Origin of the sequence: Exiguobacterium sp. s192 (assembly GCF_018618795.1) — a bacterium.
GTDB classification, from domain to species: Bacteria; Bacillota; Bacilli; order Exiguobacteriales; family Exiguobacteriaceae; genus Exiguobacterium_A; species Exiguobacterium_A undae.
Map to the genome: position 1 here is coordinate 115,343 of NZ_JACSMS010000001.1, position 230,686 is coordinate 346,028.

Sequence of the window (230,686 nt, forward strand, 5' to 3'; positions counted from 1 at the left end):
TCACGTGTCTCGGGAAAGTCATCGGTGGCGGTATGCCGGTCGGTGCTTACGGTGGCCGTCGCGACATCATGGAACAAATCGCACCGCAAGGACCGATTTACCAGGCCGGTACATTATCCGGTAACCCCCTTGCGATGACAGCCGGTCTTGCGACACTGACGCAACTGAAGCCGGAGCATTACGAAGAGTTTGACCGGAAAGCCGCACGACTTGCAGAAGGATATCTCGCAGCAGCGGCGAAATACAACATTCCGTTAACGACAAACCGGGCGGGTGCGATGTTCGGCGTCTTCTTTACCGATCAGCCGGTCACGAACTTCGAACAAGCGAAAACATCGAATCTTGAGATGTTCCGTTCGTATTATCAAAAGATGGCGGCACGTGGGATCTTCTTACCACCGTCACAATTTGAAGGTCTCTTCTTATCCACGGTCCATACGGACGAAGATATCGAGCAGACGATTGCAGCGGTCGAGCTGACGTTCAAAGAATTGAAGCTTGAATTTAATCGTTAAGCAGTTCTTGACGAGTCACGGACGTCTCGGATAAAATAAGGAAAGAATAATTTGGAAACAGCGATGACGGGAAGAGTAGTCAAGGAACGCACTGTATGAGAGAACACATCCACGGGCTGAGAGATGTGACAGGACGTCCTGATGAAGGTCACCCCACGAGCTGGTTTCGTAAGCGACAAGCAAGCGAGATCCGGATTGCCGCACGTTAAGCGGGCTAGAGGGCACTCTGTAAAGAGTGAACTAAGGTGGTACCGCGGAAGAGCAACGGCTTCTTTCGTCCTTAGATGAGGACGAGAGAAGCCGTTTTTATTATGGATTAAAGGAGCGATTTAGATGCAGGAATTATCAATGCCAACGAAATATGATCCGCAAGCGACAGAAGAAAAATGGTACGACTTTTGGATGAAAGGGGAATACTTCAAAGCCGATCAAGATCCGGAAAAAGCACCGTATACGATTGTCATCCCTCCGCCAAACGTTACCGGGAAATTACACCTCGGTCACGCCTGGGATACGACTCTCCAAGATATGTTGACGCGAATGAAACGGATGCAAGGCTTTGACGTGCTGTATCTGCCGGGAATGGACCACGCGGGTATCGCGACACAAGCGAAGGTCGAACAGAAACTCCGGGCAGAAGGGAAGTCACGCCTTGAGATGGGCCGTGAAAAGTTCCTCGAACAATCGTGGGCATGGAAAGAAGAATATGCGTCAACGATCCGCGAACAATGGTCGAAACTCGGACTTGGACTCGATTATTCACGGGAACGGTTTACACTCGATGAAGGTTTGTCGGAAGCGGTTCAGGAAGTGTTCGTTAAACTGTACGAAAAAGGCTTGATCTACCGTGGCGAATACATCGTCAACTGGGATCCGGCGACAAAAACAGCGATCTCGGACATCGAAGTCATCTATAAAGACATCGAAGGTGCCTTCTATCACTTCAGTTATCCGTTGACGGACGGAACGGGTCACGTCGAACTGGCGACGACACGTCCGGAAACGATGCTTGGCGATACGGCGATTGCCGTCAATCCAAAGGATGAGCGTTATGCACACCTGGTTGGAAAAACGATCACGTTACCAATCGTCGGACGGGAAATCCCAATCGTCGCCGATGAATACGTGGATATGGAATTCGGCACAGGGGTTGTGAAAATCACACCAGCCCATGATCCAAATGACTTCGAAGTCGGAAACCGCCACGATCTACCACGTGTCCTCGTCATGAATGAAGACGGAACGATGAATGAAAATGCCGGCAAATATGAAGGCATGGACCGATTCGAATGCCGAAAGCAGATCGTCGAAGATCTCAAAGCGTCAGGTGTGTTAATCAAGGTCGAACCGCATCTGCATTCCGTCGGTCACTCGGAGCGGTCGGACGCCATCGTCGAACCGTACTTGTCGCTTCAGTGGTTCGTCAAAATGGAGCCGCTAGCTGAAAAAGCACTGCATGAGCAACAAGGGGAAGACAAAATCAACTTCATTCCACAACGTTTTGAAAACACGTATGTCCGCTGGATGGAAAACATCCGTGACTGGTGTGTCAGCCGTCAGCTTTGGTGGGGTCACCGGATTCCGGCTTGGTACCATAAAGAAACGGGCGAAGTCTACGTCGGTAAAGAAGCACCGTCGGACATCGAAAACTGGGAGCAGGACAATGATGTGCTTGACACATGGTTCTCTTCAGCGCTCTGGCCGTTCTCGACGATGGGCTGGCCAAACGAAGGTGCAGCTGATTATCAGAAGTACTTCCCGACGTCAACACTCGTAACAGGTTACGATATCATCGCCTTCTGGGTCTCACGGATGATCTTCCAGTCGTATGAGTTCACAGGCGAACGTCCATTCAACGATGTACTGATTCACGGTTTGATCCGCGACTCGGAAGGACGGAAAATGTCGAAGTCACTCGGTAACGGAATTGATCCGATGGATGTCATCGAGAAATACGGTGCGGATTCGCTCCGTTGGTTCTTAACGACCGGTTCAACACCAGGAAACGATTTACGTTTCTACTGGGAGAAAATCGAAGCGACATGGAACTTCTCGAACAAACTGTGGAATGCGAGCCGTTTTGCATTGATGAACATGGATGGGCTGACACACGAGCAAATTGACCTGTCAGGTGAGAAATCACTTGCCGATCAATGGATTTTGACACGTCTGAACACGACGATTGATGATGTGACGCGTCTGTCGGACAAATATGAATTTGGTGAAGCCGGTCGTGTCCTCTATCACTTCATCTGGGAAGATTTCTGTAACTGGTACATCGAGATGGCGAAGTTGCCGTTAAACGGTGAGGACGAAGCAGCGAAATTGACGACACGTTCGATTCTTGCGTATACGCTGGATCAAATCATGCGTCTGATGCATCCGTTCATGCCGTTCATCACGGAAGAAATCTGGCAGCATCTACCGCATGAAGGGGAAACCGTCACACGTGCCGCTTGGCCGACACGGAACGATTCACTGGACTTCCCAAAAGCTGTTCCGGCATTTGAAGCCGTTCAGAACGTCATCCGTTCAGTTCGGAACATCCGGGCAGAGGTCAACGCACCGATGTCGAAGCAAATTCAGTTGATGATTGCAACGAGTGACGATCAAGTCCAGCATGATTTGGAAACCAATCTGTCGTACTTGAAAAAGTTCACGAATGCGTCGGAGCTGCTCGTCGAACGCAATATGACAGCACCGGAAAAAGCGATGAGTGCGATTGTAACGGGAGCAGAATTGTTCATTCCACTTGCTGACTTGATCAACATCGAAGAAGAAATCGCCCGTCTGAACAAAGAACTCGTCAAGTATACAAAAGAAGTCGAACGGGTCGAGAAAAAACTCAACAACCCGGGATTCGTCGGGAAAGCACCGGCACATGTCATTGAAGAAGAGCAGGCAAAAGCACAAGACTATAAAGAGAAGCGGGCGGCAGTTGAAGTCCGAATCAGCGAACTCGCAAAATAATCTTAACAGTGGCTCAAGTTTTCTTGAGTCACTTTTTTTAAAGGAGCGAATGAAGGGTGAGAACACGAGAAGATGTGTTGCAGTGGTTATCCGCGTTACTGGCATTTGGCATCAAACCGGGCTTGAGCCGAATGGAGGCCTTGCTAACAGAACTACAGATTGATCCGGATACGATTCCGGCGATTCATGTCGCGGGGACGAACGGCAAAGGATCGACGGTCGCTTTTTTGCGTGAGATGGGAGTGGCGCAAGGATTGAGGATTGGTACCTTTACGTCACCGTATATCATCCAGTTTGAAGAGCGGATCATGTTGAACGGTGTCCCGATCAGTGAAGCGGATCTGGTCGCGGCAGCCGTTGCTGTCCAGGAAGCGATCAGGAACATCGAGTCAACGGTCGGGTCTGTGACGGAATTCGAAGCATTGACGGCACTGGCGTTCTATCATTTTCAGCAAATTCGTCCTGACTTGGTCATCTATGAAGTCGGCCTTGGGGGATTGTATGACTCGACGAACGTACTGAAACACCCGCTCGCAGCCATCATCACGTCGATTGGTCACGACCATCAAGCGATTCTCGGAGATACGCTCCAAGAAATCGCCTTACAGAAGTTTGGCATCATTAAACAAAAGACGACGGTCATTGCCGGTAAATTGCAGGAAGAATTAACGGTTCCGTTGATGGCCTATTGTGGCGATCGACAAGCGACCTTAACCTGGAGCCAGGAAGTGATTCGCGATTACCGGCTCAGTGCAACAGGCACGTGGGCAACCTACGAAGGAATTCCCGAGACGCGACTCGGTCTTGAAGGGGTGCATCAAGTACATAACGCGGCGAACGCCGTCGTCTGTGCCAAACAACTCGGTTGGTCGAAGACTGCGATCCGGCGTGGACTGCGGAATGCGACGCATCCGGGTCGGTTCGAGATCATCTCCCGCAAGCCGCGGATCATTCTGGACGGTGCCCATAATCCGGAAGGAGTTGCGGCACTCGTCGAACGGCTGAAGGAAGAGTCAAAACCGGTCATCGTCCTCTGTTCGATCTTACGGGACAAGGACCGCGAGGCGATGCTTGATCAGTTGCGGGAAGTGACACCAGAGATCTACGAGACGACGTTTGATTTTCCGCGGGCACGAACATTGGCAGAGCTAAAGCTGGACGGGGCAAATGTGATGGAACTCGACCAGTTTTTTGATCAGATGGATACAACCAACCAGACGCTCATCGTCACAGGATCCCTCTACTTCATCAGTACGGTCCGCACATTACTGAAGGGGCAGTCTTTTACAAAAAAGGGGAAAAAGTAAAAGTCCTTGTATACTAAAGGTGGGGTAATATAGTCCTAGATTTTACGATCTTATGACGAGGAGACGATTGAGATGAAGCGTTGGGTACGTCTGTTTGTAGTCAGTCTATTGATCTTTACTAGTTTTACGTATATACAGCAACCACATACAAAAGCGGCGACCGGGGAGAAGTTCAAGATTTTAGAGATTCGTGATGAATGGTCGGCGACGAATCGGATTGATCCAAGCATTTCCGTCAAGTCCCTATCAATGTTAAAAGACTTGAATACTAGTCAATACGATGTCAAGATGATGACGGTCAAAGAGCTGAATGCGTCTCGTTTCCCACTTGATGGAGCATTTGATGCAATCGTTTTTGATCCATCTATAAATAATATAGACAAAGATAAATATTCAACAGAATTGTCTGTATTCGACAAAAAATCTCACAACACAAGTAAAATCGAAAATGATATTACGCAACTAAAAAGTAATGAGATTCTCAATTCATACGTCCGAAAAGGACTACCAGTGTATTTGCATAAAGATGTCTTCAAGCATGATAAAAGTAACTTCTCGAAGGTTTTGAAAAACTATGTCTCAACGCAATCAACCATTTCTTACGAAAATATCAATGATGTCATTAACTCATTGAAGCAAAAAAACAATATGCGTCCTCGGATTTCGAGTGTGACGGTAAAACAAGATGGAAATACATTGTCGACAGTCAGTTCGATTGCTGTACCGAATCGACCGATTGAGTTTAGTTATGTTCTTGATCAACCTGTAACTGATGCGACTATAGCACTTTATATCGATTTTGATAGTAATGATCAGTTTGATGAATCAGAAAAAGAAGATGAGCTACCGGCTGTTTCTAGCGGAAAGCTTACCTATACATTTGATGTTCCAAGTTATACCGGACCACGTCAATGGATGCTCCGAATTACCAAGGACGGTAAGACGGATTATAAAACGGGTAGTTTTTTGATGAAAGATCAGTTAGCTGAAGCAAAAGTACTTCAAGTTTTAAAAACGACAGGAAAAGGTTCCCTTCTAAATGACTTAACAGGAGAAAACTTAAATAAAAGTGATCTTTATAAGTTTAATTTAGAGGTTATGGATTCAACTAAATTTTCGAGTGAAGTGATTTCAAAAGATTTAAACTCTTCATATGATATGTTGATCTTCGGTTTCCAAGATTCTTATGGTACTGCTAATCTTACAGACCTAGCATTTAACAAAGTTAAGTCATTTACGAATACGGGACAGGGATTGATGTTGACACACGACACCATTTTTAGATCGAATGTAAAAAATGCACCAACTCGCTGGGAAGCAGACTACGCCACAGCATCAGGTCAAACTTATTATACGAACATGGGATTTGGGGCACCTAAAAGATCCACAAAAGCAATTCGTCAAAATGAAGGGCAGATGACATCGTATCCTTTTGCTTTAGAGAATGAGATTTCGATTGCGCAAACACATAATCAGTATTTTGCTCTAGACTTAGAACAACCGGATTTAATACCGTGGTATAACATTAAGGAAACAGAAACAAGCACGGATTCTGGTAGAACAGTAGGGGACGCTCGAAACCACTACTATATGTACACTAAAGGGAATATCACTTATTCAGGTGCAGGACACACTTCTTCTTTCCCCGATCCAGGAGAGCGGAACTTGTTTACGAATACGATGTATCGTGCCTTCATCGGAGCTAACCATAAACCGTTATTAAAAAATATATTACCTCTTGATCAAACTTCTTACTTGGAAAATGAACAGTTGACAGTTTCTTATCAAATTAATGATTATGATTTACGTGATCGTGAACTGAAGACGCGTATTTTCATTGATGGAGAACAAGTGTACGAAAATAACAAAATACAAAATAACTCTCTAGTCAGTCAAACCTTCAATCAAAAATTACTTGGAAAATCTAATGTCAGTATTCGGATTGAAGCAGAGGATCAACGTGGAGCGAAGACAGTGGAAACACGAACAGTTAAAGTCGTCAGTCCATCAGCATCGGAACCATTTTCGCTGACACGTTCCATCAATCCATCAATGATTCCAAGAGGAGAAACAGCAGAAATCAAATACACGATTAATCCAATTCTGTTACAACAACATGAAGCGATTGGGAATAATGGTAAAAAAACAGACAAATACACTGTATTCATGGAAGATATACTTTTCCGTGAAAAATTCCCGGTTAATTTAGAAATCGTATCGACTAGTGGATTGAATAACAAAAATATCTCTGGTCAAAATGTGAGTGGTAGTCTAGATCCGATTGAGTACGTAGAAGAAATACAAGATTTGCACAAAGGCATGTGGAAGCCTGTAAAAGATAAGATTACTTTTTCGATTACAGTGAGAGCAAAAGAAGCTAGCGGTGCTTATATATTAGAACAAAAAGACAATTCACTAACCTCAGCTAAGAATATCTACAAAGAAATTGCTAATGGAAAAAAAGAAAAAGTCACTACGATCGCAAATAATTCACAGTCATTCAATCCGCTTGGATATGCGTTAACACCTGGATTCGCAACACGTGTTTCGATTCCTCCGGTCCAAATGAAAATTACTACACCTTCTTATAGAATACTACCGGAAATAAACCCGGTTGGAAGTAAATATGGAGTTATGAATTGGTCAATTGAAGATGAGAGTATTGCTACAATAGACAACGAAGGAGTAGTTCGACCAAAGAAAGTTGGAAAGACAAGAATTGAATTAGTACTTCCAGTTGCAAACGGTAAAACATTAACTACAACATCTGAATTGATTATTGAAGACGAGTTTAAAGAGTTATCTGTGACTAAAACGTTTACTGAGTTGTTTGTCGGAGAAACTCAGTCATTTGAAGGTATAGCTTTAATGTATTCAGGTCAAGAGTTACCCGTTCGTTGGATTATTGACCCTGCTGCAAATACGCTAGCAAACGAAATATCTAATGGTAAATTAGAGTTGACAGGAAAGACACCAGGAACAGTCAAAGTCAAAGCGGTCGTACCTGCGACAGCCGGAAGCTCTACTTATCTTGCTCAGTCGCCAGAGTACACGATCCAAGTCAAGTTGCCGGAACTATCCGTTTCGCCAAACAATCTTGAACTGTGGGTCGGATCGAATAAAGATGTGACAGCAATATTCAATCCAAACTATCCGTTGCCATTTACAGTTTCTACTGTGAGTAATGCGATTCAATTGAATCAGACATCGACTGGATATACGATTACTGGTAAAAGCGGTACTCCGAGTGGACCGGTCGAAGCTATTCTCAAGTTAACCGATTTTCCTAGTACGATTGCAAAAACTCTCATTCGAGTACGTGAAAATCCAACTAGCCTGACAGCTGCTGACTTGATGATGACAATGAAGGATGATAATAAACTACCATCGCTTCGTTGGTTACCAGTGACGGCGACGGAACAATTCTATCGCTTGGAAGTGCTCCAAGGTAAGGAATATGTCAAGGTTGACCCAACAGGACAGGCGCTGCAACCATTACGTCCGGGAGCCGCGCGTATCAAAGTAACCGCATTAAAGGAGAATAAAACTGTTCTCGAAGTCATGAAAGACAATCAAAGTACACCACTAACAACTACATTTAAGGTGAATATCAGTTCAGAATCGAATCCATCTGAATATGATGGAGATGTTTATTAAGATGTGGAGACGCGAACTATGAAACGAAAACAAATCGTTGCTGTCCTCTTGATTTTAATCATCATTGGAATCGGGGGGGCGGTGTATGTCACAAAATCGAATCAACAAGCAGCACTCGAGAAAGGATTACGTTCAGAAAAACCAGAACGACTCGCTGATGCGCTAAAAGATACCTCTTTATCGACAAAGGAGAAAAATCGTTACATCCGTCGCTTCCAAGAAACACTCGCTTTTGACAAAGCAAAACTCCTTCTTGATGAACAGACTGTTCAAAATAAGCCAAACTGGTTTTATGCAGCGCAATTTGCACCACTGAGCATGGTCTCTGAATGGTTAACGAAAGGCGCGAAAATCAGTCAATTAAATTCACAAGGTCAGTCGGTCCTTCATGTCGCGACGAGTGTGAACCGATCGATTGATGCTTATGCTCTATTAATAAAAAAAGCATCTAAAAAGGAACTCAATCGAATCGATGACCTCGGTCATACACCTCTCTTTTATGCGACACTAGATCAAAATGAAGCGGCAATCGAACTGTTATTACAAGCAGGAGCGGATCCGAATCGTGGAGAAGAGCAGCCTATCTATGAGACGGTCAAACAAAATCGACAAGATTTGTATGTGATGTTGCAGCAGAACGCTGCAACGGTAGACAGTAAAAAGGTGAAAAAGCTCGCTAAGCAATACCGAGCAACAAAATTCTAGTCAAAAAAGAGTCATTCGTCGCAGGCGAATGACTCTTTTTTGATGTTTCTCATGGTTGAACACGCTTTGGTGTTTCGACATACAATTGGACTGCTCGGTTAAGTGGAAGTAGCGCTGTTGGATTTTTCAATAACGTCGCATCATATTCCATACGCAAACGAGAATCTTCAAAATCAGATGATTTATTAATGAGCATCAGTTTTTCGAGTTCGGTTACGTTTGCAGGAAAATCCTTTTCTTCTAAATCTAATTTCCCGCGATAAGCATTGACTTCGAGTTCCCCCTTCGTGAAGATACCACCTCGAACATTCATTGTTGATCCTACAGAATAAATTGTATTTTTTCCTTCGGAATCACTATATAGAAACGCATTTAAATCAGGTTCATTTGTTTGTGGACTTGAGAATTTGTTGACTCGATTAATTAGGATATCTCCTTTACTGAGCAGAATTAATGTATTTTGCTTTGATGAATTATTACCATCATTTTGAATATTAGCGTTATCCAAAAGGCTATTTTTGGTCGTGAAAATAGTTGTAGCAAATTGAACGTTTCCTGTAATAGTCAATTTTCCTAAAACAACTATTGGACGCTTGATTTTGATTGGAGTCGAAGGGTCTAGTGAGAAGATTTTCAAGTTCCCATTAATAATTAAGGGATTACGCGTCTCTTGAATGATGTCTTCTGTTAAGGCGATTTCTCCTGCTGGTGCAGAAAGGATCTGTGTATCATTTGATAATTCATCTAAAAATGGAGTAATAACTGGCTTAGGAGAAAGTCCTTTTTTAGATAATTCTTCTAAAATACGACTAGTATCAGTTACCGATGTATTAGTATCTATCCCTAAGAAACTGTTGAATGCATAGTCGAAATCAAATGGAACAAGTGCTTCTTTTGTTGCTACGAGTTCTGTATCACCCTGCGGATCAAAAATAGTCTTATCACATATCGGATAATCATCACATTTCAATAACGGTTGATTTTTTTCTTGAAAGACACGTACTTGACCCGTGATGTAAGGAAGCGCTCTTGTATTCGTGTAGGTTCCACCATCACCATTGTATGTAAAGCTAGGTGTCGCGGTCGCTTGGAGCGCATCACGAGAGAAGATATTGCCTTTAATCAAAGGAGCGCCATTTAAGATAACTCCATCATCTGAACCCAACGTGTAGTATAAAAAACTAGGAATTGCGGACAGATAAACACGTTGGCGATAACTTTTTTTGATGGATGGTTGATCACCTTTTTGTTTCGTGACGACTGCTGTTAAGTCGAGTGCTGTCACACGGGCATTGGAGGCCGTTTCGTTGGGTGTGACCGTTACATTCGGCACAATCGCTTTTAGCGGTAAGATGACGGTACTGTTAAGATTCTCGAAAATTTCCTGAGATGAAGTCGTTGGAGAGGCTCCTGTTGTCTTGGAGACTATTTTTTGCAAAGCAGCGACTGCTAAATCGAGATCATTTTGTGTCGTCGTCTCGACATCGATATCGGTTTCACGAATTTCCGTCAGACGAGTCGACTGTAAACTGATACCAATTGTCGCAACAGCGAGAACGGACAGGACAGTTAAGGTGACAAGAACAAAAAGTAATGTATAGCCTTGCTCAGATTTACGCATACCTTATTCCTTTCTAGGTTAAAATCCAATCGTACTTTTGAAGGTCTGGACTTCTTCTTGATCCGTTGATTGAATCTTAGTCGTGATCGTTAAAATACCGTGGATGATGTAGCGACTGCTGTTATTACCTGATTTGATTGTTTGATACTCTGGACTTGATAGCGTGAATGTCTGAAATAATTCACTTTGGTCGTCGATGGATTGCGGAGCGGATTCATATATCAGTTCTGTTCCATCTTCGCGCTGTTCTGCAAATGTATAACGAATCGGCGTGACATTCGTATTTGAAGAAGTAGCCTCTTCTGTAGCATTAAACGGCTGAAAACCTGATTCACGTTCAAGTAATCCCGTATCAGGATTCAAAGTAGGAAGTGTTTTTTTGTAGAATGATAACTGCTTTGCTTCATCGATCCGGATCGCATCAAATCCACTGATTTCATTTAAGATGATACCAACTCGACTATCAGCTTCACTACGCAGTTCACTGATGATTCCCGTTGCCCGAAAGCTTTTCGTACCAGAGATAAACACAGTCAGGATGACAGCACTGAAAATCGAGGCAATGACGATGGCGACGAGTAGTTCGACGAGCGAGAAGCCGTCATTTTGTTGTCGGAAAACTTTGATTGAGCGTCGCATTCGTAATCGATCCTTTCAATGATGTAATCGGTTCAGTTGTTCCTTCTATGTAGACGAATACATGTAGGTCGAGGAGATTCGGATTAACGACTCCTTCGAGTTTCCGAGGTGTCACACTGTATTTGACTTCAAAGGCAATATTATTGATTTCAGGATTAGTAAAGATTGATGAGCAAATAGCCGATAGGTCACAAGAAGGAGACGTGGGCTCTGGAATGACATATTTTCCATTCAGATAAGTAGCTTTGTCTGCCTGTGTAGATAGAGAACTGAAGGCGAAGGATTCATCACTTGTCGCTTCTAAAGCTTCTCGCTTGATATAAGAGGTTGCGTTTTTTGCCAGATAATTCGCAAACGTCAACTCCGTACTGTCGCGTGAGGCTGCCAATGACTGAGAAAAAATGCTGATAAGAGAGACCGATATGATAGATAAGATCGTAATACTGACTAACACTTCAATTAACGAAAAACCATGTTGCTCGTCTTGCATGGACTCACCTCGTGTCTGAATCAATAGGATGTCTGAACTAAAAAATGAAAAACGGTATGTATTCTCACATGAAGAAAGTATTTGTCAGGTAGGACTTATGTTTCATCATAATATTCATTATAATGGAAATACTAGACACCTGAAATGGTTATTTCATACGGAAAGGAAACAGATGATGATAAATTTAAAACGTTTTGCTGTACATACGTTACTGCTAGTCGCCTTAATCGCCTTAATCTATGTTCCTTCGTTTGCCTTGATTTCCTTTACCGGCAAAGCAACAGTCTCGGAAAACTTCTCTGACACGGCGCGTATTGGTTCTGTTCCTGTCAGTGGTTTGACACGTAAAGAAGCCAAACCGAAAGTCCAAGAAGCCGTTACCGCTTGGTCTAAAAAAACACCGTTGACGGTCGGGACGGGAGAAGAGACGCTTCCGATTCCGACAGAACTCGTGACGTTTCAGATCGATGAGTCGATTAAAGCCGCATCGTTGAAAAAAGGTGGTGCGTTACAAGTCACCATTGATGAAGCGGCGACGGAAGAATATTTAGCGACACAGCCGGTTACATACACGGAAAAACAAATCCAGACCTTTAAAACGTGGTTAGTCAAGACCAGTGAAAAATTAGAAGAAAGTAATTTTGATCCGGCAGAAACAGTCGCAGCTGTGGACCCGACAGGCGAAGTCGTTTCGAGTGTCACGTTCATGACCCGTTCGGCAGCTGAAGAACAGATGATCGATGCGATGGCACAAGTCGACATCAAGGCTGGTCAATTGATGAATGTGAAGACATACGGGATGGATCCGGTTGCGGCATCCTTCATCGGCAGCAAACTGTATGAATTATTTGCGAAGACTCCTTTTGAAATTGTCGAACGGATGCCACATCCCCAGTTACCGGACGATGTGACGCTCGGGTATGACGTCAAGATTGATGAGAAAACAGATTTTGCCGTCCGGAATACACAGGCGGTCAATTATCAGGTCATCGCGACGAAAAACGGAAGTGATGTCACGCTGGAATTACGCGGAACTCCGTTCAAAGAAACGGTCACAGCCGTACTGGAAGCTGAAAAAACGATTCCATACCGGACGATTACCCGCTACTCTCCGACATTATCTGCCGGAACGAGCAGTGATACCCAATCGGGTGTGGAAGGGAAATCAATCGAATTGTATCGCGTCACGAAGTCGAACGAAGGAGAAATCAAACGATTGCTTGCGCTTGATTTTTATACTGCGACACCAGCCATCGTGACGAAAAGCAGCCAGGAAGAAGCGCCGCCAGTCGTGATCCCGCCGGCAGAAGAATCAACGGACGACACGACAGATGACTCAACGAACGACGGTACGACTGAAAATCCGACGGACGATACAGATAATGCGACGGACGGATCAACCGATGGATCAACCGACGGTACGACAACGCCGGAACAACCCGTTACACCGGATCAACCGACAGCACCGGATACACCGGATGCGCCGACGACAGGGGATCCGGCATCACCCGTCGATGGTGAGCCGACGGACGGCGCAGTCGGCTGATACTGCTATAAGAAAAGAGGATGAACATGAACTGGACGGACTTAGCGATTGAACTCGGTATCATCATTGGTCTTGCAACCATCATTTGCGGATTGATGTTTTCCATTCAAATTCCTTTTGTGACGACAATGGCGGCCAAAGTGATGCTCTCAATAACCGCATTGGTATTAGTCACTTCACTCTACATGATCGTCAAAATGGATTGGATCACAAACCCGTTTGTCATTGCGGGATACGTGATCACGATTTTAGTCATCGCGGCCATTACGAGTGTGATGGATGAAAAAAAGCAACAGGTGACACCACTTGACGAAGAAGAAACATGGCACGCGGAAGGATGACGATGTAAATGGCAATGAAACGGAAACGATTGGGTGAAATGTTGTTAGAAGAAAGTGTCGTGACGGAAGCACAGATCGAGGAAGCGTTATCCGTCAAACGGACGACGGAAAAACTAGGGGATACCCTGCTGCGACTCGGTCATTTGACAGAACAACAATTGATTGAAGCCTTGCATCATCAATTAAAGATTCCGGTCATCCAACTGTACAACTATCCGGTTGACGTGGCGGTCACGAAATTGATTTCAAAAGATCTGGCCCAACGGCATACGCTTGTTCCGGTCTACCGTGAAGGAAACCGTCTATTCATCGCGATGGCCGATCCGATGGATTTGATTGCGATTGACGATCTCCGGCTCCAAACCGGTTTGATGATTGAAGTTGGTCTTGCGACACGTGACGAGATTCGACGGACGATCCTCAAGTATTACGACATCGATTCATCGTTACGGGAATTGCTTGAGTCGGATGAGATGACGATTTCCGATACGTCGCGTGATACGGTGACCCGCGAAGATGCACCGATCATCCGCCTCGTCAATCAGATTCTCGAGAACGGTATCTCCCAACGAGCATCGGATATTCATATGGATCCGCAAGAAACGTCGTTATCGATTCGAATTCGGATCGACGGAGAACTTCGAACGGAAAACAATTATCCGAAACAGATTCAAAACATCCTGACGACCCGGATCAAAGTGATGAGTGAACTCGATATCACCGAGACCCGCTTGCCGCAGGACGGACGGATCAAGTTTCTTTATAATGGCGTCGCCTATGACTTCCGGGTCTCGACGCTGCCGACCGTCTACGGTGAGAAAGTGGTTATCCGGATTCTCGACAGTTCGAATTCGAATATCTCGATTTCAAAAATCGGATTCAGTGAGCGGAATGAAAAACAGTTCCGTGAAATGCTCAAACGTCCAAATGGCATCATCTTGATCACGGGACCGACCGGCTCCGGAAAATCGTCGACGCTTTATGCGGCGTTAAATGGATTAAACGATGAAACGCGGAACATCATCACGGTCGAAGATCCGGTCGAGTATCAGGTCGACGGTATCAACCAAGTCCAGGTCAACTCGAAAATCGGGTTAACGTTCGCCAGTGGTTTGCGCTCGATTTTGCGGCAGGATCCAAACGTCGTCATGGTCGGGGAGATTCGTGACATCGAGACAGCCGAGATTTCGATCCGAGCATCCTTGACCGGTCACTTGGTCCTCTCGACGTTGCACACGAACTCTGCGGTCAGCTCGATCACCCGGTTGATTGATATGGGAGTGGAACCGTTCCTGGTCGCCGCCTCGGTGACGGGACTGATTGCCCAACGTCTTGTCCGCCGGGTCTGCCGCGATTGTGGCGAAGTCCAACCGTTATCGAAACGCGAGGAAGAATTGTTCGCACAAGAAGGGATTGAAGCAACAACCGTCATGCGTGGCCGTGGTTGTTCGTCTTGTAACATGACCGGATACCGCGGACGGTTAGCGATTCAAGAAGTCGTCATGGTCGATGAGGTTTTACGACGGATGATCATGAATCAATCAACGGAGAGTGAAATCACGATGTATGTAAGATCGCAAGGACAACGGTTATTGTTGGCGGATGGTTTGTCGAAAGTTGCCCAAGGCATCACGACGACAGAAGAAATTCTACGGACGGTGATTTCCGAATGAGTACGATGGAACGCGCACAAATCGAAGACATCCTACGGTCATCAAAAGAAAAGGGCGCATCTGACGTCCATTTGACGGCGGGATCACCGCCCGTCTTTCGTGTCAACGGCACATTGATGCCGTTTGGAACGGAAAAAATGAAGCCAATCATCATCGACGGATTCGTCCGTTCGTTGATTACCGAGGAAATGTATCTCCAACTCAAACAAGACCGCGACATCGATTTTTCGTTTGGTGTGCCGGGAGTCGCCCGCTACCGCGTCAACTGTTTTTATCAGCGCGGAGCGCTGTCGATGGCGTTTCGGACCATTCCGACGGAGGTGCCGACACTCGAACAACTGTCGTTACCACCGGTCTTAAAACGTTTCCTGACAAAGCCCCACGGATTGATTCTCGTGACCGGTCCGACCGGTTCCGGGAAATCAACGACCTTGGCTGCAATGATCAACGAGATCAACCAGACGATGTACAAACGAATCATCACGCTTGAAGATCCAATCGAGTATTTGCACAGCCACCAAAAAAGTTTGATCGACCAACGGGAAATCGGAATTGATGCCCCGCGGTTTGCGACCGGTTTACGCTCGGCGCTCCGGCAGGATCCGGACGTCATCTTACTCGGTGAGATGCGGGATCTGGAGACGATTTCGACTGCCGTCACGGCGGCTGAGACCGGTCATTTAGTGTTTGCGACCGTCCATACCTCGACGGCGGCGTCGACCGTCAGTCGGATCATTGACGTCTTCCCGTCGGAACAACAGGATCAAATCCGGGCGCAACTGGCGAACGTTTTGGCCGGCGTTGTCTCGCAACGGCTGATGCCGCGGACGGACGGGACAGGACGTGTTGCCGCCCTCGAAATCATGGTCGAGACACCGGCTGTCTCAAACCTGATCCGGACCGGCAAAGAATATCAGATACAATCGGTCCTGCAGACCGGTAAACAATACGGGATGCAGACGATGCAAATGGCACTACAAGACTTAGTAAGTCGGGGCCTGATCCCAGCATCAGCCGCGACACCTTACATATCGGGGTGAACCAATGGCAGTCTTCATATATGAAGGTCGAACGATGGCCGGTAAACGAAAAAAAGGAAAGATTACCGCTTTAACCAAACGGGAGGCGGCCGAACGATTACGGACCGATCAAATTGCCGTGACGTCACTCGAGAAACAAGAATCAAAAGGGTTAAATACCGAAATTACGTTTTTGACCGCTAAACCGAAAATTGAGCATCTCGTCATGTATGCCCGACAATTCGCGACACTTGTCCGATCGGGCGTTTCGATCGTCAAGGCAACCGAAATCTTGCGGAAACAGACGGAATCGAAACCACTGGAACGGGCGCTCGTCGAAGTCGAGGATGATTTACGGAGCGGGATTCAGTTTTCACAGGCGATCGAGAAACATCCCCGCGTTTTTGATACGTTTTTTGTCAGTATGGCGATGGCCGGGGAAGCGAGCGGAAACTTGGAGGAAGCACTGGATAACATCGTCACCCAGCTGCAGAAGCAGTATGAAATCAAACGGAAGGTCATCTCCGCCTTGATCTACCCGGCGGTCGTCTCAGTTGTTGCAATCGGCGTCGTCGTTTTCTTGATGCTGAACGTCGTCCCGACGTTTGCCTCGATTTTTGATCAACTCGGCAGCGAGTTGCCGTTGATCACCAAAATCGTCGTTGCGGTATCCGACTTTTTTGTCGCCTACTGGTGGGTCTTGCTACTGATTGCCTTTGGGTTGCTCGGTCTGTTGTACTTCAACTTAAAGAATGAACGGCAACGGGTGATCTTTGACCGCCTGATATTAATGATTCCGGTGTTTGGTCCGTTGATTCAAAAATCACAAATTGCCTTGATGACACGGGGACTGGCCGTTTTACTGAATGCCTCCGTCCCGATTCTTGCGTCACTCGACATCACGGAACGAATTGTCACGAACCGAGTCATCCGCAAAGGGATCGCCGGTGCGAACGAAGCGATGTCACGAGGGATTCCGATGCACGAACCGTTATCAAAAAACAAATATTTTCCACCTCTCGTGACGCAGATGATTGCAATCGGGGAGGAGTCGGGACGGCTCGACTCGATGCTGACGGAAGTTGCCGACTTTTACGAAACGGAAGTCGAAACGACGACGGATCGTTTGAAGTCCATCATTGAGCCGTTATTGATCGTCGTTTTGGCCGTCATCGTCGGTGTCATCGTCATCGCGGTTGTTGTACCGATGTTTAAAATCTACTCCGACATCCAAGCCAGTTGACAACTGTCAAAACATTTACCTTTTGTACAAAAAAGTCATTTTCTACAAAAAATATGGTGCTACTATAATAGTATTCATCTGGACAGTATGACCTATACGCCAGTCGCAGTTAAAAAGTACTAGGGAGGAATAGTAAACATGTTAGAACGTATGAAAGAAATCTGGTTAGATGCAAAACAAATGCGCGATGAGCGTGGTTTGACATTGATCGAGTTACTCGTAGTTGTCGTTATCTTAGGTATCATTGCAGCAATCGCTGTCGTCGCCATCGGCGGATTGATCGAGAACTCACGTAAGGATGCGGTTGTATCCGATGCGAAACAATTGGTAGCTGCAGCAAAACTCTATACGTCTGCAAACCCAATGCAACCGGGTCAACAGATTAAGCTTGGTATTACAGATGGTGGTAGTGCAATTCCATCTAAAGACTCTGAAGATGCAAAAGCTAATGAAGATACACTTGATAAGTATATTGATGAAATGAAAGATTCGTTGAATTCAGATGCACCATATGCTTCTTCATATGTAGTTGTAACTGAAAAACAAGGTAAGTTTACTTATGAAGTTACTCTTTTAAGTGCTAAAAAAGGAAATACGTACTTTACTGGGGCTGATCCAGGAAAGTTAAAACGAGCTGGAGTTACAGTAGAATAATCCCCACCCCCATCTCGGGGGTTTTTTTCTGAACTTTTTTAAGGAGGAAATGCACGATGGCTGTCATCTTTACGGTTTATTTTTTCCTGATCGGGATGCTCGTGACCTCATTTACGAATGTCGTCGGTTTACGGGTGCCGGTCGGGGAATCGGTTGTCCGTCCACGGTCACATTGTCCGAACTGCGGGCATGTTCTGGGTCCGCTCGAGTTGACGCCGGTGATCGGCTATCTCGTTTTGCGCGGCAAATGCCGGACGTGTCAGCTGCCGATATCGATCAAGTATCCGGCGCTCGAATTACTCGGTGGAATCCTGTATGCCTACGCCTTTTATCAGTTCGGCTGGTCGATGCAGTTTGTTCTGTCGATTCTGTTGACGAGTCTGCTTAGCATCCTCGTCATGTCCGATCTTGCCTATATGTTGATTCCGAATAAAATCTTATTATTCTTTTTACCGATTAGTCTGATTGTTCGCTACCTTTCTCCCCTTGAGAACTGGTATAATCCAATTATTGGCGGATTTGTCGGCTTCTTTCTATTGTTCGTGATCTTTCTTGCGTCACGCCAAGGGATGGGGGCTGGTGACGTAAAACTATTTGGATTGCTCGGTATTTTTTTAGGACCGTTAGATGTCGTGATTGCGTTGTTCGTCTCTGCTTTTGTCGGCTCGATCATCGGACTGACGTTGCTTGGATTAAAACGGGTCCAGCGGAAACAACCGATACCGTTTGTGCCGTCGATCGCCATCGGGACACTACTGACATATTACTTTGCGGACGATTGGATAAAGCTTTATCTCGATCTGTTCCTCTAGGAAAGGAAGAATCTACATATGCCGCAAGCTAGGCGCAGAGGTACATATATATACTTTAATTTTACGGATGTCGGGATTTTCGGAGCGGTCGTCAAAAAAGGTGTCATCAAACGCCGTGCCGTCGTCTCGCTTCCACCGGGGACTCTCCAGGGCGGATGGTTACAGCCGGAAGCTTCGCTTGATTTGATTTTTGACAGCTTGCTCGCCAAGTTGAAGGTACCCCGCGGTTCCCAAGCGGTCTTGGCACTCGACGGTTCGCTTGTCCTCGCCCGGAAACTCGAAATTCCCGAGACGATCGAGACGAATCAGATTCGCGGGTACTTGTTCATGGAACTTGGACACAGTATCGTCCTGCCGTTTGAAGAACCATATTTCGATTACACGTTACTGGAAGAAGACGGTAAACGGGAAATCATGTTGTATGCCGCTCCAAACGAAGCGTTAAAACAATATATGGAGTTGTTCAAACAAAAACATCTCCGGCTGGTCGCGGCTGAGCCGCAACCGCTCGCGACATTTTTTGGTCTCGACTCGCTTTATGAGGTCGAAGCGGACAGCAATCTGCTGATCTGGAACGTTAATGCGACGAATCATCAATTGATCATCATCGAGGACAAAGTTCCGCGTTTGATTCGTTCCGTCGATACGTTTGTCTCGAATGCCTGGGACGTGGATGTCATCGACGACCGCTTGCATTATCGGTATCGATCGGACGATGCGAACGTCGAAATGATTTTAGAAGAAATGTTGCTCGAATTTTCACGTGTACTTGATTTTTATCGTTTTTCGTTAGCACGGGACGGGCGGGAAATCAGCCGGGTCATGTTGACGGGAGACTTCCCGTTTCAAGAGGAACTGGTCCGCCGGTTTGAAGCAAACTTTGATCTAAGGCTCGAGCAAGTCCCGGATACGCTTGAGCTGACTGGTCAACCGGTTCCAAAAGCTTATCTGCCGCTTGTCGGTCTCGCGACGGTCCATAAAGACCGGATCAATCTGTTGCCGGACAGTGACGTCGCGCCGAAGTTTCCGCTGGTCGCTTCATTGGTCTTGCTGCTGTTTGGCGGAATGATCGGTGGGTATCTCTACTGGCAGACCGATCAATTTGCGGACCGGATGGAAACAGCGAACAATCAAATTCAAATCGTCCGGACGCTCCAGTCCGAATCGGCGCAGTCCGCGAAGCAAGAAGTCGCGCAATTGAAACAGACGGTCGATGACCTTGAAGCGACTCCACGTCCGGCTGTCCCGGCACTCGAACGGATTACCCGGTACTTGCCGGAGCGGGGATACATCCTGCAGTTCGCCTACGCGGCAGATCATACGGTGACGATGAATGCCCAGTTCGAGACACTGGACGAACTAAACGGATTTTACCGTCAATTGTTGACGGATACGGCCTTTACGGGTATCACGTTGACGAGTGTGACGACTAAAACGATGAACGAAGAGGCGGAGGTCGTCACGTCGACGACAGTCGATCCGACGACCGGCGAAGAAATTCCGACGACGACGATCACACCATCGGATGACACGGAGACGGAAGAACCCCGTTACATCGGTCAATTTACGTTGACGGTCGTCCCGGCGGAGGTCATCAAGGGCGAAACGAATCAAGCCGATCCGGATGCTCCAAAAGAAGACGGTACGACGGATCCGGCAGTCGAGCCGGAGTCGAACTCAGATGAGGTCGTTCCGGAAACGACGGACCCGGAACCGGGCGAAGTCGTCTCGACTGAAGTAGAGGAGGTGGAAGAAAATTGAAACGGTATAGTGGTTTCATACTTCTGGCCGTGACGATTTTACTTGTCGTCGGTGGTCTATCCTACTTTGGTTATACGACATATACGACGTATCAAGAACTGAATCGAACGGAAGCGACGCTCGAACGGGAACAGATGGCACTCGAAGCCGCGAAGGCGAACGAGCAGAAAGTCGATGTCGCGGAGTCGAGTTTCCTCCAGAAACAAGTCCCGGTCTTGCCGGCGAATGATGATGTCCTCGATGCCATCAATGCAGCGAGCCAGATTGCCGGTGTGAAAGTACAAGCCATTACATTTGGTGCGGCAGGGGCTGAAACACCAGCATCACCCGTCCAGTCGACGCCAGTCGTTGACGGGGCGATGGCGACGGAATCGGAAACGGAAGCTGCCGAGACGGCAGAGACGCCGGTCGCGGCGACGACTGCAACCGCTTTGCCGGCTTCTTTGACCGTGGAGGCGCCGTCGTATCTTGAATTGATGGCGTTCCTGAAGCAAATCGAACGAACGGACCGGATCACGATTTTACGGCAGATTCAGCTGACAGGTCCGGATGAACCAGGTGCAGGTAGTCAGACGATCGTCTTAGAGGACGAGATGATGTCGTTTACGGTCGAAATCGAAAGTTACTACCGTCCGGATTTGACGCAATTGATTCCGGATAAGAAGACGCCGTTACAGGAGACGACACCAAAATCCGATCCCTTTGTCGATGTCACAGGTAACTAAAGACGAGGCAAGTGTTTCTCCTTCTCGGAGAAGCACTTGTTTTTCGTTATACTGGAAGTTGATTGCAACAAGGCAGGTCGAAAAAATACGAAAAGAGCGTGATACTGATGTTAACGCAACACCACTTGATTCTGGCTTCCGCGTCTCCGAGACGGACTGAACTATTACGACAGATCGGTGTACCGCATACGGTGCGGCCGGCCGATGTACTGGAAGAAGCCCCTTATCCGATGTCTTCCGAGGATTACGTGATGTATTTGTCACAAAAAAAGGCACGCGCTGTGGCACAACCCGGTGAAGTGATCTTGGCTGCGGATACGGTTGTATCACTGGATCACCGGATCCTTGAAAAACCGGCGGACCGGACAGCTGCCCTTGAGATGCTACGGTTGTTGTCCGGGCGGACACATGAAGTCGTGACCGGGGTGACGATTTTAACGGACGAGCGGGAAGAGACGTTCACCGTGACGACAAAAGTCCGTTTTTGTACGATTCCGGAAAGTTGGATGCTGTCGTACGTCGCGACCGATGAACCGTATGACAAGGCCGGTGGATACGGCATCCAAGGCATCGGCGGACTGTTCGTTGAGGCGATTGACGGCGATTATTATAATGTCGTCGGCTTACCGATTAATCCAATCAGCCGTCGTCTCGATACGCTGGGAATCAAACCGATGTTTGCGTAATTCCTCGTCAGAAAGGTCGGATGTAGTGATTGAATGGCCAAAGGATATGGTTCAACTCAAAGGGTTGGCACAGGCGACGACGGTCGAATTGTTGGCGTGTCTCGTTCGAAGCGGCACCCGGAACCGGGGACCGCTCGAAATCGCGGAAGAACTGCTCGACATCTACCCGTCCTTGATCGAACTCGAGGCGGCGGGTGTCGGCGGGCTTGAGAAAGCACCCGGTGTCGGAAAAGCCAAAGCGTTGCAAATCATGGCCGGGCTTGAGCTCGGACGCCGGCTCGTCACCGAACCGAAGTGGGTTCGCCCGGTCGTTCGTTCACCGGATGATGCGGCAGAATTATTGATGGAGGAGATGCGCCTGTATCAACAGGAACATTTCATCTGTCTGTATTTGAACACGAAAAACGAAGTCATTTCCAAAAAAACGCTGTTTATCGGCGGTCTCAATACGTCGATCGTCCATCCCCGCGATATTTTCCGCGAAGCCATCCGCTGTTCGGCGGCAAGCTTCATTGCCGTCCATAATCATCCATCGGGTGACCCGACACCAAGCCGGGAAGATATCGAGGTGTCGGAGCGGATGGTCGAGGCCGGAAGATTGATCGGAATCAGCTGCATCGATCACCTCGTCATCGGGCATGGACAATTTATTAGTATGAAACAGCGGGGATTTATGTAAGAATAACGTCTGAGGGGGAAGTCTGTTTCCCGACCTCAGGCGTTTTTTCTTATGAATCAATAAATGAACTGTAAACAAGCTGTAACGTTTTAACGCTTTCCAAGGAAGGCTTTTCCGTTATAATTAGTGAAGTGTATTCTCAGAGAGGGGTTTTTTGAATAATGTTTGGATCATTTAGCCGTGAAATCGGCATTGACTTAGGTACGGCAAACACGCTCGTTTATGTGAAGGGGCAAGGAATCGTCGTGCGCGAACCTTCCGTTGTCGCATTCCGTACGGATACAGGAAAGATTGAAGCAGTTGGTAATGCTGCGAAGAACATGATTGGACGGACACCGGGGAACGTGACGGCACGACGCCCGATGAAAGATGGGGTTATCGCCGATTATGAAACAACGGCTACGATGATCAAATACTTCATGGACCAAGCAACAAAGAAAAAAGGATTGTTCTCATCAAAAACGAACGTCATGATCTGTGTACCAAGCGGTATCACATCGGTCGAAAAACGGGCGGTTGAAGATGCAGCGAAACTTGCTGGAGCGCGTGAAGCGTATACGATCGAAGAACCGTTCGCAGCAGCAATCGGAGCCGGTCTCCCGGTTTCAGAACCAACCGGATCCATGGTCGTCGACATCGGTGGCGGTACAACAGAAGTCGCTGTCATTTCACTTGGTGGGATCGTGACGAGCCAATCGATTCGTGTCGGTGGAGATGAAATGGACGAGTCGATCATTCGTTACATCAAATCAAAATACAACCTGATGATCGGAGAGCGGACGGCAGAGACGTTGAAAATGACGATCGGTTATGCCCGTATCGATGAAGAGTCAGAAAACGAAACGATGGAAATTCGTGGACGTGACCTTGTCACAGGACTTCCGAAGCAGATTGAAGTGACAAGTGCAGAAATTTGCGACGCGTTATCCGATACGGTGGATGCGATTTTAGCAGGCGTCAAACATACGCTGGAACAGACACCGCCGGAATTGTCAGCGGATGTCATGGATCGCGGAATCGTCTTGACAGGTGGCGGTGCCCTCCTGAAAAACTTGGATTCAGTCATTGAAGACGAGACACGCATCTTGACACTCGTTGCGGAAAACGCGCTCGATTGTGTCGCAATCGGTACAGGTAAATCACTGGAGATGATGAATGTATTGCGTTCGAAATCAGGCATCTCACAAAAAAGATAAGGACGGGATGAGCGATGAAGCGATTTTTAAATAATCGAAAACTGCTCATCACACTCCTTAGTTTTCTCCTTTTGGTGATTTTAATCGGGATTTCGCTTCAGGGACGTAACCAAACCCACTGGTATCAAAGTTTTGTCCGCGATACGGTGGGGGTCGGGCAACGTCTGTTTGCGACACCGATTGGCTGGATTGATGATACGGTCACTTCGGTTAAAGAAGTGCGCGATGTGTATAAGGAAAATGAGTATTTAAAATCACGACTGGGGGACTATGCGGGAAATTCCGTCAAGGTCCGTGACTTGGAACGTGAAAATGAAGAATTAAAAGACATGTTGAACTTAAAAGGTTCGATTCGTGACTATACATTACTTCCGGCAGAAATGATCGGTCGGACGTCATCCGAATGGCAACGATTCGTCACGGTCAACATCGGAAAAGAACAAGGTGTCAAAGCCGATATGGCAGTCGTGACAGCAGACGGACTGATCGGTCGCGTCATTCAGACGAGTGCCTACACGTCGCTCGTGCAACTACTGTCTGATACAAGCCGGACGAACAACGTCTCCGCTGTTGCGGATGATACAAAAGGCAAAGGGGTATTCGGAACGATCGAAGGATTTGATGAAGAAACGAATCTGTTGAAGTTCACGAAGATTCCAAACGATGCCAAATTAAAAAAAGGTCAGACGGTGACGACTTCTGGACTTGGCGGTAAATATCCAAGCGGAATCGTCGTTGGGAAGATCGAACAGGTGAAATCGGATCAATACGGTGCTTCGAAAATTGCATACGTCAAACCGGCAGCAGACTTCGAACAGTTTGGTCACGTTTTCGTGATTCAACGCGAAGCGAAGGAACCTTTCGCTGAGACCGACAAGGGAGGGGACACTAGTGAATAACATCAAGTTGTTTTTCGCCGTGTTCCTTCTTTTTATCTTGGAAGGGACGCTGTTTGCGGGTCCGCTCGGAGACGGTTCTCCGTATGCCGTGCACGTGACGCTGATTGCGCTGATGTTCTTGGGACGATACGGCAGAATCGAACAGGCACTTGGTTTTGGTCTGTTATTTGGTCTGTTGTATGATTTCGTCTACTCGGATATCATCGGAATTTATTTATTTGCACTATCAGCCATTCCGCTTTTTAGTAGCTTCGTGCTAAAATATGTAAAGGAGAACGTATTAACGATTATCGTCACCTTTACGTTCAGCGCTATTTTGTTTGAACTGGATATCTATTTCTTTACGGCTTCGGTCGTCGGTGTCGAGGTTCCCTTCAAGGAGCTGGCGACACAAATCATTCCAAGGAGTCTCATTGCCCAGTTGATTGGAATCATCGTGTTGTATTATCCGATGACGCGTCTGGTGCAATCCACATTTGATGAGAAAAGAGGATGAGTCATGATTGAGCGTAAGCGTTATGTAACGATGAAAGGTCATCGTGGTGGCCTCGCCGTCTATGTAAATGAAAGGTGCAGTGTGGATGAATTTCTTGACGATTTAGAATTGACGCTTGCCGACAAATCCGTCGAGAACGGACGCGCCGTGCCGATTACCTTCTTCTTCGGTCGACGGTATGTCGACGAAGGCGTTGTGACGGCCGTCGAATCCATTGTTGCGCGTCATGATTCATTTTCGTTTAACGGTTATGACAGTGATTGTCTGACCAAAGATGAAGCGAAGGCGCTCTACGGCGAACGAACGTTTCATTACTTTGGCGGAACCGCCCGCAGCGGTCATGTCGTCGATGTCGAAGGATCAATCGTCGTCATCGGTGACATCAATCCGGGTGCCGTCGTACATGCGACCGGCAGTATTTATTGTCTCGGCGCGTTACGGGGAACCGTTCACGCAGGGAAAGGCGGAAATCAGCAAGCGGTGATTGCCGCAAGTATCTTACAACCCAAATGGATTTCCATTTCCGACTTCGTTTATGAAGATCCGGATGATGCGCCGGTAAAAGCGCTAGAAATGGGTTGTGCTTTTGTAGGAGACACCGGGGTTGAATTTTCCCGTCTTCAGACCGTTCCGCTCGCGCGGATGGATCAGTTTGCGATTGATAGTGAAAGAGGGTGACAGATATGGAACAAGTGAAAGAACAGGTACATAGAGATGCGGCGACGCATGTGGGTCGTGCCATCGTCGTCACATCTGGTAAAGGTGGCGTCGGTAAAACGACGACGACGGCGAACATCGGTACAGCGCTTGCGCTGATGGGACATTCGGTTTGCCTTGTCGATACAGATATCGGTCTTCGGAATCTGGATATCGTACTCGGACTGGATAACCGCAGTATCTATAACATCGTTGACGTCGTGACAGGACAATGTAAATTGCATCAAGCCCTCGTTCGTGATAAACGTTTTGAAGAGATGTACCTGTTACCTGCTGCCCAGTCCAAGGATAAGTCATCCGTCACACCGGAACAGGTAAAGGCGATCATTGATACACTGAAGTTGGAGTATGATTTTGTCCTGATTGATTGCCCGGCCGGCATCGAGCAAGGATTCATGAATGCGATCGCGGGAGCGGATGAAGCCGTCATCGTCACGACGCCGGAAAAAGCAGCGGTTCAGGATGCAGACCGGATCATCGGGATGCTCGAACGATCAGAGCGGAAAATCGTTCCGAAACTGGTGGTCAACCGGGTTCGCTCACACATGATGGCGTCCGGCGACATGCTCGACATTGATGAAATCATGCGTATTTTATCGATTGACCTCCTCGGATTGATCGTTGATGACGAAGAAGTCATCGCCGCATCGCACCGCGGTGTACCGGTGACGATGAACCCGGATAATCGGGCAGGTCTCGGTTACCGGAACATCACCCGCCGGATTCTTGGAGAATCGGTACCGCTGCTTGATATCATGGAGCAGCCTCAAAAAGGATTTTTCGTTAAACTGAAAAAAATGCTTGGCATGAAATAAGAAGGGGAAAATAGACTAGAAGGGCTTTTATGCTTCTAGTCTATTTTTCATGGAGGAATCGAGATGAAATGGATTAGTGAACAAACCCCGTCCTTGGAACGGGTCGCCTTAGTGGAAGGCGGGCGTGTCGTCGAATACCATGAACGGATGCGCGATGAGATCCGCGTCGGGACGTTGCTTCACGCAAAAGTCGATCGGTTACATCCGACGCTCGGTGCGGCGTTCTTAGTGGCGACTGACGGCACCCCGCTTTATTTACCGATCAATGAGACGCTGGAAGCCTTGCGGCGTTATCCGGACGTGCCGACGATCGGACAGGCGGTTCAGGTCGGACAGACACTACTCGTCCAAGTCGTCAAAGAAGGAGCGGCACCAAAACAGCATAAGGTGACACAAAACATCACCTATGGCGGACGTTTTCTTGTCTACTTCCCATACGGGCGGCGTGTCCGTTTCAGCCGGAAGCTGGATGTAGTCGTCCAGCAGCAGTTGGCGAAACGAGTGACACTGGATGAGACGGAAGGCCTTCTCTACCGGACGGAATCGGCACAAGCGGAAGGGACGGTCCTTGAAGCCGAACTGAAACAGTTGCGTGCGCGTCACGGGAAGATGGTCGAGCAGATGACGCTTGAGCAGGATGAGTCGTTGATCGTGCAGGAAGCAAAACGGCTGGCACATGTCGAAGAAGCGCTCGTGACGAGCCGGATCGATAAGGAACGGCTCGAACAGATGGGCTTGCGTGTCGAACGGCCGGTCATGAAAGGACGTCTCCCGGCGATGGAGCAAGTCGACCGGGCGATTGACAAGGCGTTGGATAAAGTCGTGTGGTTAGAGGGCGGCGCTTACCTGCTGATTGAAGAAGTGGAGACGATGACGGTCATCGACATCAACAGCGGCAAGACGATTTCTGTTAAAGAACAAAAACGGACGTTTGATCAGATCAACGAAGCAGCAGCGGTGGAAATCATGCGTCAACTGCGTCTGCGGAACATCAGCGGCATGATTGCCGTCGATTTCCTGCGGGGGTCGAGTAAAGGACAGACCCGTGTGACGCAACTGTTAAAAGAACGGGCGGCGCATGAGTCGAAACAGATTGAAATCCATGGATTTACGAAGATGGGATTATGTGAACTGACACGGCAACGCCATGGGAAGTCCTTACTCGAACGATCGCTCGAGCAAGGAAAACCGTCCCGGATTGCGATTCACCGGCAACTCGAACCGAAGCTGCTCGAAATTGCGACCTATGCAGAAGCCGCCGTCGTACGGGCACCACTCGATTCGCTCAGTCCACTTTTCCTTCAAGAAAGTCCGGTCGAACTTGTGCTTGTGGAAGGGGAAACAGGTATTTTGTTTACAGGCACAAAAGCCGACTGTGACGATTTCGTCAAAAGACAATCAGAATCCTGACAGAACGTTATTGACAACAGTCAACATCGTTTGGTATTCTGAATAACGTTAGTTCGTTTGGAAGCACCCAAATGACTACAACCGCACAGACCGGGTCATAAAGCATACGCTGCCCGTGATGGCGAGTCTGAGTTCCTAAGAGGAGGTGCACGTAATGTACGCAATTATTAAAACTGGTGGTAAACAAGTTAAAGTCGAAGCTGGCCAAGAAATCTACGTTGAGAAATTAAACGCAGACGTCGACAGCACAGTAGAATTCGGTGAAGTCTTGATCCTTGGTGGTGACGATGTTAAAGTCGGCGCTCCACTCGTAGAAGGTGCGAAGGTCGTAGCAACGGTCATCAAACACGCTCGCGCGAAAAAGATCACTGTCTTCAAAATGAAAGCTAAAAAGAACTACCGTCGTAAGCAAGGTCACCGTCAACCTTACACGAAGGTCCGCATCGAGAAAATCGAAGCGTAAGCCATGATACGTGTCAAGATTCGACGAGATGAAGCGGAGTTAATCCGCTCCATCGAAGTGACAGGACATGCCGAATTTGCTGAGCCTGGTTTGGATTTAGTCTGTGCCGGCACATCAAGTGTGATCTTCGGGGCATACAATGCCATCGAATCACTCCTCGGGCAGGTCCTGCTCCTTGAAATGGCAGAACAACAAGAAGGTGGCTACTTTTATGTAGAACCGTATGCTGATTTAGCACCGGAAGTCAGCGAACGCACCCAATTGTTACTGGAAGCGACATTGGTCCAACTCGGAACCATCGCTGAAAGTTACGGTGAGTATATCCAACTTGAACAAATATAGGAGGTGGATTCCACATGTTGAAACTTAATCTTCAGTTCTTCGCATCGAAAAAAGGGGTAGGTTCGACAAAGAACGGTCGTGACTCGCAATCGAAACGCCTTGGGGCGAAACGTGCAGACGGTCAAACTGTTTCTGCTGGTTCAATCCTCTACCGCCAACGCGGTACGAAGATTCACCCAGGTATGAACGTCGGACGTGGTGGCGATGATACACTTTTCGCAACTGCAACTGGTGTCGTTCGTTTCGAACGTCTCGGACGCGACAAAAAACAAGTCAGCGTTTACCCAGCATAAGTGATCGATGAAGCAGACTCTAGCCACTTTCAGGGGTTAGGGTCTGTTTTTTTTAGGAGGGAACGACTGATGAAGGATGAGCAGGTACTGGATCTTTTGAAGTCACTTCGTCACGAATGGTTGAATCGATTGCAACTCGTTCGTTCATACAGCGCGATGGGTGACGAGGCGGCTGTTGAATCGATCTGTTCAGTCTACCGGGAGCAAGCGTCACGAGAAGGACGACTCTCCTTGATTGAATTGCCGAAAACAGCGCTCACACTGCAACGAGCGGATTGGACAGGTTTAACTGTCGAATATGATGTGATTGAGAAACCAAAGCAGATCGATGATTCGCGTCTTGCGACCGTCATTGAAGCTGCGCTTGACATGATAGAAGTGGGAAATGGAGAAGTATCCGTAACCTTTCATGAGGGCGTGACCATCGAGATCTATCGGGATCTACTAGATATGTCGCGCCTTAAAGATCTAGTGACGCCGATGGAGATCGAGTCACAGACGGAACATGAGTGTGTGATCGAAATCGAAAGTCTTCCTGTAGAGGAAGAACAGTAATAGGAGGGATCTGACATGTTTGTCGATCAGGTAAATATTTATGTAAAAGCAGGAGATGGAGGACGCGGACAAGTTGCGTTCCGTCGTGAAAAATATGTTCCAGACGGTGGTCCTGCCGGAGGAGATGGCGGGCACGGTGCTCACGTCGTTCTCGAAGTGGATGAAGGACTCCGGACCTTGATGGATTTCCGTTACAAACGTCACTTCAAAGCCGTCCAAGGTGAAAACGGGATGTCGAAAGGAATGCACGGTCGTAAAGCCGAGCATCTCGTCGTCAAGGTTCCACCAGGTACGGTCGTGTATGATGACGATACGGATGCAGTCATCGCCGATCTCGTCCACCACGGACAACAAGCGATCGTCGCAAAAGGCGGACGCGGAGGACGTGGGAACTCACGTTTCGCGACACCAGCCAACCCGGCTCCGGAACATGCGGAAAACGGGGAACCAGGTGAAGAGAAGTATTTGAAACTCGAATTGAAAATGCTGGCGGATGTCGGACTCGTCGGATTCCCGAGTGTCGGGAAATCAACGATGCTTTCGATCGTCTCAGCGGCGCGCCCGAAAATCGGAGCGTATCACTTCACGACAATCACACCAAACATCGGAGTGGTCGAAACAGAAGACAGCCGGAGCTTCGTCATGGCCGATCTACCGGGTCTGATTGAAGGCGCAAGCGAAGGGGTTGGTCTTGGTCACCAATTCTTACGTCACGTCGAACGGACAAAAGTCATCGTCCACGTCATCGATATGAGCGGGATGGAAGGCCGCGATCCGATTGACGATTACAACATCATCAATAAAGAGCTTGCCGACTATAACCTGCGTTTGACAGAACGACCACAAGTCGTCGTCGCAAACAAAATGGATATGCCGGATGCAGAAGCCAATCTGGAAGCCTTCAAGGAAGCATTCCCTGACTTGGAAGTATTCGCGATTTCAGCTGCGACGCGTCAAGGGTTACGGGACCTCTTATTCCGGATTGCAGATCTTGTGGATGCGACGCCTGAATTCGGTCTGGAAGAGCTCGAAGAGAAAACAGCGACACCACGTGTCGTCTACGGATATGAAGCACCGGAAGCTGGATTTACGATCTCGAAAGATGAAGATGATTGCTTCGTCATCAAAGGACCACGGATTGAGAAACTGTTTACGATGACAAACTTCATGCGTGAAGAGTCGATCAAACGTTTTGCGCGGACGTTGCGTCAAATGGGTGTCGACGAAGAGCTTCGTAAAATGGGTGCGATTGACGGCGACGTCGTTCGAATCCGTGACTTCGAATTCGAATTCATCGAGTCGTCGTTCTAATCGAAACGGTCAAACAAGATTATTTGAGAAATGGAGTGTGAGAGCATCGTGGACCCACTTCCCGCGATTCAGTTCATCTGGTTCTTCGTCTTACTAGTTATTTCAGCATTCTTTTCGTCTTCTGAAACAGCCTTATCTAGTGCGAATCGGTTACGGATCTTACATCAGTCGGAAGAGGGCAACGCACGTGCGACACAAGCACTCCGTCTGTTACAACGTTATGAGGAGACGCTCACCGCCATCCTGATTGGAAATACACTGTCGAATCTAGGTGTAGCGATGATCGGCGGGTGGTTGGCGATGTCCTTGTCGACGGATTTATTGATGCAAATCAGCATCATTTTCCTGACGTTTTTGTTCATATTGTTGTTTGGGGAGTTAATTCCCAAATCGTATGCGCGAGAACATGCGGAAACGTATGTATTTTGGATCAGCAGTCCGCTTCATCTCTGTTTGGTCGTCTTCAAACCCTTCATTTTTGTATTCCTGAAGTTGCGACAAGCAGCATTAGTGCTGATTGGTGCCGATCCGAAAGGACCACTCGTCACGGAACAAGAACTCCGTGCGCTCGTTGATATCAGTGAAGAAGAAGGGATCATGAATCAAGCCAGTGCCGAAATCGTTCATCGTGCTGTCGATTTCAAGAATGTCACGGTCGAGGAAGCGTTGACACCCCGAACGGACATTCAGGCGATCGATATTGATGCGAGTTTTGATGACATCTTACAAGAAGTCCAAAAGGGTGGCTTTTCACGCTTGCCGGTCTATAAAGATTCCATCGATCACATCATCGGTGTCTTATCCGAACGTGATTTTTTACGTGAATTCGTAAAACACGGACGGGTGGAGATTCGAGAGCTGATTCGGCCTGTCTCATTTGTCGTTCCACAAACGCATATCATGGATCTTTTGCCCGAGTTAAAGGTAAAGCAGTCCCATATGGCGGTTGTACTGGACGAGTTTGGCGGGACGGCCGGACTCATCACGCTCGAGGACATCCTCGAAGAGCTGGTTGGTGAAATTTGGGATGAACACGATGAATCCCTGGAGTACACGAAACAAGTCGGAACGAATCGTTACGAGTGTCTCGCTGAATATGATATTGAAGACTTTTGTCATCAATTTGGTCTGACGATGCCGGAAACAGAAGCGCAATCACTTGGCGGATGGATTATGGAAGATGTCGGTCATATTCCGGAAGAGGGAACGCAGATGGTTTATCGACAAGTCACCTTGACTGTCTTACACGTCGAGAATCGTCGTGTTCGAACGGTCTTGGCAACATTTTTGGATGAACCACCTGTTGAGCCGATCGATGAGTCCGTCTAATTGAAACCATAAAAAAGGTCCATTCCGTAAAAAACGGGATGGACCTTTTTTGATATGCGCATTTGCACGGAATACATGAACTAAGATCAGACATCCAGTTCTGAAACGAGGATACCTAACCGGTCAAGGGCTTCAATCGCTGCGTCCAAAGCTTCTTCATTGTCGGCTTCGAGTGTATGGATATGGACACCATCTGTCAGGCTGGACAAGGGGGTAGCCTGTGTTTCTTCGAGCCGCTCAATCAAGGCGCGGACATCCCGCCGGCTTCTCAACATCAATTCACCTGTCAAAAACCCGTACACCGGATGTTCGACGATGACATCTCGCAAAATGACCCCTTCATCAACGATGGCATCACATTCGGCTTTTAATTGATCGTAACCGTGACGGCAGACGACTTTTCGAATCCGACGGGTTCCGTCGAGCGCCGGATCATTTAATAAGTATCCTCTGGCGGTCGCGACGACCGGATATCCTTTTGCTTTTAACAACGATAAGTCTTGGACGATGACCTGACGACTCACCCCTGCTTGCTTCGCAAGTTGTGTACCGGTAACCGGACGATCATTTTCTTGGATCATCCGCAGTAATCCTTGCCGGCGTTCTTCTCCGGACTGTCTTCTTTCCATGACGACTCCTGCCTTTCTCTTAATCTGATTCCTCCAGTGAACAAAGTACAGCGATACACTGATTGACTTCTTCGGTAGTGGTAGTGCGGCCAAAGCTCAGACGAATGAGTCCATGCGCGGCCGAATCTTCGTACCCGATCGCACGTAACGTCGCATTTGGACCATTTTCACCTGCCCGACAAGCGCTTCCTGCCGAGACGGCAATGCCGGCACGGTTCAGGGCAAGAAGGACGAATTGACCATCCCGTTGTTTTGTCCGGATGGCGCAAATCGAGTCGAGTTGCTGAGGCGATTCAATGATTTGATACCGAGTAGATGGAAGTCTTTTTTTTAGCATACCACGAAATCTTTTACTCGATGCCTGGATCTTCTGATTTTCATCGCGGTAACGCTGACACGCCATCAAGAATGCGGCGATCCCGGGGACGTCGACCGTGCCGGGACGAATCCCGAACTCATGATGGGATTCGTAATACGGACTGAATAACGGGCGCCGCAAGTAGACGGCGCCAAGACCTTTTGGACCGTAGACTTTATGACTGCTGATCGTATAGGCGTCGACATCTTTTAAACAGACGGGTTGCTTTAAAAATCCCTGAACTCCGTCACAATGAACCAAAATATTGTTTTGCCGACAAAATGCAGCGATCTCGGCGACCGGAAACACAAAACCGGTGTCGGAATTGACGTGTTGGACGGAGACGACACCGATGTCGTCCGTACAGGCCTCACGAAAGGCGTTCCAGTCAAATTCTCCTGTCGGTAACAAATTGATCGTCACCGTTTGACGGGCCAATCGTTTCAAGGGGAGCAGGACGGAATCGTGTTCCGAAGCAAGTGTCAAGACAGTTGTCTTCTTACTTTGACGAAGCAAATGGCTGAGCGCGATATAGTTTGCTTCTGAACCACTGCCGGTAAATAAGATATTTCCTTCGGTCAATTGGAGCCAATCGAGCAGTTGAGCACGGGCTTGATTTAATAATCGGAGAGCATCGTCCCCCGCGTCATGAAGTGAAGAACTGTTGCCATAGGCGGATTCTGCCGTTCTTTTGTATTGCTCTAACGCATCCGGATGGATGGGGGTCGTTGCAGCATGATCCAAATAAATCATCAGTTATCGTATCCTTTCATCTTGTCACTCAGCTAAAAATATGCCAAACTTATTGTCAAGTCAATAGTAAACAAATAATACAGAGGTGTAAAACAAATGTCTTTACATAAAGAAGTTGAAGTGGACTTATTAATTATCGGCACAGGACTGGCGGCAGTTTCGGTTGCCTTACATGTCCCGGCGTCCATGAACGTCCTGCTCGTCTCAAAAGGAAAGAAGACCGAGACGAACTCGATGCGGGCACAAGGCGGCATTGCGTCCGCCTATCTGGAACAGACTCCTCTCTCCCACCAAGCGGATACGATCCAAGCGGCAAAAGGACACACCGACGAGGAGATGATCACGTTCATTACAGAAGCCGGCCGGCATGTCATCACCGAACTGGAATCGTTTGGCGTGACCTTTGATCGGGACGCATCCGGACACTATGCACTCGGACGGGAAGGCGCCCACAGCCTGCCGCGGATTTTCCACAGCGGCGGCGATCAAACGGGTGAACGGATGATGACACATTTGTTGCAACAACTGCAGCACCCGATTTTGGAGGAGACAGTGGTGACGGAGCTGTTGATGAACGGTCAACAGGTTGTCGGAGCTGTTGGATACCAAGGCGAAAATCCGATGCGGATTTCCGCGCGAGCTGTAGTTCTGGCGACGGGAGGGATCGGCGGCTTGTTTCTGACGTCGACGAACGATCCGAGTCTGACCGGAGACGGTTTAGCACTTGCCAGCCAAGCGGGAGCCGAACTGGCCGACTTAGGATACATTCAGCACCATCCAACGGTCCTCGTCCATAACGGTAAAAGCCAAGGGTTGATCACAGAAGCCTTACGGGGAGCCGGGGCTTATTTGATGACAGCAGACGGTCGACGATTGATGGCTGACCATCCGCAAGGTGACTTAGCGGCACGGGACGAGGTGGCTGCCGTCATTACTGCAACGAGAAAAAACGAGCCGGTGTATTTGAATACGACCATGGTTCAGGCGATCGATCAACGATTCCCGACGTTTGTTGAAAAATGTGAATCATTGAACATATCGCCTGATCTCGTCGAAGTGACGACAGGTGTTCATTTCTTGATGGGTGGAATCAAGACGGATCAAACGGGACGGACGACGGTGCCCGGCTTGTATGCGGTCGGGGAGACGGCTTCAACCGGTTTGCACGGGAAAAACCGTCTCGCTTCGAACTCGCTTCTCGAGTGTTTTGTGGTTGGAAAACAACTGGCTCAGCAGCTTCAGCTATCGGAGCGACAACCATTGCCGAACAGACGTGTACAGGACGACGAAACCCGTGCTGTCGAATCCTTGCTGACTGAGGTTCTGCAGGTGAATCTGCATGAAAAATTGCTCGAGGATGCCCTGCGAACAATCGAGCTGTCGTCAGACGGTCAGTGGACAGGACGGCAAGCAGAAATCAATCAGTTAAAAACGAGGACGGCCCGGTTGTTGTTAGAAGGGGCGATCCGACGCGTAAAAGGAGAACAAGTACATGAACAAATGGTTACTGCGACAACAACTTGAAGGATTTTTAACGGAAGACATCGGTCATCAAGATGTGACCAGTGAAGTGTGTCTAACCGGAAACGAGCAGGGGGTCGGACGATTCATCGCTAAAGAAGCCGGCGTCTTTTGCGGCGAGCTCGTTTTAACCGAACTTGCAGCGTTGCTCGGAGTGAGGCAGGAGCTTTTAGTCAAGGATGGACAAGCGATTGAACAGGGACAAGTCCTTGCCCGGTGGTCCGGACATTTGCGATCAATCTTGACGGGCGAACGGGTCGCCTTGAATCTGATTCAACGCACATCAGGAATTGCGACGCTGACACATCAGGCGGTCCGACAAGCGGCGGGACACGTTCGAATCTCAGACACCCGGAAGACGACACCCGGATTGCGGATGCTTGAGAAACATGCCGTCCGGATCGGTGGAGGATTTAACCACCGAGGGCGCCTCGATGACGCAGTCATGATTAAGGACAATCACATCACGGTCGCCGGATCGATTACGGCAGCCGTGGAACGGGCGAAACGACAGATTGGTCATACGACACCAATCGAGGTCGAGGTCGAGACAGCGGATGAAGTCGAAGAAGCAGTGGCGGCAAACGTGGATATCATCATGCTCGACAACCGTTCGCCGGAAGAGGTCAAGGTGTTACGGCAACGCATACCGGCTCACATCACCGTCGAATTGTCGGGTGGGATTACCCTCGACACGTTACCCGCTTATTGTCAGACCGGTGCCGATTACATCTCGCTTGGTGCGTTGACGCATTCAGCGCCCGCACTGGATATCAGTATGAAAATCGTAGGAGGAAAAAAAGATGAAGCTTGATTTGTTTACCGATAACGGCATTCCGAAAACGTATTTGGCGAAATCAGATGCAGAGCTGATTGCTGTGATTGAAGGTGTGAAATCCCGCATGGGCAGTCGATTATTTTTACCGGCCCATCATTATCAAAAAGATGAAGTCGTCCAGTTTGCCGATGCGACAGGAGATTCGCTTCAGCTCGCGCAGATCGCGAAAAAGATGACAGCGGCGGAGTATACCGTGTTTTGCGGCGTTCATTTCATGGCGGAGACGGCAGATATGCTGACCGCGAGTGACCACACGGTCGTCTTGCCGGATATGCGGGCCGGATGTTCGATGGCCGACATGGCAAATGGTTTTCAGACGGAACGTGCCTATGAGATTTTATCGGAGCGTCTCAAACGTTCCATTCTCCCGTTGACGTATGTCAATTCAACGGCGGAAATCAAAGCGTTTGTAGGTCGCCACGGTGGCGCGACCGTCACTTCGTCCAATGCCGTCCGGATGGTCGAATGGGCGCTTGCGGAACGAGAGATTTTGTTTTTCCTGCCGGATCAACATCTGGGCCGGAACACGGCGCATGAACTGGGCGTTCCGCTTGAACAGATGGCGGTCTGGGATCCGATTGCGGATGAGCTGTTGTTTGACGGCGCAGATGACGAGATTCGGGTCATCCTTTGGAAGGGTCATTGTTCGGTCCATGAAAAGTTCACCGTCGGTCAAATCGAGCAATTCCGGAAGTCAGAACCCGATCGGACGATTCTCGTCCATCCGGAATGTTCGTTTGAAGTCGTCGCGGCTTCTGATTTGAACGGTTCGACAGCGTACATCATTCAGCAGATTGAACAGGCAGAACCGGGAACGAAATGGGCGATCGGAACAGAAATGAATCTGGTACAACGCTTGGCAAAAGATCACCCGGAGCTCGATATCGTCTCGTTGAATCCCTTCATGTGTCCGTGCCTGACGATGAACCGGATTGATTTACCGCACCTTGCGTGGTCACTTGTTCAGATCGAAGCAGGAGAGCCGGTCAACATCATCACAGTGGATTCGGAGACAACCCGGTATGCGGTCCTAGCGCTTGAGCGGATGCTCGAACGTTCTTAAAATCAAGTCATATAAAAGTCGTTTTAGACAGGCGAGGATGGTAGATTTAAAATCTACCATCCTCGCTTTTTCATATGACTATTTAGATTGCGCGATTGCTACGTTTACGGAATTACGTTTTGAAGAGCTTCCTCGTTATATGCTACAATAACACGAGAGTTTGTTAATGGATGGGAGCGTTCTAAAGTGATAGAATTCGTACGCGGCGAAGTCGCTTATGTCTGTGCGGAATTCGTGACGATCGAGGTCGGGGGGATTGGCTACAAAATCGTAGCACCGAACCCGTTTTTTTATCGGACCGGAGACGAACAGGTTATCGTATATACGTATCATTATGTCAGAGAAGATCAGGAAGTATTGTTCGGATTCCGTTCCCGACGCGAGCGGGCACTGTTCACGAAATTACTCGGTGTGACCGGCATTGGTCCAAAAGGGTCACTTGCCATCGTGGCATCCGGAGACGTGGACGCACTCGTTGAAGCGATTGAACAGGAAAAGGAAAGTTATTTGATTAAGTTCCCGGGTGTCGGTAAAAAGACAGCAAAACAGATGACCCTTGATTTAAAAGGCAAATTGGCTGAACTGGCACCGGATTATATCCCGAGCGAAGGTTTGTTTGCGCAAGGAAACGCCGAGTTGAACGAAGCATGCGAAGCCTTGACGGCACTTGGTTACAGCGATCGGGAAGTCGAAAAAGTCAAAAAAGCGCTCCAAGGCGAAGTACTGTCGACCGACCAATATGTGAAACGGGCGTTACAGCTGTTATTGAATGTGAGGTGAGGATATGGAAGAGCGTATTTTGTCAGAATCTGCCCACGCAGAAGATCAAGAAGAGTGGAGTTTACGTCCACAGACGCTGGATCAGTACATCGGTCAAGAAAAGGCGAAGGGCAATTTGAGTGTCTTCATCCAAGCGGCAAAAATCCGTCAGGAAACGCTGGATCACGTGTTGTTATATGGTCCGCCGGGACTTGGGAAGACGACGCTTGCGACCATCATCGCCAATGAGATGGGGGTCGGGATCAAGACGACAGCCGGACCGGCGATTGAGCGGCCGGGAGATTTGGCAGCCATTCTCTCCTCGCTTGAACCGGGAGATGTCTTGTTCATCGATGAGATTCACCGTCTGAGCCGCTCGATTGAAGAAATTTTATATCCGGCGATGGAAGACTACTGTCTCGACATCGTCATCGGTCAAGGTGAACTGGCACGAAGCGTCCGGATTGATTTACCACCGTTTACGCTCGTCGGCGCAACGACGCGGGCCGGTATGTTATCGGCACCGCTCCGTGACCGATTTGGTGTGACGCTGAAACTCGAGTATTATACGATGCCGGAATTGTCAGCCATCGTCACGCGGACGTCCCGCTTGTTTGGCTTTGAAGCGGACCGGATGGCAGCAGAAGCGATTGCGCTCCGCTCACGTGGGACACCCCGTGTCGCGAACCGTCTCTTACGGCGGGTCCGTGACTTTGCTCAGGTCGCCCATCAAACCGCAATTGACGCGACACTGGCAACGAGTGCGCTGGATCGTCTGCATGTCGACGCGCTCGGACTCGATGACGTTGATCACCGGTTGTTACGTTCGCTTGCCGAACGGTTTGCGGGTGGTCCGGTCGGTCTTGAGACGATTGCTGCGACAATCGGTGAGGATGCGCAGACGATCGAAGACGTCTACGAACCGTATTTGCTTCAACAGGGATTTTTACAACGGACACCACGCGGACGTGTCTTGACGCCGTTTGCACGGCAACATTTAGGATTGAAAGAAGGAAATTAAAGATGGATGTAAATTTATTTGATTTTCATTTACCAGAAGAACAGATTGCTCAAGTCCCGCTGCTCGACCGGACCAGTTCGAAATTGATGGTCATCAACCGGGAGACGGGTGCTCTTCGTCACGAGAAGTTCCATGACATCGTGTCACACTTCAACGCAGGGGATACGCTTGTCATCAACGATACAAAAGTCTTACCGGCCCGTTTGTTCGGCGTCAAGGAAGAGACGGGTGGTAAAATTGAACTGTTGTTGCTCAAACAGACGAGTGATGATGTTTGGGAGACCCTCGCGAAACCTGCGAAACGGGTTAAACCGGGAACCGTGCTGTCATTTGGCGACGGTTTACTGCGGGCAGAATGTATGGAAGCCCTCGAGGACGGCGGACGGATCTTGAAGTTTTCCTATACAGGGATCTTTTACGAAGTACTCGATCAGTTGGGAACGATGCCGTTGCCACCGTACATCCATGAACAATTGGAAGACCAGGACCGTTATCAGACGGTCTATGCCCGGGAACGGGGGAGTGCGGCAGCCCCGACAGCAGGACTTCACTTTACGCCGGAATTGTTGCAAGCGTTGATGGACAAAGGGGTCAAGCTCGCGCCATTAACCCTGCACGTCGGACTCGGCACGTTCCGACCGGTTTCGGTCGATGATGTCGACAGCCACAAGATGCACAGTGAATACTATGAGTTGCCGGAATCGTCGGCACAAATTTTACGGGACACCCGTAAGAACGGCGGCCGGATCATCGCTGTCGGAACGACATCGACGCGGACACTCGAGACCGTCATTCGGGATCATGGTGATTTCGTCGAAGCCTCCGGTTGGACGGATATTTTCATCTATCCCGGTCAAGAGATCAAAGGAATTGACGGATTGATCACGAACTTCCACTTACCCAAGTCGACATTGATCATGCTCGTATCCGCGTTGTCGACACGCGAACACATCTTACATGCCTATGAAGAAGCCGTTGCGCAAGGATACCGATTCTTTAGTTTCGGAGACGCAATGTTCTTAACGAGAGAGGAATTAAACCGATGACAAAACATGCAGTAACTTACGAACACATCAAAACCTGTAAACAATCCGGTGCGCGGTTAGGAATCGTCCATACGCCGCACGGTAGTTTCGAAACACCCGTCTTCATGCCGGTCGGAACACAAGCAACGGTCAAGACGATGGCGCCGGAACAAATCAAGGATATGAATGCCAACATCATCCTTTCGAACACGTACCATCTCTGGGTCCGTCCTGGCCACGATGTCATTAAAGAAGCCGGCGGATTGCACAAATTCATGAACTGGGACGGGGCGATTTTAACCGATTCCGGTGGTTTCCAAGTCTTTTCGCTCGCCGATTTACGTAACATCACGGAAGAAGGCGTCCATTTCCGCAATCACTTGAACGGCGATAAGTTGTTCCTGTCACCGGAAAAAGCAATGGAGATTCAGAACGCCCTCGGTTCGGACATCATGATGGCGTTTGACGAATGTCCGCCGTTCCCGGCTTCTCATGAATACATGAAAGCATCTGTCGAACGGACAAGCCGTTGGGCGGAACGTTGCCTTGCTGCACACGAACGTCCGCAAGATCAAGCGTTGTTCGGCATCATCCAAGGTGGCGAGTATGAAGACTTACGCCGTCAGAGTGCACGTGACCTCGCGTCGCTTGATTTCCCGGGCTATGCCGTTGGTGGATTGTCGGTTGGAGAACCGAAAGACGTCATGTACCGCGCACTTGATTTTACGACACCACTCATGCCGGAAGACAAACCGCGTTACTTGATGGGAGTCGGTTCACCGGACGCCTTGATTGAAGGTGCGATTCGCGGGATTGATATGTTCGACTGTGTCTTACCGACACGGATTGCACGAAACGGAACCTTGATGACATCAAGCGGACGCCTCGTCGTCCGAAATGCCAAGTATGCCCGTGATTTCCGTCCGCTCGACGAAAAATGTGATTGCTATGCGTGTAAGAATTACTCACGTGCTTACATTCACCACTTGATCCGGGCGCAAGAAACATTTGGTCTGCACCTCTGTTCGACACACAATCTTCACTTCCTCGTCAAGTTGATGGAAGGCGTTCGTCAAGCGATTCGTGAAGATCGTCTGCTTGATTTTAAAGACGAATTCTTTGAAGAATACGGTTATAATTTGCCGAACGCGAAGAATTTCTGATAAATGGTCTGACAATTCTATTCTTTTTACGGTATAATGAACGTGATTTGAATGAAAAGGAGCTGACTCAGATGCAACAATTATTGACATTCCTCCCGATGATCTTGATCTTCGTGGTGTTTTATTTCTTGTTGATTCGTCCACAGAACAAACGCCAGAAGCAAGTGCGTGAGATGCAAACCCAGTTATCACGCGGTGACTCGATCGTGACGATCGGTGGCCTTCATGGGGTCGTACAAAAAGTTGATGAGACAACGGTCACATTGAAATCGGGTAACGCGCAATTGACGTTTAACCGTAGTGCGGTCGCAGAAGTTACGAAAAAATCAACGACTGTCATGGACGACGAAATCGTCGAATAAGGCTAGAAACAGACGCTTTCCGAATTCGGGAGCGTCTTTTCTGTTTTTATACGAGAAAAACGATTGCTATAATTACCAGTTCTTATGTAAGCTAGGATAGGATAAGAAAGTTGTCTGAAAATATACTGGGATTGAGAGAAAGGACAATGTAGCATGATTAAGAAGGGAAAACTGGCCACGTTCTTTATCATCGTTGCCGCACTGCTCATACTGATCGGTACGACATCGACTTGGCTCCTGAAAGATACGAAGCTAGGTTTGGATTTAAAGGGCGGCTTTGAGGTCTTGTATGAAGTACAACCGCTGAAAGAAGGCGACGTCATCGATGCCAATGCGATGAGCGCGACGCTGACGGCAATCGAAAACCGGGTCAACGTGTTGGGTGTTTCGGAACCGGATATCCGGATCGAAGGAGACAACCGGATTCGTGTTCAATTAGCCGGCGTTAAAAACCAGAGTGAAGCACGTCAGATTTTATCTTCGACGGCTGAATTGTCGTTCCGCGACATCAACGACAAAGTGTTACTTGATGGATCGGATTTGAAGGCCAAAGGGGCGAAAGTCGGATATGATCCGCAAACAAACGCGCCGCTCGTCGAACTGACGATGAAATCAAAAGAAAAGTTCTATGAAGTGACACAACAAGTGTCGCAAATGCAACCACCAGCAAATCGTCTTGTCATCTGGCTGGATTATGAAAAAGGCGATACGTACGAAAAAGAGATTCAAAAAGAAAATTCGAAAATCGTCTCCGATGCATCGGTCCAACAGCCGATCAACTCGGATAAAGCGATCATCTCAGGTGGCGATATCACGGCAGAATACGGCAAACAACTGTCGTCGATCCTAAATGCCGGGGCACTTCCGGTTAAGCTTGATGAAATCTACTCGACGTCCGTCTCGGCCGCTTTTGGTCAAGACGCACTCGATCAGACGTTGTTCGCCTCGATGATCGGTGTCGCAGCCGTCTTCGTCTTCATGCTGTTGTTTTACCGGGTATCGGGTTTCGTGTCGATCATCACGTTACTGTTCTATATTTATCTCGTCATGATCTTCTTTAACGGAATCAATGCGGTTCTGACCTTACCGGGAATCGCGGCTCTCGTACTGGGTGTCGGGATGGCGGTAGATGCCAATATCATCACGGCAGAACGGATTAAAGATGAACTTCGCAGTGGGAAATCGGTCTTGTCGGCGTTTAAAGCCGGAAATCGTCGTTCATTCGGAACGATTCTTGACGCGAACTTAACGACGTTAATTTCGGCAGGCGTGTTGTATTACTTCGGGACGAGTACCGTCAAAGGCTTTGCGATCATGTTGATGGTCTCAATCGCCGTTACGTTCGTCACGAATGTTTTCATCTCCCGTTACTTGATGCAACTTCTCGTCAGCAGCCGATGGTTTGATAAGAAGAAAACCTGGTTTGGCGTAAAGGAGAGTGAAATTCGTGAACTTTAATCCAACGAAATTTGATTATATAAAACACCGGAAAATCTACTTTACGATTACGATCGCCTTAGTGTTGATTTCGGTTCTGTTGCTTGCCTTCCGCGGGTTAAACCTCGGGATCGACTTTACGGAAGGTACACGGGTCGAGATTGCTTCTGAGAACACGATCAAAGAAGCGGACGTCCGGTCCGTCATTGAAGACGCCGGCATCGATGCGGAGGAAATCAATGGGGTGCAGTTTGCGCAAGGTGGAAAACTCGCGAACGTGACATTTGTTGGTGAATTCAGCCAAGATCAGATTTCCGAAATGAAACAGGTCATTGAAGCCGAATACGGCAAAGAGCCAAGTATCTCGACGGTATCGGCACAAGTCGGTCAGGAAATTGCCCGCAACGCGATTTATGCCGTCTTGTTGGCTTCGCTCGGGATCGTCATCTACGTCTCATTCCGTTTCCAACCGCTTTATGGAATTGCGACGGTACTGGCCTTGCTCCATGATGCCTTGATGATCATTGCGTTCTTCTCGCTGTTCCAAATTGAAGTCAACTTGTACTTCATCGCCGCAGTCCTGACGATCATCGGGTATTCGGTTAACGATACGATTGTTACTTTTGACCGGGTCCGGGAAAATCTTGGACTGGCGGAAAAAGGCGGGCGTCAAGTCACGTTCAGTGAACTGTCGCATATCGTCAATGAGTCGATTCAACAAACGATTATTCGCTCGATCAATACCGTCGTGACCGTCATCATGACGGCCGCTGCCCTGTATATTTTCGGCAGTGAAGCGATCCGAGGATTCAGTCTTGCCTTGCTCGTCGGTTTGATCATGGGAATGTATTCGTCAATCTTCATCGCCGCTCAATTGTGGCTCGTGATGAAAGGGCGTACCCTTAAATCATCGAAACAAGCCTCGTAATCAGATCCGCGTTAGCTATCGCTAACGCGGGTTTTGTTTTATAATGATGAAGTTGATTGGAGGGGTTAGATGTATCATTCAAAGAAAACATGGATCGATAAAGAAGTCGATCCGCTCAAAATAGACGAGATAGCAGAACACGTAGCGGTCTCGAAGCATGTGGCGCATTTGCTTGTCCAACGCGGGTTCGATACAGCAGAGCAAGCGAGTGCCTTTTTAGCGACGGACCAGCTGGATTTTCATGATCCGTTCCTGTTTCAGGATATGAAAAAGGTCGTGGACCGGATTCAACAAGCAGCGGATGCAGGAGAAATGATTTTAATTTACGGCGATTACGACGTCGATGGTGTCAGTTCCGCTGCCATTCTCTGGCATGCGTTGGTCGAAATCGGAGCGATGGCGGAATGTTATATCCCGAATCGGTTTACGGAAGGCTACGGACCAAACGAAGCGGCTTTCCGCTGGGCCGCAGAGGAGGGATTCAGTTTGATCATTACGGTCGACTGCGGCATCTCCGGTATCGATGAAGCAACTGTCTTAAAAGAACTCGGAGTCGATTTGATCATCACCGATCACCATGAAGCAAAAGACGTCTTACCGGATGCCTTTGCGATGATTCATCCCGGTGTCGATGCGAACTATCCGTATTCGAAACTGGCCGGTGCCGGTGTCGCCTTCAAGGTTGCCCATGCCTTGCTCGCGCGGGTGCCGGAGGAACTGCTGGATCTGGCTGTCCTCGGAACGATTGCCGATCTGGTTCCGTTGGTCGGGGAAAACCGGTTGCTTGCCGCAAAAGGTATCGAAGCCTTAAACGCCAGTGAACGTCCCGGTATCTTAGCATTACGGAAAGTCTGCAGCCTCGTCGAAGACGAGTTGACGGAGGAGTCGGTTGGTTTTGCATTTGGTCCAAGGATCAATGCAGCGGGTCGCCTCGATTCGGCGATGCCGGCGCTCGAGATGTTGCTCGCGGACACACTCGAAGAAGCCAGTCTGTTGGCGGAACAACTGGATCAACAAAATAAACAACGGCAGGATATCGTGAAGAAAATTGCAGAAGAAGCAATCGAATTAGTGGAACAGCATTACTTGGCCGATCGGGTGTTGGTCGTCGATGCAGCCCACTGGAATCCGGGTGTCGTCGGTATCGTCGCTTCACGACTCGTCGAGAAGTACCATCGGCCGGTCATCCTGTTATGTCATGATGCGGAAAAAGGTACGGCGAAAGGGTCCGGTCGATCGATTGCCGCCTTTGATCTATTTGCGGAATTGACCGTCTGTTCGGATATTCTCCCGCATTTCGGAGGACACCCGGCTGCAGCCGGAATGACACTTTTATCGGACGATGTCGCTTTGTTACGGGAACGATTGAATGCCCAAGCAGCCGACTTACCGGACGAAGCGTTCATCGGAACGGTTGAAATCGATTTACGCCTGAATGTCTCCGATATTTCGATTGGCTTGATCGAGGAGATGGGACGACTTGCGCCATTTGGAATGGGGAATCCGTCACCACGCGTCGTCGTCGAAGGCGCCAGCATTCGTGACTTGAAACGCATCGGACGGGACCTGACGCACTTAAAAGTTCTTGTGACGGACGGGAAAACGGAACTGGACGGAATCGGATTCGGTTTTGGTGATGCGGTGGATGAGATTTCGTCGCTGGCAGACGTTTCCTTGATGGGAAGTTTAAACATCAATGAGTGGAACGGTTTCCGAAAACCACAGCTGATGATTCAGGATTTAGCGGTTGCTGACGTTCAATTGTTTGATTATCGCGGCGGAAAAAAACCATTGACGGACGTGTTTGCCTTACCGTCAGAAGAGACGACATTCGTGGCCTTTACGCAAGAAACACAAGCCAAGTATGCGGAACGTCATTTGAACGGACCGATCAGAGCAAATATCGTCTTCTTGGACTTACCGGAAGAAGAATCGGCCTTCCTGCCCTACCTGAAAGAAGCGGAGCGGATCTACTGTGCTTTTAAAGATGAAGGCTATTATTTCGAGACGATTCCTTCGCGGGAAGACTTCAAACATTACTTCAATTATTTTGCGAAATGTCCGCGGGAAGAACTGCGGATCGGGCTGGTTCGTTTGTCGAAAACCCGAAAATGGTCAAAACGTTCGATTAACTTTATGCATTCAGTGTTTTCGGAACTTGATTTTCTTGTTACAATGGAGGACGGGCTGCCGGGTGTGAACCCGAATGCTGAAAAACGGGATTTGACGGAAGCTGCGACGTACAAACGTCATGAGGAACGTCAACGTCTCGAGCAACAATACATTTATTCGTCACTCGCTCAGTTGAAAGAGCGTTTTGATACTTTGGTAGAAGCGGCGAAGCAGGAGGAAATGACATGGAGTTCAAACAGCATATAAAAGAGGTTGAAAACTGGCCGAAAGAAGGAATCAGTTTTAAAGATATTACATCCCTGATGCAAAACGGTCCTGCGTACAAGCAGTCCGTCGATGCGTTGATCGACTACGCCCGTAAGCAGGGCGCAGACGTCATCGCAGGTCCGGAAGCACGTGGATTCGTCGTCGGTTGTCCGGCGGCTTACGCGATGGAAATCGGGTTCGTTCCTGTCCGCAAAGAAGGCAAATTACCACGTGAGACAGTCCGTGTCGAGTATGGTCTTGAGTACGGAAAAGATGTCTTGACGATGCACCACGATGCAATCCAACCTGGACAACGCGTCGTCATTCTCGATGATTTACTCGCAACGGGTGGAACGATCGAAGCGACAATCAAGATGATTGAACAACTCGGTGGAACGGTTGCCGGAATCGGGTTCTTGATTGAGCTGGACGGTTTAGGCGGTCGTGAAAAGTTAGAAGGATACGATATCTTGTCCTTGATTCGTTACGCAGATTAATCCATAGTAGATATCCTCTCGGTTGTAGTCGGGGGGGTATTTCTTTTTATTTTGACATATTATCAAAATTTCACGATAATAGAAGGTATATATAATTAGGGATTCAGCGTAATCAATCCCGGGGACTGGGTGAGGATAAGGGATGACAAATAAACAAATCGTAAATGTAGAAGACCTTCTCGCTCGATGTGCGGAGTACATGACGGAGGCAGAAGTAAAAGATATCGAACGTGCCTATCAATTCGCAAAAGACGAGCATGAAGGACAATTTCGTCGATCGGGTGAACCTTATATCATTCACCCGGTTCAAGTGGCTGGGATACTGGTAGATATCGGACTCGACGCGACGACGATTGTTGCCGCTCTTCTTCATGATGTCGTCGAAGACACCGACATTACGCTGGAAGAACTCACGGAACGATTCGGAGCAGATGTCGCGATGCTGGTCGATGGCGTGACGAAACTCGGAAAAATCAAATACAAGTCCAAACGAGAAGAGTTGGCAGAAAATCACCGGAAGATGTTTATTGCGATGGCGGAAGACATCCGCGTGATTTTGATCAAGTTAGCCGACCGCCTACACAATATGCGGACGCTTCAACATATGGTCAAAGAAAAACAAGTCCAAAAAGCAGAAGAAACGCTGGAAATCTTTGCACCGCTCGCGCATCGACTCGGGATTTCGACGATCAAATGGGAACTCGAAGACATCAGTCTGCGTTACATCAATCCGCAACAGTACTACCGGATTGTCTCGATGATGAAACAAAAGCGGACGGAACGCGAAGCGCTCGTCACGTCTGTCATCGATGAAGTCAACGAAGTGCTTGAAGAAGTCGAGATTGCGGCCGAGGTGGATGGTCGTCCTAAACATATCTACTCGATCTACAACAAGATGCAGAATTCGAAAAAAGAATTCAGCGAAATCTATGATTTGATGGCCGTGCGCATCATCGTCGACTCCATCAAGGATTGTTACGCGGTTCTCGGAATCATTCATACGCAATACAAACCGATGCCGGGACGCTTCAAGGACTATATCGCGATGCCTAAACCGAACATGTACCAGTCGTTGCATACAACGGTCATCGGGCCGAAAGGTGAACCGCTTGAAGTGCAAATTCGGACACGCGATATGCATTTCATCGCCGAGTACGGAATTGCCGCACACTGGGCTTACAAAGAAGGAAAAGAGCAGGAAGCGAAGTCCGGTTTCGAAGATAAAATCGCCCACTTCCGTGAAATTCTGGAGTTACAAAAAGATACTGCCGATGCGGAAGAATTCATGGAGTCGGTCAAAGTCGACTTCTTCAGCGATATGCTGTACGTCTTTACACCAAAGGGTGACGTCATCGAATTGCCGAAAGGATCGGTGCCGATTGATTATGCCTACCGGATCCATACAGAAATCGGACACCGGACGATCGGAGCGAAAGTGAACGGACGCATGGTGCCGATCGATTACAAACTGAAGACCGGTGACATCATTGAAATCGTCACGTCAAAACACAGTTATGGACCAAGTAAGGATTGGCTCAAGATTTGTGTATCGAGTCAGGCGAAAAATAAAATCCGCCAGTGGTTCAAACGACAACAACGGGAAGAAAACGTCTCGAAAGGTCGGGAACTGATTGAGGCGGAAGTAAAAAAACTCGGCTTTGAACCAAAGGATGTCATCAACGAAAAGACACTCGAAGACGTGACACGGAAGTTCAACTTCGGTCAAGAAGAAGATATGTATGCTGCCGTCGGATATCACGGCCTGACCGCTGCCCAAGTCGCGCATAAATTGACGGAAAAATTGCGCAAAGACAAAGAGTCAAAAAACCTTGAACTAAACGAAGCCATCAGTGAAATGAAGACGTTTGACCGACCGAAAAAACAAAATCCGGAAGGTGTCCGTGTCAAAGGGATCGACAACATGTTGGTCCGGATGAGCCGGTGTTGCAATCCGGTACCGGGAGACGACATCGTCGGCTACATCACCCGCGGACGCGGTGTCTCGATTCACCGGTCAGATTGTTTAAACGTCATTCATGAACAAAACCCAGAACGATTGCTTGAAGTCGAGTGGGAGCACGAAGGCAAGACGGTTAAAAGCTATAACGTCGAAATCGAGATTTCCGGTTTTGACCGGGCCGGTTTGTTAAACGATGTCCTGCAATCCGTGTCCGCGATGAATACGAATATCGTGGCTGTCAGCGGTAAAGGGGACGACAGCAAACAGGCGAAAATTTCGATGACGATTGCGATCGATAACGTCAATCACCTGCAGAAAGTGGTTGACCGGATTAAACAGATATCAGACGTGTATGCCGTGCATCGCGTCATGATGACATAAGGAGCGGATAAGAATGCGAGTCGTATTACAACGGGTCAAAGAAGCAAGCGTGACGGTCGAAGGAGCGATTACCGGTCAAATCGATCAAGGATTTCTTTTACTCGTCGGGGTCACGCATGAAGATACGCTGGAGCAAGTCAATTGGTTAGCGGATAAGATTGCCGGACTACGGGTGTTCGAAGATGAGGAAGAGCGGATGAACCGGTCGCTCCAAGATGTGGACGGTCAGATTTTGTCCGTTTCTCAGTTCACCCTGTACGGAGATGTTAAAAAAGGACGCCGTCCCGCCTTTACGGAAGCGGCGAAACCGGATCTTGCGAATGAATTGTATGAAGCCTTTAACACGCGTCTGCGCACACAAGGGATCACGGTCGAAACCGGACAGTTCGGCGCAATGATGGATGTTGCGCTCGTCAATGATGGACCGGTGACCTTGATTTTAGAAAAGTAACCAAAGTCTTGACAGGATCTTTCGAACGAGGCAATATAAGGGATAACAGAACGATTATAGAACCGATGACGAAGAAGAGTAATTTAGATCTCGGCTGCTTAGAGAGTCGCCCCTTGGCTGGAAGGGTGATCAGGCGAACTAGATGAAAGACCCTTCTGAGGTATTTTCCTGAAATGTATAGAGTAGGGAAAATCGTAAGCAGGCGTTAACTGCACCGAGTGGCTGAGATTTTTCAGCAACCAGGGTGGTACCACGGGATCTTCAAGTTCTCGTCCCTTTGCGGACGAGGACTTTTTTTGTATTCAAAAGGAGGAATTAGGATGAAATTACCACGCGGAACGTTTGATGTGCTTCCGGGTACAGTCGAACGTTGGCAGTATATTGAAAACCAATTGCGGGAGATCAGTAAACGATACAACTACAAGGAAATCCGGACACCAATCTTTGAAGAGACAGAACTATTCAAACGAGGTGTCGGTGAGACGACAGACATCGTTCAAAAAGAGATGTTCATGCTCGAAAAACGCGGCAAGGAACAGTTTACGCTCCGTCCGGAAGGAACAGCTGCCGTCGTTCGGTCATTCGTGACAAACAAACTATACGGTTCACCGAATCAGCCGGTCAAACTGTTTTATATCGGACCGATGTTCCGTTATGAACGTCCGCAAGCCGGTCGTTTCCGTCAGTTGCACCAATACGGCGTCGAAGCGCTTGGCAGTGAAGAGCCGGCAATCGATGCAGAAGTCATCAGTTTAGCGATGAGCATCTACCAATCATTCGGCTTAAAAAAATTGAAGCTTGTCATCAACTCACTCGGAGACAGTGAAAGCCGCGCCGCGCACCGCGAAGCGTTGGTCAATCACTTCAAGCCGGTTGCTCACGAGTTGTGCCAAGACTGTCAAAACCGTCTCGAAGCCAACCCGCTCCGTGTTCTCGATTGTAAGGTTGACCGCAATCATCCGAGCATGGCGACGGCACCGTCGATTCTCGATTTCCTGAATCCGGCTTCGAAAGCGTATTTCGATCAGGTCCTGCTCCATTTAGATGCACTTGGCATCGAGTATGTGATTGACCCGACACTCGTCCGCGGTCTCGATTACTATAACCACACATCATTTGAGATCATGTCGGAGGCAGAAGGGTTTGGTGCCATCACGACGCTCTGCGGCGGAGGACGTTATAACGGACTCGTCGAACAGATTGGTGGTCCCGCAACACCGGGAATCGGTTTTGGCATCGGCATTGAACGTCTGTTGATGGCGCTTGAAAACGAAGCGGTTTTACCGGAAGTCGATGATTCAATCGATGTCTTCATCGTCGCGCAAGGCAATGAAGAAGTCGAAAAAACAGCAACCCGCTTGCTTCAATTGATGCGTTTGGAAGGACTTGCTGCGGATCGGGATTATCTCGGACGGAAGTTCAAAGGACAATTCAAAGCAGCCGACCGGATGCAGGCCCGCTTTACCGTCATCCTCGGAGACGAAGAAGTCGAACGTGGTGCGGCCGCGTTAAAAAACATGTCGACAGGCGAACAGATTGATGTCCCGCTGTCAGCTGTCGCCGACACGATTGTCGCGAAATTAAAGGAGGAAGTACAATGATCGGACGTACACACATGAACGGAACCGTAACAGAAGAAACGATCGGCCAAGCCGTTCAACTAAAAGGGTGGGTTCAAAAACGCCGTGACCTCGGTGGATTGATTTTCCTCGACTTACGTGACCGGACTGGAATTGTCCAAGTCGTCTTCCAACCGGAAAACGAGCAGGCACACCGTCTGGCAGAAACGATTCGCTCGGAATACGTGCTCGACATCAAAGGAACGGTCATCAAACGTGAAAATCCGAACCCGAACATTCCGACAGGACAAGTCGAAGTCGTCGCGGATGAAGTCATCATTTTGAACGCTTCAAAAATGACGCCGTTTCCGATCAGCGAAGAAGCGGAACAGACGTCAGAAGATCTCCGTCTGAAATACCGTTATCTGGATCTCCGTCGTCCATCGCTACAGGAAACATTCCGTCTGCGTTCAAAAGCATCAAACATCATGCGGAACTTCCTCGACGAACAAGATTTCCTCGAAGTCGAGACACCGATCTTAACGAAATCGACACCGGAAGGCGCACGGGACTACTTGGTGCCAAGTCGTGTCCACCCGGGTGAGTTTTATGCCTTGCCGCAATCGCCGCAGTTGTTTAAACAGTTACTGATGGTTTCTGGTTTTGAGCGGTATTTCCAAATCGCCCGTTGTTTCCGTGACGAAGATTTGCGTGCAGACCGTCAACCGGAATTCACACAAGTCGACATCGAAACAAGTTTCATGGATGTCGAAGACTTGTACGCGATGATGGAATCGATGATGACACGTGTCATGAAAGAAACACTCGGAAAAGACATCACGACACCGTTCCCGCGGATGCCGTATGCGGAAGCGATGAGCCGGTTCGGTTCGGATAAGCCGGATACACGGTTTGGTCTTGAGTTGATTGATGTGGCGGAAGCGGTCACAGGTGCCGGCTTTAAAGTCTTCGACATGGCACTTGAATCCGGCGGCGAAGTCAAAGCGTTGAACGTCAAAGGCGCAGCCGACCAATTCTCACGTAAAGACATCGACAAATTACAAGAGTTCACAGCGATCTATGGCGCGAAAGGTCTCGCTTGGGTCAAAGTAACGGCAGACGGACTGAACGGTCCAATCGCGAAGTTCTTTGATGAAGCAGCGACGGCACGACTCGTTGAAGCGACGGCAGCGGAAGCCGGTGACTTACTTGTTTTCGTAGCAGCAAAAGCATCTATCGTTGCTGACAGCCTCGGTGCTCTGCGCCAAAAACTCGGTAAAGAACTCGGCTTGATTGACGAAACGGTCTTCAACTTCCTTTGGGTAACGGACTTCCCACTCGTGACGTTCGAAGAAGCAGACGGTCGTTTTTATGCGAACCACCATCCGTTCACGATGCCACGCCGGGAAGATCTCGACAAACTCGAGACAGACCCGGGCAGTGTACTTGCCGTTGCGTATGACCTTGTCTTGAACGGGTATGAGCTTGGCGGGGGATCACAGCGGATTTACGAACGGGATATCCAAGAGCGGATGTTTAAATTACTTGGATTCACGGAAGAGGAAGCAAATGAACAATTCGGCTTCTTGATGGAAGCGTTCGAATATGGAACGCCGCCGCATGCGGGCATCGCGTTAGGTCTTGACCGTCTGATCATGTTACTCGCTGGACGCACGAACTTGCGGGATACGATTGCTTTCCCGAAAACGGCGTCGGCAAGTGATTTATTAACAGCGGCACCAAGTCCGGTTTCAGATGCACAATTAAATGAGCTATCGATTCGGACGGCAGTCAAACAGTCGTAACAGCAACAGATTTCCTTCCATAAGAGAAGGAAATCTGTTTTTTTTTAGAGGAGGAATGAAGATGGAACGGTCTTTTTTTGAACGGTCCCCGGTCGACGTCGCACCGGATTTGCTCGGGAGTGTCTTGACGGTCAACGCGGTTTCGATGCGGATTGTCGAAGTCGAAGCGTATCTTGGACCGCACGATCAAGCGGCTCATTCCTACAGTGGGCGACCGACGAAACGGACCGCACCGATGTTTGGACCGGCGGGACACCTCTATGTATATTTCACGTATGGGATGCACCATTGCCTGAACATCGTCTGTGGAGAGATTGATCAAGGCTATGCCGTATTACTGCGCGGGGCGGAGATTATCAGCGGACATGATCTCGTCGCCGAACGTCGATTTGCAAAATCATACGCAACGTTAACCAAAGCCGAACAAAAAAACTTAGTCAACGGTCCGGCTAAGCTGTGCCAAGCGTTTGGTTTGACGACAGAAGATTCGGGTGTGGATTTATACAGGGATGAACGCTTTCGGATTGAAGCGGGGAAAGCCGAGACTATCGTTCAGACGACTCGAATCGGGATTCCGAATGCCGGGGAAGCGACGGCATATCCGTGGCGTTTTTACGAATCCGGCAGCACCGGCGTAAGTAAAAAATGAACCATCATATTGGAACGAAATGAGGGGGCGGATTTAATATCCGCCCCCTCATCTGTTAGTTCATCGTTTTGGTGTATTGATTGATTTTTTAGCTTGTTGTTTTTTATAAAATTTGTAGACGATCGGTCCGACCGTCGTAGCGAGCGTAATGAGTGTCTTGAGTTTCCCTTTTTTAGCAGCCATGAAATGATTCACTCCTTAGTAAGTTGTACTAATTATATTCCACGAAAACAAAAAATCAAAACCTTTTCAGCACATCAATCGTTTGCGGAGAGGAAGAAGATTGAGATAGTACGGGTAAGGATAACAAAGGAGTGAGTGACATGGCAGGAGTCGTTTGGTATCGAAATGATTTACGGGTCGACGATCATGAAGCGTTAACACAGGCCTGTGCCGAGCAAGACAAGGTTCGGGCAGTTTTTATTCAACAAGAGACGGAACAGCGTGGCCGCCAACAAGTGATCTTTGAACAAGAGACATTACACGCCTTACGAAATCATTTAGGACAACTCGGAATTGAACTGACGATTTTGCAAGGCGAGACGATGGAACAACTTTCGCACTTCACGGCACCGGAGGATGTCCTCTACTTTCACCGGATGACCGGTTTTTATGAAGCGCGTCTCGAACAGCAGGTTTTGCAACAGTATACAGCCCATATGTATGAAACGCAGACGCTGCACCGGCGGGAAGACATCGGGAGTGACGAACTGAAACGCGTCTTTACGGCCTTCCGAAAAAGAGTGGAACAGTCCGGCCGATTTGAAGAACCGATCAATGCACCGGGAGAGATTCGTTATGCTGAACCGCCGGATAAGGAAAAGCTGGATTCCCGTACGGCATTCCCGTTTGCGGGAGGGGAAACGGCAGGACGTAATCGCCTGACTGCTTATTTGGAAGGACCCGTCTTTACCTATAAAGAGACACGAAACGGATTCGACCGCGATGATTCTTCAAAGTTATCCGCTTGGCTTGCGAACGGTTCCCTTTCACCAAGGCGTGTCATGGCAGAACTGCAACGTGCCGAACGGAAGCACGGTGCCAACGAATCGACCTACTGGTTATACTTCGAACTGCTTTGGCGTGATTTTTTCCATTTGACGATGCGAGAGACCGGTCACCGGCTTTTTCGATCAAACGGTCTGCGAGACGGTCATCTAACATGGAAAACGGATCAAGCAGCCGTGGATTCTTGGATTGCCGGACAGACGGGTGAACCATTTGTGGATGCGTTCATGCGGGAAATCAAGGAGACCGGTTGGATGTCGAATCGAGGGCGGCAGATTACCGCCAGTTATTTGATTCATGACTTAAAACAAGACTGGCGCATAGGTGCCCGGTATTTTGAAAGTCAGTTGATTGATTTTGACGTCGCCTCCAATTACGGGAATTGGGCGTACATCGCCGGAGTCGGAAATGCGACACGAACGCCGCAGTTCAATCCGGAATTTCAGCAACAAAAGTATGATCCGACAGGGGCCTTCATCCGCCGTTGGATGTCAAGCGAAACGACTGAAAAATGACCAAATTTTCAAAGGCAGAACCAGTTGCATTTCGATAGGGGGAATGCTATATTAAATGCAACAGATGGGGTTCCTGAGATGTACGAGAGCCGCCTTTTATCTTTGAGCCACTCTTTTTTGATAGGGAGTTTGACGTTCCAACTAGTAGTACATGCCTCGTAACACAGCAGGAGGACGTACGAATAGGAATCGGATAAGACACCCACCTGCACAGCAGGTTCAAAAATAAGGTATCGACACGGCACTTCGGGTCCCATCGTTTATTTTTTTAAAGGTTTGAACTATACGTCGCATGACGTTTTTTTTTATGATATAATTCCGAGTAAAACAGTATGAGTATTGTGAGGTTATGAGATGTTAAATCAATTTTCACGTAATGAATTAGCAATCGGAAAGACCGGACTTGATGCATTGGCTTCCAAGTCTGTCGCAATTTTAGGGATTGGCGGAGTCGGTTCTTTTTCTGCCGAAGCACTTGCCCGCAGTGGTGTCGGCCGGTTGATCCTCGTTGATAAAGACGATATCGACATCACGAATGTCAACCGTCAAATCCATGCATTGCTTCCGACAGTCGGACAACCGAAGGTCGATGCAATGGCGGATCGGTTGATGCAAATCAATCCCGACCTCGAGATTGTTCGTTTGAAGATGTTTTACAACGAAGAGACATATGAAGCCTTTTTTGCGGAAAATCCGGACTATGTCATCGATGCTTCGGATACGGTCTCGTTTAAGATTCATTTGATCAAAGAATGTAAACGACGTCAGATTCCGATCATCTCGAGCATGGGGATGGCGAACAAGATGGATCCGACGCGAATCAAGATCGTTGATATTAAAGATACGAGTTACGATCCGCTGGCGAAAGTTATCCGGACGCGATTGCGTAAGGAAGGGATTCATAAAGGAGTCCCGGTCGTCTTCTCGGACGAACCACCGGTCAAGATCATTGAGGAAGTCCGGCAAGTGGTTGGGAATGACGAAGCCGTCATTCGAAAAGCGAAGATGCCGCCAAGTTCGAATGCCTTTGTTCCGTCGGTTGGCGGTTTGATTGCAGCCAGTCATGTCATCAACGAAATCGTTCGGGAAGCAGGCGTCATCATCGAACGTGTCCGTTAAGAAAAAAAGCGACCTGCTGAGGTCGCTTTTTCTAATCGTTTACGGTTGTTTTTTCCAGAAATCGAGACGGGCTTGCAGTTGTTTTTCGAAACCACGTGGACTGGGTGTATAAAAGACCGGTTTCGTACGCGCCAGATTTTCCGGCCAGTAATTCTGTTTAACGTAAGCATGGGGAAATTGGTGCGGATACTGGTATTCGACACCGTTGCCAAGTGCCGCCGCTCCGGCATGGTGCGCATCCCGTAAATGGGGGGGAACCGGACCGCCGTCTGAACGGCGGACGAGTTCAAGTGCTTTGTCAATCGCTGTGATGACCGCGTTTGATTTGGGAGCGGTCGCCAGATATAACACCGTTTCAGCGAGTGGAATCCGTGCCTCCGGAAATCCGATGTATTCACAAGCCCGGGCACAGGCATCAACGAGCAACAAGGCTTGAGGATCGGACAATCCGATGTCTTCTGCCGCATGAACGTATAACCGCCGGACGATGAAGCGCGGACTTTCACCGGCTTCAATCATGACGGCGAGCCAGTAGAGTGCAGCGTCCGGATCCGAACCGCGAATCGACTTGATGAAGGCCGAGATGACGTCGTAATGCCGGTCGCCGTCCTTATCGTATTTCAAGGCTTTTTGTTGGATTGATTCTTCTGCTACGGCGAGGTCAATCGTGATTTCCCCGTCAATTTCCGGTGTCGTTAAAACCGCGAGTTCCAGTGCGTTCAGCAGAGCCCGGTAATCACCATCGGATAACTTGACGTAATGGTCCACAGCGTCATCCGTGATCGTAATCGGATACTTTCCGAGACCACGTTCTGTATCCTCCAAGGTTCGGCGCAGGACGACCCGTAAATCGTCCGTCGTTGGTGTCTCGAACCTAAAGACAGTCGCTCGAGACAACAGGGCAGCATTGACTTCAAAACTTGGATTTTCTGTCGTTGCGCCGATCAGCGTAATCGTTCCGGCCTCGAGCGCAGGAAGTAACGCGTCTTGCTGCATTTTATTAAAACGATGAATCTCATCTAAAAATAAGATTGTTTTTTGTTGGTCAAACTGGAGCCGGGATTCAGCGGCTTTCAGGACTTCCCGTAATTGATCGAGTTTTGCCGTGACGGCATTCAGTTGTTCAAATGCCGATTTCGTATAACTGGAAATGACACGGGCGAGCGTCGTCTTCCCGGTCCCCGGTGGTCCGTAGAAAATGACGGTTCCGAGCCGGTCGGCGAGAATGGCCCGACGTAATAAGGTGGACTCACCGATCAAGTGGCGTTGTCCGACGATTTCGTCCAGTGATTGAGGACGCATCCGGTTGGCAAGCGGACCGGCTGGAGAATGGGATTCAAATAAGTTAGCCATAGGTAGCGTTCCTTCTTTCGACTTTTAGCTACTACTATACTAGAAAGGATGTTTTTTCGCATGATGAAAATCTCGACAAAAGGCCGTTATGGTCTGACAATCATGATTGCACTCGCCAAGGGAGGCGAGTTGAAGCCGATGTCTTTAAAAAAAATTGCCCAGCTGTACGATTTGTCCGAACATTACCTGGAGCAGTTGATTGCACCGCTTCGTAACGGGGGTCTGGTCAAAAGTGTCCGCGGAGCATACGGCGGATATAAACTGGGTCGTCCTGCCGAGGAAATCACGGCAGGGGACATCATTCGTTTGCTCGAAGGACCACTCGTCGTCGTCGAAGGGGACAACTGTGACGAAGTGACGAAACGGAAGTTATGGGATAAAATTCAACGTGCAGTCGACGATGTGCTCGATTCGACGACATTAAAAGATTTGGCAGAAGAAGATGATACAGGTTATATGTTTTATATATGAGAGGTGAAACCAACTATGATGTATTTTGATCATGCAGCAACAACACCGATGCGTCCGGAAGTCCTCGAGAAGATGACACCATACATGCTCGAACAGTTCGGTAATCCGTCAAGCGTACATGCTTTCGGCCGGTCCGGGCGGGCAGCGATTGACACGTCACGGCGGATGATGGCAACGGAATTAAACGCCAAACCGACGGAAATCATCTTTACGAGCGGCGGGACAGAGGCTGATAATTACGCCATCATCGGTGCGGCGATGCAATACCAATCACGTGGCCGTCATGTCATCACGACCCGTTTTGAACACCATGCGGTCCTGCATGCGTTCGAAGAACTCGAAAAACGGGGGTTTGACGTGACGTATCTTGATGTACCGGCGTCCGGTGTCGTAACGGAAGAGGCTTTGCGCGCTGCCGTTCGACCGGATACGATTTTAGTATCGATCATGTTCGGCAACAACGAAGTCGGAACGATTCAGCCGATTGCGGCATGCGGTCGTTTTTTACAGGAACAACAGATTTTGTTTCACACGGATGCTGTCCAGGTTTTTGCCAAGATGGCGATTGATGTGGAAGAAATGGGCATTGATCTGTTATCCGCTTCAGGTCACAAAATCAATGGACCAAAGGGTGTCGGTCTGCTCTATGTCCGCTCCGGTCTAAAGTTATCGCCGCAATCCTTCGGAGGCGAACAGGAACGAAAACGCCGTGCCGGAACAGAAAACGTTGCCGGCATCGTCGGTTTTGCGGAAGCCGTCCGTTTGACGGCAGCGGAACGTCTGCAACAAACAACCCATTACCATCAGCTGCGGACGCTGTTACTCGAGCGGCTCGAAGCGTCAACGATTGACTTTGAAGTAAATGGGGCGGAAGGTTTGGCCCAAGTCATCAACCTGTATTTTCCCCGTGTCGAAATCGAACCGTTTTTGATCATGCTGGATATGCGGGGAATTGCCGTCTCGAGCGGCAGTGCCTGTACGGCAGGATCAATCGAACCGTCACATGTCTTGTCGGCGATGTACGGTGAAAATCCGCGGACAAAACAATCGGTCCGGATCAGCTTCGGTCGCGGGAACGATGCGGCACAAGTCGAACTGCTCGCACAAGGACTGATAGATATCGTAAAATCGTTTCAGAACAACTAAGAGGTGAAAAATATGAATACACGTGCAAAAGCGCCGAGCGAAACAACGGTCGTCGTCGGGATGTCCGGCGGTGTCGATTCTTCCGTCACGGCTTATTTATTAAAACAACAAGGATATAACGTCATCGGGATCTTCATGAAAAACTGGGACGATACAGACGAAAATGGTTTTTGTACGGCGACGGAAGATTATGAAGATGTCATCGCCGTTGCCAACCAAATCGGCATTCCGTATTATGCGGTCAATTTCGAAAAAGAGTACTGGGATAAAGTCTTTACGTATTTCTTAGATGAATATAAACTCGGCCGGACACCAAACCCGGACGTCATGTGTAACAAAGAAATCAAGTTCAAGGCATTCCTTGATCACGCAATGCGTCTGGGTGCCGATTTTGTCGCGACCGGTCATTATGCCCGTGCTGTATATGAAGACGGCGAACATAAATTGTTGCGTGGTGTCGATGCGAACAAGGATCAAACGTACTTCTTGAATCAATTGTCACAAGATCAAATCGCAAAAGCGATGTTCCCGATTGGACATATGGAGAAATCAGAAGTCCGGAAAATTGCCGAAGAAGCGAACCTTGCAACGGCGAAGAAAAAAGACTCAACCGGGATTTGCTTCATCGGTGAACGGAACTTCAAGCAATTCCTCAGTCAGTATCTCCCGGCACAACCGGGCGAAATGCGGACACTCGACGGAAAAACGATGGGACGTCACGATGGTCTGATGTATTACACAATGGGACAACGTCATGGTCTTGGCATCGGTGGAGACGGTGAGCCGTGGTTCGTCGTCGGTAAAAACCTGGCCGATAACATCCTGTTCGTCGAACAAGGCTTCCATAATGAATTGCTTTATTCAGAAGGGTTATATGCATCTGATATCAGCTGGACGGCAACGATGCCGGCTGGAACAGAATTCCGTTGTACAGCGAAATTCCGTTATCGTCAGACTGATACACCGGTCACGGTCCGTGTACTCGAAAACGGACGTCTGGACGTCGCGTTCGACGAACGGCAACGGGCCATCACACCGGGACAAGCCGTCGTCTTTTATGACGAGGACGTGTGCCTAGGTGGGGCAACGATCGATGAAGCGTATAAAGCCGGAGAACGCTTGGCGTATCTCGCATAAAGGAGCAAATCATATGAACTATAATGAAGTAGGATTCAGACATCTCGAGGCCGGCAATTATGAATTGGCCGCCCAAGCGTTTAACGATGCCATCGAACAACAACCAAATGATCCGACAGCCTATGTCAATCTCGGTACATTACTTCAGTCGATGGATGATGCCGATCGGGCACTCCGCTTTTATGAAAAAGCATTGACGATTGACCCGGCGTTCGCGAGTGCCCATTACGCGAAAGGGGCTTTGTACTTTGCTGCGGATCAACTCGTTGAAGCGGAAGAGTCGTTACGACTGGCCTTGTTGCACGGTTTGGACGATGCGGACCTGCATTTCATGCTCGGGCTGACGTATCAAAAGTTGGGTGACCCCGTCCGTGGAATTCCTCGTTTGAAACAGGCGACGGAACTGAACGGCGTCGATGTTGAAATTGCCTTCCAATATGGATTGGCACTTGCCCAAAACGAACAAATCGAAGAAGCGGCTGAAATCTTCGAACAAGTCTTGTTGCTGGAAGAAACGCATACCGATGCACGTTATAACTACGCCATCGCGCTTGCCTTTTTAGGTCAGCAAGAAGCCTGTTACACAGAACTGGAAACAGTTCTTGCCTATCAGCCAAACCATACGCTTGCGCGTGATGCCAAAGCGAAGATGGATGCATTATTGAAGTAACACAAAAAAAGCTTTGCTGCCGACTGCCTTGCGCAATCGGATCCAGCAGAGCTTTTTTTAATGTCCGACTTCACGGACAATCCGTAACGGGGGACCGGAAAAGTCTTCATAGGCTTCGTCCATGTTTTTCGTGTACAATTCGATGACGTTTTGTTCCGTGTCCTTAAAGTAGGCAGAATACTCTTTATCGTTAGAAGTCTCTTGTTCGTCCCATTCCCGAATCTTGACGGCAATCGATGCGGTACGAAGCAGTTCCAGTGCCTCGTCGAACTGTTCTTTTTCGATATAAAAGGCGCAGTGGACATGCATGCCGCCTTCGTCATACAGGCTGTCCCACTCCGTGACGGGAAGGCGTTTGACGGTCCGTTCCTCCATCGTGAAGTCACGTTTTAGCCAAAGACCGAGGCGTGTGTTTCCCCCGATGTACAGCCAGGTCGCCCAGACACCGTCTTGCTTTTTTTGTTCTTGACTCGGTTCGGCATCTTCTGGCGCCCATTGCTCGACGATCGGGATGCCGAGCGTCCCGTTCCAAAACGCAACAGCGCGGTCCATATCCTCGACTTCTAATACTAATTCACATAATCCGGCAATCGGTAGACGTCCCATGATTCGTTCCTCCATTCGCATATTAACTCAAGGAATGTTTCCCTCATTTAAAATCCGTTAAACGAATGCTATGATAATAGCAGAGTAACGGAGTCCAGAAAGAAAGCAGGTGGAGTGATGGAGCACCCTCATCAAGTAGTTGGTCGCGTCAAACGTGTGCTTTTTTCCTCCGAAGAAGAAGCCCATTCGATTGTTTTGATTGCCATCAAAGAAAAAAACTTTGAATTAAAAGAGACGGAACTCGTCATTACGGGAACCGGCGTCGGAATTGAGCTTGGCGGAACCTATCAAGCGTTCGGACGATTGATTGACCATCCGCGGTTCGGCAAACAATTAAAGGCCGAATTGATCCGGCGGTCGGTGCCGATGACGAAACACGCAGCAGTCCGTTTTTTGACAAACGGTTCGTTTACCGGCATTGGGCCGAAAACAGCGAAAAACATCGTCGATGCGTTAGGCGAAGATGCCATCGACGTTATTTTAAAAGACAGCAAGGCGCTTGACCGTGTTCCGGGTTTGAAGCAAAAACAAGCGGATGTCATCTTCAGTCGTCTGGCGACGTTATACGGCGTCGATCAACTGATGCTCTTTTTAGCGCCGTTTGATGTCACACCAAAACTGGCGGCGAAGATTTATGCTGCTTACGAAGGGGATGCGATGGCACGCATCCGTGAGAATCCTTATTCCTTGATGTATGAAGTCAGTGGGATCGGGTTTAAGACGGCAGATCAGATTGCCTCACATCTGGGGCTTGTCGGACTGCATCCGGAGCGGGTAGCAGCGTCAATCATGCATATTTTGGAACAAGAGGCGGGCGAAGGACATGCCTTTGCGACGGTCGAATCGCTGTTGCAACGGGCGCCACGCCTGCTCGGAGAAGACCCGGGCGAGCGGCTCGAACAAGCGATTGAGCTGTTGTTGACGGAAGACAAGGTTAAACTCGAAGAAGGCTGTTTGTACTTACCGACGATTTTTTACGCCGAAGTCCGGGCAGCAAAAGAGTTGGCCCGCGTGATGGCGAATGGTGCGGAGCAGGAAGTCGACGTTGCGACGATCTTATCGGCAATCGGTCAGCTCGAAGAACGGTTCGGGATGGAATATGCGGTCCAACAACGGGAAGCAATTGAGCTCGCAGTCAAGGCTCCGTTGATGGTATTGACAGGTGGTCCCGGGACCGGGAAGACGACGGTCATCAAAGGAATTTTGCATGCCCTTCAGGAAATTCACGACTGGCCGCTCGAAAAAAGTCAGGTCAAGTCGGGTGATGTCTATCCGTATGTGCTCGTCGCCCCGACCGGACGAGCGGCCAAACGCCTGTCTGAAGCGACGGATGTCCCAGCCATGACGATTCACCGGCTCCTGAAATATGACGGAACGAACTTCCAATTAAACGAAGATCAACCGATTGCAGGAAAGGTGTTGATCATCGATGAATCGTCGATGATCGATATTTATCTGTTGTCGAGTTTATTACGGGCCGTACCGAATGGGATGAAGATTCTGTTTGTCGGGGACCGTGACCAGTTGCCGTCGGTTGGTCCGGGACAAGTGCTCGCTGACTTGATGGATACGGACGGGATTCCCGTCGTCCGACTCAACGTCGTCCACCGTCAAGCGGAAGATTCCTCGATTCTCCGGTTGGCACATGACTTGAAAAACCGTGTCACTTCGGCTGATTTACTTGCTCCGTTGTCCGATCGCCGGTTCTATTCACTGGCACCGCAGGAATCTCTGCGTGGCATTGCCGCTTTCGCGGAGAAGGCACTGGCAAAAGGGTATTCGAAATTCGATGTCCAGATTTTAGCCCCGACCTACCGCGGACAAGTCGGCATCGACGAACTGAACATCGTGTTGCAACAGGTCTACAATCCGGAAGCGCCTAAAAAACGAGAAGTCAAACAGGGGACGCGGATTTACCGGAGCGGGGACAAGATTCTTCAGTTGGTCAATAATGCCGAAGAAAATGTCTACAACGGAGACATTGGCGAAATCGTCAACATCTTCTTTGCAAAGGAAAACGTCGATAAGGTGGATAAAATCATCGCCCGTTTCGATCAGACGGAAGTCGAGTACAATCGGAGTGACTGGGATCAGTTCACACACGCCTATGCGATTACGATTCATAAAGCCCAAGGGTCAGAGTTCCCGATTGTCTTAATGCCGGTCTTTTTCACCGGCGCCTTCAAGCATTCCCGTAATCTCATCTATACGGCGGTGACGCGGGCGAAAGCGAGCTTACTGTTATTCGGCGATCCACGTGCTTTTTATAAAGCCTCTCAAGAAGAAGAACCACGCCGGCGGACCCGACTCATCGAACGACTCGGCGGTATGACAAAGACTTGACGCGATGCGTGAGATAGGTAATAATCACGATAGATGAATGGACGCAAAACGTTGATGGAAGTTAAGTAAGTCGAATGCTTCATGTACCAGAGAGAGATGGATGTGCTGGAACCATCTCCATGAAGAGTCGATTGAAGCTCCTTCCGGAGTCGGGTGCAAACACTTGCGGGTAATCTCCGTTAACGGATTTTTCGAGGTAAAGATGCAGTCTGGTCTTTGCGAACGAGGGTGGTACCACGAAAGCGATGCTTTCGTCCCTTTTCAGGGATGAATGTATCGTTTTTTTTGCGTTCCGGACAAATTAATCCATGGGGGTATTTTCGATGAAACCATTAAAACCGTTGACGGGGGCAGAAATCCGTCAGATGTATCTCGACTTTTTCCAATCCAAAGGGCATGCAATCGAACCGAGTGCGTCGCTTGTGCCGATTGAAGATCCAACATTACTGTGGATCAATTCAGGTGTTGCAACCTTAAAAAAATACTTTGATGGACGTGTCATTCCAGAAAACCCACGAATCGTCAATGCGCAAAAATCAATCCGGACGAACGATATCGAAAACGTCGGAAAAACAGCACGGCACCATACATTTTTTGAAATGCTCGGAAACTTCTCTGTTGGGGATTACTTCCGCGAAGACGCAATCAAATGGGGCTGGGAACTGTTAACGAGTGACGCGTGGTACGGACTCGACCCGGAACGTCTGTCGGTAACGATTCACCCGGAAGATGATGCGGCACGTCAGATTTGGCTCGAACTGGGTGTTCCGGCTGAACGCATCATTCCACTAGAAGACAACTTCTGGGAAATCGGTGAAGGTCCATCTGGTCCGAATACGGAAATCTTCTTTGACCGTGGACCGGCATTCGGTGACGATCCAAACGATTCCGAACTGTACCCGGGCGGTGAAAACGAGCGGTATCTCGAAATTTGGAATATCGTTTTCAGTCAATACAACCATGACGGAAACGGGAATTATACTGAATTGCCACGGAAAAACATCGATACAGGAATGGGTCTCGAGCGGATGGCAAGTGTCATGCAAGATGTGCCGACGAACTTCGACACGGATTTGTTCATGCCGATCATCCATAAAACGGAGGAACTCAGCGGCAAAACGTATCGTGAAGATTCAAAACTTGATGTCGCCTTCAAAGTCATTGCCGACCACATTCGGACGGTTGCCTTTGCAATCGGTGATGGTGCCTTGCCGTCAAACGAAGGACGCGGTTATGTCTTACGTCGTTTGCTTCGCCGCGCTGTTCGCTATGCGAAGATGCTCGGTATCGAACGTCCGTTCATGTACGAACTCGTTGATACAGTCGGAAACGTCATGGTGGACTTCTATCCACAAGTCCCGGAAAAGGCTGATTTCATCAAACGCGTCATTAAAAATGAAGAGGAACGGTTCCACGAAACGTTACATGACGGCTTGGCGATCTTGAATACCGTCGCGCAAACAGCGAAAAACAACGGGGAACAGATCATCAGTGGAGAAGATGCGTTCCGTCTGTATGACACATACGGTTTCCCACTCGAATTGACAGTCGAATATGCAGAAGATCATCAGATGTCTGTTGACGAAGAAGGATTCAAACGGGCGATGGACGAGCAACGTAAACGTGCCCGTGCTGCCCGTGAAGACGGCGGTTCGATGCAACAACAGTCGGAAGTATTGGCAACGTTGACAGTCCCAAGCCGATTCATCGGGTATACGGACCTTAAGACGGATGCAAAAATCGTTGCTTTGTTGCATGATGGAGAACGAGTAACGGAAGTCGCGGCGGGAGAAGAGGCACAAGTCATCCTCGACGTCACACCGTTTTATGCGGAAAGCGGCGGAGAAGTAGCCGATACGGGAACTATCGTCGGCACGGACTTCGTACTTGACGTCAAAGATGTTCAAAAGGCACCAAACGGTCAGAACCTGCATACGGTGATCGTCCGGACCGGAATCGTCTTGACAGACGCAACCGTTCAGGCAGCAGTCGAAGAAACATCACGAAAAGCCATTACGAAAAACCATACGGCGACACACTTATTGCATAAGGCACTTAAGGACACGCTTGGCACACACGTCAACCAGGCCGGTTCACTTGTCTCGGCAGACCGTCTCCGTTTTGACTTCTCGCATTTCGGAGCAGTGACGGCAGAAGAATTGGTTCAAATTGAGCAAGATGTCAACCAAGCCATCTGGGCTTCGCTTGCTGTTGAAATCGAAGAGATGAACATTGCCGATGCGAAAGCAAAAGGTGCGATGGCGTTGTTCGGTGAAAAATACGGTGAAACGGTTCGTGTCGTCTCAGCAGGCACCTATTCAATCGAATTGTGCGGCGGAATCCATGTTCAAAACACGGCAGAAATCGGACTCTTCAAGATTATCTCAGAGTCAGGCATCGGGGCTGGTACACGCCGGATCGAGGCAGTGACAGGTGCAGGTGCGTACCACGTCATGAACGGTCATCTGCAGACGCTCGAGCAGGCGGCACGCATCCTGAAAACAAAAACGACTGAAGTACCGGGACGCATCGAAGCGCTTCAAGTCCAACTCCGCGAGACGGAACGGGCAAACGAGTCGTTGCAAGCGAAGTTGTCAAACATCGAAGCGGCCTCACTCAAAGACGACGTGGAACAAATCAACGGTGTGCAATTCCTCTCAAAACGCGTGGACGTTTCAGATATGGATGCACTGCGCGGCATGATGGACGAATTGAAGGGAAGCCTCGGTTCAGCAATCATCGTTCTCGGTAGTGCACAAGGCGACAAAGTCAACCTCGTCGCAAGTGTCTCGAAGGATCTGATTGAGCAAGGGTACCATGCCGGTAAACTGATCAAGGAAGTGGCAACACGCTGCGGCGGCGGTGGCGGCGGTCGTCCGGATATGGCACAGGCCGGCGGAAAAGATGCTACGAAATTGAACGAAGCACTTGCGTTTACTTCACATTACGTGCAATCACTGGCATAATAGAGAAGTAGTGTAAATGAAAGAGGTGACTAACGTGAGTCAGATGGATCAAACGATGAAATTTAATTTTCCAGAAGACGATAGTCAGGCGGCGACACGCGAAGTGTTGCTGACGGTCTACCATGCTTTAGAAGAAAAAGGCTATCATCCGATCAACCAGATCGTCGGATATCTTCTTTCCGGGGATCCTGCTTACATTCCTCGTCATAACGATGCACGTAATATGATCCGAAAGATTGAGCGTGACGAACTACTTGAAGAACTCGTGAAATCTTATTTATCGGAGAGTGGAGACAAAAAATGAAGCGTGCGATCGGACTCGATGTCGGCTCAAGGACGATAGGTGTTGCGGTGAGTGATTTGATGGGCTGGACAGCACAAGGAATCGAGACCATCAAATGGACGGAGCCGGAATATCCTGTCGCCTTTAAGCGGCTCGATACAATCATCAAGGAATACGGTGTCGAAATCATCGTCATCGGACATCCGAAAAACATGAACGGTTCGATAGGACCGCGGGCGGAAGCCAGTGAAGCGTTTGCGCGTGAAATCGAGACGCACACCGGTCTTTCGACCGTCCTTGTCGACGAACGGCTGACGACGATGCAGGCAGAACGAATGTTGATTGATGCAGACGTCAGTCGGAAAAAACGTAAACTCGTCATCGATAAGATGGCGGCAGTCATGATCCTGCAATCTTATTTGGATCGGGCAAATCGATAAGGAGGAAATGAGATGTCGGAAGAAAAACGGCAGTATCTCTTTCCTGATGAAGACGGTGGCGAACATCTTTTTGAAGAGTGGTACCGTTATGTCAGTGAACGGACTGGTAAAACCTATCTATTTCTTGAAATGATAGGACACCCCGAAGAGGGAGCAGATGATCTGATCATCTGTGAAATCGATGAATTTGGGGAAGGCGAAGACGATTTCGAGTTGAGCCTGATTGATGAAAACGATGAGCAGACTTGGGATGAACTCGAGGCTGCATTAAAGGAGCGGATGAATGATGCAACAGAATGAACCAACACATTACGTAATTCCCGACGGAGAAGGTAACGAATTTAAATTTGCGGAGCGTTTACGTTACGAAAGCCCACGTTCAAGCAAAACATACATTTTCCTTGAGCCAATCGGCACGGAATACGAAGAAGCAGAAGAAGTCGATATCTTCGTCTACGAATTAGAAGAATATGGCGACGGAGACGACGATTTCAATCTTGTTCCGATTGCAGAAGACGATACGGAAACATGGGATGAAATCGAAGAAGTCTTTAATACATTAGAAGACGAGCTTGACTAAACCGACTCGTGTATAAGGTGATGTCGTGAGAGCAATGCTCTTTCGATGTCACCTTGTTTTAAGAGAAGAAGGAGGAACCGATGGAGAATGAATGGAAGAAAAATGCTGAAATTGAAAAAAAGCGCCGCCGGACATCACGCCGGATTACGCTGATCATCCTTTCAGTATTGTTCACGATTTTCTTAGTAGCAGGAGCAGCCATTTACATCTTTTTAAAGAGTTCACTTGAGCCGGTCGATGAAGAGGCGACGAAGTCCGTCAAAGTCGAAATTCCGCTCGGGGCTGGAACAAGTACGATCTCAAGTATTCTCAAAGACAAAGATTTAATCGCCAATGAAACGATTTTCCGGTATTACGTTCGCTATAAGAATGAATCGTCATTCCAAGCCGGCACGTACACCTTGACGCAAGCGATGACGCCAGATGAGATCATCAACGAGTTAAAAACCGGAACGATCATGAAAGCAGCAGACGTCAAAGTGACGATTCCGGAAGGGATTACGATGGATCGTCAAATTGCAATCATCGCCAAAGCGACAGGATTCAAGGCCGAATCGATCCGGAAATCGTTGACCGATGAAGCGTACATCGACAGTTTGATTGAGAAATATCCGATGTTGACGGATGAAGTGACGAAACAAGGTGTCCTTTATTCACTCGAAGGATACTTCTTCCCGGCGACGTATGAATTCGACAAAGGGAAAAGCATCAATCAAATTGCAGAAACGATGTTAGATGAGATGGAAAAGATTTATGATACGAATGCCGATGCTATCAAAAAATCGGGCATGACCTTCCATGAAGTCCTGAGTCTCGGTTCGATGGTCGAGCGGGAAGCCGCAACACCGGACGATCGTCGAGAAATCGCCGGCGTCTTTACGAATCGTCTCAACGATGGGATGAAACTCCAATCGGATCCAACGGTTTGGTATGGAACAGGAGAAAATACAGCACTGACGACATTAAAAGATTTAGAGAACAACTCGAAATACAATACGTATAAGTACGAAGGTATTCCGATTGGTCCGATTTCGACAGTCAGCGAAGATTCGATTCTCTCTGTCCTCAACCCGAACAAGACGAAATATGTCTACTTCTTTGCACGACCACCAAGCGATAAAAACCCACGCGGTCAAATTCTATACGAAGAAACGTACGAAGAACATCAGCGTAACGTCGTCAAGTATAAACCGGAATGGGTCGAATACGAAGCAAGTAAAGAGTAATGAACACCGGGTTGGTCGGAAACGGGATCTTCGTTTCTGGTCAACCTGTTTATGCGGAGAGGAAGTAGTTCCGAATGAATGATTTTACAACGTATGTTGAAGGAATGATTAAACAACGGGATTCGTTGTTGCAAGAGATGGAAGCATACGCCAAAGAACACCATATCCCGATCATCGAATTGACCGGTTCAGAAGTCTTGTTGTCGTTATTGACACTTCAACAGCCGAAACGGATTCTCGAGCTTGGGACCGCCATCGGATACAGTGCGATTCGGATGGCGCGTGCCTTACCGGACGCCCGGATCACGACCGTTGAACGAAATGCCAAACGGTACGCAGAAGCCAAAATGTTCATTGAACGGTCGGATGTCGCGGATCGGATTGACATCGTTTTTGCCGATGCAGTAGAATTAGCCGAAACACTTGACCAGGAGTTTGATGCCGTATTCATTGACGCGGCCAAAGGACAGTATAAAAAATTCTTTAACGGTTATGGGCGATTGGTGCCAATAGGCGGCGTTTTATACACGGATAACCTGTTTTTGCATGGTGACGTCCTCGAGACGGATCCGAAGACCTTTGACCGGAGAAGACGGCGGCTTGTCCGTCTCGTCAAAGAGTTCACAGCGTGGATGATGGAGCAAGATCAATATGATACGACGATTTTCCCACTCGGTGACGGTGTATCCGTCAGTCGGAAAATCAAGTCGGAATGAATGATGGAGGTACGAATTCAATGCAAAAACCGGTTGTAATTGGCGTTGCTGGAGGAACAGGATCAGGTAAAACGACGGTCGCACGTTCACTTGTCGAGGCATTTCCTAGTGAATCCATCGTCATGATTGAACAGGACGCTTACTATAAGGACCAGCGCGAGCTGTCGATGGAAGAACGTTACCAAACGAACTATGATCACCCGTTTGCCTTTGATAATGATCTGCTGATCGAACATATCAAAACGTTACGCGAAAATCAGGCGGTCGAAAAACCGGTCTATGATTATGTCGCACATACACGAGCGGAAGAAACGATTAAACTCGATCCACGTGACGTCATCATCGTCGAAGGAATTTTAGCGCTTGAAGATGAACGTTTACGGGAATTGATGGATATTAAAGTCTTCGTCGATACGGATGCCGATGTCCGGATCCTTCGCCGCATGCAACGTGATATCAACGAACGTGGACGTTCGATTGATTCCGTCGTCGAGCAGTATACGAAAGTGGTCCGCCCGATGCATTTGCAGTTTTGTGAACCAACGAAACGGTATGCCGACATCATCGTGCCGGAAGGTGGAGAAAATCACGTTGCCATCGATTTACTCGTCACGAAGATTCGTGCGATTCTTGATTACCGGTCGGCACTTGATGAAAGAGGATATTGATTCCAAAAAAGATGTGAATATACTATACTAGTGGAATAAAAAGGAGCGTGACAAAAATGGCAGAAAAACAGTATTATATGACGCTTGAAGGTAAAGCGAATGTTGAAAACGAATTAAACGAACTGAAGTCAGTCCGCCGAAAAGAAGTTGTTGAAAACATTAAGATTGCCCGTTCATTTGGTGACTTGTCGGAAAACGCGGAATATGATTCAGCGAAAGAAGAGCAAGCGATGGTCGAAGGCCGGATTGCTCAATTGGAAGAAATGTTACGGAACGTCGCCATCATCTCAGAAGATGAAAAAGACATTTCTGTCGTTGGAATCGGAACGACTGTCACTTTCTTGATTCTTGAAGATGATGAAGAAGAGACGTATACGATTGTCGGTAGTGCGGAAGCCGATCCGTTTACAGGCAAGATTTCGAATGAATCACCAATCGCGAAGAGCCTGTTTGGTCACAGCGTTGGAGAACAAGTTTCAGTGCAAGCGCCGGGTGGCGATTTTGCCGTGAAAATTACATCGATTAAATAATGAATGACAGCAGCCGGAGCAATCCGGTTTTCTGTTTGAACGGGGGAATTTGTGTGCCAATCGCGATTATTGGAGCCATGGAAGAAGAAGTCAACTTACTTCGCAATGAATTATCGGAACGAAAAGATACGGTGATTGCCAACTATCATTTTTATGAAGGATTACTCAACAGCGTGCCTGTTGTCATCCTGAAATCCGGCATCGGAAAAGTCAATGCAGCGATCGGGACAACACTGTTACTCGATCATTTTAAGCCGAGTGCGGTCATCAACACGGGATCGGCCGGCGGCTTTAAAGCCGGTCTGAAAGTCGGGGATGTCGTCGTCTCAACGGAAGTCCGTCATCATGACGTCGATGTGACGGCTTTTGGTTATGAGTACGGGCAAGTGCCGGGAATGCCTGCTGCCTACACGGCGGATTCGAAACTGGTTGCGACAGCGGAAGCAGTCATCGAACGGATGGACGCGATTCGTGTCGTTCATGGTCTGATTGTGACAGGAGATTCCTTCATCCATGATACGGAACGTTCGAACATCATCAAAACGAACTTCCCGGATGTTGCAGCAGTCGAGATGGAAGCGGCACCGATTGCTCAAGTCTGTCACCAATTTAACGTTCCTTTCGTCGTGACACGTTCGATTTCGGACAGCGCTGACGAAGAAGCTTCTTTATCATTTGATGAATTTTTGGAGATTGCTTCCATCAATTCTGCGAAGATGGTCATGGAAGTTGTCCGGACATTGGCGGATTCAGAAGAATCAGAATGACCCACAAGAAGGTCTCCTGGAAACAGGGCCTTCTTTTTTCTTTGACAAAAACCACTTAACGCTTTATATTAGTACCAGATACTAATTTTAAAGGAGCGTCCATATGAATATCGGAATTATAGGACTGGGGACATCGTTACCCGAACGTCGAATCACAAATGATGATTTAGCAACGACACTCGATACGAATGATGAATGGATTCGAACACGGACAGGCATCGCAGCAAGACGGATTGCGGATGATACAATCGATGTAACGGACTTAGCAACGGAAGCCGCTCAAAAAGCATTGGCAGATGCCAATCTGACGGCGGACGACATCGGTTTGATTGTCGTCGGAACAGCGACAGGACGTGCTTTTCCATCCACTGCCTGTACCGTTCAGGAACGGCTTGGAGCGTTGGGGGCAACAGCATTTGATATCAGTGCCGCCTGCAGCGGTTTCATCTTTGCTCTTCAAACTGCCGCCAGCATGATGCCGGCGACTGCATCAAAGTATGCCCTCGTTATCGGAGCAGAAAAGATGTCAAGTATCGTCGACTGGTCAGACCGGTCGACAGCGATCCTGTTTGGTGACGGGGCCGGAGCCGTCGTACTTGGACCAACCGAACAACAAGGGCTGAATGCTTTTGAACTCGGAACAGATGGTCGGGGGGCACATTTATTATTTAAAGAACTGGATGGTCCGATTGAAATGAACGGACGGGAAGTCTTTAAATTTGCGGTCCGAAAGCTGCCGGATATCGTTGAAAAAGTGATTTTAAAAGCAGACGGGACACTAGCAGAACTTGATTTGCTGATTCCGCACCAAGCGAACTTACGCATCATCGAGGCAGCACGTGAACGGTTAGGGATTGCAGAAGAAAAAGTGATCGTGACGATTGACGAACATGCCAATACATCAGCAGCGTCAATTCCACTCGCACTCGAAGAAGCCCGGAGTCAAGGACGTCTTCAACCGGGGACGACTCTCGTACTGGCTGGATTTGGTGCTGGATTGACATGGGGAGCGGCTTATATTACTTGGACTAAAGGGGAGAACACATAAGATGATGAGAAAACGTGTAGTAGTGACAGGTATGGGCGCATTGACACCAATCGGAAATGACGTCGAGACGTTTTGGAATGCGTTAAAAGCAGGCGAAAACGGAATTCGTCCAATGGAACGGCTTGATATTGATGAATATCCGACCAAAGTGACGGGCGAATTACAGAACTTCGATGTGACGGAATTCATCGAAGCGAAAGAAGCACGGAAGATGGATCGTTTCGTCCATTATTCACTCGTTGCCAGCATGGAAGCAGTCAAGGATGCAGGACTTGATGTCAAAGCCAATGCCAACCGCATAGGCGTCTGGATCGGATCAGGAATCGGTGGAGTCGAGACAATCGAAAAACAGGCAAAAATCTATTTTGAGCGTGGTCACCGCCGCGTCAGCCCGTTCTTCATTCCGATGATGATTCCGAATATGGCGAGCGGTCAAGTCTCAATCTACACAGGAGCAAAAGGTCCTAACAACTGTTCCGTCACGGCATGTGCTTCCGGGACAAACGCGATTGGTGAAGCATTACGTGTCATCGAACGTGGTGACGCGGACGTGATGATTGCCGGTGGTGCAGAGGCCCCAATCACAAACTTGGCGTTTGCTGGTTTTTGTGCGAACAAAGCGATGTCAACGAACCATGATCCAAATACGGCAAGCCGTCCCTTCGACGAAGGACGTGACGGATTCGTCATGGGAGAAGGTGCGGGAATCTTGGTTCTGGAAGAATATGAACATGCGATTGCTCGTGGTGCAACGATTTATGCTGAAGTCAGCGGATATGGTCTGACGGCAGATGCCTACCATATCACGGCACCGGATCCAGATGGTGACGGAGGAGCGCGCGCAATGGCGATGGCGATTCAAGATGCCGGAATCGATCCGGTTGCGGTCCAATACATCAATGCCCATGGAACGAGTACACCGATGAATGATGTTCTTGAAACAAAAGCCATTCATACCGTGTTCGGGGAACATGCTCAAAAATTAGCGATTAACTCGACAAAATCGATGATTGGTCACTTGTTGGGAGCTGCCGGTGGCGTCGAAGCAATCGCAGCCATCAAGTCGCTTCAAGAGCAAACGGTTCATCCGACGATTCATCTGGAGCAGCCGAGCGAAGGGTGCGATCTCGATTACGTTCGTGAAGGCAGCCGGGCATGGGAACTCGAATATGCTCTCAGCAATTCACTCGGATTTGGTGGTCATAACGCCTCACTGGTCTTTAAACGTTATCAGGCGTAATACCTATAAAAAGCGATTCAGCGGTTCATTTGACCGTTTGAATCGCTTTTTTATTTCAAAAAAAATATTGAAATCTTAAAATAAAATAGAAAAAAACAAGAAATAAATTAAAATCAGTTGTCTTTTTGAAAAAATATTTAGAAAAATCGGATAAAAGGTTTGCAAAATTATCAGAACATTGTAAACTATTTGTAACGAAGGGTTTTGGACGAATAGAAATAACGTTTTTTTTTTCGCTCAAAAACCTTAGATTACTAGCTTTGGAAATTTTAGGGGGGTCATCGTATCATGAAAAAGAAAAGTTTTGCACTCGCTACGTCTGTAGCGCTCGTATCAAGCGCATTCCTCGCAGCTTGTTCGACGACTGATTCAAATGACACATCATCGGGCGATAACAGTTCGGACAAAAAATCAAGTGAGCAAACGCTAAACCTGATTGAGAGCGCTGATATTCCAACGCTTAATCCGACTACTTCAACAGACGCGGTTTCATTCAACGTCTTGAACAACACGATGGAAGGTCTTTACCGTTTAGATGACAAGCAACAACCGACTCCGGGTATTGCTGAAAGTCACACAGTTTCGGACGACAAGTTGACGTACACGTTCAAATTACGTGATGCGAAATGGTCAGACGGTACAGCAATCACGGCAAAAGACTTCGAATATGCTTGGAAAGAAGTTCTGAACCCGGACAACGCTTCTCAGTATGCATATGTCTTCTATAACATCGAAGGCGCTGAAGAATATAACACGAAAAAAGGCGAGCGTGATGCGGTCGGCGTCAAAGCTGTCGACGACAAGACATTCGAAGTTAAATTAAAAGCACCTGCTGACTACTTCCTCGGATTAACTGGATTCGGACCATTCATGCCGAAGTCGGAAGAACTATCGAAGAAAATCGGTAAGGACTTCGGATCAGCTGCTGATAAAGCACTTTACAACGGACCATTCAAGTTATCAGAGTGGACACGTGAACAAGGCTGGAAAATGGTCAAGAACGATAACTACTGGGATAAAGACAGCGTGAAGCTGAACACAATCAACGTAAAAGTCGTTAAAGAAACGGCTACAGGCGTTAACCTTTACGAAAAAGGAGATATCGATCGTACCGGTCTCTCTTCCGAGTTCGTTGCCCAGTTCCAAGATAACGAAGAGTTCAAAACTAAAGGGGAGTCAACAATCTTCTACCTTTACTTGAACACGAAAGTCAAAGCATTGAACAATGAAAAAATCCGTCGTGCGATCGACATGGGTTACAACAAAAAAGGAATCACAGACGTCATCTTGGCGAACGGTTCGATTCCAGCGAACTTCCTAGTACCAAAAGATTTCGCGAAGGATGAAGACGGAAAAGACTTCCGTGAAAAGTACCCGACATTCAACGAGTACAATGCAGACGAAGCGAAAAAACTTTGGGAAGAGGGCTTAAAAGAAATCGGGCAAGACTCGGTTGAACTTGAGCTTCTGAACTATGACAGTGATGATGCGAAGAAAATCGGTGAGTTCTTGAAAGGTGAGCTTGAGAAGAACCTTCCAGGCATGAAAGTCACAATCAAGCAACAACCGTTCAAAAACAAACTGGATCTCGAAAACAAAGGCGACTTTGAGTTCTCATTCGCCGGCTGGGGTCCTGACTACCAAGATCCAATGACGTTCCTCGATCTCTTCTTGACTGACGGACCATACAACCGTGGTAAGTGGTCGGATAAAGAGTACGATAAACTCATCAACGATGCGAAGACACAAACGGATGCTACAAAACGTTGGTCAGAGCTTCAAGAAGCAGAGAAAATCCTTCTTGATTCTGCAGCGATTTCACCTGTGTATCAGCGTGGACGTGCATTCATCGTCAAACCATACGTTAAAGGAGTTGTCGAACATAACTTCGGCGCAGACTTCTCGTACAAATGGACTTCAATCGAAGGTAAATAAGTATCAAAAGCGTTCCCATAACCGGGAACGCTTTTTTATTGTATAATTCAAAACCCCTCTCTTCTTGAAAAGCAAGAAGAAAGGGGCGAATCGTCGAAAAACAGATAAATTTATTTTTTTACTTTGGCGCGTTTACGTTGAAGACCCATCGCTTTTTCCACTTTCGCCAGTTTTCGTGAAGCGACCAAATCCGCTTTATCACGACCTTGATCTAAAATCAGATCAAGTTCTTCAGAATCAATCAAGTCATGGTAGCGTTTTTGGATCGGCTCCAGCTCAGCGATGATGACTTCAGCGACATCTGCTTTGAAGACACCATAATTTTGACCGGCATACTTCGCTTCTAATTCTTTAATCGAAAGATCCGCCAGTAAAGAGTAGATTTCGAGTAAGTTAGACACACCCGGTTTGTTTTCGCGATCAAATCGTACGACACCTTCCGAGTCGGTTACGGCTGATTTGATTTTTTTGCGGATGACATCCGGTGCATCGAGCATCGAGATATATCCTTTTGGATTCGTATCAGTTTTTGACATCTTTTTCTCAGGAGTCGTTAAGCTCATGATCCGCGCACCGGTCTCTGCGATAACGGGTTCCGGCATTTTGAACGTCTCGTAATAACGGCTGTTAAAACGTTGCGCCAAATCCCGCGTCAATTCGATATGTTGTTTTTGGTCGTCACCGACCGGAACAAGTTCTGCGTCATATAAAAGAATATCCGCGGCCATCAATGTCGGATAAACGAATAATCCAGCGCCAATCCGGTCTTTTCCTTGTGACTTGTCCTTGTATTGTGTCATCCGTTCCAGTTCGCCCATACCTGAGAGACAAGTTAGCATCCACCCCAGTTGCGCATGTGCTTTCACTTCGGATTGGACAAAAATCGTTGCTTTCTCCGGATCGAGTCCACTTGCGATGTATAGAGCGGCAAGGGCCCGTGTGTTGTTCATTAATTCGACCCGGTCGATTTCAACCGTGATGGAGTGCAGATCGACGATGCAGTAATACGCATCATGTTCGTCTTGTAAGTTAACAAAATGTTTCATGGCTCCAATGTAATTTCCGAGTGTCACCGTCCCGGTCGGCTTAATGCCTGAGAAAATTGTTTTCATGTGAACCCCTCCAAAAAATAAAATAAAAAAAGATGACTCGTCCCTTGAATTATTCAAGGGACGAGTCATCGCGTTGCCACCCAAGTTGCTAGAAAACTAGCCGCTCAATTGCTGTAACGGGCAGACCCGTCTGATTCTATCTAAGTTCGAATCAGCCACTCCGAAGTCCATTCGATCTGCACCAACTGTCCATTTCCACCAGCCATGGACTCTCTGTAAGTGGTTAGCAGACGTACTACTCTTCTTCACTGTGTTCTCGTATATCGTTATTCCTACTTTACCATAGGTGGATTCAAGACGTCATCTAAATTCGGTCAGATGAAAGAGATCAGTAACGAGACAACGATACAAAGGAAGCCGCTCGAGAGATAGGGAAGCGTCCGGTTTGAGGCACGTTTTTGCTTCGCTTCCAGAATTTCGTTTTCCTCGTCCTCATCTTCATAGTAATCTCCATCCACTTCCCGTAATTTTGCTTCCCGTTGTTTTTTGAAACCGACTGTGATGCCTTTGAAAAAACCATTGGCTGACATGTTAGAGAAAAAACCAATTGCAAGCAGCAGAAAACCGGCAATGAATAAGCCTCCTGACAAGTGATAGAGAAACGAATGCGTAGCATCCGTGACGACTGCCCAAGTCGTATATACCACTGTTAAGATTAAGGCGATCAGTAAAGGACGTACTACTTTATTTGACATGATAAAACCTCCTGAACCAAGATGATACTTTTATTATACGCAAAGGCACTATTTGTTACGACTCTGAAAGATTCACAGTCTATAAAATAGCAAATAGTGTGACTATTCACTTGACGTTATTGTTATTCTCACATAAAATCAATTTATCACTTCGTTTAAGTTTTTGAAACTAGGTCAATGCGTTTTGGGGAACGTAATTTTAGTTTCGACGAGATGTCTAAAAATCGCTCACATATGGCGGTTTTGAAAATGGAAAAGGAGATGACTCACCGATGAATAAAAAAACAGTCGGTCTCGCGTTATCAGTTATGCTTGCAGGAAGTGTTGTACTTGCAGGTTGTTCAACAACAGGTGACGGAGATAAAGATGCAGGTTCTTCTGAAGGCAAAAAAGTATTACGTTTGACGGATACGTCGGATATTACGACAGTTGATCCGGCACAAGCAACGGATGCAGTCGCATTCAACATGATCGGCAACACGATGGAAGGACTCTACCGATTAGACAAAGACGGTAAAGCGATTCCAGCACTTGCAGAAAAAACAGATATCTCAAGTGACAATCTCACATACACGTTTACACTCCGTGACTCAAAATGGTCAGACGGTACACCGGTTAAGGCACAAGATTTTGAATTTGCTTGGAAACGTGCCGTTGATCCAAAAACAGCGTCAGGGTATGCATATATCTTTGACACACTCAAAAACGGGTCAGACGTTTCGCAAGGTAAAAAACCTGTTGATGACTTAGGTGTCAAAGCGATTGACGATAAGACACTCGAAGTAAAACTCGAGCGTCCAGCGCCGTACTTCCTTTCACTCACATCGTTTGGAACATACACACCGATCAGTGAAGATTTCTACAACAAAAACAAAAAGGATTTCTCACTTCAACCGGATAAGCTGCTTTACAATGGTCCTTTCGTTTGGACATCTTGGAAAACGGATTCAAAACGTGTTCTGACGAAAAACGAAAACTACTGGGATAAAGATGCCGTAAAACTGGATGAAGTCTCAATCCGTGTCGTTAAAGATACATCAACGGTTGCCAATCTCTATGATACAGACGAAATTGATTATGCAGGACTCACTTCAGAGCAAGTTGCGACTTACGAGTCAAAACCTGAGTTCAAAACTGCTCTTCGTTCTTCAATCGCCTACTTGAAATTTAACAATGAAGATGCGGCTATGAAGAATGCGGATGCACGTAAAGCAATTGCGCGTGCCATCGATCCAAAAGGAATCACGGATACGTTACTTGCGAACGGATCGATTCCGACAACAAGCTTCATTCCAAAAGATTTTATCAAAGATGATGCTGGTAAAGACTACACAAGCGACATCAACTGGTTTGACCGTGATGCAAAAGAAGCGGCTGATCTTTGGAAAAAAGCAAACGGCGATAAGAAAACAACGATTGAACTCTTATCATTTGATAGCGAAGATGCGAAAAAAATCAGTGAATACATGAAAGGACAAATTGAGAAAAACCTTCCAAACGTCACTGTATCGATCAAACAACAACCGTTCAAAAACAAGCTTGATTTAGAAGCGAAAGGCGATTATCAAATGTCTTACGCGCTTTGGGGTCCGGATTATCAAGATCCAATGTCAAACTTGTCGATCTTTGAATCAACAAACAGTCAAAACGACGTCAAATACAAATCGTCTGCGTATGATAAATTGTTGAATGCTGCAAACGAAGAATCAGACGTAGCAAAACGTCTTGATCTCTTTAAACAAGCTGAATCACAATTGATTGAAAAAGATCAAGCCATCGCACCGATCTATCAAGCAGGTGCTGCTTACTTGAGCCGTCCATCAGTCAAAGACTTTAACCGCCAAGTATTCGGTGCTGACTTCCAGTACAAATACGTTGATGTGAAGTAATTGAAAAACGGAGCGTCCTTGAAACTTATTCAAGGAACGCTCCTGTTTTATACGTCTTTTTCTGAACGGTAACTCATTTTCAGTAAAATGTGAACTTTTTGTAAAAAAGATGTTCTAATTACTTTGTTAGCAAAGTATAATGGAATCAAACGAAAAATTCTGAAATATTGGTTAACTGTGAAAAAACAGCGGCCAGGGGGGCGTCAATCAGTCCAAAATAAAAAGAATTTAAATTTTTATGACAAAATTCTTGAATGTTCCGACAATTTTGGGTCATACTGATTTTATTGATGTTTCGAAAAAAACAGAAAATCTTTATAGGGGGTGCCATCTATGGGCCGTTATTTAGCTCAACGCCTTGTTTACGGCGTACTGACGTTTTTACTCATCGCTTCGTTCACTTTCTTCCTAATGGACCTGTTACCAGGTTCACCGTTCCAAAACCAGGAGAAACTTTCTCCTGCACAGTTGGATATCCTTCGGGATAAGTACAACTTGAATGATCCGCTTCCACAACGTTATGCGGCTTATATGGTCAACTTGTTCCAAGGTGATCTCGGAGTATCATTTAAATATGATAGTCGTCCAGTCACAGACTTAATCATGGAGCGAATCGGACCTTCGGCTCAATTAGGTGTTCAGGCTCTGATTCTGGGAGTATTTTTAGGACTCGTGTTAGGTGTTGTTGCGGCACTTCGTCACAACACAGCAATCGATTACAGCGCAATGTTCATTTCAGTACTCGGAATTTCCGTGCCATCATTCGTATTTGCGTCACTTCTTCAATACTATGTTGGGGTGAAATGGGGCGTGTTGCCAGTTGCTTTCTGGGAAAGTCCAGCGCATACGATTTTACCGACGATTTCCTTATCGCTTGGTGTAACGGCATCGATAGCCCGATTCGTTCGAACTGAGATGCTTGAGGTTACAGGTCAGGATTATGTGACACTTGCTAAGGCAAAAGGCCTAGACGGTCAAGCAATCACGTGGAAACACATGGTGCGTAACGCTTTGATCCCGGCAATCACGATTCTTGGACCGATGACAGCAGCGTTGATCACAGGAACGCTTGTTATCGAAAGAATTTTCTCTGTACCAGGTCTTGGCGAATTGTTCGTTTCGTCGATCACACAAAATGACTATACAGTTATCATGGGAACAACACTCTTCTTCTCAGCAGTGTTCATCTTGATGATTTTGATCGTCGACTTACTTTACGGAGTCGTTGATCCACGGATTCGTTTGGGGGGTAACAAATAATGGCAGAGCAAAATTCAAACGCAAAAGCAAAAACAGAGCAGTTCGACTCGTCGTTGTTCCAACCTGTTGAATTTAATGAACAAGCGGGAGAGCGGATTGCCGGAAAAAGTTTAAACTTCTGGCAAGATGCTTGGACACGCCTTCGGAAAAACAAAGCGGCAATCTTGTCGCTAGCGGTCATTTTAATCATCGCACTTTTGTCGCTTATCGGACCAAGTTTATCTGGTAATGATGCTTATACCCAAACGATTACACAAGCTAAACTTCCACCAAAAGTATCAGGCCTCGAATGGGCTGGTTTTGATGGAATGGCAACGCTTGGTGAAAAGCCGATCGATTTTTATGAAACAAAGCAAGTAGAAGAAAACTTCTGGTTTGGTACCGATCACCTGGGTCGTGACTTATGGTCACGTGTCTGGGAAGGAACACGCGTTTCACTCTTCATCGGGTTGATGGCAGCAATCATTGACGTTATCGTCGGTGTCACATACGGTGGGGTTTCAGCTTATTACGGTGGACGTGTCGACAACATCATGCAACGGATTGCAGAAATTCTGACAGGTATTCCAAACTTGATCTTGATCATTCTCTTTATCTTGATTCTGGAACCGGGGATTATAACCATTATCCTCGCGATGACCATCACCGGCTGGATCGGGATGAGTCGACTTGTTCGGGGACAAATCCTGAAACTTAAGAACCAAGAGTTCGTTCTCGCAGCGCGTACACTTGGGGCTTCTAGCGCACGTTTAATCTTCAAACACTTGATTCCAAATACACTTGGGACAATCATCATCTCGCTTATGTTTACGATTCCTAGTGCGATTTTCTTCGAAGCCTTCCTAAGCTTCATTGGACTTGGTCTCGCACCACCACAACCGTCACTTGGTACACTGATCAATGAAGGGTATAAAGAATTAAAAACATTCCCTTACTTGCTCGTCGTGCCGTCTACGGTCATCGTACTCCTAATGATCAGCTTTAACATGCTGGCAGACGGACTACGCGATGCGTTTGATCCACGTCTACGTCGCTAACGGAAATAAGAGAGGAGTTCATCCACAATGGAAACTATTTTATCAGTACGCGACTTGACTGTCGCTTTCCATACGTATGCCGGGACGGTACAAGCCGTCCGTGGCGTATCGTTTGATTTGAAAAAAGGCGAAACACTCGCCATCGTAGGTGAATCCGGTTCTGGTAAATCGGTTACCTCAAAAGCCATCATGCGTTTGATTCCAAATCCTCCAGGTGAGATCACAAAAGGTGAGATCATGTTTGAAGGGCGCGATCTAGTCAAACTGTCGGACAAAGAGATGCAAAAAGTCCGTGGACGTGACATCGCGATGATCTTCCAAGATCCGATGACATCCCTCAACCCGACGATGACAATCTTTAAACAGATTGCTGAAGGATTGAAACGTCACCAAGGATTAACAGGGGACGCAGCTAAAAAACGTACACTTGAGTTATTGACACTTGTCGGGATTCCAAACCCGGAAGCGCGTCTGAAACAATACCCGCACCAATTGTCAGGTGGTATGCGTCAACGGATCGTTATCGCAATCGCACTGGCTTGTAATCCAAAAGTCTTGATTGCCGATGAGCCGACAACAGCACTTGACGTAACGATTCAAGCGCAGATTCTGGAACTGTTAAAAGATATTCAGCAAAAAACGGGTACAGCCATTATCTTCATCACGCACGATCTTGGTGTCGTAGCGAACATGGCTGACCGTGTAGCGGTTATGTATGCCGGGAAGTTGATTGAAAAAGGAACGGTTGATGAAATTTTCTATGAGCCGCGTCACCCATACACTTGGGGATTACTCGGTTCGATGCCGCGTCCGTCTGATGATCGTTCGCAAGATTTACCGGCGATTCCGGGAACGCCACCAAACTTGCTTCATCCACCGGTCGGTGATGCCTTCGCACCACGTAACCAGTACGCGATGAAGATTGATTTCGAGAAAGAACCTCCGTTCTTCCCGATTACGGATACACACGAAGCGGCAACGTGGTTGTTGCATCCACAAGCACCTTATGTAGAACCACCAGTAGCCATCCGCGATCTTGCGCTGAAGTATCGCCCTGATAGCACATTCGCGAAAGCGCTTCTGAAAGGCGGTCTTAAGTAATGGAGAATCGTAATAAACTACTTGAAGTAAAAAACTTAAAACAACACTTTAACATCGGTCGTGGTCGCGTCGTGAAAGCTGTCGACGGACTGTCGTTTGATATCTATGAAGGAGAAGTACTTGGTCTTGTTGGTGAGTCTGGTTGTGGTAAATCGACGACTGGACGTTCAATCATCGGCTTATACGATGCGACAGACGGAGAAGTACTTTTCAAAGGTGAAAATGTTCACGCTAAAAAATCACGTAAAGAAAAATTAAAATTCAACCGTTCGATGCAAATGATTTTCCAAGATCCATATGCATCGCTGAACCCACGGATGACGGTCGGGGACATCATTGCGGAAGGAATCGATATCCACGGTCTTGCTAACTCGAAAGACGAGCGGAACAACCGGGTATATGATCTTCTGGAAACTGTTGGTCTGACAAAAGAACACGCCAGCCGTTACCCGCACGAATTCTCAGGCGGACAACGTCAACGGATCGGGATTGCCCGTGCACTAGCGGTTGAGCCGGACTTCATCATTGCCGATGAGCCGATCTCTGCTCTTGATGTATCGATCCAAGCACAGGTTGTCAACTTGATGAAACAATTGCAACGTGACCGCAGTCTGACGTATCTTTTCATCGCCCACGACTTGTCGATGGTTAAATACATCTCAGACCGGATCGGTGTCATGTATCAAGGTCACCTCGTTGAATTGTGTGATGCGGATCGTCTGTATGAGAATCCTGTTCACGCCTACACGAAATCGTTGTTATCTGCGATTCCACTTCCGGACCCGGAGCATGAACGGACGCGTAAGCGGATCATTTATGACCGTCCGACAGGTGGAGCGGTCGGGAAGTCGAGTGAAGACTCAAGCATCCCGCCGTTGCGCGAAATCGAGCCTGGTCATTACGTCTCGATGACGGATGCAGAACTCGAAGCATATCAAGCACAACTCGTATAAGCCAAACAAAAAAGGCATTCCTGAATATTCGGGAATGCCTTTTTTTAGTTTTCAGAAGCGATGCGCGGCAAGTTGTTGAAGCGGTGAACAACAGAATCGATTGCGTGCAGTCGTTGGACGGCTTCTTCAAAAGGAATTTTTTCATAATGATGAAGACCACCCGGTTGTTCCTCCAACGTATCGGCTTCATGGACAAGCTGTTGCAGCGGTGTCCGATTGATCGAGCCCGGCGGAAGGTAAGAATCCGTATGCAACAAGACGGCAAGGGCAATCTCCTTCGCTCGTTCCGGTTCTTCGCCAAGGCGGATTAACAATTTGTGCGCTCGCTCGGCGCCTTTGATGGCATGAATGTCATTTTGACGGTAGAGATCGTAGTTCCATGTTCCGTCGGTGTACCATTCATAATGTCCGATATCATGAAGAAGGGCCGCCTTTGTTGCTGTATCCGCATCCAGACCACGTTGTGTGGCGAGCGTCAAAGCGCGTTCGGCGACGGAAATCGCATGATTTAAACCCGATCGTTCCAAATATTTTTGAGCGATTGGATGTTCGATGATGGTAACAAGAGTGACTGACATAATGAAATGACTCCTTTCACGAGTAGGTATTTCTATACACTTTACGTGATGTTGAAGACAATTGCAACTATTTACTGAAGGGGAATCGACAATCTCACATAATTAATTGCCTGAAGTAGGAATAGAAATTAGGTAAACGTGGTATACTAAGTAATGTAGAAGATGATAATTTAGCTTTCGTTGGTTAACTGTTCTTTTTTCGGACCGAGTGAGGTGTCGGATATGAAAGAACGTGATAAAAAGAAAAAGTTGAAAAAACGCCTTTTGCGGGATATTTTCGAAAAAAAATTAAAAGAGATTAAACTCCCGAAAGCAAAAGAGACGATTTCTCAACCCTTTGATCACACACCAGCTTGCTGAAGCCACCTGGTGGCTCTGGCAAGTTTTTTTACGAAAAGTTCTTTCATCTCAAAACATATTGGGTTTTATTTTATTAAAAATCAATGTAAACTATCAAGTAATAGAATCATCAGCTGCTGCGCAACGGATGTTCGCAGGAGAAATGATGTGAAATCAGGGGGAGGATGTTTTTCAATGGTAACACTCTATACTTCACCAAGCTGTACTTCTTGTCGTAAAGCGCGCGCATGGCTTGAAGAACATGAAATCCCATTCGTGGAACGTAATATTTTCTCGGAACCATTATCGCTTGATGAGATCAAACAGATACTCCGGATGACAGAAGACGGAACGGATGAAATTATCTCGACCCGTTCAAAAGTCTTTTCAAAATTAGATGTATCGGTAGAAAATTTATCGTTACAACACTTGTATGATTTAATTCAAGAATATCCAGGATTGTTACGTCGTCCGATTTTAATCGACGAAAAACGTCTTCAAGTTGGATACAATGAAGATGAAATCCGCCGATTTTTACCACGTAAAGTCCGTACCTTCCAACTATTGGAAGCTCAGCGCCTTGTCAACGAATAATATACACCGAGCACGCTGCTTTCTGAGCAGTGTGCTTTTTGTTACCGCCTAAAAAGGTTAAAATAAAGATAACAAAGGAATATACCCTATATGTTTGATGATTCTTTTGAATCTATGTGAAGTGCTCGTTCGTATACTAGATAAGAGCGAGAGGAAAGGAGTGGACATATTGAAAATCGAACGCGTCAATGACAACACCGTCAAGTTCTTCATTACGTACACGGATATCGAACGCCGCGGCTTTGCCCGTGATGAGATTTGGTACAACCGTGAGCGTGGAGAACAGTTATTCTGGCAGATGATGGATGAAGCGAATGAAAAAGAGTCCATCTCCTTCGAAGGTCCACTATGGATACAAGTACAGGCATTTGAAAAAGGTCTAGAAGTCACTGTCACGATCGCTAAAACATCAGTCGATGGTGAACAAGTAGATGAAGAGGAACTGGATTCCCTACTCCGTTCCGCAATGTCTGATGCGGAAGAGAAAGAAACAGAACTCAGTCAAGACGTCTTATTTGAAACAACGGATTTCGAGCATATCATTGCCCTTAGCCAATATGCAGAAGCACCTGTCTTCGAAGAACTCAATACCTCTCTGTATCAGAAAGATGGATTATACCTGCTTCATCTTCATTTCAAGGATGCAACGGAAGTGGAAGAACAGGAAAATGTCATGAGTCTGATTGCGGAATACTTGAACTTCAGTGAACAAACGATTCATCCGGTAGCTGAGTACGGGAAAACAATTATTGCGGAAGATGTCTTTACCTTTGTCCGCAGTCATTTTCCAAAGTAAATCAGCAAACGCATAACATGCCATCAAAAAGGACTGCTCCTATACGTCAGGAAGCAGTCCTTTCTGATGTAGAGATTCATCAGGTCAGCGTATAACCACCGTCGACGATTAACGTCTGTCCATTGATGTAACTCGCTTTGTCGGATAATAAGAAACAGACGACCTCCGCGATTTCGGATGGTTGGGCGGCTTGACCGCGCAAATGGTGTTTCATCGCCAAGTCGAATTTATCCTTCCCGCCATATAAAGAGTGGCTCAGCTTCGTATCGACCGGACCGGGACAGATGGCGTTAAAGCGGTATTTCCCGTGAAACCGAGCGGCGTATGTTTTCGTAAGGGTGAGAAGGGCACTTTTGGAAGACGCATACGGCAACAGCATGGCCGGGAACTTCACGTGACCGACGATCGCGCTGTTATTGACGATGGAGGCACCTTTTGTGAAACGCTTAACGGCGAGTTGAATGATTTGTTCCGGTGCATGATAATTGACTTGGAACACTTTTTTTTGCTGATCGGTTACGCGTTCCGGGGCCACTGGTTTTCCGAATGTACCAGCATTGTTAAAAATGCCGTCAAGCGTCGGAAACTGTTCTTTTGTGTCTTCAAAGAATCGTTCGATCTCTTCAGGCACGGACAGATCGACCGGGAAAAAGCTGATGCGTCCATTTCCGTTCGTCTCCAGTTCCTTCCCGCTCGTTTCATTTCGTCCAAGTGCGAGGACCGTATGTCCCTCGCGTGCCAATTGTAAGGCTGTTGCTTCTCCGATTCCGCTTGTTGCACCAGTTACTAGATAAGTTTTCATACTTACTCTTCCCTTCTACATAAAGTGTGTTCCATATCAAATCAAAGGAGGGGATCTCATGTTGCGGCGTGTCCAATTACTTATGACGTTACTGCTGACGGTCAGCCTGATCGGTTTCCTTTCGTATTACTGGAGTGTGTACATGGTAGGATGGTTATCCCTGGTCATCATTCTGGTCGTACTGAGTGTTTTTGTCATCATCTTACTGGAGAACCGTAATCCGGAACGAACGCTTGTCTGGGCTCTTGTCATGATGGCACTCCCAGTCGTCGGTGTGTTTGTGTATTTTACCTTTGGTCAAAATTATAGACGAAAAAGAATGTTTCGTCTGAAAGCGATGCTCGATGAAGAGTCTTACATTAAATATCGTACCCAGTTTGATCATGGTGTACACAATCAAGTGTTCAAACATGGACATTACGCAAAGGTTGTTAAACTTATTGATTCGATCAGTCGCCTGCCGATTTCGTATAATAGCCATACGAAGGTGTTGACGAATGGACAAGAAAAATTTCCTTTGTTATTAACAGAAATCCGTCAGGCGGAGCATCATATTCACCTGCAGTATTATATCGTGCGGGATGATGAACTGGCGTTAGAGTTGCAGGCTGCTTTGATTGAACGGGCGCAAGCCGGTGTAGAAGTCCGTTTTTTGTATGATGCAGTCGGTTGCTTCTCGACTGATAAAGCGTATTTTAAAAAGATGGAGGCGGCAGGCATCGAAGTGCACGCGTTTTTCCCTGTCGTCCTGCCGTTCATCTCCAGTAAATCCAACTATCGCAATCACCGGAAAATCGTTGTCATCGATGGCACGGTCGCCTTTACGGGAGGCATCAACGTCGGCGATGAATACTTGGGAAAAGATAAGACGTTTGGATTTTGGCGGGATACTCATCTGATTGTCCGCGGCGAAGCCGTTTCCGAACTCCAATTGATTTTTCTTCAGGATTGGTATTACATGACCGGAGAGCGGTTGTTTACCCCGTACTATATGAAACCGCTTGAAGTCATGGAGAACGCAACAGGGGGCGTACAGATCATCGCCAGTGGTCCGGATGAGCCGTATGAAACGATGAAGTCCCTGTACTTTGGTTTAATTACGGAAGCAAGGCACTCTGTCTATATCGCCTCTCCTTATCTGATTCCAGATGAAGACTTGATGACGGCATTAAAAACGGCTGCGATGTCCGGAATCGATGTCCGAATCCTCTTGCCAAGTTTTCCGGATCATAAAATCGTTTTTTATGCGAGTCGTTCCTATTTTGATGACCTGTTGTTAGCAGGTGTAAAAATTTATGAATACAACAAAGGATTCATGCATTCCAAAGTCATTGTAGTGGATGACGCGATTGCGACGATTGGAACAGCCAACATGGATTTAAGAAGTTTTCACTTAAATTTTGAAGTCAACGCCTTTTTATACGGTACAAATTCCGTTCATGAATTGACCCGTGATTTTTATGAAGATTTTTCGAATTCTTCACAAGTCGAACGAAGTGTTTTTATTCGGAGAAGTTTCAGGCAACGGCTGGTCGAATCGATTTCCCGTTTATTCTCACCGTTGCTTTAACCTGTCATGCCACTGCGTAAAAGGAGGGGTAAGATGTTTGAAGCGATTGATGAACACGGAAATCGGATCAACAGTCAGCTAGAGACCGCACACTCATTGGCTCAAAAAATATTGTATTGCCCGTATTGTCGGACACGACTCCGGGTCAGGCAGGGGAAACGACGGTTGCATTTCGTTCACCTGACCTCGTGCACGGGCGAATCAACCGATCATGTATTTTGGAAAACGTATCTGGCTGCTTATTTCCGAAAACTTCATTTCGAGGTCGAACTGGAAGCGGTTCGAGGAAAAAGAAGATTTGATCTTTTGCTTCAGCCGGGAGCGATTGGAATTGAGATTCAACGCTCAAAAATGAGCGCGGACGAATGGAAACGAAGGGCCTTACTGGATCAGCAATCCGGTTATGAGGTGCGTTGGATTGGATTTCGTGACACGGAAGGACCGATTTTTCAAATGGATGCCTGGATGAAACAAGCCTTTTCCGAAGACGGTTACGTCGATGTCGTTGAAAAGGGGAAGATCGTCCGTTATACGTATCCGCTTCCGTTTGCTCGGCGCGTTGCGTTTTGTCAACGTGTTCCGCTGACAGTGGACGGCTTTTTATCACCTTGCCCGATTCCCCGAAAGTTTCCCGAGCGCCAATGGGCGACGCTGGTTAAAAATTATCGGCTTCGCCCATTTTTTTCTTCTTTGCCTTCGCATTACTTGCGACACCCCCTTTATCAGTCCCGTCTTCACGTCTCTACAGTCCCCAGTTGGTGTTATCTTCCGTTGTCGACCTTGATTTCCATTCCGATCCACCCCTTTGAACTGCAACTCGCTGCTTTTCTCCGGTTGAAGGACGACTATTCAGAACAGCGTTTAACGACATTTCTTACTTCCTGCCTGACTGAATGTCATATTGCTTACGAGTGGTCTTGTTTACATGAACTGATTCGTGAATGGCAGGTGATGATTGATTTTATTAAAAGAACACTCCCGGAACTTTTTAAGCAGGACTCTCTCGATTTAGCAGGACGCTTACAGGAAGATCAAAAATTAGCAGGAGCGCTTCGTTTGTTTGTCGAAAGGGAAACAGGTATAAATGAAGTAAAGGAGTGATTCAAATGGCAGAAGTATTAACCCGGAATGATGTGAATGTTGAAGAAACATGGAATTTAGAGTCCATTTACGAAACGAACGAGGCATGGGAAGAGGAATTTGAATCGGTCAAAGCGATGCTTCCGTTACTTGTCGAGTACAAAGGGCGTCTGGCGCAGACGGATGCGATTCTATTTGAAGGATTACAGTTACGTGATGAGGTTTCAAGACGTCTGCATAAACTCTATACATACGCCCATATGCGTTACGATGAGAATACGGCAGACAGTTTCTATCAGGCGATGAATGACCGTGCCCGGACACTGGCGTCCCAAATTGGTGCCACGTTAGCATTCATGACGCCGGAGTTGTTGGAAGTACCGGAAGAAACAATTGCTTCTTATTTAGAGAAAAATCCGGATCTTGCATTATATCGTCATGCCTTCGATGAGTTGAACCGTGAGCGTGAACACGTCTTATCAGAAGCAGAAGAGGCGATTTTAGCGAAATCCGGTGAAGTTCTGGGTCAATCCGGAACGACGTTTGGCATGCTGAATAATGCGGACATGAAATTCCCGAAGATTAAAGGGGAAAATGGGGAAGAGACGGAGTTGACACACGGACGCTTTATCACGTTCATGGAGTCAAAGGACCGCTCTGTTCGTGAAGCTGCCTTTAAAGCCATGTACGGGACATACAGCCAGTATACAAACACATTAGCTTCTACCTTAGCAGGATCGATCAAAAAAGATAACTTTTATGCAGAAGTCCGTAAATTCAAAACGGCGCGCGAATCGGCCTTACATGGAAATACGATTCCGGAACAAGTCTATGACGGCTTGATTGAAGCAGTCCATGAACATTTACCATTGTTACATCGTTATGTGGCGTTACGGAAACGGATCTTAGGTGTCGAAGAGCTACATGTCTACGATATGTATACACCACTTGTGAGTGAAGTGGAAATGAAAGTCACGTACGAGGAAGCCAAACAATTGATGATCGATGGCCTTGCTCCACTCGGTGCGGAATACAAACATATCTTAGAAGACGGTTTAGCAAAACGTTGGGTAGATGTCCGGGAAACACGTGGCAAGCGGAGTGGTGCCTATTCTTCAGGAGCATACGATACGCAACCGTTCATCTTGATGAACTGGCAAGACAACGTCAATAACCTGTTCACGTTGGCACACGAGTTTGGGCACTCCGTTCACAGTTACTATACACGTCAAAATCAGCCATATGCGTACGGTGACTACTCGATTTTTGTTGCGGAAGTCGCATCAACGACAAACGAGGCACTATTAAATGATTATCTGTTAAAACGAGTGACGGATAAAAATGAAAAACTGTATCTGTTGAACAATCAGTTGGAGACATTCCGTGGAACGTTGTTCCGACAAACGATGTTTGCTGAATTTGAACATCAAATTCATGAAGCAGCACGACTCGGTCAAGCGTTGACACCTGAGTTTTTAACAAAAACGTATTATGCACTCAATGAGACGTATTTCGGGGACGGGATTGTTCTCGATGAAGAAATCGGATTAGAGTGGGCACGGATTCCACACTTCTATTACAACTATTATGTGTATCAGTATGCGACAGGTATTTCTGCGGCGGCAGCACTGACTTCACAAATTTTAGAAGAAGGACAGCCCGCTGTCGACCGTTACATCAACAATTTCCTGAAGGCCGGATCGAGTGACTATCCGATTGAAGTATTAAAAGCAGCTGGAGTCGATATGACGACAAAAGCTCCTGTTGAAGCGGCTCTGCGCCAATTCGAACGTGTATTGGATGAATTCGAGGCATTGCTTGGAGAATGACGAAATTGTGAATTTTTGAACATAGGGATGGAATTTTGAGAAAAGTTGATTTATACTAATCATGTGAAGAGGATCACATTCCCCTGTTTTTCTCTTTTCCCCCATCCAATGGTCATGAAGATGACAAAAAAGCCGTTCCACGAAAGTGGAAACGGCTTTTTTTATTAAGCATGTGCTGAATCTTTCAAGTGACGCCAGACTTTACCGTCACAGTAAGAAAGGGAAACACATTTTTGTTGAAGCATTAGTTTTTTTAATTCATGTTCGACCTGCGCTTCTGTCGCATCATAGATAAAGGCGATTTCAGAAGTTGTTGCCGTGTCATACCGTCTCAAGAACTGTTCGAGAGGAGGCTTTGCCTGTTTCTCGAAAGGCTGTTCCAATAATTCGTTTAGAATGGATACATAGATCAAATATTCATAATGACCTTCGGCTTTGATTGCTTCCTCATCTCCAACAAAAGCAAGCGTTGGTAGAATTCTGACATCCCAGTCTGTAACGAGTTCCGTCTCTTTTTCAAGCATCAATTGAATCGTGTCCGACTCAATATCTCGATGGAACTCTGCTAAATCCAGACCAAATTCTGTTAAGGCTTCCGCTAAATGCATTAAAGAGGTGCGTGAATAGGCACGCTCGCCTTCAACATTATGCAACATCCGTAAACGGCGCATGAAGCGCATGCCAAGCGGTTTTCCTTGTAGTTCAATCGCTTTTAAGATCAGCAGAGGCGACATATCACATGCCGACCGGGATGGGGCACAAGGAATCGTTGCAATCGTCCGTATGCGGAATAAATGACCGTATTCTAATTCTAATTTCTTGAGAACGGGAATCAACCGTAAACCATCCGTTTGTGTGACGTCTAGAAAATGATAAATTTCCAGAGGTTTCGTCGGTTGTTGAATTGATGGTTCGTCCAATGAACAATACGATCCGTTACATTGTTCGTGTTCCATCCGTTCACCCCTTTTCTGTTAATATCGTTACCCTATTTTAGCAACGAAAAAAAAGAAAGAGCAAAGGTTTTGCTTGTACATTTCTACACGATTAGCGTGAAAGCGCTTTAAGGTCCATGAAACGGACGATTTTATTTTTCGTTTGACGTTGTGGAATACCGTTTGATTGGAGCAAATCTTCAAATGCTTGCTTACCGGTTGCATAATCGGTTACCTCAAACTCTAACTCATAATCGGTCACACCGAGATAACGACTTTTATCCAAAACAAGCAATCCTGCCTCCAGCTGCTGTTCAAACCGTTCTGTTTCGAGACGTCCTAAGTGTTCAAGTGAAGAAGATAAGTTAAATTTTTCCAATTGTGATTTCATTTCGTTCGAATGGATCAGTCCGTACTGGAACAAATCTTCCGCCTCGGCTTCAGATAAAGAAACGTGTGTTTCAAGTAAGCCATCGTCTTTAGGTTCTTTTAAGGTCAAGACGAGACCTGATTTTTTTTCACGGATTCTTAGAGCGGCACCGTGATTTCGAAGTTCAAAGGTAGGCGTGTCAAAATAGTCGTTCGCTTGCCAAACAGATGAGCTTTTTTTGTTGTAGTGTTCCATCAGTTGGTTGTACTCCGACTCTTCTAACAGGTTTTTAAATTCAATTTCCATTTCTTGTCTCATTACTAACGACACCTTTCTAGTTGAATGCTTGAAAATATGATACCATGAATGGTGTAAAGGAACGAATCGAACCAATAATTTAGACTAAAAGTGGTGACAACAACGATGACAAAAGAAAATTGGGATTTATTTCTCGCACCGTACCAAATCGCAGTGGATGAATTGAAGGTAAAGCTAAAAGCCATTCGAAAACAATTTCAACAACGTGGGGAACATTCACCGATTGAATTTGTCACAGGGCGTGTCAAACCTGTAAAAAGTATTTTACAGAAGGCAGAACGGAAATCGATTGAGATCGACTTGCTTGATCAAGATATGCAAGATATTGCAGGTCTTCGAATCATGTGTCAATTCGTGGACGACATCATCCATGTCTTAGAGTTGTTGCGGTCACGGGGAGATTTCAAGATTGTTGAAGAACGCAACTACATCACGCAAAAGAAAGAGAGTGGATACCGTTCGTATCACATCATCATCGCCTATCCGGTTCAAACGATTGAAGGAGAGGTTCCGACGCTTGTCGAGATTCAAATTCGGACACTGGCGATGAATTTTTGGGCGACGATTGAACATTCTCTAAACTATAAATACCAGGGCAATATTCCGGAAGAGACACGAGAACGATTACGGCGTGCGGCTGAAGCCGCTTTTCTGCTCGATGCGGAAATGAGTCAGCTGAAAGTAGAGATACAAGATGCGCAAGTCGTGTTACACGAACGACAAGCGACTGAAACTAAAAATCGATCGAAAGAGTAGGGGGATGACGATGCGTTTTGCGGTTACAGCGCGCGGGGATGAACGGTCTCACATGCTTAAGGAACAATTGGAACAAGCGTTGATGGAACGGGGAAGTCATCGAGACACCGTTACTCCGGAAATCGTGATTTCAATCGGTGGGGACGGGACGATGTTACAGGCTTTCCATTCCTATTTGGATCAAGTGGAGAACATTACGCTTGTCGGGATTCATACGGGGCATCTCGGTTTTTATGCCGATTGGAGACCGGAAGAGATGGGTGAGTTGATCCAGCACATTGCGGACAACAATGTCGCGACGGTCGAGTATCCGTTGCTTGAATTATCGATTGACTATGCGGATGGTTCGACGAATCAGTTGTTAGCACTTAACGAATGTACAATCAAAAGCTTCAACCAGACGTTAGTGTGTGACCTTTCGATTCGTGGGGAGTACTTTGAGACGTTTCGGGGGGATGGGTTATGCATCTCCACGCCATCCGGTTCGACAGCCTACAATAAGGCACTGGGTGGAGCGATCGTGCATCCGGCGTTAGAAGCGATTCAAATCACAGAGATGGCATCAATCAATAACCGGGTGTACCGGACAATTGGCTCCCCGATGTTGCTTCCAAAACATCATGACGTCGAAATCCGACCCGTTAATCCGATTGATTTTCAATTGACGTACGATCATTACGCTTCGATCGTGCATCAAAACGTCAAATCGATTCGTTGTCGTGTATCGGACAAAAAGGTGAAATTCGCCCGATTCCGTTCCTTCCCGTTTTGGCAGAGAGTAAGAGAATCATTTTTAGCAGAAGAAAGAAGTTAAACGAGGTAAATAGCATGGCATTTCAATTAAAAAAAGAAGTAACTAGGGAACAAGAGGGATGGAGTGTCAGTTATTTTTGCACCACATGCCTACATATCTCCCGCAAGATGCTTGTGTCGATCAAGCATCATGGTGAGATCTTACGGAATGGTCAACATGTCAATGTCACGGAAACCGTCCATCCCGGAGATCAGATTCATGTCCACTTCCCGGAAGAACATCCTGCCGAAGATATGCACGCGACAAGTGGCGAGCTGGATGTCCTGTTCGAAGACGACTGGTTATTGATCGTCAACAAACCACCCGGGATGGCATCGATTCCCTCGCGCCTTCATCCGGAACGTTCCTTGTCGAATTTTGTGCTCGGCTATTATCAACAACACAATATTCCTTATGCGATTCATATCGTCAATCGGTTGGATCGCGACACAAGTGGTCTGGTCGTCTTTGCTAAGCATGCGCTTGCGCACCACCAACTGAGTAAGATGCAACAAAATGGTCTGCTCGATCGGCGCTATGTCGCGTTGATTGAGGGACATCTTTCTCCCCAAACGATCAATCTTCCGATTGGTCAAACTGATCATTCCTTTATGGAACGAATGGTGCGGGAGGACGGACAACAGGCCATTACGCATATCTTGACGAGTGAACCCATCACTGCGTTTTCTAAGGCACTTTCACGATTGACGATTAAATTAGAGACCGGTCGAACGCACCAAATTCGTGTCCATCTGGCAGCCTTGGGTCATCCCTTGGTCGGCGACACGATGTACCGGGGAACGCCTCTTATTCCACGACAAGCGTTACATAGTGCGTCCGCTACATTTCCACACCCCGCTACAGGTGAGCTGATGACATTCATTGCACCATTGCCGGACGATTTATCTGTTTAAACCAAAAAGAGTGGATTCCAATTTCGGAATCCACTCTTTTGCTTTAATCTTCATCAAACATCGAAATTCGTGACTGTGAAGCAATCGCCATGATCAAACCAAGACCAACCAGGTTAACAATCATCGTCGAACCACCATAACTGATGAAAGGTAGAGGAAGACCGGTGATCGGTAAGACCCCCATCGTCATACCGATGTTTTGGAAAATCTGGAACGTAAACATCGCGACATAACCGGTTACGATGTAAGTTCCGAACGGATCGGCTGTTTCCAAAGCGATTTGAATCAACCGATAGATGAATAAGAACAAAACTATCAAGACGACGGCAGCCCCAATGAATCCGTAATGGGCAGAAATTGCCGTAAAGATGAAGTCGGTGTGGAGCTCCGGTACGGAGACTTGGAGTTTCCCGTAACCGACACCAAACATCTGACCAGAGCCGATTGCATTAATGGACTGGACCAGCTGATAAGAAAGATCATCTGCATATTCGAACGGTTGCAGCCACGCCATGATCCGGTTCATCGCATGTCCCGGGAAGAAGGTCGCCAGCAAATCGTTTTGGAAATAAAACAAGTAAAAGAAGCCGACAATTGCAACGGCAAATAAACCGAACATACTGAGCAACCATTTCCAGTTTAATCCGGACAGCAACATCGCACAGGCTAAGATGACACAGAGGATTAAGCCGATTCCCAAGTCAGGCTGAATGATGATCAACCCTAAAGGAAGTAACGTAATCGCAACCATTTTGGCTAACAATAACAAATCCCGTTCATGTTGGACATAACGGGCATTATGCTCCGAGATGACGGCCGCTAATGTGACAATCAAGAAAAATTTCATGAACTCGGCAGGCTGGACGGTTCCGATAACCGGGAACTGATACCATCCGTACGCTCCTTTGATATTTGCGACTAGCGGTGTATTCCGTAAAACGACAAGACCAATCAAAGAAAGGATTCCGGCGCCGTACAAGTACCAGTGAAAACGTTTCAGTTGTTCATAATCGATCAGGATGACAACGGATAGTGCAACGAAGCCGATCACATACCATTGAATTTGTTTCGCGGTGAAATTGATTTCACTAATTGCCCCTTGCAAAAACGGTTGTGCAGTATAAATCGCCAAAATACTGACGACCATCAGACAGCCGAGCAAAAAAAGCAATGTGTTATCATAACGTTGTGTAAATGATTTAAAACGGTTCATTCCATCCCTACTTTCTGTCTCTTTCTATATTACCGTAATTTATCAAAATCGCAATATCAAGAGCGATGGTTGACAGAAGCGTTACGTTTTTGTAACCTAGATATAGGTGTTATTACCAGGTACTAATTCAAGGGGGAACTCATAATGAATATTTATCCTTCGCTCGAAGGGAAGACGTACGTCGTGATGGGTGTCATCAATCAACGTTCAATCGCGTGGGGAATTGCACGTGCTTTAGACGCAGCGGGTGCTAGCTTGGCGTTTACGTACGTAGGAGAACGCTTTAAAGCACCACTCGAGAAATTGGGTCAGGAACTTTCACGTCCTGCAACGTATTACACGTGTGATGTGACGAGTGACGAAGAAATCAACCAAGTGTTCCAAACAATCCATGCCGATCATGGAAAAATCTCCGGGATTGCACACTCGATTGCCTTTGCGGACAAAGAAGCTTTACGCGGTGAATTTTCAGACGTCACGCGCGAACAATTTGCGCAAGCACTCGATATTTCAGCGTTTAGCTTAACGGCTGTCGTCAAAGCGGCAAAAGACTTCTTTACAGAAGATGCTTCTGTCATCACGTTGACGTATCTCGGTGGAGAAAAAATGGTACCGAACTACAATGTCATGGGCGTCGCAAAAGCGGCTCTTGATGCCAGTGTCCGTTACTTAGCAGCAGAATACGGGAAGCAGGGCGTACGTGTCAATGCCATTTCAGCGGGACCGATTCGGACGGTTTCAGCGAAAGGTGTCGGTGACTTTAATTCGATTCTTGAAAGTATCGAAGAGCGTGCACCACTTCACCGGAATGTCACGACGGAACAGATTGGACACAGCGGATTGTTCCTGTTGTCGCAAATGTCGAGCGGTGTCACGGGAGAAATTCTACACGTCGACAGCGGATTCCATATCCTATAATAAGATTTGCCGTCTCGAAAAACTCAAGACATGCAGTGAAAGCCAAGGGAAACCTTGGTTTTTTGTTTTTCTCGAAGCCATTTTGGGAATAAGACAATAACAAGCTGAAGATGAGGGAGAGGGATGGCATATGTATCAAGTGGATTTTACGGTTGTACAATATGTAAATCGTCAAGTCAGAGTCGATTTGGAGCGGAAAACAGAACCGGTCGCTCGCATCAATCCAATTAAATATGTGGAACCGCATCATGAGGAGTTAGAAGAACAAGCAAATGCCTATGGTGTATTGCCTGAATTAAAACTTCCCGGTCGCACGTTCGACCGGGAAGTTTGATGTTATTGACCTGTAAATCGGAACGTCTCGTACACACTCCAAGAACCATTTTCGAGTTCATAAAGAAGTGCCATTTTCGTGACGTCTTCTTGGAAGCGGATATCTTCCATTTTTAAGCGTTCGAGCACGTCAAACAGCTCGACATCGGATAAATCCTGTCCGATTGTGATGTGCGGCAAAAAATCATACTTCGGTGTATGCGTGAGGTCACCGGCATGTAAATCCCGGTGAAGTTGTTCGAGTTCATCCGTCGGCATAACCTTTAAGAACAAGACGTTATTCGTTGGGTGAAACGACCGTGCACCTTGAATATGAAGTGAAACAGGTTTTGTTTGCGCCGCCACCTTGTTTAGTGCAGCCACGATCGTATCGAGCTCTGAATCGTCTACACTGATGCGTTCGCGCATCGTAATGTGTGGTGTGATCAACGCGTACTTGGAATCATACCGTTTGCGGTATGAATTCGCAAAATCCTGAATCCGTTTCGATGGAAACAAAACTACCCCGATGTTCATCGAAAATCCCCTACTTTCCCCTGAAATGATAACGCTTTACAGCATAATCATGACGGATTATCGGCGTGATGTCAAAGAAGTTTGAGGGGAGAGGGGGAATCCGTGTATACTTGTGAAGAACTTTGTCAGAGAGGTGGATTTTGTCATGAAAGAAAAAGCACATTCAAAAGAGGTTAAGCAAGCAGCAATTGATAAGTTACACGAACGGGGCGTCACGATTCATGCGATAGCGGAAATCGTGTATCAGATGCAAGCGCCGTATACAATCGAATTAACACTTGAAACGTGTACGAGTTCTGTCGAACGTGTGCTCGAAAAACGTGAATTACAACATGCGATCCTTGTGGGGGCGGAACTGGATATCTTAGCAGAAAAAGGGTTGTTATCAGAACCGCTTCTGTCAATCATCCGCAGCGATGAAGGATTATTTGGCGTGGACGAGACGATTGCGATTGGTGCCGTTAATACGTACGGTTCGATTGCCGTCACGACGTTCGGATATTTAGATAAAGCCAAAATCGGCATCATCAAAGAACTGGACACGAAAGTGGACGATGGACGCGTCAATACATTTATGGATGATATCGTTGCGGCCATTGCAGCCAATGCGTCCGGGCGGTTGGCCCACCGCTTGCGTGATAAAGAAGATTATTCAGCAGAGGAACTCGAACAGCGGAAGGGAACGTATTAAATGAAATTAAACCAGCGTGCGTTACTTCTTTCTGGGATCGCGTTCATTCTCTTCATTAGTATCGCCATTTCGATTCGCTTGACGGGTTATTTTTTATTTGACGCCCAACTATCAAATCAAATGGCAAAACAAGTTCCAGCAGATTATGTCAGTTGGTTCACTCAGCTAGGATCCGGGGTTGGAGCCGTAACCGTCACGTTAATCTTGACGTTGATCAGTTACTATCTCTGGCGTGACCGGATCGGAAGCCTGTGGTACCTATTGTCATTTGCGGCAGTAGCTGTATTGAACCAAGTCGCAAAAGCCATCTTCGTCCGAGACCGGCCTTCACTGAATGAACTGGTCGGGGGAGTGGGCTATAGTTTTCCAAGCGGTCATTCATCGATGGCCTTTGCTGTGTACGGCGGATTTTTAATTTTGAGCTGGCGGTTTTTGAATCGTACCGGGAAAATCGTATTAGGAACAGTCCTTAGTCTGTTGATTCTTGCAATGGGGTCATCCCGCATCATCCTGAACGTCCATTATTTCTCGGATGTCGTCGGTGGATTCTGTTTTGCTGCTTTCATACTAGGATTGTCTTATGCTTTTATCTCGTCTCGACGTAAAAAGGAGCGGACGCATGTTACTACTTGATATCGATCACAGCTTGGTTTTTGATGAGCAGGTGATGAATACCTTATCTGTCCCGACATTATTAGTCGAACGTATGGATGGTCATAAACGTTTTATGACCATGCGGACACACTTACGCTTAAAACGACTCGTCGAACACAATCAAGTGATTCCCTTTACGAAGCGGACGCTTGAAACGTTTCGACAACTGGAGTTGTTCCAGATTGATGCTAAACCGAAATGGGCAATTCTTGAAAGCGGCAGTGTCTTACTAAAAGACGGAAAACCCGACAAACGATATGAGAACTGGTTGCGTCAATATCATAAGACGGCAGACCTCGAAGCAACACTCAGCTATCTGGAAGAGATCGAACAGCTGGAATGGACGGTTTATCCGGCTGAAATCTGGTCCGGTCGAACGAAACGACCTTATCAGATGATTGAGCGGGTCGCCGACGAAGCGGAACTTCTGGATCAACTGTTAAAACAAAATGTCTCAAACTGAAAAAAGCCCCTTGCCAAACATCGGCAAGGGGCTTTCTGATTAAGTTGGGACGTGGATCTCATCGAACCAAAAGACACCAACCGTTTCTGAACCGGCATGCGTCAAAATCGAGGGTCCAAACTGTGTGATCTCAATTGAAATCTGTGGCAATTTAGCTTGAAGGGCATCCCGTAATTGTTCAGCGGCAGGTCGAGCAAGCGTATGACCAATATAAAGCGTTTGTCGATAAAGGCCGGACTTGGCGATCTGTGAAGCAATCTCTGAAGTCATTTCATTAAAGGCTTTTTTGATCGAACGCACTTTTTTGAACGGAACCAGTTTTCCGACTTCATCAAACTTAACGATGGGTTTAATGTTCAACATGTTGGCAAGTAAAAATTGACTGCTCGACACGCGACCACTTCGACGCATCGTTTCCATATTACCGATGATGAGGTAAAAGTGTGATTGATGTTTAAACTGCTCCAAGACGGTCACGACTTCCTCCGGTCGTTTTCCTGCCTGTGCGAGTTGCATCGACACCCGTAACATTTCCTGTTGGTTGGCACCACCTGTATAGGAATCAATGGCATAGAGTTTGAAACCAACGGCATCCGCAGCGGCTACAGAGCTCGCGTACGTTCCGCTTAAGCCACTCGTGATGTGGACGGCGTAGCCGTAGTCATATCCTTCAGTCTTGAGACGTTCGTACAGTTCCACTAACTCACCGAAAGAAGGCTGCGAGGTGGTCGGGATAACGGAAGAATCGTGACGCATCTTCGCATCGAGTTCCTCGACCGATAGATCAACGTATTCACGATAGGATTCTCCATTGATGATGATGACAGTTGGTACTACATGGACACCGATTTTTTCTGCTTCCCCAGGTGGGAAAAATGCCATACTATCGGTAATCCAAGCGATCTTATCCATTAAAGCGACGCCTCCAGTAGAAATTCATTTTTTTAATCATACCATAGGCATGAAAGCGGCATCACTAGCCAATACGCTTTTCAGGAATAGAATCTTTTGAAACGTGTCCAATCGATGAACTGACGATAAATGTGATCAAAACGGGCAACAACCATGCTAAATTTTGTTCGACCAGCGGGAAAATCTTGTAGACCGCAGTCAGTGCACCCGGTAAGACTTTTAAGGAATGCAGGGCACTCCACAAAGAAAAGAACGCCGTCACGAACAGTGTCGTCCGGTAGACGAGTGTTGGTTTTTTTAAGAAGGAACGAATGAAGGTCAATCCAATTAACACGATGACGATCGGGTATAAAAACATCAGTACGGGAACCGCGATGGAGAGCAACGTTTTTAAACCGACAATCGAAATGGCGAAACCGAGAACTGTCGTGAAGATGCCCGTAACCGGTAAGGAAAGCCGTTTAGAAAACGTCATCAAGTATTCGGAGAAAGCGGTGACGAGACCAACGGATGTCGTCAGACAGGCGAGTAAAATGGCGACGCCTAAAATCATCAAACCAAACGTTCCGAACGTGTCATCCGCGTATTGTTGCAATAACGACGGACCATCGACAGCTCCGACGGCACCAAAACTGTTTCGTCCGATGAAACCAAGCCCTGTATAGACAAGTGTCAGTGAAACGGCAGCGATCAAACCAGCCCGTGTCACAGTCTGAAGTTGAGCCGTTCGGTGTTTTAGACCACGTGCGTGCAGTGTGTGCAAAATAATAACACCAAATACAAGGGCGCCCAGTGCATCGAGTGTCAGATACCCTTGAAGAAAACCTTGGATAAATGCATCGGTAAACGTGTCGTACCCGGGTGCCGGACGTTGAACCGGCGAAAGGGGATTGATGATACTGCTGATACTGAGTGTCGCGAGTGCTACGAGCAGCAGTGGAGTAATGAACCGACCGATGATATCAAGTAATTTACCAGGGCGAAGCACCAAGTATAAAGTTACTAAAAAGAAAATGGTTGAAGAGATCACCAGGCTAGTTTGGGATGGTCCACTCAGGAAAGGAACCACACCGAGCTCATACGTGACGACGGACGTTCGGGGAATCCCGAAAAACGGACCAATCGCGACATAGAGCGCAAAAGTCAAAAGGGCGCTGACGAATTTCGGAAGCGGGTTGGCAAGCGTGCTAATCCCGCCACCTACCCAGGCGACGGCAATCAATCCGGCTAACGGCAATCCAACGCCGGTCACGATAAAGCCGAGCATAGCAGGCAAAAATTGTGTTCCGGCTAAGGCACCGAGTTCAGGAGGGAAAATTAGGTTACCTGCACCAAAAAATAAAGCAAAAATCATGAATCCTAAAGCAAAGATGTCTTTCCGGTTCAACATATAAGTTACCTCCTGTTTTTCAATAATCTTGTCCACTATACCATTAGACCACAAGTGATGAAAGAATTTTTAGAATATTCGTTCGTCTCGTTGTCCATCCTTCTTGTAAAAAAGCAAATCCTTAAGCAAACATTCATTTTTTAAGGTTAACATGGACAAAATAAATCCTCAACCTGTCTTTTTTCAGCTGTTCCTTGATACCAAAAAAACCTGTGAGGTCAACGTTTTGACCTTACAGGTAGAGGGATGAAATGATTGAATTACCCATGGTAAACTAAAAAGAGTAGGAGTTTAGCTAGATGCCATGAAACGACCTTTCTTTTGTCGTCTCAGTTTATGGAGTAGCCAAGCGTGAACGACTTCGCACGATTGACGAGGGAGGGTCAGTTCCACGAGTGGTTCTTGTTGCTGACCGTGGATAATGAATAATCCTGTTTCTTCATCAATTGGTGAAATAGTCATTGAGCTCGCTTCATTCAGGGAGACTTTCAGCTCGCCCGTCGTCGCATCCTTTAATTTCAGAATGTTTCCGTTCGTTGCAAACTTCGTGAATGAACCGATTCCGTTCACTTTTAACTGATCCATGCTAATTTCCTCCTTCAGTTGATGCATTCTCGAAAATCGTAAGAAAAACAGGTACAACTTCTAACTTCCAAAAGGTTAATCTCATTATAACGAAGTCTGCTGAAGATGCCAGTACTAATTTATGTGAAAATTCAAACGATTTGGTAACAGTATTGTCATATAAGACATTACTTGAAAAGAGCCAGGAAACGAAGAGGAACGGACATATGAAAAAAGCATCTTGTCCGTGGCGGACGAAGATGCTGAAGATCATTGTAACTCCAAACTCCAATTTTTCTTACGATGAACCAACTCACCACGTTTGACGATGGATTCCTTTTTAGAATCAAGGTCTTCCTTCAAGACGGTCATATCTTCGTACCGTCCGGCGGCGTAGACCGGAATGCTGATGTTTCTTGTAAAAACGGATTGTTTGGCATTCGCAAAATCCATCAAAATTCCTTCACTGAGCAGATGACGTAAGTTGATAATGATTTCAGCCGTTAACGGAGAAGAAGGAAGACGCAACTCGCGACGCATTTTCCGTTGAATCAAAAAGGTCAACAGCTGTTCGATTCGTGACCAGTCTTTTAAATAGACAGTGGCTTGTACACCGGGGTTTTCACTAAAGTAAACCATCTCATTTTCGACAGACGACGTAAACGGACTCGGCATACCGCGTTTCATATGCATGATGAACAAAAGTTCTGCGATTTCAGCGTCTGTCAATGTATCAAGTGAATGGGAGGACCGGATGTCGATTGCGCTTAACGGAAAACGTTCGACTTCACCAGACTGAACGAACTGTTCGACTTCGTGTCCTTCCACGTAATGAAAAGATGTTCGCAAGGACTGTTTGGCAGACTTGAAGGCGGCACCTGAAATGAGTAAAGGGCGTTTTGAATCAGTCGCAACAATGAAATCGGCAAAGGTCACACCGGACATCGTCAATCGGTGATTCTCCGCATCTTCGTATAGATAAAGTAATGAATTAGACATAAACAAGCCTTCCTTCCTGAACAATCAATCCTATTATTTCAATAGTAGCAAAACTTCTATGACGCGAAAAGGATATTTCCCGCTGAAAACGGGCATAATAAAGAAAAGAGGTGATAGGTGATGTGGGGGTTACGCAAACCATTCCCAGAACTAAAGACGGAACGCTTTATCTTACGTGAACTAGAAAATAGGGATGCACGTGATCTGTTCAAGATTTTATCAGATGATGAGGTCATGTACTATTACGGATCAGATCCGTTGGTCACAGTTTATGAAGCCAAAAATGTCATCAGTTATTTCAAGGAACAGTTCACTCAAGGAAAAGCCATTCGATGGGCGATCGCCGATCAGCAAACCAATCAACTCGTTGGAACGATTGGTTTTCATAATTGGTTAACCCAATATCATCGAGCTGAAATCGGCTTTGAAGTCAGTCAAGAATATTGGCAGCAAGGTGTAGCATCGGAAGCGGCACGAGCTGTCTTGACACACGGTTTTGAAGATTTTGCCCTTCATCGCATCAGTGCTCTGGTGGCACCCGAAAATATCGCCTCGAACGCGCTTGTCCAAAAGCTTGGTTTTCAAGCAGAGGGATTGCTCGAGGATTATGCGTATAGTCACGGACGTTTCATGGATTTAACAATTTACCGGATGCTTGCATCGGAATGGAAAGGATGACCATTGAATGTCGAAACAGTCACTAGTCTTATTGCATGGATTTGCCGGAGGGACAGATTATTTTAACCGGGTGGAAGCCCGTCTTCGTTTATCGTTTGATGTTCTGGTGTTAGCACTGCCCGGACATGAAGGAGAAGCAGTGGGTCCGGATACAATGGAAGGATTCGCGACATGGGTGATGGAAGATCTCGAACGAAGAGGGATCGACCAACCGATTGTCATCGGTCACTCTTTTGGTGGCTATATCGTTTCTGCCATCGTTGAGATGTATCCCGAAAAAATTTCTGGATTCGGACTGGTCTATTCAACAGCTAAGGCGGATACAGATGAAGGAAAACAAAAGCGCAATCAAAACATCAGCCGTGTGAAAGAGATCGGTGTCCGGGAATTCGTTGACGGACTTGTACCCGGACTTTTTGCCGACGGAGCGGACCCGATGCTGATCTCAGAGGCAAAAGAATTGGGATACATGATGACGGTTGAAGGGGCGATTCGAGCATTATCTGCGATGCGTGATCGAAGAGATCTGACGAAAACATTAAGCAACACGTCTGTCCGTGGTCTGATTCTCCACGGGACGCTTGATCCCTTGATTACAGAAGAGAGTGCGTTTGCGCCACAAAATGAACGGATTCTATTCCGGTCGACGGACAGCAGCCATATGGGAATGCTCGAGACACCTGATGCGTTCGCTGATTTTGTGGAAGAAGCGTTTGCGAAATAACGGTTTTATTTAGTCAAATTCGTTTAAAAAGGGATGACTCGTTTCACGTGACTCCGACAGGAAAACGCGTGAAAGGAAGAGTGATCCCTTTTTGGTTCAGTCCTCATTTTTTGAGCTTTTGCATTGCAATTCCAAGTAAATTTCTGAATGATGAAGAGGGAGGGATACAGATGAAAATTATAGCTATTGAACCAACACCAAGTCCGAATAATATGAAAGTCATCGTCGATGAGACGTTTTCTGAAAAAGGCCAGACCTTTGAGCATGCGTTTGGTGCACCTGATCATGTCGCCAAACTACTCGATATTCCAGGAATCAAATCCGTGTATCAAGTCAGTGATTTTTTAGCAGTCGAACGTTTTCCAAAGTATGATTGGCGCACGCTTGTCATTGAAATCCGCCGGGCTTTCGGAGAAATCCTGAGTGATGTCGAACAACATGAAACAGATGCGGCCTTTGAACCTGTCCATTTATTTGTTCAATTCATTTTAGGGGTTCCGATGCAACTGAAAGGAGTTAAAGGTCTCGAAGAGAAGCGATACGGGTTATCGGACCGTTTTCGAGAAGCAGCCTTGTTCGTGCAACCGTTCGTCAAGAATGTCATCAGTGATCGCCGCTGGGTCGAACAGGCGCCGCGTTATGGCGACTTGGATGAAAGTCTTGCTGAAGTCGCACAAGAAATCGAGGTCGCTTATCCCGTTGAGCGAATCAATCGCTTAAAAACGATTGCTTCAGGAGAAGAAGTGACATTTGACGGACAGGCACTCACATCAAACGATTGGAAACAACGATTTGCAGCACTTGATGAGTTGCCAATTGAACTCGAGTGGATTCCGGCGTATGCCAGAATGCTACAAGACGAAAAAATGCAGATTCGCAGACAAGCTGTCGTCAAACTCGGTATGTTCGAAGAAAATCGTTTGGAGTTATTGGAGTACATTACGAATGCCTTGCACGATCCTTCGAGTAGTGTACGTCGAACAGCCGGAGATACGATTTCAGACTGGGCGTTGGTAGAAGCAGAGCCGATGATGATTGAAGCATTGACGGATAAAAATAAGCTTGTTCGTTGGCGGGCTGCCCGGTTCTTATTTGATGTCGGGACAGAGCAATCGGTCCCCCGCTTAAAAGAAGCGGTTCAAGATCGGGAATATGAAGTGGCCTTGCAGGCGGAACTTGCCTTAGCTCGAATCGAGAGCGGGGAAGAAGCACTAGGGACGGTTTGGCAACAAATGAATCGAATGACCGGAGAAAGTTCATAAGAACTTAAAAATAAGAGGGTGTACAGAACCATTCGACAAAATAACGCACCAGTTGTCTAGGTATATTTTACCTATGGAACAATATATATTGGAAAAAAATGAATATTTTTCTGTAATGGATTTGAAATGGATTTGAAATATGGCGATATATCGAAGTTTTTAAGCTGTATGAGCCAACTAAATCTTTGTGTAAAAATATGGTTGTATTTTTTGATACAAAGTTTTGATACAAATTGTCGAATGACAATTTCCCGACCTTTCTTCCCGTTTGATAAAGTGAAAACACAATAACTGATTCGATTTCAAACAGCTATTTTGGTTTGACTGACATCTGACTTTAAAGGAGATTCGGGGATATGATACTTTTTGCTGAAACAGACTTAGCGGTGGGGTATAAAGAGCGGACGGCTTCGGGCGTCTTCGTGACAATCGAGACAATGGACAGCCGGACAATCACGCTTGTGGCTCCTGCAACGGCGACGGACGCGATTTGTGACGAGTTGTTCGTAACGGGGATCGAGCAACTGTTTTCAATGACAAAAAACAAAGCAGCAATTCCGGTTGCCTAATATGTGAACCAACGAGGAGGGATGAGGTTACGACCTTATTCCTCCTCTTTTTTGTGCTAAAATCTGTAGTAGAGAAGAGAGGGGGCGGTGTTTTGAAGTGGATAAGCCGGTTATCTTGTCTCGTTTTGTTCACAATCGTTTTCGCAGGTTGTGCGCAACAAGAAAAAAACAGCCAGAATAAACAAACAGCACAGGATGAAGTAACCAGTCAGCCGATAACAATTGCGGTGTCGGCGGAACAACCGGAATCGGGAATCGTAGAAGCAATCGTTTTGCTGAAGAATCCAAATAAGCAGGATGTGACAGTGACGTTTCCGACGTCCCAACGATTTGAGTTGATTGTCAAAGACGAGACGGGGAAAATGCTGTATACGTTCTCGCAAGAACAAGTGTTTACACAAGCGATTGAAAAGGAAACGTTTAAAGCTTTGGAGAGCAAGCGGTACGAAGTCAGAATCGAGTTGCCGCAGTCCAGTCGAGCAGACCAAATCGAGGCGTCGACGATTCGACAGGTGGAAGGGACGCCGGAATCCGTCATGACGGATCGCCAAAAAATCGACAATGAAAAAGGAGAGTGAATGTTTCATGCAACAAGACATCATTCAGGTGACGGGTGTCAAGCCGGTCATTCAAGCAGAAGAAGAAATCAAGCAACGTGTTCAGTTCTTAAAAGAGTATCTGCTGCACACCGGAGCAAAAGGATTGGTACTCGGGATTTCGGGAGGACAAGACTCTTCGCTTGCGGGGCGTTTGTGCCAGTTGGCGGTCGAGGAGCTGAGAAGTGAGACGGATCGCGACTATCAATTTTATGCTGTCCGTTTGCCACACGGTCAACAACAAGATGAGTCTGATGCGCAACTCGCATTATCCTTCATTCGTCCGGACCATGCGTTACGTGTCGACATCAAACCGGCTGTCGACGCATCGATGGCGTCATTTGAACAAGCAACGGGACAAGAGCTGTCTGACTTCAGTAAAGGAAATACAAAGGCACGGGAACGGATGAAGGCGCAGTATGATCTCGCGGCACACTTCGGTTGTTTAGTTGTCGGAACGGATCATGCCGCAGAATTCGTGACCGGATTTTATACAAAACACGGGGACGGCGCTTGTGATGTTACGCCGCTGACTGGGCTCAACAAACGTCAAGGAAAACAGTTACTCCGTCATCTTCAGGCGCCAAACGCTCTGATCGAAAAAGTACCGACGGCCGATTTGGAGGATAACCAACCGGGTTTACCGGATGAACAAGCACTTGGTATGACCTACGATGAAATTGATGACTATCTGGAAGGGAAGTCGATTTCGAGCGAAAGTGCCGCAAAACTGGAAGCACAATACAAACGGGTTGGTCATAAACACCACATGCCGGTCTCGCCACTTGATGTTTGGTGGAAATAAGTCATCGCGTAAAAACGACAGCCGACTGAGCTGTCGTTTTTTTCGTCCATAATCGGGAAAAGAAAAAAGATAGCATCTTTTTGAAAAGCTGGAGGTGATGGTGTGGAGACGGTTGGAATCATTGGTGGCGGATTAGCAGGTTTGTCAGCGGCTGCTCTTCTCGCACAGCAAGGAAAACGAGTTCAGTTGTATGATACCGGTCTGTTGGGTGGAAGAGCGACTTCACAAGTGATCAAAGGCTTTACATTCAATTACGGAGCTCACGCTGTTTATGCACGGGATCAATCGATATTGCGGACAATCATTAGACAGCTGAAATTAGACATCACCTGGCTGGATTTTTCTTCCGCGAAAGCCAAATACGAATTTGCAGGTCATTTGACCGCTGCTCCGGCCAATGCAATCGGTCTGTTGAAAACGGAAGTCATCGGTGGAACCGATAAGCTCCGGTTTACATGGGAAGTCGTCAAAACCGTCCTACATCTCGAACAGGGAGACCCAGCGTTGTCAATTGGTCAGTGGTTGATACAAGAGAAGGTAGAAGCAGACGTCTCGCGCTTGATGCTTGATCTGGCTTCCAGTAACTTTTTTACGGCGGAACCTGAAAACATTCCCTCAGACGTCTATTTCAACTATTATAAAAAACTGTTTCGCACCCGAAAGCCGGTTTCCTACATTGCCGGTGGTTGGCAGGTTCTCATCAATGAACTAGAACGAGTGGTCATGCTACATGACGGGACGATTCACCGTAAAACAAAAATCACAGCGATTGAAGAAAGTGATACCGGTTACCGGTTACGTGACCGGAAAAAGACCGAATGGACCGTCGATCGTATCGTGTTGGCCATTCCGCCCCGAGAGATGCGGAAACTTGCCTTACCGACACCGATTCAGCTGTTCATCGAACCTTATGCTCAATATGAACCCGTTGAAGTTCTCGTCTATGATGTCGGGGTGCATCCTTATATCAAGACACCTTTTTCATATGTGTATGATCGAACGCATCAATTGTTCGTGACGGATTTATCGCATTACGACCCAAGTATTGCGCCAAAAAATGGTCAAGTTCTGCAAGTCGTCGCGTATTTAGTGCATGACCGTGTCGGTCATCCAGATTATTTGAGTGAAAAAGTGAAGCACATCCATCGTTTGCTCGATCAGCATTACGCCGGATGGCGTGAACAGTTGGTGACGGAGCGAACGATGAAGCGGGCGATTGTACAAGAAATCAAGTGGAAGATGGGACAAGCTGCCTTACCTTGCTTCATGCCTGAAGAGCGTGAGGAAAAGGTCGCTTTCGTCGGGGATTGGTGTGAAGGAGAAGGGCAGTTATCCGAGTTATCGTTTTCCAGTGCGTATACCGTTGCAGAAGCATGGCAACAAAAAAACGCTCATTGAGCGTTTTTTTGTTGCGGATAGAAGGCAAGGACAACCAAAATCGTAAAAGCAATCAAGCTCATCATCGGAATCGTCAAGAACCCAAAATAATTGACCCACTGGATTAGACATCCATTCGTACAAAGTGCTTCTCCATCCGGTAAACGTTCCAAGATGACATGATAAGCGGCGACAGCAAAACCAAGCACCGTATAGACGCGGATGAAAAAGGCATCAACCGGTCGGTTGCGGAATAAAGAAATCAATAAGTAAATGGCCGTCGTATACATGAATAAGCGTTGCCACCAGCACAACGGACAGGGAATAAATCCGCGAATTTCACTGAAGTAAAGACTTCCGAGAGTCGCGACTGTTGAGACGATCAACATAAAATGATAGCGTGACATATGTACCTTCCTCTCTAACGTGTTAAACTAATGCCATCTTATATCATGAGGAGTCGGATCATACATTGCAAGTGTCGGAAATGGAAATGTTGATTACGTTATCGGAAGAATTAAATATGCGAAGAGCAGCCGAACGACTTTTCGTATCCCAACCGGCTCTCAGTCAACGTCTTGTGGCCATTGAGCGACGCTGGGCGACTAAATTGTTCATTCGTTCCTCGCGTGGTTTGAGCATTACCCCTCAAGGCGAAAAAGTCATCGGTCTGGCCAAAGAGATGAACCGGAAGGAATTGGAGCTGAAAAGTGAGCTGACAGCGGAAGAGGGGGCGGTTTACGGGACACTTCGGATTGCCGTAGCGTCCATCATGGGTCAGTACTGGCTCCCTCGTGTTTTAAAACGATTCGTCGAACGTTATCCCCACGTCCGGGTTCAACTTGTGACAGGCTGGTCGAGTGAGATGATGCGGCATATGCTCGAGGAACATTTTCACATCGGAATCATTCGGGGAAATCCGGACTGGAAAGGGGTCAAGGAACGGCTGTTTTCTGATCCGCTCTATCTCGTCGACAGTGAATTGACGTCGCTGGAACAACTTCGGAAAACCGAACGTCCCTTCATCCAATTCAAAAGCGATTCGACATACTACCAAGAAATTTTGGAATGGTGGCAGGATCGTTTTTCAAGTCCGCCGGCGCGAACATTGGTCGTTGACCAAATCGAGACGTGCAAACAAATGGCGCTGCACGGCATCGGTTTTGCGATTTTACCGGAATCAACGATTCATGAAGCCAGTCAAGTCATGCAAATTCCTCTCAAGACCTCATCCGGGAAAATTTTAAAGCGGGATACATGGATCTTATCAACGGAATCCATGCTTGAGTTGAAACAAGTCCAAGCATTTTGGGACATCGTCAAAGAAGAAGGAGGAAGTCAGTCAGATGGAATACGCGATTGAGATGCGCCGGGAACTTCACAAAATACCGGAACCTGGTTTCAAGGAGTTCAAGACGCAGGCCTTTATTTTGGATCAAATCCGGTCTTATCCGGAAAATCGAGTCAGTTATGATACGTTCGAAACCGGAGTGTTCGTCCGGGTCAAGGGGTTGACCGGAAATCGGACGATCGGGTATCGGGCGGATATCGACGGATTACCGATCGAAGAAGCGACAGGATTACCATTTTGCTCGGAACACCCTGGATTCATGCATGCCTGTGGACACGATGTCCACACTTCGATTGCGCTAGGGTTGTTACGCCGGATTGTCGAACTTCCGGTCATGGATGACGTCGTCTTCCTCTTCCAACCTGCAGAAGAAGGACCGGGTGGAGCGGAACCGATGATTAAAAGCCCGTTGTTTGAGAAATACCGTCCGAGTGAGATGTACGGTCTACATGTCGCACCTGAATATCCGGTCGGGACCATTGCGAGTCGTCCCGGTGTATTGTTCGCGAGTGCACGAGAAGTCCATATTACGATTTATGGTCAGAGCGGTCATGCGGCATTTCCTCACCTCACGATTGATACTGTCGTCGCACAAGCGGCTTTGATCATGCAATTGCAAACGATCGTCAGCCGATCAATCAATCCGATGAACTGTAGTGTCATCACGATCGGGAAGGTCGAGGCGGGAATTCGGGAAAATGTCATCGCGGGTCGGGCGTTACTTGACGGAACGATGCGGGCACTTAACGGAAACGATATGGAAAAATTGGAACAGCGGGTTCGGGAAATCGTTCGCGGAATCGAAGCTTCGTTCGGAGTAAAAATCGATCTCCAGTTTGGAAACCGGTATTATGAAGTCGTCAATGACCCGAATGTCGTCAACAAATTTTCATCATTCGTCAAAATGAATGCCAATTATGTTGAGTGCGATGCAGCGATGACGGGAGAAGATTTTGGCTTCATGTTGAAAGAGATACCGGGCATGATGTTCTGGTTAGGCGTCAACAATGCTACCTCTGGTCTACATCAGCCGACATTGAATCCAGACGAAGAGGCGATTCCGTTCATCATCAACTTACTCGATCATTATTTTAGAGAATATGTCTAAACAAAATACGTGACAAGAAGCCCTTTATTCCTGATGAAAATGAATAAAGGGCTTTCATTTCATAGAACGGAACAGTTTTCGAACATTTTGTGAAATAAATCACGAGTATATGTGAACAATTTGTTACATCAAACATTAAGAACAGACACAAATGATTATGTTCTCTATGATACGGATATAAACAATATATAGAAGTACGTTTAGAAAGAGGGGGCTATACACATGTTCAATGATCCAGTAATGCTCAGTCGATTGTTGACAGGGCTCACATTAGCATTCCACATCATCTTTGCGACGATTGGGGTAGGGGTTCCATTGATGGTACTCGCAGCAGAGTACATCGGAATTAAACGAAAAGATTCAGACTATATTCTTCTGGCTCGGCGCTGGACGCGCGGTTATATCGTAACAGTAGCAGTCGGTGTCGTGACCGGTACAGCAATCGGGTTGCAATTATCACTCTTATGGCCGTCCTTAATGCAGGTAGCCGGTCAAACGATTGCGTTGCCGTTGTTCATGGAAACATTCGCATTTTTCTTTGAGGCGATTTTCCTCGGAATTTACCTGTACACATGGGATCGATTTAAAAACCCGTGGTTACACTGGTTGATCGGGATTCCTGTCGTCATCGGTGCGACGTTGTCTGCCTTCTTCATTACGACAGTCAACTCGTTCATGAACTCACCGGAAGGCTTTAAAATCGTCAACGGAACGTTAACACAAATCGAACCGTTAAAAGCGATGTTCAATACAGCGACGCCGACAAAAGCAACACACGTCATCGTGTCGGCATATTTGACAGTTGCCTTTATCTTGGCTGCAATTGCTGCCTTCCACCTATTACGGAAAAAAACATTGTCGGCAGCGGAAACGGCTTACCATAAAAAAGCCCTTCGCTTAACAGTCATGGCCGGTTTGATTTTTGCCTTCTCGACAGCACTTGTCGGAGACTTCTCAGGTAAATATTTAGCCAAGTACCAGCCGGAAAAATTAGCGGCTGCAGAGTGGCATTTTGAAACGACAAGTGAAGCAGAATTAATCTTTGGTGGTATTTTAGATGAACAAGAAGACGGCAGCTACGAAATCAAAGGCGCCATCAAGATTCCGTATGCACTGTCGATTCTTGCAGGTGGAGCACCTGATACGGAAGTCATCGGATTAAACGAGTTCGCCAAAGAGGATCAGGCACCGCTGTTTGTCCACTACTTCTTCGACATCATGGTATCGATCGGAATGTATCTGGCGGCTATCTCGGCGCTGTTCGTCCTTGCGTTCCGTCTCAAGAAATTAAATCCGTACAATAAGTGGTTACTGCGCGGTATTTTCATCGGTGGACCACTTGCCATCGTCTCGATTGAAGCCGGTTGGATGTATGCGGAAATCGGACGCCAACCATGGACACTTTATGGTATTATGAGAACGGCTGATGCGGCGACGACGTCGACGGCTGTTGGACCGATGTTGATTTTATTCAGCTTACTGTATCTGTTACTTGGAACGATCTGTACGGTCGTCTTGTTACGGATGTTTAAAAATAACCCTGTTGGCAAAGAACTTGCGGATGATCATCATTCACGTGGTGAAGCGATGTTTGCTGACGACAATAAATAAGGAGGGAACGAGTTGGACATTCAAACACTTGGAATAACCGTACTTTGGACGTTCCTTTATGGATATCTCATCGTTGCCTCAATTGACTTCGGTGCCGGTTTTTATGCGTTCTATTCAAAATATACAAAACGTGATCATCTGACGAACCGTCTGATTTTACGTTATCTCTCTCCGGTCTGGGAAGTGACGAATGTCTTTTTCGTCTTCTTCTTTGTCGGACTCGTCGGATTCTTTCCGGATACGGCCTATTATTACGGAACAGCGTTGCTCGTTCCGGCTTCAATCGTCTTAGTACTGATTGCGATTCGTGGTAGCTTTTATGCGTTTGCCAACTATGGATCAAACGACAGCATGTTCTATACGTTTTTATACGGTGCGACAGGATTATTGATTCCGGCAGCAATGTCAACGACCTTGACGATCAGCCAAGGTGGTTTCATTCGCAAGACAAATGAGACGGTGGAGTTCCTTGGGACAAAGTTGTTCACGAACTTTTATTCTTGGACAGTCGTTGCGCTCGCCATCGTTTCTGTCTTGTACATCAGTGCGATGTTCTTATTATTCTACGCGGATAAAGCGAAAGATGAGAACGCGACTCCGCTCATTCGTAAATGGGCATTGTTTTGGAGCATTCCGACAATCGTTGTCTGTGCGTTAGTCTTCTTTGGTTTAAAAAATCAGGCAGCTTGGCATTATGAGAACATTTTGAACGGAAACTGGTGGTGGTTCGCAGCAAGTTTCATCTTCTTCTGTGTTGCAGTCACACTTGTCTATTTGAAAAAGAACTACGGCATTGCCTTCATTGCCGTCATGGCACAATATGGCGTCGCTTGGTTCGGCTATGGCTATACGCATCTGCCGTATATCTTGTATCCGTATATCGATATCAATAAAGCCGTCGTAAATGAGACAATGGCGACCGCACTTGTCGTCGTCTTTATCTTCGGACTGATGTTATTGATTCCGGCCCTCTATTTGATCTTACGTTTATTCTTATTCGACAATGATTATGTCAGTGGGAAAAAATCAAAATAAGCAGGAAATGAATGAACAAGAGATATACAATCCGTTTCTGGATTGTATATCTTTTTTTGCCGTCTGGATCGGCTATAAAAAAGTCGGAACGACGTTGTGAAAGCGTTCATAGTATTTTATAAATGAATCGGGTAAACTACTACTGAAGCAGAAACGTGAAGGAGAGTTGAAAAAATGAATGGAGAATTTGCAGTAATCGGATTAGGGCGGTTCGGGGGTTCGATTGTCCGGGAGCTATCGAAAAATGGATACGATGTTTTGGCGATCGATTCAGATGAAGAACGCGTCAACGAATATATGGGGATTGCGACACATTCCGTTATCGCAGATACGACAGATGAAAACGTCCTAAAAAGCCTCGGTATCCGAAACTTTGATCATGTCATCGTAGCAATCGGAGAGAACATCCAGGCTTCGATTTTAACGACCTTGATTTTAAAAGAACTTGGTGTGCAGTCCATCACCGTCAAAGCAACGAATGACTACCATGAAAAGGTGTTACGAAAAATCGGGGCAGACTTCATCGTCCATCCAGAGCGGGATATGGGTGTGCGGATTGCCAACGGGTTAATGAGTTCAAATATTCTCGACTATCTCGACTTGTCGCAGGAATTCTCCATCGTCGAGATCAAGGTCAGCGATCGGATGGCAAATCAAACGTTGATTGATCTTGATTTACGCAGCAAGTACGGAGCGAATGTCGTAGCCATCAAGCGGGGAGAAAACGTCATGATTTCCCTGCAAGCCGATGAGCTGATTGAAAAAGGAGATTACCTTGTCGTGATCGGTGAAAACGATGACTTGGATCGTCTCGAACGTGCCATTCATAAAGTGAAGAACTAAAAACAGAGGGAAGATCACGGTTTACGTGATTTTCCCTCTGTTTGTCATACATTGATTAAATCAGTTGGAATTCTTTTAATCCGTGAGCAATACCATCTTCTAAAATATGTTTAGTGACGAAGTCGGCAGCTGCTTTCGTTTCATCAAGACCGTTCCCCATCGCGATGCCCGTTCCGACATAACGTAACATCTCCAAGTCATTTAAGGCATCACCAAACGCAAACGTATCTTCACGTCGTATGTTCGTTAGTTTTAAGAATTGTTTGATGCCGTCTGCTTTAGAGGAACCGACGTTGATGACATCCATCGCATTTGGATGCCAGCGGATGAAATCAAACGCTTGATAATTTTTGACATATTCCGCTTCTTCTTCCGCTGTACAATAGACAAGGGTCTGGAAGACGTCGTGTGTCAAAAAAGGCTGTTCTTTAAATGAAGGGAGTGGGATATCAAGCCCTCCAAGAGATGCTTTCACTAACTCATCGGCAGGTTGCGTCGAGAAGCCTTGCTTTTCGCCTAAGTAGACGAGTGTATGTCCATTCTTCTGCGCTCGAGCCGTTAAGTGTTCAAGGTCAGCAATCGGCTGAGGGCGTTTGTAGATGATTTCATTTTGATGGACGACGATTTGTCCGTTGTAACCAATGATGGTGTCGATATTCAGCAGTTCACGTACACCGGACAACATAGCCGGTCCACGTCCTGTTGCGATGGCGACATAAACACCATTCGCTTGTAGTTGTTTGATCGCTTGTTTCGTTGACTCTGGAACGAAATGTCCATCGTGAAGTAAGGTTCCATCGATATCGAAAAAGACGACTTTCTGATTTGCCATGGTTTCACCTTCTCTTTTTAATTGGCTTTTCAGCCGGATACATGTGGAATTATAGCACAGCGTTCCCATTTACGCAGAGCTTGGATGAGGAATAGGATGAAAAAATAGTAGGATATCGTGTATACTAATCTAAGGACAAAAAACAATGGACTGATAAGGAGTTGCTAAACATGATTTTTAAAGTATTTTATCAACCGCTTCGTTCAGAAGCCCCGGTACGGGAACGAACAGAAGTGATGTACGTCGAAGGAGAGAACATTCGTGAAGTGCGAACAGCGATTGATCATCTCATCAAAGACATTAACGTCGAATTCATCCGCGAAGTCAGCGGAGAGTTTTTGGAATATGAAAAATTAAGCCCAGACTATAAGGTTGAAACGTTCGCATGAAGTTCGTTAAAAACCATCAAGCAGCCGTATTCGCACTCGGCGGTTTAGGAGAAATCGGGAAAAACACGTATGTCGTCCAATTTCAGGATGAGATCATCGTCATCGATGCTGGTGTCATGTTCCCGGAAGATGAATTACTTGGGATTGATTATGTCATTCCAGATTATACGTACTTGATCAAAAACAAAGAAAAAGTAAAAGGTGTCTTCATCACCCACGGTCACGAAGACCATATCGGTGGTCTGCCGTTCTTGTTGAAGCAGGTGAACTTACCGATCTACGCGGGGAAAATTGCGCTTGGTCTCATTAAAGTGAAGCTGGAAGAGCACGGTTTGTTGCGGAATGCAGAACTTCACGAAATTGATGAAGATTCAATCATCAAATTCCGGAAGACCAGCATCTCGTTTTTCCGTACAACCCACTCGATTCCAAATTCATTTGGAGTCGTCGTCAAAACGCCACAAGGCAACATCGTTCATACCGGTGACTTTAAATTCGACTTTACGCCGGTTGGAGAACCAGCTGATCTGACGAAGATGGCTGAACTTGGAAAAGAGGGTGTACTTTGCCTCTTGTCCGATTCAACGAATGCGGAGATCGAAGGCTTTACGATGAGTGAACGAGTCGTCGGGGATACGATTTCAAACATCTTCCGTAAAGCAGAGGGACGGATCATCTTTGCGACCTTTGCCTCGAATATCTACCGTCTGCAACAAGTCGTCAATGCGTCGGTCGAAGCCGGTCGGAAAATCGTCGTCTTCGGACGCAGCATGGATAAAGTCATGATGATTGGTCAAGAGCTTGATTTTATCAAAGCGCCAAAAGGGACAATCATCGAACCAAATGAAATGAAACGATACAAAGCGAATGAATTGACGATTCTGTGTACAGGATCGCAAGGTGAGCCGATGGCGGCGCTCAGTCGAATCGCCAACGGAACGCACCGTCAAATCTCAATCATTCCGGACGATTTGGTCATCTTCTCTTCATCACCAATCCCAGGAAACGTCGTTTCGGTCGGGAAAACCATCAACCAGCTGTATAAAGCGGGTGCTGATGTCATGTACGGCAAGTTAAACGATATCCATACGTCAGGACACGGAAGCCAGCAGGAACAGTTGTTGATGCTCCGCCTGTTAAAACCGAAGTATTTTATGCCGATCCACGGGGAATACCGGATGCTCAAAAAACATATGTCGCTTGCGATGGATGCAGGTGTTCCGGAAGAAAACTGTTTTGTCATGGATAATGGCGAAGTGTTGGCGCTTGATGCCAATGCAGCAGCGATTACCGGGAAAATCCAAGCAAATGCTGTTTATGTAGATGGAAAAGGAATTGGAGATATTGGAAACATCGTCCTGCGTGATCGTCGTATTCTTTCGGAAGAAGGGCTCGTCGTCGTCGTCGTGACACTCGATTCCAAAACGAATCGTCTCGTCTCCGGACCGGACATCATTTCACGCGGATTCGTCTATATGCGTGAGTCCGGCAACTTGATCAAAGATGCCGAACGTCTCTTGAAACGGTCGCTTGAGCAATCTCTTGCGAACCGCAATACGAAATGGACGGACATCAAACAAGTGATCAACGATACGCTGACACCTTATTTGACGGAAAAAACACAACGTCATCCAATGGTCATGCCGATCATCATGGAAGTGTGACGCCAAAAAAAGACATTCCCACAATGTGGGAATGTCTTTTTTTATGCGTTTCTCAGAGCGGTGAACCGTAATCCTTGAACGGCTCCTTGCCATCGATTCGGTCATAAAACATGATACCGTCCAAGTGATCGTATTCATGCTGACAGACGACGGCTTTTAATCCTTTTAATCTTAATTTTATAGGATTTCCGTTATGATCGATCCCAGACAGGGTAATACGCATATAGCGCGGTACGTGCCCTTCGACTTCACGATCAACGGATAAACAGCCTTCGCCTCCGGCCAGATACGTTTGTTCTACGGAGTGACTGATGATTTTAGGATTGTAGATTCCAAACTCAAGTAAATCATCCCCGTCCTGTAAACGAACGGCGAACATCCGTTTATTGACGCCAATCTGAGGAGCGGCTAATCCAATCCCGCTGCGCAAATCATATTTTTCAGCTAGTTCATCGTCTTGACTGTTGGACAAATATTCCATCATAAGACGCATCGTTTCTTTATCTTCCTCACTCAGTGGGAAGGTAACGTCGACAGATCGTTCGTGAAGCGAAGGTACGTCTTCCCGGACAATCTCATTCATGGTAATCATGAACAGCACCCCTTTCATCTAAAAAAATTATAGCATAACAAGGGAGGAATATTAATAACTAACACAGGTGCCGATAGTTGAATAGTACAGAAGTAGCAACGTTCTTAAAATGTGATGCATTTCACAAGAGAGTTCGCTAAAAAAAATAAAACATTTCCTTTGATTTTATAGGTGTTACAGTTTTATACTTGTAACGTAATGAACAAGACATGCATTCGTGTCTCGTCATGTTAATACAGTTTACTCAACTGGATAGGTACACAGATATATGTTCAAGAAAAGGTCATACGGGACTTCATTTTTTGAACACTATTCGTATGTGAGCAAATCAGTCAGAGGAATATTTCGCTGAGCACAGTGAAAGGATGAGGTGAAAAGATGAACTTAAACATGTTTAAAAACGTGGAAGAAAACTTTGAAACATTCCGCATTCTGGATGAGAAAGGTGAAGTCGTCAACAAAGACGCTATGCCGGATCTCTCAGATGAAGAGCTTACGGAATTAATGCGTCGTCTCGTCTACACACGTATTTGGGACCAACGCGCAATCTCACTCAACCGTCAAGGACGTCTTGGTTTCTATGCGCCAGTCGCAGGACAAGAAGCGTCAATGATCGGTTCACAATTCGCTTTAGATAAAGATGACTGGATTCTTCCAGGTTACCGTGATATCCCGCAAATGGTCTTCCACGGTTTCCCGCTTTATAAAGCATTCTTGTTCTCACGTGGACACATCACAGGCGGTAAGATTCCTGAAGGTGTAAACGTCTTAATGCCACAGATCATCATCGGTGCACAAATCGTGCAAGCTGCTGGTGTCGCACTCGGTCTTAAGAAAAGTGGAAAAGAACAAGTCGCAATCACTTACACAGGTGATGGCGGATCATCACAAGGTGACTTCTACGAAGGTATGAACTTTGCCGGAGCATTCAAAGCACCTGCGATCTTCGTTGTCCAAAACAACCGTTTTGCGATTTCAACACCGGTTGAAAAACAATCGATGGCGAAAACAATCGCGCAAAAAGCTGTTGCAGCGGGTATCAACGGAATTCAAGTTGACGGAATGGATGTTCTTGCCGTCTACGCAGCAACAAAACAAGCTCGTGTTGAAGCACTGAACGGTGTACCGACATTGATCGAAACACTCACATATCGTTACGGACCACATACACTTGCTGGAGATGACCCAACACGTTACCGTACAAAAGATATGGACGATGAGTACCAAGCACAAGATCCACTCGTTCGTTTCCGTGCATTCATGGAAACAAAAGGTCTTTGGAACGAAGACAAAGAAAACGAAGTGATTGAACAAGCAAAAGCGGATGTTAAAGAAGCACTCGCTCAAGCAGATAAAGAACCAAAACAAAAAGTAACAGACTTCATCAACGTGATGGCTGAAAAGTTACCACAAAACCTGCAAGAGCAGCTTGATGAGTATACAGCAAAGGAGTCGAAATAACCCATGGCACAAATGACGATGATCCAAGCGATCACTGACGCAATGCGCGTCGAGATGAAACGCGACGAGCAAGTTCTCTTGTTCGGTGAAGACGTCGGTAAAAACGGTGGGGTATTCCGTGCGACAGAAGGTCTTCAAGACGAATTAGGCGAAGACCGTGTCTTCGATACACCACTTGCCGAATCTGGTATTGGTGGCCTTGCAGTCGGATTCAGCTTGACTGGTTTCCGTCCAATCATGGAAATCCAATTCTTCGGATTCGTATTCGAAGTATTTGATTCTGTAGCGGCACAACTCGCACGTTTACGTTACCGTTCAGGCGGCACGTACAGTGCACCTGTCACAATCCGTTCACCATTCGGTGGCGGTGTTAAAACACCTGAGCTTCATGCAGATAACTTGGAAGGATTAATGGCTCAGTCACCAGGACTTAAAGTCGTCATCCCTTCAACTCCGTATGATGCAAAAGGTCTTTTGATTGCATCAATCCGCGATAACGATCCAGTTGTGTTCCTTGAGCACATGAAACTGTACCGTTCATTCCGCGGTGAAGTGCCAGAGGGCGATTACACGATCGAACTCGGAAAAGCAGACATCAAACGTGAAGGTACTGACGTGACGATCGTAACGTACGGTGCAATGGTTCACGCATCATTAAAAGCAGCTGAAGAGCTCGAAAAAGAAAACATCAGCGTTGAAATCATCGACTTGATGACAATCAGCCCGATTGACATCGACACAATCGTTGCATCAGTTAAGAAAACGAACCGTGTCGTCGTCGTTCAAGAAGCTCAGAAACAAGCAGGTGTGGCTGCAATGGTCGCAACTGAAATTCAAGAGCGCGCGATTCTCGATCTTGAAGCACCGATTCTTCGTGTAGCGGCTCCTGATACAATCTTCCCATTCGCACAAGGTGAAGATGCTTGGCTCCCTGACCACAAAGATATCGTTGAAAAAGTGAAAACAGTTTACAATTTCTAAGCGTGAACCGGAAAAAAGGAGAGAGGCAATTCTCTCCTTGCTTCCGTTTTAAAGATAACAATCGACTTTGAAGAGTGAAATAAAAGGAGGCTAATTCAAATGGGTTTATTTGAATTCAAATTACCGGATATCGGTGAGGGTATTCACGAAGGTGAAATCGTAAAGTGGTTCGTTAAAGCAGGCGACACGGTCAAAGAAGATGACATTCTTCTTGAAGTCCAAAACGATAAAGCAGTCGTTGAAATCCCGTCACCAGTTGATGGCACAGTTAAAGAAGTAACAGTTGACGAAGGTGTCGTAGCCGTCGTTGGCGACGTATTGATCACATTCGATGTTGAAGGTGAAGGTTCAGCTCCTTCTGAAGAAGAAGCGCCAGAACAACCTAAAGCAGCAGATAACGCAAAAGATGTCCAAGACACAGACAGCAAAGTCGAAGACAAGCCAACAGAAGTTCAAATCCATAAATCAGAACGCGTCATCGCGATGCCTTCAGTACGTAAGTATGCGCGTGAAAAAGGCGTAGACATCCGCGAAGTTCAAGGTTCTGGTGACAACGGTCGTGTTGTCAAAGAAGACATCGATGCATTCGCAAACGGTGGACAATCTTCTGCTTCAGCTACACCAGCAACAGAAGAAAAAGCACCAGCTGCACAAGCTTCAGCACCTAAATCTGAAGTGAAACCTTACGTTGCGGCTCAGCCTGAGCTTGAAACACGCGAGAAGATCAAAGGAATCCGTAAAGCGATTTCGAAAGCAATGGTCAACTCGAAACACACGGCTCCACACGTAACGTTGATGGACGAAGTCGATGTAACGAATCTTGTTGCTCTTCGCAAAAACTTCAAAGAAGTTGCAGCGGCACAAGGTACGAAATTGACATACCTTCCATTCGTTGTGAAAGCATTGACAGCAGCGGCTAAGAAATACCCTGCCATCAACGCATCAATCGACGATGTCAACGAAGAAGTCGTTTACAAAAACTACTTCAACATCGGTATCGCAGCAGACACAGACAACGGTCTTGTTGTTCCTGTCGTCAAAGATGCAGACCGTAAATCAATCTTCGCATTAGCAGACAACATCAACGATCTTGCTGGTAAAGCACGCGAAGGTAAACTTTCTGGTGAGGAAATGAAAGGCGGATCGATCACGATTACAAACATCGGTTCTGCTGGCGGACAATGGTTCACACCGGTCATCAACCACCCAGAAGTTGCGATCCTCGGAATCGGTCGCATTGCTGAAAAAGCAGTCGTTAAAAACGGTGAAATCGTAGCAGCACCAGTACTCGCTCTTTCATTCAGCTTTGACCACCGTCTCATCGATGGTGCAACTGCACAAAACGCGCTTAACTTGGTTAAACGCTTGTTGAACGACCCACAACTTCTCATTATGGAGGGATAAACAATGGTAGTAGGTGAATTCGCACAAGAAACAGATTTACTCGTAATCGGGGCTGGCCCTGGTGGTTACGTCGCTGCAATCCGCGGTGCGCAACTCGGACTTAAAGTAACAATCGTCGAACGTGAAAACGTCGGTGGTGTTTGTTTGAACGTCGGATGTATCCCGTCAAAAGCCTTGATCACAGCTGGACATAACTTCCAACATGCAAAAGGTTCTGACTCAATGGGAATCACGTCTGAAAACGTTGCAGTCGATTTCTCAAAAGTTCAGTCTTGGAAACAGTCTGTCGTCAACAAATTGACTGGCGGTGTTGGTGGCCTTCTTAAAGGTAACAACGTCGAGACAGTTGTTGGGGAAGCGTACTTCCAATCTGAAGATACAGTTCGTATCATCAACGAAGATTCTTCTACACCTTACAAATTCAAAAAATGTATCATCGCAACAGGTTCGACTCCAATTGAACTTCCAGCATTCAAATGGTCAAAACGTGTCCTTTCTTCAACAGGCGCTTTGAACCTTCCTGAACTTCCGAAAAAACTCATCGTCATCGGTGGAGGATACATCGGAATGGAGCTTGGAACAGCGTATGCAAACTTTGATACTGAAGTTGTCATCTTAGAAGGAACAAAAGATATCCTTTCTGGGTTCGAGCCGGCAATGACGCAAGTCGTCAAGAAAAAGCTCAAACAAAAAGGAAACATCACGATTCACAACGAAGCACTTGCACAAAGTGTTGAAGAGACAGAAGAAGGCGTGAAAGTCACGTTTGAAGTCAAAGGTGAAACACAAACTGTTGAAGCGGACTATGTCCTCGTCACAGTTGGTCGCCGCCCGAACACATCTGATCTCGGTCTTGAAATGGCAGAAGTCAAAGTCAGCGAACGCGGACTTGTTGAAATCGACGATCAGTGCCGTACGTCGAACGAAAACATCTACGCAATCGGTGACATCGTTCCTGGACCACCACTTGCACACAAAGCTTCATTCGAAGCGAAAATCGCTGCTGAAGCGGCTGCTGGACACCCGGCATACCTCGACTACAGTGCGATTCCTGCGGTTGTCTTCACAGACCCAGAACTCGCAACAGTCGGTTATACAGAAGCGCAAGCAAAAGAAGAAGGTCTTGATTACCTCGCTTCTAAATTCCCTTACGCTGCAAACGGACGTGCTCTTGCACTCAACGAGCCAGACGGCTTCTTGAAAATGATCACACGTAAATCAGACGGTCTCTTGATCGGTGCTCAAATCGCTGGTACAGGCGCATCTGACATGATCGCAGAGATGGGACTCGCAATCGAGTCTGGAATGACTGCTGAAGATATCGCACTCACAATCCATGCACACCCTTCACTTGGTGAAATCGCAATGGAAACAGCTGAAGTAGCAATCGGAAGCCCAATCCACATCATTAAATAAGTCACTAAGACCTTGAAACGGGGAGCCGACCGTTTCAAGGTCTTTTTTTGTTCGTTTAACTCTGCTTAAAAATAGGAAAAGAATAAAAAAAGAGAGGGTGAGCTGCAGTGGAACCTCAATTGTCTCCGGTCGAAGAATTGTATCATGTCTCAGAAATGGATAAGGTCCGATTCATTGGTGTCACAACTGATTATGCCCGATATGATTTTGGCGTGATCTTTACAGGTCAGTTTTTCGGGAAGATGTTGGTCGTCAGCCTCAGCAGCGGACGTGCGGCTTTGTTGGATCATGAAGATGTCCTCGATGCAGATGTCTTGCACCGGATACTTGACGTGGATCCGATTGATACAGGGGCGGTCGGAGACTTTTTGGGAACCCTGTTACCTGATGTCCCCCGTTATGAACAGGCGGACTAAAAAATCCTGCAGGTGCTTTACGCACCTGCAGGATTTTTGGAATAAAGCCAGTTACCGGATGGCATTGGATTGTTGAATGACTTTGATGGTTTCGAGTGTATGATCTTCGAGACCTTGAACCGGAAGACCAGCTTCGATGTTTTCTTTAATGTACGCCAAGTTGTCGGTCGTAATCATTTCCCCTGGAATGAAAATCGGGATACCAGGCGGATAGACCATCATAAATTCTGCCGAAATACGGCCGACGGCATCTGCGAGCGGGATAGTCTCCGTCTCTTCATAGAAGGCGTCCCGCGGGCTGAGCGCAAGCGCAGGGATATCGGGTAAGACGATCGAGTGGGAAGCGGTTTTTGAACCCGTATCCCGGTGTCGTTCGACCAGTTCAGCCATTCCTGTGAGCAAGGCGTCAATCGTCTCTTCTGAATCACCGGACGTGATGATCAACAAAATGTTATTTAAGTCAGAAAGCTCGACTTCAATCCGGTGTTCCTCCCGTAAAAATTCCTCGACGAGATGACCGGAAATTCCGAGTCCTTTGACAGAAATCAAGACTTTTGTCGGATCGAAGGCAAAGGTTGCACTCGAGTGCAGATCGGCTTCTCCGAAGACGGCGAGATAAGGAAGCTTAGCGAGCCCCATCCGCATCCGCGTCGCAAGTTCGAGTGCGCGACGGTTCATCGCCTCACCATTGATCGCAAGGTGACGACGGGCACAGTCGAGTGATGCAAGCAATAAATAAGAGGTTGAAGTCGTCGTCAGCATTGAGAGGACGGCTTGTACCTTATCGGGTGACACAAGACCACGACGGACGTTTAAGACAGAACTCCCTGTCAAAGATCCACCAAGTTTATGCACGCTCGTCGCAGCAAGGTCAGCGCCTGCCTGCATTGCGGATAATGGCATATCATCGTGAAACGCGATATGGACGCCGTGTGCTTCATCGACAAGGACAGGAATCCCTTTACTATGTGCCAGCGTAACGATGCTCTCCAGGTCGCCAGCAACGCCGAAATACGTCGGATTGATCACGAGGACGGCTTTTGTATCCGGGTGCAGGCTGAGTGCACGTTCGACGGCACTTGGCGTAATCCCGTGTGCGATCCCGAACATTTCATCAAATTCCGGATGAATGAAAATCGGATGCGCTCCAGAAAGAACGATAGCCGACATCACCGATTTATGGACATTTCGCGGAACAAGAATTTTATCGTCCGGACCGACGACACTCATGATCATTGCCATGATGGCGGTTGAAGTTCCCTGAACCGAGAAAAATGTTTCGTCAGCATGGAAGGCTTGCGCTGCAAGTCGGTGGGCATCTTTGATAATGCCTTTTGGATGATGAAGGTCATCAAGCGGAGCGATATTGATTAAATCAATATCGAGCGCATTTTGACCGATAAATGATCGAAAAGCAGGATCCATCCCTTGGCCATTTTTATGACCGGGAATATGAAATTGAATTGGTTGACGTTTCGCATGCGCCAGCAGCGCATCGAATAAAGGTGTATCGAGCTGTGTTAAGCTTTTTGTTTGCACCAGATTTCCCCCCTTAAAACCGAATAAAAAAACAATCAAACAAGCTAACTATAACAAGTTTTCATGAGGTTGCAACTGTTTTATACGCGATTTCGTTGTAAAATAGAAAGCGTCAAGAAAGGAAGTGTCACAATGGCAGTCAATTATCCGATTAATCCGGACTGGTCTACGGACGAAATCGTTACCGTCATCCATTTTTTTAACGTCGTTGAAGAAGCCTATGAAAAAGGAGTCGATCGTAGTGCCTTCTTAAGTGCTTACCAAGCGTTTAAGGCAATCGTCAACTCAAAATCAGAAGAAAAACAATTGGATCAATTTTATTTCGAAGAGACCGGATGCTCTAGTTACCACGCCGTCCAACAAGCAAGAAAACAAGAACAATCACTTTTACGACTGAAGAAATAACACAGGTCTATCCACAAAATCGTCTAACATGCTGAGCATGTCCTAGCGTAAGCGGCTTTCACTCTTTCATATAGAAGGGGGAAAGCCGCTTGTTTGTTTAGAAAAAACAAAAACTGGTTATATACTACATACAAGACGATATCGTGTAACTGTAATTTTTAAAAATAGATACTTTACATCTAAGTTGATTCGTACTATTATGGATTCAATCCACTAATTAGTCGCAATTGTCTGATAACTAAGTAAATTTGTTTATCCCGCGAAGGAGTGTGGTTACTGTGAAACAAGTGATAGAAGCATACAAAAGAAAAGATGCAGAAAAACGCATTCCTGTATTGCGCCTCGAAATCGATTATGAGCTTGCGACATTGCATGATGCAATCGTAGCAAGTGATACGGAAGCGGTAGGTGCGAGTAAGGAACGCCTTGAAAAATACCGTCAAGAGATGGTGCGCCTCGAAGCGTAAGGCACGCGTTCCCACTTAACAATAAAATAACTCAAAATAAAATAATGCCAGAATCAACCAGCGAATCTTTTCGTTGGTTGATTTTTTTTGTTACTATTATAGAGTAGTATGATGTTCGACAGACTGAAGGGGTGAGACAGATGCAGGGGCTGGAGTTGCATGCGATTGATCTGATGAAACGGGCAGGAAAGTATATCCGTCAAAAAATGGATCAGGCGTATCATATAGAAGAAAAAACGAACAAAAGTGATCTCGTCACCGAAATTGATCAACATGTAGAAGACTTGTTGATCAAAGGCATCTTGGAGAAATATCCGGATCATCTGATTTACGGAGAAGAGGGACGAATTGAGCGACCGGATACATTGGACGGCACCATCTGGTTTGTCGACCCGATTGATGGGACGATGAATTTCATTCGTCAGAAACGATTGTTCGCGGTGTCTATTGCTATCATGATTGATGGCGAATTACGTTATGGTTTTGTATATGACGTGATGGCAGATGAGATGTTCCATGCCATCAAAGGACAAGGGGTTTATGAGAATGGGATTCGTCTGGATCCAATCGAAGATCGTCCGGTCAAAGAAGCCATCATTTGCATGAATGCGACGTGGGTGACGGCGAATCGCCGGATTGATCCGAACCTACTCGCTCCACTCGTCCGTGATGCGGTCGGAACACGTGCGGTCGGAGCCGCATCCCTTGAACTTGCTTGGGTCGCCGCTGGTCGCGTAGACGGTTACATCACGATGCGCAACATGCCTTGGGATTATGCGGCGGGGCAGCTGTTGATTGAAGAGTTGGGCGGGCGTGTCGGCACGATTGAAGGAGCGGACATGAGCTTTTTGGAACAGACGAGTGTTCTTGCCGGGAGTCAAAGGTTTGTTTCAGACGTACTGACGTATGTGCAAAAATAAAACGCCCTGTATGGGCGTTTAGGCTTGCTTGCGCAGCCGGGCTTTAAGCACAAAGCCGACAGCCATCGAGACAATCATCAGTAAGATGGAGACAAACATCATCACGACGTTTTGCTCTGCGATAAAAATACCGATCGAAGCCATCGACCCAACTGCTAAGATGGCTAATAATAGAAAAATAATTCGCATCTATAGTTTCCCCCTCACGAGACATGAACTCGTCTCTAGTTTAGCGTGAATCGGGGACAATGAAAAGGCTTTCGCCATCATCTTCAATCGAAGTGATTGCCAACTACCAGTCAACCTGTGCTATACTCTTAAAGTTGACCGAAAGTATTTATGGATTATTTAAATGAACAGAAAGAGGTACACACCTATGACAACAGTAGTAAGAAATGATTTACGCAACGTCGCGATCATCGCCCACGTTGACCATGGTAAAACGACACTCGTCGATGAGCTTTTAAAACAATCTGGAACATTCCGTGCGAATGAACTAGTTGAAGAACGTGCAATGGACTCAAATGATATCGAGCGTGAGCGCGGAATCACGATCCTTGCGAAAAACACAGCAATCGATTACAAAAATACACGCATCAACATCGTTGATACACCAGGTCACGCCGATTTCGGTGGTGAGGTTGAACGTATCATGCGTATGGTTGACGGCGTTATCCTCGTTGTTGACGCACGTGAAGGCTGTATGCCACAAACACGTTTCGTATTGAAAAAAGCACTTGAGCAAGGTCTCCAGCCAATCGTCGTCGTCAATAAAATTGACAAGCCGATGGTTCGTCCGCTTGAAGTTGTTGACGAAGTCGTCGACCTCTTGATTGACCTTGGAGCAGATGAAGATCAGCTCGAATTCCCAGTCGTTTATGCATCGGCAGTCAACGGCTCAAGTTCATTTGACCCTGAACTTGAAAATCAAGAAGATACAATTACAAACGTTCTTGACTTGATTCTTGAACACACACCGGCTCCTGTTGATAACAGCATGGATCCATTACAATTCCAAGTTACGATGCTTGACTACGATAACTACCTTGGTCGTATCGGAGTCGGACGCGTCTTCCGTGGAGAAATCAAAGTTGGAGACAGCGTGTCGCTTTCTAAACTTGATGGATCAATCAAAAACTTCCGTGTAACGAAATTGTTCGGTTACTTCGGTCTGAAACGCGTCGAAATCGAAGCAGCGAAAGCTGGAGATTTGATTGCAATCGCAGGAATGGAAGACATCAACGTTGGTGAAACGGTTTGCCCGACTTCACACGTCGATCCACTCCCATTACTTCGTATCGATGAGCCGACTCTTCAAATGACGTTCATCGTCAACAACTCGCCATTCGCTGGTCGTGAAGGTGACCTCGTCACTTCGCGTAAAATCGAAGAGCGTCTTGAAAAAGAGCTTGAAACAGACGTTTCACTCCGCATCGAAAACACAGATTCGCCGGACCGCTGGATCGTGTCTGGCCGTGGTGAGCTTCACCTCGGTATCTTGATCGAAAACATGCGTCGTGAAGGATACGAAATTCAAGTATCTAAACCGCAGGTAATCATCAAGGTTGAAGACGGCGTAAAAGTTGAGCCGTTTGAGCGCGTTGTCATTGATACACCGGAAGAATACACTGGTGGCGTCATGGAATCGATCGGTCTCCGTAAAGGTGAACTGACGAACATGCAAACAATGGATAACGGACAAACAAAAATGGAATTCATCGTTCCTTCACGTGGATTGATCGGATACCGGAATGAATTCTTATCTGCAACACGCGGATACGGGATCATGAACCACACATTCGAAGAATACCGTCCGTTCATCAATGCAGACATCGGTGGACGTCGCAGTGGTGTTATGGTTTCAATCGAAGCTGGTAAAGCAACTGCTTACGCTATCTCAGCACTCGAAGACCGCGGAACGATCTTCATCGAGCCAGGTCTTGAAGTCTACGAAGGAATGATCATTGGGGAATGTAACCGTGACGTCGATCTCGCTGTTAACGTCGTTAAAGCGAAACAATTGACGAACATGCGTGCATCTGCGAAAGATACGACAAACGTTCTTAAACGTCCACGTGTCTTCTCACTCGAAGAATCGTTGACATTCTTGAATGAAGATGAGTACTGTGAGATCACACCAGAATCAGTTCGTCTTCGTAAACAAGTATTGAACAAAAACGAGCGTGAAAAACAAGACAAACGTCGTCGTCTTGGTAAAGACTGAGCTCTTAACACGTAAGGGGGACTGGCAATGACTGCACAACCTGCCGTTGCTTCTGATTTCTCGAAATATGATATTCCTGCGGTCGCCAAGTTAGTCGGCGTAGGAAGTGATCCGAATAATATAAGTGCTGGTTTTAACGCGCTGATGATTACCGTCGTCATCTTGACGCTGATCGTGTTTAAACTAGGTTTTGCAAAAGAGTTGGCCTGGTGGAAATCACTGATTGTCTATCTGATGTTGGCTGTATTCTCAGCTGCGTTAACACTCGTCTTCTGGACGTGGCCGATTCCTGAAGTCTTGCTCGTGATGGTCGTCATTCTCGGAATCTACCGGTTCCGGATGTGGATGGTCAAACGTGAGCGGGAACGGACTGCTACGTAAGTCGATATACGCTTGGACCCGTCTTCTAATCAGAAGGCGGGTTTTTTTGTGTAAAACGATGGGAAAATGGCGGTATGTTCGAATTGAGGAGTAATCAGGACGGTTTGGGGAAAAAAACGGTAAGGGGTGATAAAGCATGTGGAAGCATACATGGAGTATTCCAGTCAGCCTTGCAATTGTCTTAGCAGGCTGTTCACAATCTGAAGAACGTGATTCATCGACAGACCAATCGACGTCCGTACCGAAAACAGCGAAAACCGTCGAAAGTAATATTGTACTGAAAGAGTTACGGACACCGTGGAATATTGAAAAAAACGAGGAAACGTTTTATATCACGGAGCGGGAAGGAACGATTCTAAAAGGATCGAGCAAGGAACAGGTCCGGATGGAGCTTGATTTGTCGGAGAACGTCGTGGCTGAAGGTGAGGGTGGTCTGCTGGGGATGGCACTTGATCCCGACTTCTCAGATAATCAGACAGCTTACGTCTATCACACGTACGAAAAAAATGGAACGTTATACAACCGTGTCATTGAAATCGTTGAACAAGAAGATACGTGGAAAGAAACACGTGTCTTGCTCGACGAGATTCCGGGTGCGTCCATTCATAACGGCGGACGCATCGAAATCGGACCGGACGACTTTTTATATGTGACAGCAGGTGACGCAGCGGTACCGGAAAATGCCCAAAAGTTGTCTTCCTTAGCAGGCAAGATTTTACGGATGAAGTTAGACGGGAGTCCGGCTGACGGGAACTTAAGGGAATACGTCTACAGTTATGGTCACCGTAATCCACAAGGATTGGTGTTTGTCGGTCAAACGCTTTATGCAACGGAGCATGGACAGAGTGGTCATGATGAAATCAATCGAATCGAATCGAAGAATTACGGGTGGCCGTTGATCGAAGGAACGGAAAAACAGCAAGGACTGGTGACACCTTGGTATGAAGTCGGAGAGCAATCCGTCGCGCCAAGCGGTGTCGCAGCACTCGACGGGAAATTGTATTTTGGAACACTTGTCGGTCAAAGTCTGCGATCAATCGAGACCTCAACGTCAAAAGTGGAACAGGTCGTATCGGATCGAGGTCGGATTCGTGACGTGATGGTCGACGGCGAGGATCTTTATTATATTACAAACAATACAGACGGTAGAGGGAATCCCGGTGACGAGGATGATGTACTCGTCCGTTTAACACCATAAAAAAACTACTTTGATAATCAAAGTAGTCACCATCTTTTTTTAGTTGTCGCCCACGTCGGATACAGATGGAACTGTCCCGTTTCCTGACGCGCCAAGGTTCGCTGGGTAACCCGTTCATGGCATTCGTCACATATGTAGACACGGACTGGTTTATTCCGCAGCCGTTTTGCTGTGAAGGACCAATCATCGATGGTTTCTCTTTTATCACAAATGGTGCATTTTACACGCATGGGAGGTCCTCCTCTTTTTTTCTTAGTATATCATATTTAAGAATTGTTCAAATCGAAAAAGGAATGCGCAGATCCGATATCGAATGTATCCAATAAGCAGAAGAGGGGGTGGTACCATGGCAAATAAAGTGGAACATCGTCTGAGTGACAAACAGATGGAAGCATTAACGGATTTACCACTTGTTTTTTTAATTACGCATGATCAATCAACAAGTTGGCCGATCACCCATGCCATCAGTTGGGTGCATGCGAAAGATGAGACGACGATTCGCTTTGCGATTGAAGCCGACTCACTGATTGTGAAAACATTAACCGATCATCCAATCTTCACACTGATTTTCTTTGCGGATCAGTCGACGTACAGTTTGACTTGTACAGATGTAAAGCCGTTTGAAACAACGGAATCCTTACCTTTAAAGGTAGCGTTGTATGAAGGGGAACTAAAAGAAGTACGCGATATTTTGTTTTATGGGGCTGCCGTATCCGAACGACCGCGTGTGCACAAAACATACGATGAGGCGGCGGCGGTACGGTTAGATCATCAGATTCATACGATTTTAAAATCTTAACATTCATCAAAACTCGACTCTAAAGGGGCGAACGATGGAATGAAAAAAATATATGTGCTCGATACCAATGTCATGCTACACGATCCGTTATCCTTGTTTCAATTTCAAGAACACGATGTTGTCATTCCAGCCATTGTCCTAGAAGAACTGGACGGAAAAAAACGTAACATGGATGAGGTCGGGCGAAACGCACGGGAGACGGCACGAATTCTGGACCAACTGCGGGAAACAGGACACTTGCATGCAGGGGTTCCCTTAGGAAACGGCGGGATTCTGCGTGTTGATATCGGCGATACGATCAGCGACGCGTCACCGTTCACCCATGAATCGAACGATAATAAGATTTTGGAGCTGGCCTGGTCGATTCACCGGGAGCAAAAAGAACAACAAAGCGGTCGTGATGTCATTTTGGTTTCAAAAGATATCTTAGTCCGTGTAAAGGCAGATGCATATGGTTTAGTGGCAGAAGATTACCTGACGGATCATATTGCGGATTTAACGGGACTCTATACAGGTTTTGTGGAATTAACCGTGGATCAAGAGTATATTGATGCGTTTTATCAAGAGAAACGATTGTCGGTAGACCTGTTGCCGGAAAAAGTCCATCCCAATCAGTTCGTTATTTTAAAAAGCAACATGTCGAAAGCTTCGGCAATTGCTGTCGTCGATCAAGAAATGCCGATCATTCGAGCGTTGTCACTCGATGTCGATCAAGTCTGGGGGGTCATTCCTCGGAACGTTCAACAACGGATGGCGTTCGAATTACTGCTTCGTGACGATGTACCACTCGTGACTCTTGTCGGGAAGGCGGGGACAGGGAAGACGTTGCTCGCGCTCGCAGCAGGTTTATTACAAGTGGAAGATGAGCATCGTTATAAAAAGCTTGTCGTCGCTCGACCGGTTGTTCCGATGGGGAATGATATCGGGTATTTGCCGGGAGAAATGGAAGAAAAACTACGTCCGTGGATGCAACCGATTTATGACAACTTGGAACACCTGTTTAATACGAGTTCCGGCGACGAGTTAGGGAACATTCTGGCCGGTATGAAGTCGATCCAACTGGAAGCGTTGACGTATATCCGGGGGCGAAGCATGCCGGGACAATTCATCATCATCGATGAAGCGCAGAATTTAACGAAACACGAAGTGAAGACGATTTTAACACGGGTCGGCGAAAATTCTAAAATTGTTCTTGTAGGCGATCCGCAACAGATTGACCACCCGTATCTCGATGAATATTCCAACGGACTGTCTTACGCCGTCGAGCGTTTAAAAGGTGAAAAAATGACCGGGCACGTTAAGTTGGTCAAAGGAGAACGGTCGAACTTGGCACGTCTTGCAGCCGATCTTCTCTAAATATAAAAAATCTAACTGTAAAAAAACCGCTCTGGTTCTCCCTATTTTTAGGGAGAACCAGAGCGGTTTGTTGTTTTATCAAAATTAGGCGAGAATACGCCCACTTCTAAACGAAGTGAAAGTGGGAGATGAATCGCCAGCCTGCCTTTCGGGTATATTTTCCTTAAAGGAGGTGAAAAATGGTGTTGAAGCACAAGGCCTACAAATTCAGAATCTACCCCACAAAAGAGCAGGAAATCCTGATCGCGAAGACGATTGGGTGTTCACGCTTCATCTTCAACCACTTCTTGGCGAAGTGGGATGAAACGTATAAGACCACTGGAAAAGGACTGTCCTACGGTTCTTGTTCCAAAGAAATTCCTTTGTTAAAGCAGGAGTTCGACTGGTTGAAGGAAGTCGATAGTACCTCTGTTCAGATCAGCGTCAAGCATCTTGCTGATGCGTTTGACCGCTTCTTCAAGAAGCAGAACGAACGCCCTCGATTCAAGTCCAAGCGCAATCCCGTCCAGTCGTACAAGACCAACATCCAAGGTAAAAACCAGCTTCCTGAAGTCTCGATTGAATGCAACCAGCTCAAACTTCCGAAGCTGAAATGGGTGCGTTTCGCCCATTCGAAACAGGTCACAGGCCGTATCTTGAACGCCACGATCCGACGCAACGCTTCAGGCAAATACTTCGTCTCCTTACTCGTCGAGCAGGAAATCAACGAGCCGCCGAAGACTGGTTCATCTGTCGGCGTCGACGTTGGACTCAAGCACTTTGCCATCCTGTCGGACGGCACGATGTATAAGAACGACCGTTACTTCCGTACACTCGAGAAAAAACTGGCGCGCGAACAGCGTAAGCTCTCCCGTCGTCAACGCATCGCTTTGAACAAGAAAGTGAAGCTGTCCGAGTCTAAGAATTATCAGAAGCAAAAGCGGAAGGTCGCCCGTATCCACGAGAAGATCGCCAACAAGCGCACTGACTTCCTGCACAAGGTATCGACCGAGATTGTCCAAAACCACGACGTCATCGGGATTGAGACCTTGCAGGTGAAGAACATGCAGAGGAATCGCAAGTTGAGCAAAGCCATCTCGGACGTCAGTTGGTCGGAGTTCTTCCGCATGCTGGAGTACAAGGCGGACTGGTACGGGAAGACCGTCGTGAAGGTTGGCAAGACCTTTGCTTCGAGTCAACTGTGCTCCAGTTGCGGCCATCAACACAAAGACGTGAAACATCTTGGCTTACGGGAATGGACATGCCCGAGTTGCGGCATCCATCACGACCGGGATGTGAACGCAGGACTGAATCTCAAACAAGAAGCCGAACGTATCTTAGCTTCTTCAACCGTCGGGACGACGGGGTTAGCCTGATAAATTTTCGACCGTTAGGTCGGATAACTCAGGAATCCTTCACCTCTAAGTGAAGCGTAGGTGGAGGTAGTTCAAAAAACCGTGATGCGTTCGACGGAACGCACGATTTGATCCTGATATAAGAGGTGAACGGGACCGTCCGTCAAAACTTTCCCGTCTTTTGAGAACTGAAGATACAGTTCCGGCAAACAATGTAACGCCAGTTCAACCGTATCGGTTCCTTCAAACCGAAGCATCGTTGCCTCGTCCAAGACTTCAGCATTTTGGATGAATGGAGCTAACGGCATTGCAAACGTTCCCCGCAAGGCTGCATCTTTTTCTTCACGGGTCATCGGCTTATTGTGATCGGTCCGACTGCCTTCGGTGATCCCTTTATCCCAAGCAGCCCCCATCTTGGCATAATACGCTTCTTGCGCGTTATCGTCGGTCGCTTTCCCAATTTGATCGACTTCAATCTTCCGCTCATCAAAGATCCAAACGGTTGGATCGATGGTAAGTGAATAACGTACCTTGCCTGTGATCGGAAAAATCATCATTATTCCCCCTAAATGTATGAGTCGTGCAAATCCATTATACCGAAACGTTGAATTGTTGGCGAAAGTAAGGTAAAGTTTATCTATAACAGGAACGCGTCATTTGATGAGGAGGGATTGGATTGTCAACTGAAATCGGGACAGTTCATCGCCAGCGCGCTCTTGAGCTACTAGAAGCGGATGCCCATAAAATCCGCCGGTTGATCGAGGTCCAGCTTGCGAATTTAACGATGCCACAATGTCCTCTTTATGAGGAAGTATTGGATACACAAATGTTCGGATTGTCGCGTCAAATTGATTTTGCCGTTCGTCTCGAACTGATTGATGCGAGTGAAGGGAAACAACTACTCGACTCATTGGAACAGCAATTATCTGATTTACATGATGCGGAGACGTGCTGATTTTCTACTCAAACGTGAAATGCGGCGTTTGGGTATTTTTTTTTAGAACTAGAAAAAGGACGTGTACATAATGCAATCGAAGTTTAAAGAAAAGCGTGCGTTTTTTGATTATCGCCTGTTCTTTACGATGTTGGTTCTGATGGCCATCAGTACGGTGATGGTCTATAGTGCCAGCGTGTGGAACGGTGGCGACTATGCCAACACTTCATTTTTTGAAAAACAATTGATGTTTGATGCGATGGCCATCGTCCTGTTTTTATTTGCGGCCCACGTCAATCATGAAGTGTTTCGGGGACCGATTTTCCGTCTGATGCTGTATGTGGTTACATGGGGGATGTTGATGGCGACGTTGTTTTCTGAACCGTTGAACGGGGCGCGTGCTTGGTTGAATTTCGGGATTTTTTTAATCCAACCGATCGAGCTGTGTAAGTTTGTCCTGGTCATTGGGCTCGCCAATTATTTTGATCAAAAATATAAAGGCCAGATGAACGGTGTCATCGGGATTGTTCACCATTTCATCCACAGCCAAATCGCACCGTCTTCATGGTTTAGAAAGTTTTTACTCAGTATCGCGGACTGGCTGTTGATTCCGATGCTTGTCTTATTGGCGCCGTATGCGATCGTCATTCGAATGCAACCGGATGACGGAGGATTGTTCATCTTGTTGCTGATCACCGTGATGATCTGGTTTGCCGTCGGTTTACCGAAAGGCTATATCGCGTTGGCATTTGTATTCGGACCTATGATTGGTCTGTATGCGTGGAGTAATTTTTCAACGAATCAGATGGAACGGATTCAAGCAATCTTTAATCCGTTCCTTGACGCGGAAGGGAAAGGATACCAACTCATTAACTCCGTCATTTCGATTGCCCATGGCGGTATATTTGGTGTCGGGTTAGGGAACAGTTTTCAGAAGTACGGATATCTTCCGGAGCCGGAAACCGACTATATCATGTCGATCATTTCGGAAGAACTTGGTTTTGTAGGCGTGTTCGTTGTTCTTGGATTATTGTTCTTCTTAATGTTTCAAGGGGCACGAATCGCCTATCAGTCGGCATCGATTTATTCCAGTATGGTCGCGATTGGGATTTCATCGATTATTTTCATTCAGACGTGTATCAACATCAGCGCCATGTCCGGTCTGTTTCCAGGTACCGGAGTGACCCTGCCGTTCATCAGTTATGGCGGCTCGTCACTGTTGGTCATGAGTACGATGCTTGGTGTCGTGGCAAATATTTCGATGCAAAACAAGCACCGGATAGCGTATCATAAGGAAGTACAGGAAGCACGCAACATGAGTGCTACGAGTTCATTACCTAAAGGGGGAGCATCAGTTGACTAAAATCAAAAAAATTCTTGTCGCGAACCGCGGAGAAATCGCGATTCGAGTATTTCGTGCGGCAACCGAACTTGGGATTCGGACAGTCGCAATTTATTCACGAGAAGATATGGGATCGCTTCACCGATATAAAGCAGACGAGGCGTATCGGATCGGCGAAGGAAAAAAGCCGATCGAAGCCTACCTCGACATCGAAGGGATCATCGCCACGGCGAAAGAAGCAGGATGTGACGCGATCCATCCCGGATATGGTTTTTTATCAGAAAATATTGAACTCGCAACACGTTGTCGGGAAGAAGGAATCATCTTCATCGGACCACGAGAAGAACATCTATACAGTTTCGGGGATAAGGTCCGTGCCCGGACGACAGCCATCGAAGCGGGTCTCCCCGTCATACCGGGGACGGATGGTCCAATCACATCGATTGATGAAGCCTATGCCTTTGCTGAAAAAGCCGGTTATCCGTTAATGGTCAAAGCCTCTCTTGGTGGTGGCGGCCGAGGAATGCGTGTTGTCCGGACAGAAGAAGAACTGCCGGAAATGATTGAACGGGCCAAGTCAGAGGCCTTAAAAGCGTTTGGTTCCGATGAAATTTATGTAGAGAAATTGATTGAACGTCCTAAACACATCGAAGTTCAAATCATCGGGGATGCGCACGGAAACATCGTCCATCTGTTTGAGCGGGATTGTTCCGTCCAACGTCGTCATCAAAAAGTTGTCGAGGTGGCACCTTGTGTCACGTTGTCTGATGCAGGACGACAGAAGATTTGTGATGCTGCCGTGACATTGATGAAACATGTCGGCTATGAGAATGCGGGAACGGTCGAATTTTTGGTGACACAAGACGAATCGTTCTATTTTATTGAAGTCAACCCACGTGTTCAAGTAGAGCACACGATTACAGAGATGATTACAGGAATTGATATCGTCCAGACACAGATTCGGGTAGCTGAAGGTGAGTCGCTACATAGTGAGTTGGTAGGTATTCCTGCTCAAGAAGACATTCAAATGCTTGGTTTTGCCATCCAAAGTCGGATTACATCGGAAGATCCAGAAAACGGCTTCTTGCCGGATACAGGAAAAATCAAGGCGTACCGTTCACCGGGTGGTTTTGGCGTCCGTCTAGACGGTGGAAACGCATATGTTGGAGCAGAAATTTCACCGTATTATGATTCATTGCTCGTTAAGATTTCGACACACGGTTTGACATACGATCAAGCCGTTGCGAAGATGAGCCGGAACTTAAGTGAATTCCGAATCCGCGGTATTAAAACGAACATTCCGTTCTTGAGCAATGTCTTGAAGCACCATGCGTTTATCAGTGGGGACTACAACACGTCCTTTATTGACGATACGAAGGAATTATTTATCTTCCCGAAACGTCAAGACCGTGGAACGAAGTTATTGACGTACATCGGAGAAGTTTCTGTTAACGGATTCCCAGGCATCGGGAAGATTGACAAACCGATTGCCCGGGATGTACGGATTCCGAAGGAGTTGCCGGCAGACTATCAAGACGGAGCAAAAGCCATCCTGGAAGCAGAAGGTCCGCTTGGTGTCATCAACTGGCTAAAAGCACAAGATCGCGTTCAATTGACGGATACAACATTCCGTGATGCCCACCAGTCCTTACTGGCGACCCGGATGCGGACGAAGGACTTAGTTGCGATTGCGGAAGCGGAAGCCAAACTGCTGCCGGAACTGTTCTCGGTCGAAGCTTGGGGCGGGGCAACGTTTGATGTCGCCTACCGGTTCTTGTCTGAAGATCCGTGGGTCCGTTTGATGAAGTTACGTGAGAAGATGCCTAACGTCTTGATTCAAATGTTGTTGCGGGGAGCAAATGGCGTCGGCTATAAAAATTATCCGGACAATGTCATTCATGCATTCGTCAAAGAATCAGCACAAGCAGGCGTCGATGTTTTCCGAATCTTTGACAGTTTAAACAATCCGGAATCGATTCAACTTGCCATCGATGCGGTCTTACCAACGGGTAAAATCGCGGAAGCCGCCGTATGTTATACAGGCGACTTGTTTGATGCGAACCGTCCGAAATATCACTTGCCGTACTACGTGAAACTGGCCAAACAGTTGGAGGCAAGCGGAGCACATATCATTGCCATCAAGGATATGGCAGGATTGCTTAAACCGGAAGCGGCTTACGCCCTCGTGTCTGCCTTAAAAGACGCAGTCGATCTGCCGATCCATCTGCATACGCATGATGCGAGCGGAAACGGGATTTATACGTATGCCCGTGCGGTTGATGCCGGTGTCGATATCGTCGATGTGGCGGCTTCAAGCATGGCAGGATTGACGAGTCAGCCGGCCGGTGGAAGTCTGATTCATGCTTTAAGTGGTCACAAACGCCAACCACTCGTATCGGCCCAGAAATTTGAGCAGGTCTCCGATTACTGGCAGGATGTCAGACACCTCTATCAAGCATTTGAGCTCGATATGCTAGCGCCAAACCCGACGGTCTATGATCATGAAATGCCGGGAGGACAATATTCGAACTTGCAACAACAGGCAAAAGCCGTCGGACTCGCGGATCGCTGGTCGGAAGTCAAGACGATGTATGCTCGAGTCAACATGTTGTTTGGTGATATCGTGAAAGTTACCCCGTCTTCTAAAGTCGTCGGAGACATGGCGCTGTTCATGGTTCAACATCACTTGACGGAAGACGATGTACTCGAACGCGCAAGTAACCTGGACTTCCCGGATTCGGTCGTCGAATTGATGAAGGGAGAACTTGGCACACCACCAGACGGGTTCCCGAAACAAGTTCAGGCGGCTATCTTAAAAGGCGTCGAACCGTTGACGGAACGTCCGGGTAAGATGATGGAACCGCTCAACTTTGATGCCATCAAACATGAACTGTTCGAAAAGCTGGAACGTCCGGTGACGGAGTTCGATGCGTTGGCTTACGCCCTGTACCCAAAAGTCTTCCTCGATTACAGTTCATATGTCGAGCGATACGGTGATATCTCAGTTCTCGATACGAGTACATTCTTCCACGGCATGCGTTTAGGTGAGACGATCGAAGTCGAGATCGAGCGCGGGAAAACCTTATACCTGAAGCTGATTCAAGTCGGTCAACCAAACGATCATGGTGTCCGTGTCATCTATTATGAGATGAACGGTGTACCACGTGAAGTCGAAGTGAAGGATATCAGCATCAAGGAAAGTTCATCCAGCCGTCCGAAAGCGGATCGTTCGAATCCGAAACAGATTGGTGCTTCGATGCCGGGCAGCGTCTTGAAAGTCCTCGTTGAGCCGGGAACACGCGTCCGTAAAGGCGAACAGTTACTCGTAACGGAAGCGATGAAGATGGAAACGACGATTCAAGCGCCGGAAGACGGTGAAATCAGAGCCGTCCATGTAAAAGAAGGCGAAGCGATTGCAGGTCAAGATTTATTGATTGAATTCATCTGACACGCAGTGCAAAAAAGTAAGAAATCATAATGACGTTAAACAGGCGAAACGCATGGCGGATTGCCTGTTTTTCGTTCATTTTCAACTTTCAGGGAGGAACGACTATGAACATCATTTGTTGGATTCGGAGTGATTTTCGAATCGAGGACAATCATATGTTGGCGCAAGCCACGCACTATCTCGAAGAGAACGAGCAGGCAAACGTCGAGTTCGTGTTTTGGATCAATCCGGAGTACATCGGGGAGTACGATGCCCGGCAACAATATTTTTTCCAAGCGCTTGAACAGTTTGCGAAGACATGTAAGACAAGCGGTATGCCGATTCGGTTTATTGAAGGGACGGAAACAGACTTTTTAGAGGCGACGGAGATGGCTGACGTTCTGCTGTTTAATGCAGAATACGTGGAACCGTTCAAGACACGGGATGACGCAATCATCAAAAAACGCGGTGAGAAGAAGACAGAACGACTGCTCGATCGGCATTTGCTTCACCCTCATGCCGTTAAGAAAAACGATGGCTCGTATTATAAAGTCTTCACGCCATACAAAAATGCCTTTCTCAAAAAAGAGTTGCCAAAACCGTATCCGGTCGACCTCAAGCGTCTGCAGGAACGTTATCAAAAGCGTCGGCAAAATAATGCGTTCATGCTGGAATACTTTAAACAGGCGGAATCGGACATCGATTTTAAACCCGGTGAAGAACAGGCGAAGAAGCGGTTGAAGCAGTTCCTGAAGACTAGCCTGGCATCGTATGAAGAGCAACGGGATCTTCCGGCTGTTGATGGCACGAGTTTAATGTCACGTTATCTGCGGACCGGAGAGATTGGGATTCGGACGATTTTTGAGGCGGTCAGCCAGGAGAAGGATTCGAAAGGGAAACAAACCTATATCACGGAGCTGATTTGGCGCGAATTTTACTATACGATTCTGTTACATTATCCAGAAGCTAAGCGTCTTCCGGTCAATGAGCAGTATACGCAAATCAAGTGGGAAGAGGATGAAAAAGGATTTAAAGCCTGGTCGGAAGGCAAAACCGGTTATCCGATCGTCGATGCCGCGATGCGGCAACTGAATACGACTGGATGGATGCATAATCGTCTCCGGATGATCGTCGCCTCCTTTTTGACCAAGGACCTGCTGATCGACTGGCAAAAAGGAGAACGGTACTTTCAACAAAAACTGGTCGACTATGAGGCCGCCTCGAATATCGGAGGCTGGCAGTGGGCGGCGTCGGTCGGAACGGATGCCGTTCCATACTTCCGAGTTTTTAATCCGACGACCCAGTCGAAGAAGTTTGATAAGGATGGAACGTTCATCCGTAACTATTTGCCGGAAATTAAGGATTTACCGAAAACGTCGATTCATGAACCGACGGAACAACAACGAAAAGATTACGATTATCCCATGCCAATCGTCGATCATGACATGGCACGGAAGCGTGCGATTGCCCGTTTTAAAGAATGAAAGAAATCAATAGACGGCAACAGGGGACGGATTATAAAATCCGCCCCCTGTTGCGTATACCGGCCGACGATTCAGCCGGCGATTTTTTAGAACTCTGAAAAAAGATCAATGCAATCGGGAATCTGTTTTTCGTGTCCGGAAAGCATGATATGCGAGATACGAAATGACACCGAAGTAACACGTGATCAAGAATGCGTGCAACAACGGAACGTAAGTGGCGTGACCACCTAAGACGATCCAGGCACCGGTCGCGACCTGACAAGAGATGAAGAAGGTCGCAAACCACATAGCAGTCCGTGTCGTCCGATGTTTCAGGCGGATTGCCATGAAGTGAACGAACAACGTATAGAAAAACAAGAGTCCGGCGAGTATCCGGTGAATCATTTGCACCCAGGCTTCAAACGTCATGGTCGGTTGTTCGCAAACCGGCCAGCCGACACAGGCATATGTAGCACCGACGTGGCGGACAAACGCGCCGGTATACACGACGATTAGTGTATAAACCAATAAGCCGTACAGAAGTTTACGCAAGAATGCTGGGACAGATTCCCTGAATTCTCGACCGGGACGTTCCATGATCAATATCGTTAAGATGAGAAGGGAAGCGAAGGAAATCAGTGAGATTCCGAAATGCAACGCCATGACCAGATCGGACTGTTGCCAGACGACTGCTCCTGCACCAACGATGGATTGAATCAACATGAAAATAAAGGCTAGGAAAGCGAAGATTTTTATATCTAGACGCTCCTTGAATGCGACGAGTGTCCATAGGCAAAGCGCGATGATCAATAATCCGACGACACCTGTCACGGCACGGTGACTATATTCAATCATCGTTTCGACACTAGGGTTGGTTGGAATCAATTCACCGTGACAGAGCGGCCAGTCCGTTCCGCACCCGTTACCTGAATCGGTTTTTGTGACAGTCCCCCCCATGAGGAGAACAATCATCATCGTGAATGTCACGAATGCTGAAAAGATCGAAAGTTTTCGATTCAAGACGCAGACACCACCTTTCTGGAAAAATACAAGATACTTGAAATACCTAGCAATAGTATCGCATAAAAAATATCGAAACGCTTGCAATCTTTTAGAAGAACGCTATTCTAATATTAGGTAAATATGGTGAACTGTGAGGTAAATCACATAGATTTCACATTTTGTTCATTATGTCGAAAGTATTTTCATACGTCACGACCTTGAATATGTGGTATCTTTTATAGAGAAAAGGACGTTTCGTGGCGTGTCTGTGTTATTTCTGTGAAGAAAATGCGTGTACCATGCGTACAGAGAGAACACAGGCGGTTAGAAGGAGGAAACAACATGGCGAAAGTAAATGGGGAGACCCTGGACATCATGATCGAGCAATCGGATCAACCGACGTTCAAGGACTATGTCACCCTAGCAAAGATGGGAATCGTCCGTGCGAATCTCATCACCGTCTTCGCAGGTTATGTCGTGGCAGCATCGTACTTAACGGATGATGTTCTACTCTATTTGTGGCAGACGAAGTTGACGTTATTGTGGACACTTCTTGGAAGTGGACTGGTCATTGCCGGTAGTTGTTACCTCAATAACTACATCGACCGTGACATTGATTATAAGATGGAACGGACGATGGGGAGACCGAGTGTGACCGGTAAGATGGACGGGCAACGGATATTGGCATTAGGGCTTGGTATACTGGCTACCGGTACCATCCTTTTGTTAATCGTTAACCATGTCGCAGCAGTTTTCGGATTGATTGGATCGTTTGTCTACGTCGTCATCTACACGATGTGGCTGAAGCGGACGCATACGATCAATACGGTCGTAGGTGGTATATCTGGAGCAGTGCCACCGATCATTGGATTTGCGGCAGTCACTCCGACACTTCATATCGATGCATGGATTTTATTTCTCATCATGTTCGTATGGCAACCGCCTCACTTCCTTGCGCTCGCCATGAGACGGACGGAAGAGTACCGGGCTGCCGGTATTCCAATGTTACCTGTCGTCAATGGTTTTGCAATCACGAAACGACAAATTGTATGGTGGATCGCAGTTTTAGTTCCATCATCACTCCTTCTCGCGCACTACGGCATCATTTATATGCTTGTCATGGCAGTGCTTGGCGGATACTGGCTCTACATGGGATTGAAAGGTCTCAAAATCAAGGAAGAACAAGCTGAGATTAAGTGGGCTTCGAAGATGTTTTTCTTCTCGCTCTTCTACTTCACGGCTTGGATCGTGACGGTCGTACTCGTTTCTCTCTAAAACGATTTGACATATTCACGAACATCAGCAAGAAAGAAAAAAATTGGGGAAAAGAAAGTGGGGATGGTTGTGAAAAAATCAGGAAAAATGCTCTTCCGGCTTCTTCCGATCGGTTTGATGGCATTGTTGTTATCAGGTTGTGGAATCCCGGAATTGTCCGCACTACAGCCTCGCGGGGAAGGCGCACAAATGCAACTTGAGATCATTAAGCTCAGCTTATGGGTCATGTTGTTTGTCCTTGCGATTGTAGCAGTCATCTATATTTACGTACTTATGAAATTCCGTCGTAAAGCTGGAGACAACACAGTTCCAAAACAAGTTGAAGGGAATCATACGCTCGAGATCATCTGGACGGTCATTCCAATCCTCTTGTTAGTCGTCCTTGCTGTACCGACGATCAAAACGACAGTCGAATTAGCAGATGCAAAAGAAGCGAAGAAAAATGAAGTCATCAACGTTACGGCAAACCTTTACTGGTGGGAATTTGAATACCCGGATAAAGGCGTTTCGACAGGACAAGAACTTGTCATCCCAGTCGGCAAACGAGTTGCTGTCAACCTGACATCAAAAGACGTCATTCACTCATTCTGGGTACCTGCACTTTCAGGTAAAACAGATACAAACCCAGGTCTTGAGAATGAAATGTGGTTACAAGCACAAGAAGCCGGTACATACTACGGTAAATGTGCGGAGTTATGTGGACCATCACACGCATTGATGGACTTTAAAGTCATCGCACTTGAGCAGGACGAGTACGACGCATGGCTTAAAGACATGAAAACAGCAAAAGAAGCAGAAACAAAACAGCTTGATGCGAAAAACGAAAAGAACTGGACAACAGGCGAGCAAGTCTATGCACAAAACTGTCTCAGTTGTCACGGCGGCGGGAAAGTCGCGCCGAGCTTAACAAACTTTGGTGATCGTGAGCGTATCGCAGGATACCTTGATCATGACAAAGAAAATCTCGAAAAATGGATTCGCGATCCACAAAAAGAAAAACAAGGAACGAAAATGCCTGGTTTCTCTGAGGATCAGATCAGCGATGACGAGTTAAGCGAGTTGGCAGACTATCTATTGGACAAGAAGCTCCAATAATATTTAAGGGGGAATCATAGTGGGGACACATACTATGGGTATGCCGAAGAAAAAAAGCGGCATCATGGACTGGCTAACGACAGTCGACCATAAAAAAATCGGGGTTCTCTACATCATGTCCGGATTGTTTTTCCTTCTGGTCGGTGGCGTAGAAGCCTTAATGATTCGTTTTCAGCTGATTAAACCGATGAACGATTTCGTCAGCGGTGAGTTATTTAACCAGTTGATCACGATGCACGGTACGACGATGATCTTCCTGGCAGCGATGCCGATGTTGATCGGGTACATGAACGCAGCTGTACCATTACAAATCGGGGCGCGCGACGTTGCCTTCCCGTTTTTGAACGCACTTGGTTTTTGGTTGTTCTTCTTCGGGGGAGTGCTCTTGAACCTATCATGGTTCTTCGGCGCAGCACCAAACGCAGGATGGACTGCGTATGCACCACTTTCAACGGTTCCAGAATCACTTGGTGTTGACTTCTACGCACTTGGATTACAGATTTCTGGTTTCGGTACATTAATGGGGGGGATCAACTTCCTCGTTACGATTTTAAACATGCGTGCTCCAGGTATGAAACTGATGCGGATGCCGTTGTTCACTTGGACAGCATTCGTTGCTTCTGCCTTGATCGTTTTCGCTTTCCCACCACTTACGGTCGGATTATTCCTCTTGACGTTTGAACGGTTGTTCGGAGCTCATTTCTTTGATCCGGCAGCGGGTGGTAACATCGTCATCTGGGAACACCTTTTCTGGATTTTCGGTCACCCGGAAGTTTATATCTTGATTTTACCGGCCTTCGGTATCTTCTCAGAAATCATTCCTACTTTTGCCCGTAAACGTCTCTTCGGTTATACGACGATGGTCTTTGCGACAATGTTGATCGGTTTCTTAGGATTCATGGTTTGGGTTCACCACATGTTCACAGTCGGTCTCGGTCCTGTTGCGAACGCAATCTTCGCGGTTGCGACAATGGCGATTGCCGTTCCGACCGGGGTCAAGATATTCAACTGGCTCTTTACACTGTGGGGCGGTAAACTGACGTTCCCAGTTGCGATGTTGTATTCGGTTGCCTTCATTCCATCGTTCCTCGTTGGTGGTATGACCGGTGTCATGCTTTCTGTTGCACCAGCCGATTATCAGTACCATGACAGTTATTTCGTAGTTGCCCACTTCCACTACGTTATCGTCGGTGGGGTTGTCTTTGGTCTCTTCGCTGGTCTTTACTACTGGTTCCCGCTCATGTTCGGGAAACAGCTGAACGAATTCTGGGGTAAAATTCAATTCTGGTTGTTCTTCATCGGCTTCCACTTGACGTTCTTCCCGCAACACATTCTCGGTCTGACAGGAATGCCACGTCGTGTCTTCACGTACTTGCCAAACCAAGGCTGGGAAACAATGAACTTGCTGTCGTCAATCGGGGCAGGCTTCATGGGTGTCTCGACAATCGTATTGGTTGTTTCGATTGCAGCGGCATTGATGTCAAAAGAGTACGTCAAACGTGACGTTTGGGGAGATGGACGGACACTTGAGTGGACGCTTCCTGTCCCAACACCAGAATATAACTTTGCACAAACACCACTTGTCAAAGGACTTGACACATACTGGCTCGAAAAAATGGCAGGAAACAAAACCGTTTCCGTTTCGGAAGAAGTTGGCGATATCCACATGCCAAATAACACGATTCTGCCGTTCGTCATGTCAGTCGGTCTATTCCTCGCAGGTCTCGGATTTATTCTTCGCCTGGACTACGGAACAGTCGGTCTCGTCGTTGCGTTGATCGGTCTCGCTACGACACTCGTTGCGATGTTCCTCCGTTCATGGATTGACGATGAAGGATACTACATTCCAAAATCCGTCATCGAAGAAGATCTACGCCTTGAAGCTGAAAAGGAGGCGAAGTAAGATGGGACATCATTCAGTTCCAAATAACCCGATCACGGGTATTCCGGATCATGTTGAAAAAGCAACACTTGAGGGTAAGAATAAATATGTAGCCTTCTGGTTCTTCCTTGGTGGAGAGACAACATTGTTTGCCTCTCTGTTCGGGACGTACATCGGGTTGCATAACTCGGGTGCGAAAGAAGGATTACGCAGTTACGATATTTTTGAAATGGGTCTTGTCTTCATCATGACAATGCTCCTTCTCACAAGTTCACTGACAAGTGTCCTTGCGATGATGGCGATGAAACGTAATGATGTGAAGAAGATGAAAATGTGGTTGATCATCACACTTGTTCTTGGATTAGCGTTCTTAGCGGGTGAGATTTATGAGTTTAATCATTACTACCACATCGGTCATACGTTTACGTCAAGTGCCTTTGGATCAGCATTCTACACACTTGTCGGATTCCACGGGGCACACGTCTTGTTTGGTCTTCTCTGGATCACGACATTACTCGTCCGTAACTGGAACCGCGGTATCACAGTCGTGAACGCACCAAAGTATTATGTTTCAAGTCTTTACTGGCACTTCATTGACGTCGTCTGGGTCTTTATCTTCTCAGTCGTCTACCTCATGGGGATGGTGAAATAAGATGGAAAAACACGAACCGCAACTGACACGTAATCAAATGGAGCTCGAGATGAAAGCAGACCGCAGCCGCGAGATGCAACTTCAACTCACAAGCTTTGCCTTGATGATCTTCCTGACGTTGATCGCCTTTGGTGCGGTCATGGCAGAACTCATGCCTCACTGGGCAGCCGGTGGGTTCTTGATCATCATGGCGATCGTGCAAGTCTATCTTCAACTTTATATGTTCATGCATATGAACAATAAAGGGAACACATGGATTAAAGTCATGATGGCACTTGGGATCTTCGTCGCCTTGACGATTGTCGCGACACTCCGTCTTTTAATCTGGTAATAAATTGTGACCATTCTGCTAACGTTTAGCAGGATGGTCTTTTATTTTAGAATCGTTTTATGAGAAACCTTTACAATGAAATAGGGGAACGGTAATCTTAATCTGTAGGAAAAAGGAACGGGGTGAGAAATGTGTTAGGCAACTTAAGGGGATCTTTATCACAATTTGACTGGACGGTTTTGTGGAGTCCGTATTATGCTTTACTGTTGATTGGAATCTATATTTTTTATGCAGTCGTGACGGAAAAAATTCGTCGACCGGATGAGGCGGAGACAACGCTTGGTCAGAAATTTTCCATGTTGGCTGCTTTGGTAGTATATTACATTGGTTTTGGTAGTCCGCTCGATGTAATGGCGCATATTACGTTCTCAGCGCATATGTTGCAGATGGTATTCGTCTATATGGTGGCACCGCCACTGTTGATGCTGGCGATTCCTGGATGGGTATTCAAACGCTTGTTTGAAGTCCCTTATCTTGGACGAGTATTACGGTTCTTTATCTTGCCATTGATTGCATTGGTCGTATTTAATTCACTGTTTACGTTTTACCATATGCCTTTCATTTTTGATTATGTCCTGACGAATTACACGGTGCACCGGATTTTCCACGGGGCATTGATTTTCCTCAGCATGACGATGTGGTATCCGATCATCGCACCGGTGAACGAGGAAGACAGTTTATCGGATTTGAAGAAGATGGTCTATATCGTCGCCAATGGCGTCTTGTTGACACCAGCCTGTGCCTTCATGATCTTTAGTCAAAGTTTTCAATATGAAGCCTATCAAGATCCGGCGACGTTCGCAAAAGTTCTTGCGTATTGTATGCCAAACAATGATGTAAGTGGACTTGATATGGAGCGTTTGTTCGGAACAACAAAAGACCTGCTGGAAGACCAACGTTTTGGTGGCGTATTGATGAAGCTTGGTCAAGAGCTGGTATACGGATTGTTCTTTGGACTTACGTTCTTCACATGGGTGAGACGTTCTAAAAGTACTGCTGTCGATGAAGGTATGTCCTTCTCGCCAAAAGCGGATTAAATTGGGGGAAGTTGGAACATGAGTTATTTGCCGTTGATTTGTGTCACGTTGATCGTCATCAGCGCGATTTTCGTAGCGATTGGATGGTTCTTGATTGCTCAGACGCGTCGGAACATGAAAGCACACCAATTCGTCATGACGATTGCTGCTGCTTTAGCACTGTTATTTTTCATCATGTATGCGTTACGGACAATCTTGTTAGGGAACACCGCCTTTGGCGGACCGGACACGATTAAACCGTATTACACAGGATTTTTAATCTTCCACATCATTTTAGCGACATCGGGTGGCGTGCTTGGATTGATGGCTCTCTTTTATGCGTACAAGAAAAACTTCACGCGTCATCGTAAAATCGGTCCCAAAGCTTCTGTCATCTGGTTCTTGACCGCGATTACAGGAGTCATCGTCTACTGCCTCCTCTATGTGGTGTATGAGCCGGGAGAGACGACAAACGTGTTTCGGGCAATCTGGAACCACTAAGGAGGTCATGACTTGAAGAAAAACAGTTATTTGACGGTTGCAGCAGCTGTCTTGATTCTCATTGCGGCAGCCGGTGGCTACTATTACTTTTTCATGAAAGAAAAATTACCTGTCATCGCAGAACCGACTCCATTTGAATTGACGAATGCGGTGGATGGGAAACAGTTTAATTCCGAAGACGGAAAGGTGAAGGTCTTAACCTTCTTCTACTCCAACTGTCCGGACATCTGTCCCCTGACACTAAATGACTACCGGAAGTTAGAGAAACAGTTACGGGCGGAAGAGTTGTACGGCTCGGACGTCGAACTTGTCGCCGTGACCGTTGACCCGAAAGTCGACACACCAAAAGTCTTAAAAAAATATGCGTCCAACTTTGAAGCCAATGCGGAAGGGTGGAAGGTGTTGACAGGAGATGGCGTCGTCATTGACCGTCTGACCCGTCAGTTGAATTTTTATTACTCTAAAGCGGAAAGCGGCTTAGTGACGCACGGAACACAAATGTTCATTCTTGATCGAGACAACAAAGTCCGGGCGATTTCATCGATGGCGAAGACGCCGGATGAACCGGTCGACTTAGAGGAAGTTATGACATCGGTCAAACAACTTGCGAAGGAGTGAAGACGATGGTTGAACACTATGACGTACAAGGTGAGGTAACGGTAGCGGTTCAAGCGATTGAAGAGTTGTTATTATGTACGGTCGTTGATTTTGGAGGATCCGTCATCCGGATCAAACGATTGTCGCAAGATACCATCTCATTCAGCATGAAGGTCAGCGTCGCACCGGCACAGCTTCCTGCGTTATACCATCACTTACGGGAACAGGTGAACTTACAGCTCGGCGAAGATGTCTTGGATTATCTCCAGTTGATTGCGAAATGAAAAGGGACGAGGGGGACGGATGCTAAAACCGTCCCCCCTCGTCTCTTTTTTACATTCATGTCTATAAAAAAAACCAAAGTCCACTGGGAGGCGGACTTTGGCAAGATAACTTATTTTTCGAGTGTTTCGAGTAGTGCCGTCAAACGACGTTCGCAGTCTTTGACGATTTCCGGAGGGAACTCCTCATCGTACTCGACACCGTGCGGGTAATAATGTTTTCCGAGAAGAGGCGTCAGCATCCGAACGACAGCGTGACGGTCTTCGAGTTCACCTTGAATCGCGTAAACCGGAACGCGAAGATAAAAGACTTCTCCCGTAGATTGTTTTTCGTATTTCATGTCATACATGGCACGTTCATAATCCCATTGTCCTTCCCGAACAAAACGATGATGATCCATGATCGTTTCGAGTAACCCGAACTTAATTTCCTTGCCTTCGATTCCGAACTTTTCAAACTTCATGTGTGAATCCCCCTATACCCCAGTTTGCTAGTGTACACTAGTCTTTCCAAGCTATCATACCATAATGAATGAACGGATAAAGAAAAAGTTGTGAAGTCAATTTGAAGAATTCATGAACTTCCGTATTTCCGTTCGACATATTCGAGAATCGTATCGGGCGCATGAATTCCGAGATGATTTAAACCTTCTCCGCCAAAAAACACATTAAATTCGAGGACATAAATGTGATCGTCCCGGAAGATCAGGTCAAATCCAGCGTGGTCGATGTCGAGTCGTTTCGCCAATGCCAAAACGAAATCAAGTGCCTCCTGTGGAATGTTCTCGAAATCAAGGACACCGCCTTGGGCGACATTGTTCAAAAATTGGGCGCCTCCGACACGCCAGTAAGCAGCAAGAACCTTGTCGCCGATGACGACAACGCGGAGATCCTTCTCATTCGGGATGTATTCTTGAATATAAAACGTCTCATGCGACGCGACATACTTGTCCCAATCGGCTTGATCCTTAATCAGGTGGACACCTTGTCCCATCGAACTGCGGACCGTCTTCGCGACGAAGGGGAACGAAAACTCCTCCAGCACCCGTGTGACCGTAAACTCGTTTTTTCCATAGATGCCGGTTCGCGGAATATTCTCGGGAATGACGGTCTGGAAGATACGGGTCATTTCAATCTTATCGTGCCCAAGATGGAATGTGGCCGCCGAAGGGAAGATTGGTTTCTTCATCCCGTAGATGATGGAATGGATCTGCCAATATTCCGGGAACAAAATCACGTCAGCTTGAGCGATTTTGCCGAGTGAATCAAAATGATAATCGGACTTCGCATGTTCGGTTTTAATCCCGATCGTGCGGAACATGTTAAATGATAAAAATTGCATACAATTCATTCCTTCCTTCTGAACAAATTATACACAATTCAGCGTGCTAGGAGCGAGATAAATGTTATGATATGATGGTTAAGTCAAGGAGGAGATTCGTTGTGATATATTCAGATAAAACGATAGACCTCATCAACGCAGCGGAAGACCTTGCACACTCTCTCTCGCAAAGCGAAACAGGTCAAGCATATAGATTAGCGAAACAAGCGCGTGCGAACTCAAGGCAGGCGCAGGACGTGATTCGTGACTTTAACCGGATCAAAGAAGAATATGAATTGGTCCAACGGTTTGGCCGGTATCATCCGGACTACCAAACGATCACGAAAAAGGTGCACGAAATCAAACGCGCGCTTGATCTGCAAGAGGAGGTCGCCGTGTTCAAAAAAGCAGAGAAGCAACTCGAAACCTTACTTGGACAAGTGAGCCTCGTCCTTGCTGGGCAAGTCTCGCCCCAAATCAAAGTCCCGACAGGCAATCCATTTTTCGATCAAGGATGTGCGGGCGGATGTTCGACAGGTGGAAGTTGCAGCTGTAGCGGCTAATCGCTGAAAAAGGGAGGAACGGTGTTGTGATCAAGGATCGGATTGGACTCATCGTCTATGTCAATGCGTTGAAGGCGTCGCGTCAGTTACGCCGTTTCGGGAATGTCTATTTCACTTCAAAACGTGAACGGTACGTTTTCTTATATGTTGATCTTGATCAACACGAACAAGTAATTGAACGGATTACGGCCTTGCCGTTCGTCGAGAACGTGTTGCGTTCGGAGCGACCGTTCATCATCGAGACATACGCCAATAAAAAAGGTAAGATGCAGGAAGAAGTTTAACTGGTGGAGCGATGAGGACATCCTCGTCGCTCCTTTTTGAAAGGAAGGAACAGGATGCGAGTCATATCAGGGGAACGAAAAGGCATGCGAATCAAAGCTGTGCCAGGAGATCAAACAAGACCAACGACGGATAAGGTCAAGGAATCCTTATTTAATGTCATCGGTCCTTATTTCAACGGGGGAAAAGCACTCGATTTATTTGCCGGAAGCGGCGGACTCGGAATTGAAGCGTTATCACGGGGATGTGAGGAAGCGGTTTTCGTCGATCAACAGTTCAAGGCGATTCAGACCATTAAGGAGAATCTTGCGACGACACGCCTGACGGACCGCAGCCGCGTTTTGAAAAAAGATGTTACGGTCGCTTTGGCGGAATTGGCGTCAGAAGAGCCGTTCAAGTTGATTTTCCTTGATCCGCCGTATGCCAAAGAACAATTGGCGGACCAAGTCGCCTACATAGAGCAACATGACATGCTGACGGATAACGGGGTCATCATCTGCGAACATGGTTCGGAGACGGAACTGCCGGACCAAATTGGTCGTTTGAGTGTCATCAAACGGCTCCGCTACTCGACAGTCATCTCCATCACATTATATGAGTTTACAGAACTGGAGGAAAACGCATGAAACGAATTGCCATCTGTCCCGGTAGTTTTGATCCGATTACGAACGGGCATCTCGATATCATTGAACGCGCCGCACCGATTTTTGACGAAATCATCGTCGCCGTCCTCAACAACTCCTCAAAGCAACCGCTGTTTTCGGTCAAGGAACGGATGGAGCTGATCTCTGAAGTGACAGAACACCTGCCGCACATCAAGGTTGATTCCTTTGACGGGCTGCTCGTGGATTATGCTGCTGAAGTCGGAGCCAATGCCATCGTACGTGGATTACGGGCCGTGTCGGATTTTGAATACGAAATGCAGGTTGCTTCAATCAATAAAAAGATGAACGATCAGATTGAGACGTTGTTCATGATGACGAACAACCAGTATTCTTTTTTGAGTTCATCGATTGTCAAGGAAGCCGCGAAATACGGGGCATCGGTGGCAGGACTTGTTCCGCCCGTCGTCGAGGAGGCGTTACGTCATAAATACAGCAAAGGGGAATTGAAATGAAGGCATGGAAACCGGCTTTAGCGGCGATCCTCGCTGCCATGATCGCTTTTTTTGTCCCGCTACCTTATTTTATTTCGTATCCGGGAGATGCGACGTCGACCGAACAATTAATCGATGTCGAGGGCGCAACAAAAGAACCGGGTGATTTGATGATGTTGACGATTGCCCAGCGTCGGGCGACCCCTTATTTTCTCGTCGAAAGCCTGTTCCTGCCGTTTGCTGAACGTTCAAGTGTCAGCGACTACCTCTACGATGGCGAGTCGGATAACCAGTACGAGAAGCGTCAGAAACTCTACATGGAAGAAGCCCAGCATAATGCGACAATCGAAGGGTATGAATTAGCCGGAGAAAAAGTAGCCGTCGATTTTAAAGGGATTTACGTATCAGGTGTCATTCCGGGAGGACCGGCGGAAGGGAAATTAAAAGCCGGGGATCAACTGGTTTCGGTGGACGGGAAGTCCATCACGTCGTTAAATGACTTCATGAAGACCATCAGTGCCAAAAAGGCCGGGACACAAGTCGATTTGACGTTGCTGCGAAACAAGAAGGAGCAAAAGACGACAGTTGCGGTCAACCGGTTGACAAAAGAGTCGGAACGGGTCGGACTCGGGATTTATGAACCACTCCCGATGTCGGCTGTCCAAACGAATCCGGACATCGATTTTAATGTCGAAGATGTCGGGGGTCCATCCGCCGGCATGATGTTCACGCTTGAAATTTACGATCAATTGACAGACGGGGATTTGGCGAAAGGATATAAAATTGCCGGAACCGGAACGATTGAAGAAGGTGGAAAAGTCGGACCAATCGGCGGTGCGTGGCAGAAAGTCGTGGCTGCGGATGAAGCCGACGCGGAAATCATGTTCGTTCCAGCCGGCGCCAACTATAAAGAGGCTAAACCATCCATTAAAAAAATCGAGACGAAGATGAAACTCGTCCCGATTAAAACGGTGGAAGAAGCGATTGATTATTTGGAAGCCTTACCGGAAAAATAAGCAAAGCGGCGGTGTTCTTCCAAGTCACTGTAACGAGCCAAGGGCACAGCGTACGCTGCTGTGACTTGGCTCTCTTTGATGAGCCAAGGATGTTTCGAAAACGTCGAGACGACCGGAATACGTGTTTTGATGTCGCGTAAAGCGGCACGACCCCGATCGTTAAATGCAAGGGGACGAACATACTCCACTTGATCAAACGCCAGATCTTCCATTTCACGAGTTGTGGTCGACGTCAGCAAGTAGATCAGGGCACGTTGCAGGCTCGTCCGGGTATATCGCCGTGTTTTGACGTAAGCAAGAAAATCTTCGAAAGTAGCGGCCTGCCGGGCGCCTTCGATCAGACGCGGGGCGAGTGAAGCATCAATACCGTTGAATTGCATTAAATCAACGAGACTGGTTGTCAGAAGACGATGGCGGAGGAAAGGATAGTAGACATCAAAAGAGGCAAAGACGGCTTCCTGGAGCACGTCAGCAGTTGCGCCCGGTAAACCGACCAACGATTGGTGTTTCATGTAATAAGCACGAATCGCTGTTGCACTCATGATGTCCCCGACTGACAGATCATGATAGCCGCTGCCGATTCGTTTTGTCGTATGAAGCGTGATGCTTGACGCTGCCCGGGCGTAATAATAACCAAGCGTATTGTTTGGCGTCGTCAAATCAAGCGTCGTCGTCATGGCCGCAAAAGCCTGACTTGCCGCCGTTGCGGAAGACAATCCATTGGCCAATCCTTGTTGGACCAAGGCTTGGTACTGTGGAGTTGCTTCATGATGTTCAGTAGCCGCTTGGATGAAGGGAGCGATGTCACCGCACTCGCTACCGAAGGACAACGTCTGTGCCCCAATCGTCTCGGCGATCGTCACTCCGCCGCTTGCAAAGCGGTCAGCACGTTGGACGGCAAAGTAGAAAGGAAGTTCCAGAACAAGGTCGATTTCGCCGCTTGCGACTGCTGCTTGAGCCCGGGACCACTTGTCCGTGAAGGCGGGTTCCCCGCGTTGCATAAACGTTCCGCTCATGATGGCGACGATCAAATCAGCACCGGTTTCCTGCCGGGCGATTTTCGCTTGGTAAAGGTGTCCGTTGTGAAACGGATTGTACTCAGAAATAATTGCTGTCATTCTCATGAAACTTTCTCCTTTGCAAACCGAATTAAGTGCGGTAATATGGATGAAGACGTCCAAAAGTGTTCGTTCTCTAGCGATTTCAGTGTAAAGAAAAAACATTGACAAAACAAGATGTCCTCTCTATAATTCATATTGTTGCAATTGAGGTGATTCGGATGAAATGGTCCCTGATGCAATTGAATAAATTGCGCAATCTGGGTCAACTTCAGGTTAACGAGACGATTGAGCTTCCTGAGCTCATCGCCCTCCATCCGGATATCCGGGCGGTGCAACCTGTGCACGTTCGTGCAAATGCATCGTTTACATCGAATCAATTAATATTCAATCTCCGGATTACAGGCGAAATGACGCTTCCGGATGCCCGGACGCTGAATGACGTCGCGTACCCGTTCGAGATTGAATCGATCGAGTCATTCCTGCTCGAAGTTGATGCTGTTCCGGTTGATTCGGACGACATCAATTTACCGAACGGGAATACGGTTGATCTTCAACCACTCGTGCAAGAATTGATTTTACTTCATGTGCCAGTGCAAGTGCATGGGGATGATGAAGAAAATCAGTTGGTTCAAGGGGAAGGCTGGACGGTTCTTTCAGAAGAAGCGCCAGAAGAAGCTGAACCAAAAATTGATCCGCGACTTGCGGGTCTCGCTCAGTTCTTTAAAAAGGATCAGGATTCCTAATCTTTTCATAAAGGCGAGTGTATTTTTTCAAGGAGGTGGACAACGATGGCAGTACCATTCCGCAGAACGTCGAAAACACGCAAACGTCTTCGCCGTACTCATTTCAAACTCCGTGTACCAGGTATGGTCGAGTGCCCAAACTGTGGTGAAATGAAACTTTCACACCGCGTTTGTAAAGCATGTGGCTCGTACAAAGGTAAAGAAATCGTCAGCAAGTAAGCTGAATGATCGGTATAAAAGCGACCTAAGAATCGAGCAATCGGTTTGACAGGTCGCTTTTTTTGATGAAAAAAGGAGCGTGGGCGTATGAGTACAATCGGAATCATCGGAGCGGGATCCATCGGGTTATTAATCGCTTCCTACTTATCAGAGCAGCATGAGGTAACCGTTTATACGCGGCAGACGGAAGATCGGAATGTCCGCATCATCAGGGACGGAACAGCCAGCCAACCGGTGGAGGTTCGACCACTCGATCAATTCGAGTCGCAAGACTTGGTATTCGTGACGACAAAGTCGTATGATATAAAAAGTGTGATTCCATATTTAATGACCGAGACGACACCGGTCCTATTTTTGCAAAACGGGATGGGGCATGTGACGCAAGTCGAACAGGTGTCGCATGCTTTGTTCGGCATCGTGGAGCACGGTGCCATGAGAACCGGGAAATATGAAGTCCGGCATACCGGAGTTGGACGCATTCGCTATGGACAGGCATTTTTGCCGATGCTCGAGGATGGTCCGTTACATTTTGAACATGTACCGGATATCGAATCGGTCATGTTGACGAAATTGTTCATGAACGCTGTCATCAATCCACTCACGGCCTACCACCGGATCACAAACGGACAATTACTCGAGGAACCGTACGCGTCTAAAGCGCATGCTTTATTTGAAGAGTTGCGCCATGTTTTTCCGCAACATGACATATCGTATGCGGAAATTGAACAGGTCATGCAGCGTACCGGACTGAACCGTTCATCGATGCTGCAGGATATCGAACAGGGGAGAAGGACGGAGATTGATCCGATTGTCGGATATGTTCTGGAACGAGCCGTGACACCGACGCCCTTATTGACGTTTTATTTTGAACAGATTACATCTCAGGAAAAAAGAGGGGATTCCATGTGACATTGTTTATAATCTTCCCAATCTTTAGTTTGGTTGTTTTCTATATGATTTTTTTCATGGTGTTTCGAACACACCAAAAAGCACTTCGACTTGCACTGGATGTCGGCACATTTGTCGTCCTCTACGGGATTCATGTCGCATTGATTGCCTTGACCGGTCAAAACTACTTAGGATGGTTGTTGATTGCCATTCTCCTCATCTTTGCAGTCAATGCCTTATGGCAACGAATCCAACAAGTGGATGTTGATTACTTACAGATGATTCGACATAGTTGGCGCATCACGATTTTGATTGCCCTGCCTGTCCAGCTGATGCTGTTTGGGATCGGAATCCGTCAACTGTTCATTCATTGATCTTGTCAGAAAGAAGGGATTTTGTTTGAAGGTACAACCATTTCATGCTCTGTATGCAGAAGATTCATTGATGCATCGAGCATCACAACCGGAATTTTCGAAATACGTGGATCATCTTGGAGAAGAAGGGATGTTCGCGCGTAGCGAACACCTCAAGCACCGGGAATACCCGCATCTCAGTTTGCTGGTGGACGAGCTGAATCGACAAAACCCTCAGTTGAGTGAGAGGCTGAGAGGACAACTCGAACGTCTGCGCACCGGAGAGGCGCAGGTCGTGATTACCGGTCAACAGACCGGCATTCTCGGCGGTCCACTGTATGCTGTTTATAAGCTGTTAACCTGTCTAAAGGTTGCACGCGAAACGGAGGAACTGCTCGACATTCCGGTCCTGCCCGTTTTCTGGCTTGCAACCGAAGACCATGATTTTGATGAAATCAATCATCTCATCGTTCCGACACATGACTTTCGAACACGGAAGCTGACCGTTTCGCCGCCGGATTCCATCCAGCGTTCAGTCAGTCGAATTCCGTTTGACCAACATGCGGTCAAGGAAGTTGTCCGTCAGGCGTTATGTACAGAAGGTGAGACACCCTATACAAAAGAGCTGTTGGCTTTAACGGATCGATTGATTGAAACGAACACGACGTACGGTGGTTTCTTTGCCGCCTTCTTAGGTGAATTGGTGAATCATGACATCATCTTTTTTGATGCCGATGCGAAAGCCGTCCGGCAAATCGAAATCCCGTTTTTTGAACGGTTGATTCAAGATAACCCGGAAATCCGGCAAGCCTTGTCGAAAGGGATCGCGCAAACGTCGGATTTACCGGATACCTTCTTGAACGAAGAAGCAGCGCATCTGTTTGTTGAAGACATCGGACGTGAGTTGTTGTATCCGGGTCAGGATTTTGTGACGAAACAAGGAAAGACCTATACCGAACTTGAACTGTTGGCGTTGCTTTATGCGAGTCCGGAGCGTTTTTCAAACAGTGTCGTCACACGTCCGTTGATGCAGGACTATTTATTCCCGACGCTTGCGTACATCGGCGGTCCTGGTGAGATTGCGTACTGGACGCGACTCCGTCCGCTGTTTCATCATTTCGATTGGACGATGCCGTTGTTGATTCCGCGAATGGGCGCTATCTTGTTACAAGCTCGAGACGAGAAGCGGTTGCGCAGACATCAGCTCACAATCGATCAAGCCTTGCGTGACGGCATACCACTTACTCCGTTTGACGCCGGTGAAGTCAAACAACACCTGCATGCCTCTTCCTTGCTCAGTGAGGTCTTGGTGGAGGAAATCAAGCAGGTTGAACAGAAGCGGTTAAAAACATCGGTCATCACGACGAAGTTAACAAAACAGCTGCAACAGGCCTTCGAAACCATCGTTGAGCAAGAGCGGCGTCTGCACGAACAGGCGAATCGTTCCGATCGTGCCCTTCAGTATCAACTAGCACCGGATCACGCACCACAAGAGCGGATTCATTCGGTCTTGCCGTGGCTGAACCGTTACGGTTTGGATTTGCTTCAAGCGCTCCGTATCCAGTATGAGCAAACGGAAGCGGAACAATTAAAAATATTGGTCTAAACCTGCTGATGAGGCAGGTTTTTTTGTTTTTTTAACGAAAGATACACAAAAGTTCAAAAAATCAAGGAAACTGTCTCATTTTCGTAACGTTTTTAAGAAAGAATATGATACATTGAAAAAGAGTAACGTCCAGTTGGACAGTGAAAGGTGAGGCAGCACATGTTTGAGCATGAAACAGTATTAAAATGGGAGTCCATTAAAGGACTAAACATCAAGCCTGACGGCGTGTATGTAGATTGCACGTTGGGTGGAGCAGGACACAGTGAAGAAATCGTCAAACAATTGACGACAGGACATCTGTATGCGTTTGATCAAGATGATGTCGCACTGGCACATGCAGCAGAACGTCTCGCGGCGTATGAAGGTCGCTTTACATTAATAAAAAGTAATTTCGTACATCTGCAAGAAGAATTAGAAGCACGTGGTGTGAAAAAAGTGGATGGGATTTTGTTTGATTTAGGCGTGTCTTCCCCTCAGTTGGATGAAGGAGAACGTGGATTCAGCTACAACTTTGATGCGCGTTTGGATATGCGGATGGATCAATCCTCTTCATTATCCGCCTACGAAGTCGTCAATGAGTGGCCGTACAACGATCTTGTCCGAATCTTGTTTACATACGGGGAAGAAAAGTTCTCCAAACAGATTGCCCGCAAGATTGAAAAAGCACGTGAACTCGGACCGATCGAAACGACGTTTGAACTTGTCGAACTGATCAAGGACGCCATTCCAGCTCCGGCAAGACGAAAGGGCGGACATCCTGCAAAACGGACGTTCCAAGCGATTCGGATTGCCGTGAATGATGAATTGAATGTATTTGACCGCGCTGTCTATCAAGCGATTGATCTATTAGCCATCGGTGGTCGGTTATGTGTCATTACATTCCATTCGCTTGAAGATCGCATGTGCAAACAAGCGTTCAAGGAAAAATCATCACTCCCAGAACTTCCACCAGGATTACCGATGATTCCGAAAGAGTTTGAACCGGAATTGCGTTTAGTTACACGAAAACCGATTACAGCAGGAGACGACGAACTCGATGACAATCGCCGGTCACGCTCCGCGAAGTTACGGATTGTTGAAAAAATGAAAGAAAGTTGAGAGGAGCATTCACATGGCAGAACCACTTCGTAAACCGATTCAAACAATGGAACCCGTTCGACAGCAACCGATGCAAGAACCGCGTAAAACGGAAGATATCGCCCGTCGCGTCGCGGTTCGCCCGAAATATCGTTTGTATCCATTCGAAAAATTCCTCTACAGTGCAATGATTGGTGGAATCGTTCTTTTTGGCAGCATGACGATTGGGGCACATAATGATGCCTACAATATCAGTCGGGATCTGGCAAAGGAAAATCAAGTGACGCAAACGATGAAAAAAGAAAATGAACGGCTTCAACTTGAAGTGACAAACTTAAGCTCTCCAGAACGAATTTACAAGATTGCGAAAGAACAAGGTCTTGATATGCGAAAAGGGAACATTAAGGTGATTCCTAAATGAATCCACTATCTAAATCCCGACGGAGAGTACGCATTATCTTAGTGATATTTGCTGCTCTCTTTTTGGTGTTCATCAGCCGCTTTTTGTATTTATCAACGACCAAACAATTTCATGGTGAAGATATGATCGTCTATGCCGAAAAAAAACGGTGGGAAGCCCAGTCGACGTTATCGGCGGAACGGGGAGAAATTTTTGATCGGTTAGGTTCGCCGATTGCGATCAACATCCCGTCCTATCATCTCGTTGCGGTCTATCGTTTAGGCGGTGAAAAGGATCCGGACGAGACGGTTGTTGATTTCAAGAAAACAGCGACAGGTCTGGCACCGATTCTCGGCATGTCCGTCAAGGAACTGGAAACTTACTTGATTGAAAACAAGGAACGGTCGCAAATCGAGTTCGGGAAAAAAGGAAATGATTTGACCGTCGATCAAAAAGAGCAGATTGACCGCTTGAAACTACCGGGTATTCGTTTGATCGAGGAACCGAAACGCTATTATCCAAACGGAATTTTCTTGTCGGATACGCTCGGATTCGTCCAAAAGATTACGGAAAATAACGGACGTGTCGTCTTAAAAGGGCAGATGGGCATCGAGAAGCAGTACGATGAGGCATTACGGGAAACGTTTGGCTCCCGTGTGTTCGAGAAAGACCGGAGCGGCGGTGAGCTCGTTCAAGGGACATCCAAAATCTCGAATGAACCGAAAGACGGATCAAATCTCTACTTGACGATTGATCACCGGATTCAACAGTCGCTCGAAAAACAGATGCAAAAAATGTACAACGAATACAAACCGAAAAATGCAACCGGGATCGTCATGGATGCAAAAACAGGTGAAATTCTGGCGATGGCCGATCGACCGTCGTTTAACCCTAACTTACGGGACATGACGGACTTTACGAACTTTGCCGTGTCGTCCCGTTTCGAACCGGGATCAACGATGAAGATCTTTACATTGGCAGCGGCGATCGATGCCGGTGTCTTCCGTCCGAAGGAACCTTACAAATCCGGAAGCTACAACTACAAAGGCACCGTCATTAAAGATTACAATGACGTCGGGTGGGGAACGATTCCGATGATTGAAGGGGTCTACCATTCGTCGAACGTCATGTTCTCGATCTTAACGGCGGAAAAGTTGGGCATCGAACGGTACAAAGACTATTTCAAGAAGTTTCATTTTGATCAAAAAACGGGTATAGATATTTCGGGCGAAGTCAACAGCCAGTCGGATTTATCCAAACCGTTAAATACGCTGATCACGTCTTGGGGACAATCAACGGCGGTCACGCCGATGCAAATCCTGCAAGGGGCGACGGCGATCGCGGGTGACGGCGAGATGGTGAAACCACACATCATCCAAAAAGCCGACCATACCGATAAGGCTCCCTACAAAGCCAAAACGGAAGTGGTGGGCAAACCGATTTCAGCTGAAGCGGCAAAAGCGACACGAGAAGCGCTCGACGGCGTCGTCAACAGTAAAATCGGAACAGGACAGATGTATAAATTAAAAGATTACCGTGTCATCGGAAAAACCGGAACCGCACAGATTTCGGAGAACGGCAAATACATTCAAGGACAGTTCATCCACTCCTTCATCGGAATGGCTCCAAAGGATGATCCTGAATTGATTATGTATATCGCCGTCGACCGACCTTCTAAAAACGAATCGTCGGTTTCCGGTCCAAGCATCATGAGTCCGGTCTTCAAAAGCGTCATGAATACGGCGTTGCAATATCGGAGCATCAAACCGGCCACACAAAAAGAGTCCGTGGACGTCAAAGCAAAAATCATTCCGAGTTACATCGGAAAAAGCATGAACCAGGCAGAGTCATTAGCAAAAGAACAAGGGGCGGTTCCCGTCATTCTTGGGGACGGTGCCGAGGTCGTGTCGCAAATCCCGACACGGGGACAAGAGTTCGTCAGCGGAGAACGTGTCCTGTTGAAAACAGCGAACACGTTCAAAATTCCAGATTTGACCGGGTGGTCGCAGCGTGACGTCAAAAAATTAGTCAGTCTGTACAACTTGAAGTTAGATGTGATTGGTAAAGGTTTTGTAACCAAACAATCGGCACGAACTGGTACACTAGTAAAGGAAAATGGAAAGCTGACGGTGGAACTCGCTGAACCAAAAGAGTAAGGAACGGCGGTTTCCTGATTTCTGCAGTGAAACGAGGACGGACCGGAGTCATTCGTTGACTTCTGTTCGTCCTCGTTTGCTGTAAATGAGTGGAGGAAAAGATATGGTGACCATTGCACAATTAGCAGATTGGTTGGGAATCGACCAATCGGATGCACGACCGTTGCGAAACTTTGCGACAGACTCAAGAAGTACACTGACGGATGGGCTCTATATTCCCATTCAGGGAGCACGCGTCGACGGACATTCGTTCATCGAGGGAGCCGTGCAACACGGGGCAATCGCGACGTTATGGAAAAAAGGAGTCCCTCTTCCGAAAACGGACATCGTCGTCCTTGAGGTCGAGGAACCGTTAGCAGCGCTTCAACTCGTTGCCCGGAAATACTTACAACTCGTTTCTCCGAAAGTTGTTGCCATTACAGGGTCAAACGGTAAGACATCGACGAAGGATATGATTGAAAGTGTCTTGAAGCGGACGTACCGGACACATAAAACAGCCGGAAACTTTAATTCGGATATCGGGATGCCGTTGACAATCATGATGATGCCGCTCGACACGGAAGTCGCTGTGCTCGAAATGGGCATGAACGGATTCGGTGATATCGAACTGTTGTCGAATCTGGCAGAACCGGATATCGCGCTCGTGACCAATATCGGCGAATCACATGCCGAACAGGTCGGCGGACGGACGGGAATCGCACGGGCGAAGCTGGAAATTCAATCAGGTCTGAAGCCGGATGGTCACCTGTTCATCGACGGAGATGAACCGTTACTGGCGGAAGCGACTGCTGAACGAATCGGATATCGCCACTCGAACACCTTTGTCATCGAACAAGCGGAAGCGACGTTCATCGGAACAACGTTTAAATTCGACGGAGTAGAATTTACGATTCCGGTCCTTGGCAAACACCAAGTCCGGAATGCCGCTTATGCCATTGCGACAGCAAAAGCGCTTGGGTTGTCGAATGATGTCATCCAAGACGGATTAAATGCGGTGCAATTGACACCGATGCGAATGGAACGTCTGATGTATGGACAAACGGCGATCATCAATGATGCGTACAATGCCAGTCCGACTTCGATGAATGCCGCAATCGAGACGATTGTGGAGTTGGACGGCTTTACGAACAAGGTCGTCGTCCTCGGAGACATGTATGAACTGGGGCAACAGGAAAAGTCGTTACATGCCTCTGTCGGGAAGAAGATTGCACTTCCTGTGTCACATGCTATCCTTGTAGGGGAGAAGGGGCGCCATATTGCAGACGGAATCGTCGATCCAACCGTCCAAGTCCAATTTGCGGAGACGGTCGAAGAGGCCGCTCGTCTGCTGGAACCTTTGTTAGGAGAACAAACGGTTGTCTTGTTGAAAGCGTCACGTGGGCTTGCCCTCGAACAAATCTTCACATATCTAAACAAAATTTAATCCTTAAAAGTAGGTGTTTGCAATGATCACGTTATTCATCAGTTTAATTGTTGCGTTTTTGGTTGTCGTACTCGTGATGCCAAAAGCCATTCCGTTTTTGCACAGTCTGAAATTTGGTCAAGAAATCCGCGAAGAAGGTCCGGACTGGCACCAAGTGAAATCTGGAACGCCGACGATGGGCGGTATCGTGATTTTACTGGCGATGATCGGAAGTCTCATCGTCACGTTGTTTACGAATGGCTTTGAAGCAAGTCATTTGTCGTTACTCTTTTTGACGCTTGCCTATGGAGCAATCGGGTTCATCGATGATTACATCAAGGTCGTCAAAAAACGGAACCTCGGTTTGAATTCCAAACAAAAACTAATCGGTCAAATTGTGGTTGGACTGCTCTTCGTCTGGTTGAGTGGTGGATTTACAAGCGAAGCCACTTATCTCTCGATTCCGTTTACGTCGTTGTCGCTTGATTTTGGTCTTCTGTATCCGTTCGTCGCCTTGTTTTGGCTGGTCGGTTTTTCGAATGCCGTTAACTTGACGGACGGACTGGATGGGCTGGTCTCCTTTACAGCGATCCCAACTTTCTTATTCTTTGGATTATACGGTTGGTTGATTGCAGATGAGCCGGGTGTCGCCTTGTTTGCTTTTTCAGCAGTCGGTGCCTTGATCGGTTTCTTAGTCTTTAACGTCTATCCGGCTAAAATCTTCATGGGGGATACCGGATCACTTGCATTAGGGGCGGCGCTAGCCGGCTTGTCGATTTTACTGAAACTAGAACTGTTGCTCGTCTTGATTGGTATCGTGTTTGTCGTCGAGACGCTGTCCGTCATTTTACAGGTCATCTCCTTTAAAACGACAGGAAAACGGATCTTTAAGATGAGTCCGATCCATCACCATTTTGAAATGGTCGGATGGAGTGAGTGGCGGATTGTCGGAACGTTTGCTTCGATCAGCTTTATCATGGCGTTCATCGCCTACCTGTTTGTATAACTGAAATTTGTGGTCAAGAAAGTGAGCGATTTAAAGATGAAGATCTCTGAACTGGATAAAAAAAAGGTACTGGTTCTTGGAACGGCCAAGAGTGGTATTGCAGCAACTCACTACTTAGTCCAAGCAGGGGCCGACGTCACCGTCAATGATGGTGGAACACCCAGCGTAGAAGATGTCGAGACATTACAAACATTAAAGGTCGAGACGATTTTTGGCAGTCATCCTCTATCCTTACTTGAAGGAGTCGAGCTGATCGTTAAAAATCCAGGGATCCCGTATCAGATTCCGTTGTTGCAAGCAGCCTTGGCACAAGGAATCCCGATTTGGACGGAAGTGGAATTAGCTTATCGGGCAACCGGCGCGAGCTGGGTGGCGATTACCGGATCCAATGGAAAAACGACGACGACGACACTGGTGCACGAGCTGTTGCGCCGTGGTCAAGCACGTGTCCATCTGGCTGGTAACATCGGATTTCCGGCAGTTGAAATTGCGCAACAGGCACAAGCAGGAGATGTAATCGTGATTGAGCTGTCGAGCTTCCAACTGATGGGGATTGATGCTTTTCAACCAGTCAGTGCAGCCTTTTTGAATCTCTCGCCGGCACATCTCGATTATCACGGGGATGTTGCTTCGTATGCTGAAGCGAAAGCACGGATTTTTGAGAATATGGAGGCCTCCGGACGTCTCGTCGTCAATGCAGATGATCGCCATGTCATGCAGTTGAGCGAACAGACGGCAGCGCAACGCTTGACGTTCTCACGTAAACAATCCGCGTATGCCCGGGTGGAAGACGGGATGATCATCATCGGTGAGACGCCGGTACTGCCGGTCAATGAGTTGGCATTAGGCGGGGGTCACAATCTAGAAAACGTCTTGGCAGCCCTGACGTTGATCGAACCCTTCGCCATCGCCATGACAGACATTCAGGATGTGTTACGGACATTTGGTGGCGTCGCCCACCGGACGGAATACATCGGAGAGTTCAAGGGGCGCAAAGTCTACAATGACTCAAAAGCAACGAATAACGTCGCGACAGAAGCCGCTTTATCCGGCTTCACGGCGCCGATCGTTTGGTTGTGCGGGGGTCTTGAACGTGGGGCAGACTTAAGTCCGCTCCGTCATGCGATGACCCATGTCAAGCATGTCATCGGTTTAGGCGAGACCGGTCAACGTTTCGCTGAGTTGGCAGAGCAACAACATGTGGCAGCAACAGTTACACAAGCGATGGAAGAAGCGGTGAAAGCCGCATTTGACGTTTCTGAACCGGGCGACATCATTTTACTGTCACCGGCTTCTGCCAGCTGGGATCAATATAAAACGTACGAAGAGCGCGGAGAACACTTCATTCGCTCCGTCCAAGAACAGGGAGGCGCGGCGAAATGAGAATTGTAGTTTCTGGAGGAGGCACGGGTGGTCATATCTATCCGGCTTTGGCAATGATTCGGGAAATCGAACGCCGCATGCCATGTGACGTTCTCTATATCGGGACGGAAAATGGATTGGAAGCAGACATCGTCCGACGCGCGGGAATTCCGTTTGAATCCATCGAAATTTCAGGAATCCGCCGGTCGCTTTCATTTGAAAATGTCAAGACCGGCATCCGATTTTTGAAAAGTGTCGTCCGTGTCCGGAAGTTGTTACGCGATTTCGAACCGGACATCGTAGTCGGGACAGGCGGTTTCGTCTGTGGTCCCGTTCTGTATACGGCAGCGAAGATGGGGTACAAGACATTAGTTCATGAGCAAAACAGTTTACCCGGAATTACAAATAAATTTTTAGCCCGCTATGTGGATCGTGTCGCTTTGTCCTTTAAAGGCTCCGGTCATCACTTCGGGAAAAACGAAGCAAAAACGATTTTAATCGGTAATCCGCGTGCTTCCGAAGTTGCTTTGTTGGAAATCAATCCGGTGGAAGAACGGCGGAAATACGGGTTTGAAGAAGGACGTCCCTTGATCGTCGTCTATGGTGGAAGCCGGGGTGCGCCGGCGATCAATCAGGCGGTCGTCGAGATGATTCCACGACTGGAAAACACCGACTGGTCATTGTTGTTCGTTACGGGACAGGTCCATTACGAAACAATCAAGGCACAACTTGGAACGTTACCGGAACGCATTCAACTGCGACCGTTCATCTATGATTTACCTTTGATTTTAAAAGCCAGTCAACTGGTCATCTCAAGATCAGGGGCAAGTACGTTGGCGGAATTGACGACGCTTGGTTTACCGAGCATTTTGATTCCGAGCCCTTACGTGACGGAAAATCATCAAGAAGTGAATGCCTCGTCACTTGTCGAAACGGGAGCCAGTCTGCTCGTGCGCGAAAAGGAATTGACGGGCGACCGTCTGTTCGAAGCCTGTACGACGGCGATTGCCGAGCAGGAAGCGATGTCAAAAGCCTCTTTGGCACTCGGTATGCCGGACGCAGCAAGTGACTTAGTCGACGAGCTGTTGCGGTTGATCCAACAAAAAAATTAAATCAAAGCAGGAATAGACCGATAAGGAACTGAAATGAATGAGTATGGAGGGAGAGGCTTACGTGAGGGAACAACGACCGAAAAGACAGCCGCAGACGGATACGACTGTCCGTAGCTTAGAAGATAAAATTCCATATGTCCGTGAGCAGCGTCGGAAGAAAGCAAACCGCCGTCTAATCTATGTCCTCATCCTGATCGGTCTATTGATTGGTGTCGTCTTTTACCTTCAATCCAGTTATTCACGTGTCGCGACATTTGATGTCGACGGCACGATTAACGTCAAGAAGGAAGACATCATTCAAGCATCGCGTATTAAGGTCAAGGAGACACATGCTTTCAATGTGTCGGAAGAGGCCGTACTGGAACGAATCGAAGATGTACCGGGTATTCGGGAAGCGACGATGAAAAAACGATTTCTTCACCACTATGAAGTAGAAGTCGTCGAAGAAAAAGAGATTGCGTACGCGAAAGATAAACCCGGTGCCCGGATTGTATTGGCAGATGGTACGATCCTTCCTGGTAAGTCAAAGGAAGAGCTGTTCGATGCACCGATTCTAACCGGATTCACCGATCCATCCCTGCAACGTCTGACGAAAGAACTCGTGAAGATTGAACCGAAAGTCCGGAGTCGGATTTCGGAAATCGTCGCCAACGATCAGACCGATAAAGGGGGATTGAAGTTATTCATGACAGACGGGAATACCGTCTTATTGAGTACGTCGGCTTTTTCTAATTCGTTGAATGAATATGTCAAAGTGATTTCCGCCTTGCCAAAAGGAAAAACAGGGACGATTACAATTGATGGTGGAATCTATTTCAAACCATATACAGGAAAAAAATAGAAAAACACAGGGCGAGATAGAACGGTTTAACAAACGTTTGTTTTCATTAGGAAGAAACCGGGCGTATCGTCATCAAATCGTAATCTATTAGATGGGTATGTTAGGCAATAACTTCTTTTCGTGAGGTTTTTTATAGTGTAGACTTAAACGAGAAGAAGCTTCTCTTGATTCCTGTGAATATAAACAGGAACGAATTGGATTAGTATTATGAAAGTGGAGGTGTCACTCCCATGGAAACGAAAGGTACGATTGCCGCACTAGACATTGGGACATCGGAAGTGAAACTCATCGTTGGTGAACTTCTTGGTGGAACGCTGAATGTGTTAGCGGAAGGATCTGCTCCGTCTGCTGGCGTCAAGCGAGGTGTCATCGTCGATATCGATCAAACAGTGAATGCCATTAAACAAGCGGTCACAGAAGTGGAACGAACACTTGGTGAACCGATTGGTGAAGTATACGTAGCGATTTCTGGTGAGCATATTCAAGTGAAGGATTGCCAAGGCATGACATCCATCAAGGGTGAGGACAATGAAATCACGGACGATGACGTAAAGGATGTCCTTCATTCGGCCATGGTCATGCGCATTCCGAATGAGCTGAGTGTCGTAGATGTTCTTCCGAAAACCTTTACGGTCGACCAGCAAACGGAGATTACGGATCCTCGCGGAATGATTGGTTATCGCTTAGAAGTGACCGGGAAACTGATCATTGGTGCGAAGACGATTCTACATAGCATCAAACGTTCCATCGAACGAGCGGGCTTGGAACTTGCGGGATATGTGCTAGAAAGCTTAGCCGTCTCAAGAATTGCTGCTTCCATCGATGAATTGGAACTTGGTGTCGGGATTGTCGATATCGGACACGAAACAACGACGCTTTCGATTTACGAAAAAAATGACTTAGTGTATTCCACGACATTAGCGTATGGTGGCGATCACCTGACACGCGATTTGACGTATAAAATGAATTGTAAATACCAAGATGCAAAGCTTGCAAAAGAAGAGTACGGGGTTGCGCTTGAAGCACTAGGCGATCCGGAAGAAAAAGTTTCGTACGTCACAATCAACGGGGAACACCGTTTCGAACCGCAAACGGAAATTGGTTTCGTACTCGAAGCACGCCTTGAAGAAATTTTTGAAATGATTCAGAAGCGGATGACGCAAGCCGGTTATTCGCAAATGAACAGCGGTATCATTCTCTGCGGTGGAAGTTCGTCGCTTCCTGGAATCGATCAGCTCGGGAAGCGGATCTTCAAACAGAACGTCAACGTCTATCAGCCGGCGAGCCTCGGTATCCGTCATCCAAAGTATGCAGTGGCTGCTGGGATGTTACGTTACGTCCTGTCACGAAGTACAGTTTCTAAGTCCGGGTTTGACCGTGCGGATGAAAAGGGTAGTATCGCACAAGGGCGTGAACAAGAAGAGCTGTTGGCGAGTCAGCCTCAAGCACCTGCACGCGAAGATCGAAAGCCGCAAGAACAGCCTCCAAAAGAACGCAAGTCATTCAGTAGTTTCTTTGAGAAATTTTTCGGTTAATAAAAAATAATCAGTATAAAAAAATAGGGGGCCCCTTTTATGTTGCATTTTGATGAAATGATGGACCAAGTAGCTAAAATCAAAGTCATCGGAGTAGGTGGCGGTGGATCAAACGCTGTCAACCGAATGATTGAACATGGTGTCCAAGGCGTAGAATTCATCGCTGTCAACACGGATGCGCAAGCGTTAAATATGTCTCAAGCGGACGTCAAACTTCAATTGGGCGCAAAATTGACACGCGGTCTTGGAGCGGGAGCAAATCCGGAAATCGGAAAAAAAGCCGCTGAAGAGAGTCGCGAGCAGTTAACGGAAATTCTTTCGGGTGCGGACATGGTTTTCGTCACGGCTGGAATGGGCGGAGGTACAGGAACAGGAGCTGCTCCTGTCATCGCGGAGATTTCAAAAGAAATCGGTGCATTGACAGTTGGTGTCGTCACGAAACCATTTATGTTTGAAGGACGTAAGCGGATGCAACATGCTGTATCTGGTGTCCAAAACTTCAAAGAAAAAGTAGATACACTCATCGTCATTCCAAACGATAAGTTGCTTGAAATCGTTGACCGTAATACGCCGATGCTTGAAGCGTTCAAAGAGGCAGACAACGTTCTTCGTCAAGGTGTTCAAGGGATCACGGATCTGATTGCTGTTCCTGGTCTGATCAACTTAGACTTTGCCGATGTAAAAACGATCATGACAGAAAAAGGTTCAGCGTTAATGGGTGTCGGTGTCGCAACAGGTGAACACCGTGCGACGGAAGCTGCGAAAAAAGCAATTTCTAGTCCGTTGCTCGAAACATCGATCGAAGGTGCAAAAGGTGTCTTGATGAACATTACCGGAAGTGCGAACTTGAGCCTGTATGAAGTGACGGAAGCCGCTCAAATCGTTCAAAGTGCCGCGGATGAAGAAGTGAACTTGATCTTCGGTTCGGTCATTAACGATAACCTCGAAGATGAAATCATCGTCACGGTCATCGCAACAGAATTTGAAAACGAACCACTCGATTTCGAAATTCCGTCAGCACAAGAAATGATGAAAAACTTGTTGAAGAAAAAGCAAGCGACACCATCACCAGTTGCTGAAGAGCCGAAACCACAAGTCGAAGAGACACCTAGTAGCTCGAACCAAGAACCAGCAAAAGGGTCAGATGTCGAAGAGACGATGGATATTCCTTCTTTCCTTCGCCGGAATAATCGCTAAACCGGTATTCCAAAGACACGATTGCTAGATCAAGAGGTGTCGCGTAAGCGACACCTCTTTTTTTAAAAAAGGATGGGATGAGATGTTTGGTCAATGGATAAAATGGGATACCCCGACGGGAACCGTTCGGGCAGCATTCACCACAAAGTTTGCAGCGCCACATGGAAATGGAAATCTTGGATTACATGTCAAGGATGATGCAAACGGTGTCGTCGAAAACCGTCAAGTCATCGTCCGACAATTGGAATTAGCACTTGAAAATTCCGTTTGGGCGGAACAAATTCATGGCAATCATGTCGAACAGGTGACGACACTCGATTCAGGGCGTGGCGCATCCGATTATGATACGGCCATTAAGGGTACAGACGGATTGGTGACGACCGACTCCAATGTCTTGTTGATGATGTTATTTGCTGATTGTGTGCCGTTGATCTTCTGTGATCCGCGAACAGGCATCATCGCAAATGTCCACGCCGGATGGCGGGGAACCGTAGCGAACATCGTCGAAGAGACATTGACGAAGATGGAACAAGCAGGAGCAGAGCGCTCTTCCGTCCAGATGGTAATCGGACCGTCGATTCGGGAATGTTGTTATGAAGTGGATGGTCCTGTGCTTGAAGCCATCGATCAACTCGGACTAGAAGAATCGCCGTACGTCCGGAAGGAAAACGGCAAAGCGATGTTGTCCCTCCAAAAAACGAATGCGATGTTAGCAGAACGAAGTGGAGTCGGTGATGTGCTCGATACAGGCATCTGTACGAATTGCCAGGCGGAAGATTATTTCTCCTACCGACATGGCGATCACGGTGGACGATTTGCTAGTTTGATTGTAAAGGAGCCTCTTGATGTCAATCTCTGAAAATGTACAACACGTACACCAAAAAATGAAACAGGCATATGAAAAGACTGAGCAAAACAAGCAGGTACAATTGATTGGCGTGACGAAATCAGTGTCAAGCGAAGTAGCGGCGGAGTTGCTGAAGGCAGGAGTGACCGCACTGGGTGAAAACCGTCCGGAAGGATTGGCGGACAAACAGGCAGCACTGGGTCGCACGGCATGCGAATGGCATTTCATCGGGACACTGCAAACACGAAAGGTGCGTCAGGTCATCGATCGGATTGATGTGTTGCATTCTCTTGACCGGTTGCACCTCGCCGAGGAAATCAACAAGCGGGCGAAACAGCCTGTCGATTGTTTTGTACAGGTCAACGTATCCGGCGAAGAGTCCAAACAAGGAATCCATCCAACCGATATCCACTCCTTTTTACACGAGGTCGGTCAATATCCGATGATTCGGGTCATCGGCTTGATGACGATGGCACCCTTGACAGAAGACGAGCAGACGATTCGCTCCGTGTTCCGATCGCTTCGTCACTTGCGGGATGAAGTTGCAGCACGTCACCTTCCCCATGCACCGTGTACGGAGTTATCAATGGGCATGTCTTCCGACTATGAGATTGCCATTGAAGAGGGTGCGACATACGTTCGAGTGGGTACTGTTTTAGTCCAACGATAAATTGTCTAGATAAGCGAAAGGAGAATCGATATGGGATTCAAATCGAAAATGCAAAATCTATTTCTCGGAAACACAGACGATTTAGATGAACTCGAATACGAAAATGATGCTACAATAAATAAAGGTAGAGGTGCTTCACAGCAAGAATACGACGAGTATTACGAGGAATCTACCCCGAGTGTTACTCAAAAGGAGGACCCTGTGAGACAATCGAACATCGTACCGATTCATACTAAAAAGGCAAAATCACAAGTGATTTTGAGTGAACCACGTGTGTTCAACGAAGCGCAAGAGATTGGCGAACACCTTCGTCAAAATCGTGCCGTCATCGTGAACATGCAACGGATGTCTAAAGATCAGTCACGCCAGATGATCAATTTCCTATCCGGTGTCGTGTTTGCTCTGGACGGGACGATTACGACGATTAGTCAAAATACACTCCTCTGTGTTCCGAACAACGTCGAGCTAGCAGGAAGTATTTCCAATCTGCTCGGCGAAGATGATATCAACCATAAGGGGTGGTAAACATGGATTCACAAGTCATGTATGCAATCGGGCGTACACTTGGCACATTACTTCAATATTACAGCTACGTCATGATCGTCTACATTTTACTTTCTTGGTTCCCGAATGCACGGGAATCCAGATTCGGTCAGGTCTTAGCGATGTTAGTCGAACCGTTTCTTGCACCGTTCCGACGGATTATCCCGCCCATCGGAGGTATGCTTGACATTTCACCAATCGTTGCCTTTCTTGTGCTTAATTTGGCACAGGCAGGAATCCGGGCTATCTTCCTGTAATGAGTGTTTATGATCATTATCGCGGACATGAGCGGGAGTTTGTCGATCTTGTCTTAAACTGGATCGACCATGTTGAAGCGACCTATACGTTTAAGCTAACTGATTTTTTGGATCCACGCGAACAGCAAATCACACGGGAACTCGTCGGTACGAAATGCGCCCTCTTTTTTGAGGGCGGTTTCGAAGGCGCAGAACGACAGCGTGCATTGATTGCACCTGATTATTATGACCTCGATGCAGACGACTTTGATATTGCCATTTATCGTATTCATTATCCTACAAAATTCGTTGAACTGTCGCATCGACAGGTGACCGGCACGTTGTTGAATGTTGGGCTGAAACGCGGAAAGTTCGGCGATGTGGTGATTCAGGACCAGACGGTGCAATTTGCTGTCGCGAAAGAAGTTGCCTCGTATATCGAAGCGAATGTCGATCGGGCGGGCAAGACCAAAATCCGTTTGTCCGTCGTGGATTCGGAAGAACAATTGAAAATCAAAGAGCAGGAATGGCAAGAAGAGTTAGGTTTTGTCAGTTCCCTGCGGTTCGATACCGTAGTCAGCGAGATTCTTGGTTTTTCGAGACAAAAAGCGCAAAGCTTGATTAAGCAAGGTGAAAGTAAAGTCAATTATAAAATCGTGGAAGATCCAAGTTTTCTGTTAGATGAAGGGGATTTACTGTCCCTTCGCGGAACAGGTCGTGTCAAGTTGATTGCCGTACTCGGTTCAACGAAACGGGATCGGATCAAACTGCAATACGGTCTGTTAAAAGGTTAACAAACAAACTGAGGAGGATTCATTATGCCATTGACGCCACTTGATATTCACAATAAGGAATTCACACGGAAGTTTCGCGGGTATGACGAAGATGAGGTCAATGAATTTCTTGATCAAGTCATCAAGGATTTTGAATTGTTGCTTCGGGAAAACCGTCAACAACAAGAAGTCATTCAAAACATGCAGTCTCGTGTCGATTACTTCAGTTCGATGGAAGAAACATTAAACAAATCGATCATCGTCGCGCAAGAAGCGGCAGAAGAAGTGAAGGCCAACGCGACGAAAGAAGCGAGCCTGATCGTCAAACAAGCGGAACGGGAAGCGGAGCAGTTACAAGATGCAGCGCAACGCCGCGCCCAACGGACGGACTTTGAAGTCGAACAGATGCGTAAAAAAATCGAGCTGTACCGAAACCGGTTCAAAGTGTTGATTGATGCTCAGATGGAATTATTGACGAGTCACGATTGGGATGCGTTTGATAGTTCGACGCGAGGTGCGCTTGACGAGATTCCGGCAGTTGCGTATAATGACGACGATGTCATATAAAGTAAAGCAGTGAGAAGGACACGTTTTTTATCAGGATACTGTCAGCGAATCGGGAAACGGTGTGAGCCCGACCAGTGAATGGAAAAAAATATCCCCTTTGAGTACGGGACTGAACAAATGCAGTAAGTTCCGTCGTTTCGCCCTCGTTATCGGGCTCTTAAGTGGTAATCCGTTCGTAAGGATTGCTAGTAGGGTGGTACCGCGAGTTCAAGTCAAACTCGTCCCTATCAGGGGATGAGCTTGGCTTTTTTTTGTACTTAAAAATACAGACAAGTGAGGGAATGCCAGATGGAATACAAAGATACATTATTGATGATGAAAACGGAATTTCTGATGCGAGGAAACTTACCAAAACGTGAGCCGGACATGCAGGCACGCTGGAACGAGATGAATCTCTATGAAGCAGTCCAAGAAAAAAATGCGGGGAAACCGACGTTTATCCTACATGACGGTCCTCCCTATGCAAACGGTGACATCCACATGGGGCACGGCTTAAATAAAGTCCTAAAAGATATCGTCGTCCGTTACAAGTCGATGAACGGATTCCGTTCACCGTACGTACCGGGTTGGGACACGCATGGTCTGCCGATCGAAACGGCTTTACAAAAAGCAGGTGTCGACCGCAAGTCGATGTCGGTTGCTGAATTCCGGAAGCTCTGTGCGAAATATGCGCTTGAGCAAGTCGATCATCAGCGAGAGCAGTTTAAACGACTTGGTGTGTTAGGTGATTATGACAATCCGTATATCACGTTGCAACCGGAGTTCGAGGCGGCACAAATCCGTCTGTTTGGTGACATGGCGAACAAAGGATACATCTACAAAGGGAAAAAACCGGTTTACTGGTCACCTTCTTCAGAGTCGGCTCTCGCGGAAGCGGAAATTGAATATCAAGACAAACGATCGGCTGCCATTTACGTCGCGTTCCAAGTCATGGACGGGAAAAACATCTTGGAGCCGACGGATCATTTCGTCATCTGGACGACGACACCATGGACGATTCCAGCGAACCTCGGGATTTCTGTCAGCGGTGAGTTGACATATGCACGCATCGAATACCAAGGAAAAGGCTATATCGTTGCCGAGACACTCGTACCGGAAGTCATCGAAGCATTAGGTTGGGAAGAAGCGACGGTAGGTCGTGTCTTCAACGGCGCGGACTTTGAATACATCAAAGCGAAACATCCACTGTATGACCGCGAATCACTCGTCATGCTTGGGGATCACGTCACAGCGGAAGCAACAGGTGTCGTCCATACGGCTCCAGGACACGGGGAAGACGACTTTAGAATCGGTCAAGCCTACGGACTCGATATCCTTTGTCCTGTCGATGATAAAGGTGTCATGACGGCAGAAGCACCCGGTTTTGAAGGCATGTTCTATGAAGATGCAAACAAGGAAATCGGAATTGCTTTAGAAGAAGCCGGCGCCTTGTTGAAATTGTCGTTCATCAAACACTCGTATCCACACGATTGGCGTACAAAAAAACCGGTCATCTTCCGGGCAACACCACAGTGGTTTGCTTCGATCAAAGATTTCCGTACCGAAATCCTGGATGAGATCAAAGGTGTCCAGTGGGTACCGGAGTGGGGCGAAACCCGCCTGCACAACATGTTTAAAGACCGTGGAGACTGGGTCATTTCCCGTCAACGGGCGTGGGGTGTACCACTGCCGATTTTCTATGCGGAAGACGGCACGGAAATCGTCACACCGGAAACGATTGATCATATCGCGAATCTGTTCGCAGAACACGGATCAAATGTCTGGTACGAGCGCGAAGCGGTTGATTTGCTTCCGGAAGGCTTCACGCATCCGGCAAGCCCGAATGGTGTCTTCAAAAAAGAAACGGACATCATGGATGTCTGGTTTGACTCCGGTTCCTCGCATGCGGGTGTCTTAGAAGCACGTCCGGAGCTCGAGCGTCCAGCGGATCTTTATCTGGAAGGATCGGATCAATACCGCGGTTGGTTCAACTCATCCCTTTCGACAGCCGTCGCAACGACGGGGAAAGCACCGTATAAAGCGGTCGTCAGTCACGGATTTGTTCTGGACGGACAAGGACGGAAGATGTCGAAATCAATCGGAAATACGATTGCACCAATCCAGATCATGCAACAGTTCGGAGCTGAAATTCTCCGTCTGTGGGTCGCTTCCGTTGATTATCAGTCCGATGTTCGCGCTTCGATGGACAACTTCAAGCAAGTATCGGAATCGTACCGGAAAATCCGGAATACGGTCCGCTTCTTACTCGGAAACCTCGATCAGTTTGATCATACGACACACCGTGTTGCTTTTGAGGACTTACCAGAGTCCGACCGCTTTATGCGGACGAAGCTTGACCAACTCGTCGGCAAAGTGAAGGCGGCTTATGATGCCTACGACTTCATGGCAGTATATCAACTGTTGCATAACTTCTGTGTCTTGGACTTGTCTTCGTTCTATCTGGATTACACGAAGGACATCCTCTACATCGAAAAAGAAGATGCACCGGCGCGTCGTGCCGTTCAGACAGTCATGTATGACACGGTCGTGACGTTGTTACAATTAATGGCACCGGTCTTGCCGCATACGGCAGACGAAGCATGGGAATTCGTTCCGGGTGTCGAAACGAAAAGCATCTTCTTGACGGATCTTCCGGAAACACCGGAAGTGACGGAAGAAGGTCTGGCGTTGATTGCGAAATGGAACAGCTTCCTCGTTTTCCGCGATGACGTCCTAAAAGCACTCGAAGAAGCACGTGCGGAGAAACTTGTCGGGAAAACACTTGAAGCCAAGCTCGAGCTTGCGCCAAATGACGAGACAAAAGCGTTGCTTGGGACGATTGATCACCTCGAACAGTTGTTGCAAGTCTCACAGATTGTTTTCGTTGATTCGGCTGAGAAGACATACGAAACGACAGGAGTCACGGTTTTCAAAGCAGACGGTGAAAAATGTGAACGATGCTGGACCTATTCGACCGAACTTGGTCAAGATCCGGCTCATCCGACACTTTGCCCACGTTGTACTGAGGTCGTCAATTCTTTATAATGGTCAGGGAGGGGCAGCTGCGGCGACTTCGTAGCGGTCCCTCATTATTTTTGGATGTGGAGGAAAAAAGAATGTGGCTTTACTTAGCGATTGCTGCTGTACTCGTCGGCGTGGATCAATTGACGAAATGGATCGTCGTCCAACAAATGACGATCGGTCAGGCGATTGAGATCATTCCGAATTTCTTTTATTTGAATTCCTACCGAAATCGTGGTGCGGCATGGGGCATGTTAGAAGGGAAATTTGGCTTTTTCTTCGTGATTACCGTTGTCGTCGTCATCGGATTGATTTATTTTCTGTATAAAGAAGGCACAAAAAACAAAGTATTTGCTTGGAGCATTGCCTTATTACTGGGCGGGGCGATCGGGAATTTCATCGACCGGATGGCACGCGGAGAAGTCGTTGACTTTTTCCATTTTTATCCGTTTGGTTACAACTTCCCGATATTCAATATCGCAGACGTCTGTTTGACGTTTGGGGTGATTTTGATGCTGATCAGCGTCATGTTTGAAGAGCGTTTGACTAAGAAGGGAACGATTGATTAATGAATGAACAGAATGAATGGGCTGTAAAAGCCAATGGTGCAACCGGTCGAATCGATAAATGGTTGGCGGAACAACAAGACTGGTCGCGTTCACAAGTCCAGGATTGGCTAAAAGCCGGTCATGTCGAAGTCGACGGACGCATCGTGAAACCGAACTATAAGATGTCCGGAACAGAAAACATTCTCGTCCGGATTCCGGAAGCGGTCGAACTTGAAGTATTACCCGAGAATATTCCACTGGATGTCGTGTATGAAGACAGTGATGTCATCGTCATCAACAAACCAAAAGGAATGGTCGTCCACCCGGCCGCCGGTCATGTATCGGGTACATTGGTCAACGCCTTGTTGTACCACTGCCAGGATCTTTCCGGCATCAATGGTGTGAAACGTCCTGGGATCGTCCACCGGATCGACAAAGATACATCAGGTCTTCTGATGGTCGCTAAAAATGATTTGGCTCATGAATCCTTGGCGCAACAATTAAAGGACAAAACGACTGAACGGTTGTATATTGCCCTGGTCCACGGTGAAATTCCGCATGAACTCGGAACAATCGAAGCGCCGGTCGGACGCGACAAAAATGACCGCCAACGAATGACCGTGACCGACAAGAATTCAAAAGCAGCGGTGACACATTTCCGTGTGCTTGAGCGCTACGAAGGATTTACCGTCGTCGAGTGTAAGCTCGAGACAGGACGGACGCACCAAATCCGTGTCCACATGCGTTACATCGGCTTCCCGCTTGCCGGAGATCCGAAATACGGACCGCGGAAAACGATGAAAATGAACGGTCAAGCACTCCATGCCGCAGTTCTCGGATTCACGCACCCACGCACTGGCGAGACGTTGCGTTTTGAAGCCGATTTACCGGAAGAGATGACATTTGAAATCAGTCAGTTGAAAAAACTCGAATTAGAGTCTTGACGTTTTTCTGATAAAACGGTAGAGTAACACCTAGAGAGCGATGCGAGACATCTGCCTCACAATCGGTCGTCCGCGTTGACGATCCTACCTATAGCACACCTTTAAACGAGTCCGGAGAGGCTTCGAAAGGGAGACACTTAATTTGTGTATACACGTGTAGCTGTCTGCTACCGACACGTTTTGTCTTCAACAACCTCCTGCGACTTTACGCAGGAGGTTTTTTTGTAGAAAGGAGCCAGTCATGAAACCATCCGTCATTTTAGATGAAGCAGCAATCGGTCGCGCGTTGACACGTATTGCGCATGAAATCATCGAACGTAACAAAGGAATCGATCAACTGATGATCGTCGGGATCAAGACACGGGGAGAAACGTTAGCCCGTCGTTTAGCCCGCCGGATTGAACAGATTGAAGGGAAGCCGGTTTTACTCGGTATCGTTGATATCTCGATGTACCGGGACGATTTATCGAAGAAAAGCCTGGAACCGGAAATCAAGGGCACGGACATGCCGGAGACCGTAACAGGAAAAATCATCGTCCTCGTCGATGATGTCCTCTACACCGGGCGGACTGTCCGTGCCGCGATGGACGCACTCGTCGACCATGGACGTCCGAGTATGATCCAGCTCGCCGTCCTGGTGGACCGGGGACACCGCGAACTGCCGATCCGACCGGACTTCATCGGCAAGAACGTGCCGACGTCACGGGAAGAACAAGTCGTCGTCGCGTTGTCAGAAGTCGATGACGCCGATCAAGTATTCATTAAACGTTAAACAAAATACCTTTAACGTGGTCCAGAGAGACCAGAAAGGGAGTTATCCTCATGAAAAAACACACAGCAGTTCTTGATGTACAAGAACGTCCGAACCATCCTCTCCAATGGCTGATGCTCAGCCTGCAACATGTCTTCGCGATGTTTGGCGCGACTGTCCTCGTTCCGTTATTAACGGGACTGAACACGTCAGTCGCCCTCGTCGCAAGTGGAGTCGGCACCTTGATTTTCCTCGCCGTCACACGCTTCAAAGTCCCAACATACTTAGGCTCGAGTTTTGCCTATATCGTGCCGATCATCGCCGTCAGTGAACGCTGGGGTGTCGAAGACGCCTTAGTCGGCGGCATGGTCGCCGGTCTGGTCTACGGACTGGTGTCGCTCATCATCACCTACACGGGCGTCGGCTGGCTGATGAAACTCTTGCCGCCCGTCGTCATCGGACCGGTCATCATGGTCATCGGTTTATCGCTTGCTCCGACCGCTGTCAACATGGCAATGAACGATGCGGATGGCAAATACAGCGGCACATTGTTCTTCGTTGCCTTGACGACACTTGCTGTAACCTTGCTTGCGATGACGTACTTCAAAGGCATGTGGAGCACGGTTCCGATCTTGTTTGGGATCGGCACGGGGTACCTTGTCGCAGTAGCTGTCGGAATCGTGGATTTCACCTCGCTTCGTCAAGCAAGTTTCTTCCAAATTCCAGACTTCACGGTACCGTTTCTCGACTACTCACCCACGTTGAACTGGGCGGCACTCGCCCTCATCGTTCCGGTCACGCTCGTCACGTTGACGGAACATATCGGGGAACAAAAAGTGACATCCCGGATCATCGGGCGCGAGACGCTTCTTGATCCAGGGATGCACCGGACGGTCCTCGGAGACGGGTTGGCCAAGACGGTCGCTTCGATGCTCGGTGGACCACCGGTTACGACATATGGTGAAAACAACGGTGTCATGGCGATTACGCGGGTTTACAGTGTGTTTGTCCTGGGTGGTGCCGCCGTTCTTGCCATCAGCTTTGGTTTCCTCGGTTATGTCGAAGGGTTTATCAAAACGATTCCAACACCGGTCATGGGCGGGATCAGCATCTTACTATTCGGTGTCATCGCGTCCAACGGTCTCCGGACATTGGTTGAAAGTAAAGTGGACCTGGCAGACAAACGAAACTTAACGATCACGGCCGTCATTCTTGTCATCGGTATCGGTGGGGCCGCCCTGAAAGTTGGCGACTTCTCTTTAGAGGGCATGGCATTGGCAACGGTTCTCGGCATCCTCCTGAATCTGATCTTGCCGAAAACGCCGGTAGAAGCAGAACAAAGCGAACAAGATACCTTACAATCGAAACGAGCAGCTAACGACTTTTAAGACGTTCCAGAGAGAACGATAAAGTGGAGGCCCTTCAGAAGTGCAGGTGAACAGCCCTGTCTTCTTCAGCGCACCTTCACATCAGAAGGTGCGCTTTTTTGTGGGCAAAAGGAGAGAATAAGATGCAGACACAGCAACGCATTTCACATTTCGTCAGTTTGGATGACTTATCAACGGTTGAAATCGAACGGTTGATTGCACGCGGATTAGAGCTAAAGCAAGGGGCTCCGCCGCACAGGACGGTAACCAAAACAGTCGCCAACCTATTTTTCGAACACTCGACACGAACAAAATGTTCATTTGAAATGGCGGAACATCACCTCGGACTGCACGTCTTGCCCTTTGAAACAGCGACGTCCTCCGTCCAAAAAGGCGAAACGTTGCTCGACACCTGCAAGACGCTGGAAGCGATCGGGGTCGACGCACTTATCGTTCGTCACGGAGAGACCGGCTACTACGAACGTTTACAAGAACAGCTCCGGATTCCGATCATCAACGCCGGCGACGGGAGTGGACAACACCCGTCACAGTCGTTGCTCGACTTGATGACGATGTATGAAGCGTTTGGGAATGTCACCGGGAAAACGATTGTCATCTGCGGAGATCTTAGACACAGCCGTGTCGCGCGATCCAATGCACATGTCTTGCAACGATTAGGTGCGACCGTCATCGGATCAGGTCCCCGTGAATGGTTCGACGACACGTTAGGCATTGCGTATCAAGAAATCGACGAAGCGTTGACGAGCAGTGACATCATCATGCTGTTGCGTGTGCAACATGAACGTCACTTGGACGACCAGTCGTTTGAGGCGACGGTCTACCATCAACGGTATGGTTTGACGCATGAACGGATGGCACGGATTCGTCCGGAAGCCATCGTCCTTCACCCGGCACCGGTCAATCGAGGTGTCGAGATTGCCGAAGAACTCGTGGAACATCCTCAATCGCGGATTTTTGACCAGATGACAAACGGTGTTTTTGCACGGATGGCAATTTTAGAACGGGCTTTTGATGAGCCGACAACAAAGGAGACGATATAAGATGGCTATTCGAATTGATCATGCAACGTGGTATAAAAACGGTGAACGGCAACAATCGAGCATCCGAATCGAGAACGGGCTATTTACGGAACTGGATGCGACACCGAAGGAAACGGACCATGTGATTGATGCGAACGACTATCTCGTAGCGCCGGGGTTCGTCGACATTCACGTCCACTTACGTGAACCGGGCGGCGAGCACAAGGAAACGATTGCGACGGGAACAGCGGCCGCGGCTGCAGGCGGCTTTACGACAATCTGTCCGATGCCAAACACGCGTCCGGTGCCGGATGACCGGGAAACGCTTGACGCACTGTTTAAAAAAATTGAGGAGACGGCCTCTGTCCGTGTTTTCCCTTATGCGGCGATTTCAAAAAATCAGCTAGGGCAGGAACTCGTCGCGTTTGAACAGTTGACCGATGCCTTTGCTTTTACGGATGACGGAGTCGGTGTTCAAAGTGCTTCCGTCATGCGCGAGGCGATGACCCGGGCTGCTGCCCTGAATAAAAGCATCGTCGCCCATTGCGAAGATGATTCGCTCAAGGCGGGGTGTGTCCACGAAGGCACGTACAGCAAACGGGAAGGGTTACAAGGCATCCCGTCACTTGCGGAAAGCATTCACATCGCACGGGATGTCTTGATTGCCGAAGCGACCGGCTGCCATTATCATGTCTGCCACGTCTCGACAAAAGAATCGGTCCGGGTGATCCGGGATGCGAAACGAGCAGGCATCCGGGTGACGGCGGAAGTCACGCCGCACCATTTAGTATTGACGGAAGACGACATTATCGGGCGGGATCCAAACTTCAAGATGAACCCGCCACTTCGCAGCGAAGCGGATCGGCAGGCTTTGATCGAAGGCTTGCTGGACGGGACGATTGATTGCATCGCAACGGATCACGCCCCCCATGCAGCAGACGAAAAAGCACTCGGCATCGAACGTGCCCCGTTTGGCATCACCGGTTTTGAAACGGCATTCGCGTTGCTTTACACCAAGCTGGTCAAACCGGGAATCCTGCCGCTTGCACGGGTCATCGACTGGTTGTCGGCAGCACCTGCTGAATTGTTTGAACTGCCGTATGGACGGATCGAAGTCGGGGCGCCGGCCGATCTTGTTTTGCTGGATCTGCAGACAAGCCGCGCGGTCGAACCGGAACAGTTCTTCTCAAAAGGGAAAAACACACCGTTTCGCGGGGAACATTTGACCGGCTATCCGGTCCTGACGATCGTTGGCGGAGAAATCGTATTCAAGGGGGAAATGACACATGTCTAAACGGACGTTGATTTTAGAGGATGGTTTGGTGTTTGAGGGAGAAGCTTTTGGAGCAGACGAGGTGACGATGGGAGAGGTCGTTTTCCAGACCGGAATGACGGGTTATCAAGAAATGTTGTCGGATCCTTCCTATTGTGATCAAATGATTGTGTTAACGAATCCGTTGATCGGAAATTACGGGATGAACCGGGACGACTATGAAACGACACGACCGCTTGCTAAAGCGCTGATTGTCCGTGAAATCTGCCACACGCCGTCGAACTTCCGGTCACAGACCTCGCTTGCCGACGCGATGACGGAATTCAACATTCCCGGATTGACCGGCATCGATACGCGGCAGTTGACCCGCCATCTTCGTTCAAAAGGCGTCATGCGGGGGGTGCTGGTCGATGGGGCATACGACTTGGAGGAACAGCTCGATCAGATTCGGCAACTGCAACTGGCGACTGATCAAGTGAAGCGGGCCTCGACGGAACGGGCTTACGTCATTCCCGGTGCCGGACCCCGGATCGTCCTCGTGGATTTTGGCGCAAAACTTGGAATCGTCCGGGAGCTCGTCCGCCGTGGATGTGAAGTCGTCGTCGTACCGTACGACGTGACGGCGAAGGAAGTCCTCCATTATGTACCGGACGGCGTCATGTTGTCGAACGGTCCCGGGAACCCGAAAGACGTCCCGACGGCAATTCCATTGATTCAAGAATTGACGGGGCAAGTCGTCATCTTCGGGATTTGTCTCGGTCATCAGTTGATTGCCCTGGCGCATGGCGCAGATACGTTTAAGTTACCGTTTGGTCACCGTGGTGCGAATCACCCGGTCGAGGAAATCCGAACCGGTCAAGTCAGTATCACGTCACAAAATCATGGATATGCCGTGGAAGAACAATCGCTTGCCGGATTGAACCTCGCGTTGACGCACCGGGCGATCAACGACGGGACAGTAGAAGGAATCCGTCATACCAAACATCCGGTCTTTTCCGTTCAATATCACCCGGAAGCTTCGCCGGGACCGACCGATGCCAACGATTTATTTGATCAGTTTTTAACAGAAATCACGAACCAACAGGAGGTCACTCATGCCTAAACGTCAAGATATTCAGAAGATACTCGTCATCGGTTCCGGTCCAATCGTGATCGGACAGGCAGCAGAATTTGATTACGCGGGAACACAAGCCTGTCAAGCTTTGAAGGAAGAAGGGTATGAAGTCGTACTCGTCAACTCGAATCCAGCGACGATCATGACGGATCCGACAGTTGCGGACCGGGTGTACATCGAACCCCTCCAAGCAGAATTCGTTGCCCGGATCATCCGAAAAGAACGTCCGGATGCCTTACTTGCTACGCTCGGCGGACAAACGGGTCTGAATCTTGCTGTCGAACTCGACCGTCTTGGTGTCTTGAAAGAATATGGCGTCGAACTGCTCGGGACAAAATTATCCGCCATTGAGGAAGCGGAAGATCGTGATTTGTTCAGAAAACTGATGTTTAGACTCGGACATGGTGTGCCGGAAAGTGAAATCGTCCATACGGTGGAAGAAGCAGAACAGTTCTGTGCGAAAATCGGTCTCCCGATTATCATCCGTCCCGCCTATACACTTGGTGGAACAGGCGGAGGCATCGCCGAGACGATGGACGAGTTCATCCGCATCGTCGAAGGGGGACTGAAGGCCAGTCCGGCGACACAAGTCTTGCTGGAAAAATCGATTGCCGGCATGAAAGAAGTCGAATTCGAAGTCATGCGGGACGCGACGAACCAAGCCATCATCGTTTGTGCGATGGAAAACTTTGATCCGGTCGGTGTTCACACCGGCGATTCGATCGTCTTTGCACCAACACAAACTTTGTCCGACCGGGACTACCAGATGATGCGCAACGTCTCACTCGATATCATTCGGGCACTCGGCATCGAAGGGGGATGTAACATCCAGTTTGCGCTGGATCCGTTGAGCTTCACGTATTACGTCATTGAGGTCAACCCGCGGGTCTCCCGTTCGTCGGCGCTGGCTTCTAAGGCAACCGGTTATCCGATTGCAAAATTAGCGGCTAAAATCGCGGTGGGTTACGCCTTATCCGAATTAAAAAACCCGATCACAGAAACGAGCTTCGCCTCTTTTGAGCCGGCACTCGACTATGTCGTCGCGAAGATTCCCCGCTGGCCGTTTGATAAATTTGAATCGGCGGACCGGACGCTCGGCACACAGATGAAGGCGACCGGTGAAGTCATGGCGATGGGACGGACGATGGAAGAAGCGTTGCTCAAGGCGGTCCGTTCTCTGGAAATCGGTCAGTCGGATCTCCATATGGCGCGTTTTGGCGGCATGGAGGAAGCGGAATTACACCAGCAAATCGTCAAAGCGACAGACGAGCGGTTGTTTGCTTTATATGCGGGAATCGAGCGCGGTTACTCCGTTGAACAGTTACACGCGTGGACGAACATCGATCGTCTGTTTCTTGAAAAACTGCACCATATCTACCAGATTGAACAGGACATCATCGAAAACGGATTGACCGAGGAACGCCTCCGTCATGCCAAACGCTACGGCTTCAGTGATGTGATGCTCGCACGGCTGACCGGACAGACGGAAACAGAAATCCGCCATGTCCGACAAGATGCCGGACTGCATCCGGTCTATAAGATGGTCGACACATGTGCTGCTGAATTTGCTTCGGACACACCGTATTATTATGGGACGTACGAAGTCGAAAATGAAGCGATGCCGACTACCCGTCCATCGATCCTCGTGTTAGGTTCCGGACCGATTCGGATCGGACAAGGCGTTGAGTTTGATTATGCGACCGTCCATTCGATTCAAGCGATTCGTGAGGCGGGTTATGAAGCCATCATCGTCAATAATAATCCGGAGACCGTCTCGACGGACTTCTCGATTTCCGACCGCCTGTATTTTGAACCCTTGACGACGGAAGATGTCTTGGAAGTCATCCGGAATGAACAGCCGATTGGTGTCATCGTTCAGTTCGGCGGACAGACGGCAATCAATCTGGCGGAATCGCTGGAAGCAGAAGGCGTTAATATCCTTGGAACGTCACTGGAAGACTTAGACCGGGCAGAAGACCGGAAACAGTTTGAAGCTGCTTTGACGCAACTCAACATTCCACAGCCACCCGGAAAAACAGCGGTTACGGTAGCAGAAGCGACAGAAGCCGCAAACGGCTTGGGATATCCAGTGCTCGTCCGACCGTCCTATGTCCTTGGTGGACGTGCGATGGAAATCGTATACGGACAGCAGGAACTGGAACACTATATGAAACACGCCGTCATCGCCTCGCCGGAACGTCCGGTCCTTGTCGATCGGTATTTGACCGGGATGGAGTTGGAAGTAGATGCGATTTGCGACGGGGACGATGTCGTCATACCGGGGATCATGGAACACATCGAACGCGCCGGGGTTCACTCGGGGGACTCGATTGGTGTCTATCCTCCGCAACGGGTGCCGCAAGCAATCAAGGATTTGATCGTCGATTATACGACACGGATCGCCAAAGCCTTCCGGATCAAAGGACTGCTCAACATCCAATTCGTGTTCGCGGACGGTGAATTGTATGTCTTAGAAGTGAATCCGCGGGCGAGTCGCACTGTCCCGTTCATTTCAAAGGTTACCGGATTACCGGTTGCCCGACTTGCGACGAACGTCATTTTAGGAGAGACGCTTGCTTCTTATGGATTAAAGAGTGGTGTCTTACCGGAAGAAGCCCTTGTCTCCGTCAAAGTACCGGTCTTCTCGTTTGCGAAGTTAAAAGAAGTTGATCCGTCGCTCGGACCGGAAATGAAATCCACCGGCGAAGTCATCGGAACCGACCGGACACTCGAGAAAGCACTTTACAAAGGACTACTCGCCTCTGGAATGGCGATTCCGGAACACGGTCGCGTCTTGATGACCGTCGCGGATCAGGACAAACACGAAATGCTGGATCTCGCAAAACGATTCACAGCACTTGGGTTTACACTTCTTGCGACGGCCGGCACCGCCGGTTTCCTGGCAGAACACGGGTTGCGTGTTCAAGTCGTCGGAAAAATCGGTTCGGAAAAAGGATCGATGCTCGATGTCATTGAAAAAGCAGAAGTGGAGTATGTCATCAATACGATGAGCCGTGACTCCCAAGTCACCAAAGACGGCTTCATCATTCGTCGCGCGGCGGCAGAAAACAATGTCGTCTGTCTGACGTCACTGGATACAGCAGAAGCCTTGTTGCGTGTCATCGAAAGTTTATCCTTTGAAGCCAGTGCCATCCAACCGTTCGACTACATGAAAAAGGCGGTGACCCGATGATCCAAATGTTGACGGTCGTGACACGCCGGCAAATCGCGAAGGGGGCGACAGAGTTAATCTGTCGTCTGCCTGACGCAACTGTTATCGAACCGGGACGTTTCATGCACTTACGGGTCGGCCCCTTGTTACGCCGCCCGATTTCAATCGCCAACGTCGAAGGGGACTTGATCACCTTTTTGTTTAAGGAAATCGGTCAAGGGACAAAAGAACTCGCCCAGTTACGTCCGGGAGATCAGATTGATGCTCTCGGTCCGCTCGGAAACGGGTTTCCGGTCCAGCACGTCGCGCCCGACGCCCGGATTGTGCTGGTGGGTGGCGGAATCGGCGTACCACCGCTTTACTACACGATGCGAAAACTCGTAGAACGGGGAATTTCCTGTGAAGCGATTCTTGGATTTGATACGGCGGACAGCGTGTTTTATGAAGACGAATTCCGCGCGCTTGGTCCGACGACCGTCACGACGGTCGACGGGACAGCCGGGGTTCAGGGATTTGTGACCGCGGCACTCGAACCCAATCGGTTTGACACGTTGTTTGCCTGCGGACCGGAACCGATGTTGCGGTCGATTCAACACGTTCCGATCACGCATAAATTTTTATCGATTGAAAATCGAATGGGTTGCGGCATTGGGGCTTGTTTCGCTTGTGTCTGTCCGACACCGGATGGACACTACGTCAAGACCTGCTCCGACGGTCCGGTTTTTCGGGCAGAAGAGGTGATTCTATGAGTCGTTTACAGGTTAATTTACCCGGTCTCCAATTAAAAAATCCGATTATCCCAGCGTCCGGCTGTTTTGGATTTGGCGAGGAATTTGCGAAACTGTACGATTTGTCGATCTTAGGCGGCATCATGATCAAGGCGGCGACCGGTGAAGAACGGTATGGCAATCCGACACCACGCGTTGCGGAGAGCGGGATGGGCATGCTCAATGCCATCGGCTTACAAAATCCGGGCGTCGACGGTATCATCGCCCAGAAATTGCCGTTCCTTGGTCAATTCGATACGGAAATCATTGCGAATGTTGCCGGTTCGACGCCGGAAGAGTATGAGACCGTCACGAAACGAATCAGTCAAGATCCGGTCGTCAAAGCGATTGAACTGAACATCTCCTGTCCGAACGTTAAATCCGGCGGGATGCAATTCGGGACGGATCCGAAGATGGCAGCCGAGCTGACGAAACGGGTTAAAGCCGTTTCGGACAAACCGGTCTACGTGAAACTGTCGCCCAACGTCACATCAATCGTTGACATGGCGCAGGCCGTTGAACAAGCAGGGGCGGATGGACTGACGATGATCAATACTCTTGTTGGCATGCGCATTGATGTCCGGACAGGACAACCCATTTTGGCGAATCGCGTCGGTGGTTTGTCCGGACCGGCAATCAAACCGGTAGCCGTCCGGATGATTCACGACGTCGCTCAAGCCGTCGAAATTCCGATTATCGGGATGGGCGGTGTCATGGAAGTGGATGATGTTCTTGAGATGATTTATGCGGGCGCGTCCGCCGTAGCGGTCGGGACAGCAAATTTCGTCAATCCGTTCATCTGTCAGGAATTGATTTCAGCTCTGCCGAAACGGATGGATGAATTAGGAATCGAACACATTCTAGACATCAGGGGGAAAGCATATGGGGCAACTTTACATCGCGCTTGATTTTCAGTCAGCAGCAGAGGTCGAACAATTTTTAAATCAATTGGCACCATACCGTCCGGCGGTAAAAGTCGGCATGGAACTGTACTACGCTGAGGGTCCTGCGTTTGTCCGGCGATTGACGGAACAAGGACATGCCGTGTTCTTGGATTTGAAGGTTCACGACATTCCAGAAACAGCGCGCCGTACAATGCGGATTCTGGGTCAACTGGGTGTCGAACTGACCAATGTCCATGCGGCGGGTGGAGAGGCGATGATGCGGGCGGCACTCGCAGGATTGCGGGAAACCTCCCCGACGACGCGCTTGATTGCCGTCACCCAACTGACGTCAACGGATCAGGCGATGTTGACCGATTTGATGATTCCCCATGCGATGGATCAGGTAGTGACGCATTATGCGCAACAAGCGGAACAGGCGGGACTAGACGGCGTCGTCTGCTCGGCCATCGATACACCGACACTTAAAACCGTTTGTCGGACGGGGTTCCAATTGGTCACACCGGGCATTCGACCAGCCGGGACGGACGCAAATGACCAGAAGCGGGTTGCGACCGTCACGGATGCACGGCAATTTGGTGCAACGGATCTCGTCATCGGACGTGCCATCACACAGGCAGCGGATCCGAAACAGATGTATGAAATGGTACTGACACAATGGAAGGGGATCAAAGCATGAATCAACTCGCAAAAGCGCTACTCGATATCGAAGCCGTGACACTTGCACCAAACAGACCCTATACGTGGGCGAGTGGTCTGCGCTCACCGATTTATTGTGACAACCGATTGACGTTGTCGAGTCCCGCCGTCCGGACCTTGATTGCGGATCTGCTCGCAGAACGCATCAAACCGCTTCAGGTCGATGTGATTGCCGGAACTGCGACGGCTGGAATTCCTCATGCAGCACTGGTCGCAGAACGGCTCGGATTGCCGATGGTGTACGTCCGGGGCAGTGCGAAAGCACACGGCAAAGGCAATCAAATCGAAGGACGGATTCAAGCAGGACAACGCGTCGTCGTCATTGAGGATTTACTGTCGACCGGCATGTCCTCGATTGAAGCGACACAAGCGGTCGAGGCAGCAGGTGCGACGGTCGTGCGGATCCAAGCGATTTTCTCGTATGGAATGACACGATTAATGGAAAACCTAGAAGCGGCCCGCGTTCAAGCGGATGCCTTACTGACATTTTCTGAACTGCTGGAAACTGCGGTCGCGACCACGTACATTTCCCGCGAAGAACAGGACCGCCTGCAGGACTGGGCGGTTGATCCGGTCAAGTGGAGTGAGGCGTTCATGGCGGCAACTGAAAAAAATTGATGGTACAAGAAATCACTCGTCTGTCGCACGCTGTTTTATTGCAAGTGCGTACAACGAGTGTTTTTCTGTCTCGTGGATGATGCTGCTCCAGACCATTCCGTCAAAAAACGAGAGGGTGGAGTCAGCCGCTTCTTTTTTTGATACACTAAAAAAGAGAAAAGGAGTTGTTTTTCAGATGTTGACTCATTACCGTGATTACGAAAGTTTTAAGCAGATTGCCGTTCCATTGCTTGAGCAGCGCTCGGATATTCATCAACTGCCGCTCGGAATCCTGGAGCGAGGAGATGTCCCGATTTTAATGGCCATCGCGCGAGAAGGAGACCGGACGATCGTTGTGCTGCAAACGATTGAAGAGCAAGCCATCTTGGCGGGAGACGCGTTTACATACAATGGAATCCGGAAATTATCCCGGATTCTGAACTGTCCGGGATACATCGGAGAGCAGACGATCATTGAACCGTTGCTTGCGTCGCACAGTCCTTTTCGAATCAAGATGGACCAGGGGATTTATACGTTGCGAAACGTGATTCCGCCTGCTGCGCTTGAGTATAGATTCGGTTTGATTGAGCCGTCGTTTACGGAGGATGCGGTTCGGTTCGGCTGGGCATTCATCGAAGAGACGGGGGCCTTGCCCGTGACGGAGCGAAGCCGGCTGAAAAATGAACAGACGATTCGAAAACATATTGAGGCGGGGACGTTGTTTGGTCTGTTCGACGGCGGACAGTTGCTTGCGATGGCTTCGTCGAGTCGCCCAACTGCTTCCGGTGTGACGATTTCATATGTCTTTACTCCTCAAAAATGGCGGAAACAGGGGATTGCGTCTTATTTGGTCGCTTTTCTGTCGGATCATTTGTTGACCAACTATCCGATGGTCTCGCTGTACACGGATTGGTCGAATCCGACTTCCAATAAGATTTATCAAGCGATCGGGTTTGAACTTGTCGGACGTTCGGTTCAAATTACAAAACGTCCAAAATACCAATGACCCGCTGACTGCACAACAAAGCAGACGCCCATCCTTGAACCAAGGAAGGGCATCTGCTTTTTGTATATCCAGCATACTTAATCAGAACGTCGCGATGATTTTTCCACGGACGTGACGTTGCGACAACAATTCAAGGTAGTCGGCAATCTCCGATCCGGCAACGACTTTCGTCACGAGGGGATCGAGTTGTTTGCTTGCGACAAGCTGTAACAGTTCCGATGCCATCAGACCCAGATTGCGGATTGCGCGGTCATTTTCACTCGCGTAGGCAGCGGCCAGTGCGACTTCGTGGATCGACGGCGACAACGTGAACGGTGTGACGACGGACAGATCGGGACCTCCGGCGATGTAAGCCAACTGACCGGAAAATGCGAGACGGTCCAAATCATCGGTTGCTTCCTGACGACCGACCGTATTTAAGATCAAGTCGACCCCACGGCCGTTCGTCCAGTCGCGGATCACCTGCGTAACATCTTCGTTCCGGTAATCAATCGCAAGATCAGCACCTAAACGTTTGACCCAGTCATGATTGTCAGCAGACGCGGTGGTCGCGACCTGCAGTCCGAGGCGTTTCGCGAGCTGAATCCCAAAACCACCCACACCGCCGGCACCGGCATGAATCAGGATCGTTTCTTTATCCGTCGTATTCATCTTTTGGAAAATCGCTTCATAGGCCGTCATTCCGGCACACAGAATGGCAGCTGCGTCCGTGAAACTGACAGCTTCCGGAATTTTAGCCAAAGCCCGGGCGTCAACGGTGACATACTCTGCGAAGGCCCCGTTTTTTTGTAAGTTCGTATGGATGGCCACACGATCACCGAGATGAACGTCCGTCACATCCGGTCCGAGTTGTTCGACGACACCGGTCAAATCAACACCCGGGATATGCGGATAGGTCCAAGCCGGATTTTTTGTCGCTTTATAGTCGACTGGATTCAAGGCGACGGCTTGAACACGAATCAAGGCTTCGCCCGTCATCGGTGTAGGCGTATCGATGTCCGTGTAAATCCAGTTTTCGACCGGCGTTCCCGTTTCATTGAGCCATGCTTTCATGATTAATATGCTCCTTCCGAATACGTGAGTTCATACGAGTGGGAATAGAGTTCAACGAGATTGCCGAACGGATCTTCACAGTACACCATGCGGTAAGGTTTTTCGCCCGGATAATATTCACGGATCGGCATCCGTTGTTTGCCGCCGTGCGCGACGATTTTTTCGACCATGCCTTCGATGTCCGGATCTTGGATCGCGTAATGGAAAATACCTGTTTTCCAGAATTCAAAGTTGTTTTCCGGTTGTTCATTGTTCGGGAACTCAAATAACTCGATCCCGACCCGGTCACCCGTCACCATATGTGCAATCCGGAATTTCCCCCAGCCTGCTCCGAATACATCCGTGCACATGACGCCGATCGGCGAATCATCCTCTACGACATCAGATGGTTCCATGATGATGTACCAGCCCATCACCTCTGAGTAAAAAGAAATGGCTTGTTCTAAATTCGGAACGGACAGTCCGATGTGTGAAAAATTACGTGGATAGGTCATAACATCGATCTCCTTTGCATTTTGATTTACGACAACGATAACTTACGATACACTCGACTGCATAGTACGCACTTTGAAGTAACTACTTGAAGGAGAGACAGAAACAATGACGACAGAACAATTTCCAGTCAATCGGGCGCTCGCCATCATCGGCGGAAAATGGCGTCCACAATTATATTGCACGTTAGAGGACGGTCCGAAACGTTTTTTAGAGTTACAACGTGCGATTCCGGGTATTTCACGTAAAGTCTTGACCGATCAATTAAAGGAGCTCGAACGGCTCGGAATGGTCGAACGGATTGAATTCGACGAAGCCGTCTTACATGTCGAGTACCGGTTGACAGACGCCGCTTACACGTTACAACCGGCGATGAAAGGTTTATGTGCGTGGGGAGAAGGGAACTAATCTTTCTGTTGATATCATTAATCTCAGGAGGTTATTTCACATGAAGTTGACGTATCACGGACAATCTACCGTCACAATCGAAACGAACGGACAACATATCGTCATTGATCCTTTTTTCAGCGGTAACGATCAAGCGATGACAAAACCGGAAGACGTCAAAGCGGATTTCATTTTGCTGACACACGCGCATGCTGACCATATGTTGGATGCGGAAGCGATTGCGAAAGCGACGGGGGCGACGATTGTCGCAACACACGAACTGGCGACCTATCTCAGTTTTAAAGGATTGAACGTCCATCCGATGAACCTCGGCGGACAGTTTGAATTTCCGTTTGGTAAGGTCAAGATGACGCAAGCTTTCCACTCTTCGAGCATCATCGATGAAGAAAAGCAGACGATCACCTATATGGGGATGCCTGCCGGATTCTTATTGACGATTGAAGACAAAGTCATCTATCATGCGGGAGATACGGCACTATTCGGTGATATGGCGCTTTATGGTGCCCATTATGACATCGATCTCGCCTTCTTGCCGATCGGGGATAATTACACGATGGGGCCTGAGGATGCGTTAGTTGCAGCAGATATGCTGCAAGCGAAAGCGGTCGTTCCGGTCCACTACGATACGTTTGATTTAATCAAACAGGACGCCGAGGCATTTTGTGCGAATCTCGAAGCCCAAGGGCAGACGGGTCATACGTTAAAAATTGACGCATCGATCGAACTCTAACATACGGCGAGACCTTCCATGTGAAGGATCTTCGATCATCAAAACGGACACTTTTTCTGATCAAGCAGGAAGAGGTGTTCGTTTTTTGCTGTGCTCCATCCTCCGCCCGATGGCAATATGTGAACAATTTCGTATGATAAAGAAGGAATGTTGACAGACGAATCCTATATTCGGAATAATGGGAGAGAATTGGATGGAGGTAGACCCATGGATGAGAATACAAGCAGAACGGAACGGAAACGGAAACAATCGTCGTTTACACGACTGAAAGACAAGCGACGGAAGGTGGCGGCATCATTTGACCGGATCGGAACGCGCAAGCCGATCCGCCGTCCGGTCATCGTGTATGGATCGGTCGTCTTGAGCCTTGTCCTGTTATATACGGTGACATTGTTTTTGACGACGGATTCCTTATCGCGGGGCGAATCGTTCAAAACGACGAATCGGTATAAAACGTTACAGGTCGACGCTCCGAACGCGACGGTCAACTTTGTCCGGAGCACGGATGGAAACGTCCAATTGAAGTTGGTCGACAGTGCGTCGAGTCAAAAACGACTGAAGATCGGGACGTCAGGCACTACACTTACGGTCACCGGACGGGATGGATTTGCGGCACGTCTCGGCAATCGTCCGAGTGAAGAACCCGGGGATTATACGATTCAAGTCGGTTTGCCCAGTTATATGAATCAAATTGACGTCGAAGCAGAATCGTTAAAAGGAATGGGCGTCTTTGCCAAAACGATTTCAATGACGGCAGGGACGATGGATTTGAATAAAATCGATGCTGACGACATTTCCCTGACCGGACGGGGAAAAGTCCAGGTGGAAAACATGAATGCCGTTCATGCGGACGTAGTGGGCGAATCGGTTAACTTAGCTGCATACGGAGCCAAACTCAGTCTGAACGTCTCGACAATCGACGGTGCAATCCGTTTGAAACCGGCCAAAGCCGCCGGAACGATTGCCGTCACGACAGAAGGAGACATCAAAGCGGCCGACCGCTACACGAAACAAAAAGAGGACGATGTCGCCTTATTTGAATTGTCGAAACAGGAAAAACCGGAAGTCACCGTGGAAAGTGAAGTCGGGCAGGTGACACTCGAGTGAAACTCCAGTTTCGTGTAGGTCTCCGGACAATCAAAACCGGAATTGCTGTCGCGATTGCCCTCGGTTTTTCGTGGTATGTATTTGGAATTTACTCGGGCATGGGGGCCGTTGCTGCGATCGTAGCGATGCAACCGACGATCCACCGTTCGTTTAAAATCGTCTTTAATCGGATTTTCGGAACGATTCTTGGTTTAGTGTGTGGATTGGCCGTCGTCGCGACGCTCGGCGCCAATCCATTGACGATCGGGCTCGCCGTCATCGTATCGCTTGTGTTTAATTCGATGATCGGACGGACGGACATGTCGACGTTTGCGGCATTTGCCATCGTTCTGATGTTCGAAAGCCCGACAGGCGATTATGCGCATTACGCGCTGACCCGCTCTTTATTGACAGTCGTCGGTGTTTTATCAGCCGTCGCGGTGAACTATATCGTCTTTCCGCCACACTACGAAGACCGTTTATTACTGTTCGTTAAAAAGACGACAAAACAATTAATGGAGGATTGGCGCAGCCTGGTCAAGGATGATTCGAAACTACTGGCTGTTCGAAAACAGGTCTTAAAACACGAAGAGATGATCATTATGTTACAAGAAGACCAAAAATATCCTCTGGTCGCAAGTGGTCAAAGTGAGGCCTTCATTCAACTGAAGCAGCTTGTTGACTTGGAAGATAAGTTGCTGTTGTTACTCGAAAGCATCGCCAGTCACCGGGATTTGCCGATGTCGGAAGAACAGGAAAAAGTGTTAGGACAGGAAATCGATTTTCTGCTCAGCCATCATTACGATGTGATTTTTTCACATGAGCGCAACCAACCGATGTTTACGTTCGATCAAGAAATCAGTGAAGTCAAAGACATCATCAACGGTCATCTGCTCGATTACCGTGAACAACTCGAAAAAATGAAATAAACGCCGTCCCAGTTTGCTCTTTTGTGGAAAAAGGCTAAACAGGACGGCGCTTTTTTTGTGTTTAAATGGTCCGAAGCGACTGCACAAGGTCGGCGTCCGGTGTGACATAAAGCGTCGTTTGATCCGTGTAGATGACAAACCCGGGTTTTGCCCCGCTCGGCTTCTTCACATAACGGAGTTCCGTGAAATCGACCGGGACCTGGCTCGATTCGCGGGCTTTCGAATAATACGCAGCGACGATGGCGGCTTCCTTCAGTGTCGTCTCGTCCGGCTGTTCACTGCGGATGATGACGTGTGAACCGGGGATATCTTTTGTATGCAACCAAGTTTCCGAACGGCGTCCGAATTTAAAAGTCGCATAATCATTTTGCTTGTTGTTTTTTCCGACGAAAAACGGAATGCCTGTCGATGATTGGTAGGCTTCAAGTTTTGGAACAAGCGGTTTCTTTTTCTTTTTACTGCGTTCCCGGACATAGCCTTCTTCGACGAGCTCTTCACGCATTTCCCGGATATCGTCCGGAGAAGCGACATCAAGCTGGGCGAGCAGCCCTTCAAAATAATCAATCTCGAGTTGGTTTTTCTCGAGTTGTTTCGCAACCTCGATTTTCGCGGTCTTCAGTTTGTTGTAGCGTTTGTAGTAACGTTGGGCGTTCTCATTCGGTGAGAAGCGGGGATCGAGGGCAATCGTGATTTCTTTGCCGTCCTCATCGTAGTAGTCGACGACCGTGGCTTCTTTCATGCCGCGTTCTAACTGATAGAGATAGGTCGTCAACAGCTCGCCTTTATGTTTAAGTTCGTCCATCTTTTCCGTGGCGGCGAGATCGCGCTCCAATTTGGAACGTTTGAGAATATTCTTATCGTATTCACTTTTGATGAACCGTTCTAAATCAGCTGCCTGTTGTTTGACCCGGTCCCGGTTGGATTTTTGGTGGAAAAAGGCATCGAGGACATCACCGCTGGATGAGAATGTTTTCTCTTCGACGACGTCTCCATGATGCAAGGCGACGGGAGAGAACCGTTCCTTGCCGTTCGCAAGCCGCTGTAAATAATAAGGTCCCGTCAGTTCACCGAGAACGGACCGGATTGCCTCTGCGAGCGACGACCGGTTCGCAAGTCCCGCCCGGGCAACGATTTCTGCCGTGATTTGCGGTGAAAAACCACTGAACAGACCTAACAATTGACGATCAATTTTTCCGGCGTTCCAGTCGATCCGGTGCAACGTTTGTTCGATATCACCGGTCAATGGATCGACTTTGTCCTGCTCCGGCGGTAACTGGTACTGCAGACCCGGCATGATGGTCCGGAACGTGTTTTGACTGAGCGGGAGATGTTTGATGGCGTCTAAGATTTTATCTTGACCATCCGTCAATAAGATATTGGAGTGACGTCCCATCAGTTCGATGTATAATTTTTTCGCTTCCTCGTCACCGAGCTCATTCCGCGAGCGGACGCGCATCAGAATGACCCGGTCGCGCCCGAGTTGTTCAATCGATTCAATGAACCCGCCTTCAAGATGTTTCCGGAGCATCATACAAAACATCGGTGGTTCGCTTGGATTGCTGGTTGATTCCGACGTCAGATGCAGACGGGCATACATCGCATTGGCCGATGCAAGCAAGGTCACATTTTTTCGATCTGCCCGGACACTGAAAATCAAATCGAGTGCGTACGGTTGATGTATCTTATTGATGCGTGCACCAACGAGCGGTTGGAGTTCACGGACGACCCGTGTCGTCATTAATCCATCAAAAGCCATGAAATTACCTTCTTTCTTGATTTCGTTTCCACTTTCTAAAGGTAACAGAAACCGCCTTGTTATGGTATGATTAAGCAGTCGAGCTGAAAAAGACCACTTGCGAACTTCCCGTCTCTACTGCTAATATGAAACAATGTGAAGTTTGTTAGATGGAGGGGTTCTGAAGTGATTTTTAAAGAGCGTGGCTTATTACTTGTATTGTCTGGTCCGAGTGGGGTTGGTAAAGGAACGGTTTGCCGTGCCTTACGCGAAGATGAAGACAATGATTTACATTATTCCGTGTCATGTACGACACGCCAACCGCGTGAAGGAGAAGTGGACGGCGTCCATTATTTCTTCAAGACACGTGAAGAATTCGAGGGTATGATCGCCAACAATCAATTGCTGGAATACGCTGAATTCGTAGGGAATTATTATGGAACACCCGTTGATTGGGTCAACAAAATCTTAGATGAAGGAAAAGATGTCATCTTAGAGATTGAAGTACAAGGTGCGATGCAGGTCAAGGAACATTTCCCTGAAGCTGTTTTTCTGTTCTTGGCACCGCCAAGTCTACAGGAACTTCGTAACCGCCTTGTCGGACGTGGAACGGAGTCAGAAGAAGTCATCAAACAGCGTCTGCTCGTTGCGAAAGAAGAGATCGAAATGATGGATGCCTATGATTACGTCGTCACGAATGATGAAATCCACAAAGCCTGTGACAGAATTCAAGCAATCGTCACCGCAGAACATTGTAGCCGGGAACGCGTTGCGTCCTTGTATAAAAAAGCCATGGAGGTTAAATAACATGTTATATCCATCAGTAGACAAGCTTCAAAAGACGGTCCCTTCGAAATACACAATCGTGACGGTCGCAGCAAAACGTGCACGTCAAATCCAAGACGGGAAACGTGTGAAAGTAGCGAACCCGAAATCATACAAACCAGTCGGAAAAGCGCTCGAAGAACTCTTTTCTGGTGAAGTCGTGGTTACGAACCAACCGCAAGACTAATTTTGAAGCAGCCACTCCTCATTGTGGCTGTTTTTTTCAATAAGGAGGAGTTCATCATGCTAACGAATCGTAAAATCCTATTATGTGTCGGAGGGGGAATCGCCTCGTATAAAGCGGCTGCCTTGGCATCGAAATTGGTTCAGGCAGGCGCGAGTGTCCAGGTCGCGATGACTAAAAATGCGCAACAATTCGTCGGAAAAACGACGTTTGCAGCGTTGACACGGAAACCGGTCTATGATGATGTCTTCATCGAGCATGATGCATCCAAAATTGCACATATCGATTTGGCGGATGAAGCGGATTTGATCGTTGTTGCTCCTGCAACCGCCAATTTGATTGCCAAACTTGCCCACGGCATTGCCGACGACTTCATTACGACGACGATTTTGGCGGCAACCTGTCCGGTCGTCGTAGCCCCGGCAATGAACGTCAATATGCTGGAACATCCGGCAACGGTGCGTAATATGGAACGGCTGATGGCAGACGGAGTCCACTTGATTGCACCAGGCGTCGGGAATTTGGCATGCGGTTGGGTCGGAAAAGGACGGTTGCCGGAACCTGAGGAACTCGTCGAGACATTATCCGGACTTTTTGAAACAAAAAAATTAGTAGATCGTCACGTCTTAATCAGTGCCGGTCCGACCGTTGAACGAATTGACCCGGTCCGTTATTTGACAAATGATTCATCCGGCAAGATGGGCATCGCGCTCGCAGAAGCAGCCCGTGACGCGGGAGCAACTGTGACGCTTGTTCACGGTCCGGTTCGTGGAACATTGCCGGCCGGAGTAACGACGGTTGCCGTCGAGTCTGGCGAAGAGATGCTCGAAGCGATGCTTGCGCACTACGAAAAACAGGATTTGGTCATCATGGCCGCGGCCGTTGCCGACTACCGTCCGACGATCCAATACGACCGGAAACAAAAAAAGATGGATGGACCGTTACGGATTGAGTTGGAAGAGACGACCGATATCCTGCGCACACTTGGGGAACGGAAAAGTAAGCAAATTCTTGTTGGATTTGCGGCAGAAACCGAAAATCTCGAAAGTCATGCCAAGCAAAAGTTGATTCGGAAACAGGCGGACTTCATTGTTGCCAATGATGTATCGCGTCCGGAAATCGGTTTTTCGAGTGACGAAAATCAGGTGACCGTTTATGGAAAAGAAAATCAAATCGTTCATTACGATCAACAATCGAAAACCCGGTTGGCGCAAGACTTGATGGCCCAGTTCGCTGAGGCGCTCCGATGATTGCCGAAGTCATCGTCGACGTTGCAGCGGCAACGGTTGACCGACCTTTTGACTATGAAGTGCCGGAGTTATGGCGCGATCTCGTCGTCCCGGGGATGCGTGTCGAGGTACCGTTCGGTCCACGTGCCTTACTTGGTATCGTCGTGGCGGTAAAAGCCGAGACGGAACTCGCCCGGACAAAGCCGATTGTCCGGGTTTTGGATGAGACGCCGACGTATACGGAAGAATTGCTTGAACTGTCCAGTTATCTTTCGGATACGACGCTGTGCTATCAGGCGACAGCGCTGCTCGCGATGTTACCAGCCGCCTTAAAAGTCAGTTATGATAAACTGATTGTGACGGAAACACCACGATTTTCGAGCTGGCATCAAAAGAAAATCAGTCAGTTTCCAAGTGAGATCCAACAACAGATTTTAGTGGCCGCCCGGCAAGGGGAGTTGCACCTGCAACCGATTGTCAAAGAAAAGAAAACATCAAAAACCGATAAACGGATTCGTTTAGTCGACCCGACGATTGAATTATCGAAACAAGCGACGAAACAACTGCTGTTACGGAATCATTTGATTGAACATCCGACAGTCTTGTGGAGTGAAGTGATGCATGAACTCGATTTAACAGTCAGCATCCTGAACAGTTTGGAGAAAAAAGGGGTCATTGCCGTCGAAACGATTGATGTGAATCGAAATCCATATGAACATCTGGTGCAAGATATTTTTGTTCCGTCGCGATTGACCGACCAGCAGCAAGCTGCCGTCGACGCCATTACAACACCGGACGAAACAAGTACCTTTTTACTCCACGGCGTGACCGGAAGCGGGAAAACGGAAGTCTACCTGGAATCGATTCACACGATGCTGGAACGTGGGCGCCAAGCGATGTTGCTCGTACCGGAAATCAGTTTGACGCCGATGATGGTCAAACGTTTTAAACGCCGGTTCGGGGAACGGGTCGCCGTTCTTCACAGCGGCTTGTCGTTAGGTGAGAAATACGATGAATGGCGAAAGATCGCCCAAGGGGAAGTCGATGTCGTCGTCGGCGCCCGGTCGGCCATTTTTGCACCGTTGACGAATGTCGGTGTCATCATTTTAGATGAGGAACATGAGACGACATACAAACAAGAAGAAAATCCGCGGTATCACACCCGTGATGTCGCGAGTTGGCGTGCGGCGTACCATCAGTGTCCGGTTGTCCTCGGAAGTGCGACACCGATTCTCGAAACATATGCCCGTGCTCAAAAAGGGGTTTACCGGTATTTGCCGCTGAAAGAACGGTTTGGCGGCGAATTGCCGCCGGTCGATATCATCGATATGCGAAAAGAACTGGAACGCGGCAATCGAACACCCTTCAGTCTGCCGCTTATCGAAGGCATCAAACAACGAATCGAACGTGGCGAGCAGACGGTCTTGCTGTTGAATCGTCGTGGTTATACGACGTTTGTCCTTTGCCGTGACTGTGGTGAGACGCTTCAATGTCCGCATTGTGCCGTCAATCTGACGTATCATCAACACCAAGATTGCCTGAAGTGTCATTATTGTGGATTTGAAGCAGCCATGCCCAAAACATGTCCGACATGTGAGTCAAAAAAAATTCGTCAATTCGGGACCGGGACACAAAAAATCGAAGAAGAGTTGGCCCATTTGATTCCGGAAGCAAAAATCATTCGGATGGATCAAGACACGACATCCCGTAAAGGGGCCCATGAAAAATTATTAAATGCGTTTGAGCGAGGGGAAGGTAATATCCTGCTCGGCACGCAGATGATTGCCAAAGGGTTGGATTTTCCGAACGTCACCTTAGTAGGTGTCATTGCGGCTGATGCAACGCTCGGCATACCGGATTTCCGGGCAAGTGAACGGACGTTTCAGCTGATCACGCAAGTTTCGGGTCGGGCAGGGCGTGGTGCACTCGCCGGACAATCCATCATCCAGACGTATAATCCGGATCATTATGTCATCCAAACGGCCAAACAGCACGACTATGAAACATTTTATCAGCGGGAGATGCAGTTACGGAAGCTAGGTGGTCACCCGCCGTTCTGGTTTTTAGGATTGGTGACGATATCGGCGGCCCATCCGCTGGAAGCACAGGCGGAAGCGGAAGCGATCGCCGGCGAACTCCGGCATCTCGAATCAGAAGACTTGATTGTCAACGGACCACTCGAGGCACCGCTCGCCCGGTTAAAGAACATGTACCGGCAACAGGTGATTTTAAAACATAAAGGTCAGGAAGACGTGCGGGAGGCACTCCGTGCGATGCTTGCGTTACGCATCAAACAAAAAGTCCAAGTAACAGTGGATCTAAATCCATTTGTATTCATGTGAGGTGGCAATATGTACAAAGTTGTAGAAGTACCAAATGAAGTGTTGCGTCAAACCTGCCAAAAGGTGACGAAGTTTGATAAAAAGTTAGGGAAAATGATTGATCGTATGTTCGATACAATGTACGAATATGATGGTGTCGGACTGGCAGCTCCACAAGTCAATCAGCCGATTCGTGTCGCGGTCGTCCATACGGATGACGAGACGGGACCAATCGAGCTGATCAATCCGGAAATCATCGAAGCAAGTGGTTCACAAATCGATGATGAAGGGTGTCTGAGCATGCCGGGTGTCTTCGGACCCGTCGAACGCTTTGAACAGATTGTCGTGAAATCGCAAGACCGTCTGGGACGGAGCGTCAAAATTAAAGCGAATGGTTTTTTTGCACGGGCCATTCAGCACGAGATGGATCATCTGGACGGCGTGTTATTTACCGATAAGTTAGTGGAAACCGAAGCGTCTCCACGTGTCGTCTTCATGGGGACACCGGATTTCGCCGCCAATACGTTACGAGAAGTCATCGATGCCGGATATGACGTCGTCGGTGTCGTTTCGCAACCCGATAAACCAGTGGGTCGCAAACGTGAAATCAAACCGACACCGGTGAAGGAAGTGGCGCTCGCACACGACATTCCGGTGTTGCAACCGACTAAAATCCGCGAAGACTATCAGGATCTGCTTGATTTGAAGCCGGACTTGATCATCACGGCGGCGTACGGACAAATCGTTCCGACAGCCGTCCTTGAGGCACCAAAGTTTGGCGCCATCAATGTCCATGCGTCCTTGTTGCCGAAGTACCGTGGAGGTGCTCCGATTCATCAAGCAATCATCGATGGAGAGACGGAAACCGGCGTCACGATCATGTACATGGTCGATCGCTTGGATGCAGGGGATATGTTATCGAAAATCATCGTCCCGATTGAAGAACAGGATACAGCAGGCACGATGTTCGATAAATTAAGTGCTGCGGGTGCCCGGTTGTTGATCGAAACGTTACCGCAGTTGATTGCCGGTACGTTGACACCGGAAGCGCAACAAGAAGACGCCGTCACGTTTTCGCCGAACATCAGCCGGGAACGGGAGCGATTGGACTTTTCCCGACCGGGTGAAGACTTATACAACCAAATTCGCGGGATGAATCCATTCCCAAGCGCCTATACGACGCTTGGAAGCGATCGTCTGAAAGTTTATTTTGCTGAAAAAGTACCAGGTAACGGAACCGCTGGAGAAATCATTGCCTTGGAAGCGGATGGACCGGTCATTGCGACCGGTTCCGACGTCGCACTTAAATTAATCGACGTCCAGCCGGCTGGGAAAAAGCGAATGGACGGTGCAACGTTCATGCGTGGTGTCGGACAGACATTGACGATTGGACAGAAAGTAGGCGAACAAGCATGAACGTCAGGGATGCAGCAGTCACAACCTTATTAAAAATTGGACAAGGCGGAGCGTTTTCGACGATTTCCGTCCATCAGATGCTTGAGAAGCGCGCAATTTCAAAAGCGGATGTCGGTTTATATACAGAACTGGTCTACGGTACGCTCAGTCGGGAATTGACACTCGACTATATCTTGGAGCCGTTTCTGGCTTCGCAAAAAAAATTGGATCCCTTCATGCGTCCGTTGTTGCGGATGAGTGTGTATCAACTGTTTTATCTAGACCGGATTCCGGATCACGCGGTCATCAATGAAGCGGTGGAGATTGCCAAGACCCGCGGCAAACCGCATATCGCCAAGGTCGTCAACGGTGTCTTACGCAATGTGCTTCGATCAGGGAAACCTGATTTTGCAGCCATTTCTTCGACGGTCAAACGAATCAGCATCGAAACAAGTCATCCGGTCTGGCTCGTCGAGCGCTGGATCGACCTGTTTGGAGAAGAAGAGACTTGGAAGATCTGTCGTCTGAACAATGAACCGGCTCCCGTCACCGTACGTGTCAATCGGACCCGTGCCGATAGACAAGAGTTGATTCAACTGCTGGAAGAACAAGGAGTGACGGCAAAACCAGCGCATGCAGCACCGGATGGTCTGGAAATCGTCAGTGGAAGTGTCCAACAGACCGACTTACTCGAGCGCGGCTATCTGTCGTTGCAAGATGAAAGTTCAATGCTGGTTGCTGCCGCAGTAGGAGCAGCACCTTCTGACCGGGTTTTGGACAGTTGTGCCGCACCAGGTGGTAAAGCGATGCATATCGCAGAAGGACTGACGACCGGTTCGTTGACGGCACTTGATCTTCATCCGCATAAAGTGAAGTTACTCGAAAAACAAGCAACGCGCTTAGGGTTAGAGACGGTTCAGACGGAAGTGCTTGATGCGCGCCAAGCCGGTACGCGGTTCGAAGCAGCATCGTTTGACCGGATTTTAGTGGATGCACCATGTTCCGGACTGGGCGTCATTCGCCGGAAGCCGGATATCAAATGGACGAAACGTCCGGAAGATCTCACTCAGCTGCCGGTCATCCAGCGTCAAATCATCGAAGCGGTCCTGCCACTAGTCAAGCCGGGCGGAACGTTTGTCTATTCGACGTGTACGATTGATCCCGTCGAGAATGAACAGCAGACAGAATATATCCTGAGTCAAGGCTATGAGTTTGACGAGACGTTCAAAACGCGGATGCCTGAAGCCGTTCAATCGTTGATCGGCGACCGGGCGGAACTGAAATTGTTACCAACATCATTTGGAACAGATGGATTTTATATCGCTGCCTTTAAGAAAATCGTCTGAAAGAACGAGGATCAAACACGAACAGGGGGACGGGTCATGGAGTTAGCGTATTTGACGACGACGGGAAAGGTCCGCTCAAAAAATGAAGATACCGTCTTGCTCGTCGGCGACGCCCAAAAAGGGTTAGCCGTCGTTGCCGATGGAATGGGCGGGCACGCAGCAGGTGAAACGGCGAGTGCGATTGTACGTCAAATCTTTGATGAAGCCTATGCTGAGATGCCGAGCCGTCCGATTGAATTATCTTCTTGGATTGAGCGGTTGGTGAAAGAAGCAAATGCTCAAATCTTACGTTTTTCTCAAGTCGAGAATTTATCCATCGTTGGCACGACGATGGCCTGTGTCTGTTGGTCCGACGACTTGCTTGTCATTGGTCATGTCGGAGACAGCCGGGTCTATGCGATTGAGGAAGGACAGTTGAAACAGCTGACCGACGATCATTCCTATGTCAATATGTTGAAGCAACTGGGTGAATTGTCGGAAGCGGAACTTGAAAACCATCCCCGCCGAAATGTGATCACCCGATCGGTTGGTTCAAACGAATCCGTTGATGTCGACATTCAAGTGCGCGATGCACCTGATTATGAAATTGTTTTAGTATGCAGTGACGGATTGTCGGACGAAGTGCCTCATGACGTCATGCAACGGCTATTGCAAGCAGATGCACCACTTGAAACGATTGTTGAACGATTGGTCCTCGAGGCGAATGAGCGAGGGGGAGCAGACAACATCACGATTGCTGCAATCCGTTTTAAAGAAAGAGAGAGGGTCTGAATATGCGTTACGGAGATCGATTGAATGACCGCTACCGCATAGAACGGCTGGTTGGAAATGGCGGGATGGCAAACGTTTATCAGGCATATGATGAAATCTTGAATCGAATGGTCGCAATCAAAATTTTACGTACTGAGTTTTCGCATGATGAACAATTCATCCGTCGATTTGAACGAGAAGCACATGCTGCAACGAGTTTAAATCATCCAAATATCGTTGCCGTATATGATGTAGGGGAAGAAGAAGCGATTTATTACATCGTGATGGAATACATCGATGGTATGACATTAAAAACGTATTGTGAAGGTCAGGCTTTACCGGTGGCAACAGCGATTGACATCATCAGCCAGATCTGTGACGCCATTGATCATGCACATGCGCACCGGATCATCCATCGCGATATCAAACCACAAAACATGCTCGTCCGAGCGGATGGAACCGTCAAAGTGACAGATTTCGGCATCGCCGTTGCGATGTCGAATGCGACGCTGACGCACACGATGTCTGTGTTAGGATCCGTCCATTACTTTTCGCCGGAACAGGCGAAAGGGAAATTCGCGGATGAAAAATCAGATATTTATTCACTGGGAGCGGTACTCTACGAATTGGTGACAGGAAAAGTTCCGTTTGAAGGGGATTCACCGGTCGCAGTGGCCTTAAAACACCTGCAAGATACGGCGCGGCGTCCGACGGAATTAAATCCTGCCGTCCCACAAGCGCTGGAAAACTGTATCATGCAGGCACTCGCGAAAGCACCACATGACCGGCAACAGTCGGTGGCGGCCTTTAAAGAGGACATGGTGACCGCCATGTCTGACGAACGGGCACAGGAAGGCATTCGTGGAGACGATGAAATGGAACAGACGATGGTGTTGAGTCCCGTGTCTTTGCCAAACGATTCGAAAGAAGAAGCCGTGTCTCCAACGGTTGCGACGGTCTTGCCGAAGGAACAAAAGAAAAAGAAGCGGACCTGGTGGATCGTGCTCGTCTTGTTCCTGTTACTGGGCGGGGCGGCAACGACGTTTGCGATGTGGCCGGATCCGACAGTAGTCGTTCCGAACGTAGCGGAAACGGATGCAGACGAAGCAGAGACGAAACTCGAAAAACTCGGGTTCCTCGTCGAGTCGACGGAACGTTCCAGTGACACGGTCGAAGAAGGTCTTGTCATCAGTCAGTCACCGCGCGCAGAGGCGGCTGTCAAAAAAGGATCAACGGTCGAGTTAGTCGTCTCGACGGGAAGTGATCCGGTCGAAGTGCCGGATGTATCCGATGAAACAGAAAAACGAGCGATTGCGATATTAAAGGACAGTGGATTTGAGAAAGTGGATGTTGAACGGGAAGAATCAGAAGACATCGAACGCGGAAATGTCATCCGACAGTCCATCTCAGCCGGAACCGAGGTCATTGCGAAAGAACAAATGATCACCATCACGGTCTCGAACGGTTCTTCTGCCTTTGCGCTAAAGGATTTGACGAATCTATCGAGCGATGAAGCCAAAGCGTACCTGGATGAAATGGGACTGGACGGGACATTTGAACAAGAGTTTTCAAGTGACGTCGAACTGGATCAAGTCATCCGGCAATTTCCACAGGCCGGTGTTCAAGTCGAACCCAATGACTCGGTGACGGTCTTTATCTCACGCGGTGAGGAAGAAAAAACAGTCACGGCTACATTCCCTGAAAAAGTGGTGTATGATGGCATCAGTGAAGAGGATGAACCAGCACCTCGTCAAGTCGTCCGGATTGAAACGGAAGATGCGAAAGGAAAGCGGACCGTCATCGAAGAATCGATTGATCAAGATGAAACCTTTGATGTCCCGTTGACGATTGATCCGGGGGAAGAAGGAAAAATCACGATCTATAAAGATGATGACGTATATCGTTCGAAGACCATTACGTATAATCAAGCAAAATCACAAGAGTAAGCAGCAGAATGCTGACAAAAGGAGTGCATAGGATGGCGGAAAGTCGAATTGAAGACAACCGGGACGGAACGATTATTCGTCTGCAAGGTGGATTTTATGATGTCATGACCCCTCAAGGAGAAATCCGGTCACGCGCCCGTGGTAATTTCAGAAAACGTGGAATCAGTCCTGTCGTAGGCGATGAGGTTGTATTACACATCGAAAGTGAGACCGGCTACATTTTGGAAGTGAAAGAACGTCAAAATTTCTTGGTCCGACCACCGGTTGCGAATATCGATCAAGCATTACTGGTCGTCTCAGCTGCGGAACCCGATTTTTCCGCCCATCTGCTCGACCGGTTTCTTGTGCTGATTGAAGCGAAGGACATTCAACCGATCATTATTTTGACGAAGATGGATTTGCTGCACGGAACTACCGAACTGGTGGTGAAAGAAGCCATCGCGGCGTACCGGAAAATCGGCTACCCTGTCATTGAGACTTCGAGTGAGACGCTTGTCGGAGTGGAGCTCGTCCGTCCCTTGTTGAAAGATAAGACGAGCGTACTGGCCGGACAATCCGGTGTCGGCAAAAGTTCGTTGCTCAACGCGCTTGAACCTTCGCTGGCCCTGGAAACGAGTCATATTTCGAAATCACTCGGACGCGGTCGACACACGACACGACATGTCACCTTGATTCCGCTCGGTGAAGGGTTAATCGGCGATACACCTGGTTTTTCAAACCTCGATTTCCCGCATGAAATGGAACTCGAAGAATTGCGTTGGTGTTTTCCAGAATTCGTCGCCTTGCAGGATGACTGTAAATACCGGGGATGTCTGCATTTGAATGAACCGGGATGTGCCGTCAAAGAAGCAATTGAAGCACACGAAATCATGCCCTCACGGTATACGAATTATGGTATGTTTGTAGAGGAAATCAAGAATCGAGCCCGGAGGTATTGAGATGATTAAAATTGCACCATCAATCTTATCAGCAGATTTTGCAAACTTGGAGCGGGACGTCAAAGCTGTCGAGGCGGCAGGCGCCGATTACATTCATTTTGATGTCATGGATGGTCAGTTTGTCCCGAACATTTCCTTTGGTTTACCGGTCTTAAACAGTTTACGCCAAAAAACAGATATGGTTCTCGACGTTCATTTAATGATTGATCGTCCGGAAAACTTTGTGGAGGCTTTTGTTGCAGCAGGTGCTGACATCGTGACCTTCCATGTTGAGGCGACGAACCATGTGCATCGTGTCCTCCAGCAAATCAAAGCAGCGGGTGCGAAGGCGGGGGTTGTTCTGAACCCGCATACACCGCTTACGACGATTGAACATGTCTTAGAAGAGGTCGATATGGTCTTGTTGATGACGGTTAATCCTGGATTCGGCGGTCAAGCCTTCCTGCCTGGTGTCATGACGAAACTGAAGCAACTTGCAGACCTAAAGGCAGAGCGTGGACTGACGTTTGAAATTGAAATTGATGGGGGTGTGAATGCGGAGACAGCGAAGCTGTGCATCGAAAACGGGGCGAACGTCCTTGTTGCCGGATCCGCGATTTACAATGCACCTGATTATACGGAAGCAATCACTAGTATTCGGAATGCGGCTCACGTATAATAAAAAGGCAAACAAAACTTAATGATGACCGCAAGGGGTGTCGCGTCAAGCGGCTGAGAGAAGTGATTGGACTTTAACCCTTCGAACCTGTTCCGTTCAGACGGACGTAGGGATGTGGCGCACGCAGGCAGTACGGCGTTCGTCGTACTGCCTTTTTGCCGTCCTGCGATTTTATTTTTAGGAGGAAACAAGTATGAAACGGCTACAAATGTTAATGGAAATTGCAATTTTTGCAAGTATCGGAGTGGTGTTTGATTTATTGATTCCCTTTAAGATGCCTCAAGGAGGAGCTATCAGCTTAGCGATGCTACCGATTTTTGTGATGGCGTTCCGTCACGGCGTCGTGGGTGGTGTCGTGACAGGAGCTCTCGTCGGAACGATTCAGCTGATGTTCGCGCCGCAAATCTTGACGGTCGTCCAACCGTTACTCGATTATACGATTGCATTTGGTGTTGTTGGACTGAGTGGTTTATTTGCCCGTCAAGTCAAAAAGGCGGCAGCGGCTGGGAAAAACGGACGTTTGATGGCCATCGTCCTGATGGCGACGTTCCTTGGTGCCGGATTACGGTATGTCTGCCATGTCATCAGTGGAATCGTCTTCTTTGCTGAATACGCAGAAGGTCCGGTCGTCCCGTACTCCTTGATTTACAATGCGACGTATATGGTTCCGTCGTATCTGTTGTGCGGTATCGTCGCAGGACTCTTGTTTACGACGGCGCCACGACTCCTCCGTTATTCGGCGCGAGGTGTCTGATGCGGGCTGTGATTGTTGCAGCAGGACCGGTCGAGGACATCCCGTCCTTAACGCCGTTCATCGACGAGAACACGGTGGTCATCGCTGTCGACGGCGGTGTCGCTACGCTAGTGCAACAAGGTCTTGCGTTTGACTTGGCAATCGGCGACTTTGATTCGCTTGGATATACGCCGGAAGGAGCGGTGATTCATCCGGCTGAAAAAGATGAAACCGATTTAGAGCTCGCTTTGCGTCATGTCAACGAACAGTATGAAGTGACGGACGTGTTGATTTTCGGGGCGACAGGTGGTCGACTGGATATGACCCTGCAAAACGTCTATTTATTGAAACAGTTTCCGGCAGCGCGTCTTGTGACGAAGCGGGAAGAGGTGCGTTTCTTACAGGAGGGACACGATCAAATCAAGGCGGACCAATACCATTACCTATCCTTCATTCCACTCGTTCCGACCCGCTTAACGCTTCGGGGTGTCAAGTATCCGCTAACCGATCATGACGTGCCCGTCGGCGGTTCCTTAACCGTCAGCAATGAATGGACGGATCATCAGCTTGCCGATGTCACGGTCCACACGGGTGAAGTGATCGTATTACGAAGTCTCTCTGATAATAAAAAATGACTGAAAAAAGAACGTGACGGTCAGGAAATCACTCCTGCAGCCGATCACGTTCTTTTGGATTATGGTTCTAAGGTCGAACTGGCTGCCTGACGTTCCGTTTGGGCAGCGAGATGGTTTCCTTTAACGAACCAATGATACGACGCCCATGTCAAAAGGAAGAAGGGAACACCGATATATAAGGCGATCCGTTGATCCGCTTGGAAAGCAAGGCTGATCAGAACAAGCAGGTTCAAAGAAAATGAGAGAATCGGTAAGACCGGGAAAAATGGTGTCTTGAACTTCAACTCATTGACAGAGTGTCCGTCTTTGATGAATTGGCGACGGAAGGCAATCTGTGAAGCAGAAATCGAAATCCATCCGACCTGCGCCCCGAGTCCGGCGAGTGACAACAACCAGATGAAAACGGTATCTTCTGCAAAAAAGGCGGTCAGGAGTGATAACATGGCGAATAACATCGTAAAGCACAACGCGCGCATCGGTACCCCGCGCGAATTGATGATTGCGAGTTTTTTTGAAATCATACCTTCCTGCGACATCGACCATAACATCCGTGTCGCCGCATACAAGCCTGAGTTTCCAACGGATAACAGGGCAGTCAAGACAACGATGTTCATCAAGTCAGCCGCATAAGGAATTCCGATAGCGTCAAATACCATGATGAACGGACTGCTGATTCCGCTAGCTGTTTCATAGGGAATCAAGGCACCGACAATCGTGATCGAGAGGACGAAAAAGATGAATGTCCGCCAGACAGTGTTGCGAATGGCTTTTGGAATTGATTTTTCGGGATCACTCGATTCACCGGCAGCGACACCAATCAATTCTGTTCCCTGAAAAGCAAAGTTGACGGCGATCATCGTCGTCAAGACTCCGAGTGCCCCGTTTGGAAACAGACCGTTGGCCGTAAAGTTAGCGAACAGTGTGTCCGGACGGGCTGCCGTCATCTCAATCCAGCCAAACCAAGCGGCTCCCCCGAGCCCGATGAAGAAAAGAATGGCAAGGACTTTTAAACTGGAAAACCAAAACTCAGCCTCCCCGAAGGCTTTTGCTGAAACGGCATTCAGACCAAATAAGATCAGCGTAAAGAGGGCGCACCAGACGACAATCGGCATATCCGGAAACCAACGTCCCATCAAACTGCCGGCTGCCGTGATTTCGAGCGCCACCGTCACAGCCCAGCCGAGCCAGTAAATCCAACCGACGGCAAAGCCGACGCCCGGTCCGATGAACCGTGTCGTATACGTCTGGAACGATCCGGAAACCGGCATGTGCACCGCCATTTCCCCTAAACATAACATCGTCAGATACATGATGGTCCCACCCACGATGTAACTGAGCACCGCCCCGAGCGGTCCAGCTTGTGAAATCGTCAATCCGGAACCAAGAAACAGACCTGTTCCGATGATGCCGCCGAGCGAAATCATGAAGAGATGCCGGCTTGTCATTTCTCTTTTTAACTGCATGTTGACCCTTCCCCCTTGAAAAAAATAACTGCCCACTTATTGTAAGCGTTTTCAATTATTCCGACAATTAGTTTAGGAGAAAAATAAAAAATGGATAAAAAAAGAACCGGAAGGGAAGATTCCCATCCGGTTACTGCGCCTTATACGCGTTCGACTTTACCTGATTTGAGAGCTCGAGCTGAAACCCAAACCTTTTTAGGTTTACCGTCAACGAGAATACGTACTTTTTGTACGTTGATTCCCCAAGTGCGTTTCGTTTTGTTCAATGCGTGTGAACGGTTGTTTCCCGACTTCGGCGATTTCCCAGTAACGTAGCATTTACGTGCCATGTGTTCCGCCTCCTTTTATGTTGTTTTGCGTTCGTCCTAATAGACACTTTGCTATCTTAGCATGGTGTCGAGACGGTTGCAACATAAAAAAAGTAGCTGACAAGAAAAAAACTTGACAGACAACCTCAAAATTTAAAATAATGAATGAGGATGATGGTAAAAGTTCATTTGACCGCTACTATTTTTCACTTATTCATTGTATAGTCAGTACGGCGACTTTTCAATAGTAGGTCCTTATAGTAGAATTATGAGAAGAACACAATTAACAAAGGGGGCTACTCAGGTGGCGATCGAGATGAAAACGACCTATGGAAAAATTGATGTGGATAATGATGTCGTTGCGCAACTTGCAGGCGGAGCGGCAATGGAATGTTTTGGTGTCGTTGGTATGGCATCCCAGTCGCAGATTAAAGACGGACTGGCTGAACTGTTAAAACGGGAAAACTTTGCCCGTGGCGTCATCGTACGACAAGCGTCAGAGCAGGTTCATATCGATATGCATATCATTGTCAGTTACGGTACAAAAATTTCAGAGGTCGCGAACAATGTCCAGAGCCGTGTGAAGTATTCACTCAGCCAGGCACTTGGTTTAGAAGTAACATCTGTGAATATTTTTGTCCAAGGAGTCCGCTTGACGAATGTCTAAGGCGGGAATAGAGGAGGAAACTTTAGTGAGCGTAGATCGTTTAACAGGAGCGCAACTGGTCAAGATGATCCAGAATGGCGCAGCGAATCTCTATCAAAATGCGGATTTCGTCGATTCGCTGAACGTGTTCCCGGTCCCAGACGGTGACACAGGAACAAACATGAACTTGACGATGACATCGGGTTCAAAAGAAGCATCAAAAACGACATCAGACTCTGTCGCGGAAGTTGCTTCCGTGTTTGCCCGTGGTCTTTTAATGGGAGCACGCGGAAACTCGGGTGTTATTTTAAGTCAATTGTTCCGTGGGTTCTCAAAGTCGATTGAAGGAAAAGAGACGATCGATACAAAGGAATTTGCGGATGCCTTACAAAAAGGCGTCGATACAGCCTATAAAGCGGTCATGAAGCCGGTTGAAGGAACAATCTTGACAGTTGCCCGTGAGACTGCTGTAGCGGCAATCGCGCAGTCAGAAACAACATCAGATCTGCTCGAATTGATGCGTGGCATCGTCGAGTCGTCTAAAGTATCACTCGAAGGAACACCAGATCTATTACCTGTACTTAAAGAAGTGGGTGTCGTCGATTCCGGTGGACAAGGACTTGTCTGCATCTATGAAGGATTCCTCGCGACACTTGAAGGCAAAGAGTTAGAGAAGCCCCACGCACCGGTCATGGAAGCGCTCGTCGAAGCAGAGCATCATAAATCGGCTCAAAGCTTCATGTCGACGGAAGAAATCCATTACGGCTACTGCACGGAAATTATGGTCCGTTTCCAGGATGATAAATTGGCGAACACTCCTTTCAGTGAAGAAGCGTTCCGGAACGAGTTAGCGGAGTTTGGCGACTCACTGCTGGTCGTCGCAGACGAAGAATTGTTGAAGGTCCATGTACACGTCGAAACACCGGGCGAAGTCATCACAAAAGGTCAACGGTTTGGTGAACTCGTAGCGGTCAAAATCGAAAACATGCGTCAACAGCATTCGACGATTCTTGAAGAAGAGGGTGTCAATCAAGTGGCAGCTCCGGTCGCTACAAAGGCGAAAGCCCAGTCGGCACTTGTCACAGTAGCGATGGGCGAAGGCATCAGCGAACTCTTTAAGTCGCTTGGTGTCAGTGTCGTCATCGAAGGTGGACAAACGATGAACCCGTCTACGGAAGATATCGTCAAAGCGATTGAGGATGCGCATGCGGATCATGTGTATGTTTATCCGAACAACTCGAACATCATCATGGCGGCAGAACAAGCGGCGTCCGTTGCTTCTTGTGGTGTGACTGTCGTCAAGTCGAAGACGGTTCCTCAAGGATTGGCGGCAACGATCGTCTACAATCCGGAAGCGACGGTCGAAGAGAACGAGCGGCACATGATGGATGCAATCGCAGCCGTCAAATCCGGTCAAGTGACGTATGCCGTCCGTGATACGAGCATCGACGGAGTTGAAATCAAGAAAGATGATCATATGGCGATTGCGGAGAAACAAATCGTTGCAACGGATCATTCAAGCCTTGGCGCCGTCAAAAAGCTAGTTGATACACTGGTCACGGAAGACGATGAAATCATCACTGTCTTGTTCGGTGAAGGGGTTTCGCAAGATGAAGTCGACGAACTCGTCGCTTATATCGAATCGGTTAATCCAGACGCAGAAGTGGAAGTTCATGACGGAAAACAACCGCTCTATTCTTACATTTTAAGCGTCGAATAATATAAAACGTGAACGTACCTTTTCACATATCCCACCATCTGCGATAATAGAGGTGGGATTTTTGTTTAGTTTTTAAGAGAGGGGCAACAAGATGAAGTATCGGAGTGTATTTGATATCATCGGTCCAATCATGGTCGGACCGTCCAGTTCGCATACGGCGGGGGCTGCGCGGATTGGTTTGATGGCGGGGAAATTATTTGGAGAACAACCGACGGACATCACGATCACGTTTTATGGATCGTTTGCCGACACATACCGGGGACACGGGACGGATGTCGCCATCATCGGGGGGGTACTGGGCTATGATACGTTTGACGACCGGATTCCGGAATCCATCAAGATTGCCGAGCAAAAAGGGATCCGGATTCATTTTGAGACGAGTGAAGCGCTGACGGATCATCCGAACACAGCGCGTGTTCATTTGACGAACGGGTCGGAAACATTTGAGCTGGTCGGGATTTCGATTGGCGGCGGAACGATTGAAATCACAGAACTCAACGGCGTGCCATTACGTTTGTCTGGTGGCGGTCCTGCCTTGATTGTCCTGCATCACGACCGCTTCGGAGCGATTGCGGCGGTGACGAGTATTTTGGCCGATTACGAAATTAATATCGGGCATATGGAAGTGTCACGGCACGAAAAAGGGAAGCAGGCTTTGATGGCGATTGAGATTGATGATCGGATGCCGAGCCTTGTCCTGGAAGAAATCAACCGGTTACCACAAGTCGAACGGTCTGTCATGATGGGAGAGTGAAGAGATGTTTAAATCCGTAAAAGAGCTCGTCGCTTTAGCGACTGAAAAAAATGTACCGATTTCAGAAATCATGATTGAACAAGAAATGACGGTTCGTCATCTGGAACGGGATGAAGTATACGCGATGATGGAACGAAACTTGGAAGTGATGGAAGCGGCAGTTGAGCGTTCCCTCGCAGGGGACGGAGTGGAATCCGTCACCGGTTTGACAGGCGGTGATGCGGTCTTGTTGCAACGTTATCGTGCCAGTGGAAATGGGCTGTCCGGTGATTTGCTTCTCGATGCCGTCAGTAAAGCAATCGGAACAAATGAAGTCAACGCAGCAATGGGTAAAATTTGTGCGACACCGACGGCAGGGAGTGCCGGGGTCGTTCCGGGCACATTATTTGCTGTAAAAGATCGTTTGAATCCGACACGGGAGCAGATGTTGCGGTTTTTGTTTACGTCAGGTGCCTTTGGATTCGTCGTCGCCAACAATGCGTCGATTTCCGGTGCTGCGGGCGGATGTCAGGCAGAAGTCGGTTCGGCAACGGCAATGGCTGCTGCTGCAATCGTTGAGATGGCAGGTGGGACACCGGATCAGTCCGCACATGCCTTTGCCATCGCCCTGAAAAACATGCTCGGACTGGTCTGTGACCCTGTCGCTGGACTCGTGGAAGTTCCGTGTGTAAAACGGAATGCGATGGGCGGGGCAAACGCGCTGGTCGCTGCTGATATGGCCCTTGCAGGAATTACGTCACGGATTCCATGTGACGAAGTGATTGGAGCGATGTATGAGATCGGACAGATGATGCCGTCCGCCTTACGGGAGACGGCCAAAGGTGGTCTCGCCAATACACCGACAGGACGCTGGCTTGAATCCAAAATCTTTGGGGAACTATCGAATGAATCCATCAAATAAAGTGACAGCATTAAAAGGTGTCGGGCGTGACTTAGCCCGGAAACTCGAAGAAATGGATATCTTGACGATCGCGGACGTGCTCGAGCACGTCCCCTTTCGTTATGACGATTTTGTGACCGGTAGTTTAACGGAAGCGATTCACGAGGACAAAGTCAAATTCACCGGTCAGGTGCAATCAGAAGCCTTGGTCCGCTATTACGGAAAAGGAAAAAACCGGTTGACGTTCCGTTTGCTTGTCGAAGAGCGGTACAGTGTCACCGTGACGATGTTTAATCGCGCCTTTTATAAAGAACAGTTGAAGTTGGGGGAAGAAGTGACGGTCAGCGGCAAATGGGATTTACACCGGATGACGATTTCCGCGACGGAACTCCAATTCGGAGCAATCGAAGGCGAACTGACACCGGTTTATTCGCTAAAAGGAGACATGCGGATGAAAACGTTCCGACGTGTCGTCGAACTGGCTTTCGCCGAAAGTGAGCCGCTTGACGAACGGATTCCGGAGCCGATTCGCAAGACATACCGTCTACTGGATCGGATGACGATGTTGAGACGGTTACATTTTCCGGCGACCCGTCAAGACCTGACGACGGCCCGGCGCAGTTATGTCTATGAAGAATGTCTGTATTTTCAATTGAAGTTACAGACGTTACGCCTTGGAAAACGTAAAGGGCAAGGGGTTGCTTTACCGCTGTTTCAGCAGGAGACGGAGCAATTCATCCAAAACCTGCCTTTCCCTTTGACCGGCGCGCAACAGCGTGTGACGGAGGAAATCTTAAATGATATGCACCGTGCGGAACGAATGAACCGACTCCTTCAAGGAGATGTCGGAAGCGGAAAAACGGTCGTTGCGGCGATTGCTTTATACGCCACAGTGCGTGCGGGCAAACAAGGCGCTTTAATGGTTCCGACTGAAATTTTAGCAGAGCAACATGCGTCATCGCTTGCCCCGTTGCTTGAGCCGCTTGGAATCAAGGTCGGCTTATTGACGAGTTCTGTCAAAGGGAAAAATCGGGTTCTCTTGCTCGAAGCCCTGCGGCAAGGAGAAATTGATGTGTTGGTCGGGACCCATGCTTTGATTCAAGATACCGTTGTTTTTAAAGAGCTTCATCTTGTCATCACCGATGAACAGCATCGGTTCGGTGTCGAACAACGGAAACGTCTTCGTGCAAAAGCGGAACAGGCGGACGTCCTTTACATGACGGCAACACCGATTCCGCGGACGTTAGCGATTTCCGTGTTTGGAGATATGGATGTCTCAATCATTGACGAGATGCCAGCAGGCAGAAAAGAGATTGAAACTTACTGGGCAAAACCGGAACAGATTGATCGTGTATTTGGTTTTGTCGAAAAAGAGTTGCTGCTGGGTCATCAAGCCTACATCATCACGCCACTGATTGAGGAATCTGAATCACTGGATGTGCAAAATGCGATTGAACTGCATCTGCTTTTGACGGAACGTTTTTCGACACATCAAGTCGGTCTGATGCACGGACGACTCAGTTCGTCTGAAAAAGATGAAGTCATGCAGGCATTTAAGGACAATCAAGTTCAAATTCTTGTTTCGACGACTGTCGTCGAAGTCGGGGTCAACGTCCCGAACGCATCCATCATCGTCATCTATGACGCGGAACGGTTTGGTCTGGCCCAGTTACACCAGTTACGTGGTCGGGTCGGTCGTGGCGCCGCACAATCATTTTGTATCTTAATTGCGGATCCGTCTTCTGATACCGGAAAAGAGCGGATCAAAACGATGACGGAAACGAATGACGGCTTTAAATTAGCGGAAAAAGATTTGCAGTTACGCGGGGCCGGAAACTTTTTCGGGACCGAACAAAGCGGGTTGCCCCGTTTCATCTTGACGGATCCGGCCCTCGATATCCAGGTGATGGAAACAGCACGCAATGATGCCGTCCGTTTGCTGCGTTCGGATGCGTTTTGGCATCAGGAAGACTATGGTGTCTTACGACAGTACATCGAACAGCAAGGATTGCTGGATGGAGAAAGAATCGAATAATACTTGAAAGTGAACAACAAGGGATATATACTACTATTAGTACCAGGTGATAATAGTAGTCATCCTTCTTGTGGGAGGAACGTACATGCGGGTACCTAAGAAAGAACGACAATCAGAACTACAGCATACAATTGAACAAAATCCGTTCATCACGGATGAGGCGTTAGCCACTCATTTTAACGTCAGCATCCAGACGATTCGTTTGGACCGGATGGAGATGAAGATTCCGGAACTGCGTGAACGGATCAAACACGTGGCGACGGAACGACTGGATGATGTGCGTACGTTGACTGAAAATGAAGTCATTGGTGATATGATTGACCTGAAACTTGATACATCAGCGATTTCCATCTTGGAAATCTTACCGGAACATGCCTTTAGTCGAAATGCCATCGCGCGGGGACATATCCTGTTTGCGCAAGCCAATTCATTAGCGATCGCCTTGATCGATGACGAACTGGCATTGACGACAAAAGCAAACGTTCAGTTCACGCGCTCCGTCCATGTCGGTGAACGTGTCGTGGCGAAAGCCTTCGTCAGTTCACACCGGCAAGACGGTCGTTCCGACATCAACGTCGACAGTTTTGTTGGGGATGAATGTGTGTTCATCGGTGAATTCACGGTGTATCGAAGCAGTAAGGAGGAATCGAGATGATTTTAGCAGTAGACGCAATGGGCGGTGATCATGCGCCACGCGCCATCGTAGAAGGGGTCGTTCAGTTTTTAGCGGAACGTCCGACAGAGGACATTGAAATCCGTTTAGTGGGCGATGAGTTAAAATTAAGTTCATACGACATCAAGGACCCACGGGTGACCATCATCCATGCGGCGTCCGTCATCACCGGAGAAGACGAACCGGTCCGTGCGATCCGTCGCAAGAAAGATAGTTCACTCGTCGTGGCTGCAAACCTGGTGAAATCAAAAGAAGCAGATGCTTTGATTTCAGCAGGCAACACGGGTGCTCTCATGACTGCCGGATTGTTTGTGATCGGTCGGATCGAAGGGGTGGACCGTCCGGCGCTGGCCCCGACTTTCCCGACACGAAACGGAAAAGGTGTCGTCATCTTAGATGTCGGCGCCAATCCGGATGCAAAAGCAGAACATCTGCTGGATTATGCCATCATGGGATCTGTTTACGCAGAACAAGTAAGGGGCATCAAACGGCCGAAAGTCGCGTTGCTGAATATCGGTTCAGAAGCCGGTAAAGGGAACGCATTGACGAAAGAGACCTATCCCCTGCTTGAGACAGCTCCGATTCATTTTGTTGGGAACGTCGAGGCGAGAGAAGCGATGAGTGGAGAAGTGGATGTCATCGTGACGGAAGGCTTTGCTGGAAATACTCTTTTGAAGAGTACGGAAGGTGCGGCCAGCATGATCATGGGCGTGATGAAGGAACAGTTCATGAGTTCGCTCAGTTCAAAAATTGCCGCATTTATTTTAAAACCGAAACTCAAAAAAATGAAACAACTGCTTGCCTACGAGGAATATGGCGGAGCCGGACTGTTTGGAATTGCTGCTCCAGTCATCAAAGCACACGGCTCAAGCAATGCCTATGCCTTCAGTCGTGCGCTGGCACAGGCACAACTGATGGTTGACCAACAAGTCGTCGCCAAAATGATCGAGGCGAAGGCAACAAAAGAAATCTAAAGGAGTGAGACGGATGGGTAAAACAGTTTGGATGTTTCCTGGTCAAGGCTCACAAATGCCGGGCATGGGTCAAACACTCGTCCAACACGACGAGACGCGCCAAGCATTGATGGATCTTGGCACACGGATCGGACTTGATTTGACAGAGTTGTTGACGACCGGAACAAAAGAGGACTTAAAAGCAACGGATCTCGCACAACCTGCCATCGTGGCACACAGTACACTCCTTGCGAACCGTTACGCCGCGCTTGGTCATCAACCGGATTTTGTACTTGGACACAGTGTCGGAGAGTACAGCGCACTTGTTGCGGCATCGGTGTTGACACCAAGTGAAGCCGTGTATCTCGTTCGGGAACGCGGCAAGCTGATGAACCAAGTCACGGGCGGGACGATGGCGGCTGTCATCGGTCTCGATGATGTCGAAGCTGCTCATCACGCCGTCGAATCCATTGCGGCGACAGGGGAGATCGTACAGATTGCGAACTATAACTGTCCCGGACAATTCGTGATTTCAGGACAAGTGGCAGCGGTCGAATCGGCGACGGCGAAGTTAAAGGAACTGGGCGCAAAACGTGTCCTGCCGCTGGATGTATCCGGTGCGTTCCATTCATCGTTGATGACACCGTTTGCGCCGCGATTTGAAGATGTACTGGTTTCGTCGCCGTTTCAAGCGGCAAAAACAAAGTTCATTTCGAACGTCGACAGCGACTTCCATGACCAACCGGACGAACTGATTCGTTTGTTGGTTCAGCAACTGTATTCACCGGTCCGTTTTGAGGCCTGCGTCGAAAAGCTGATTGCAGAAGGTGCTGATACGTTCATCGAATTTGGACCGTCCTCACCACTCAGCGGCCTCGTCAAGCGTATTAAAAAAGATGTCAAGATCGTCAGTATTACGACACTTGAACAATTGGAAGCGGAGGCGATTCGTTGAATAAGGTAGCACTCGTCACCGGCGCTTCGCGAGGAATCGGAGCCGCCATCGCCAAACGTCTTGCGACGGATGGGTTCCGGATCGTCGTGAACTATGCTGGAAATACAGCAAAAGCGGAAGAAGTCGTAGCGGCCATCACGGCTGCCGGCGGTGAAGCGATTGCTGTCCAAGCGGATGTCGCAGATGCCGAGCAGGTCAAGGCACTCCTGAAGACGACGCTTGATACGTATGGACAATTGGATTGTGTCGTCAACAATGCCGGGATTACGCGGGATGGATTATTGATGCGGATGAAGGAAGCTGATTTTGATGCCGTTCTGAACACGAATCTAAAAGGTGCGTTTCTCGTGACGCAAGCTGCGACACGACCACTTTTAAAGTCGAGTGGACGCATCATTAACATCGCATCAGTCGTCGGCATCACCGGTAATCCCGGTCAAGCCAACTATGTGGCGGCGAAGGCCGGTCTGATCGGATTTACGAAGTCAGTGGCACGTGAGCTGGCAAGTAAAGGGGTTACGGCCAACGCCATTTGCCCGGGTTTCATTGAAACCGATATGACGGATGAATTAACAGAGACACAACGCAACCAAACCCTTGACCAAATTCCGTTAAAACGATTTGGTCAGACGGAAGACATCGCGTCTTTGGTCAGCTTCATCGCTTCAGACAATGCCCGTTACATCACCGGTCAAACGCTTGCCGTTGATGGCGGCATGACAATGTAATTAAACAGTGGTACTACTTTGCCAAATCGGCAATCATCTTATATACTCAACTCATGGAGGGATTTTCAAATGACAAAAGAACAAATCTTAGTAGACGTGCAAGAAGCAATCGCAGAAAAATTAGGTAAAGAACAAAGTGAAATCACACTCGATAAATCGTTTAAAGACGATCTCGGTGCAGACTCGCTTGAAGTTATGGAACTCGTTATGGATCTCGAAGATAAATTCGAAATCACAATCGAAGATGACCAAGCAGAGAACTTGAAGACAGTTGGCGATGTTGTTAGCTACATCGAAACACAAGTCTAAAACATGAAGCTGGACCCACCGCGTATTTGCGGTGGGATTTAGCTGTTTAGGAGGCATTATGACGAATCAAAAGGGACGTCGTGTCCGAAAAGGACCCTATGTAAAACGACGCAAAGACTCACGGGCTTTGGCGCAGATCGAACAAAAATTCGAACAGCTTCAAGAACGGTTGCAGATTCACTTCTCGAATGTAGAACTCTTAAAACAAGCGTTTACACACTCTTCGTTCGTCAATGAACAACGGGAATCCGAGGGCGATAATGAACGTCTTGAATTTCTGGGAGATGCAGTCTTAGAACTGACTGTGTCGCGCTATCTGTTTCAACACTATCCGGAACGTTCCGAGGGGGAATTAACCAAGCTGCGTGCGGCCATCGTGTGTGAGCCGTCACTCGTCCAGTTTGCAAATCATTATCAGTTTTCTGAAATGATTTTACTTGGTAAAGGGGAAGAACTGACAGGGGGAAGAAATCGTCCGGCGTTACTGGCGGATGTGTTTGAAGCCTTTATCGGTGCTTTGTACCTCGACCAAGGGATCGAAGCAGCAGAACGATTCCTCGCCGAAGCGGTTTTTCCGAAAGTGGCATCCGGTTTTTTCGAAGAGCAGACAGACTTTAAAAGTCAGCTCCAAGAAGCAATCCAACGTGTTGGTCTTGGATTGATTGAATATGAAATCATCGAGGAACGTGGTCCGGCGCACAGCCGTGAATTCATCTCGCGTGTCCATGTCTCGGACAAATTAGAAGGAATCGGGACGGGACGGTCGAAAAAAGAAGCGGAACAGCAGGCGGCTAAACAGGCGTTGCTTGTACTCAAAAATAGTTTCTGACACACAAAAAGGCACCCATTGTAAAATGGTGTGCCTTTTTGTGACGTGTGTTAAACGGTCTTCAGTGATTTCAATTCATCGACAATCGCGTCAACTTCCGCGAGTGACAAAGAATCACGCATCATGACGAAGTCATAGATCTCTTTTAAGTCATCATTTTTTGTTCCGTCGAACTGGTCCGCCTTGATGACGCCTTTGTTGATAATGTTCAATTTATCCAAAATCGCTTCAATCATTTGTTCAATCGTCATGTGTAAATTCTCCTCTTCATCTCTTTATGCCTAACATTACCATAAAAGCTACCATTTTGTAGACCTTTCGGCTATGGTAAACTAAAAGAAAATCAAAAGAAATTTAAACATATGGGTGGTCAAGATGTACTTAAAACGAATTGAAATCAATGGCTTCAAATCATTTGCCAGTCGGACAGAGCTCGATTTCCTCCCGGGAGTCACTGCTGTCGTCGGACCGAATGGAAGCGGGAAGTCAAATATATCGGATGCAGTCCGCTGGGTGCTCGGTGAGCAATCAGCTAAATCATTACGTGGTGCGAAGATGGAAGATGTCATCTTTGCCGGAAGTATATCGGAACATCGGAAACAATTTGCGGAAGTCACACTCGTTCTCGACAATGAGTCGGGCACGGTTGCCTTACCGTATCAAGAAATCAATGTGACGCGACGTGTCACCCGCAATGGGGACAGCGATTATTTCTTAAATAAAAAACCGTGTCGATTGAAAGATGTCCTCGATTTATTCATGGACACCGGTTTGTCGCGGGACGCGTTTGCCATCATCGGTCAAGGGCGTGTCGAACAAGTCATTTCCGGAAAACCGGAAGAACGCCGTTCCGTGATCGAGGAGGCGGCGGGTGTCTTGAAATACCGTCATCGTAAAAAACAAGCCGAACGAAAATTGACGGATACGGAAACGAATCTGTCGCGGGTTGACGATATCTTGTTTGAACTCGGAGGGCGGATTGAACCTTTGCGCGAACAAGCGGCGCTGGCAAAAGAGTTTTTGCTCGCGCGTGAACGGTATGATTTTCTTGAACGCGGTATCATCGCGACGGAAATTCAGCAGTACACGTCGCAACTGACGGAGGTTACCGCTGAAATCGAAGCGTGCCAAGCACAGTTGTTGGCGGAACAAGAACGTTTTCAAACAACCGTCACGACACGGGAAGCACAAGAGACGAAATTAGAAGCAACACGACGACTCGAGACAGAACTGCAAGAACGGTTGCGTCACGTCTCGACTAAACTCGTTGAAATTGAAGGATCGTTGAATCTGGCAAAAGAACGAGAAAAACACGGGACGGAAATGAAGCAACGTCTCGAGCAAGAAGTGGCAGTAGCGGAACAACGTGTGCTGGACATCGAACAAGAGGAACAGGCACTGGTGCTAAGGCAGCAGGAGACGAATCAACGTTATCTCGAGACCGTCCAGCAACGGGAAGCAGCCGATGCGGCGTTATCCTACTCGGACCGGGACTTTGAAAAAGAGGCAGAACAGTTGCGTTCCGAAGCCTTTGAAGTGGCCAGCCGTCTTGCGGCGACGACGAATGCGTATCACCGGGCGAAACAAGATCTCTTACACGCGGAAGAACAACAACAGCGTTTTTCAGAAAACGTCGGATCGAAACAAACGGCGCGTTCCACTTATGAAGCAGAAACGCTGCGGTTAGAGGAACAGGTCGAACAGTTGCGGACCCGTTTAGAGACACTGCGTCATGAAGAGAACACGCACCAACAGACATATCGTCAGTACCAAGAGACGATTGTCCAAATGAACCAATCGATTCTCGACTTACACCGGCGCCGCGATAAAACGGAAGACCGGATTGAGTTTTTGGAGTCCGTCAAGGCAGATTACAGCGGCTACTTTGGTGCCGTCAAAACGGTGCTGAAGCAACGGGAACGAATTTCCGGCATTCATGGGGCAGTGGCCGAACTGATTACGGTACCCGCCCGCTATGAAGCGGCGATCGAGACCGCTTTAGGTGGAGCGATGCAAAATATCGTCGTCGATACGGATGGGACGGGACGGAAGCTGATCCAAGAGCTTCGTCGCTTAAATGCCGGTCGGGCGACCTTTATGCCGCTCTCATCGATTCAGCGCCGCGAACTGAGCGGATCGGTGCGACAGAACCTGTCAAACATGTCAGGGTATCTTGGAGTGGCGAGTGATCTCGTCACGACGCGGGACGAGTTTACGAAACTAAAAGAAAACTTACTCGGTACGACGCTGGTCGTCGAATCGTTGGAACAAGCGAATGCGATTGCCCGGACAACGGGACACCGGTACCGGATTGTGACGCTAGACGGCGACGTCGTCAACGTCGGCGGTTCGATGACCGGGGGGAGCCGGAAAAAAGGGACACCGCTCTTCAGCCAGTCCCGTGAACTGGAAGAATTGCAGACAGGCTTAAAACAAGGGCAGGCCGTCATCCGTGAACAAGAACGGCGCCGGGATGACATGACGGTCACGCTCAATGAGCTGAAGACTACACTCGAAAAAACCGTACAAGACATCCAAACCGTTCAAGTTGAATTAGAAAGCGTCCGTGAAGCATGGACGGATGCGAAGCGGAGTCTTGCCGTCACGGCGTCCGAACTGTCGGTTCATGACGGTCAATTGAACCGTCTGACAGAACAAGCAATTGAAGCGAAAGCAATCATTCAGACATCGGAGCGAGACATCGAACAGTTGACTGTGCGTCAAACGGAACTCCGCCAAACGATTGATCAACTGAAGGCAGCGCAATCACGTGGTGCGGTCGCGATTGAAGAATTAAAACAACAGCAAGCGGAAGCGTTACTGGAAGAACGGACTGCAAGCATGACACGCGATCAAACCGATCGTGAAGTCGAACGGCTCCGACAGACGCTCACGCATGCAAAACTGGAAAGAAGCCATAAACGACGTGATCTGAAACATATCCTCGAAGGGTTCGATGAAGCGAAGATCGGCGCCCTGCATGCCGAACAAGCACAGATGCAGGATGAGCAAGTATCGGTCGAGCAGGAATTAGCACTCGTCACGAAAGAGATTCAAGAAGCGGCAGAAGGCTTACGTTTGTTGCGGATCCAGGAAGCGAAGCTGAAAGAAGAACAGCAGGGAACGACGCAACGGCTCGATCAAGCCCGTCTGACCCAAGGGCGACTCAGCACACGGCTTGAGACCCGCCAAGAGACACTCGAGGAAATGGGACTGATTGCTGACCTGATTCAACCGTTGACGATTCCGTTTGATGAAGCGAAGGAAGAATTGCATCTGTTGAAACGACAACTGGAGGAAATCGGGATCGTCAACCTCGGGGCAATCGAGGAGTTTGCAGAAGTCGATCAACGGTTTACGTTCCTCTCGACACAACGGGACGATCTCGTCAGCGCGAAAACGGATTTATACGGCATCATCGAAGAGATGGACCGGGAAGTGATTCGTTTGTTTAAACAGACCTATACGGCAGTGCGTGAGCATTTCCGGGAAACATTCCGCGAATTGTTCGGCGGCGGGGAAGCGGATTTGATTTTAGTGGACCCAACCGATCTCCTGACGAGCGGCATCGATATCGTTGCAAAACCGCCGGGTAAAAAGCTACAAAACCTGTCGTTGTTATCCGGCGGGGAACGGGCGTTGACAGCCATCGCCTTGTTGTTTGCCATCTTAAAAACGAGACCGGTTCCATTTTGTGTCCTGGATGAAGTCGAAGCGGCTCTGGACGAAGCCAATGTTGCCCGGTTTGGCGAGTTTGTCCATCAACTGGCGCGCGAGACACAATTCATCATCATCACCCACCGGAAGGGAACGATGGAGTCTGCTGATGTGTTGTACGGTGTCACGATGCAACAAAACGGTATTTCCGAAGTGTTATCCGTTAAACTAGAAGAAGCGAGACGGAC

Annotated in this window: 228 protein-coding genes, 1 other RNA gene, 1 pseudogene, 1 riboswitch and 4 other annotated features (2 of these 235 cut by a window edge); of the genes and pseudogenes, 193 read left to right on the forward strand and 37 right to left on the reverse strand. The window is 47.8% G+C overall.

Annotation, left to right across the window (positions count from 1 at the left end; all coding sequences use genetic code 11):
• The 5 genes from hemL to KNP87_RS00550 form a co-directional block, all read left to right on the forward strand.
• A protein-coding gene (gene hemL / locus KNP87_RS00530; RefSeq protein WP_026832406.1) for a glutamate-1-semialdehyde 2,1-aminomutase crosses the window boundary here: on the forward strand, positions 1 to 515 show its 3' end. It extends 796 nt beyond the left edge of the window; 515 of the gene's 1,311 nt are visible here — the last part of the coding sequence; the start codon falls outside the window, past its left edge; its stop codon occupies positions 513 to 515.
• A gap of 333 nt (positions 516 to 848) precedes the next feature.
• On the forward strand, positions 849 to 3,485 hold the full coding sequence (locus tag KNP87_RS00535; protein ID WP_026832407.1) for a valine--tRNA ligase: 2,637 nt from the start codon (positions 849 to 851) through the stop codon (positions 3,483 to 3,485).
• Positions 3,486 to 3,541: 56 nt separating this feature from the next.
• A complete protein-coding gene (locus KNP87_RS00540; RefSeq protein ID WP_214720551.1) occupies positions 3,542 to 4,792 on the forward strand; it encodes a bifunctional folylpolyglutamate synthase/dihydrofolate synthase in 1,251 nt (416 codons plus the stop codon).
• A gap of 72 nt (positions 4,793 to 4,864) precedes the next feature.
• Positions 4,865 to 8,449, forward strand: a complete 3,585-nt coding sequence (locus tag KNP87_RS00545; protein WP_214720552.1) for a GEVED domain-containing protein — start codon at positions 4,865 to 4,867, stop codon at positions 8,447 to 8,449.
• Between the two features lie 18 nt (positions 8,450 to 8,467).
• Positions 8,468 to 9,154 carry an ankyrin repeat domain-containing protein gene (locus tag KNP87_RS00550; RefSeq protein WP_214720553.1) on the forward strand — a complete coding sequence of 229 codons (687 nt, stop codon included), beginning with the start codon at positions 8,468 to 8,470 and terminating at the stop codon, positions 9,152 to 9,154.
• A 49-nt stretch (positions 9,155 to 9,203) separates the two neighbouring features.
• Here KNP87_RS00550 and KNP87_RS00555 read toward each other — a convergent pair whose 3' ends face one another.
• The 3 genes from KNP87_RS00555 to KNP87_RS00565 are packed head-to-tail and all read right to left on the reverse strand — an operon-like array spanning position 9,204 to position 11,904.
• Positions 9,204 to 10,775, reverse strand: coding sequence for a type II secretion system protein (locus KNP87_RS00555; RefSeq protein WP_214720554.1), 1,572 nt, complete (start codon positions 10,773 to 10,775; stop codon positions 9,204 to 9,206).
• An 18-nt stretch (positions 10,776 to 10,793) separates the two neighbouring features.
• Positions 10,794 to 11,414 (reverse strand): PilW family protein, encoded by a 621-nt coding sequence (locus tag KNP87_RS00560; protein ID WP_214720555.1) that lies wholly within the window; start codon positions 11,412 to 11,414, stop codon positions 10,794 to 10,796.
• Entirely contained in the window at positions 11,377 to 11,904 is a 528-nt protein-coding gene (locus tag KNP87_RS00565; protein ID WP_214720556.1) for a prepilin-type N-terminal cleavage/methylation domain-containing protein, read from the reverse strand. Before KNP87_RS00565 ends, KNP87_RS00560 begins: the two co-directional genes overlap by 38 nt.
• Positions 11,905 to 12,079: 175 nt before the next feature.
• Between KNP87_RS00565 and KNP87_RS00570 the strand changes: the two genes are divergently transcribed.
• From KNP87_RS00570 to KNP87_RS00680, 23 genes are all read left to right on the forward strand, one after another.
• Positions 12,080 to 13,450: a G5 domain-containing protein gene (locus KNP87_RS00570; RefSeq protein WP_251135366.1), complete on the forward strand. Its 1,371-nt coding sequence runs from the start codon at positions 12,080 to 12,082 to the stop codon at positions 13,448 to 13,450.
• A 26-nt stretch (positions 13,451 to 13,476) separates the two neighbouring features.
• The gene (locus KNP87_RS00575) at positions 13,477 to 13,791 is read left to right on the forward strand and encodes a hypothetical protein (protein ID WP_214720558.1); all 315 of its coding nucleotides are present in this window, start codon (positions 13,477 to 13,479) and stop codon (positions 13,789 to 13,791) included.
• Positions 13,792 to 13,799: 8 nt separating this feature from the next.
• Positions 13,800 to 15,464: a GspE/PulE family protein gene (locus KNP87_RS00580; protein ID WP_214720559.1), complete on the forward strand. Its 1,665-nt coding sequence runs from the start codon at positions 13,800 to 13,802 to the stop codon at positions 15,462 to 15,464.
• Positions 15,461 to 16,504 carry a type IV pilus twitching motility protein PilT gene (locus KNP87_RS00585; RefSeq protein WP_214720560.1) on the forward strand — a complete coding sequence of 348 codons (1,044 nt, stop codon included), beginning with the start codon at positions 15,461 to 15,463 and terminating at the stop codon, positions 16,502 to 16,504. Before KNP87_RS00580 ends, KNP87_RS00585 begins: the two co-directional genes overlap by 4 nt.
• A 4-nt stretch (positions 16,505 to 16,508) precedes the next feature.
• Positions 16,509 to 17,726 (forward strand): type II secretion system F family protein, encoded by a 1,218-nt coding sequence (locus tag KNP87_RS00590; protein ID WP_028105915.1) that lies wholly within the window; start codon positions 16,509 to 16,511, stop codon positions 17,724 to 17,726.
• Positions 17,727 to 17,864: 138 nt separating this feature from the next.
• Positions 17,865 to 18,380 carry a type II secretion system protein gene (locus KNP87_RS00595; RefSeq protein WP_214720561.1) on the forward strand — a complete coding sequence of 172 codons (516 nt, stop codon included), beginning with the start codon at positions 17,865 to 17,867 and terminating at the stop codon, positions 18,378 to 18,380.
• 56 nt (positions 18,381 to 18,436) lie between these two features.
• Positions 18,437 to 19,192, forward strand: a complete 756-nt coding sequence (locus KNP87_RS00600) for a prepilin peptidase (RefSeq protein ID WP_214720562.1) — start codon at positions 18,437 to 18,439, stop codon at positions 19,190 to 19,192.
• Between the two features lie 18 nt (positions 19,193 to 19,210).
• On the forward strand, positions 19,211 to 20,953 hold the full coding sequence (locus KNP87_RS00605) for a type IV pilus biogenesis protein PilM (protein WP_214720563.1): 1,743 nt from the start codon (positions 19,211 to 19,213) through the stop codon (positions 20,951 to 20,953).
• Positions 20,950 to 21,678, forward strand: a complete 729-nt coding sequence (locus KNP87_RS00610) for a hypothetical protein (RefSeq protein ID WP_028105919.1) — start codon at positions 20,950 to 20,952, stop codon at positions 21,676 to 21,678. Before KNP87_RS00605 ends, KNP87_RS00610 begins: the two co-directional genes overlap by 4 nt.
• Positions 21,679 to 21,785: 107 nt before the next feature.
• Positions 21,786 to 22,364: a Maf family protein gene (locus KNP87_RS00615; protein ID WP_214720564.1), complete on the forward strand. Its 579-nt coding sequence runs from the start codon at positions 21,786 to 21,788 to the stop codon at positions 22,362 to 22,364.
• Between the two features lie 46 nt (positions 22,365 to 22,410).
• Complete coding sequence (gene radC, locus KNP87_RS00620; RefSeq protein WP_174544507.1) at positions 22,411 to 23,043, forward strand: RadC family protein; 633 nt, start codon at positions 22,411 to 22,413, stop codon at positions 23,041 to 23,043.
• Positions 23,044 to 23,204: 161 nt separating this feature from the next.
• Positions 23,205 to 24,239: a rod shape-determining protein gene (locus tag KNP87_RS00625; protein WP_026832425.1), complete on the forward strand. Its 1,035-nt coding sequence runs from the start codon at positions 23,205 to 23,207 to the stop codon at positions 24,237 to 24,239.
• Positions 24,240 to 24,253: 14 nt separating this feature from the next.
• Positions 24,254 to 25,138, forward strand: coding sequence for a rod shape-determining protein MreC (gene mreC, locus KNP87_RS00630; protein WP_026832426.1), 885 nt, complete (start codon positions 24,254 to 24,256; stop codon positions 25,136 to 25,138).
• Positions 25,131 to 25,634, forward strand: coding sequence for a rod shape-determining protein MreD (gene mreD / locus KNP87_RS00635; protein WP_026832427.1), 504 nt, complete (start codon positions 25,131 to 25,133; stop codon positions 25,632 to 25,634). The genes mreC and mreD overlap by 8 nt, the downstream gene beginning before the upstream one ends.
• Positions 25,635 to 25,637: 3 nt before the next feature.
• Positions 25,638 to 26,312, forward strand: a complete 675-nt coding sequence (locus KNP87_RS00640) for a septum site-determining protein MinC (RefSeq protein WP_028105921.1) — start codon at positions 25,638 to 25,640, stop codon at positions 26,310 to 26,312.
• Positions 26,313 to 26,362: 50 nt separating this feature from the next.
• A complete protein-coding gene (gene minD, locus KNP87_RS00645) occupies positions 26,363 to 27,166 on the forward strand; it encodes a septum site-determining protein MinD (protein WP_026832429.1) in 804 nt (267 codons plus the stop codon).
• Between the two features lie 63 nt (positions 27,167 to 27,229).
• The gene (locus KNP87_RS00650) at positions 27,230 to 28,576 is read left to right on the forward strand and encodes a ribonuclease E/G (RefSeq protein ID WP_119923261.1); all 1,347 of its coding nucleotides are present in this window, start codon (positions 27,230 to 27,232) and stop codon (positions 28,574 to 28,576) included.
• 69 nt (positions 28,577 to 28,645) lie between these two features.
• Positions 28,646 to 28,715, forward strand: a sequence feature (ribosomal protein L21 leader region).
• Positions 28,716 to 28,730: 15 nt separating this feature from the next.
• Positions 28,731 to 29,039, forward strand: a complete 309-nt coding sequence (rplU, locus tag KNP87_RS00655) for a 50S ribosomal protein L21 (protein ID WP_012370978.1) — start codon at positions 28,731 to 28,733, stop codon at positions 29,037 to 29,039.
• 3 nt (positions 29,040 to 29,042) lie between these two features.
• Positions 29,043 to 29,381 (forward strand): ribosomal-processing cysteine protease Prp, encoded by a 339-nt coding sequence (locus tag KNP87_RS00660; RefSeq protein ID WP_214720565.1) that lies wholly within the window; start codon positions 29,043 to 29,045, stop codon positions 29,379 to 29,381.
• Positions 29,382 to 29,395: 14 nt separating this feature from the next.
• Complete coding sequence (gene rpmA / locus KNP87_RS00665; protein ID WP_012370976.1) at positions 29,396 to 29,674, forward strand: 50S ribosomal protein L27; 279 nt, start codon at positions 29,396 to 29,398, stop codon at positions 29,672 to 29,674.
• 69 nt (positions 29,675 to 29,743) lie between these two features.
• A complete protein-coding gene (locus KNP87_RS00670; protein WP_026832432.1) occupies positions 29,744 to 30,229 on the forward strand; it encodes a Spo0B domain-containing protein in 486 nt (161 codons plus the stop codon).
• A 15-nt stretch (positions 30,230 to 30,244) separates the two neighbouring features.
• A complete protein-coding gene (gene obgE, locus KNP87_RS00675) occupies positions 30,245 to 31,540 on the forward strand; it encodes a GTPase ObgE (protein ID WP_026832433.1) in 1,296 nt (431 codons plus the stop codon).
• Positions 31,541 to 31,588: 48 nt separating this feature from the next.
• Complete coding sequence (locus tag KNP87_RS00680; protein ID WP_214720566.1) at positions 31,589 to 32,869, forward strand: hemolysin family protein; 1,281 nt, start codon at positions 31,589 to 31,591, stop codon at positions 32,867 to 32,869.
• 86 nt (positions 32,870 to 32,955) lie between these two features.
• Here the strand turns inward: KNP87_RS00680 and KNP87_RS00685 are convergent, their stop codons facing one another.
• Positions 32,956 to 33,498 (reverse strand): transcription repressor NadR, encoded by a 543-nt coding sequence (locus KNP87_RS00685; protein WP_119923259.1) that lies wholly within the window; start codon positions 33,496 to 33,498, stop codon positions 32,956 to 32,958.
• 19 nt (positions 33,499 to 33,517) lie between these two features.
• Positions 33,518 to 34,609, reverse strand: a complete 1,092-nt coding sequence (locus tag KNP87_RS00690; protein ID WP_214720567.1) for a cysteine desulfurase family protein — start codon at positions 34,607 to 34,609, stop codon at positions 33,518 to 33,520.
• Positions 34,610 to 34,705: 96 nt separating this feature from the next.
• On the opposite strand from KNP87_RS00690, the gene KNP87_RS00695 reads away from it, so the two are divergent.
• The 16 genes and pseudogenes from KNP87_RS00695 to KNP87_RS00770 all read left to right on the forward strand — a co-directional run bounded on the left by KNP87_RS00695 (position 34,706) and on the right by KNP87_RS00770 (position 54,407).
• Entirely contained in the window at positions 34,706 to 36,133 is a 1,428-nt protein-coding gene (locus tag KNP87_RS00695) for an L-aspartate oxidase (RefSeq protein WP_214720568.1), read from the forward strand.
• Positions 36,102 to 36,944 carry a carboxylating nicotinate-nucleotide diphosphorylase gene (nadC, locus tag KNP87_RS00700; protein ID WP_214720569.1) on the forward strand — a complete coding sequence of 281 codons (843 nt, stop codon included), beginning with the start codon at positions 36,102 to 36,104 and terminating at the stop codon, positions 36,942 to 36,944. Before KNP87_RS00695 ends, nadC begins: the two co-directional genes overlap by 32 nt.
• Entirely contained in the window at positions 36,934 to 38,031 is a 1,098-nt protein-coding gene (gene nadA / locus KNP87_RS00705) for a quinolinate synthase NadA (protein WP_214720570.1), read from the forward strand. The genes nadC and nadA overlap by 11 nt, the downstream gene beginning before the upstream one ends.
• 186 nt (positions 38,032 to 38,217) lie before the next feature.
• A complete protein-coding gene (ruvA, locus tag KNP87_RS00710; protein WP_026827827.1) occupies positions 38,218 to 38,811 on the forward strand; it encodes a Holliday junction branch migration protein RuvA in 594 nt (197 codons plus the stop codon).
• 4 nt (positions 38,812 to 38,815) lie between these two features.
• A complete protein-coding gene (ruvB, locus tag KNP87_RS00715) occupies positions 38,816 to 39,811 on the forward strand; it encodes a Holliday junction branch migration DNA helicase RuvB (protein ID WP_026832440.1) in 996 nt (331 codons plus the stop codon).
• Between the two features lie 2 nt (positions 39,812 to 39,813).
• Positions 39,814 to 40,857, forward strand: coding sequence for a tRNA preQ1(34) S-adenosylmethionine ribosyltransferase-isomerase QueA (gene queA, locus KNP87_RS00720; RefSeq protein ID WP_214720571.1), 1,044 nt, complete (start codon positions 39,814 to 39,816; stop codon positions 40,855 to 40,857).
• Positions 40,854 to 41,999, forward strand: a complete 1,146-nt coding sequence (gene tgt / locus KNP87_RS00725) for a tRNA guanosine(34) transglycosylase Tgt (protein ID WP_014970892.1) — start codon at positions 40,854 to 40,856, stop codon at positions 41,997 to 41,999. Before queA ends, tgt begins: the two co-directional genes overlap by 4 nt.
• Before the next feature lie 71 nt (positions 42,000 to 42,070).
• Positions 42,071 to 42,361: a preprotein translocase subunit YajC gene (gene yajC / locus KNP87_RS00730; protein WP_014970891.1), complete on the forward strand. Its 291-nt coding sequence runs from the start codon at positions 42,071 to 42,073 to the stop codon at positions 42,359 to 42,361.
• Positions 42,362 to 42,514: 153 nt separating this feature from the next.
• A pseudogene (secD, locus tag KNP87_RS00735) lies at positions 42,515 to 44,726 on the forward strand (protein translocase subunit SecD).
• Between the two features lie 69 nt (positions 44,727 to 44,795).
• A complete protein-coding gene (recJ, locus tag KNP87_RS00740) occupies positions 44,796 to 47,105 on the forward strand; it encodes a single-stranded-DNA-specific exonuclease RecJ (protein WP_214720572.1) in 2,310 nt (769 codons plus the stop codon).
• On the forward strand, positions 47,084 to 47,602 hold the full coding sequence (locus KNP87_RS00745; RefSeq protein WP_012370959.1) for an adenine phosphoribosyltransferase: 519 nt from the start codon (positions 47,084 to 47,086) through the stop codon (positions 47,600 to 47,602). The genes recJ and KNP87_RS00745 overlap by 22 nt, the downstream gene beginning before the upstream one ends.
• Positions 47,603 to 47,744: 142 nt before the next feature.
• Positions 47,745 to 49,943: a RelA/SpoT family protein gene (locus KNP87_RS00750; protein WP_026832443.1), complete on the forward strand. Its 2,199-nt coding sequence runs from the start codon at positions 47,745 to 47,747 to the stop codon at positions 49,941 to 49,943.
• A gap of 13 nt (positions 49,944 to 49,956) precedes the next feature.
• Positions 49,957 to 50,394 carry a D-aminoacyl-tRNA deacylase gene (dtd, locus tag KNP87_RS00755; protein WP_119923252.1) on the forward strand — a complete coding sequence of 146 codons (438 nt, stop codon included), beginning with the start codon at positions 49,957 to 49,959 and terminating at the stop codon, positions 50,392 to 50,394.
• Positions 50,395 to 50,450: 56 nt separating this feature from the next.
• Positions 50,451 to 50,674, forward strand: a binding site (T-box leader).
• Positions 50,675 to 50,714: 40 nt separating this feature from the next.
• Positions 50,715 to 51,995 carry a histidine--tRNA ligase gene (gene hisS / locus KNP87_RS00760; RefSeq protein ID WP_035414080.1) on the forward strand — a complete coding sequence of 427 codons (1,281 nt, stop codon included), beginning with the start codon at positions 50,715 to 50,717 and terminating at the stop codon, positions 51,993 to 51,995.
• Positions 51,992 to 53,758, forward strand: a complete 1,767-nt coding sequence (gene aspS, locus KNP87_RS00765; RefSeq protein WP_214720573.1) for an aspartate--tRNA ligase — start codon at positions 51,992 to 51,994, stop codon at positions 53,756 to 53,758. Before hisS ends, aspS begins: the two co-directional genes overlap by 4 nt.
• A 61-nt stretch (positions 53,759 to 53,819) precedes the next feature.
• Positions 53,820 to 54,407, forward strand: coding sequence for a DNA-3-methyladenine glycosylase (locus KNP87_RS00770; protein ID WP_214720574.1), 588 nt, complete (start codon positions 53,820 to 53,822; stop codon positions 54,405 to 54,407).
• 60 nt (positions 54,408 to 54,467) lie between these two features.
• Here the strand turns inward: KNP87_RS00770 and KNP87_RS17315 are convergent, their stop codons facing one another.
• Complete coding sequence (locus tag KNP87_RS17315; protein ID WP_255415516.1) at positions 54,468 to 54,590, reverse strand: hypothetical protein; 123 nt, start codon at positions 54,588 to 54,590, stop codon at positions 54,468 to 54,470.
• Positions 54,591 to 54,730: 140 nt separating this feature from the next.
• On the opposite strand from KNP87_RS17315, the gene KNP87_RS00775 reads away from it, so the two are divergent.
• The 3 genes from KNP87_RS00775 (at position 54,731) to KNP87_RS00785 (ending at position 57,049) form a co-directional block, all read left to right on the forward strand.
• Entirely contained in the window at positions 54,731 to 55,930 is a 1,200-nt protein-coding gene (locus KNP87_RS00775; protein ID WP_214720575.1) for a DASH family cryptochrome, read from the forward strand.
• Positions 55,931 to 55,997: 67 nt separating this feature from the next.
• Positions 55,998 to 56,187: non-coding RNA, 6S RNA (ssrS, locus tag KNP87_RS00780), on the forward strand.
• A gap of 97 nt (positions 56,188 to 56,284) precedes the next feature.
• On the forward strand, positions 56,285 to 57,049 hold the full coding sequence (locus tag KNP87_RS00785; protein ID WP_026832449.1) for a tRNA threonylcarbamoyladenosine dehydratase: 765 nt from the start codon (positions 56,285 to 56,287) through the stop codon (positions 57,047 to 57,049).
• 39 nt (positions 57,050 to 57,088) lie between these two features.
• Here the strand turns inward: KNP87_RS00785 and KNP87_RS00790 are convergent, their stop codons facing one another.
• Positions 57,089 to 58,402 (reverse strand): replication-associated recombination protein A, encoded by a 1,314-nt coding sequence (locus tag KNP87_RS00790; protein WP_026832450.1) that lies wholly within the window; start codon positions 58,400 to 58,402, stop codon positions 57,089 to 57,091.
• A 63-nt stretch (positions 58,403 to 58,465) separates the two neighbouring features.
• On the opposite strand from KNP87_RS00790, the gene cymR reads away from it, so the two are divergent.
• Genes cymR through KNP87_RS00810 form a run of 4 tightly spaced genes read left to right on the forward strand, consistent with a single transcriptional unit; the run spans position 58,466 to position 61,826 of the window.
• Positions 58,466 to 58,873 (forward strand): cysteine metabolism transcriptional regulator CymR, encoded by a 408-nt coding sequence (cymR, locus tag KNP87_RS00795; protein WP_026832451.1) that lies wholly within the window; start codon positions 58,466 to 58,468, stop codon positions 58,871 to 58,873.
• Positions 58,874 to 58,888: 15 nt separating this feature from the next.
• Positions 58,889 to 60,019 carry a cysteine desulfurase family protein gene (locus KNP87_RS00800; RefSeq protein WP_214720576.1) on the forward strand — a complete coding sequence of 377 codons (1,131 nt, stop codon included), beginning with the start codon at positions 58,889 to 58,891 and terminating at the stop codon, positions 60,017 to 60,019.
• Positions 60,020 to 60,031: 12 nt separating this feature from the next.
• Positions 60,032 to 61,156 carry a tRNA 2-thiouridine(34) synthase MnmA gene (mnmA, locus tag KNP87_RS00805; RefSeq protein ID WP_214720577.1) on the forward strand — a complete coding sequence of 375 codons (1,125 nt, stop codon included), beginning with the start codon at positions 60,032 to 60,034 and terminating at the stop codon, positions 61,154 to 61,156.
• 13 nt (positions 61,157 to 61,169) lie between these two features.
• Positions 61,170 to 61,826, forward strand: coding sequence for a tetratricopeptide repeat protein (locus tag KNP87_RS00810; protein WP_026832454.1), 657 nt, complete (start codon positions 61,170 to 61,172; stop codon positions 61,824 to 61,826).
• 57 nt (positions 61,827 to 61,883) lie between these two features.
• Here the strand turns inward: KNP87_RS00810 and KNP87_RS00815 are convergent, their stop codons facing one another.
• Entirely contained in the window at positions 61,884 to 62,432 is a 549-nt protein-coding gene (locus tag KNP87_RS00815; RefSeq protein ID WP_119923244.1) for a VOC family protein, read from the reverse strand.
• Positions 62,433 to 62,549: 117 nt separating this feature from the next.
• Here KNP87_RS00815 and recD2 point away from each other — a divergent pair, with 117 nt between their 5' ends.
• From recD2 to KNP87_RS00885, 14 genes are all read left to right on the forward strand, one after another.
• Positions 62,550 to 64,775: an SF1B family DNA helicase RecD2 gene (gene recD2 / locus KNP87_RS00820; protein WP_214720578.1), complete on the forward strand. Its 2,226-nt coding sequence runs from the start codon at positions 62,550 to 62,552 to the stop codon at positions 64,773 to 64,775.
• A gap of 323 nt (positions 64,776 to 65,098) precedes the next feature.
• Positions 65,099 to 67,741, forward strand: a complete 2,643-nt coding sequence (gene alaS / locus KNP87_RS00825; protein WP_214720579.1) for an alanine--tRNA ligase — start codon at positions 65,099 to 65,101, stop codon at positions 67,739 to 67,741.
• A gap of 34 nt (positions 67,742 to 67,775) precedes the next feature.
• Positions 67,776 to 68,045 (forward strand): IreB family regulatory phosphoprotein, encoded by a 270-nt coding sequence (locus KNP87_RS00830; protein WP_026827846.1) that lies wholly within the window; start codon positions 67,776 to 67,778, stop codon positions 68,043 to 68,045.
• Positions 68,042 to 68,464 (forward strand): Holliday junction resolvase RuvX, encoded by a 423-nt coding sequence (gene ruvX / locus KNP87_RS00835; protein ID WP_028105937.1) that lies wholly within the window; start codon positions 68,042 to 68,044, stop codon positions 68,462 to 68,464. The genes KNP87_RS00830 and ruvX overlap by 4 nt, the downstream gene beginning before the upstream one ends.
• A 12-nt stretch (positions 68,465 to 68,476) precedes the next feature.
• A complete protein-coding gene (locus KNP87_RS00840; RefSeq protein ID WP_012370940.1) occupies positions 68,477 to 68,764 on the forward strand; it encodes a DUF1292 domain-containing protein in 288 nt (95 codons plus the stop codon).
• Positions 68,751 to 69,044 carry a DUF1292 domain-containing protein gene (locus tag KNP87_RS00845; protein WP_026832459.1) on the forward strand — a complete coding sequence of 98 codons (294 nt, stop codon included), beginning with the start codon at positions 68,751 to 68,753 and terminating at the stop codon, positions 69,042 to 69,044. Before KNP87_RS00840 ends, KNP87_RS00845 begins: the two co-directional genes overlap by 14 nt.
• An 80-nt stretch (positions 69,045 to 69,124) precedes the next feature.
• A complete protein-coding gene (mltG, locus tag KNP87_RS00850) occupies positions 69,125 to 70,270 on the forward strand; it encodes an endolytic transglycosylase MltG (RefSeq protein ID WP_026832460.1) in 1,146 nt (381 codons plus the stop codon).
• A 74-nt stretch (positions 70,271 to 70,344) separates the two neighbouring features.
• On the forward strand, positions 70,345 to 70,986 hold the full coding sequence (locus KNP87_RS00855; RefSeq protein ID WP_214720580.1) for an O-methyltransferase: 642 nt from the start codon (positions 70,345 to 70,347) through the stop codon (positions 70,984 to 70,986).
• A 20-nt stretch (positions 70,987 to 71,006) separates the two neighbouring features.
• Positions 71,007 to 71,654, forward strand: coding sequence for a uridine kinase (gene udk, locus KNP87_RS00860; RefSeq protein WP_026832462.1), 648 nt, complete (start codon positions 71,007 to 71,009; stop codon positions 71,652 to 71,654).
• A gap of 56 nt (positions 71,655 to 71,710) precedes the next feature.
• Positions 71,711 to 72,184, forward strand: a complete 474-nt coding sequence (gene greA / locus KNP87_RS00865; protein ID WP_028105939.1) for a transcription elongation factor GreA — start codon at positions 71,711 to 71,713, stop codon at positions 72,182 to 72,184.
• A 53-nt stretch (positions 72,185 to 72,237) separates the two neighbouring features.
• On the forward strand, positions 72,238 to 72,951 hold the full coding sequence (mtnN, locus tag KNP87_RS00870; protein ID WP_026832463.1) for a 5'-methylthioadenosine/S-adenosylhomocysteine nucleosidase: 714 nt from the start codon (positions 72,238 to 72,240) through the stop codon (positions 72,949 to 72,951).
• Between the two features lie 103 nt (positions 72,952 to 73,054).
• Positions 73,055 to 73,999 carry a beta-ketoacyl-ACP synthase III gene (locus KNP87_RS00875; RefSeq protein ID WP_214720581.1) on the forward strand — a complete coding sequence of 315 codons (945 nt, stop codon included), beginning with the start codon at positions 73,055 to 73,057 and terminating at the stop codon, positions 73,997 to 73,999.
• A 1-nt stretch (position 74,000) separates the two neighbouring features.
• Positions 74,001 to 75,239, forward strand: coding sequence for a beta-ketoacyl-ACP synthase II (gene fabF, locus KNP87_RS00880; RefSeq protein WP_026832465.1), 1,239 nt, complete (start codon positions 74,001 to 74,003; stop codon positions 75,237 to 75,239).
• Between the two features lie 288 nt (positions 75,240 to 75,527).
• Entirely contained in the window at positions 75,528 to 77,174 is a 1,647-nt protein-coding gene (locus KNP87_RS00885) for a peptide ABC transporter substrate-binding protein (RefSeq protein WP_026832466.1), read from the forward strand.
• Positions 77,175 to 77,284: 110 nt separating this feature from the next.
• Here KNP87_RS00885 and trpS read toward each other — a convergent pair whose 3' ends face one another.
• Together trpS and KNP87_RS00895 are read right to left on the reverse strand one after the other, a co-directional pair.
• On the reverse strand, positions 77,285 to 78,286 hold the full coding sequence (gene trpS / locus KNP87_RS00890; RefSeq protein ID WP_026832467.1) for a tryptophan--tRNA ligase: 1,002 nt from the start codon (positions 78,284 to 78,286) through the stop codon (positions 77,285 to 77,287).
• A 53-nt stretch (positions 78,287 to 78,339) separates the two neighbouring features.
• Positions 78,340 to 78,544, reverse strand: a binding site (T-box leader).
• 56 nt (positions 78,545 to 78,600) lie between these two features.
• Entirely contained in the window at positions 78,601 to 78,981 is a 381-nt protein-coding gene (locus KNP87_RS00895) for a DUF3899 domain-containing protein (protein WP_026832468.1), read from the reverse strand.
• 272 nt (positions 78,982 to 79,253) lie between these two features.
• Between KNP87_RS00895 and KNP87_RS00900 the strand changes: the two genes are divergently transcribed.
• The 5 genes from KNP87_RS00900 (at position 79,254) to KNP87_RS00920 (ending at position 85,221) form a co-directional block, all read left to right on the forward strand.
• The gene (locus tag KNP87_RS00900; RefSeq protein WP_026832469.1) at positions 79,254 to 80,870 is read left to right on the forward strand and encodes a peptide ABC transporter substrate-binding protein; all 1,617 of its coding nucleotides are present in this window, start codon (positions 79,254 to 79,256) and stop codon (positions 80,868 to 80,870) included.
• A gap of 333 nt (positions 80,871 to 81,203) precedes the next feature.
• Positions 81,204 to 82,130 carry an oligopeptide ABC transporter permease gene (opp3b, locus tag KNP87_RS00905; protein ID WP_026832470.1) on the forward strand — a complete coding sequence of 309 codons (927 nt, stop codon included), beginning with the start codon at positions 81,204 to 81,206 and terminating at the stop codon, positions 82,128 to 82,130.
• Complete coding sequence (opp3C, locus tag KNP87_RS00910; protein WP_026832471.1) at positions 82,130 to 83,167, forward strand: oligopeptide ABC transporter permease; 1,038 nt, start codon at positions 82,130 to 82,132, stop codon at positions 83,165 to 83,167. The genes opp3b and opp3C overlap by 1 nt, the downstream gene beginning before the upstream one ends.
• 27 nt (positions 83,168 to 83,194) lie before the next feature.
• Entirely contained in the window at positions 83,195 to 84,268 is a 1,074-nt protein-coding gene (locus KNP87_RS00915; RefSeq protein ID WP_026832472.1) for an ABC transporter ATP-binding protein, read from the forward strand.
• On the forward strand, positions 84,268 to 85,221 hold the full coding sequence (locus KNP87_RS00920) for an ABC transporter ATP-binding protein (RefSeq protein WP_026832473.1): 954 nt from the start codon (positions 84,268 to 84,270) through the stop codon (positions 85,219 to 85,221). Before KNP87_RS00915 ends, KNP87_RS00920 begins: the two co-directional genes overlap by 1 nt.
• Positions 85,222 to 85,265: 44 nt before the next feature.
• Here the strand turns inward: KNP87_RS00920 and KNP87_RS00925 are convergent, their stop codons facing one another.
• The gene (locus KNP87_RS00925; RefSeq protein WP_026832474.1) at positions 85,266 to 85,802 is read right to left on the reverse strand and encodes an HD domain-containing protein; all 537 of its coding nucleotides are present in this window, start codon (positions 85,800 to 85,802) and stop codon (positions 85,266 to 85,268) included.
• A 219-nt stretch (positions 85,803 to 86,021) separates the two neighbouring features.
• On the opposite strand from KNP87_RS00925, the gene KNP87_RS00930 reads away from it, so the two are divergent.
• The 3 genes from KNP87_RS00930 (at position 86,022) to mecA (ending at position 87,528) form a co-directional block, all read left to right on the forward strand.
• Positions 86,022 to 86,159 carry a hypothetical protein gene (locus KNP87_RS00930; protein WP_012370921.1) on the forward strand — a complete coding sequence of 46 codons (138 nt, stop codon included), beginning with the start codon at positions 86,022 to 86,024 and terminating at the stop codon, positions 86,157 to 86,159.
• Between the two features lie 174 nt (positions 86,160 to 86,333).
• Complete coding sequence (gene spxA / locus KNP87_RS00935; RefSeq protein ID WP_012370920.1) at positions 86,334 to 86,732, forward strand: transcriptional regulator SpxA; 399 nt, start codon at positions 86,334 to 86,336, stop codon at positions 86,730 to 86,732.
• 169 nt (positions 86,733 to 86,901) lie between these two features.
• Positions 86,902 to 87,528, forward strand: a complete 627-nt coding sequence (gene mecA / locus KNP87_RS00940) for an adaptor protein MecA (protein WP_026832475.1) — start codon at positions 86,902 to 86,904, stop codon at positions 87,526 to 87,528.
• A 79-nt stretch (positions 87,529 to 87,607) separates the two neighbouring features.
• On the opposite strand, the gene KNP87_RS00945 is transcribed toward mecA, so the two are convergent.
• Entirely contained in the window at positions 87,608 to 88,330 is a 723-nt protein-coding gene (locus tag KNP87_RS00945; RefSeq protein WP_026832476.1) for an SDR family NAD(P)-dependent oxidoreductase, read from the reverse strand.
• Between the two features lie 58 nt (positions 88,331 to 88,388).
• On the opposite strand from KNP87_RS00945, the gene cls reads away from it, so the two are divergent.
• Genes cls through pepF form a run of 3 tightly spaced genes read left to right on the forward strand, consistent with a single transcriptional unit; the run spans position 88,389 to position 92,809 of the window.
• Entirely contained in the window at positions 88,389 to 89,900 is a 1,512-nt protein-coding gene (gene cls / locus KNP87_RS00950; RefSeq protein ID WP_026832477.1) for a cardiolipin synthase, read from the forward strand.
• A 33-nt stretch (positions 89,901 to 89,933) separates the two neighbouring features.
• Positions 89,934 to 91,001, forward strand: a complete 1,068-nt coding sequence (locus tag KNP87_RS00955; RefSeq protein ID WP_214720582.1) for a competence protein CoiA family protein — start codon at positions 89,934 to 89,936, stop codon at positions 90,999 to 91,001.
• 5 nt (positions 91,002 to 91,006) lie between these two features.
• On the forward strand, positions 91,007 to 92,809 hold the full coding sequence (pepF, locus tag KNP87_RS00960; RefSeq protein ID WP_214720583.1) for an oligoendopeptidase F: 1,803 nt from the start codon (positions 91,007 to 91,009) through the stop codon (positions 92,807 to 92,809).
• 164 nt (positions 92,810 to 92,973) lie between these two features.
• On the opposite strand, the gene KNP87_RS00965 is transcribed toward pepF, so the two are convergent.
• Together KNP87_RS00965 and KNP87_RS00970 are read right to left on the reverse strand one after the other, a co-directional pair.
• Positions 92,974 to 93,765: a DsbA family protein gene (locus KNP87_RS00965; protein WP_026832480.1), complete on the reverse strand. Its 792-nt coding sequence runs from the start codon at positions 93,763 to 93,765 to the stop codon at positions 92,974 to 92,976.
• Positions 93,766 to 93,856: 91 nt separating this feature from the next.
• A complete protein-coding gene (locus KNP87_RS00970; protein ID WP_251135368.1) occupies positions 93,857 to 94,432 on the reverse strand; it encodes a CYTH domain-containing protein in 576 nt (191 codons plus the stop codon).
• A gap of 105 nt (positions 94,433 to 94,537) precedes the next feature.
• Here KNP87_RS00970 and yjbM point away from each other — a divergent pair, with 105 nt between their 5' ends.
• From yjbM to KNP87_RS00985, 3 genes are read left to right on the forward strand one after another with little or no spacing between them, the layout of a single operon-like run.
• Complete coding sequence (yjbM, locus tag KNP87_RS00975) at positions 94,538 to 95,188, forward strand: GTP diphosphokinase (protein ID WP_026832482.1); 651 nt, start codon at positions 94,538 to 94,540, stop codon at positions 95,186 to 95,188.
• A gap of 10 nt (positions 95,189 to 95,198) precedes the next feature.
• The gene (locus KNP87_RS00980) at positions 95,199 to 96,002 is read left to right on the forward strand and encodes an NAD kinase (protein WP_026832483.1); all 804 of its coding nucleotides are present in this window, start codon (positions 95,199 to 95,201) and stop codon (positions 96,000 to 96,002) included.
• A gap of 14 nt (positions 96,003 to 96,016) precedes the next feature.
• Positions 96,017 to 96,895 (forward strand): RluA family pseudouridine synthase, encoded by an 879-nt coding sequence (locus KNP87_RS00985; protein ID WP_214720584.1) that lies wholly within the window; start codon positions 96,017 to 96,019, stop codon positions 96,893 to 96,895.
• 43 nt (positions 96,896 to 96,938) lie between these two features.
• Here the strand turns inward: KNP87_RS00985 and KNP87_RS00990 are convergent, their stop codons facing one another.
• Positions 96,939 to 98,108 (reverse strand): FtsW/RodA/SpoVE family cell cycle protein, encoded by a 1,170-nt coding sequence (locus KNP87_RS00990; protein WP_214720585.1) that lies wholly within the window; start codon positions 98,106 to 98,108, stop codon positions 96,939 to 96,941.
• A 144-nt stretch (positions 98,109 to 98,252) separates the two neighbouring features.
• On the opposite strand from KNP87_RS00990, the gene fabI reads away from it, so the two are divergent.
• Together fabI and KNP87_RS01000 are read left to right on the forward strand one after the other, a co-directional pair.
• Positions 98,253 to 99,026: an enoyl-ACP reductase FabI gene (gene fabI / locus KNP87_RS00995; RefSeq protein WP_119923237.1), complete on the forward strand. Its 774-nt coding sequence runs from the start codon at positions 98,253 to 98,255 to the stop codon at positions 99,024 to 99,026.
• A 130-nt stretch (positions 99,027 to 99,156) separates the two neighbouring features.
• Positions 99,157 to 99,360, forward strand: coding sequence for a hypothetical protein (locus KNP87_RS01000; RefSeq protein ID WP_014970836.1), 204 nt, complete (start codon positions 99,157 to 99,159; stop codon positions 99,358 to 99,360).
• A gap of 2 nt (positions 99,361 to 99,362) precedes the next feature.
• On the opposite strand, the gene KNP87_RS01005 is transcribed toward KNP87_RS01000, so the two are convergent.
• A complete protein-coding gene (locus tag KNP87_RS01005; RefSeq protein ID WP_026832487.1) occupies positions 99,363 to 99,875 on the reverse strand; it encodes a YjcG family protein in 513 nt (170 codons plus the stop codon).
• Between the two features lie 145 nt (positions 99,876 to 100,020).
• On the opposite strand from KNP87_RS01005, the gene KNP87_RS01010 reads away from it, so the two are divergent.
• The 3 genes from KNP87_RS01010 to KNP87_RS01020 are packed head-to-tail and all read left to right on the forward strand — an operon-like array spanning position 100,021 to position 101,683.
• Positions 100,021 to 100,566 carry a phosphatidylglycerophosphatase A family protein gene (locus KNP87_RS01010; RefSeq protein WP_026832488.1) on the forward strand — a complete coding sequence of 182 codons (546 nt, stop codon included), beginning with the start codon at positions 100,021 to 100,023 and terminating at the stop codon, positions 100,564 to 100,566.
• Positions 100,567 to 101,199: a phosphatase PAP2 family protein gene (locus KNP87_RS01015; RefSeq protein WP_051524799.1), complete on the forward strand. Its 633-nt coding sequence runs from the start codon at positions 100,567 to 100,569 to the stop codon at positions 101,197 to 101,199.
• Positions 101,186 to 101,683: an HAD family hydrolase gene (locus KNP87_RS01020; protein ID WP_214720586.1), complete on the forward strand. Its 498-nt coding sequence runs from the start codon at positions 101,186 to 101,188 to the stop codon at positions 101,681 to 101,683. Before KNP87_RS01015 ends, KNP87_RS01020 begins: the two co-directional genes overlap by 14 nt.
• A gap of 39 nt (positions 101,684 to 101,722) precedes the next feature.
• Here KNP87_RS01020 and KNP87_RS01025 read toward each other — a convergent pair whose 3' ends face one another.
• The 4 genes from KNP87_RS01025 to KNP87_RS01040 all read right to left on the reverse strand — a co-directional run bounded on the left by KNP87_RS01025 (position 101,723) and on the right by KNP87_RS01040 (position 105,548).
• Positions 101,723 to 102,595 carry a DegV family protein gene (locus KNP87_RS01025; RefSeq protein ID WP_214720587.1) on the reverse strand — a complete coding sequence of 291 codons (873 nt, stop codon included), beginning with the start codon at positions 102,593 to 102,595 and terminating at the stop codon, positions 101,723 to 101,725.
• A 64-nt stretch (positions 102,596 to 102,659) separates the two neighbouring features.
• A complete protein-coding gene (gene brnQ, locus KNP87_RS01030; protein ID WP_026832491.1) occupies positions 102,660 to 103,985 on the reverse strand; it encodes a branched-chain amino acid transport system II carrier protein in 1,326 nt (441 codons plus the stop codon).
• A gap of 291 nt (positions 103,986 to 104,276) precedes the next feature.
• Entirely contained in the window at positions 104,277 to 104,570 is a 294-nt protein-coding gene (locus KNP87_RS01035; protein WP_026832492.1) for a hypothetical protein, read from the reverse strand.
• Between the two features lie 249 nt (positions 104,571 to 104,819).
• Positions 104,820 to 105,548 (reverse strand): hypothetical protein, encoded by a 729-nt coding sequence (locus KNP87_RS01040; protein WP_026832494.1) that lies wholly within the window; start codon positions 105,546 to 105,548, stop codon positions 104,820 to 104,822.
• A 120-nt stretch (positions 105,549 to 105,668) separates the two neighbouring features.
• On the opposite strand from KNP87_RS01040, the gene KNP87_RS01045 reads away from it, so the two are divergent.
• The 7 genes from KNP87_RS01045 (at position 105,669) to KNP87_RS01075 (ending at position 111,580) form a co-directional block, all read left to right on the forward strand.
• Positions 105,669 to 106,226 (forward strand): GNAT family N-acetyltransferase, encoded by a 558-nt coding sequence (locus KNP87_RS01045; protein WP_026832495.1) that lies wholly within the window; start codon positions 105,669 to 105,671, stop codon positions 106,224 to 106,226.
• 7 nt (positions 106,227 to 106,233) lie between these two features.
• Complete coding sequence (locus KNP87_RS01050; protein WP_214720588.1) at positions 106,234 to 106,950, forward strand: alpha/beta fold hydrolase; 717 nt, start codon at positions 106,234 to 106,236, stop codon at positions 106,948 to 106,950.
• 170 nt (positions 106,951 to 107,120) lie between these two features.
• Positions 107,121 to 108,212: a virulence factor gene (locus KNP87_RS01055; RefSeq protein ID WP_214720589.1), complete on the forward strand. Its 1,092-nt coding sequence runs from the start codon at positions 107,121 to 107,123 to the stop codon at positions 108,210 to 108,212.
• Between the two features lie 356 nt (positions 108,213 to 108,568).
• Positions 108,569 to 108,781: a hypothetical protein gene (locus KNP87_RS01060; protein ID WP_026832498.1), complete on the forward strand. Its 213-nt coding sequence runs from the start codon at positions 108,569 to 108,571 to the stop codon at positions 108,779 to 108,781.
• A 92-nt stretch (positions 108,782 to 108,873) separates the two neighbouring features.
• Positions 108,874 to 109,359, forward strand: coding sequence for a BsuPI-related putative proteinase inhibitor (locus KNP87_RS01065; RefSeq protein ID WP_214720590.1), 486 nt, complete (start codon positions 108,874 to 108,876; stop codon positions 109,357 to 109,359).
• Between the two features lie 7 nt (positions 109,360 to 109,366).
• Positions 109,367 to 110,182: an ammonia-dependent NAD(+) synthetase gene (gene nadE, locus KNP87_RS01070; protein WP_214720591.1), complete on the forward strand. Its 816-nt coding sequence runs from the start codon at positions 109,367 to 109,369 to the stop codon at positions 110,180 to 110,182.
• A 102-nt stretch (positions 110,183 to 110,284) separates the two neighbouring features.
• Positions 110,285 to 111,580, forward strand: coding sequence for an FAD-dependent oxidoreductase (locus tag KNP87_RS01075; RefSeq protein ID WP_214720592.1), 1,296 nt, complete (start codon positions 110,285 to 110,287; stop codon positions 111,578 to 111,580).
• Here KNP87_RS01075 and KNP87_RS01080 read toward each other — a convergent pair.
• Positions 111,574 to 111,966 carry a disulfide bond formation protein B gene (locus KNP87_RS01080; protein ID WP_026832501.1) on the reverse strand — a complete coding sequence of 131 codons (393 nt, stop codon included), beginning with the start codon at positions 111,964 to 111,966 and terminating at the stop codon, positions 111,574 to 111,576. The two genes, KNP87_RS01075 and KNP87_RS01080, sit on opposite strands and share 7 nt — an antisense overlap.
• Positions 111,967 to 112,031: 65 nt before the next feature.
• On the opposite strand from KNP87_RS01080, the gene KNP87_RS01085 reads away from it, so the two are divergent.
• The 5 genes from KNP87_RS01085 (at position 112,032) to KNP87_RS01105 (ending at position 117,507) form a co-directional block, all read left to right on the forward strand.
• Positions 112,032 to 112,922, forward strand: coding sequence for a transcriptional regulator CcpC (locus KNP87_RS01085; protein ID WP_214720593.1), 891 nt, complete (start codon positions 112,032 to 112,034; stop codon positions 112,920 to 112,922).
• On the forward strand, positions 112,906 to 114,018 hold the full coding sequence (locus tag KNP87_RS01090) for an N-acetyldiaminopimelate deacetylase (protein WP_119923228.1): 1,113 nt from the start codon (positions 112,906 to 112,908) through the stop codon (positions 114,016 to 114,018). The genes KNP87_RS01085 and KNP87_RS01090 overlap by 17 nt, the downstream gene beginning before the upstream one ends.
• A 222-nt stretch (positions 114,019 to 114,240) precedes the next feature.
• A complete protein-coding gene (locus KNP87_RS01095; RefSeq protein WP_026832504.1) occupies positions 114,241 to 115,629 on the forward strand; it encodes a cytochrome ubiquinol oxidase subunit I in 1,389 nt (462 codons plus the stop codon).
• 12 nt (positions 115,630 to 115,641) lie between these two features.
• Positions 115,642 to 116,664, forward strand: a complete 1,023-nt coding sequence (locus KNP87_RS01100; RefSeq protein WP_026832505.1) for a cytochrome d ubiquinol oxidase subunit II — start codon at positions 115,642 to 115,644, stop codon at positions 116,662 to 116,664.
• Positions 116,665 to 116,838: 174 nt separating this feature from the next.
• Entirely contained in the window at positions 116,839 to 117,507 is a 669-nt protein-coding gene (locus KNP87_RS01105) for a potassium channel family protein (RefSeq protein WP_012370886.1), read from the forward strand.
• Between the two features lie 55 nt (positions 117,508 to 117,562).
• On the opposite strand, the gene KNP87_RS01110 is transcribed toward KNP87_RS01105, so the two are convergent.
• Positions 117,563 to 118,339 carry a Cof-type HAD-IIB family hydrolase gene (locus KNP87_RS01110; RefSeq protein WP_026832507.1) on the reverse strand — a complete coding sequence of 259 codons (777 nt, stop codon included), beginning with the start codon at positions 118,337 to 118,339 and terminating at the stop codon, positions 117,563 to 117,565.
• A gap of 170 nt (positions 118,340 to 118,509) precedes the next feature.
• Here KNP87_RS01110 and KNP87_RS01115 point away from each other — a divergent pair, with 170 nt between their 5' ends.
• Together KNP87_RS01115 and rnjA are read left to right on the forward strand one after the other, a co-directional pair.
• Positions 118,510 to 118,728 carry a DNA-dependent RNA polymerase subunit epsilon gene (locus KNP87_RS01115; RefSeq protein ID WP_026832508.1) on the forward strand — a complete coding sequence of 73 codons (219 nt, stop codon included), beginning with the start codon at positions 118,510 to 118,512 and terminating at the stop codon, positions 118,726 to 118,728.
• Positions 118,725 to 120,392: a ribonuclease J1 gene (gene rnjA / locus KNP87_RS01120; RefSeq protein ID WP_026832509.1), complete on the forward strand. Its 1,668-nt coding sequence runs from the start codon at positions 118,725 to 118,727 to the stop codon at positions 120,390 to 120,392. The genes KNP87_RS01115 and rnjA overlap by 4 nt, the downstream gene beginning before the upstream one ends.
• Positions 120,393 to 120,444: 52 nt before the next feature.
• Here rnjA and def read toward each other — a convergent pair whose 3' ends face one another.
• Entirely contained in the window at positions 120,445 to 120,984 is a 540-nt protein-coding gene (gene def / locus KNP87_RS01125) for a peptide deformylase (RefSeq protein WP_214720594.1), read from the reverse strand.
• Between the two features lie 378 nt (positions 120,985 to 121,362).
• Here def and pdhA point away from each other — a divergent pair, with 378 nt between their 5' ends.
• From pdhA to KNP87_RS01150, 5 genes are all read left to right on the forward strand, one after another.
• On the forward strand, positions 121,363 to 122,445 hold the full coding sequence (pdhA, locus tag KNP87_RS01130) for a pyruvate dehydrogenase (acetyl-transferring) E1 component subunit alpha (RefSeq protein ID WP_012370881.1): 1,083 nt from the start codon (positions 121,363 to 121,365) through the stop codon (positions 122,443 to 122,445).
• A gap of 3 nt (positions 122,446 to 122,448) precedes the next feature.
• Entirely contained in the window at positions 122,449 to 123,426 is a 978-nt protein-coding gene (locus KNP87_RS01135) for an alpha-ketoacid dehydrogenase subunit beta (protein WP_026832511.1), read from the forward strand.
• A 99-nt stretch (positions 123,427 to 123,525) separates the two neighbouring features.
• Positions 123,526 to 124,830, forward strand: a complete 1,305-nt coding sequence (locus KNP87_RS01140; protein WP_026832512.1) for a dihydrolipoamide acetyltransferase family protein — start codon at positions 123,526 to 123,528, stop codon at positions 124,828 to 124,830.
• A gap of 3 nt (positions 124,831 to 124,833) precedes the next feature.
• On the forward strand, positions 124,834 to 126,246 hold the full coding sequence (gene lpdA, locus KNP87_RS01145; protein ID WP_026832513.1) for a dihydrolipoyl dehydrogenase: 1,413 nt from the start codon (positions 124,834 to 124,836) through the stop codon (positions 126,244 to 126,246).
• A gap of 107 nt (positions 126,247 to 126,353) precedes the next feature.
• Positions 126,354 to 126,662 (forward strand): SAV0927 family protein, encoded by a 309-nt coding sequence (locus KNP87_RS01150; RefSeq protein WP_026832514.1) that lies wholly within the window; start codon positions 126,354 to 126,356, stop codon positions 126,660 to 126,662.
• A 51-nt stretch (positions 126,663 to 126,713) separates the two neighbouring features.
• Here the strand turns inward: KNP87_RS01150 and KNP87_RS01155 are convergent, their stop codons facing one another.
• Positions 126,714 to 128,201 (reverse strand): aminotransferase class I/II-fold pyridoxal phosphate-dependent enzyme, encoded by a 1,488-nt coding sequence (locus KNP87_RS01155; protein ID WP_026832515.1) that lies wholly within the window; start codon positions 128,199 to 128,201, stop codon positions 126,714 to 126,716.
• A 132-nt stretch (positions 128,202 to 128,333) separates the two neighbouring features.
• Between KNP87_RS01155 and KNP87_RS01160 the strand changes: the two genes are divergently transcribed.
• The 3 genes from KNP87_RS01160 to KNP87_RS01170 all read left to right on the forward strand — a co-directional run bounded on the left by KNP87_RS01160 (position 128,334) and on the right by KNP87_RS01170 (position 129,993).
• On the forward strand, positions 128,334 to 128,606 hold the full coding sequence (locus KNP87_RS01160; protein ID WP_214720595.1) for a UPF0223 family protein: 273 nt from the start codon (positions 128,334 to 128,336) through the stop codon (positions 128,604 to 128,606).
• A 278-nt stretch (positions 128,607 to 128,884) separates the two neighbouring features.
• Positions 128,885 to 129,073, forward strand: coding sequence for a hypothetical protein (locus KNP87_RS01165; protein ID WP_026832517.1), 189 nt, complete (start codon positions 128,885 to 128,887; stop codon positions 129,071 to 129,073).
• 140 nt (positions 129,074 to 129,213) lie between these two features.
• Complete coding sequence (locus KNP87_RS01170) at positions 129,214 to 129,993, forward strand: inositol monophosphatase family protein (protein ID WP_214720596.1); 780 nt, start codon at positions 129,214 to 129,216, stop codon at positions 129,991 to 129,993.
• 18 nt (positions 129,994 to 130,011) lie between these two features.
• Here KNP87_RS01170 and KNP87_RS01175 read toward each other — a convergent pair whose 3' ends face one another.
• A complete protein-coding gene (locus tag KNP87_RS01175; RefSeq protein WP_158583691.1) occupies positions 130,012 to 130,182 on the reverse strand; it encodes a DUF5325 family protein in 171 nt (56 codons plus the stop codon).
• Between the two features lie 187 nt (positions 130,183 to 130,369).
• On the opposite strand from KNP87_RS01175, the gene typA reads away from it, so the two are divergent.
• The 3 genes from typA to KNP87_RS01190 all read left to right on the forward strand — a co-directional run bounded on the left by typA (position 130,370) and on the right by KNP87_RS01190 (position 133,796).
• Entirely contained in the window at positions 130,370 to 132,217 is a 1,848-nt protein-coding gene (typA, locus tag KNP87_RS01180) for a translational GTPase TypA (RefSeq protein WP_214720597.1), read from the forward strand.
• A 27-nt stretch (positions 132,218 to 132,244) separates the two neighbouring features.
• On the forward strand, positions 132,245 to 132,598 hold the full coding sequence (locus KNP87_RS01185; RefSeq protein WP_214720598.1) for a YlaH-like family protein: 354 nt from the start codon (positions 132,245 to 132,247) through the stop codon (positions 132,596 to 132,598).
• Positions 132,599 to 132,734: 136 nt separating this feature from the next.
• On the forward strand, positions 132,735 to 133,796 hold the full coding sequence (locus KNP87_RS01190; protein WP_214720599.1) for a PQQ-dependent sugar dehydrogenase: 1,062 nt from the start codon (positions 132,735 to 132,737) through the stop codon (positions 133,794 to 133,796).
• Between the two features lie 26 nt (positions 133,797 to 133,822).
• On the opposite strand, the gene KNP87_RS01195 is transcribed toward KNP87_RS01190, so the two are convergent.
• Entirely contained in the window at positions 133,823 to 134,026 is a 204-nt protein-coding gene (locus tag KNP87_RS01195) for a YlaI family protein (protein WP_026832522.1), read from the reverse strand.
• A 116-nt stretch (positions 134,027 to 134,142) separates the two neighbouring features.
• On the opposite strand from KNP87_RS01195, the gene KNP87_RS01200 reads away from it, so the two are divergent.
• From KNP87_RS01200 to tnpB, 3 genes are all read left to right on the forward strand, one after another.
• Complete coding sequence (locus KNP87_RS01200) at positions 134,143 to 134,595, forward strand: PNPOx family protein (protein WP_028105970.1); 453 nt, start codon at positions 134,143 to 134,145, stop codon at positions 134,593 to 134,595.
• A 39-nt stretch (positions 134,596 to 134,634) separates the two neighbouring features.
• The gene (locus KNP87_RS01205; RefSeq protein WP_214720600.1) at positions 134,635 to 135,951 is read left to right on the forward strand and encodes a PhoH family protein; all 1,317 of its coding nucleotides are present in this window, start codon (positions 134,635 to 134,637) and stop codon (positions 135,949 to 135,951) included.
• 182 nt (positions 135,952 to 136,133) lie between these two features.
• Positions 136,134 to 137,306: an IS200/IS605 family element RNA-guided endonuclease TnpB gene (gene tnpB / locus KNP87_RS01210; protein WP_214721023.1), complete on the forward strand. Its 1,173-nt coding sequence runs from the start codon at positions 136,134 to 136,136 to the stop codon at positions 137,304 to 137,306.
• A gap of 71 nt (positions 137,307 to 137,377) precedes the next feature.
• Here tnpB and KNP87_RS01215 read toward each other — a convergent pair whose 3' ends face one another.
• Positions 137,378 to 137,839: a hypothetical protein gene (locus KNP87_RS01215; protein ID WP_026832526.1), complete on the reverse strand. Its 462-nt coding sequence runs from the start codon at positions 137,837 to 137,839 to the stop codon at positions 137,378 to 137,380.
• A 122-nt stretch (positions 137,840 to 137,961) separates the two neighbouring features.
• On the opposite strand from KNP87_RS01215, the gene KNP87_RS01220 reads away from it, so the two are divergent.
• From KNP87_RS01220 to KNP87_RS01235, 4 genes are all read left to right on the forward strand, one after another.
• On the forward strand, positions 137,962 to 138,240 hold the full coding sequence (locus KNP87_RS01220; protein WP_014970798.1) for an Fpa/YlaN family protein: 279 nt from the start codon (positions 137,962 to 137,964) through the stop codon (positions 138,238 to 138,240).
• Between the two features lie 70 nt (positions 138,241 to 138,310).
• Positions 138,311 to 139,582 (forward strand): FtsW/RodA/SpoVE family cell cycle protein, encoded by a 1,272-nt coding sequence (locus KNP87_RS01225; RefSeq protein WP_214720601.1) that lies wholly within the window; start codon positions 138,311 to 138,313, stop codon positions 139,580 to 139,582.
• Complete coding sequence (locus KNP87_RS01230) at positions 139,575 to 143,009, forward strand: pyruvate carboxylase (protein ID WP_214720602.1); 3,435 nt, start codon at positions 139,575 to 139,577, stop codon at positions 143,007 to 143,009. Before KNP87_RS01225 ends, KNP87_RS01230 begins: the two co-directional genes overlap by 8 nt.
• Positions 143,010 to 143,113: 104 nt before the next feature.
• A complete protein-coding gene (locus KNP87_RS01235) occupies positions 143,114 to 144,472 on the forward strand; it encodes a cryptochrome/photolyase family protein (RefSeq protein ID WP_214720603.1) in 1,359 nt (452 codons plus the stop codon).
• 105 nt (positions 144,473 to 144,577) lie between these two features.
• Here the strand turns inward: KNP87_RS01235 and KNP87_RS01240 are convergent, their stop codons facing one another.
• Positions 144,578 to 145,471 carry a COX15/CtaA family protein gene (locus KNP87_RS01240; protein ID WP_026832530.1) on the reverse strand — a complete coding sequence of 298 codons (894 nt, stop codon included), beginning with the start codon at positions 145,469 to 145,471 and terminating at the stop codon, positions 144,578 to 144,580.
• Between the two features lie 324 nt (positions 145,472 to 145,795).
• Here KNP87_RS01240 and cyoE point away from each other — a divergent pair, with 324 nt between their 5' ends.
• The 9 genes from cyoE (at position 145,796) to KNP87_RS01285 (ending at position 153,086) form a co-directional block, all read left to right on the forward strand.
• The gene (gene cyoE / locus KNP87_RS01245) at positions 145,796 to 146,728 is read left to right on the forward strand and encodes a heme o synthase (RefSeq protein ID WP_026832531.1); all 933 of its coding nucleotides are present in this window, start codon (positions 145,796 to 145,798) and stop codon (positions 146,726 to 146,728) included.
• A gap of 63 nt (positions 146,729 to 146,791) precedes the next feature.
• Positions 146,792 to 147,823, forward strand: coding sequence for a cytochrome c oxidase subunit II (gene coxB, locus KNP87_RS01250; RefSeq protein WP_119923381.1), 1,032 nt, complete (start codon positions 146,792 to 146,794; stop codon positions 147,821 to 147,823).
• Positions 147,824 to 147,857: 34 nt separating this feature from the next.
• Positions 147,858 to 149,726, forward strand: coding sequence for a cytochrome c oxidase subunit I (gene ctaD, locus KNP87_RS01255; protein WP_026832533.1), 1,869 nt, complete (start codon positions 147,858 to 147,860; stop codon positions 149,724 to 149,726).
• A 1-nt stretch (position 149,727) separates the two neighbouring features.
• Positions 149,728 to 150,357 carry a cytochrome (ubi)quinol oxidase subunit III gene (locus KNP87_RS01260; RefSeq protein WP_035387592.1) on the forward strand — a complete coding sequence of 210 codons (630 nt, stop codon included), beginning with the start codon at positions 149,728 to 149,730 and terminating at the stop codon, positions 150,355 to 150,357.
• Position 150,358: 1 nt separating this feature from the next.
• Positions 150,359 to 150,688: a cytochrome C oxidase subunit IV family protein gene (locus tag KNP87_RS01265; protein ID WP_026832535.1), complete on the forward strand. Its 330-nt coding sequence runs from the start codon at positions 150,359 to 150,361 to the stop codon at positions 150,686 to 150,688.
• A gap of 131 nt (positions 150,689 to 150,819) precedes the next feature.
• Entirely contained in the window at positions 150,820 to 151,725 is a 906-nt protein-coding gene (gene ctaG / locus KNP87_RS01270; RefSeq protein ID WP_035387593.1) for a cytochrome c oxidase assembly factor CtaG, read from the forward strand.
• A gap of 18 nt (positions 151,726 to 151,743) precedes the next feature.
• Positions 151,744 to 152,205, forward strand: coding sequence for a DUF420 domain-containing protein (locus tag KNP87_RS01275; RefSeq protein ID WP_119923222.1), 462 nt, complete (start codon positions 151,744 to 151,746; stop codon positions 152,203 to 152,205).
• Positions 152,206 to 152,217: 12 nt separating this feature from the next.
• Complete coding sequence (locus KNP87_RS01280; protein ID WP_214720604.1) at positions 152,218 to 152,823, forward strand: SCO family protein; 606 nt, start codon at positions 152,218 to 152,220, stop codon at positions 152,821 to 152,823.
• A 5-nt stretch (positions 152,824 to 152,828) separates the two neighbouring features.
• On the forward strand, positions 152,829 to 153,086 hold the full coding sequence (locus KNP87_RS01285) for a hypothetical protein (protein WP_119923221.1): 258 nt from the start codon (positions 152,829 to 152,831) through the stop codon (positions 153,084 to 153,086).
• A gap of 110 nt (positions 153,087 to 153,196) precedes the next feature.
• On the opposite strand, the gene KNP87_RS01290 is transcribed toward KNP87_RS01285, so the two are convergent.
• Entirely contained in the window at positions 153,197 to 153,547 is a 351-nt protein-coding gene (locus tag KNP87_RS01290) for a YugN family protein (protein WP_026832540.1), read from the reverse strand.
• Positions 153,548 to 153,657: 110 nt separating this feature from the next.
• A complete protein-coding gene (locus KNP87_RS01295) occupies positions 153,658 to 154,425 on the reverse strand; it encodes an ATP-grasp domain-containing protein (RefSeq protein WP_235183949.1) in 768 nt (255 codons plus the stop codon).
• A 101-nt stretch (positions 154,426 to 154,526) separates the two neighbouring features.
• On the opposite strand from KNP87_RS01295, the gene KNP87_RS01300 reads away from it, so the two are divergent.
• Genes KNP87_RS01300 through KNP87_RS01320 form a run of 5 tightly spaced genes read left to right on the forward strand, consistent with a single transcriptional unit; the run spans position 154,527 to position 157,361 of the window.
• Positions 154,527 to 154,967 (forward strand): YlbF/YmcA family competence regulator, encoded by a 441-nt coding sequence (locus tag KNP87_RS01300; RefSeq protein WP_026832542.1) that lies wholly within the window; start codon positions 154,527 to 154,529, stop codon positions 154,965 to 154,967.
• A gap of 26 nt (positions 154,968 to 154,993) precedes the next feature.
• Entirely contained in the window at positions 154,994 to 155,251 is a 258-nt protein-coding gene (locus tag KNP87_RS01305; protein WP_214720605.1) for a YlbG family protein, read from the forward strand.
• A gap of 36 nt (positions 155,252 to 155,287) precedes the next feature.
• Positions 155,288 to 155,875: a 16S rRNA (guanine(966)-N(2))-methyltransferase RsmD gene (gene rsmD / locus KNP87_RS01310; RefSeq protein ID WP_255415515.1), complete on the forward strand. Its 588-nt coding sequence runs from the start codon at positions 155,288 to 155,290 to the stop codon at positions 155,873 to 155,875.
• Positions 155,872 to 156,366, forward strand: coding sequence for a pantetheine-phosphate adenylyltransferase (gene coaD, locus KNP87_RS01315; protein ID WP_026832545.1), 495 nt, complete (start codon positions 155,872 to 155,874; stop codon positions 156,364 to 156,366). The genes rsmD and coaD overlap by 4 nt, the downstream gene beginning before the upstream one ends.
• Positions 156,363 to 157,361: a SepM family pheromone-processing serine protease gene (locus KNP87_RS01320; RefSeq protein ID WP_026832546.1), complete on the forward strand. Its 999-nt coding sequence runs from the start codon at positions 156,363 to 156,365 to the stop codon at positions 157,359 to 157,361. The genes coaD and KNP87_RS01320 overlap by 4 nt, the downstream gene beginning before the upstream one ends.
• Here KNP87_RS01320 and KNP87_RS01325 read toward each other — a convergent pair.
• Positions 157,334 to 158,485, reverse strand: a complete 1,152-nt coding sequence (locus KNP87_RS01325) for a tRNA(Met) cytidine acetate ligase (RefSeq protein WP_214720606.1) — start codon at positions 158,483 to 158,485, stop codon at positions 157,334 to 157,336. The two genes, KNP87_RS01320 and KNP87_RS01325, sit on opposite strands and share 28 nt — an antisense overlap.
• Positions 158,486 to 158,655: 170 nt before the next feature.
• Between KNP87_RS01325 and KNP87_RS01330 the strand changes: the two genes are divergently transcribed.
• From KNP87_RS01330 to KNP87_RS01500, 35 genes are all read left to right on the forward strand, one after another.
• Positions 158,656 to 159,165 carry a YceD family protein gene (locus tag KNP87_RS01330; protein WP_251135372.1) on the forward strand — a complete coding sequence of 170 codons (510 nt, stop codon included), beginning with the start codon at positions 158,656 to 158,658 and terminating at the stop codon, positions 159,163 to 159,165.
• A gap of 45 nt (positions 159,166 to 159,210) precedes the next feature.
• Complete coding sequence (rpmF, locus tag KNP87_RS01335; protein ID WP_012370841.1) at positions 159,211 to 159,384, forward strand: 50S ribosomal protein L32; 174 nt, start codon at positions 159,211 to 159,213, stop codon at positions 159,382 to 159,384.
• Positions 159,385 to 159,471: 87 nt separating this feature from the next.
• A complete protein-coding gene (locus KNP87_RS01340) occupies positions 159,472 to 160,293 on the forward strand; it encodes a 2-dehydropantoate 2-reductase (RefSeq protein WP_214720607.1) in 822 nt (273 codons plus the stop codon).
• Entirely contained in the window at positions 160,290 to 160,646 is a 357-nt protein-coding gene (locus tag KNP87_RS01345; RefSeq protein ID WP_026832550.1) for a DUF3397 family protein, read from the forward strand. Before KNP87_RS01340 ends, KNP87_RS01345 begins: the two co-directional genes overlap by 4 nt.
• Positions 160,647 to 160,716: 70 nt before the next feature.
• Positions 160,717 to 162,231, forward strand: a complete 1,515-nt coding sequence (gene bshC / locus KNP87_RS01350) for a bacillithiol biosynthesis cysteine-adding enzyme BshC (RefSeq protein ID WP_251135373.1) — start codon at positions 160,717 to 160,719, stop codon at positions 162,229 to 162,231.
• A gap of 159 nt (positions 162,232 to 162,390) precedes the next feature.
• Positions 162,391 to 163,329, forward strand: a complete 939-nt coding sequence (gene rsmH, locus KNP87_RS01355) for a 16S rRNA (cytosine(1402)-N(4))-methyltransferase RsmH (RefSeq protein ID WP_214720609.1) — start codon at positions 162,391 to 162,393, stop codon at positions 163,327 to 163,329.
• A gap of 13 nt (positions 163,330 to 163,342) precedes the next feature.
• Entirely contained in the window at positions 163,343 to 163,729 is a 387-nt protein-coding gene (ftsL, locus tag KNP87_RS01360; RefSeq protein WP_026832553.1) for a cell division protein FtsL, read from the forward strand.
• Positions 163,726 to 165,864: a penicillin-binding protein gene (locus KNP87_RS01365; protein WP_214720610.1), complete on the forward strand. Its 2,139-nt coding sequence runs from the start codon at positions 163,726 to 163,728 to the stop codon at positions 165,862 to 165,864. The genes ftsL and KNP87_RS01365 overlap by 4 nt, the downstream gene beginning before the upstream one ends.
• 103 nt (positions 165,865 to 165,967) lie before the next feature.
• On the forward strand, positions 165,968 to 167,287 hold the full coding sequence (locus tag KNP87_RS01370; protein WP_214720611.1) for a UDP-N-acetylmuramoyl-tripeptide--D-alanyl-D-alanine ligase: 1,320 nt from the start codon (positions 165,968 to 165,970) through the stop codon (positions 167,285 to 167,287).
• A 22-nt stretch (positions 167,288 to 167,309) separates the two neighbouring features.
• Complete coding sequence (gene mraY, locus KNP87_RS01375; protein ID WP_026832556.1) at positions 167,310 to 168,272, forward strand: phospho-N-acetylmuramoyl-pentapeptide-transferase; 963 nt, start codon at positions 167,310 to 167,312, stop codon at positions 168,270 to 168,272.
• Between the two features lie 36 nt (positions 168,273 to 168,308).
• The gene (gene murD, locus KNP87_RS01380) at positions 168,309 to 169,655 is read left to right on the forward strand and encodes a UDP-N-acetylmuramoyl-L-alanine--D-glutamate ligase (RefSeq protein ID WP_214720612.1); all 1,347 of its coding nucleotides are present in this window, start codon (positions 168,309 to 168,311) and stop codon (positions 169,653 to 169,655) included.
• Positions 169,652 to 170,746 carry an undecaprenyldiphospho-muramoylpentapeptide beta-N-acetylglucosaminyltransferase gene (gene murG, locus KNP87_RS01385; protein ID WP_214720613.1) on the forward strand — a complete coding sequence of 365 codons (1,095 nt, stop codon included), beginning with the start codon at positions 169,652 to 169,654 and terminating at the stop codon, positions 170,744 to 170,746. Before murD ends, murG begins: the two co-directional genes overlap by 4 nt.
• Before the next feature lie 61 nt (positions 170,747 to 170,807).
• Complete coding sequence (locus KNP87_RS01390) at positions 170,808 to 171,587, forward strand: cell division protein FtsQ/DivIB (RefSeq protein WP_026832559.1); 780 nt, start codon at positions 170,808 to 170,810, stop codon at positions 171,585 to 171,587.
• A gap of 230 nt (positions 171,588 to 171,817) precedes the next feature.
• Positions 171,818 to 173,122 carry a cell division protein FtsA gene (gene ftsA, locus KNP87_RS01395; protein WP_026832560.1) on the forward strand — a complete coding sequence of 435 codons (1,305 nt, stop codon included), beginning with the start codon at positions 171,818 to 171,820 and terminating at the stop codon, positions 173,120 to 173,122.
• 39 nt (positions 173,123 to 173,161) lie between these two features.
• Positions 173,162 to 174,319: a cell division protein FtsZ gene (gene ftsZ, locus KNP87_RS01400; protein WP_028105979.1), complete on the forward strand. Its 1,158-nt coding sequence runs from the start codon at positions 173,162 to 173,164 to the stop codon at positions 174,317 to 174,319.
• Between the two features lie 82 nt (positions 174,320 to 174,401).
• Positions 174,402 to 175,178: a peptidoglycan editing factor PgeF gene (gene pgeF / locus KNP87_RS01405; protein ID WP_214720614.1), complete on the forward strand. Its 777-nt coding sequence runs from the start codon at positions 174,402 to 174,404 to the stop codon at positions 175,176 to 175,178.
• Positions 175,165 to 175,836 carry a YggS family pyridoxal phosphate-dependent enzyme gene (locus KNP87_RS01410; RefSeq protein WP_214720615.1) on the forward strand — a complete coding sequence of 224 codons (672 nt, stop codon included), beginning with the start codon at positions 175,165 to 175,167 and terminating at the stop codon, positions 175,834 to 175,836. The genes pgeF and KNP87_RS01410 overlap by 14 nt, the downstream gene beginning before the upstream one ends.
• A 201-nt stretch (positions 175,837 to 176,037) precedes the next feature.
• Positions 176,038 to 176,361, forward strand: a complete 324-nt coding sequence (locus KNP87_RS01415; protein ID WP_233550664.1) for a cell division protein SepF — start codon at positions 176,038 to 176,040, stop codon at positions 176,359 to 176,361.
• 2 nt (positions 176,362 to 176,363) lie between these two features.
• A complete protein-coding gene (locus KNP87_RS01420; RefSeq protein WP_028105981.1) occupies positions 176,364 to 176,636 on the forward strand; it encodes a YggT family protein in 273 nt (90 codons plus the stop codon).
• Positions 176,636 to 177,409 carry a YlmH family RNA-binding protein gene (locus tag KNP87_RS01425; protein ID WP_026832566.1) on the forward strand — a complete coding sequence of 258 codons (774 nt, stop codon included), beginning with the start codon at positions 176,636 to 176,638 and terminating at the stop codon, positions 177,407 to 177,409. Before KNP87_RS01420 ends, KNP87_RS01425 begins: the two co-directional genes overlap by 1 nt.
• A gap of 24 nt (positions 177,410 to 177,433) precedes the next feature.
• Positions 177,434 to 177,955, forward strand: coding sequence for a DivIVA domain-containing protein (locus tag KNP87_RS01430; RefSeq protein ID WP_026827944.1), 522 nt, complete (start codon positions 177,434 to 177,436; stop codon positions 177,953 to 177,955).
• Positions 177,956 to 178,184, forward strand: a binding site (T-box leader). It begins immediately after the preceding gene.
• Positions 178,185 to 178,243: 59 nt separating this feature from the next.
• Positions 178,244 to 180,979: an isoleucine--tRNA ligase gene (gene ileS, locus KNP87_RS01435; RefSeq protein WP_214720616.1), complete on the forward strand. Its 2,736-nt coding sequence runs from the start codon at positions 178,244 to 178,246 to the stop codon at positions 180,977 to 180,979.
• 71 nt (positions 180,980 to 181,050) lie between these two features.
• Positions 181,051 to 181,524 carry a signal peptidase II gene (lspA, locus tag KNP87_RS01440; RefSeq protein ID WP_026832568.1) on the forward strand — a complete coding sequence of 158 codons (474 nt, stop codon included), beginning with the start codon at positions 181,051 to 181,053 and terminating at the stop codon, positions 181,522 to 181,524.
• Positions 181,524 to 182,447: an RluA family pseudouridine synthase gene (locus KNP87_RS01445; RefSeq protein WP_026832569.1), complete on the forward strand. Its 924-nt coding sequence runs from the start codon at positions 181,524 to 181,526 to the stop codon at positions 182,445 to 182,447. Before lspA ends, KNP87_RS01445 begins: the two co-directional genes overlap by 1 nt.
• 241 nt (positions 182,448 to 182,688) lie before the next feature.
• Entirely contained in the window at positions 182,689 to 183,219 is a 531-nt protein-coding gene (pyrR, locus tag KNP87_RS01450; protein ID WP_214720617.1) for a bifunctional pyr operon transcriptional regulator/uracil phosphoribosyltransferase PyrR, read from the forward strand.
• Positions 183,220 to 183,269: 50 nt separating this feature from the next.
• Positions 183,270 to 184,586: a uracil-xanthine permease family protein gene (locus KNP87_RS01455; RefSeq protein WP_214720618.1), complete on the forward strand. Its 1,317-nt coding sequence runs from the start codon at positions 183,270 to 183,272 to the stop codon at positions 184,584 to 184,586.
• A 140-nt stretch (positions 184,587 to 184,726) separates the two neighbouring features.
• Positions 184,727 to 185,626 (forward strand): aspartate carbamoyltransferase catalytic subunit, encoded by a 900-nt coding sequence (locus tag KNP87_RS01460; RefSeq protein WP_214721024.1) that lies wholly within the window; start codon positions 184,727 to 184,729, stop codon positions 185,624 to 185,626.
• 1 nt (position 185,627) lies between these two features.
• Positions 185,628 to 186,899 (forward strand): dihydroorotase, encoded by a 1,272-nt coding sequence (locus KNP87_RS01465; protein ID WP_214720619.1) that lies wholly within the window; start codon positions 185,628 to 185,630, stop codon positions 186,897 to 186,899.
• Positions 186,892 to 187,980, forward strand: coding sequence for a carbamoyl phosphate synthase small subunit (locus tag KNP87_RS01470; RefSeq protein ID WP_214720620.1), 1,089 nt, complete (start codon positions 186,892 to 186,894; stop codon positions 187,978 to 187,980). The genes KNP87_RS01465 and KNP87_RS01470 overlap by 8 nt, the downstream gene beginning before the upstream one ends.
• Positions 187,973 to 191,185, forward strand: a complete 3,213-nt coding sequence (gene carB / locus KNP87_RS01475; RefSeq protein ID WP_214720621.1) for a carbamoyl-phosphate synthase large subunit — start codon at positions 187,973 to 187,975, stop codon at positions 191,183 to 191,185. The genes KNP87_RS01470 and carB overlap by 8 nt, the downstream gene beginning before the upstream one ends.
• Positions 191,182 to 191,913 carry a dihydroorotate dehydrogenase electron transfer subunit gene (locus KNP87_RS01480; RefSeq protein WP_214720622.1) on the forward strand — a complete coding sequence of 244 codons (732 nt, stop codon included), beginning with the start codon at positions 191,182 to 191,184 and terminating at the stop codon, positions 191,911 to 191,913. The genes carB and KNP87_RS01480 overlap by 4 nt, the downstream gene beginning before the upstream one ends.
• Positions 191,910 to 192,839, forward strand: a complete 930-nt coding sequence (locus KNP87_RS01485; RefSeq protein ID WP_026832577.1) for a dihydroorotate dehydrogenase — start codon at positions 191,910 to 191,912, stop codon at positions 192,837 to 192,839. Before KNP87_RS01480 ends, KNP87_RS01485 begins: the two co-directional genes overlap by 4 nt.
• The gene (pyrF, locus tag KNP87_RS01490; protein ID WP_214720623.1) at positions 192,814 to 193,512 is read left to right on the forward strand and encodes an orotidine-5'-phosphate decarboxylase; all 699 of its coding nucleotides are present in this window, start codon (positions 192,814 to 192,816) and stop codon (positions 193,510 to 193,512) included. The genes KNP87_RS01485 and pyrF overlap by 26 nt, the downstream gene beginning before the upstream one ends.
• On the forward strand, positions 193,509 to 194,150 hold the full coding sequence (gene pyrE, locus KNP87_RS01495; RefSeq protein ID WP_026832579.1) for an orotate phosphoribosyltransferase: 642 nt from the start codon (positions 193,509 to 193,511) through the stop codon (positions 194,148 to 194,150). The genes pyrF and pyrE overlap by 4 nt, the downstream gene beginning before the upstream one ends.
• Positions 194,151 to 194,325: 175 nt before the next feature.
• Complete coding sequence (locus KNP87_RS01500) at positions 194,326 to 195,135, forward strand: GNAT family N-acetyltransferase (protein ID WP_214720624.1); 810 nt, start codon at positions 194,326 to 194,328, stop codon at positions 195,133 to 195,135.
• An 81-nt stretch (positions 195,136 to 195,216) separates the two neighbouring features.
• Here the strand turns inward: KNP87_RS01500 and KNP87_RS01505 are convergent, their stop codons facing one another.
• Both KNP87_RS01505 and KNP87_RS01510 read right to left on the reverse strand, forming a co-directional pair.
• Complete coding sequence (locus KNP87_RS01505; RefSeq protein ID WP_214720625.1) at positions 195,217 to 196,188, reverse strand: zinc-binding dehydrogenase; 972 nt, start codon at positions 196,186 to 196,188, stop codon at positions 195,217 to 195,219.
• A 2-nt stretch (positions 196,189 to 196,190) separates the two neighbouring features.
• On the reverse strand, positions 196,191 to 196,682 hold the full coding sequence (locus KNP87_RS01510) for a lactoylglutathione lyase family protein (protein ID WP_214720626.1): 492 nt from the start codon (positions 196,680 to 196,682) through the stop codon (positions 196,191 to 196,193).
• 106 nt (positions 196,683 to 196,788) lie between these two features.
• On the opposite strand from KNP87_RS01510, the gene KNP87_RS01515 reads away from it, so the two are divergent.
• The 4 genes from KNP87_RS01515 to KNP87_RS01530 all read left to right on the forward strand — a co-directional run bounded on the left by KNP87_RS01515 (position 196,789) and on the right by KNP87_RS01530 (position 199,833).
• Positions 196,789 to 197,088 (forward strand): winged helix-turn-helix transcriptional regulator, encoded by a 300-nt coding sequence (locus tag KNP87_RS01515; RefSeq protein WP_026832583.1) that lies wholly within the window; start codon positions 196,789 to 196,791, stop codon positions 197,086 to 197,088.
• A gap of 40 nt (positions 197,089 to 197,128) precedes the next feature.
• Positions 197,129 to 197,818, forward strand: coding sequence for a metal-dependent hydrolase (locus KNP87_RS01520; protein ID WP_214720627.1), 690 nt, complete (start codon positions 197,129 to 197,131; stop codon positions 197,816 to 197,818).
• A 207-nt stretch (positions 197,819 to 198,025) separates the two neighbouring features.
• A complete protein-coding gene (locus KNP87_RS01525) occupies positions 198,026 to 198,925 on the forward strand; it encodes a DUF4097 family beta strand repeat-containing protein (protein WP_026832585.1) in 900 nt (299 codons plus the stop codon).
• Positions 198,922 to 199,833: an FUSC family protein gene (locus KNP87_RS01530; RefSeq protein ID WP_214720628.1), complete on the forward strand. Its 912-nt coding sequence runs from the start codon at positions 198,922 to 198,924 to the stop codon at positions 199,831 to 199,833. Before KNP87_RS01525 ends, KNP87_RS01530 begins: the two co-directional genes overlap by 4 nt.
• A 61-nt stretch (positions 199,834 to 199,894) precedes the next feature.
• Here KNP87_RS01530 and KNP87_RS01535 read toward each other — a convergent pair whose 3' ends face one another.
• Complete coding sequence (locus KNP87_RS01535) at positions 199,895 to 201,589, reverse strand: Rqc2 family fibronectin-binding protein (RefSeq protein ID WP_028105997.1); 1,695 nt, start codon at positions 201,587 to 201,589, stop codon at positions 199,895 to 199,897.
• A gap of 168 nt (positions 201,590 to 201,757) precedes the next feature.
• Here KNP87_RS01535 and gmk point away from each other — a divergent pair, with 168 nt between their 5' ends.
• The 12 genes from gmk (at position 201,758) to KNP87_RS01595 (ending at position 214,528) form a co-directional block, all read left to right on the forward strand.
• The gene (gmk, locus tag KNP87_RS01540) at positions 201,758 to 202,375 is read left to right on the forward strand and encodes a guanylate kinase (protein WP_174544509.1); all 618 of its coding nucleotides are present in this window, start codon (positions 201,758 to 201,760) and stop codon (positions 202,373 to 202,375) included.
• 1 nt (position 202,376) lies between these two features.
• Complete coding sequence (gene rpoZ, locus KNP87_RS01545; protein ID WP_012370799.1) at positions 202,377 to 202,580, forward strand: DNA-directed RNA polymerase subunit omega; 204 nt, start codon at positions 202,377 to 202,379, stop codon at positions 202,578 to 202,580.
• Positions 202,581 to 202,636: 56 nt separating this feature from the next.
• On the forward strand, positions 202,637 to 203,827 hold the full coding sequence (gene coaBC / locus KNP87_RS01550; protein ID WP_214720629.1) for a bifunctional phosphopantothenoylcysteine decarboxylase/phosphopantothenate--cysteine ligase CoaBC: 1,191 nt from the start codon (positions 202,637 to 202,639) through the stop codon (positions 203,825 to 203,827).
• On the forward strand, positions 203,824 to 206,148 hold the full coding sequence (gene priA / locus KNP87_RS01555) for a primosomal protein N' (protein WP_028105999.1): 2,325 nt from the start codon (positions 203,824 to 203,826) through the stop codon (positions 206,146 to 206,148). The genes coaBC and priA overlap by 4 nt, the downstream gene beginning before the upstream one ends.
• A gap of 9 nt (positions 206,149 to 206,157) precedes the next feature.
• Positions 206,158 to 207,543, forward strand: coding sequence for a methionyl-tRNA formyltransferase (gene fmt, locus KNP87_RS01560; protein WP_119923199.1), 1,386 nt, complete (start codon positions 206,158 to 206,160; stop codon positions 207,541 to 207,543).
• Entirely contained in the window at positions 207,540 to 208,868 is a 1,329-nt protein-coding gene (gene rsmB / locus KNP87_RS01565; RefSeq protein WP_214720630.1) for a 16S rRNA (cytosine(967)-C(5))-methyltransferase RsmB, read from the forward strand. The genes fmt and rsmB overlap by 4 nt, the downstream gene beginning before the upstream one ends.
• Positions 208,869 to 208,904: 36 nt before the next feature.
• Entirely contained in the window at positions 208,905 to 209,639 is a 735-nt protein-coding gene (locus KNP87_RS01570; RefSeq protein ID WP_028106001.1) for a Stp1/IreP family PP2C-type Ser/Thr phosphatase, read from the forward strand.
• Positions 209,640 to 209,641: 2 nt separating this feature from the next.
• Positions 209,642 to 211,564: a Stk1 family PASTA domain-containing Ser/Thr kinase gene (gene pknB / locus KNP87_RS01575; RefSeq protein ID WP_214720631.1), complete on the forward strand. Its 1,923-nt coding sequence runs from the start codon at positions 209,642 to 209,644 to the stop codon at positions 211,562 to 211,564.
• A 32-nt stretch (positions 211,565 to 211,596) separates the two neighbouring features.
• Positions 211,597 to 212,502 carry a ribosome small subunit-dependent GTPase A gene (gene rsgA / locus KNP87_RS01580; protein ID WP_214720632.1) on the forward strand — a complete coding sequence of 302 codons (906 nt, stop codon included), beginning with the start codon at positions 211,597 to 211,599 and terminating at the stop codon, positions 212,500 to 212,502.
• A 1-nt stretch (position 212,503) separates the two neighbouring features.
• Entirely contained in the window at positions 212,504 to 213,160 is a 657-nt protein-coding gene (rpe, locus tag KNP87_RS01585) for a ribulose-phosphate 3-epimerase (RefSeq protein ID WP_026832595.1), read from the forward strand.
• A gap of 23 nt (positions 213,161 to 213,183) precedes the next feature.
• A riboswitch (TPP riboswitch) is annotated at positions 213,184 to 213,290 on the forward strand.
• 63 nt (positions 213,291 to 213,353) lie between these two features.
• Positions 213,354 to 213,914 carry an energy-coupled thiamine transporter ThiT gene (gene thiT / locus KNP87_RS01590; protein WP_026832596.1) on the forward strand — a complete coding sequence of 187 codons (561 nt, stop codon included), beginning with the start codon at positions 213,354 to 213,356 and terminating at the stop codon, positions 213,912 to 213,914.
• On the forward strand, positions 213,914 to 214,528 hold the full coding sequence (locus tag KNP87_RS01595; RefSeq protein WP_026832597.1) for a thiamine diphosphokinase: 615 nt from the start codon (positions 213,914 to 213,916) through the stop codon (positions 214,526 to 214,528). The genes thiT and KNP87_RS01595 overlap by 1 nt, the downstream gene beginning before the upstream one ends.
• Positions 214,529 to 214,587: 59 nt before the next feature.
• On the opposite strand, the gene KNP87_RS01600 is transcribed toward KNP87_RS01595, so the two are convergent.
• Positions 214,588 to 215,991: an amino acid permease gene (locus KNP87_RS01600; RefSeq protein ID WP_026832598.1), complete on the reverse strand. Its 1,404-nt coding sequence runs from the start codon at positions 215,989 to 215,991 to the stop codon at positions 214,588 to 214,590.
• A gap of 140 nt (positions 215,992 to 216,131) precedes the next feature.
• A complete protein-coding gene (gene rpmB, locus KNP87_RS01605; protein WP_012370787.1) occupies positions 216,132 to 216,320 on the reverse strand; it encodes a 50S ribosomal protein L28 in 189 nt (62 codons plus the stop codon).
• A 283-nt stretch (positions 216,321 to 216,603) separates the two neighbouring features.
• Here rpmB and KNP87_RS01610 point away from each other — a divergent pair, with 283 nt between their 5' ends.
• From KNP87_RS01610 to rnc, 11 genes are all read left to right on the forward strand, one after another.
• Positions 216,604 to 216,966: an Asp23/Gls24 family envelope stress response protein gene (locus KNP87_RS01610; RefSeq protein ID WP_014970720.1), complete on the forward strand. Its 363-nt coding sequence runs from the start codon at positions 216,604 to 216,606 to the stop codon at positions 216,964 to 216,966.
• A gap of 25 nt (positions 216,967 to 216,991) precedes the next feature.
• Positions 216,992 to 218,665: a DAK2 domain-containing protein gene (locus KNP87_RS01615; protein ID WP_026832599.1), complete on the forward strand. Its 1,674-nt coding sequence runs from the start codon at positions 216,992 to 216,994 to the stop codon at positions 218,663 to 218,665.
• A gap of 91 nt (positions 218,666 to 218,756) precedes the next feature.
• Positions 218,757 to 219,419, forward strand: coding sequence for an L-serine ammonia-lyase, iron-sulfur-dependent subunit beta (gene sdaAB / locus KNP87_RS01620; protein ID WP_026832600.1), 663 nt, complete (start codon positions 218,757 to 218,759; stop codon positions 219,417 to 219,419).
• A gap of 4 nt (positions 219,420 to 219,423) precedes the next feature.
• Positions 219,424 to 220,320 carry an L-serine ammonia-lyase, iron-sulfur-dependent, subunit alpha gene (sdaAA, locus tag KNP87_RS01625; protein ID WP_026832601.1) on the forward strand — a complete coding sequence of 299 codons (897 nt, stop codon included), beginning with the start codon at positions 219,424 to 219,426 and terminating at the stop codon, positions 220,318 to 220,320.
• Positions 220,304 to 222,334 (forward strand): ATP-dependent DNA helicase RecG, encoded by a 2,031-nt coding sequence (recG, locus tag KNP87_RS01630; RefSeq protein WP_214720633.1) that lies wholly within the window; start codon positions 220,304 to 220,306, stop codon positions 222,332 to 222,334. The genes sdaAA and recG overlap by 17 nt, the downstream gene beginning before the upstream one ends.
• A gap of 85 nt (positions 222,335 to 222,419) precedes the next feature.
• Positions 222,420 to 222,989 carry a transcription factor FapR gene (fapR, locus tag KNP87_RS01635; protein ID WP_214720634.1) on the forward strand — a complete coding sequence of 190 codons (570 nt, stop codon included), beginning with the start codon at positions 222,420 to 222,422 and terminating at the stop codon, positions 222,987 to 222,989.
• Positions 222,986 to 223,981, forward strand: coding sequence for a phosphate acyltransferase PlsX (plsX, locus tag KNP87_RS01640; RefSeq protein WP_119923195.1), 996 nt, complete (start codon positions 222,986 to 222,988; stop codon positions 223,979 to 223,981). The genes fapR and plsX overlap by 4 nt, the downstream gene beginning before the upstream one ends.
• Positions 223,982 to 223,994: 13 nt before the next feature.
• Complete coding sequence (gene fabD, locus KNP87_RS01645) at positions 223,995 to 224,915, forward strand: ACP S-malonyltransferase (RefSeq protein WP_028106008.1); 921 nt, start codon at positions 223,995 to 223,997, stop codon at positions 224,913 to 224,915.
• Positions 224,912 to 225,643, forward strand: a complete 732-nt coding sequence (gene fabG, locus KNP87_RS01650) for a 3-oxoacyl-[acyl-carrier-protein] reductase (protein WP_026832606.1) — start codon at positions 224,912 to 224,914, stop codon at positions 225,641 to 225,643. Before fabD ends, fabG begins: the two co-directional genes overlap by 4 nt.
• 69 nt (positions 225,644 to 225,712) lie before the next feature.
• Positions 225,713 to 225,952 (forward strand): acyl carrier protein, encoded by a 240-nt coding sequence (gene acpP / locus KNP87_RS01655; protein WP_012370777.1) that lies wholly within the window; start codon positions 225,713 to 225,715, stop codon positions 225,950 to 225,952.
• A gap of 58 nt (positions 225,953 to 226,010) precedes the next feature.
• On the forward strand, positions 226,011 to 226,781 hold the full coding sequence (rnc, locus tag KNP87_RS01660; protein ID WP_051523909.1) for a ribonuclease III: 771 nt from the start codon (positions 226,011 to 226,013) through the stop codon (positions 226,779 to 226,781).
• 50 nt (positions 226,782 to 226,831) lie between these two features.
• Here rnc and KNP87_RS01665 read toward each other — a convergent pair whose 3' ends face one another.
• On the reverse strand, positions 226,832 to 227,032 hold the full coding sequence (locus KNP87_RS01665; protein ID WP_026832608.1) for a DUF1128 family protein: 201 nt from the start codon (positions 227,030 to 227,032) through the stop codon (positions 226,832 to 226,834).
• Positions 227,033 to 227,156: 124 nt separating this feature from the next.
• On the opposite strand from KNP87_RS01665, the gene smc reads away from it, so the two are divergent.
• Positions 227,157 to 230,686 carry the 5' portion of a chromosome segregation protein SMC gene (smc, locus tag KNP87_RS01670; protein WP_214720635.1) on the forward strand. The gene runs 40 nt beyond the window's last position, so the window shows 3,530 of its 3,570 coding nt (coding positions 1–3,530); the start codon lies at positions 227,157 to 227,159; its stop codon lies beyond the right edge, outside the window.

Bases quoted from the DNA above. Each gene is read 5' to 3' on its own strand.
- KNP87_RS00775 (WP_214720575.1), top strand. From the start codon at position 54,731: ATGGCAGGAGTCGTTTGGTATCGAAATGATTTACGGGTCGACGATCAT.
- pyrF (WP_214720623.1), top strand. From the start codon at position 192,814: ATGGGGCAACTTTACATCGCGCTTGATTTTCAGTCAGCAGCAGAGGTC.
- ftsL (WP_026832553.1), top strand. From the start codon at position 163,343: ATGGCAGAACCACTTCGTAAACCGATTCAAACAATGGAACCCGTTCGA.
- KNP87_RS00885 (WP_026832466.1), top strand. From the start codon at position 75,528: ATGAAAAAGAAAAGTTTTGCACTCGCTACGTCTGTAGCGCTCGTATCA.
- KNP87_RS00980 (WP_026832483.1), top strand. From the start codon at position 95,199: ATGCGTTTTGCGGTTACAGCGCGCGGGGATGAACGGTCTCACATGCTT.
- coxB (WP_119923381.1), top strand. From the start codon at position 146,792: ATGGTTGTGAAAAAATCAGGAAAAATGCTCTTCCGGCTTCTTCCGATC.
- KNP87_RS01205 (WP_214720600.1), top strand. From the start codon at position 134,635: ATGAAAAAAATATATGTGCTCGATACCAATGTCATGCTACACGATCCG.
- KNP87_RS00900 (WP_026832469.1), top strand. From the start codon at position 79,254: ATGAATAAAAAAACAGTCGGTCTCGCGTTATCAGTTATGCTTGCAGGA.
- KNP87_RS01465 (WP_214720619.1), top strand. From the start codon at position 185,628: ATGGCTATTCGAATTGATCATGCAACGTGGTATAAAAACGGTGAACGG.
- nadC (WP_214720569.1), top strand. From the start codon at position 36,102: ATGAACAAATGGTTACTGCGACAACAACTTGAAGGATTTTTAACGGAA.
- KNP87_RS00955 (WP_214720582.1), top strand. From the start codon at position 89,934: ATGTTTGAAGCGATTGATGAACACGGAAATCGGATCAACAGTCAGCTA.
- KNP87_RS01455 (WP_214720618.1), top strand. From the start codon at position 183,270: ATGAAAAAACACACAGCAGTTCTTGATGTACAAGAACGTCCGAACCAT.
- KNP87_RS01105 (WP_012370886.1), top strand. From the start codon at position 116,839: ATGAATGGAGAATTTGCAGTAATCGGATTAGGGCGGTTCGGGGGTTCG.
- KNP87_RS00945 (WP_026832476.1), bottom strand. From the start codon at position 88,330: ATGAAAACTTATCTAGTAACTGGTGCAACAAGCGGAATCGGAGAAGCA.
- KNP87_RS01425 (WP_026832566.1), top strand. From the start codon at position 176,636: ATGAGTGTTTATGATCATTATCGCGGACATGAGCGGGAGTTTGTCGAT.
- cyoE (WP_026832531.1), top strand. From the start codon at position 145,796: ATGGCGAAAGTAAATGGGGAGACCCTGGACATCATGATCGAGCAATCG.
- KNP87_RS00565 (WP_214720556.1), bottom strand. From the start codon at position 11,904: ATGCAAGACGAGCAACATGGTTTTTCGTTAATTGAAGTGTTAGTCAGT.
- yjbM (WP_026832482.1), top strand. From the start codon at position 94,538: ATGACAAAAGAAAATTGGGATTTATTTCTCGCACCGTACCAAATCGCA.
- KNP87_RS01115 (WP_026832508.1), top strand. From the start codon at position 118,510: ATGATTTTTAAAGTATTTTATCAACCGCTTCGTTCAGAAGCCCCGGTA.
- KNP87_RS00920 (WP_026832473.1), top strand. From the start codon at position 84,268: ATGGAGAATCGTAATAAACTACTTGAAGTAAAAAACTTAAAACAACAC.
- plsX (WP_119923195.1), top strand. From the start codon at position 222,986: ATGATTTTAGCAGTAGACGCAATGGGCGGTGATCATGCGCCACGCGCC.
- KNP87_RS00685 (WP_119923259.1), bottom strand. From the start codon at position 33,498: ATGGAAAGAAGACAGTCCGGAGAAGAACGCCGGCAAGGATTACTGCGG.
- nadA (WP_214720570.1), top strand. From the start codon at position 36,934: ATGAAGCTTGATTTGTTTACCGATAACGGCATTCCGAAAACGTATTTG.
- KNP87_RS01200 (WP_028105970.1), top strand. From the start codon at position 134,143: ATGGCAAATAAAGTGGAACATCGTCTGAGTGACAAACAGATGGAAGCA.
- queA (WP_214720571.1), top strand. From the start codon at position 39,814: ATGGATGTAAATTTATTTGATTTTCATTTACCAGAAGAACAGATTGCT.
- fmt (WP_119923199.1), top strand. From the start codon at position 206,158: ATGTACAAAGTTGTAGAAGTACCAAATGAAGTGTTGCGTCAAACCTGC.
- udk (WP_026832462.1), top strand. From the start codon at position 71,007: ATGCAAAAACCGGTTGTAATTGGCGTTGCTGGAGGAACAGGATCAGGT.
- KNP87_RS01600 (WP_026832598.1), bottom strand. From the start codon at position 215,991: ATGCAGTTAAAAAGAGAAATGACAAGCCGGCATCTCTTCATGATTTCG.
- KNP87_RS01010 (WP_026832488.1), top strand. From the start codon at position 100,021: ATGAAAGAAAAAGCACATTCAAAAGAGGTTAAGCAAGCAGCAATTGAT.
- KNP87_RS01195 (WP_026832522.1), bottom strand. From the start codon at position 134,026: ATGCGTGTAAAATGCACCATTTGTGATAAAAGAGAAACCATCGATGAT.
- KNP87_RS01015 (WP_051524799.1), top strand. From the start codon at position 100,567: ATGAAATTAAACCAGCGTGCGTTACTTCTTTCTGGGATCGCGTTCATT.
- KNP87_RS00545 (WP_214720552.1), top strand. From the start codon at position 4,865: ATGAAGCGTTGGGTACGTCTGTTTGTAGTCAGTCTATTGATCTTTACT.
- radC (WP_174544507.1), top strand. From the start codon at position 22,411: ATGGTTCAACTCAAAGGGTTGGCACAGGCGACGACGGTCGAATTGTTG.
- KNP87_RS01035 (WP_026832492.1), bottom strand. From the start codon at position 104,570: ATGGATCAGTTAAAAGTGAACGGAATCGGTTCATTCACGAAGTTTGCA.
- KNP87_RS00660 (WP_214720565.1), top strand. From the start codon at position 29,043: ATGATACGTGTCAAGATTCGACGAGATGAAGCGGAGTTAATCCGCTCC.
- ftsZ (WP_028105979.1), top strand. From the start codon at position 173,162: ATGTTGCATTTTGATGAAATGATGGACCAAGTAGCTAAAATCAAAGTC.
- KNP87_RS01420 (WP_028105981.1), top strand. From the start codon at position 176,364: ATGGATTCACAAGTCATGTATGCAATCGGGCGTACACTTGGCACATTA.
- KNP87_RS01535 (WP_028105997.1), bottom strand. From the start codon at position 201,589: ATGGCTTTTGATGGATTAATGACGACACGGGTCGTCCGTGAACTCCAA.
- KNP87_RS00855 (WP_214720580.1), top strand. From the start codon at position 70,345: ATGAATGATTTTACAACGTATGTTGAAGGAATGATTAAACAACGGGAT.
- KNP87_RS00600 (WP_214720562.1), top strand. From the start codon at position 18,437: ATGGCTGTCATCTTTACGGTTTATTTTTTCCTGATCGGGATGCTCGTG.
- KNP87_RS01340 (WP_214720607.1), top strand. From the start codon at position 159,472: ATGAGTACAATCGGAATCATCGGAGCGGGATCCATCGGGTTATTAATC.
- KNP87_RS00895 (WP_026832468.1), bottom strand. From the start codon at position 78,981: ATGTCAAATAAAGTAGTACGTCCTTTACTGATCGCCTTAATCTTAACA.
- KNP87_RS00770 (WP_214720574.1), top strand. From the start codon at position 53,820: ATGGAACGGTCTTTTTTTGAACGGTCCCCGGTCGACGTCGCACCGGAT.
- mraY (WP_026832556.1), top strand. From the start codon at position 167,310: ATGATCACGTTATTCATCAGTTTAATTGTTGCGTTTTTGGTTGTCGTA.
- KNP87_RS00985 (WP_214720584.1), top strand. From the start codon at position 96,017: ATGGCATTTCAATTAAAAAAAGAAGTAACTAGGGAACAAGAGGGATGG.
- fabD (WP_028106008.1), top strand. From the start codon at position 223,995: ATGGGTAAAACAGTTTGGATGTTTCCTGGTCAAGGCTCACAAATGCCG.
- fabI (WP_119923237.1), top strand. From the start codon at position 98,253: ATGAATATTTATCCTTCGCTCGAAGGGAAGACGTACGTCGTGATGGGT.
- KNP87_RS01055 (WP_214720589.1), top strand. From the start codon at position 107,121: ATGAAAATTATAGCTATTGAACCAACACCAAGTCCGAATAATATGAAA.
- KNP87_RS00745 (WP_012370959.1), top strand. From the start codon at position 47,084: ATGGAGTTCAAACAGCATATAAAAGAGGTTGAAAACTGGCCGAAAGAA.
- KNP87_RS01060 (WP_026832498.1), top strand. From the start codon at position 108,569: ATGATACTTTTTGCTGAAACAGACTTAGCGGTGGGGTATAAAGAGCGG.
- ruvX (WP_028105937.1), top strand. From the start codon at position 68,042: ATGAAGCGTGCGATCGGACTCGATGTCGGCTCAAGGACGATAGGTGTT.
- KNP87_RS00815 (WP_119923244.1), bottom strand. From the start codon at position 62,432: ATGGGACGTCTACCGATTGCCGGATTATGTGAATTAGTATTAGAAGTC.
- KNP87_RS01235 (WP_214720603.1), top strand. From the start codon at position 143,114: ATGAACATCATTTGTTGGATTCGGAGTGATTTTCGAATCGAGGACAAT.
- coaBC (WP_214720629.1), top strand. From the start codon at position 202,637: ATGCTAACGAATCGTAAAATCCTATTATGTGTCGGAGGGGGAATCGCC.
- brnQ (WP_026832491.1), bottom strand. From the start codon at position 103,985: ATGTTGAACCGGAAAGACATCTTTGCTTTAGGATTCATGATTTTTGCT.
- rpoZ (WP_012370799.1), top strand. From the start codon at position 202,377: ATGTTATATCCATCAGTAGACAAGCTTCAAAAGACGGTCCCTTCGAAA.
- KNP87_RS01295 (WP_235183949.1), bottom strand. From the start codon at position 154,425: ATGCAATTTTTATCATTTAACATGTTCCGCACGATCGGGATTAAAACC.
- ctaD (WP_026832533.1), top strand. From the start codon at position 147,858: ATGGGTATGCCGAAGAAAAAAAGCGGCATCATGGACTGGCTAACGACA.
- KNP87_RS00750 (WP_026832443.1), top strand. From the start codon at position 47,745: ATGACAAATAAACAAATCGTAAATGTAGAAGACCTTCTCGCTCGATGT.
- KNP87_RS00990 (WP_214720585.1), bottom strand. From the start codon at position 98,108: ATGAACCGTTTTAAATCATTTACACAACGTTATGATAACACATTGCTT.
- KNP87_RS00625 (WP_026832425.1), top strand. From the start codon at position 23,205: ATGTTTGGATCATTTAGCCGTGAAATCGGCATTGACTTAGGTACGGCA.
- KNP87_RS00970 (WP_251135368.1), bottom strand. From the start codon at position 94,432: ATGAGACAAGAAATGGAAATTGAATTTAAAAACCTGTTAGAAGAGTCG.
- KNP87_RS00840 (WP_012370940.1), top strand. From the start codon at position 68,477: ATGTCGGAAGAAAAACGGCAGTATCTCTTTCCTGATGAAGACGGTGGC.
- carB (WP_214720621.1), top strand. From the start codon at position 187,973: ATGCCTAAACGTCAAGATATTCAGAAGATACTCGTCATCGGTTCCGGT.
- murG (WP_214720613.1), top strand. From the start codon at position 169,652: ATGAGAATTGTAGTTTCTGGAGGAGGCACGGGTGGTCATATCTATCCG.
- KNP87_RS00550 (WP_214720553.1), top strand. From the start codon at position 8,468: ATGAAACGAAAACAAATCGTTGCTGTCCTCTTGATTTTAATCATCATT.
- KNP87_RS01090 (WP_119923228.1), top strand. From the start codon at position 112,906: ATGGAATACGCGATTGAGATGCGCCGGGAACTTCACAAAATACCGGAA.
- KNP87_RS01330 (WP_251135372.1), top strand. From the start codon at position 158,656: ATGCAATTGAATAAATTGCGCAATCTGGGTCAACTTCAGGTTAACGAG.
- recJ (WP_214720572.1), top strand. From the start codon at position 44,796: ATGTATCATTCAAAGAAAACATGGATCGATAAAGAAGTCGATCCGCTC.
- KNP87_RS01500 (WP_214720624.1), top strand. From the start codon at position 194,326: ATGTTGACTCATTACCGTGATTACGAAAGTTTTAAGCAGATTGCCGTT.
- cls (WP_026832477.1), top strand. From the start codon at position 88,389: ATGTTGCGGCGTGTCCAATTACTTATGACGTTACTGCTGACGGTCAGC.
- KNP87_RS01190 (WP_214720599.1), top strand. From the start codon at position 132,735: ATGTGGAAGCATACATGGAGTATTCCAGTCAGCCTTGCAATTGTCTTA.
- rsgA (WP_214720632.1), top strand. From the start codon at position 211,597: ATGGCGGAAAGTCGAATTGAAGACAACCGGGACGGAACGATTATTCGT.
- recG (WP_214720633.1), top strand. From the start codon at position 220,304: ATGAATCCATCAAATAAAGTGACAGCATTAAAAGGTGTCGGGCGTGAC.
- KNP87_RS01430 (WP_026827944.1), top strand. From the start codon at position 177,434: ATGCCATTGACGCCACTTGATATTCACAATAAGGAATTCACACGGAAG.
- KNP87_RS00535 (WP_026832407.1), top strand. From the start codon at position 849: ATGCAGGAATTATCAATGCCAACGAAATATGATCCGCAAGCGACAGAA.
- mltG (WP_026832460.1), top strand. From the start codon at position 69,125: ATGGAGAATGAATGGAAGAAAAATGCTGAAATTGAAAAAAAGCGCCGC.
- KNP87_RS01480 (WP_214720622.1), top strand. From the start codon at position 191,182: ATGATCCAAATGTTGACGGTCGTGACACGCCGGCAAATCGCGAAGGGG.
- KNP87_RS00690 (WP_214720567.1), bottom strand. From the start codon at position 34,609: ATGATTTATTTGGATCATGCTGCAACGACCCCCATCCATCCGGATGCG.
- ileS (WP_214720616.1), top strand. From the start codon at position 178,244: ATGGAATACAAAGATACATTATTGATGATGAAAACGGAATTTCTGATG.
- pdhA (WP_012370881.1), top strand. From the start codon at position 121,363: ATGAACTTAAACATGTTTAAAAACGTGGAAGAAAACTTTGAAACATTC.
- KNP87_RS00590 (WP_028105915.1), top strand. From the start codon at position 16,509: ATGGCAGTCTTCATATATGAAGGTCGAACGATGGCCGGTAAACGAAAA.
- KNP87_RS01260 (WP_035387592.1), top strand. From the start codon at position 149,728: ATGGGACATCATTCAGTTCCAAATAACCCGATCACGGGTATTCCGGAT.
- pknB (WP_214720631.1), top strand. From the start codon at position 209,642: ATGCGTTACGGAGATCGATTGAATGACCGCTACCGCATAGAACGGCTG.
- murD (WP_214720612.1), top strand. From the start codon at position 168,309: ATGAAGATCTCTGAACTGGATAAAAAAAAGGTACTGGTTCTTGGAACG.
- KNP87_RS01265 (WP_026832535.1), top strand. From the start codon at position 150,359: ATGGAAAAACACGAACCGCAACTGACACGTAATCAAATGGAGCTCGAG.
- KNP87_RS01040 (WP_026832494.1), bottom strand. From the start codon at position 105,548: ATGTCTAATTCATTACTTTATCTATACGAAGATGCGGAGAATCACCGA.
- ftsA (WP_026832560.1), top strand. From the start codon at position 171,818: ATGGAAACGAAAGGTACGATTGCCGCACTAGACATTGGGACATCGGAA.
- trpS (WP_026832467.1), bottom strand. From the start codon at position 78,286: ATGAAAACAATTTTCTCAGGCATTAAGCCGACCGGGACGGTGACACTC.
- KNP87_RS01470 (WP_214720620.1), top strand. From the start codon at position 186,892: ATGTCTAAACGGACGTTGATTTTAGAGGATGGTTTGGTGTTTGAGGGA.
- typA (WP_214720597.1), top strand. From the start codon at position 130,370: ATGACAACAGTAGTAAGAAATGATTTACGCAACGTCGCGATCATCGCC.
- lspA (WP_026832568.1), top strand. From the start codon at position 181,051: ATGTGGCTTTACTTAGCGATTGCTGCTGTACTCGTCGGCGTGGATCAA.
- KNP87_RS00640 (WP_028105921.1), top strand. From the start codon at position 25,638: ATGATTGAGCGTAAGCGTTATGTAACGATGAAAGGTCATCGTGGTGGC.
- KNP87_RS01520 (WP_214720627.1), top strand. From the start codon at position 197,129: ATGAAGTTGACGTATCACGGACAATCTACCGTCACAATCGAAACGAAC.
- KNP87_RS01160 (WP_214720595.1), top strand. From the start codon at position 128,334: ATGGCAGTCAATTATCCGATTAATCCGGACTGGTCTACGGACGAAATC.
- KNP87_RS00670 (WP_026832432.1), top strand. From the start codon at position 29,744: ATGAAGGATGAGCAGGTACTGGATCTTTTGAAGTCACTTCGTCACGAA.
- rsmH (WP_214720609.1), top strand. From the start codon at position 162,391: ATGTTTGAGCATGAAACAGTATTAAAATGGGAGTCCATTAAAGGACTA.
- greA (WP_028105939.1), top strand. From the start codon at position 71,711: ATGGCAGAAAAACAGTATTATATGACGCTTGAAGGTAAAGCGAATGTT.
- pyrR (WP_214720617.1), top strand. From the start codon at position 182,689: ATGAAACCATCCGTCATTTTAGATGAAGCAGCAATCGGTCGCGCGTTG.
- KNP87_RS01275 (WP_119923222.1), top strand. From the start codon at position 151,744: ATGAGTTATTTGCCGTTGATTTGTGTCACGTTGATCGTCATCAGCGCG.
- KNP87_RS01135 (WP_026832511.1), top strand. From the start codon at position 122,449: ATGGCACAAATGACGATGATCCAAGCGATCACTGACGCAATGCGCGTC.
- KNP87_RS01170 (WP_214720596.1), top strand. From the start codon at position 129,214: ATGCAGGGGCTGGAGTTGCATGCGATTGATCTGATGAAACGGGCAGGA.
- KNP87_RS00615 (WP_214720564.1), top strand. From the start codon at position 21,786: ATGTTAACGCAACACCACTTGATTCTGGCTTCCGCGTCTCCGAGACGG.
- rsmB (WP_214720630.1), top strand. From the start codon at position 207,540: ATGAACGTCAGGGATGCAGCAGTCACAACCTTATTAAAAATTGGACAA.
- KNP87_RS00810 (WP_026832454.1), top strand. From the start codon at position 61,170: ATGAACTATAATGAAGTAGGATTCAGACATCTCGAGGCCGGCAATTAT.
- rnjA (WP_026832509.1), top strand. From the start codon at position 118,725: ATGAAGTTCGTTAAAAACCATCAAGCAGCCGTATTCGCACTCGGCGGT.
- KNP87_RS01445 (WP_026832569.1), top strand. From the start codon at position 181,524: ATGAATGAACAGAATGAATGGGCTGTAAAAGCCAATGGTGCAACCGGT.
- rpe (WP_026832595.1), top strand. From the start codon at position 212,504: ATGATTAAAATTGCACCATCAATCTTATCAGCAGATTTTGCAAACTTG.
- KNP87_RS01185 (WP_214720598.1), top strand. From the start codon at position 132,245: ATGACTGCACAACCTGCCGTTGCTTCTGATTTCTCGAAATATGATATT.
- KNP87_RS00580 (WP_214720559.1), top strand. From the start codon at position 13,800: ATGGCAATGAAACGGAAACGATTGGGTGAAATGTTGTTAGAAGAAAGT.
- sdaAA (WP_026832601.1), top strand. From the start codon at position 219,424: ATGTTTAAATCCGTAAAAGAGCTCGTCGCTTTAGCGACTGAAAAAAAT.
- hisS (WP_035414080.1), top strand. From the start codon at position 50,715: ATGAAATTACCACGCGGAACGTTTGATGTGCTTCCGGGTACAGTCGAA.
- KNP87_RS01595 (WP_026832597.1), top strand. From the start codon at position 213,914: ATGCGGGCTGTGATTGTTGCAGCAGGACCGGTCGAGGACATCCCGTCC.
- KNP87_RS00930 (WP_012370921.1), top strand. From the start codon at position 86,022: ATGAAAGAACGTGATAAAAAGAAAAAGTTGAAAAAACGCCTTTTGCGG.
- aspS (WP_214720573.1), top strand. From the start codon at position 51,992: ATGATCGGACGTACACACATGAACGGAACCGTAACAGAAGAAACGATC.
- KNP87_RS01215 (WP_026832526.1), bottom strand. From the start codon at position 137,839: ATGATTTTTCCGATCACAGGCAAGGTACGTTATTCACTTACCATCGAT.
- KNP87_RS00790 (WP_026832450.1), bottom strand. From the start codon at position 58,402: ATGGCTAACTTATTTGAATCCCATTCTCCAGCCGGTCCGCTTGCCAAC.
- alaS (WP_214720579.1), top strand. From the start codon at position 65,099: ATGAAACCATTAAAACCGTTGACGGGGGCAGAAATCCGTCAGATGTAT.
- KNP87_RS00570 (WP_251135366.1), top strand. From the start codon at position 12,080: ATGATAAATTTAAAACGTTTTGCTGTACATACGTTACTGCTAGTCGCC.
- dtd (WP_119923252.1), top strand. From the start codon at position 49,957: ATGCGAGTCGTATTACAACGGGTCAAAGAAGCAAGCGTGACGGTCGAA.
- KNP87_RS01000 (WP_014970836.1), top strand. From the start codon at position 99,157: ATGTATCAAGTGGATTTTACGGTTGTACAATATGTAAATCGTCAAGTC.
- nadE (WP_214720591.1), top strand. From the start codon at position 109,367: ATGCAACAAGACATCATTCAGGTGACGGGTGTCAAGCCGGTCATTCAA.
- KNP87_RS01290 (WP_026832540.1), bottom strand. From the start codon at position 153,547: ATGAAGTTTGAAAAGTTCGGAATCGAAGGCAAGGAAATTAAGTTCGGG.
- rpmB (WP_012370787.1), bottom strand. From the start codon at position 216,320: ATGGCACGTAAATGCTACGTTACTGGGAAATCGCCGAAGTCGGGAAAC.
- tgt (WP_014970892.1), top strand. From the start codon at position 40,854: ATGACAAAACATGCAGTAACTTACGAACACATCAAAACCTGTAAACAA.
- recD2 (WP_214720578.1), top strand. From the start codon at position 62,550: ATGGAGCACCCTCATCAAGTAGTTGGTCGCGTCAAACGTGTGCTTTTT.
- KNP87_RS01510 (WP_214720626.1), bottom strand. From the start codon at position 196,682: ATGACCTATCCACGTAATTTTTCACACATCGGACTGTCCGTTCCGAAT.
- fabF (WP_026832465.1), top strand. From the start codon at position 74,001: ATGATGAGAAAACGTGTAGTAGTGACAGGTATGGGCGCATTGACACCA.
- opp3C (WP_026832471.1), top strand. From the start codon at position 82,130: ATGGCAGAGCAAAATTCAAACGCAAAAGCAAAAACAGAGCAGTTCGAC.
- KNP87_RS01045 (WP_026832495.1), top strand. From the start codon at position 105,669: ATGTGGGGGTTACGCAAACCATTCCCAGAACTAAAGACGGAACGCTTT.
- KNP87_RS01525 (WP_026832585.1), top strand. From the start codon at position 198,026: ATGGATGAGAATACAAGCAGAACGGAACGGAAACGGAAACAATCGTCG.
- KNP87_RS01370 (WP_214720611.1), top strand. From the start codon at position 165,968: ATGGTGACCATTGCACAATTAGCAGATTGGTTGGGAATCGACCAATCG.
- lpdA (WP_026832513.1), top strand. From the start codon at position 124,834: ATGGTAGTAGGTGAATTCGCACAAGAAACAGATTTACTCGTAATCGGG.
- KNP87_RS01140 (WP_026832512.1), top strand. From the start codon at position 123,526: ATGGGTTTATTTGAATTCAAATTACCGGATATCGGTGAGGGTATTCAC.
- KNP87_RS01485 (WP_026832577.1), top strand. From the start codon at position 191,910: ATGAGTCGTTTACAGGTTAATTTACCCGGTCTCCAATTAAAAAATCCG.
- rnc (WP_051523909.1), top strand. From the start codon at position 226,011: ATGACGAATCAAAAGGGACGTCGTGTCCGAAAAGGACCCTATGTAAAA.
- KNP87_RS01005 (WP_026832487.1), bottom strand. From the start codon at position 99,875: ATGAACATCGGGGTAGTTTTGTTTCCATCGAAACGGATTCAGGATTTT.
- KNP87_RS01080 (WP_026832501.1), bottom strand. From the start codon at position 111,966: ATGTCACGCTATCATTTTATGTTGATCGTCTCAACAGTCGCGACTCTC.
- KNP87_RS01025 (WP_214720587.1), bottom strand. From the start codon at position 102,595: ATGGATAAGATCGCTTGGATTACCGATAGTATGGCATTTTTCCCACCT.
- opp3b (WP_026832470.1), top strand. From the start codon at position 81,204: ATGGGCCGTTATTTAGCTCAACGCCTTGTTTACGGCGTACTGACGTTT.
- priA (WP_028105999.1), top strand. From the start codon at position 203,824: ATGATTGCCGAAGTCATCGTCGACGTTGCAGCGGCAACGGTTGACCGA.
- pgeF (WP_214720614.1), top strand. From the start codon at position 174,402: ATGTTTGGTCAATGGATAAAATGGGATACCCCGACGGGAACCGTTCGG.
- rpmF (WP_012370841.1), top strand. From the start codon at position 159,211: ATGGCAGTACCATTCCGCAGAACGTCGAAAACACGCAAACGTCTTCGC.
- KNP87_RS00575 (WP_214720558.1), top strand. From the start codon at position 13,477: ATGAACTGGACGGACTTAGCGATTGAACTCGGTATCATCATTGGTCTT.
- KNP87_RS01325 (WP_214720606.1), bottom strand. From the start codon at position 158,485: ATGAGAATGACAGCAATTATTTCTGAGTACAATCCGTTTCACAACGGA.
- sdaAB (WP_026832600.1), top strand. From the start codon at position 218,757: ATGAAGTATCGGAGTGTATTTGATATCATCGGTCCAATCATGGTCGGA.
- KNP87_RS00605 (WP_214720563.1), top strand. From the start codon at position 19,211: ATGCCGCAAGCTAGGCGCAGAGGTACATATATATACTTTAATTTTACG.
- KNP87_RS00560 (WP_214720555.1), bottom strand. From the start codon at position 11,414: ATGCGACGCTCAATCAAAGTTTTCCGACAACAAAATGACGGCTTCTCG.
- ruvB (WP_026832440.1), top strand. From the start codon at position 38,816: ATGGAAGAGCGTATTTTGTCAGAATCTGCCCACGCAGAAGATCAAGAA.
- KNP87_RS00595 (WP_214720561.1), top strand. From the start codon at position 17,865: ATGTTAGAACGTATGAAAGAAATCTGGTTAGATGCAAAACAAATGCGC.
- rpmA (WP_012370976.1), top strand. From the start codon at position 29,396: ATGTTGAAACTTAATCTTCAGTTCTTCGCATCGAAAAAAGGGGTAGGT.
- pyrE (WP_026832579.1), top strand. From the start codon at position 193,509: ATGAATCAACTCGCAAAAGCGCTACTCGATATCGAAGCCGTGACACTT.
- KNP87_RS00875 (WP_214720581.1), top strand. From the start codon at position 73,055: ATGAATATCGGAATTATAGGACTGGGGACATCGTTACCCGAACGTCGA.
- KNP87_RS01020 (WP_214720586.1), top strand. From the start codon at position 101,186: ATGTTACTACTTGATATCGATCACAGCTTGGTTTTTGATGAGCAGGTG.
- KNP87_RS01665 (WP_026832608.1), bottom strand. From the start codon at position 227,032: ATGACGATTGAACAAATGATTGAAGCGATTTTGGATAAATTGAACATT.
- pepF (WP_214720583.1), top strand. From the start codon at position 91,007: ATGGCAGAAGTATTAACCCGGAATGATGTGAATGTTGAAGAAACATGG.
- KNP87_RS00695 (WP_214720568.1), top strand. From the start codon at position 34,706: ATGTCTTTACATAAAGAAGTTGAAGTGGACTTATTAATTATCGGCACA.
- def (WP_214720594.1), bottom strand. From the start codon at position 120,984: ATGATTACCATGAATGAGATTGTCCGGGAAGACGTACCTTCGCTTCAC.
- cymR (WP_026832451.1), top strand. From the start codon at position 58,466: ATGAAAATCTCGACAAAAGGCCGTTATGGTCTGACAATCATGATTGCA.
- KNP87_RS17315 (WP_255415516.1), bottom strand. From the start codon at position 54,590: ATGGCTGCTAAAAAAGGGAAACTCAAGACACTCATTACGCTCGCTACG.
- spxA (WP_012370920.1), top strand. From the start codon at position 86,334: ATGGTAACACTCTATACTTCACCAAGCTGTACTTCTTGTCGTAAAGCG.
- KNP87_RS01515 (WP_026832583.1), top strand. From the start codon at position 196,789: ATGACGACAGAACAATTTCCAGTCAATCGGGCGCTCGCCATCATCGGC.
- yajC (WP_014970891.1), top strand. From the start codon at position 42,071: ATGCAACAATTATTGACATTCCTCCCGATGATCTTGATCTTCGTGGTG.
- KNP87_RS00785 (WP_026832449.1), top strand. From the start codon at position 56,285: ATGTTAAATCAATTTTCACGTAATGAATTAGCAATCGGAAAGACCGGA.
- KNP87_RS01365 (WP_214720610.1), top strand. From the start codon at position 163,726: ATGAATCCACTATCTAAATCCCGACGGAGAGTACGCATTATCTTAGTG.
- thiT (WP_026832596.1), top strand. From the start codon at position 213,354: ATGAAACGGCTACAAATGTTAATGGAAATTGCAATTTTTGCAAGTATC.
- KNP87_RS01095 (WP_026832504.1), top strand. From the start codon at position 114,241: ATGTTCAATGATCCAGTAATGCTCAGTCGATTGTTGACAGGGCTCACA.
- KNP87_RS00915 (WP_026832472.1), top strand. From the start codon at position 83,195: ATGGAAACTATTTTATCAGTACGCGACTTGACTGTCGCTTTCCATACG.
- mreC (WP_026832426.1), top strand. From the start codon at position 24,254: ATGAAGCGATTTTTAAATAATCGAAAACTGCTCATCACACTCCTTAGT.
- KNP87_RS01175 (WP_158583691.1), bottom strand. From the start codon at position 130,182: ATGCGAATTATTTTTCTATTATTAGCCATCTTAGCAGTTGGGTCGATG.
- KNP87_RS00965 (WP_026832480.1), bottom strand. From the start codon at position 93,765: ATGGAACACGAACAATGTAACGGATCGTATTGTTCATTGGACGAACCA.
- KNP87_RS00585 (WP_214720560.1), top strand. From the start codon at position 15,461: ATGAGTACGATGGAACGCGCACAAATCGAAGACATCCTACGGTCATCA.
- bshC (WP_251135373.1), top strand. From the start codon at position 160,717: ATGCATCGAGCATCACAACCGGAATTTTCGAAATACGTGGATCATCTT.
- KNP87_RS01225 (WP_214720601.1), top strand. From the start codon at position 138,311: ATGCAATCGAAGTTTAAAGAAAAGCGTGCGTTTTTTGATTATCGCCTG.
- KNP87_RS01505 (WP_214720625.1), bottom strand. From the start codon at position 196,188: ATGAAAGCATGGCTCAATGAAACGGGAACGCCGGTCGAAAACTGGATT.
- KNP87_RS01050 (WP_214720588.1), top strand. From the start codon at position 106,234: ATGTCGAAACAGTCACTAGTCTTATTGCATGGATTTGCCGGAGGGACA.
- KNP87_RS00800 (WP_214720576.1), top strand. From the start codon at position 58,889: ATGATGTATTTTGATCATGCAGCAACAACACCGATGCGTCCGGAAGTC.
- mnmA (WP_214720577.1), top strand. From the start codon at position 60,032: ATGAATACACGTGCAAAAGCGCCGAGCGAAACAACGGTCGTCGTCGGG.
- rplU (WP_012370978.1), top strand. From the start codon at position 28,731: ATGTACGCAATTATTAAAACTGGTGGTAAACAAGTTAAAGTCGAAGCT.
- KNP87_RS01570 (WP_028106001.1), top strand. From the start codon at position 208,905: ATGGAGTTAGCGTATTTGACGACGACGGGAAAGGTCCGCTCAAAAAAT.
- coaD (WP_026832545.1), top strand. From the start codon at position 155,872: ATGAAACGAATTGCCATCTGTCCCGGTAGTTTTGATCCGATTACGAAC.
- KNP87_RS01110 (WP_026832507.1), bottom strand. From the start codon at position 118,339: ATGGCAAATCAGAAAGTCGTCTTTTTCGATATCGATGGAACCTTACTT.
- obgE (WP_026832433.1), top strand. From the start codon at position 30,245: ATGTTTGTCGATCAGGTAAATATTTATGTAAAAGCAGGAGATGGAGGA.
- acpP (WP_012370777.1), top strand. From the start codon at position 225,713: ATGACAAAAGAACAAATCTTAGTAGACGTGCAAGAAGCAATCGCAGAA.
- fapR (WP_214720634.1), top strand. From the start codon at position 222,420: ATGCGGGTACCTAAGAAAGAACGACAATCAGAACTACAGCATACAATT.
- KNP87_RS01410 (WP_214720615.1), top strand. From the start codon at position 175,165: ATGTCAATCTCTGAAAATGTACAACACGTACACCAAAAAATGAAACAG.
- KNP87_RS00845 (WP_026832459.1), top strand. From the start codon at position 68,751: ATGCAACAGAATGAACCAACACATTACGTAATTCCCGACGGAGAAGGT.
- KNP87_RS01285 (WP_119923221.1), top strand. From the start codon at position 152,829: ATGGTTGAACACTATGACGTACAAGGTGAGGTAACGGTAGCGGTTCAA.
- KNP87_RS00555 (WP_214720554.1), bottom strand. From the start codon at position 10,775: ATGCGTAAATCTGAGCAAGGCTATACATTACTTTTTGTTCTTGTCACC.
- KNP87_RS00650 (WP_119923261.1), top strand. From the start codon at position 27,230: ATGAAATGGATTAGTGAACAAACCCCGTCCTTGGAACGGGTCGCCTTA.
- KNP87_RS01320 (WP_026832546.1), top strand. From the start codon at position 156,363: ATGAAGGCATGGAAACCGGCTTTAGCGGCGATCCTCGCTGCCATGATC.